The organism is Streptosporangium sp. CA-135522, from assembly GCF_050949235.1.
GTDB lineage: Bacteria > Actinomycetota > Actinomycetes > Streptosporangiales > Streptosporangiaceae > Streptosporangium.
This window is the reverse complement of sequence record NZ_CP192026.1, coordinates 1,231,157-1,460,633: the sequence shown is the minus strand read 5'-3', so window position 1 is coordinate 1,460,633 and position 229,477 is coordinate 1,231,157. Positions and strand designations below refer to the sequence as shown.

204 protein-coding genes and 2 pseudogenes (2 of these 206 cut by a window edge) are annotated in these 229,477 nt (G+C 70.5%); 86 read left to right on the top strand and 120 right to left on the bottom strand.

Annotated features, from left to right (window positions below):
• From fdhD to ACQPYK_RS07195, 3 genes are all read left to right on the top strand, one after another.
• Positions 1-632 carry the 3' portion of a formate dehydrogenase accessory sulfurtransferase FdhD gene (gene fdhD, locus ACQPYK_RS07205; RefSeq protein ID WP_433252115.1) on the top strand. The gene continues 217 nt to the left of window position 1, outside the view, so the window shows 632 of its 849 coding nt (coding positions 218-849); its start codon lies off the left edge, out of view; the stop codon is at positions 630-632.
• 135 nt (positions 633-767) lie between these two features.
• Entirely contained in the window at positions 768-1,694 is a 927-nt protein-coding gene (locus ACQPYK_RS07200; protein WP_433252112.1) for a sensor histidine kinase, read from the top strand.
• Positions 1,695-1,791: 97 nt separating this feature from the next.
• Positions 1,792-2,442 (top strand): response regulator, encoded by a 651-nt coding sequence (locus ACQPYK_RS07195; RefSeq protein ID WP_433258712.1) that lies wholly within the window; start codon positions 1,792-1,794, stop codon positions 2,440-2,442.
• 50 nt (positions 2,443-2,492) lie between these two features.
• On the opposite strand, the gene secY is transcribed toward ACQPYK_RS07195, so the two are convergent.
• From secY to ACQPYK_RS07170, 5 genes are all read right to left on the bottom strand, one after another.
• On the bottom strand, positions 2,493-3,788 hold the full coding sequence (secY, locus tag ACQPYK_RS07190) for a preprotein translocase subunit SecY (protein WP_433252109.1): 1,296 nt from the start codon (positions 3,786-3,788) through the stop codon (positions 2,493-2,495).
• Between the two features lie 104 nt (positions 3,789-3,892).
• On the bottom strand, positions 3,893-4,336 hold the full coding sequence (locus tag ACQPYK_RS07185; RefSeq protein ID WP_433252106.1) for a GNAT family N-acetyltransferase: 444 nt from the start codon (positions 4,334-4,336) through the stop codon (positions 3,893-3,895).
• A 49-nt stretch (positions 4,337-4,385) separates the two neighbouring features.
• Positions 4,386-7,025 carry a phosphoenolpyruvate carboxylase gene (locus ACQPYK_RS07180; protein ID WP_433252103.1) on the bottom strand — a complete coding sequence of 880 codons (2,640 nt, stop codon included), beginning with the start codon at positions 7,023-7,025 and terminating at the stop codon, positions 4,386-4,388.
• Between the two features lie 65 nt (positions 7,026-7,090).
• Positions 7,091-8,830 (bottom strand): hypothetical protein, encoded by a 1,740-nt coding sequence (locus tag ACQPYK_RS07175; protein ID WP_433252100.1) that lies wholly within the window; start codon positions 8,828-8,830, stop codon positions 7,091-7,093.
• Positions 8,806-9,591 (bottom strand): ABC transporter ATP-binding protein, encoded by a 786-nt coding sequence (locus tag ACQPYK_RS07170; protein WP_433252097.1) that lies wholly within the window; start codon positions 9,589-9,591, stop codon positions 8,806-8,808. The genes ACQPYK_RS07175 and ACQPYK_RS07170 overlap by 25 nt, the downstream gene beginning before the upstream one ends.
• Before the next feature lie 228 nt (positions 9,592-9,819).
• On the opposite strand from ACQPYK_RS07170, the gene ACQPYK_RS07165 reads away from it, so the two are divergent.
• The 5 genes from ACQPYK_RS07165 to ACQPYK_RS07145 all read left to right on the top strand — a co-directional run bounded on the left by ACQPYK_RS07165 (position 9,820) and on the right by ACQPYK_RS07145 (position 14,639).
• Positions 9,820-11,412, top strand: coding sequence for an acyl-CoA carboxylase subunit beta (locus ACQPYK_RS07165; RefSeq protein WP_433252094.1), 1,593 nt, complete (start codon positions 9,820-9,822; stop codon positions 11,410-11,412).
• A complete protein-coding gene (locus ACQPYK_RS07160; RefSeq protein WP_433252091.1) occupies positions 11,409-11,606 on the top strand; it encodes an acyl-CoA carboxylase subunit epsilon in 198 nt (65 codons plus the stop codon). The genes ACQPYK_RS07165 and ACQPYK_RS07160 overlap by 4 nt, the downstream gene beginning before the upstream one ends.
• 101 nt (positions 11,607-11,707) lie before the next feature.
• On the top strand, positions 11,708-12,655 hold the full coding sequence (locus ACQPYK_RS07155; RefSeq protein WP_433252088.1) for an NYN domain-containing protein: 948 nt from the start codon (positions 11,708-11,710) through the stop codon (positions 12,653-12,655).
• Positions 12,656-12,723: 68 nt separating this feature from the next.
• Entirely contained in the window at positions 12,724-14,124 is a 1,401-nt protein-coding gene (locus ACQPYK_RS07150) for an AlkA N-terminal domain-containing protein (RefSeq protein WP_433252085.1), read from the top strand.
• Entirely contained in the window at positions 14,124-14,639 is a 516-nt protein-coding gene (locus tag ACQPYK_RS07145; RefSeq protein ID WP_433252082.1) for a methylated-DNA--[protein]-cysteine S-methyltransferase, read from the top strand. Before ACQPYK_RS07150 ends, ACQPYK_RS07145 begins: the two co-directional genes overlap by 1 nt.
• 94 nt (positions 14,640-14,733) lie before the next feature.
• On the opposite strand, the gene ACQPYK_RS07140 is transcribed toward ACQPYK_RS07145, so the two are convergent.
• From ACQPYK_RS07140 to ACQPYK_RS07085, 12 genes are all read right to left on the bottom strand, one after another.
• Complete coding sequence (locus ACQPYK_RS07140) at positions 14,734-15,660, bottom strand: hypothetical protein (RefSeq protein WP_433252079.1); 927 nt, start codon at positions 15,658-15,660, stop codon at positions 14,734-14,736.
• A 2-nt stretch (positions 15,661-15,662) separates the two neighbouring features.
• Positions 15,663-16,343 (bottom strand): hypothetical protein, encoded by a 681-nt coding sequence (locus ACQPYK_RS07135; RefSeq protein WP_433252076.1) that lies wholly within the window; start codon positions 16,341-16,343, stop codon positions 15,663-15,665.
• Between the two features lie 89 nt (positions 16,344-16,432).
• Positions 16,433-19,282 carry a BTAD domain-containing putative transcriptional regulator gene (locus ACQPYK_RS07130; RefSeq protein WP_433252073.1) on the bottom strand — a complete coding sequence of 950 codons (2,850 nt, stop codon included), beginning with the start codon at positions 19,280-19,282 and terminating at the stop codon, positions 16,433-16,435.
• A 117-nt stretch (positions 19,283-19,399) separates the two neighbouring features.
• Positions 19,400-19,942, bottom strand: a complete 543-nt coding sequence (locus ACQPYK_RS07125; protein ID WP_433252070.1) for a pilus assembly protein TadG-related protein — start codon at positions 19,940-19,942, stop codon at positions 19,400-19,402.
• Positions 19,939-20,460, bottom strand: a complete 522-nt coding sequence (locus ACQPYK_RS07120; RefSeq protein WP_433252067.1) for a TadE/TadG family type IV pilus assembly protein — start codon at positions 20,458-20,460, stop codon at positions 19,939-19,941. The genes ACQPYK_RS07125 and ACQPYK_RS07120 overlap by 4 nt, the downstream gene beginning before the upstream one ends.
• Complete coding sequence (locus ACQPYK_RS07115; protein WP_433252064.1) at positions 20,457-20,876, bottom strand: TadE/TadG family type IV pilus assembly protein; 420 nt, start codon at positions 20,874-20,876, stop codon at positions 20,457-20,459. Before ACQPYK_RS07115 ends, ACQPYK_RS07120 begins: the two co-directional genes overlap by 4 nt.
• On the bottom strand, positions 20,857-21,108 hold the full coding sequence (locus ACQPYK_RS07110) for a Flp family type IVb pilin (RefSeq protein WP_433252061.1): 252 nt from the start codon (positions 21,106-21,108) through the stop codon (positions 20,857-20,859). The genes ACQPYK_RS07115 and ACQPYK_RS07110 overlap by 20 nt, the downstream gene beginning before the upstream one ends.
• A 2-nt stretch (positions 21,109-21,110) precedes the next feature.
• Positions 21,111-22,046 (bottom strand): type II secretion system F family protein, encoded by a 936-nt coding sequence (locus ACQPYK_RS07105; protein WP_433252058.1) that lies wholly within the window; start codon positions 22,044-22,046, stop codon positions 21,111-21,113.
• A complete protein-coding gene (locus ACQPYK_RS07100; RefSeq protein ID WP_433252055.1) occupies positions 22,039-22,926 on the bottom strand; it encodes a type II secretion system F family protein in 888 nt (295 codons plus the stop codon). Before ACQPYK_RS07100 ends, ACQPYK_RS07105 begins: the two co-directional genes overlap by 8 nt.
• Before the next feature lie 55 nt (positions 22,927-22,981).
• The gene (locus tag ACQPYK_RS07095) at positions 22,982-24,283 is read right to left on the bottom strand and encodes a CpaF family protein (protein ID WP_433252052.1); all 1,302 of its coding nucleotides are present in this window, start codon (positions 24,281-24,283) and stop codon (positions 22,982-22,984) included.
• Positions 24,280-25,035: a hypothetical protein gene (locus ACQPYK_RS07090; protein WP_433252049.1), complete on the bottom strand. Its 756-nt coding sequence runs from the start codon at positions 25,033-25,035 to the stop codon at positions 24,280-24,282. Before ACQPYK_RS07090 ends, ACQPYK_RS07095 begins: the two co-directional genes overlap by 4 nt.
• Position 25,036: 1 nt before the next feature.
• Entirely contained in the window at positions 25,037-25,738 is a 702-nt protein-coding gene (locus ACQPYK_RS07085) for a hypothetical protein (protein WP_433252046.1), read from the bottom strand.
• Between the two features lie 337 nt (positions 25,739-26,075).
• On the opposite strand from ACQPYK_RS07085, the gene ACQPYK_RS07080 reads away from it, so the two are divergent.
• The 3 genes from ACQPYK_RS07080 (at position 26,076) to ACQPYK_RS07070 (ending at position 31,836) form a co-directional block, all read left to right on the top strand.
• Positions 26,076-26,342, top strand: coding sequence for a hypothetical protein (locus ACQPYK_RS07080; RefSeq protein ID WP_433252043.1), 267 nt, complete (start codon positions 26,076-26,078; stop codon positions 26,340-26,342).
• A gap of 225 nt (positions 26,343-26,567) precedes the next feature.
• The gene (locus ACQPYK_RS07075) at positions 26,568-31,145 is read left to right on the top strand and encodes an FtsK/SpoIIIE domain-containing protein (protein ID WP_433252040.1); all 4,578 of its coding nucleotides are present in this window, start codon (positions 26,568-26,570) and stop codon (positions 31,143-31,145) included.
• A 265-nt stretch (positions 31,146-31,410) separates the two neighbouring features.
• The gene (locus ACQPYK_RS07070; protein WP_433252037.1) at positions 31,411-31,836 is read left to right on the top strand and encodes a hypothetical protein; all 426 of its coding nucleotides are present in this window, start codon (positions 31,411-31,413) and stop codon (positions 31,834-31,836) included.
• 177 nt (positions 31,837-32,013) lie between these two features.
• On the opposite strand, the gene ACQPYK_RS07065 is transcribed toward ACQPYK_RS07070, so the two are convergent.
• On the bottom strand, positions 32,014-32,286 hold the full coding sequence (locus ACQPYK_RS07065) for a WXG100 family type VII secretion target (RefSeq protein WP_012888044.1): 273 nt from the start codon (positions 32,284-32,286) through the stop codon (positions 32,014-32,016).
• A 171-nt stretch (positions 32,287-32,457) separates the two neighbouring features.
• On the opposite strand from ACQPYK_RS07065, the gene ACQPYK_RS07060 reads away from it, so the two are divergent.
• The 3 genes from ACQPYK_RS07060 (at position 32,458) to ACQPYK_RS07050 (ending at position 36,862) form a co-directional block, all read left to right on the top strand.
• On the top strand, positions 32,458-33,180 hold the full coding sequence (locus ACQPYK_RS07060) for an SDR family oxidoreductase (RefSeq protein WP_433252034.1): 723 nt from the start codon (positions 32,458-32,460) through the stop codon (positions 33,178-33,180).
• A 92-nt stretch (positions 33,181-33,272) separates the two neighbouring features.
• Positions 33,273-35,063, top strand: a complete 1,791-nt coding sequence (locus ACQPYK_RS07055; RefSeq protein ID WP_433252031.1) for an acetyl/propionyl/methylcrotonyl-CoA carboxylase subunit alpha — start codon at positions 33,273-33,275, stop codon at positions 35,061-35,063.
• A 425-nt stretch (positions 35,064-35,488) separates the two neighbouring features.
• Positions 35,489-36,862, top strand: coding sequence for an LPXTG cell wall anchor domain-containing protein (locus ACQPYK_RS07050; RefSeq protein ID WP_433252028.1), 1,374 nt, complete (start codon positions 35,489-35,491; stop codon positions 36,860-36,862).
• Positions 36,863-37,017: 155 nt separating this feature from the next.
• On the opposite strand, the gene ACQPYK_RS07045 is transcribed toward ACQPYK_RS07050, so the two are convergent.
• The 3 genes from ACQPYK_RS07045 to ACQPYK_RS07035 all read right to left on the bottom strand — a co-directional run bounded on the left by ACQPYK_RS07045 (position 37,018) and on the right by ACQPYK_RS07035 (position 42,237).
• The gene (locus ACQPYK_RS07045; protein WP_433252025.1) at positions 37,018-38,022 is read right to left on the bottom strand and encodes a LacI family DNA-binding transcriptional regulator; all 1,005 of its coding nucleotides are present in this window, start codon (positions 38,020-38,022) and stop codon (positions 37,018-37,020) included.
• Positions 38,023-38,083: 61 nt separating this feature from the next.
• The gene (locus ACQPYK_RS07040; protein WP_433252022.1) at positions 38,084-40,870 is read right to left on the bottom strand and encodes a glycoside hydrolase family 3 C-terminal domain-containing protein; all 2,787 of its coding nucleotides are present in this window, start codon (positions 40,868-40,870) and stop codon (positions 38,084-38,086) included.
• A 161-nt stretch (positions 40,871-41,031) separates the two neighbouring features.
• Positions 41,032-42,237, bottom strand: coding sequence for an ROK family transcriptional regulator (locus ACQPYK_RS07035; RefSeq protein WP_433252019.1), 1,206 nt, complete (start codon positions 42,235-42,237; stop codon positions 41,032-41,034).
• Between the two features lie 211 nt (positions 42,238-42,448).
• Between ACQPYK_RS07035 and ACQPYK_RS07030 the strand changes: the two genes are divergently transcribed.
• Genes ACQPYK_RS07030 through ACQPYK_RS07015 form a run of 4 tightly spaced genes read left to right on the top strand, consistent with a single transcriptional unit; the run spans position 42,449 to position 43,492 of the window.
• Positions 42,449-42,679, top strand: a complete 231-nt coding sequence (locus ACQPYK_RS07030; RefSeq protein WP_433252015.1) for a hypothetical protein — start codon at positions 42,449-42,451, stop codon at positions 42,677-42,679.
• Entirely contained in the window at positions 42,679-43,032 is a 354-nt protein-coding gene (locus ACQPYK_RS07025; protein ID WP_433252012.1) for a hypothetical protein, read from the top strand. The genes ACQPYK_RS07030 and ACQPYK_RS07025 overlap by 1 nt, the downstream gene beginning before the upstream one ends.
• Positions 43,014-43,313, top strand: coding sequence for a hypothetical protein (locus tag ACQPYK_RS07020; RefSeq protein WP_433252009.1), 300 nt, complete (start codon positions 43,014-43,016; stop codon positions 43,311-43,313). Before ACQPYK_RS07025 ends, ACQPYK_RS07020 begins: the two co-directional genes overlap by 19 nt.
• 35 nt (positions 43,314-43,348) lie before the next feature.
• A complete protein-coding gene (locus ACQPYK_RS07015) occupies positions 43,349-43,492 on the top strand; it encodes a hypothetical protein (RefSeq protein WP_433252006.1) in 144 nt (47 codons plus the stop codon).
• Here ACQPYK_RS07015 and ACQPYK_RS07010 read toward each other — a convergent pair.
• The 7 genes from ACQPYK_RS07010 to ACQPYK_RS06980 form a co-directional block, all read right to left on the bottom strand.
• Positions 43,489-43,797, bottom strand: coding sequence for a MerR family transcriptional regulator (locus tag ACQPYK_RS07010; RefSeq protein ID WP_433252003.1), 309 nt, complete (start codon positions 43,795-43,797; stop codon positions 43,489-43,491). The two genes, ACQPYK_RS07015 and ACQPYK_RS07010, sit on opposite strands and share 4 nt — an antisense overlap.
• 98 nt (positions 43,798-43,895) lie before the next feature.
• A complete protein-coding gene (locus ACQPYK_RS07005) occupies positions 43,896-44,342 on the bottom strand; it encodes an Hsp20/alpha crystallin family protein (protein WP_433252000.1) in 447 nt (148 codons plus the stop codon).
• A 281-nt stretch (positions 44,343-44,623) separates the two neighbouring features.
• Positions 44,624-47,566 carry a glycoside hydrolase family 3 C-terminal domain-containing protein gene (locus ACQPYK_RS07000; RefSeq protein ID WP_433251997.1) on the bottom strand — a complete coding sequence of 981 codons (2,943 nt, stop codon included), beginning with the start codon at positions 47,564-47,566 and terminating at the stop codon, positions 44,624-44,626.
• An 82-nt stretch (positions 47,567-47,648) separates the two neighbouring features.
• Complete coding sequence (locus tag ACQPYK_RS06995; protein ID WP_433251994.1) at positions 47,649-48,464, bottom strand: carbohydrate ABC transporter permease; 816 nt, start codon at positions 48,462-48,464, stop codon at positions 47,649-47,651.
• A complete protein-coding gene (locus ACQPYK_RS06990) occupies positions 48,461-49,339 on the bottom strand; it encodes a carbohydrate ABC transporter permease (RefSeq protein WP_433251991.1) in 879 nt (292 codons plus the stop codon). Before ACQPYK_RS06990 ends, ACQPYK_RS06995 begins: the two co-directional genes overlap by 4 nt.
• 72 nt (positions 49,340-49,411) lie before the next feature.
• Entirely contained in the window at positions 49,412-50,716 is a 1,305-nt protein-coding gene (locus ACQPYK_RS06985; RefSeq protein WP_433251988.1) for an ABC transporter substrate-binding protein, read from the bottom strand.
• 9 nt (positions 50,717-50,725) lie between these two features.
• Positions 50,726-53,014 carry a TIM-barrel domain-containing protein gene (locus ACQPYK_RS06980; RefSeq protein ID WP_433251985.1) on the bottom strand — a complete coding sequence of 763 codons (2,289 nt, stop codon included), beginning with the start codon at positions 53,012-53,014 and terminating at the stop codon, positions 50,726-50,728.
• Between the two features lie 229 nt (positions 53,015-53,243).
• Here ACQPYK_RS06980 and ACQPYK_RS06975 point away from each other — a divergent pair.
• Together ACQPYK_RS06975 and ACQPYK_RS06970 are read left to right on the top strand one after the other, a co-directional pair.
• Positions 53,244-53,390, top strand: a pseudogene (locus ACQPYK_RS06975) (beta-galactosidase); the annotation flags it as partial.
• 161 nt (positions 53,391-53,551) lie between these two features.
• Positions 53,552-54,766: a pentapeptide repeat-containing protein gene (locus ACQPYK_RS06970; protein WP_433251982.1), complete on the top strand. Its 1,215-nt coding sequence runs from the start codon at positions 53,552-53,554 to the stop codon at positions 54,764-54,766.
• Here ACQPYK_RS06970 and ACQPYK_RS06965 read toward each other — a convergent pair.
• The gene (locus ACQPYK_RS06965; protein WP_433251979.1) at positions 54,753-56,147 is read right to left on the bottom strand and encodes an NAD(P)H-quinone dehydrogenase; all 1,395 of its coding nucleotides are present in this window, start codon (positions 56,145-56,147) and stop codon (positions 54,753-54,755) included. The genes ACQPYK_RS06970 and ACQPYK_RS06965 overlap by 14 nt on opposite strands.
• Before the next feature lie 155 nt (positions 56,148-56,302).
• Here ACQPYK_RS06965 and ACQPYK_RS06960 point away from each other — a divergent pair, with 155 nt between their 5' ends.
• The 3 genes from ACQPYK_RS06960 to ACQPYK_RS06950 all read left to right on the top strand — a co-directional run bounded on the left by ACQPYK_RS06960 (position 56,303) and on the right by ACQPYK_RS06950 (position 59,443).
• Complete coding sequence (locus tag ACQPYK_RS06960) at positions 56,303-56,755, top strand: gamma-glutamylcyclotransferase (RefSeq protein WP_433251976.1); 453 nt, start codon at positions 56,303-56,305, stop codon at positions 56,753-56,755.
• Between the two features lie 105 nt (positions 56,756-56,860).
• Positions 56,861-57,664: a purine-nucleoside phosphorylase gene (locus tag ACQPYK_RS06955; RefSeq protein ID WP_433251973.1), complete on the top strand. Its 804-nt coding sequence runs from the start codon at positions 56,861-56,863 to the stop codon at positions 57,662-57,664.
• Positions 57,665-57,790: 126 nt separating this feature from the next.
• Positions 57,791-59,443 (top strand): phospho-sugar mutase, encoded by a 1,653-nt coding sequence (locus ACQPYK_RS06950; protein ID WP_433251970.1) that lies wholly within the window; start codon positions 57,791-57,793, stop codon positions 59,441-59,443.
• A gap of 130 nt (positions 59,444-59,573) precedes the next feature.
• Here the strand turns inward: ACQPYK_RS06950 and ACQPYK_RS06945 are convergent, their stop codons facing one another.
• Positions 59,574-61,040, bottom strand: coding sequence for an amidase (locus ACQPYK_RS06945; protein ID WP_433251967.1), 1,467 nt, complete (start codon positions 61,038-61,040; stop codon positions 59,574-59,576).
• A 123-nt stretch (positions 61,041-61,163) separates the two neighbouring features.
• On the opposite strand from ACQPYK_RS06945, the gene ACQPYK_RS06940 reads away from it, so the two are divergent.
• Both ACQPYK_RS06940 and ACQPYK_RS06935 read left to right on the top strand, forming a co-directional pair.
• Positions 61,164-62,240 (top strand): LacI family DNA-binding transcriptional regulator, encoded by a 1,077-nt coding sequence (locus ACQPYK_RS06940; protein ID WP_433251964.1) that lies wholly within the window; start codon positions 61,164-61,166, stop codon positions 62,238-62,240.
• A gap of 125 nt (positions 62,241-62,365) precedes the next feature.
• Positions 62,366-62,749, top strand: coding sequence for a hypothetical protein (locus tag ACQPYK_RS06935; protein ID WP_433251961.1), 384 nt, complete (start codon positions 62,366-62,368; stop codon positions 62,747-62,749).
• 110 nt (positions 62,750-62,859) lie between these two features.
• Here ACQPYK_RS06935 and ACQPYK_RS06930 read toward each other — a convergent pair whose 3' ends face one another.
• From ACQPYK_RS06930 to ACQPYK_RS06910, 5 genes are all read right to left on the bottom strand, one after another.
• On the bottom strand, positions 62,860-63,468 hold the full coding sequence (locus tag ACQPYK_RS06930) for a PH domain-containing protein (RefSeq protein WP_433251958.1): 609 nt from the start codon (positions 63,466-63,468) through the stop codon (positions 62,860-62,862).
• A 28-nt stretch (positions 63,469-63,496) separates the two neighbouring features.
• A complete protein-coding gene (locus tag ACQPYK_RS06925; RefSeq protein WP_433251955.1) occupies positions 63,497-64,576 on the bottom strand; it encodes an adenosine deaminase in 1,080 nt (359 codons plus the stop codon).
• Between the two features lie 190 nt (positions 64,577-64,766).
• Positions 64,767-65,120, bottom strand: a complete 354-nt coding sequence (locus ACQPYK_RS06920) for a cupin domain-containing protein (RefSeq protein WP_433251952.1) — start codon at positions 65,118-65,120, stop codon at positions 64,767-64,769.
• Positions 65,121-65,132: 12 nt separating this feature from the next.
• A complete protein-coding gene (locus tag ACQPYK_RS06915; protein ID WP_433251949.1) occupies positions 65,133-65,762 on the bottom strand; it encodes an AMIN-like domain-containing (lipo)protein in 630 nt (209 codons plus the stop codon).
• A 227-nt stretch (positions 65,763-65,989) separates the two neighbouring features.
• Positions 65,990-67,444 carry an MFS transporter gene (locus tag ACQPYK_RS06910; RefSeq protein WP_433251946.1) on the bottom strand — a complete coding sequence of 485 codons (1,455 nt, stop codon included), beginning with the start codon at positions 67,442-67,444 and terminating at the stop codon, positions 65,990-65,992.
• Positions 67,445-67,504: 60 nt separating this feature from the next.
• Here ACQPYK_RS06910 and ACQPYK_RS06905 point away from each other — a divergent pair, with 60 nt between their 5' ends.
• Positions 67,505-67,933: a MarR family winged helix-turn-helix transcriptional regulator gene (locus tag ACQPYK_RS06905; RefSeq protein ID WP_433251943.1), complete on the top strand. Its 429-nt coding sequence runs from the start codon at positions 67,505-67,507 to the stop codon at positions 67,931-67,933.
• Positions 67,934-67,973: 40 nt separating this feature from the next.
• Here the strand turns inward: ACQPYK_RS06905 and ACQPYK_RS06900 are convergent, their stop codons facing one another.
• From ACQPYK_RS06900 to ACQPYK_RS06870, 7 genes are all read right to left on the bottom strand, one after another.
• The gene (locus ACQPYK_RS06900) at positions 67,974-69,254 is read right to left on the bottom strand and encodes a thymidine phosphorylase (protein WP_433251940.1); all 1,281 of its coding nucleotides are present in this window, start codon (positions 69,252-69,254) and stop codon (positions 67,974-67,976) included.
• Between the two features lie 2 nt (positions 69,255-69,256).
• Positions 69,257-69,652 (bottom strand): cytidine deaminase, encoded by a 396-nt coding sequence (locus tag ACQPYK_RS06895; protein WP_433251937.1) that lies wholly within the window; start codon positions 69,650-69,652, stop codon positions 69,257-69,259.
• Positions 69,653-69,712: 60 nt separating this feature from the next.
• Positions 69,713-70,990: an ABC transporter permease gene (locus ACQPYK_RS06890; RefSeq protein WP_433251934.1), complete on the bottom strand. Its 1,278-nt coding sequence runs from the start codon at positions 70,988-70,990 to the stop codon at positions 69,713-69,715.
• The gene (locus ACQPYK_RS06885) at positions 70,987-72,138 is read right to left on the bottom strand and encodes an ABC transporter permease (protein WP_433251931.1); all 1,152 of its coding nucleotides are present in this window, start codon (positions 72,136-72,138) and stop codon (positions 70,987-70,989) included. Before ACQPYK_RS06885 ends, ACQPYK_RS06890 begins: the two co-directional genes overlap by 4 nt.
• Before the next feature lie 76 nt (positions 72,139-72,214).
• Positions 72,215-73,738, bottom strand: coding sequence for an ABC transporter ATP-binding protein (locus ACQPYK_RS06880; protein ID WP_433258710.1), 1,524 nt, complete (start codon positions 73,736-73,738; stop codon positions 72,215-72,217).
• 102 nt (positions 73,739-73,840) lie between these two features.
• Positions 73,841-74,917 (bottom strand): BMP family lipoprotein, encoded by a 1,077-nt coding sequence (locus ACQPYK_RS06875; protein ID WP_433251928.1) that lies wholly within the window; start codon positions 74,915-74,917, stop codon positions 73,841-73,843.
• A gap of 358 nt (positions 74,918-75,275) precedes the next feature.
• A complete protein-coding gene (locus ACQPYK_RS06870; RefSeq protein ID WP_433251925.1) occupies positions 75,276-76,514 on the bottom strand; it encodes an amidohydrolase in 1,239 nt (412 codons plus the stop codon).
• A 487-nt stretch (positions 76,515-77,001) separates the two neighbouring features.
• Between ACQPYK_RS06870 and ACQPYK_RS06865 the strand changes: the two genes are divergently transcribed.
• Positions 77,002-78,420, top strand: coding sequence for a peptide ligase PGM1-related protein (locus ACQPYK_RS06865; protein WP_433251923.1), 1,419 nt, complete (start codon positions 77,002-77,004; stop codon positions 78,418-78,420).
• Here the strand turns inward: ACQPYK_RS06865 and ACQPYK_RS06860 are convergent.
• On the bottom strand, positions 78,379-78,597 hold the full coding sequence (locus ACQPYK_RS06860; protein WP_433251920.1) for an SCO4848 family membrane protein: 219 nt from the start codon (positions 78,595-78,597) through the stop codon (positions 78,379-78,381). The genes ACQPYK_RS06865 and ACQPYK_RS06860 overlap by 42 nt on opposite strands.
• A 94-nt stretch (positions 78,598-78,691) precedes the next feature.
• Here ACQPYK_RS06860 and ACQPYK_RS06855 point away from each other — a divergent pair, with 94 nt between their 5' ends.
• Positions 78,692-79,783, top strand: a complete 1,092-nt coding sequence (locus ACQPYK_RS06855; RefSeq protein ID WP_433251917.1) for a D-alanyl-D-alanine carboxypeptidase family protein — start codon at positions 78,692-78,694, stop codon at positions 79,781-79,783.
• 81 nt (positions 79,784-79,864) lie between these two features.
• Here the strand turns inward: ACQPYK_RS06855 and ACQPYK_RS06850 are convergent, their stop codons facing one another.
• From ACQPYK_RS06850 to ACQPYK_RS06840, 3 genes are all read right to left on the bottom strand, one after another.
• Positions 79,865-80,791, bottom strand: coding sequence for a YihY/virulence factor BrkB family protein (locus ACQPYK_RS06850; RefSeq protein WP_433251914.1), 927 nt, complete (start codon positions 80,789-80,791; stop codon positions 79,865-79,867).
• A gap of 107 nt (positions 80,792-80,898) precedes the next feature.
• The gene (gene trpS, locus ACQPYK_RS06845; protein WP_433251912.1) at positions 80,899-81,903 is read right to left on the bottom strand and encodes a tryptophan--tRNA ligase; all 1,005 of its coding nucleotides are present in this window, start codon (positions 81,901-81,903) and stop codon (positions 80,899-80,901) included.
• A 14-nt stretch (positions 81,904-81,917) separates the two neighbouring features.
• A complete protein-coding gene (locus tag ACQPYK_RS06840) occupies positions 81,918-83,423 on the bottom strand; it encodes a CNNM domain-containing protein (protein ID WP_433251909.1) in 1,506 nt (501 codons plus the stop codon).
• Between the two features lie 122 nt (positions 83,424-83,545).
• Here ACQPYK_RS06840 and galE point away from each other — a divergent pair, with 122 nt between their 5' ends.
• A complete protein-coding gene (galE, locus tag ACQPYK_RS06835) occupies positions 83,546-84,505 on the top strand; it encodes a UDP-glucose 4-epimerase GalE (RefSeq protein ID WP_433251906.1) in 960 nt (319 codons plus the stop codon).
• Positions 84,506-84,539: 34 nt separating this feature from the next.
• Here galE and ACQPYK_RS06830 read toward each other — a convergent pair whose 3' ends face one another.
• Positions 84,540-85,286, bottom strand: a complete 747-nt coding sequence (locus ACQPYK_RS06830; RefSeq protein WP_433251903.1) for a hypothetical protein — start codon at positions 85,284-85,286, stop codon at positions 84,540-84,542.
• 243 nt (positions 85,287-85,529) lie between these two features.
• Positions 85,530-86,168: a hypothetical protein gene (locus ACQPYK_RS06825; protein ID WP_433251901.1), complete on the bottom strand. Its 639-nt coding sequence runs from the start codon at positions 86,166-86,168 to the stop codon at positions 85,530-85,532.
• A 130-nt stretch (positions 86,169-86,298) separates the two neighbouring features.
• On the opposite strand from ACQPYK_RS06825, the gene ACQPYK_RS06820 reads away from it, so the two are divergent.
• Positions 86,299-86,808 carry a sigma-70 family RNA polymerase sigma factor gene (locus tag ACQPYK_RS06820; RefSeq protein WP_433251898.1) on the top strand — a complete coding sequence of 170 codons (510 nt, stop codon included), beginning with the start codon at positions 86,299-86,301 and terminating at the stop codon, positions 86,806-86,808.
• The gene (locus ACQPYK_RS06815; protein WP_433251895.1) at positions 86,798-87,430 is read left to right on the top strand and encodes an anti-sigma factor family protein; all 633 of its coding nucleotides are present in this window, start codon (positions 86,798-86,800) and stop codon (positions 87,428-87,430) included. Before ACQPYK_RS06820 ends, ACQPYK_RS06815 begins: the two co-directional genes overlap by 11 nt.
• Positions 87,431-87,574: 144 nt before the next feature.
• On the opposite strand, the gene ACQPYK_RS06810 is transcribed toward ACQPYK_RS06815, so the two are convergent.
• Both ACQPYK_RS06810 and ACQPYK_RS06805 read right to left on the bottom strand, forming a co-directional pair.
• Positions 87,575-88,552 (bottom strand): malate dehydrogenase, encoded by a 978-nt coding sequence (locus tag ACQPYK_RS06810; protein WP_433251892.1) that lies wholly within the window; start codon positions 88,550-88,552, stop codon positions 87,575-87,577.
• A gap of 41 nt (positions 88,553-88,593) precedes the next feature.
• Complete coding sequence (locus ACQPYK_RS06805) at positions 88,594-90,036, bottom strand: MDR family MFS transporter (RefSeq protein ID WP_433251889.1); 1,443 nt, start codon at positions 90,034-90,036, stop codon at positions 88,594-88,596.
• Between the two features lie 71 nt (positions 90,037-90,107).
• Here ACQPYK_RS06805 and ACQPYK_RS06800 point away from each other — a divergent pair, with 71 nt between their 5' ends.
• Entirely contained in the window at positions 90,108-90,632 is a 525-nt protein-coding gene (locus ACQPYK_RS06800) for a PadR family transcriptional regulator (protein ID WP_433251886.1), read from the top strand.
• Here ACQPYK_RS06800 and ACQPYK_RS06795 read toward each other — a convergent pair.
• Positions 90,619-92,823, bottom strand: coding sequence for a bifunctional serine/threonine-protein kinase/glutamate ABC transporter substrate-binding protein (locus tag ACQPYK_RS06795; RefSeq protein WP_433251883.1), 2,205 nt, complete (start codon positions 92,821-92,823; stop codon positions 90,619-90,621). The two genes, ACQPYK_RS06800 and ACQPYK_RS06795, sit on opposite strands and share 14 nt — an antisense overlap.
• A gap of 232 nt (positions 92,824-93,055) precedes the next feature.
• Between ACQPYK_RS06795 and ACQPYK_RS06790 the strand changes: the two genes are divergently transcribed.
• Positions 93,056-94,633 (top strand): sigma factor-like helix-turn-helix DNA-binding protein, encoded by a 1,578-nt coding sequence (locus ACQPYK_RS06790; protein ID WP_433251880.1) that lies wholly within the window; start codon positions 93,056-93,058, stop codon positions 94,631-94,633.
• A 236-nt stretch (positions 94,634-94,869) separates the two neighbouring features.
• Here ACQPYK_RS06790 and ACQPYK_RS06785 read toward each other — a convergent pair whose 3' ends face one another.
• From ACQPYK_RS06785 to ACQPYK_RS06775, 3 genes are all read right to left on the bottom strand, one after another.
• A complete protein-coding gene (locus tag ACQPYK_RS06785; RefSeq protein ID WP_433251877.1) occupies positions 94,870-96,084 on the bottom strand; it encodes an NADP-dependent isocitrate dehydrogenase in 1,215 nt (404 codons plus the stop codon).
• 113 nt (positions 96,085-96,197) lie between these two features.
• Positions 96,198-96,467 carry a DUF3017 domain-containing protein gene (locus tag ACQPYK_RS06780; RefSeq protein ID WP_433251874.1) on the bottom strand — a complete coding sequence of 90 codons (270 nt, stop codon included), beginning with the start codon at positions 96,465-96,467 and terminating at the stop codon, positions 96,198-96,200.
• A 60-nt stretch (positions 96,468-96,527) separates the two neighbouring features.
• Positions 96,528-97,649, bottom strand: coding sequence for a citrate/2-methylcitrate synthase (locus ACQPYK_RS06775; protein WP_433251871.1), 1,122 nt, complete (start codon positions 97,647-97,649; stop codon positions 96,528-96,530).
• A gap of 181 nt (positions 97,650-97,830) precedes the next feature.
• On the opposite strand from ACQPYK_RS06775, the gene ACQPYK_RS06770 reads away from it, so the two are divergent.
• The gene (locus ACQPYK_RS06770; RefSeq protein ID WP_433251868.1) at positions 97,831-98,484 is read left to right on the top strand and encodes an FHA domain-containing protein; all 654 of its coding nucleotides are present in this window, start codon (positions 97,831-97,833) and stop codon (positions 98,482-98,484) included.
• A gap of 4 nt (positions 98,485-98,488) precedes the next feature.
• Here ACQPYK_RS06770 and ACQPYK_RS06765 read toward each other — a convergent pair whose 3' ends face one another.
• From ACQPYK_RS06765 to purN, 4 genes are all read right to left on the bottom strand, one after another.
• The gene (locus ACQPYK_RS06765) at positions 98,489-99,337 is read right to left on the bottom strand and encodes a bifunctional methylenetetrahydrofolate dehydrogenase/methenyltetrahydrofolate cyclohydrolase (RefSeq protein ID WP_433251865.1); all 849 of its coding nucleotides are present in this window, start codon (positions 99,335-99,337) and stop codon (positions 98,489-98,491) included.
• 21 nt (positions 99,338-99,358) lie between these two features.
• A complete protein-coding gene (locus ACQPYK_RS06760) occupies positions 99,359-99,532 on the bottom strand; it encodes a hypothetical protein (RefSeq protein ID WP_433251862.1) in 174 nt (57 codons plus the stop codon).
• A 151-nt stretch (positions 99,533-99,683) separates the two neighbouring features.
• Entirely contained in the window at positions 99,684-101,228 is a 1,545-nt protein-coding gene (purH, locus tag ACQPYK_RS06755; protein ID WP_433251859.1) for a bifunctional phosphoribosylaminoimidazolecarboxamide formyltransferase/IMP cyclohydrolase, read from the bottom strand.
• Between the two features lie 46 nt (positions 101,229-101,274).
• On the bottom strand, positions 101,275-101,895 hold the full coding sequence (gene purN, locus ACQPYK_RS06750; RefSeq protein ID WP_433251856.1) for a phosphoribosylglycinamide formyltransferase: 621 nt from the start codon (positions 101,893-101,895) through the stop codon (positions 101,275-101,277).
• A 76-nt stretch (positions 101,896-101,971) separates the two neighbouring features.
• Here purN and ACQPYK_RS06745 point away from each other — a divergent pair, with 76 nt between their 5' ends.
• Positions 101,972-102,382 carry a hypothetical protein gene (locus ACQPYK_RS06745; RefSeq protein ID WP_433251853.1) on the top strand — a complete coding sequence of 137 codons (411 nt, stop codon included), beginning with the start codon at positions 101,972-101,974 and terminating at the stop codon, positions 102,380-102,382.
• A 101-nt stretch (positions 102,383-102,483) separates the two neighbouring features.
• Here ACQPYK_RS06745 and ACQPYK_RS06740 read toward each other — a convergent pair whose 3' ends face one another.
• From ACQPYK_RS06740 to ACQPYK_RS06725, 4 genes are all read right to left on the bottom strand, one after another.
• The gene (locus ACQPYK_RS06740; RefSeq protein WP_433251850.1) at positions 102,484-104,145 is read right to left on the bottom strand and encodes a cell division protein PerM; all 1,662 of its coding nucleotides are present in this window, start codon (positions 104,143-104,145) and stop codon (positions 102,484-102,486) included.
• Positions 104,146-104,275: 130 nt separating this feature from the next.
• Positions 104,276-105,151, bottom strand: coding sequence for a succinate--CoA ligase subunit alpha (gene sucD, locus ACQPYK_RS06735; RefSeq protein ID WP_433251847.1), 876 nt, complete (start codon positions 105,149-105,151; stop codon positions 104,276-104,278).
• Positions 105,151-106,332: an ADP-forming succinate--CoA ligase subunit beta gene (gene sucC / locus ACQPYK_RS06730; RefSeq protein ID WP_433251844.1), complete on the bottom strand. Its 1,182-nt coding sequence runs from the start codon at positions 106,330-106,332 to the stop codon at positions 105,151-105,153. Before sucC ends, sucD begins: the two co-directional genes overlap by 1 nt.
• A 131-nt stretch (positions 106,333-106,463) precedes the next feature.
• A complete protein-coding gene (locus ACQPYK_RS06725) occupies positions 106,464-106,871 on the bottom strand; it encodes a cobalamin B12-binding domain-containing protein (protein ID WP_433251841.1) in 408 nt (135 codons plus the stop codon).
• A gap of 316 nt (positions 106,872-107,187) precedes the next feature.
• Here ACQPYK_RS06725 and ACQPYK_RS06720 point away from each other — a divergent pair, with 316 nt between their 5' ends.
• The gene (locus tag ACQPYK_RS06720) at positions 107,188-107,997 is read left to right on the top strand and encodes a hypothetical protein (RefSeq protein WP_433251838.1); all 810 of its coding nucleotides are present in this window, start codon (positions 107,188-107,190) and stop codon (positions 107,995-107,997) included.
• Between the two features lie 125 nt (positions 107,998-108,122).
• Here the strand turns inward: ACQPYK_RS06720 and ACQPYK_RS06715 are convergent, their stop codons facing one another.
• Entirely contained in the window at positions 108,123-110,546 is a 2,424-nt protein-coding gene (locus ACQPYK_RS06715; RefSeq protein WP_433251835.1) for a PQQ-dependent sugar dehydrogenase, read from the bottom strand.
• A 112-nt stretch (positions 110,547-110,658) separates the two neighbouring features.
• Complete coding sequence (locus ACQPYK_RS06710) at positions 110,659-112,410, bottom strand: CBM35 domain-containing protein (RefSeq protein ID WP_433251832.1); 1,752 nt, start codon at positions 112,408-112,410, stop codon at positions 110,659-110,661.
• A gap of 417 nt (positions 112,411-112,827) precedes the next feature.
• Between ACQPYK_RS06710 and ACQPYK_RS06705 the strand changes: the two genes are divergently transcribed.
• The 3 genes from ACQPYK_RS06705 to ACQPYK_RS06695 all read left to right on the top strand — a co-directional run bounded on the left by ACQPYK_RS06705 (position 112,828) and on the right by ACQPYK_RS06695 (position 116,064).
• Positions 112,828-113,691 (top strand): hypothetical protein, encoded by an 864-nt coding sequence (locus ACQPYK_RS06705; RefSeq protein WP_433251829.1) that lies wholly within the window; start codon positions 112,828-112,830, stop codon positions 113,689-113,691.
• A 307-nt stretch (positions 113,692-113,998) separates the two neighbouring features.
• The gene (locus ACQPYK_RS06700; RefSeq protein WP_433251826.1) at positions 113,999-114,871 is read left to right on the top strand and encodes a hypothetical protein; all 873 of its coding nucleotides are present in this window, start codon (positions 113,999-114,001) and stop codon (positions 114,869-114,871) included.
• A gap of 296 nt (positions 114,872-115,167) precedes the next feature.
• Entirely contained in the window at positions 115,168-116,064 is an 897-nt protein-coding gene (locus tag ACQPYK_RS06695) for a hypothetical protein (RefSeq protein ID WP_433251823.1), read from the top strand.
• A gap of 119 nt (positions 116,065-116,183) precedes the next feature.
• Here ACQPYK_RS06695 and pcrA read toward each other — a convergent pair whose 3' ends face one another.
• Entirely contained in the window at positions 116,184-118,448 is a 2,265-nt protein-coding gene (gene pcrA / locus ACQPYK_RS06690) for a DNA helicase PcrA (protein ID WP_433251820.1), read from the bottom strand.
• Positions 118,449-118,565: 117 nt separating this feature from the next.
• On the opposite strand from pcrA, the gene ACQPYK_RS06685 reads away from it, so the two are divergent.
• On the top strand, positions 118,566-119,285 hold the full coding sequence (locus tag ACQPYK_RS06685) for a PIG-L deacetylase family protein (protein WP_433251817.1): 720 nt from the start codon (positions 118,566-118,568) through the stop codon (positions 119,283-119,285).
• 48 nt (positions 119,286-119,333) lie between these two features.
• The gene (locus tag ACQPYK_RS06680; protein ID WP_433251814.1) at positions 119,334-120,074 is read left to right on the top strand and encodes an ABC transporter permease; all 741 of its coding nucleotides are present in this window, start codon (positions 119,334-119,336) and stop codon (positions 120,072-120,074) included.
• Here ACQPYK_RS06680 and ACQPYK_RS06675 read toward each other — a convergent pair.
• The 6 genes from ACQPYK_RS06675 to ACQPYK_RS06650 all read right to left on the bottom strand — a co-directional run bounded on the left by ACQPYK_RS06675 (position 120,028) and on the right by ACQPYK_RS06650 (position 125,708).
• Positions 120,028-121,044, bottom strand: a complete 1,017-nt coding sequence (locus tag ACQPYK_RS06675; RefSeq protein WP_433251811.1) for a CPBP family intramembrane glutamic endopeptidase — start codon at positions 121,042-121,044, stop codon at positions 120,028-120,030. The two genes, ACQPYK_RS06680 and ACQPYK_RS06675, sit on opposite strands and share 47 nt — an antisense overlap.
• A gap of 44 nt (positions 121,045-121,088) precedes the next feature.
• Positions 121,089-121,352 (bottom strand): WhiB family transcriptional regulator, encoded by a 264-nt coding sequence (locus tag ACQPYK_RS06670; protein WP_433251808.1) that lies wholly within the window; start codon positions 121,350-121,352, stop codon positions 121,089-121,091.
• Positions 121,353-121,453: 101 nt separating this feature from the next.
• The gene (locus ACQPYK_RS06665; protein ID WP_433251805.1) at positions 121,454-122,104 is read right to left on the bottom strand and encodes a neutral zinc metallopeptidase; all 651 of its coding nucleotides are present in this window, start codon (positions 122,102-122,104) and stop codon (positions 121,454-121,456) included.
• Between the two features lie 187 nt (positions 122,105-122,291).
• Positions 122,292-123,761 (bottom strand): glutamate--cysteine ligase, encoded by a 1,470-nt coding sequence (locus ACQPYK_RS06660; RefSeq protein WP_433251802.1) that lies wholly within the window; start codon positions 123,759-123,761, stop codon positions 122,292-122,294.
• A gap of 38 nt (positions 123,762-123,799) precedes the next feature.
• A complete protein-coding gene (locus ACQPYK_RS06655; RefSeq protein WP_433251799.1) occupies positions 123,800-124,438 on the bottom strand; it encodes a response regulator in 639 nt (212 codons plus the stop codon).
• Positions 124,439-124,493: 55 nt separating this feature from the next.
• Complete coding sequence (locus ACQPYK_RS06650; RefSeq protein WP_433251796.1) at positions 124,494-125,708, bottom strand: ATP-binding protein; 1,215 nt, start codon at positions 125,706-125,708, stop codon at positions 124,494-124,496.
• A gap of 142 nt (positions 125,709-125,850) precedes the next feature.
• Between ACQPYK_RS06650 and ACQPYK_RS06645 the strand changes: the two genes are divergently transcribed.
• The gene (locus tag ACQPYK_RS06645) at positions 125,851-127,620 is read left to right on the top strand and encodes a PspC domain-containing protein (protein ID WP_433251793.1); all 1,770 of its coding nucleotides are present in this window, start codon (positions 125,851-125,853) and stop codon (positions 127,618-127,620) included.
• Positions 127,610-127,816, top strand: a complete 207-nt coding sequence (locus tag ACQPYK_RS06640) for a hypothetical protein (RefSeq protein ID WP_433251790.1) — start codon at positions 127,610-127,612, stop codon at positions 127,814-127,816. Before ACQPYK_RS06645 ends, ACQPYK_RS06640 begins: the two co-directional genes overlap by 11 nt.
• Positions 127,817-127,925: 109 nt before the next feature.
• Here the strand turns inward: ACQPYK_RS06640 and ACQPYK_RS06635 are convergent, their stop codons facing one another.
• Both ACQPYK_RS06635 and ACQPYK_RS06630 read right to left on the bottom strand, forming a co-directional pair.
• The gene (locus ACQPYK_RS06635) at positions 127,926-129,398 is read right to left on the bottom strand and encodes a multicopper oxidase family protein (protein ID WP_433251787.1); all 1,473 of its coding nucleotides are present in this window, start codon (positions 129,396-129,398) and stop codon (positions 127,926-127,928) included.
• 292 nt (positions 129,399-129,690) lie between these two features.
• A complete protein-coding gene (locus ACQPYK_RS06630; RefSeq protein WP_433251784.1) occupies positions 129,691-131,112 on the bottom strand; it encodes an alpha/beta hydrolase family protein in 1,422 nt (473 codons plus the stop codon).
• A 152-nt stretch (positions 131,113-131,264) separates the two neighbouring features.
• Here ACQPYK_RS06630 and ACQPYK_RS06625 point away from each other — a divergent pair, with 152 nt between their 5' ends.
• The 13 genes from ACQPYK_RS06625 to ACQPYK_RS06565 all read left to right on the top strand — a co-directional run bounded on the left by ACQPYK_RS06625 (position 131,265) and on the right by ACQPYK_RS06565 (position 145,866).
• On the top strand, positions 131,265-131,840 hold the full coding sequence (locus ACQPYK_RS06625; RefSeq protein ID WP_433258708.1) for a TetR/AcrR family transcriptional regulator: 576 nt from the start codon (positions 131,265-131,267) through the stop codon (positions 131,838-131,840).
• 80 nt (positions 131,841-131,920) lie between these two features.
• The gene (locus ACQPYK_RS06620) at positions 131,921-132,496 is read left to right on the top strand and encodes a CGNR zinc finger domain-containing protein (protein ID WP_433251781.1); all 576 of its coding nucleotides are present in this window, start codon (positions 131,921-131,923) and stop codon (positions 132,494-132,496) included.
• Positions 132,497-132,817: 321 nt separating this feature from the next.
• Positions 132,818-133,261, top strand: a complete 444-nt coding sequence (locus ACQPYK_RS06615; protein WP_433251778.1) for a VOC family protein — start codon at positions 132,818-132,820, stop codon at positions 133,259-133,261.
• A gap of 35 nt (positions 133,262-133,296) precedes the next feature.
• Positions 133,297-134,244 (top strand): pyridoxamine 5'-phosphate oxidase family protein, encoded by a 948-nt coding sequence (locus tag ACQPYK_RS06610; protein WP_433251775.1) that lies wholly within the window; start codon positions 133,297-133,299, stop codon positions 134,242-134,244.
• Complete coding sequence (locus tag ACQPYK_RS06605; RefSeq protein ID WP_433251772.1) at positions 134,241-134,432, top strand: ferredoxin; 192 nt, start codon at positions 134,241-134,243, stop codon at positions 134,430-134,432. The genes ACQPYK_RS06610 and ACQPYK_RS06605 overlap by 4 nt, the downstream gene beginning before the upstream one ends.
• Positions 134,429-134,854, top strand: coding sequence for a nuclear transport factor 2 family protein (locus ACQPYK_RS06600; protein WP_433251769.1), 426 nt, complete (start codon positions 134,429-134,431; stop codon positions 134,852-134,854). The genes ACQPYK_RS06605 and ACQPYK_RS06600 overlap by 4 nt, the downstream gene beginning before the upstream one ends.
• A 101-nt stretch (positions 134,855-134,955) precedes the next feature.
• The gene (locus ACQPYK_RS06595; RefSeq protein ID WP_433251766.1) at positions 134,956-135,453 is read left to right on the top strand and encodes a (2Fe-2S)-binding protein; all 498 of its coding nucleotides are present in this window, start codon (positions 134,956-134,958) and stop codon (positions 135,451-135,453) included.
• Positions 135,450-138,014: a xanthine dehydrogenase family protein molybdopterin-binding subunit gene (locus ACQPYK_RS06590; protein ID WP_433251763.1), complete on the top strand. Its 2,565-nt coding sequence runs from the start codon at positions 135,450-135,452 to the stop codon at positions 138,012-138,014. Before ACQPYK_RS06595 ends, ACQPYK_RS06590 begins: the two co-directional genes overlap by 4 nt.
• Complete coding sequence (locus ACQPYK_RS06585; RefSeq protein WP_433251760.1) at positions 138,011-138,919, top strand: FAD binding domain-containing protein; 909 nt, start codon at positions 138,011-138,013, stop codon at positions 138,917-138,919. Before ACQPYK_RS06590 ends, ACQPYK_RS06585 begins: the two co-directional genes overlap by 4 nt.
• Positions 138,920-139,198: 279 nt before the next feature.
• On the top strand, positions 139,199-140,149 hold the full coding sequence (locus ACQPYK_RS06580) for an SRPBCC domain-containing protein (protein WP_433251757.1): 951 nt from the start codon (positions 139,199-139,201) through the stop codon (positions 140,147-140,149).
• Positions 140,150-140,373: 224 nt separating this feature from the next.
• Positions 140,374-141,834: an ATP-binding protein gene (locus ACQPYK_RS06575; RefSeq protein WP_433251754.1), complete on the top strand. Its 1,461-nt coding sequence runs from the start codon at positions 140,374-140,376 to the stop codon at positions 141,832-141,834.
• Positions 141,835-142,021: 187 nt separating this feature from the next.
• Positions 142,022-144,769 carry a bifunctional glycosyltransferase/CDP-glycerol:glycerophosphate glycerophosphotransferase gene (locus ACQPYK_RS06570; RefSeq protein ID WP_433251751.1) on the top strand — a complete coding sequence of 916 codons (2,748 nt, stop codon included), beginning with the start codon at positions 142,022-142,024 and terminating at the stop codon, positions 144,767-144,769.
• Complete coding sequence (locus tag ACQPYK_RS06565) at positions 144,766-145,866, top strand: glycosyltransferase (RefSeq protein ID WP_433251748.1); 1,101 nt, start codon at positions 144,766-144,768, stop codon at positions 145,864-145,866. The genes ACQPYK_RS06570 and ACQPYK_RS06565 overlap by 4 nt, the downstream gene beginning before the upstream one ends.
• A gap of 34 nt (positions 145,867-145,900) precedes the next feature.
• Here the strand turns inward: ACQPYK_RS06565 and ACQPYK_RS06560 are convergent, their stop codons facing one another.
• From ACQPYK_RS06560 to pseB, 10 genes are all read right to left on the bottom strand, one after another.
• A complete protein-coding gene (locus ACQPYK_RS06560; protein ID WP_433251745.1) occupies positions 145,901-146,944 on the bottom strand; it encodes a sulfotransferase family protein in 1,044 nt (347 codons plus the stop codon).
• 2 nt (positions 146,945-146,946) lie between these two features.
• Entirely contained in the window at positions 146,947-147,957 is a 1,011-nt protein-coding gene (locus tag ACQPYK_RS06555) for a sulfotransferase family protein (RefSeq protein ID WP_433251742.1), read from the bottom strand.
• 25 nt (positions 147,958-147,982) lie between these two features.
• On the bottom strand, positions 147,983-148,804 hold the full coding sequence (locus tag ACQPYK_RS06550; RefSeq protein WP_433251739.1) for a CDP-alcohol phosphatidyltransferase family protein: 822 nt from the start codon (positions 148,802-148,804) through the stop codon (positions 147,983-147,985).
• Between the two features lie 190 nt (positions 148,805-148,994).
• Positions 148,995-152,522: a CDP-glycerol glycerophosphotransferase family protein gene (locus ACQPYK_RS06545; protein WP_433251736.1), complete on the bottom strand. Its 3,528-nt coding sequence runs from the start codon at positions 152,520-152,522 to the stop codon at positions 148,995-148,997.
• Positions 152,523-152,683: 161 nt separating this feature from the next.
• Entirely contained in the window at positions 152,684-153,724 is a 1,041-nt protein-coding gene (pseI, locus tag ACQPYK_RS06540) for a pseudaminic acid synthase (RefSeq protein ID WP_433251733.1), read from the bottom strand.
• Complete coding sequence (locus ACQPYK_RS06535) at positions 153,714-155,561, bottom strand: glycosyltransferase family 2 protein (RefSeq protein WP_433251730.1); 1,848 nt, start codon at positions 155,559-155,561, stop codon at positions 153,714-153,716. Before ACQPYK_RS06535 ends, pseI begins: the two co-directional genes overlap by 11 nt.
• A 27-nt stretch (positions 155,562-155,588) precedes the next feature.
• A complete protein-coding gene (locus tag ACQPYK_RS06530) occupies positions 155,589-157,523 on the bottom strand; it encodes a class I SAM-dependent methyltransferase (RefSeq protein ID WP_433251727.1) in 1,935 nt (644 codons plus the stop codon).
• Complete coding sequence (locus ACQPYK_RS06525) at positions 157,513-158,343, bottom strand: hypothetical protein (RefSeq protein ID WP_433251724.1); 831 nt, start codon at positions 158,341-158,343, stop codon at positions 157,513-157,515. Before ACQPYK_RS06525 ends, ACQPYK_RS06530 begins: the two co-directional genes overlap by 11 nt.
• Positions 158,344-158,354: 11 nt before the next feature.
• Positions 158,355-159,479 carry a DegT/DnrJ/EryC1/StrS family aminotransferase gene (locus tag ACQPYK_RS06520; RefSeq protein WP_433251721.1) on the bottom strand — a complete coding sequence of 375 codons (1,125 nt, stop codon included), beginning with the start codon at positions 159,477-159,479 and terminating at the stop codon, positions 158,355-158,357.
• A 7-nt stretch (positions 159,480-159,486) separates the two neighbouring features.
• Entirely contained in the window at positions 159,487-160,473 is a 987-nt protein-coding gene (gene pseB / locus ACQPYK_RS06515) for a UDP-N-acetylglucosamine 4,6-dehydratase (inverting) (RefSeq protein ID WP_433251718.1), read from the bottom strand.
• A 104-nt stretch (positions 160,474-160,577) separates the two neighbouring features.
• Between pseB and ACQPYK_RS06510 the strand changes: the two genes are divergently transcribed.
• Positions 160,578-161,315: a cytidylyltransferase domain-containing protein gene (locus ACQPYK_RS06510; RefSeq protein ID WP_433251715.1), complete on the top strand. Its 738-nt coding sequence runs from the start codon at positions 160,578-160,580 to the stop codon at positions 161,313-161,315.
• Positions 161,312-162,355, top strand: a complete 1,044-nt coding sequence (locus ACQPYK_RS06505; RefSeq protein ID WP_433251712.1) for a PseG/SpsG family protein — start codon at positions 161,312-161,314, stop codon at positions 162,353-162,355. Before ACQPYK_RS06510 ends, ACQPYK_RS06505 begins: the two co-directional genes overlap by 4 nt.
• Here the strand turns inward: ACQPYK_RS06505 and ACQPYK_RS06500 are convergent, their stop codons facing one another.
• The 4 genes from ACQPYK_RS06500 to ACQPYK_RS06485 form a co-directional block, all read right to left on the bottom strand.
• The gene (locus ACQPYK_RS06500) at positions 162,356-162,844 is read right to left on the bottom strand and encodes a GNAT family N-acetyltransferase (protein WP_433258706.1); all 489 of its coding nucleotides are present in this window, start codon (positions 162,842-162,844) and stop codon (positions 162,356-162,358) included. It abuts the gene before it with no gap.
• A gap of 5 nt (positions 162,845-162,849) precedes the next feature.
• Complete coding sequence (locus ACQPYK_RS06495) at positions 162,850-163,899, bottom strand: HAD-IIIC family phosphatase (protein WP_433251709.1); 1,050 nt, start codon at positions 163,897-163,899, stop codon at positions 162,850-162,852.
• Entirely contained in the window at positions 163,896-164,162 is a 267-nt protein-coding gene (locus ACQPYK_RS06490) for an acyl carrier protein (RefSeq protein ID WP_433251706.1), read from the bottom strand. The genes ACQPYK_RS06495 and ACQPYK_RS06490 overlap by 4 nt, the downstream gene beginning before the upstream one ends.
• A 92-nt stretch (positions 164,163-164,254) precedes the next feature.
• Positions 164,255-166,585, bottom strand: a complete 2,331-nt coding sequence (locus ACQPYK_RS06485) for a hypothetical protein (protein ID WP_433251703.1) — start codon at positions 166,583-166,585, stop codon at positions 164,255-164,257.
• A gap of 517 nt (positions 166,586-167,102) precedes the next feature.
• Here ACQPYK_RS06485 and ACQPYK_RS06480 point away from each other — a divergent pair.
• Complete coding sequence (locus tag ACQPYK_RS06480) at positions 167,103-167,948, top strand: polysaccharide deacetylase family protein (RefSeq protein WP_433251700.1); 846 nt, start codon at positions 167,103-167,105, stop codon at positions 167,946-167,948.
• Here the strand turns inward: ACQPYK_RS06480 and ACQPYK_RS06475 are convergent.
• Entirely contained in the window at positions 167,855-169,114 is a 1,260-nt protein-coding gene (locus ACQPYK_RS06475) for an acyltransferase family protein (RefSeq protein ID WP_433251697.1), read from the bottom strand. The genes ACQPYK_RS06480 and ACQPYK_RS06475 overlap by 94 nt on opposite strands.
• A 408-nt stretch (positions 169,115-169,522) precedes the next feature.
• On the opposite strand from ACQPYK_RS06475, the gene ACQPYK_RS06470 reads away from it, so the two are divergent.
• Together ACQPYK_RS06470 and ACQPYK_RS06465 are read left to right on the top strand one after the other, a co-directional pair.
• Positions 169,523-169,891 carry a nuclear transport factor 2 family protein gene (locus ACQPYK_RS06470; RefSeq protein WP_433251694.1) on the top strand — a complete coding sequence of 123 codons (369 nt, stop codon included), beginning with the start codon at positions 169,523-169,525 and terminating at the stop codon, positions 169,889-169,891.
• Between the two features lie 205 nt (positions 169,892-170,096).
• Positions 170,097-170,519: a hypothetical protein gene (locus tag ACQPYK_RS06465; RefSeq protein ID WP_433251691.1), complete on the top strand. Its 423-nt coding sequence runs from the start codon at positions 170,097-170,099 to the stop codon at positions 170,517-170,519.
• A 69-nt stretch (positions 170,520-170,588) separates the two neighbouring features.
• Here ACQPYK_RS06465 and guaA read toward each other — a convergent pair whose 3' ends face one another.
• The 3 genes from guaA to ACQPYK_RS06450 all read right to left on the bottom strand — a co-directional run bounded on the left by guaA (position 170,589) and on the right by ACQPYK_RS06450 (position 175,273).
• Positions 170,589-172,160, bottom strand: a complete 1,572-nt coding sequence (gene guaA, locus ACQPYK_RS06460; protein WP_433251688.1) for a glutamine-hydrolyzing GMP synthase — start codon at positions 172,158-172,160, stop codon at positions 170,589-170,591.
• A gap of 97 nt (positions 172,161-172,257) precedes the next feature.
• Entirely contained in the window at positions 172,258-173,790 is a 1,533-nt protein-coding gene (locus tag ACQPYK_RS06455; protein ID WP_433251685.1) for a DUF885 family protein, read from the bottom strand.
• Positions 173,791-173,881: 91 nt separating this feature from the next.
• Complete coding sequence (locus ACQPYK_RS06450) at positions 173,882-175,273, bottom strand: pyridoxal phosphate-dependent decarboxylase family protein (protein WP_433251682.1); 1,392 nt, start codon at positions 175,271-175,273, stop codon at positions 173,882-173,884.
• A gap of 65 nt (positions 175,274-175,338) precedes the next feature.
• On the opposite strand from ACQPYK_RS06450, the gene ACQPYK_RS06445 reads away from it, so the two are divergent.
• The gene (locus tag ACQPYK_RS06445; RefSeq protein ID WP_433251679.1) at positions 175,339-175,806 is read left to right on the top strand and encodes an Lrp/AsnC family transcriptional regulator; all 468 of its coding nucleotides are present in this window, start codon (positions 175,339-175,341) and stop codon (positions 175,804-175,806) included.
• Positions 175,807-175,956: 150 nt separating this feature from the next.
• Here the strand turns inward: ACQPYK_RS06445 and ACQPYK_RS06440 are convergent, their stop codons facing one another.
• Together ACQPYK_RS06440 and ACQPYK_RS06435 are read right to left on the bottom strand one after the other, a co-directional pair.
• The gene (locus tag ACQPYK_RS06440; RefSeq protein WP_433251676.1) at positions 175,957-177,648 is read right to left on the bottom strand and encodes a GMC oxidoreductase; all 1,692 of its coding nucleotides are present in this window, start codon (positions 177,646-177,648) and stop codon (positions 175,957-175,959) included.
• Between the two features lie 221 nt (positions 177,649-177,869).
• Positions 177,870-179,435, bottom strand: coding sequence for a succinic semialdehyde dehydrogenase (locus ACQPYK_RS06435; protein ID WP_433251673.1), 1,566 nt, complete (start codon positions 179,433-179,435; stop codon positions 177,870-177,872).
• An 86-nt stretch (positions 179,436-179,521) separates the two neighbouring features.
• Here ACQPYK_RS06435 and ACQPYK_RS06430 point away from each other — a divergent pair, with 86 nt between their 5' ends.
• Positions 179,522-181,696 (top strand): beta-propeller domain-containing protein, encoded by a 2,175-nt coding sequence (locus tag ACQPYK_RS06430; protein WP_433251670.1) that lies wholly within the window; start codon positions 179,522-179,524, stop codon positions 181,694-181,696.
• 120 nt (positions 181,697-181,816) lie between these two features.
• Here the strand turns inward: ACQPYK_RS06430 and ACQPYK_RS06425 are convergent, their stop codons facing one another.
• Positions 181,817-183,553 carry a glycerol-3-phosphate dehydrogenase/oxidase gene (locus tag ACQPYK_RS06425; RefSeq protein WP_433251667.1) on the bottom strand — a complete coding sequence of 579 codons (1,737 nt, stop codon included), beginning with the start codon at positions 183,551-183,553 and terminating at the stop codon, positions 181,817-181,819.
• A 186-nt stretch (positions 183,554-183,739) separates the two neighbouring features.
• Complete coding sequence (locus ACQPYK_RS06420; protein ID WP_433251664.1) at positions 183,740-184,510, bottom strand: DeoR/GlpR family DNA-binding transcription regulator; 771 nt, start codon at positions 184,508-184,510, stop codon at positions 183,740-183,742.
• 105 nt (positions 184,511-184,615) lie between these two features.
• Here ACQPYK_RS06420 and ACQPYK_RS06415 point away from each other — a divergent pair, with 105 nt between their 5' ends.
• The 4 genes from ACQPYK_RS06415 (at position 184,616) to ACQPYK_RS06400 (ending at position 188,619) form a co-directional block, all read left to right on the top strand.
• Positions 184,616-185,488, top strand: coding sequence for an SIS domain-containing protein (locus ACQPYK_RS06415; RefSeq protein ID WP_433251661.1), 873 nt, complete (start codon positions 184,616-184,618; stop codon positions 185,486-185,488).
• 37 nt (positions 185,489-185,525) lie between these two features.
• Positions 185,526-186,662, top strand: a complete 1,137-nt coding sequence (nagA, locus tag ACQPYK_RS06410) for an N-acetylglucosamine-6-phosphate deacetylase (protein ID WP_433251658.1) — start codon at positions 185,526-185,528, stop codon at positions 186,660-186,662.
• Entirely contained in the window at positions 186,659-187,729 is a 1,071-nt protein-coding gene (locus ACQPYK_RS06405; RefSeq protein WP_433251653.1) for a 1-phosphofructokinase family hexose kinase, read from the top strand. Before nagA ends, ACQPYK_RS06405 begins: the two co-directional genes overlap by 4 nt.
• A gap of 65 nt (positions 187,730-187,794) precedes the next feature.
• Positions 187,795-188,619 carry a class II fructose-bisphosphate aldolase gene (locus tag ACQPYK_RS06400; RefSeq protein WP_433251650.1) on the top strand — a complete coding sequence of 275 codons (825 nt, stop codon included), beginning with the start codon at positions 187,795-187,797 and terminating at the stop codon, positions 188,617-188,619.
• On the opposite strand, the gene ACQPYK_RS06395 is transcribed toward ACQPYK_RS06400, so the two are convergent.
• The gene (locus ACQPYK_RS06395) at positions 188,620-189,555 is read right to left on the bottom strand and encodes a hypothetical protein (protein WP_433251647.1); all 936 of its coding nucleotides are present in this window, start codon (positions 189,553-189,555) and stop codon (positions 188,620-188,622) included.
• A gap of 248 nt (positions 189,556-189,803) precedes the next feature.
• Between ACQPYK_RS06395 and ACQPYK_RS06390 the strand changes: the two genes are divergently transcribed.
• Together ACQPYK_RS06390 and ACQPYK_RS06385 are read left to right on the top strand one after the other, a co-directional pair.
• Positions 189,804-190,352, top strand: a complete 549-nt coding sequence (locus ACQPYK_RS06390; RefSeq protein WP_433251644.1) for an RNA polymerase sigma factor — start codon at positions 189,804-189,806, stop codon at positions 190,350-190,352.
• The gene (locus ACQPYK_RS06385) at positions 190,349-191,305 is read left to right on the top strand and encodes a hypothetical protein (RefSeq protein WP_433251641.1); all 957 of its coding nucleotides are present in this window, start codon (positions 190,349-190,351) and stop codon (positions 191,303-191,305) included. The genes ACQPYK_RS06390 and ACQPYK_RS06385 overlap by 4 nt, the downstream gene beginning before the upstream one ends.
• Before the next feature lie 161 nt (positions 191,306-191,466).
• Here ACQPYK_RS06385 and ACQPYK_RS06380 read toward each other — a convergent pair whose 3' ends face one another.
• Positions 191,467-192,585, bottom strand: a complete 1,119-nt coding sequence (locus ACQPYK_RS06380; protein WP_433251638.1) for a GuaB3 family IMP dehydrogenase-related protein — start codon at positions 192,583-192,585, stop codon at positions 191,467-191,469.
• Between the two features lie 135 nt (positions 192,586-192,720).
• Entirely contained in the window at positions 192,721-194,202 is a 1,482-nt protein-coding gene (gene guaB / locus ACQPYK_RS06375) for an IMP dehydrogenase (protein WP_433251635.1), read from the bottom strand.
• Between the two features lie 456 nt (positions 194,203-194,658).
• On the opposite strand from guaB, the gene ACQPYK_RS06370 reads away from it, so the two are divergent.
• Positions 194,659-195,669, top strand: coding sequence for a LuxR C-terminal-related transcriptional regulator (locus tag ACQPYK_RS06370; RefSeq protein WP_433251632.1), 1,011 nt, complete (start codon positions 194,659-194,661; stop codon positions 195,667-195,669).
• Between the two features lie 72 nt (positions 195,670-195,741).
• Entirely contained in the window at positions 195,742-196,119 is a 378-nt protein-coding gene (locus tag ACQPYK_RS06365) for a DUF5319 family protein (RefSeq protein WP_433251629.1), read from the top strand.
• Here ACQPYK_RS06365 and ACQPYK_RS06360 read toward each other — a convergent pair.
• The 5 genes from ACQPYK_RS06360 to ACQPYK_RS06340 form a co-directional block, all read right to left on the bottom strand.
• Positions 196,080-196,283, bottom strand: coding sequence for a hypothetical protein (locus ACQPYK_RS06360; protein ID WP_433251626.1), 204 nt, complete (start codon positions 196,281-196,283; stop codon positions 196,080-196,082). The genes ACQPYK_RS06365 and ACQPYK_RS06360 overlap by 40 nt on opposite strands.
• A 169-nt stretch (positions 196,284-196,452) precedes the next feature.
• On the bottom strand, positions 196,453-197,091 hold the full coding sequence (locus tag ACQPYK_RS06355) for a sigma-70 family RNA polymerase sigma factor (protein WP_433251623.1): 639 nt from the start codon (positions 197,089-197,091) through the stop codon (positions 196,453-196,455).
• 274 nt (positions 197,092-197,365) lie between these two features.
• Positions 197,366-198,991, bottom strand: a complete 1,626-nt coding sequence (gene groL / locus ACQPYK_RS06350; protein ID WP_433251620.1) for a chaperonin GroEL — start codon at positions 198,989-198,991, stop codon at positions 197,366-197,368.
• 90 nt (positions 198,992-199,081) lie between these two features.
• Positions 199,082-199,393: a co-chaperone GroES gene (groES, locus tag ACQPYK_RS06345; protein ID WP_012887898.1), complete on the bottom strand. Its 312-nt coding sequence runs from the start codon at positions 199,391-199,393 to the stop codon at positions 199,082-199,084.
• A gap of 184 nt (positions 199,394-199,577) precedes the next feature.
• Positions 199,578-200,051: a MarR family winged helix-turn-helix transcriptional regulator gene (locus ACQPYK_RS06340; protein WP_433251617.1), complete on the bottom strand. Its 474-nt coding sequence runs from the start codon at positions 200,049-200,051 to the stop codon at positions 199,578-199,580.
• A 94-nt stretch (positions 200,052-200,145) separates the two neighbouring features.
• On the opposite strand from ACQPYK_RS06340, the gene ACQPYK_RS06335 reads away from it, so the two are divergent.
• The 4 genes from ACQPYK_RS06335 to ACQPYK_RS06320 all read left to right on the top strand — a co-directional run bounded on the left by ACQPYK_RS06335 (position 200,146) and on the right by ACQPYK_RS06320 (position 204,999).
• Positions 200,146-201,489 carry an FAD-dependent oxidoreductase gene (locus ACQPYK_RS06335; RefSeq protein WP_433251614.1) on the top strand — a complete coding sequence of 448 codons (1,344 nt, stop codon included), beginning with the start codon at positions 200,146-200,148 and terminating at the stop codon, positions 201,487-201,489.
• Positions 201,490-201,650: 161 nt separating this feature from the next.
• Positions 201,651-202,289: a Uma2 family endonuclease gene (locus ACQPYK_RS06330; protein WP_433251611.1), complete on the top strand. Its 639-nt coding sequence runs from the start codon at positions 201,651-201,653 to the stop codon at positions 202,287-202,289.
• Positions 202,290-202,308: 19 nt separating this feature from the next.
• A complete protein-coding gene (locus ACQPYK_RS06325) occupies positions 202,309-203,475 on the top strand; it encodes a class I SAM-dependent methyltransferase (protein ID WP_433251608.1) in 1,167 nt (388 codons plus the stop codon).
• A gap of 192 nt (positions 203,476-203,667) precedes the next feature.
• Entirely contained in the window at positions 203,668-204,999 is a 1,332-nt protein-coding gene (locus ACQPYK_RS06320) for a hypothetical protein (RefSeq protein WP_433251606.1), read from the top strand.
• Between the two features lie 139 nt (positions 205,000-205,138).
• Here the strand turns inward: ACQPYK_RS06320 and tsaD are convergent, their stop codons facing one another.
• From tsaD to glmS, 11 genes are all read right to left on the bottom strand, one after another.
• Complete coding sequence (tsaD, locus tag ACQPYK_RS06315; protein ID WP_433251603.1) at positions 205,139-206,170, bottom strand: tRNA (adenosine(37)-N6)-threonylcarbamoyltransferase complex transferase subunit TsaD; 1,032 nt, start codon at positions 206,168-206,170, stop codon at positions 205,139-205,141.
• Positions 206,163-206,615 carry a ribosomal protein S18-alanine N-acetyltransferase gene (gene rimI, locus ACQPYK_RS06310; RefSeq protein WP_433251600.1) on the bottom strand — a complete coding sequence of 151 codons (453 nt, stop codon included), beginning with the start codon at positions 206,613-206,615 and terminating at the stop codon, positions 206,163-206,165. The genes tsaD and rimI overlap by 8 nt, the downstream gene beginning before the upstream one ends.
• Positions 206,612-207,295, bottom strand: coding sequence for a tRNA (adenosine(37)-N6)-threonylcarbamoyltransferase complex dimerization subunit type 1 TsaB (tsaB, locus tag ACQPYK_RS06305; RefSeq protein WP_433251597.1), 684 nt, complete (start codon positions 207,293-207,295; stop codon positions 206,612-206,614). Before tsaB ends, rimI begins: the two co-directional genes overlap by 4 nt.
• A gap of 58 nt (positions 207,296-207,353) precedes the next feature.
• Positions 207,354-207,920 (bottom strand): class F sortase, encoded by a 567-nt coding sequence (locus tag ACQPYK_RS06300; protein WP_433251594.1) that lies wholly within the window; start codon positions 207,918-207,920, stop codon positions 207,354-207,356.
• A gap of 15 nt (positions 207,921-207,935) precedes the next feature.
• Positions 207,936-208,568, bottom strand: coding sequence for a hypothetical protein (locus ACQPYK_RS06295; RefSeq protein ID WP_433251591.1), 633 nt, complete (start codon positions 208,566-208,568; stop codon positions 207,936-207,938).
• A 221-nt stretch (positions 208,569-208,789) separates the two neighbouring features.
• A complete protein-coding gene (gene tsaE, locus ACQPYK_RS06290; protein ID WP_433251588.1) occupies positions 208,790-209,233 on the bottom strand; it encodes a tRNA (adenosine(37)-N6)-threonylcarbamoyltransferase complex ATPase subunit type 1 TsaE in 444 nt (147 codons plus the stop codon).
• A gap of 88 nt (positions 209,234-209,321) precedes the next feature.
• Positions 209,322-210,386: an alpha/beta fold hydrolase gene (locus ACQPYK_RS06285; RefSeq protein ID WP_433251585.1), complete on the bottom strand. Its 1,065-nt coding sequence runs from the start codon at positions 210,384-210,386 to the stop codon at positions 209,322-209,324.
• A 20-nt stretch (positions 210,387-210,406) separates the two neighbouring features.
• Positions 210,407-211,534: an alanine racemase gene (gene alr / locus ACQPYK_RS06280; RefSeq protein ID WP_433251582.1), complete on the bottom strand. Its 1,128-nt coding sequence runs from the start codon at positions 211,532-211,534 to the stop codon at positions 210,407-210,409.
• Positions 211,531-213,024, bottom strand: a complete 1,494-nt coding sequence (locus tag ACQPYK_RS06275; protein WP_433251579.1) for an NAD(P)H-hydrate dehydratase — start codon at positions 213,022-213,024, stop codon at positions 211,531-211,533. Before ACQPYK_RS06275 ends, alr begins: the two co-directional genes overlap by 4 nt.
• A gap of 10 nt (positions 213,025-213,034) precedes the next feature.
• Positions 213,035-213,436: a holo-ACP synthase gene (locus ACQPYK_RS06270; protein ID WP_433251576.1), complete on the bottom strand. Its 402-nt coding sequence runs from the start codon at positions 213,434-213,436 to the stop codon at positions 213,035-213,037.
• Positions 213,437-213,595: 159 nt separating this feature from the next.
• The gene (gene glmS / locus ACQPYK_RS06265) at positions 213,596-215,440 is read right to left on the bottom strand and encodes a glutamine--fructose-6-phosphate transaminase (isomerizing) (protein WP_433251573.1); all 1,845 of its coding nucleotides are present in this window, start codon (positions 215,438-215,440) and stop codon (positions 213,596-213,598) included.
• Between the two features lie 140 nt (positions 215,441-215,580).
• Here glmS and coaA point away from each other — a divergent pair, with 140 nt between their 5' ends.
• Positions 215,581-216,513 (top strand): type I pantothenate kinase, encoded by a 933-nt coding sequence (gene coaA / locus ACQPYK_RS06260; protein ID WP_433251570.1) that lies wholly within the window; start codon positions 215,581-215,583, stop codon positions 216,511-216,513.
• Positions 216,514-216,602: 89 nt separating this feature from the next.
• Here the strand turns inward: coaA and ACQPYK_RS06255 are convergent.
• Both ACQPYK_RS06255 and ACQPYK_RS06250 read right to left on the bottom strand, forming a co-directional pair.
• Positions 216,603-216,854, bottom strand: a pseudogene (locus ACQPYK_RS06255) (helix-turn-helix transcriptional regulator); the annotation flags it as partial.
• A 67-nt stretch (positions 216,855-216,921) separates the two neighbouring features.
• The gene (locus ACQPYK_RS06250) at positions 216,922-217,521 is read right to left on the bottom strand and encodes a TetR/AcrR family transcriptional regulator (protein ID WP_433251567.1); all 600 of its coding nucleotides are present in this window, start codon (positions 217,519-217,521) and stop codon (positions 216,922-216,924) included.
• 89 nt (positions 217,522-217,610) lie between these two features.
• Between ACQPYK_RS06250 and ACQPYK_RS06245 the strand changes: the two genes are divergently transcribed.
• Positions 217,611-218,306 carry an SDR family NAD(P)-dependent oxidoreductase gene (locus ACQPYK_RS06245; RefSeq protein WP_433251564.1) on the top strand — a complete coding sequence of 232 codons (696 nt, stop codon included), beginning with the start codon at positions 217,611-217,613 and terminating at the stop codon, positions 218,304-218,306.
• 304 nt (positions 218,307-218,610) lie between these two features.
• Here ACQPYK_RS06245 and ACQPYK_RS06240 read toward each other — a convergent pair whose 3' ends face one another.
• Positions 218,611-219,219, bottom strand: a complete 609-nt coding sequence (locus ACQPYK_RS06240; RefSeq protein ID WP_433251561.1) for a helix-turn-helix domain-containing protein — start codon at positions 219,217-219,219, stop codon at positions 218,611-218,613.
• An 87-nt stretch (positions 219,220-219,306) separates the two neighbouring features.
• Between ACQPYK_RS06240 and ACQPYK_RS06235 the strand changes: the two genes are divergently transcribed.
• The 8 genes from ACQPYK_RS06235 (at position 219,307) to ACQPYK_RS06200 (ending at position 226,199) form a co-directional block, all read left to right on the top strand.
• The gene (locus ACQPYK_RS06235; RefSeq protein ID WP_433251558.1) at positions 219,307-219,933 is read left to right on the top strand and encodes an SAM-dependent methyltransferase; all 627 of its coding nucleotides are present in this window, start codon (positions 219,307-219,309) and stop codon (positions 219,931-219,933) included.
• A gap of 44 nt (positions 219,934-219,977) precedes the next feature.
• Entirely contained in the window at positions 219,978-220,478 is a 501-nt protein-coding gene (locus ACQPYK_RS06230; RefSeq protein WP_433251555.1) for a DinB family protein, read from the top strand.
• A 29-nt stretch (positions 220,479-220,507) separates the two neighbouring features.
• Positions 220,508-221,542, top strand: a complete 1,035-nt coding sequence (locus ACQPYK_RS06225; RefSeq protein ID WP_433251552.1) for an alpha/beta fold hydrolase — start codon at positions 220,508-220,510, stop codon at positions 221,540-221,542.
• A gap of 188 nt (positions 221,543-221,730) precedes the next feature.
• The gene (locus tag ACQPYK_RS06220; protein WP_433251549.1) at positions 221,731-222,702 is read left to right on the top strand and encodes a DUF389 domain-containing protein; all 972 of its coding nucleotides are present in this window, start codon (positions 221,731-221,733) and stop codon (positions 222,700-222,702) included.
• 81 nt (positions 222,703-222,783) lie between these two features.
• Positions 222,784-223,689, top strand: a complete 906-nt coding sequence (locus tag ACQPYK_RS06215; RefSeq protein ID WP_433251546.1) for an ABC transporter ATP-binding protein — start codon at positions 222,784-222,786, stop codon at positions 223,687-223,689.
• Positions 223,682-224,569 (top strand): ABC transporter permease, encoded by an 888-nt coding sequence (locus ACQPYK_RS06210; RefSeq protein WP_433251543.1) that lies wholly within the window; start codon positions 223,682-223,684, stop codon positions 224,567-224,569. The genes ACQPYK_RS06215 and ACQPYK_RS06210 overlap by 8 nt, the downstream gene beginning before the upstream one ends.
• Complete coding sequence (locus ACQPYK_RS06205) at positions 224,566-225,480, top strand: ABC transporter ATP-binding protein (RefSeq protein WP_433251540.1); 915 nt, start codon at positions 224,566-224,568, stop codon at positions 225,478-225,480. The genes ACQPYK_RS06210 and ACQPYK_RS06205 overlap by 4 nt, the downstream gene beginning before the upstream one ends.
• Before the next feature lie 2 nt (positions 225,481-225,482).
• Positions 225,483-226,199: an ABC transporter permease gene (locus ACQPYK_RS06200; protein WP_433251537.1), complete on the top strand. Its 717-nt coding sequence runs from the start codon at positions 225,483-225,485 to the stop codon at positions 226,197-226,199.
• A gap of 48 nt (positions 226,200-226,247) precedes the next feature.
• On the opposite strand, the gene ACQPYK_RS06195 is transcribed toward ACQPYK_RS06200, so the two are convergent.
• Positions 226,248-226,841, bottom strand: coding sequence for a TetR/AcrR family transcriptional regulator (locus tag ACQPYK_RS06195; protein WP_433251534.1), 594 nt, complete (start codon positions 226,839-226,841; stop codon positions 226,248-226,250).
• Positions 226,842-226,953: 112 nt separating this feature from the next.
• Between ACQPYK_RS06195 and ACQPYK_RS06190 the strand changes: the two genes are divergently transcribed.
• Positions 226,954-227,826, top strand: a complete 873-nt coding sequence (locus ACQPYK_RS06190) for an NAD(P)-dependent oxidoreductase (protein ID WP_433251531.1) — start codon at positions 226,954-226,956, stop codon at positions 227,824-227,826.
• A 163-nt stretch (positions 227,827-227,989) separates the two neighbouring features.
• On the opposite strand, the gene glmM is transcribed toward ACQPYK_RS06190, so the two are convergent.
• Positions 227,990-229,345 (bottom strand): phosphoglucosamine mutase, encoded by a 1,356-nt coding sequence (gene glmM / locus ACQPYK_RS06185; RefSeq protein WP_433251528.1) that lies wholly within the window; start codon positions 229,343-229,345, stop codon positions 227,990-227,992.
• 1 nt (position 229,346) lies between these two features.
• Positions 229,347-229,477: the 3' end of a 30S ribosomal protein S9 gene (gene rpsI, locus ACQPYK_RS06180; RefSeq protein WP_433251525.1), read on the bottom strand. Its footprint extends 388 nt past the window's final position; 131 of the gene's 519 nt are visible here — the last part of the coding sequence; its start codon lies off the right edge, out of view; its stop codon occupies positions 229,347-229,349.

Genomic DNA, 229,477 nt, shown 5'->3' with positions numbered 1-229,477 from the left:
TCGCTCCGGGCGACCTCTCCTCCATCGCCTACTGCACCGACGACGACGTGCCCCCCGAGGCGCGCTACAACACGGTGACGGTACGGCTGCGCGGCGGGCGGCTGCCCGACCTGCCCGGCCTCGACCGGCACTTCATGACGTCGAGCGCCTGCGGCGTCTGCGGCACCGCCAGCCTCGACGCCCTGCACGGCCGCTGCTCCCCGCTGCCCGCCCAGGAGGACCTGCGCGTCTCTCCCGAGGTCCTGTACGGCCTGCCGCACCGGCTACGGGAAGGCCAGGGCGTGTTCGGCAAGACCGGGGGGCTGCACGCGGCCGGGCTGTTCACCGCCGAGGGAGCGCTCCTGGCGATCCGCGAGGACGTGGGGCGGCACAACGCGGTGGACAAGCTGGTCGGCTGGGCCATGATGAACGGACGGCTGCCGCTGGCCCGGCACATCCTGATGGTCAGCGGGCGCAGCAGCTACGAGATCATGCAGAAGGCCCTCGCGGCGGGCGTGCCGATCGTCTGCGCGGTCTCCGCGCCCTCCTCCCTCGCCGTCGACCTGGCCAAGGAGTTCGGGATGACGCTGGTCGGCTTCCTTCGCGAGGAGCGCTTCAACATCTACTCGGCGCCCGATCGCGTCCTCGCCTGAAGGTTCCACCGCCGGCCGGAGACCGCCGAGCGAGGACTTCCGGGTATCCGGTCCGGCGCCGTGTCACCGGACCGGACGGACCGTTCCGGGACTGGCTAAGATCAAGGCATCGCAGGCGACATCAGGTGAGGGACGGTGACCGAGCAGACACCTCCGGCCCGCCGCGTGCGGACGTCGGTGACCGCGGCGGCATCGCGCCTTTCCCGCGTCGGCGACCTGCCCGTCATCTTCATGCTGGCCTGGGTCGGCTGGCTGGCCGTCCCGTGGTCGTTCAGCGGTCTCGCCCAGGCCCGTGCGGCGGCCGCCGTCTGTTCCGGCCACGAGCTCACCGCCGAATCGGCGCACGCCGCCCCACCCGGTCACGCACTCGCCGTCGACCCGGCGCACGCCGCCCCACCCGGCCACGCGCCGCCGGCGGCCGGCCCCGGCGCGATCCCGGCCGCGCTGTCGCCCCAGAGCGTGATCGAGCGGGAACGGGCGAGGATCGCCGGAGAGGTGCATGACGCCGCGGGACACGGGCTCGCCACCATCGCCATGCAGGCGGGCGTCGCCCTCCTGCTGTTCGACGAGCGTCCCGAGCAGGCCCGCGCGTCACTGGAGGCGATCCGCGACACGAGCACGCGGGCGCTCACCCAGCTCCGCGCCGCGCTCGACGGCATCGACCCCGGCGTTCCCGCCGAAGAGGACCTGCCCCGCCTGATCGACGGCGTCCGGGTGGCGGGGCTGCCCATCGACGTCGAACCCGCCGAGCCCACGGTGCCCGCGCATCTTCGGGGCACGGTCTACCGGGTCGTACGCGAGTCGCTGACCAACGTCCTGCGCCACGCCGGTCCCACCCGGGCGCTGGTCCGTGTCGCCAACGACCCGTGCGAGTTCGTGCTGGAGGTCGCCGACCGGGGACGTGGCCGCTTCGGAACCGGCGAGGGTCGTGGTCTGACGGGGATGCGCGACCGGGTGACCGCGGCCGGCGGAGACTTCACCGCGGGCCCGCGTGAGGGCGGCGGATTCCGGGTGGTGGCCCGTTTCCCCCGGGAAACCCGGGAAACCCGGGAAACCCAGTGAGAATCGCCCGATCCCGGCAAGGGCGAGATCATGCTCGTGGAGCGTACATGCCGTCCCACCACGTCTCGGAGCCCAAGTGACCGCCCAGTCCCCGACGGTGATCCGGGTCGCCCTGGCCGATGACCAGGCCATCGTGCGCATGGGGTTGCGAGCGCTCATCGACCGGGAGCCCGATCTGGAATACGTCGGCGAGGCCGAAGACGGCGCGGCCGCGCTGGACCTGATCCGAGACACCCGTCCCGACGTCCTGCTGCTCGACGTCCGCATGCCGGGCATGGACGGCCTCGACACCCTCCGCGCCATCGCCGCCGATCCCGGGCTGCGCGGCACCCGGGTCGTGATGGTGACCACGTTCGAGGTCGACCAGTACGTCTTCGCCGCCCTCCAGGCGGGCGCCAGCGGCTTCGTGCTCAAAGACAGCGCCCCATCCGAGCTCACCCGAGCGATAAGGGTGGTCGCCTCGGGCGAGGCGCTGCTGTCCCCCTCCGTCACCAAGAAGGTCATCGGCCTGTTCGGAAGGCACGACATCGCACCGATCGACGGCCTCGACACGCTCACGCCCCGCGAGCGCGAGATGGTCGCCTGGGTCGCCACCGGCCGGTCGAACGGCGAGATCGCCGAGGAGCTCACTCTCAGCCCCGACACCGTGCGCACGCACGTCAGCAGAGCCATGGTCAAGCTTCACGCCCGTGACCGGGCCCAGCTGGTGGTGTTCGCCGTACGGGCCGGGCTGACCCTCCCCACCTGAGGCCGACGATCCCCACTTGAGGCCGCCCCTCCCCGCCCGAGGCCGGCTCCCTATCTGAGGAAACCCTCGTAGGTGCGCTGCTGCAGCTGCGCCTCGATCTGCTTGACGGTCTCCAGCCCGACCCCGACCATGATGAGGACGGTCGTCCCGCCGAAAGGGAAGTTCTGCTGCGTGCCGGGGTCGCGGAGCAGCACGAACGCGACGAGCGGGAGCAGCGAGAGCAGGCCCAGATAGACGGCGCCGGGCGCGGTCAGGCGCGACAGCACGAACCGGAGATACTCCGCGGTCGGCCGCCCCGGCCGGACTCCCGGCACGAACCCGCCGTGGCGCCTCATGGTGTCCGCCACCTCCGCCGGGTCGAAGGTGATCGACACGTAGAAGTAGGTGAATCCCGCGATCAGCAGGAAGTAGGCGGTCATGTAGAGGGGGTGGTCGCCCCTGACCAGGTAGGTCGAGATCCACTGCGCGACCGGGCCGGTCCCGCCGCTCAGCGACACCGCCAGCTGCGGCAGGTAGAGCAGCGACGAGGTGAAGATGACCGGGGTGATCCCGGCCTGGTTGACCTTCAGCGGGATGTAGGTCGAGGTCCCGCCGTACATCCGCCGCCCGACCAGGCGTTTGGCGTACTGCACGGGAAGCCGCCGCTGGGCCTGCTCTATGAAGACCACGGCCGCCACCAGGAAGACGCCCGAGATCAGCATGAGCACGAGCGCGAAGGGATTCAGCGCGAAGATGTTCGACGCGTAGGACGGGAAGACCGCGACGACCTGCGTGAAGATCAGAACGGACATGCCGTTGCCGATGCCCCTGTCGGTGACGAGCTCGCCGAGCCACATGACGACGCACATGCCGGCCACCATCGTGGCCACCGTGACCACGGCGGACAGCGTGCTCTGGTCGTACAGCAGCCGCTCACGACAGGTCGGGAAGATCATTCCGGTGCGGGCCATCGCCACGACCGCGGTCGCGTTGATCACGGCGAGCCCGACGGCCAGATACCTCGTGTACTGCGTGATCTTCGCCTGGCCCGCCTGCCCCTCCTTCCGCAGCGTCTCCAGGCGCGGGATCAGCACCGCGAGCAGCTGGATCACGATGCTCGCGGTGATGTACGGCATGACACCGAGGGCGAACACCGACAGCTTGAGCATCGCGCCCCCGCTGAAGAGCTGCACCATCTCCACCAGCCCGCCCCTGGCCCCCGCCAGGCAGCGCCGCACGCCCGCGACGTCGACCCCCGGAGAAGGCAGGATCTGGCCGAGCCTGAACAGCGCGACGACGCCCAGCGTGAAAAGCAGCTTCTTGCGGAGTTCGGGCACACGGAAGGCCCGGATGAGCAGGGTTGGCATGCCGCGAGTCTGGCCGCGCCCGCGGAAAGAGGCATCCGCCGGCAGGCGGCTCGCGCCTACGCAGATCCGCGTAGGCGCCGATCTGCTTGGGCGCAGGCGTGGTTTCAGCCGGCGAGTCGTTTCGCCATGAAGACCACATCGCGCGGCCCCGACCGGCGGCGTTCGGTGATCTCGTAGCCGAGACGTTCGTATAGGGCGATGTTCGGCTTCATCAGCGCGTTGGTGTACAGCCGCAGCCCTCCCAGGCCCGCCGTACGGGCCTGGTCCTCGGCGAAGGCCAGCAGGCGCCGGCCGAGCCCCCGGCCATGGCGGGCGGGGGCGACCGCGACGTTGTCCACCAGCAGCACGCCGTCCTCGGGGACCAGGACGATCAGCCCGGCGATCCCCTCCTCCTCCAGCAGGTGAACCTGACCGGCCGCGACGCGCGCGGTGTAGTCGTCGTCCATCGGCTTGGGGCGGACCCCGATCAGATCCGCCCACGGCCGGTAGGCCTCCGCGACGAGCATCTCGACCGCCGGCAGGTCGCCGGGCCGGGCGAGGCGGATCATCGGACCTCCCTGCGAACGTGCTCTGCGGGCTTCGGCGGCGAGGCCTGCGTCATCCGGTGTTCTGCAGGCCGGCGGCGACGCCGTTGACCGACAGCAGCAGCAGCGTGGACAGGCGCTCGCGCTCCTCCTCCGACAGCCCGTCGTCGGCGCGCAGCCTCGACAGCGCGCGCAACTGCAGGTGCGACAGCGCGTCCACGTAGGGGTCGCGGAGCTGGACCGCGCGGGAGAGCACCCTGCGGTTCTCCAGCAGGCGGCTGTGGCCGGTGATCTCCAGGACCAGGCGCCGGGTGAGGTCGTACTCGCGCAGGACCTGCTCGACGAAGTCGTCCCGGCCCCCCAGAGCGAGGTAGCGGGCGGCGATGTCGCGGTCGGTCTTGGCCAGCGACATCTCCACGTTGTCCAGCAGCGAGGCGAACAGCGGCCACTCGCGGTAGGCGGCGCGCAGCTCGTCCAGGCCGGATTCGGAGATCACCGCCTCCAGGCCGCTGCCCAGGCCGTACCAGCCGGGCAGGTTGACCCGCGTCTGAGCCCAGGCGAACACCCACGGGATGGCCCGCAGGTCGTCCAGGGACCGGGGAGCGCCAAGACCGCGCCTGGCGGGACGGGAGCCCAGACGCAGCGAGCCGATCTCCTCCAGCGGGCTGACCAGGGAGAACCACTCGGGGAAACCGGGGGCCTCGGTCAGCGACCGGTAGGCCTTCTCCGAGGCGGAGGCGACCTGCCCGGCGACGCCGCGGAAGCGCCCGGCGGCCTCGGCCGTGCGTGCCTCGATGGACGGGGTGGAGGCGAGCAGCACCGCCGAGGTGACCTGCTCCATGTGGCGGCGGGCGATGGCGGCGTGGCCGTAGCGGGCGAAGATGACCTCGCCCTGCTCGGTGACCTTGAATCTGCCGCCGACCGAGCCCGGCGCCTGGGCGAGCACGGCCCGGTTGGCCGGTCCGCCGCCCCGGCCCAGAGCGCCGCCCCGGCCGTGGAACAGCGTCAGCCGCACGTCGTGCTCGGCGGCCCAGGCGGCCAGCGCCTCCTGGGCCTCGTAGAGCTTCAGGGTCGCGGCGGCCGGGCCGAGCTCCTTGGCCGAGTCGGAGTAGCCGAGCATGACCTCCAGGCGGCGGCCGTTGGCGGCCAGCCGGTCCTGAATGCCCGGGATCTCCAGCATCCCCGACAGCACGGTGGGGGCGTTGGCCAGGTCGGCGCCCGACTCGAACAGCGGGACCACGTCGAGCCGCGGGGCCTTGTCGCCGAGCGCGTGCCCGGCCAGCGTGTAGACGGCGGCGATGTCGTCGGCCGAACGGGTGAAGGAGACGACGTAGCGGGAGCAGGCGGTCACGCCGTAGCGCTCCTGGATCCAGCCGATCGTGCGGATGGTGGCCAGGACCTCGTCGGTGCGCTCGGAGGTCCGTCCGGCGGAGAGCTCGGCCAGCGCCGCGGCGTGGACCTGCGAGTGCTGGCGCACCTCAAGCTCGGCCAGGTGGAAGCCGAACGTCTCCACCTGCCAGATCAGGTGTTGCAGTTCACCGTACGCCTGCCGCTTCGCCCCGGCGGCGACCAGCGACGCCTGGGCGATCCGCAGGTCGGCCAGGAGCTCCTCGGGCGAGCGGTAGGCCAGGTCGAGGCCGCGCTGCCGGGTCGCCACGATCCGGGCGGCGACGAACAGCAGCCACTGCCGGTGCGGCTCCTGCGGGGAGCGGGTCGCCATCTCCGAGACCAACTCGGGGTGGTCGTTCTCGGCGGCGGTCAGCGCGGCCCGCAGCTGCGGCGAGGCCGGGGTGTATCCGGCGGTCAGGGTGAGGGTGCGGGCGATCCGGTGGGTGGCGTTCTCCAGCGCGATCAGCACGTGCTCGGCCTGGATGAGCAGGGCGTCCCTGGTCACCTTGGCGGTGACGTTGGGGTTGCCGTCCCGGTCGCCGCCGATCCAGCTGCCGTAACGGATGAAGGGGCGGGCCAGCGGCTCGCGGGTGCCGGTGCCCTCGCCGAGCGCGGCGTCCAGCGAGCGGTAGACCAGCGGGACCACCCGGAACAGGGTCTCGTCGAAGGCCGCCATGGCGGTGCGGACCTCGTCCAGCGGGTCGAGCTTGGTGGACCTGAGCTGGGAGGTGCGCCAGAGCAGGTCGATCTCCTCCAGCAGCCGGCGGCGGGTCTCGGCCCGTTCGGCGGCGCCCCGCTCGGGACTGTTGTAGTCGGCGAGCCGGCCGCTGATCCGCTGGATCGCGGTGACGACCGCACGCCTGCGGGCCTCGGTCGGATGGGCGGTCAGCACCGGATGCAGCCGCAGCTCCTCCACCAGCTCGGTGACGCGCTCGCCGCCGAGCTCCTGCACGGCCTGCGCCAGGGACTCGGGCAACGGCTCCTCGCCGGTGTCGCGGACCCGGAGCGTGCGGATGCGGAAGTGCTCCTCGGCCAGGTTGGCCAGGTGGAAGTAACAGGTGAACGCCCGGGCGATCTGGACCGCCCGCTCGACGGGCCACCCGGCGACCATCGCGGTGATCTCGTCGACCGAGACCTCACCGCGACGGGCCGCGATGACGGCCTTGCGAAGACGTTCGACATCGGCGAGCAGATCATCGCCGCCGTACTCGGCGATGACCTGCCCCAGGAGCTCGCCGAGCAGCCGCACGTCCGCGCGCAGCTCGTCGGGCATCTCGGTGACGGCGGAAGAACGTTCTGCCTGATGGTGCGCGATGGCGGACATGCTTGCCAGCGTAGCCAGTCGGATTTATCCGGCGGAGCCCGGTCTCACCTATTGGACTAGACCACTCAACTCGGCTGGGAGACCGCGGCCAGGATCTCGGGATATCGCCTGAACCCGAGGTCACCGGCGATCCGCCGGCCGCCCCAGGAGATCAGCAGGCCGTACGGCACGGCCAGCGCGCTGACCCAAATGAGACCGAGCAGGACGGGCAGCGCGACCGGCAGCGCCAGCAGGCCGCTGACGATCAGCGCGCCGAAGGAGGTCACGAAGGCGACGCCGCCCTGCCCGGGCGCGGCGCCGGTGAAGGCGTTGAGCCGCTCGGGCACGGTGTACGGCAGGAGCACGCTCGTCACGGCGCCCACGCCGAGCCCGGCACCCAGGACGCCCCAGGCGGTGAGCGCGGCGGGAACGGCCCAGAGCGGGTCTCCCGCGAGGATGGCGGCGACCACGGCCAGCGCGGTCAGCAGCGGGACGGCGATCGTCGCGACGGCCAGGTGCCGCCCGGCGAGGTCGGCCCGCCAGTCCCGGGCCGTGCCGTAGACCATGGAGTTCATCCACAGCGAGCGGCCGTCGATGCCGAAGGAGTTGGCCGACTGCAGGCCGATCATCACCGCGCCCAGGCACGCCGGACCGGCCGCCAGGGCGACGCTCGCCGCCCCGGTCCGGTCGCGGGTCAGTGAGAAGGCCATGATGCCCGTGACCGCGATGGAGGCGAACCAGCCGACCCTGCCGCGGGGGTCGCGGCGGGCGTACTTGAGCTCCTTGGTGGCGACCGCGGCGAGCGGCCCGTCGGGCAGCAGCCTGGCCAGAAGACCCGTGGAGTTGCGGACGGAGGCCCCCTGGGTGGAGGCGTCCGCCGAGACCAGTGCCCGGCCGAGCGCCGCGATCCAGAGCCGACCGGCCACGACGACCAGGAGGGCGAGGAAGGCCAGCTCGGCGACCGCCACGAGGCCGCCGTCGGCGATGGCGTGCGCGGCCATGCCGGGCGGGGTCCAGCGCAGCACCGAGGCGACGGCGCGCAGCGTCGCGGCCGGGTCGGCCGCCAGGCCGCCGTTGAGCACCAGATTGGGTAGCTGGGCGGCCAGGATGACGAAGATCACTGAGACGGCGAGCACGTCCCGGCCCCTGCGGGTGCGCAGGACGCCGGACAGGGCGGTGGTGACCAGGCGCGAGACGACGATGCAGAGCGCGAACTGCAGCACCACCGCGACGACGCCCAGGAGCACCCCGCCGATTCCGGCGGCCAGGCCCGCGACGGCCCCGGCCGTGACGATCAGCGTGGCGATCGGCCAGACGCCGGTGACGGCGGCGGCGAACATGCCGGCGGCCAGCCGTCCGGCGGGCAGCGGGAACAGCGACAGCCGGGACGGGTCGAGCGTGTCGTCCAGGCCGAACGCCAGGAGGGGGACGACCGTCCAGCTCACCAGGAAGACGGTGAACAGCACGATCGTGACGTCCGTCGCGATGTCGGCGGGCGCCAGGCGAAGCGCCGACATCATCAGGAACCCGAAGGCCGCCACGACGACCGCGGCGATCACGGTGAAGACGAAGCCCAGCAGGCGCCGGGTGTCGCCGCGCAGGTTCCCGGCGATCAGCCGGAGCTTGAGCCGTACGAAGACGAAGGGCCCCACCGGGACGAGGCCGCTGTGATCCCGTGAGCTCGCCTCGGGGCCGGACCGGCCCTGCGGGTTCCCCTCGGGACCGGAGCGACCCTGCGGGTTCACCTCGGCGCCGGACCGGCCCTGCGGACCCGCACCGGGGTCGCCCTGCTCCTGCGGGCTCATGCCGAGGTCGCGCCCAGCCATGACAGGCCCTCCTCCCCGTTTCCGCCGCCGTCGCCGCGGACGCCGACCAGACCGAGGAAGGCCTCGTTGAGGCTGCGCCCCGCACGGACCTCCTCCAGCGGGCCCTGTGCGACGATCTGGCCGCGGCTCATCACCGACACCCAGTCGCACAGGCGCTCGACGAGCTCCATGACGTGGCTGGAGAAGACGACGGTCGAGCCGGAGGCGGTGTAGCGCCGGAGCACCTCGACCAGCGTGTTGGCGCTGACCGGGTCCACGCCCTCGAACGGCTCGTCCAGGAAGAGCACCCTGGGGTTGTGCAGCAGCGCGGCCGCCAGGCCGATCTTCTTGCGCATACCGGTCGAGTAGTCGACGACGAGCTTGTCCGCCGACTCGGTCAGGTCCATGACCCTGAGCAGTTCCTCGGCGCGCCGGCTCACCTCGGCCCTGGGGATGCCCCGCAGCTGGCCGTTGTAGGAGAGCAGTTCCCTACCGGACAGCCGCTCGAACAGGCGCAGGCCCTCGGGGAGCACGCCGATGCGACCCTTGACCGCGACCGGGTCGCGCCAGACGTCGAGGCCGTCGATGTGGACGGCGCCGCCGTCCGGGCGGAGCAGGCCGGTGACCATGCTGAGCGTGGTGGTCTTGCCCGCGCCGTTCGGTCCGACCAGCCCGGCGAAGCTGCCCCGCGGCACGACGAGGTCCACACCGCCCACGGCCACCTGCTGGCCGAATCTCTTCACCAGTTGTCGTGTGCGTACCGCGTCAGCGACATCCGTCATGACCCCTACTTTTGTAGAATTTCCGCTTTTGAGGATCAGCTCTCCTCGCGGGCAACGAACGACCGCCCCCGATAGTTCGTCATGTCAGGAGACGGTTACCCTGCTGAGGATGGGCAGGGGCCGGGAACGCGCCCGGCGCGGGCGGCGGGGCGACGCGCCGCGCAAGGGCGCCGAAGCGGCCGGGGCCGCCCGAAGAGCGTGTGGAGCGAAGAGGAGTGGACCGACCCGATGAGCGCTGAGCCGGTAGCCGCCGAGCTTGACATTCACACCACGGCGGGCAAGCTCGCCGACCTGGAGCGCAGGCTCGACGAGGCGGCGCACGCCGGCTCCGCGCGCGCGGTGGACAAGCAGCACGCCAAGGGCAAGATGACCGCCAGGGAACGGGTCCTGGAGTTCCTGGACGAGGACAGCTTCGTGGAGTTCGACGAGCTGGCCAGGCACCGTTCCACGAGCTTCGGCCTGGAGCGCGAGCGCCCGTACGGCGACGGCGTGGTGACCGGTTACGGCACGGTGGACGGTCGCCCGGTGGCGGTGTTCGCCCAGGACTTCACGGTGTTCGGCGGATCACTGGGCGAGGTCTTCGGCGAGAAGATCGTCAAGGTCATGGACCACGCGCTGAAGACCGGCTGTCCGGTGATCGGCATCAACGACTCCGGCGGCGCGCGCATCCAGGAGGGCGTCGTCTCCCTGGGCCTGTACGCCGAGATCTTCAAAAGGAACGTGCACGCCTCCGGCGTCGTCCCGCAGATCTCGCTGATCATGGGCCCCTGCGCGGGCGGCGCGGTCTACTCCCCCGCCCTGACCGACTTCGTGCTGATGGTCGCGGAGAAGTCGCACATGTTCATCACCGGTCCCGACGTCATCAAGACGGTCACCGGCGAGGAGGTGACGTTCGAGGAGCTGGGCGGCGCGCACACGCACAACTCCAGGTCGGGCGTCGCGCACTACGAGGCCGCCGACGAGGCCGACTGCCTGGAGTTCGCCAGGGCGCTGCTGTCCTACCTGCCCTCCAACAACATGGACGAGGCGCCGGCCTTCGACGCCGATCCGATCCTTTCGACCACCGCGGAGGACCGCGAACTCGACACGCTGATCCCGGATTCGGCCAACCAGCCGTACGACATGCACACGGTGCTGGAGCACGTCCTGGACGACGGCGAATTCCTGGAGGTGCACGCGCAATTCGCGCCCAACATCCTGGTGGGCTTCGGCCGGGTGGAAGGGCGTTCCGTGGGGATCGTGGCCAACCAGCCGATGAGTTTCGCCGGCACCCTGGACATCGCGGCCTCGGAGAAAGCCGCGCGATTCGTCCGGACGTGCGATGCGTTTAACATTCCGGTTCTGACATTTGTTGACGTTCCCGGATTCCTGCCCGGCACCGATCAGGAATGGAACGGGATCATCCGTCGCGGCGCCAAGCTGCTCTACGCCTATGCGGAGGCGACCGTGCCGCTGGTCACGGTGATCACCCGCAAGGCGTACGGCGGGGCCTATGACGTCATGGGCTCCAAACACCTGGGCGCGGACATCAATCTGGCGTGGCCGACCGCGCAGATCGCGGTGATGGGTGCGCAGGGGGCGGTCAACATTCTCTATCGGCGCGAACTCGCCACGGCCGACGATCCCGACGTCCAGCGAGCCCGTCTCGTCACCGAATACGAAGACACGCTCGCCAATCCGTATCTTGCCGCCGAACGTGGGTATGTGGACGCGGTGATCCGCCCCTCCGAGACCCGAGTCCAGATCGTCAGGGCACTGCGCGCCCTGCGTAACAAGCGCGCGACCCTGCCTCCGAAGAAGCATGGGAACATCCCTCTGTGACGCACTTGAAGATCGTTCATGGGGACGCGACAGAGGAAGAGGTCGCCGCACTGGTGATCGCGCTCGCGTCGCGGGTGACCCCTGCGGCGAAAGCCGTACTAAAATCGGAAAATTGGCGTAATCCAGCACATCACATGCGAAAGCCTCTTCCTGTCGGACAAGGTGCCTGGAGATCGAGTGGGCTGCCGAGATAGATCCTCAGAACGGGGTGTCAAGTTGCGCGAGAGTTGGGACTATCTAAGAAATGGGCGCATATAGTCAGCCGATCAGCTAGTTCCGAGGCCTGGAGGACGACATGACCATCCTGGACCTCACCTCCCATCCCGTTGCCGCGAAGTACGCAGTCTTGGTGGACGTGGGGTATCTGTACGCGGCAGCGGGTGAAGTGCTCCTTGGTGCCAAAGAGCGCAAGGAATACCGCGTCGCGGCTGACGAGCTCATCCAGGCGTTACAGAAACACGCAGAAACCCGTATTCACGGCGAACTGCTCAGAATCTACTGGTACGACGCCGCCCGTGACCGGGTGCCGACCGTGGACCAGCGCGTCATCGCGCAGCTTCCCTGGGTCAAGGTGCGCCTGGGCAACCTCAACGCACGGGGCCAGCAGAAGGGTGTGGACGCGCAGATCAGAAGCGATCTGGAGGCGCTCGCCAGGCACCACGCGGTGAGCGACACGATCCTGCTCGCCGGCGACGAGGACATGGTCCCGGCGGTCGAGGCCGCCCAGGCCTACGGCGTGCGGATCCACCTGTGGGGCGTGGAGCCGCCGTACGGCACCAACCAGGCCGAGCGCCTCGTCTGGGAGTCCGACACCGTTGAGATCATCAGCGCCGACTTCCTGCGCTCCTACTTCAGCCGCGCCCCGGTGCCCGTCCCGGTTCCGGCCACCCCGGTGGCCCCTTCCCCGGCCCAGGTCTTCGCCGCCCGCGCCCCTGCCGCGGTCAAGCCGAAGGTCCCCGTCGGCCAGGTGACCAAGCTCGGCCCCAGCCGTCCCCGGGTCGAGGAGGTCGGCGAGCACGTGGCGCAGAAGTGGATCCTCACCCGCGGCCGCGACAACATCCGCGATCTGCTGCCCGGCCCGATCCTTCCCACGGTCATCGACACCGAGTTGCTGATCGAGGCGGAAAAGGAGCTCGGTCACTCCCTGCGCCCGTACCCCGAGGCCCGGGTCTGGCTGCGCGACGGCTTCTGGGCCCGCGTCTACCGCGAGTTCGAGATCGGAGTCGGCGTCTCCTCCAAATGACGGCCGCCTGACGGTCACGTCCGATTCCCGCCAGCCGTACCCTCTGCGCTGCGGATAGCGTCGTCCATGTGTCCGTGAGAGAGCTTGACTTCGACTCCTGTTACCGCGCGGTGGCCTCCAGGGATGCCCGGTTCGACGGGCGGTTCTATACGGCGGTCACCTCCACGCGCATCTACTGCCGGCCGATCTGCCCGGCCCGCACGCCCGCCTCGCGCAACGTGCGCTTCTACCGCCACGCGGCCTCCGCCGAAGCCGCCGGATTCCGGCCCTGCAAGCGGTGCCGGCCGGAGCTCAGCCCCGGCGACCCCGGCTGGGACCATCGGGGCGACCTGGTCGGCCGGGCGCTGCGGCTGATCGACGAGGGCGTCGCCGACGAGGGCGGGGTCGCGAAGGTGGCCAGACGGCTGCACATCACCGAACGGCACCTGCACCGGCTGTTCGCCACCGAGATCGGCGCCGGCCCGCTGGCCGTGGCCAGGACGAAGCGGCTGCTGCTGGCCAAGCAGCTGCTGACCGAGACCGGGCTGTCGATCACCGACGTGGCGTTCGCGGCCGGGTTCGGAAGCGTCCGGCAGTTCAACGCGACCATGAAGGAGACCTACGGCTTCACCCCCGGCGAGCTGCGCGCCACGGCGGGCCGGGCCGTCACCGACAACACGCTGACGCTCCGGCTGCACCGGCGCGAGCCGTACGACGCGCAGGCCCTGATGGGGTTCCTGGGCAGCCGGGCGATCGCCGGGCTGGAGCACCTCGACGAGACGGGCTACAGCCGTGCCGTCCCCGGCGGCACGGTCACCCTCACCCCGGCGCCCGGCCACGTCCGGCTGGAGGTGAGCCTCGACGACACCCGCCACCTGGCCCGCGTCGTCGCCCGCTGCCGTCGCCTCCTCGACCTCGACGCCGACCCGGAGGCCATCGTCGGCGCGCTCGGGGAGACCTCCCTGGCCCCGCTCGTCACCGCCCGCCCCGGCCTGCGGGTCCCCGGCGCCTGGGACGGCTTCGAAGTGGCCGTCCGCGCCGTGGTCGGCCAGCAAATCTCCGTCGCCGGCGCCCGCACCATCCTCGGCCGCATCGTGGACCGGGCCGGACGCCCCACCGGAGCCCAGGGACTCACCCGCCTGTTCCCCACCGCCGCGGAGCTCCTGGAAGCCGATCTCAGCGGGCTCGGGCTGACCGGAAGGCGGGTGGCCACGTTGAAGGCGCTCGCCCTGAAGGTGGCACAGGAGGAGATCGACCTGGACGGAGCGCAGGAGCCGGGAGAGGCCACGGCCGGACTGCTGGAGGTGCCGGGCATCGGACCGTGGACGGCCAGTTACATCGCGCTGCGGGCGCTGCGTGACCCGGACGCGTGGCCCGAGGGGGACCTCGGGCTGCGGCGGGCCATGGCGTGCCTGGGCATCCCCAACGACCACATCGAGCGGTGGCGGCCCTGGCGGGCCTACGCCGCGCTGCACCTATGGAGCCTGTAATGATCGAGGCGCAGACCCTTCCCACTCCCACCGGCCCGCTGGCGCTGCTCTGCCACGAGGGGGTCGTCGTCGCGGCGGGATTCACCGCCGACCCGCACGAGATGCTCCTGCGGCTGCCGCCCCGGCTCCAGGAGGGCGGCCTCGCACGGGTGGCGGACCTCGGCCACCCGGCCCAGGCCGTGCGGGACTACCTGGACGGCGACCTGACGGCCCTCGACGACGTCGAGGTGACGCAGCCGGGCACGCCCACCCGGCAGCGGCTCCTGACGGCCCTGCGGGAGGTCCCGCCGGGAGTCACGATCGGCTACGCCGAGCTCGCCGAACGGGCGGGGTTGCAGAGAACGGCGGCCAGGGCGGCGGGGGCGGCGTGCGCGCAGAACCTCATCGCGCCGTTCGTCCCGTGCCACCGCATCCTGCCCTCCACCGGCGGCTTCGGCGGCTACTACTACGGCACGCCGGTCAAGCGGTGGCTGCTCACCCACGAGAAGGCCCTCGCCCAGACCAGCGTGCTGTGACCGGGCCGGTGACCGGCGGTCCCGCCCCGGCGATCAGGCGCCCTGGGCGGGACCGCCCGAGCGGCCAGGCGCCTGGGCGGGACCGCCTCGGCGGTCACGGCGTCCCCCTCCTGACGGTGCTCTGCACCTCCCCCACCTCGACGTCGCGGGTGGCGGCGACCTGGACGGGGTCGTAGGCGAAGGGCACCACGTTGTCCTGCACCTGGATGGGCCAGACCGAGGTGACGGTCAGCGTGTAGAGGTCGCGCGGCTGGTCGGCCGAGGCGCGCAGGTATCGGACGCCGCAGGTGAAAGCGCCGCCCTTGACGTACGGCCTGCCGCCCGGCCCGCACTCCTCCTTGACCTCGGCGCGGTCGGCGGTCGTGCCCGCGTCGATCTTGACGTCCCGCAGGGTCGCGATCACGGTGGCGCTCATGAACCCCGGGATCGTGGCCGTCACCGAGCGGGTGGGCGCGCCGATGCCGTCCAGCCAGACCCAGGTCGGCAGGTTGACATAGCTCTTGGCGTCCGGGTTGAGCTGGATCTTCGGTTCGGGCACCGTCAGCGCGGCGCGGGCGATCTCGACGAGCTCGGCGATGGTGATCCCGGAGGGCGGGGTCGTGCCGGGCGGCACCCAGACGAAGGCGTCCAGCCCGTTCCAGCAGGACACGCCGTCGGGGTCGGCCCCGTTGTAGGCGGGCGACCACCAGCGGCCCGGCTTGCCGACCTTGTCCTTGAACTGCTTGAGGAACTCCTGGTACTTCTCCTCGGTGGCGCCCGGGGTGTAGCGGAACCACCAGTCCCGCACCTGCTGCTGGTTGGCCAGCATGTCCTCGGCGCTCTTGGCCGGTTCGTACCAGCAGGGGCGCTTGATCCGGTAACCGTCGCTCTTGCCGTTGAGCCCGGTGCCGGTGATGACGATCTGGGAGTTCTCCAGGCGGACCCCGGCCGTGCGGCCGTCCTGGAAGCCCTGGCCGCCGCTGCCGCCGGGGTCCTTTCCCCCGGAGCCGAGCAGCAGCAGTCCCGCAACGACCACATTCATGATCATCGAAGACATCCCTTCGCGCGTTCGCTGGGAAGTTCCGCATGACGCAGCAGCTTGATCCGCCAGACCCCGTCGTCACCCCGCCGCAGCCCCACGGCCTGGAGGAAGGGCTCCCTGGTCCAGTCGGGCTGTCTGCGGAGCGCCTTCCCGGTCTCCGCGTCCAGCAGCCGCATCCCCGTCTCATCGACGCACCCGTTGAGCTCCGCCCCGCGCCCGGTGACCGAGACGACGTTCAGCGCGTACAGCCGGGAGGTGCCGCGCACGGATCTGCGCTGGTCCAGGAACTCCTGAACCCACGAGTAGGCGTCCCGGCTCGCGCCGTCCTGGACCGTCTCCAGATAGGCGGTGTCCCGGCCCCCCGTGACGACCGCCCTGAACGACCCGGCGCGGTAGTCGCGGAAGGCGTCGATCATCCCGATGGTGTCCCGGTCGGTCACGGCGGGCCACTCCACTACCACCTGGACGCCGGGCGCGACCTCGACCGTCTCCGTCCTCGGGCCTTCCGGGCCCGTCGAAGCGGTCACGTCCTGCCCTGACGCGCTCGGATCACCGGCCGGGAGATCGACGGGGGTGAACGGCCGGGCGACCGGTGCCGAGCAGCCCACCGGCACGAGCAGGGTCAGCGCGAGCACCGCACGGCCGCCTGCCGTACGGAACCACTGGTATGCGGGGATCTGCACGACTTCATGCCTCCTTCTCGCCCGCTTCTCGCCCGTCACGCTTCTCGCCCGCTTCTCGCCCGTCATGGCGCCGGCCCGCCTCGGTCCGTTCACGCCGACGGCGCCGAACGCATCCGCCACGAAGGCAGCAGCTCGTCGATGAGCGCCTCCGTCTCCGGCGCCATCCCACCGCCGTCCGCCCGGGACCCGGCCCGCCGGTGCAGGGCCTCGACCACGGCCCGCAGGCGGCCGGGGTCGCCGGTGAGGTGGGTGGCTCGCAGCAGGTCCCGCCAGAGCGCCTCGTCGTCGGGGGCCATCAGCAGCCCGGCCCGCGCCGCCGCGGCGGCCTGCACGGCCTCGCCGTTGTTCAGCCGCATCTCGCAGAGCCGGTGGGCGGCGTCCGCGACGCCGGCCGTCACGTCGTACTCCAGGTCGTCGGCGGCCAGCCAGGCGTACCGGCCGCGCGGGCGGCCGTTCAGCAACGGGCCGCGCACCAGGTTCAGCGCCTTCTCCAGGAGTACGGCGCGCACGGCGGGATCGGCGTGCGAGCGGCGGACGAGATCGCGGAAGAGCATCCAGTCGGTCCTCACCTCCGGTCCGAGACGGAGCCGTCCCGACTCGTCGGCGTAGAGGTTGGGCCGCCCGGCGCTGTCGGTGCCCAGCCACGCGACGACCCTGGCGATCGTGGCGTCCCTGACCACGGACTGCACGCCCCGCGGCCAGAGGATCCCGCCGAGCACGACCGGGTGGACGCCGCCCGGATGGGTCGCCAGATAGACGACGAGCTCGACGGCGAGCACGGCCCGGCCCTCCTCCATCGGAGGCGGGCCGGTGATCTCGACCGGCCCCAGGATCCGCACCTCGATCGAGGCCGTCTGCGGGACCGGCTCCGGCTCCTCCGGCAACGGCTCCCCGTCGAGCCGCCCGGCCGTCTGGAACAGGTCGATCAGGGCTCGGTAGTGGCGATGGGGCAGCAGCTGCGCCGCCACCTCGAAGCCGAGCGCGTCCACCCTGGCCCTGCCGTCCTCGGTGATCTCCCAGTTCCAGGTGGCGTGCGGGACCTCGCCCGCCACGACGTACCCGGCGGCCGTGCGGGTGCCCTTCCTGGCGAGCATCGCCAGGCGGCGCCCCTCTTCGGCGCTGGGGGCGACCGCGGACAGCACGTAGTGCGGCGGCCAGATCGGATCGGCGGCGCGTCCGTGGATCCGGCCGGTGAGCACCTCGCCGCCGTGGCCGCGCTCCTCGGCCGTGGACTCCAGCTCGGGCAGGATCTCGGCCAGGCTGCCCGCGCAACGGATCCGGTCGGGGGCGATCACGGCCAGCTCCTCGCCGAAGCCGACGAGCGTGACGCGCATCCGGTCCGACCAGCGGTTGGTGGCCAGCTCCACCGCGAGCGCGGCGAGAGCGGCGGTGCTGTGCGGGCCCCTGAGGCTGATCAGCCCGTGCGCCGCCTCAAGGTCGACGAGCACCCGCCCCTCACCGTTGGAGCCCAGGGAGACCAGCCCCGGATACGGCGCGGGGGCGCCGGCGAGCGCCTGCTCGTCGAGCTGCCGGCCCTCGTGCGCCGGCAGCCGCCACACCTGACCGCCGTCGTGGGCGGCCCAGGGCGCGGGGGCGTCGAGGTCGGGCGGATGGATCCACAGGTCGAGGGTCCGCGACGACAGGTGCGCGGCGTAGACGGTGGGCGGGACGCGGTTCTGGGCCGCCAGCGACCTGCCCAGCAGGCGCAGTCCGATGTCGAGCATCCGGCTGCCCGGCGCGTCGGCGCCGAGCCGGAGCGCGAGCTCCGCCTGGGCCGCGTCGTCCCTCGGCCGGACGATCCGGTGCCCGAACGCCCGGTACCACAGCTGCCGCCTGCGTCTGCGGCCGAGCGCCGCCAGCAGCCCGGCCGCCGCCAGCGAAGCCCCCGCCAGGTAGTCGAGCATCCCCGGCCCGGAGTCCTGCCCGGCGTGAGCACCCCCGGGTCCGGCGGTCACGGACGGGTCGTGCCCGGCGCCGTGCCCGGTGGAGCTCTCCCCGGAGGGTCGCCGGGGGTCGCCGGCGGGATCGCGGCGGGTCTCGGCGGGTGTGGTCTTCCCTTCGCCGGGGACGATGGAGGTGTCCGAGGGGCGGGAGATCTCCGTCGAGGGTTCTTCCGGCAGGCCCGGACGGTCGGGGGCGAAGGTCTGGGTGCGGCCGTCGAGCTCCGCCGGCTTCCCCGGGTGGTCCTTGAGCGTGTCGTCGCGAGGCTGGGCGGCCGGGACGATGTGGACGTTCCTGGCGTCGGCCGGCATGTCCAGCACCCAGCCGGGCCTGATCAGGTCGGCCATGCGCAGGCGGCTGCCGTCGGGCTGTTCCTTGTGCTGGTTGAGCCGGTAGATCTCCGGGTAGCGCCGCCCGTCGCCCAGGCACTTCTCCGCGATCTCCCACAGGCTCTCGTGGTGGCGTCCGTGCGGGGGCTGCACCACATACACCTTCTTGGCCTTCTCCACCGCGATCAGCGGCGCCCGGTCCTCGACGACCGGCGCGGACAGCGCGACGGAGGCGACGGCCGGGCGGTCGACCTGCGCGCCGCCCGGCTTCGCGATCGGCACGACCACCGCCGACACGGTGAACAGCAGCAGCACGGCCGAGACCAGCCGGTTGGCGAGCGCCTGGGTGCCTCCGGAGAGCGGGACCCTGGCCGGCATGCCGACCCGCCGCAGCCCGGCGTAGATCTCGACGATCACGCAGACGGTCAGCTGCAACCACGCCAGCCAGACCAGCAGCACGAGGATCGCGACGATCGTGCTCGTACCGACCTGGCTGGTCAGCAGGTCGAGATCGAGCAGCTCGGGCGGGAGCGGCGGCCCCGCCAGGTGCAGCAGGGCGTAGGGGACGCCGCCGACGAGCGCGACCAGCACGACCAGCGCGCCGAGTCCGGCCAGCAGGTCACCCGCGGTGCGCCTGGGCCTGATGCGCATGGGCTGTCGCGTGGGCATGCGTCTCCCTCCCCCTCCAGATTCGTCGTACGGTCACCCGCTCGGCCAGCGGTTCGCGGCAATTGGTCTAGGACATTCGAGGCGGTCCTTCCCGCCCGCACCGGCCGCGACCGGCCATCAGGCGTCCTCCCCCGTGTCCGGGCCGGCGGTGGCCTCCGCCTCCGTCTCGGCGCCGGGGAAACCGAACGCGGAGAGGAAGAAGGCCTTCCACGGCACCGAGACCCGCACGGTGACCTCGGCCTGGCCGCCGCCGACCGTGCATTCGGCGACCCGCACGTCGTCGGTGGAGTGAGCCGAGACGATGTCCCCGGCTTTGCCGCAGACCGTTCCCTCCTCCAGCAGGCGGGCCTGGCCGGTGGCGCGCAGGTGCTCGACGTCGATCTGGTCGGCGGCCGCCCGAGCCGCCTGTTCGGCGATGTCGGCGGCCCGCAGCCGGGCGTTGATGGCGGCTCCGCCGTCGACCAGCAGCCCGGCCAGCAGGAAGACCACCACCGAGAAGATCACCGTGAAGACCGACATCGACCCCCGCTCCGCGGCACGACCACCCGGGACGACGGGCTGCGGTTTCGCGCAGGCCCGCTCCACGCAGGCCCGCTCCGCGCAGGCCTGGGGAGCCGGCCCCGGCCACGCGCCCGGGGCGCCGTCGCGGGCGGGACTCACTCGACCCTCCGGAACTGCTCCAGCGGGACCACCGAGTCGCCCCTCATCTGTTTGGCGGCGCCGAAGCCGAGGAAGTCCAGGTCCAGCGAGCAGGTCACCTCGGCCCGGACCAGGCCGCCCTCCTCCCAGGTCGTACCGGCCAGGCTGACCTCGGGCTCGCACTCGCCCGACAGCGACTCCTTCGCGGCGTCGGCGGCGGCGGACTCGGCGTCGGAGCGGGTGCGCTCGACCGAGGCCGCCCTGGCCGCGTCCCTGGCCGCCCCGTTGACCTCTCCCTGGGCCTCCACCACCCGTCCCGCGCCGACCAGGAAGAGCAGGAACAGCAGGAAGACCGGAGCCAGCAGCACCGTCTCGGCCGTCAGCGATCCGCGTTCGCCGCCGCGCCGCGCGCGCCCGAACCGCGCGCGTTCGTACAACGCGCGTCCGTGGCGTGCGCGTTCGTACGCCGCGTGCCCGAACCGCGCGCGTTCGTACGGCGCGCGCACGCGTTCGCGTCGGGGGGATGCCGAGAGGGTCACGGGCACCCCTCGCTCCCGTCGTCGGGGCGGAAGCACTCGACCGGCCCGCCGAAACGCGAGGTGATGGTGAACGTCGTGGACGGCAACAGCGGGACGACCTGGACCGCCGTGGCGGTGATCTCGACACCCCGCTGGTCGCCCTCCTGCCAGGTCGTGACGGTGGCGCCGTCGAGGAGCCTGGGACCGACAGCCTTGATCACCTCGTCGGCCCGTTCCTTGGCGTCGCTCTCCCAGGATTCGGTGTCGACCCGGGCGAGCCGGGCCCCTTCCCGGGCGGCGGCGTCGGCCACCTGGCGCCCGTGGAACCACAGGGTGAACTGCACGACGAGCAGGATGACGGCCAGCACCACCGGCATGATCATCGCCAGCTCGATGACCGCGACACCCCGCTCCCGGTCACGGCTCTCCGCCGCCACCCTGGTCACCTCCACCGCCGCCGCTGTTGCCGAACTGGGTGGAGATGTCGTTCTGCTTCTGCAGGACCAGGGTCCTGATGAGCGTGGCGAGACCCAGCGCGACCCCGGCGATGATGGCCGTGATGATGACCCACTCGACGGCCGAGGCCCCTCGGGTGGGGGCGTTGCGCGCCTTGTCGATCCGCACGCTCAGTAGGGCGCTCGCGTAGACGATCCACGGATGGCTCAGCATGGTCAGGACCCCAACATCTTCATAGCGGCCGGAAAACTCAGGAAGATCACGAAGCCCGCGCAGAGCAGGAGCTGGGCGACGAGCATCGATTGGGACCGCTCACCCGCCTGCCCCTCCACCTCGGCGAGCTCACGGCGCCGCATGGTCGCGGCGCGGGCGGTCAGGGAGGCGCGGACCTTGGCGCCGTCGTCGGCGACCAGCCCGAGCGCGGCGGACAGGTCACGCAGTTCGTCCACGTTGATCTCGTCACCGAGCTGCCCGAGGGCCTGCCAGGGGGTGATGCCGACGATCCTGGCGTTGCCGAGCGCCTCGCGGATCCGCGTCATCGCCCAGTTGGCCCCCTCCTCCTCGGCGCTCGGGCTGCCCACCGAGACCGCCATCATCAGCGCCTCCGGCACGCCGCGCCCGCCCGCCAGGTTCATCGCGACCAGGTCCAGGAAGGCCCCCACGACGTGCCGGAAGTCGCGGCGCATCCGAGCGGCGTCCCGTTTGACCTGCAGATCGGGCAGGACGAAGAAGACTCCGGCCACGGCGAGGGCCGCCCACAGCGGGATGGTGAGCGAGACGCCCCACTCCATCAGCGCCAGCCAGCCGGCCAGCAGCGGGAACGCCAGCAGCCCGGAGACCGCCAGCAGCACCTTGGTGGCCAGGAACCCCTCGAACGACCTGCCGAGCAGGGCCAGGTCCGCCTTGGCCGAGCGGACCTCCCACCCCCTGGCCGCGTAGAAGCGCGCCAGCCGTACGCCCAGCCCGCGCCGGAAGGCGCTGACCTCCTCGTCGGGCAGGATGAGCTGCATGCGGGGGACGTCCGTGCCCTCCCTGGCGGCGTCCAGCGCCAGCAGCCGCGTCACCAGCCCCGGGCGGGCCGGGAACAGCGCCCGTATCAGCAGGAAAAGGCCCAGTCCGAGCACCGATCCCGCGAGCAGTGCCTCAGTCATCGCGCACCTCGCCTCCCGAGGGCAGGCCCAGTAGCCGGGCGGGCTTGTCGAAGCGGGCCAGGCGGCGCATCCAGGCGAACCCGGCACCGAAGAAGGCGGCGACCACCACGAGCACGGCCTGGCCGAGGGTGTTGTCGTACTCCTCGACGTAGGAGGGGTTGAACACGACCAGTGCGACGGCGAAGGCGACGGCCGTACCGACCACGATCTGGACGCTGCGCCGCGTGGAGCGGCGCTCGGCCTCGACCCGGCGGCGCATGTCGAGCTCCTCCCGGGCGGAGACGGCGAGCGCGCCGAGCACGTCGCGCAGGCCGGGACCGCGCAGCTTGGAGTTGAGGATCAGCGCGGCCACGACCAGGTCGGCCGACGGGTCGTCGAGCTCGTCGGCGAACAGCCGGAGCGCGTCGGACAGCGGCATCCGGGTGTGCAGGCGGTCCACCAGCGCGCGCAGGTGCGGGCGGAGCATGGGGGCCGCGGCCCGGATCGAGGACGGGATCGCCTGCTCCAGGCCCGCCGCCCCGGCGATGGTGTCGCGCAGCGATTCGGTCCAGGCCGCCAGCCCTTCCAGCCGCCGCATCGCGGTGCGCTCCTCGGCCGCGCCACCCGACAGGCCCCGCCATCCCAGGGCGAGGAGCACGGCCCCGGCCGCCATGACGGGCCAGCCGGTCACCACGAGCACGAGCACGCCGGCGATGGCACCCACCGCGGACCGGGTGGACAGGGCCCGCAGGAGCTCACGCCGGCCGGCCTTCTTGCCGGGGGCGGACGGCCGGGGGCGCGTGCCGTACAGGGCCAGGCCGAGCAGGAACAGCCCCCCGCCGACCGCCGCCCCGGCCAGCAGCGCCAGCGGGTCGAACAGGCCGGGCGGGACGGGGATCACGGCCGGCCTCCGGCGGAGGGGACGCGGCGGGCCGACGGCCCGGGCGAGGTGGGGGTCATGCCCAGCCTCCCGGGTCGTAGCCGTGGTGGGCGAGCTCCTCCAGGCAGGACAAGGGGGCGTGCGGCAGCACCCGGCCGTCGGGGGACAGGGCGAACACCTCCGAGGAGAGCACCCGGCCGTCCACCCCGGCCACCTCGCGCACGCTCGACACGAAGCGGCGCAACCGCCCGCCCGCCGCGTAGTCGTTGCGCTTCTCGATGAACACCACGAAGTCGATCGCGCCCGCGATGAGCATGTGGGTCGCCTCGATCGGCAGTCGTTCGGCGGCCTGGAGCGCGTAGGTGGCGATGCGGTTGAAGACCTCCATCGAGGAGTTGGCGTGGATGGTGGACAGCGAGCCGTCGTTGCCCTGGGTCATCGCGTTGAGCATGGTGACGATCTCGTCGCCGAGCACCTCGCCGACGATCACCCGGGACGGGTTCATCCGCAGCGAGCGGCGCACCAGCTCGGCCATGGTGATCTCGCCCTGACCCTCGGAGTTGGGCAGCCTCTGTTCGAAGGCCACCACGTTGGGATGCAGCTCGGAGAACTGGTCGAGTCCGAGCTCCAGCGCGCGTTCGACGGTGATCAGCCGCTCCGACGGCGGGATCTCGTTGGCCAGCGCGCGCAGCAGGGTCGTCTTGCCGGCGTTGGTGGAGCCGGAGATCATGATGTTCTTCCTGGCCGCCACGGCGGCCGACAGGAAGCGGCCCAGCTCGGGGGTGAGCGTGCCGTTTCCCACCAGGTCGCTGAGGAAGACCTTGCCGAGCCGGGAGCGGCGGATGGAGATGGACGGGCGGACCGTCACGTCCATCACCGCCGACAGCCGGGAGCCGTCCGGCAGGCGCAGGTCGAGCTGGGGGTTCGCGGTGTCGAACGGCCTGCTGGTCAGGCCGCTGTAGGCGGCGAGGATCTGGATCAGCTCGACCAGTTCCTCGTCCGACTCGGCCACCGGCTCGCGCATGATCTCCTGGCCGTCGGCGTAGCCGACGAAGACCCGGTCGCAGCCGTTGATGTCGATGTTCTCGACCTCGGGGTCGTCCAGTAGCGGCTGGAGCCGGCCGACGCCGAACAGCGCCGCGTGGATTCCGGCGGCGAGCGCCTCCTCCTCCTCGGCGGTGGGCGGGGTCCGTCCGACGCCGATCTCGCCGCGCGCGAACTCCTCCAGCACCTGCGCGATCAGCGCGCGGGCGAACTGGCGCTCGTCCTCTCCGGTCATCGGCACCAGGCCGCTGGCCTGGTCCAGGCGGCGCTGGTGGGCCAGCCGGTCGCCGACCTCCTGCCGGAAACGCTTCACCAGCGTGTGGTCGATCGTCATGCGGCGGGCTCCGGGGCTCGGACCTGGGCGGCCAGGCGGCCCGCGAGCTCGCGGGCGGTGCGGATCAGCAGCGAACGGTCCAGGCGTCCGCCCCACTGGCCGCGCAACAGCTCCGCGCCCCTGGGGTCGTGGGCGAGCCCGCTCACGAAGGCGACCTCCCTGCCGGTGGTGGCGACGATCCGGCGGACCTCGTCGATCGTCGTGCGGTATTGCCGGGGGTCGGCGATCACGACCACCGCGACCTGCGGGCCCCGGGACATCACCTGGAGGCGTTCGCGCAGGTGGGCGACATGATCCAGGCTCGCCCTGGTGAACAGCACCACCATCTCGGCCTCGGCCGTCAGCTCGGCCGTCTCGGGGTGGCCGCCGAGGCGGCCGCAGTCGGCCAGCACGTCGGCGTGGGGCAGCGCGGCCATTGACCGGCCGAGCGGGCCCCACAGCCAGGTCAGTCCGGCGGCCTGCTCGCCGTGGGTCAGCCCGGCCAGGACGTCCAGCCCTCCGACGATCTTCTGGGTGTGCTCGTGGATCTGGTCGGGGTGCAGGCCGCGACGGGCCGTGGCGCCCAGGGTGAGCAGGCCCCGGGTGGGGTTGAGCACGCCGCCGTCCGCGGCGGGAAGACGGTAGGCGAGGTCTCCGCCCGCCGGGTCGCACTCGGCGAGCAGCACCGGCCGCGGCCAGACCGCGCCGAGCGCGGTGGCCGCCGTGGTCACGCCCGGCGCCCCCTTGTCGGCGGCCAGCACGATGAGGGCCACGTCAGCGCGCCCCCGGCAGTTCGGCCAGGGCGATCTCGCCGTTGGAGGCGTAGGCGGCGATCGTCGGCGACACGGTGGCGTCCACGATGATCGTCACCTGGCCGGACGAGCCGCTCTTCCCGGGGATCGCGGTGCTGCTGACGAGCGCGGCCTGTGCGAGCACGCGACTTTGCGTGTCGGCCGTCCCGCCCCGTCCCGTCACGTGGATGACCTGGACGCGATCGCCCTGCACCAGGCCCGCGGGGAACTGGCCGGGCTTGAGCGCCAGGCCCACCCGCGCCTTGCCCGGACCCAGCTCCGCGCTGGCGGAGACGACCATCTCCCTGGTCAGCAGGGTGCCGGGCAGCAGGGTGACGCGGGCGTAGTTCTCCGAGACGCGGGCACCGTCGGCGTAGGCCACGTAGCCGATGCCGGTGGCGGCGATCTGGACCTCCCGCATCGCGGTCCGGGGAATGCGCTGGCCGGTGCCGACCTGCTGGACGATCTGGATGGCGGAGACCCGGTCTCCGCTGCGCAGGACCAGAAGGGTGGTGGCCAGCGCACCGCCCAGGATGAGCAGCAGTGCGAGGGCCGCGAGCGCGGGTCTGCGCTCGCGCGGGGGGACGGGGAGTTTGCGCGACGCCGGTCCTGAAAGGGTGCCTGTCGAGCCTTGCCGCTCGGCGTTCACCGATGGACGGCCCGCTGGCTTCTCACTGGTCCTCATGGGCAGGGGGACTCCCAGAGTGGATCACAAATATGGGGACTACGGGTTGAATTTACGCCATTATGCGCACCGTACCGATGAACTGCCGGACAAAAGCCAAGACCCATGCTCGTTTGATAGGAACGGGTCTGTCAACGTCGATCCGGAGAAAACTGACGGTTTGGATAGGTGACAGATGACTTATCTGAGTGATAAGAGTTTGGATTAACTCTCGCAACAACCGTCCCGGTATTTACACATGTCATTCCGATGAAAGTTCCGCTACCTTCACCCTGCCACCGGAAGATCGTGCGCTTCCGGTCACCTGAACCCGTTCAAAATGTGTCATCCTGGCGCCATGGCCAACTGGTTCAGGCGCGGCACATCGGGCACGGGACGCATCCGGCTCCTGCGGGCGGCGATCGAGCGGCTACGGCGTCGCGGGGTCCGGCGCATCGCCGGCGCACCGGTGACGGACAGGATGGTCGAGGGCCTGCACCGCGCGGCGGCCGGGCTGGCCGAGGTCACCTCCGAGGTCAGCGCCTACGCCGGACTGCTGGAGGAGAAGACCGGCGAGCTGCACGCCAGGACCCGGGCCCGGCGCGACCCCACCGGATCCGGCTGAGTTTTCCACAGCCTCGCGCGGCGAATCCCCACCCTTCCTGGGGCGCTCAAATCGACAAACGCCCATTAAGAACGGCATAACCGGTCAACGCCGCTCGAAAGTTGTCCACAGGTAGGCACGTTTTCCACATACCAGGCCGTGCCCCATGGCATTGCCGCAAACAGCTCCTCCCGGGCCGTCGCCACTCTGTACCGTGGACCGGGGGCCGACCCGAGGAGAGCGGCGATGCGGATCATGCTCACCGTGCTCGACGAGCACGCCGACCGCGATGTCGTGGTCGAGGGCGACGAGACGACCACGGTGGCACGGCTCGCGGAATCGCTGGCCGGGCAGGGCGGCGAGCGGCCGACCAACGTGGTGCGGCTGACCCGCAGCAAGGCCCCCTACGGCCTGGGCCACGACTCCCCCGGCGCCGAGCCCGCGACGCTCTGGCGGGACGGCCGCCCCCTGGACCCCGGCGCCCCCGCACTCGGCCTGCTCCGCGACGGCGACCTCGTCACCCTCGACCGCGACCTGGCCGGGGCCACGGTGGCCGAGGAGCCCGGCGGCATCGTGGAGATCCGCGTGGTCGGCGGACCCGCCGCCGGGTCCGTGCACCGCCTCAGCCTGGGGGTCCACTCCATCGGCTCCGACCCCGCCTGCGCGGTGGCGGTCTCCGATTCGCGGCTGCCCGGCGAGGCGGCCGTGGTCAGGCTCACCCCGGACGCCATCACCGTCGAGCCGGGGCCGGGAGCCGCGCCCCTGCTGGATCGCGAGCCCCTCGAAGGGGCGGTGCCCTGGTCCGAGCACGCCCTGCTGACCTGCGGTGCGACCGCGCTGACCCTGAAGGCCGTGGAGCCTCCCGACGCGCACCTGGACGCCCAGCCCGACGGGGGGCTCGCCTACAACCGGCCGCCCCGGCTGCGCGCTCCGGGCGGCGAACGGCGCTTCGAGGTTCCGGCCGAGCCCCGGCGCGCCGAGACCATGAGGCTGCAACTGCTGACCGCCTTCCTGCCCGCCGGGCTGGGGCTGGCCATGGCCTGGGCGCTCAAGACGTGGTATTTCCTGCTGTTCGCCCTGATGACTCCGCTCATCATGATCGGTCAGTGGTGGAGCGACCGGCGGCACGGCCGCAAGCAGTACCGCCAGCAGGTCAAGCAGTACCGGGAGCGGCTGAAGGTCTTCGAGGCCGCAGTGGAAGAGGCCCGGGCCGCCGACGAGGCCGAACGCCGCGCCGCCGCGCCCGACCCCGCCGAGGTGCTCCTCACCGCCACCGGCCCCCGGCGGCGGCTGTGGGAGCGCCGCGACCACGACCCCGACGCGCTGCGCCTGCGGGTCGGCCTCGCCGATCTCCCCGCCGGCCTGGAGTTCACCCCCGAACGCTCCGCCCCGGCCGACGTCCCGCTGCCCGACCTCCCGACCTGTCACGCGGTGCCGGTGGCGCTGGCCATGCGCCGCCTGGGCGTGGCGGGCCTGACCGGGCCGCGAGAGCCGGCCGCCGGGCTGGCCCGATGGCTGGTCGGCCAGGCCGCCGCCCTGCACAGCCCGCGCGACCTGGCGATCGTGGTGCTGTCCGCGCACGGCGACGGGAGCGAGCGCTGGAACTGGGTCCGCTGGCTGCCGCACTGCGCCCCGCACGGCGGCGAGGACTGCGTGGCGCTGGTGGGCGCCGACCCGGAGGCCGCGGCCCGCCGGGTGAGCGAGCTGACCACGCTGATCGACGAGCGTCTCGGCGAGGAGGAGGGCCCGTCGTTGAAGCTCGGTCGCGTCCCGTCCGGTTGGGGCGACCTCGGCGGCGCGACCGGACGGGACGCGGTCGAGGCCGCCCCGGTCTACGACGAGCGCCCCTACGACGTGCTGGTCGTCCTGGACGGCGCCCAGGTGCTGCGCGCGCTGCCCGGCATGCCGCAGGTGCTTCGCCAGGGTCCCCGGGCGGGCGTCTACACCCTGGCCGTCGACGACGACCAGCGGCTGTTGCCCGAGGAGTGCGCCACCGTCGCCGACGTGACCGCCGACGGCCTGGTACGGCTGCGCGGCGGTGGCCTGGACGACCTCGGCGAGATCCTGGCCGACCAGGTCTCGGCCTCCTGGTGTGACCGGCTCGCCCGCTCCCTCGCCCCGATCCGCGACGTCAGCCGTGACGACGCGAGCCTGGTCCTGCCCGGGTCCGCGCGGCTGCTGGAGCTGCTGGAGCTGCCCTCGGTGTCGGGCGCGACCCTGGCCGGGCGCTGGGGCCGGACCACCGAGGCCCTGATAGGTGTCGGCCCCGACGGTCCCTTCTCCGTCGACCTGCGCCGGGACGGGCCGCACACGCTCATCGCGGGCACCACGGGCGCGGGCAAGTCCGAGCTGCTGCAGACCCTCATCTGCTCGCTCGCGGTGGCCAACCGGCCGGACGAGATGACGTTCGTGTTGATCGACTACAAGGGCGGGGCCGCCTTCAAGGAGTGCGTACGGCTCCCGCACACGGTCGGCATGGTCAGCGACCTGGACGGCCATCTGACGCAGCGGGCCCTGGCCTCCCTGGCAGCCGAGATCCGCCGCCGGGAACGGCTGCTGCTGGCCGCCGGGGCGAAGGACATCGAGGACTACCATGAGCTCCGCGACGCCCAGACCGCCCGCGCCTCCCGCGACCTGCTCGTGGCCGGCGGCAGGACCCCGGCCAGGCCGATGCGCGGGCGCGCCGACCCGCCGCCGGCGCTGCCCCGGCTGGTGCTGGTCATCGACGAGTTCGCCGCCATGGTCAGCGAGCTGCCCGACTTCATGACCGGGCTGGTGGACATCGCCAGACGGGGACGCTCGCTCGGCATCCACCTCATCCTGGCCACCCAGCGGCCCGGCGGCGTGGTCACCGCCGACATCCAGGCCAACACCTCGTTGCGGATCGCGCTGCGGGTGACGGAGGCCTCCGAGTCCGCCGACGTCATCGGCCGGCCGGACGCCTCGCACATCTCCAAGTCCACTCCCGGCCGCTGCTACGTGAAGTCGGGCGCGGGCGCGGCGGCCGCCGTGCAGACGGCCAGGATCGGCGGCCGGGCTCCGGCGAGCTCCACGGACGTCAGAGCGCGGGTGACGGAGGTCGGCTGGCCGGCTCTGGGACGGCCGCTGTCCACATCCGAGACGGCCGTCGACGGCTCACCGGTCACCGACCTGTCCGTGCTCGCCGACGCGCTGGCCGACGCCGCCCGCGTCGCCGGGATCCCGCGACAGCCCAGCCCCTGGCTGGAACCGCTCGGCGACCTCGTGGTCGCCCCCGGGCTCTACGGCGACGCGTCGCCGTACCGGGCCGGGACCGAGGAGGTGCCGCCGCTGGTGTTCGGGGTGACGGACCTGCCGTGGGCGCAGGACCGGCGGGCGCTCGCGTTGAACCTCGCCGACGGCGGGCACCTGCTGCTCGCGGGCACCTCGCGAAGCGGGCGGTCCACCGCGCTGCGCACGCTGGCGGGGGCGATCGCGGCGGGGGCGTCCCCGCAGGACGTGCACGTGCACGCGATCGACTGCGGCTCGGGGGCGCTGCTGCCGCTGATGGCGCTGCCGCACTGCGGGGCGGTGGTGACCCGCGACCAGATCGACCGGGTGGAGCGGCTGCTGACCCGTCTGCGCGCCGAGGTCGGGCGGCGGCAGCAGCTTCTCGCCGAGGCCGGATACGCCTCGCTGGCCGAGCTGCGTGCCGTCGCCGGGGGGCCGCGACTCCCCTGGCTGGTGCTGATGCTCGACCGGTGGGAGGGGTTCGTCGCCGCGTTCGAGGGTTACGACTACGGCCGGCTGATCGAGTCGCTGATGCAGCTGCTCCGGGAGGGCCCGGCGGTCGGGCTGCGCGCCGTGGTGACAGGCGATCGGTCGGCGCTGATCGGGCAGATCTCCACCGTCTTCGACGACCGGCTGATCCTGCGGCTGGCCGACCCCGCCGATTACGGCCTGGCCGGGCTGCCCGTCAAGGACCTACCGGCCGCGCTCGCCCCCGGCCGCGCCCTGGCCACCGGGGAGCACGGTGTCGCGGAGAGCCAGATCGCCCTGCTCTGCGACGACCCCTCGGGACCGGCCCAGGTCGGCGCGCTCCAGTCACTGGCCCGCGCGGTGCCCGCCCGCTTCGCCGGGGGCGCGGCGGGGCCCGGCGGATGGGCGTGGGACTGCGAGCCGCCCCTGCGGGTGGACGCGCTGCCGATGCGGATCACCGCGGCGCAGACGATGGAGCTGGCGCCGTCCTTCGAGCCCCCCTCGCCGCTGTGGGCGCTGCTCGGCGCCGGAGGCGACTCGCTGGCCCCGCTCGGCGTGGACCTGCTCGCCCACGGGCCCGGCGCGGTCGTGGCGGGCCCGTCCAGGTCCGGCCGTTCCTCGGTCCTGCTGACCGCCGCCCACTCCCTGCTGGCCCGGGGCACGCCGGTGGCCCTGGTCACCCCCCGGCGCAGCCCGTTGTGCACACTGGTGGACGCCCCGGGGGTGCTGGCCGTGCTCGACACGAACGGCGACCTGGCCGAGGCCGTCGCGGGACAGGAACGCTACGTGGTGATCGTCGACGACGCCGAGCTGATCTCCGCCGACACCCCCCTCGGCGCCGCCCTGGAGCAGGTGCTCCGGACCGGCCGCGACGGCGAGCACGGCCTGATCGTCGGCGGCACCACCGGCGACCTGACCACCGCCTACCGCGGCTTCGCCGCCGAGGCCCGCAAGGCCCGCACGGGCCTGCTGCTATCGGTCCAGAGCCCCGCCGACGGCGACCTCTTCACGATCCGGCTCCCCCGCGGCGCGGTCGGCGGCCCGCCCGGCCGGGGTCTGCTGGTCACCCTGGGGTCGGTGACCCCCATCCAGGCGGCCATCACGTGAGGACGCCGTCACACGACGAAGCCGGTGGGTGTTCTTCATCCCCGGGTCTCGAACATCCTGAGCCCAGCAGGCAGGGGAGGACTCGGATCGGATGAGCACTGCCGGGCGGGTCGCCCGGCAGTGCTCATCGGCCTCTCCCCGACCAGGTCACCCCTGATGGGCTCATCGGCTTCTCCCTGACCAGGTCACCCCTGATGGCCTGCGGCGACAAGGTGGGCAAGGGTGAAAACGGCTCGCTGAGCTCTTTCCGACCTACGATGGCGATGTGCACGAGGAGCTGGCGGCCGCCTTGGAACCGGTATGCCGGGATCTACGGACGAACTGTGCCGTGTATCCCGACATCCGTGAGGGTTCTCCCGAGCTCTACGGGGAGGTGTTGGAGGGCGCCATGTTCTATGGGCCCGACGGCAGCGGGCAAGGCGTCTCCGTGGTGCTCGGCGCGGATCCGGTCGCGCAGACGGCCCGGCTTGCGGATCAGGCGCAGGAGTGGGCGGTGGAAGCGTTATGGTCCGCGGGCCTGCCTGCGGTGTGGCCGCACTGTCCGTTGCATCCTGACTCCCACCCCCTGACCGCCGAGGAGAAGAACGGCCAGGCGGCCTGGTTCTGTCCGCGAACCGGCGAACTGATCGCCTTGATCGGAGAGCTACCCGCCATCGCACCCGCGCCGGAGACTTCGCGCAGGAACCCATAGGACGCCCCCAGCCGTGCAGGCTGAGCTTTTTCATCTGGAACACGAACGCCGAAACTGGAACACGAACACCGAAACGCCCCGGCCCGCACGGACCCCGGGGTCCGTCGCGTCCCCGAGCCGGGGTGTCGCGACGACCACGGGAACTCGGGCACGGGCCGGGGCGTTTCGGCGCGACGGCTAGCGCGTGGCGGACTCGATGTTGCCGCGGTAGGTGTTGATGACGCGGGAGGCCTCGGCGAGCTCCTCGGACATGCGCTGGAAGGCGGCCCGATAGTTCTGCCAGGCCTCCGTGAAGCGCTGGGCGCCGGGACCGGTCCAGGCGGTGCCGACCTTGCCGGCCTCCCGGTCCAGCGCGGCCATGGTGGCCCGCACCTGGTCCGCCTGCTGGGTGAACTGGGTGGCCATCTGCTGCATTTCCGCGGGATTGCCGCCGAGCAAGTTCTGGCTCATGCCAGTCTCCTTCGGGATCGGTGTCGGGGGGCTCACCAAACGAAATCACGATAGGCGAGTGGATCACAGTGATGCCGGGATTATGCCGAGCGGCTATGGACCTTCCCGGGCGCGCGGAGGAGATAACGTTCCTTTTTATCTTGATTTTTCGTGAGGCAAGGAGTTATAGCGGTGCGGGAGATTGTGGTGACGGGTGGTGGCACCGGGATCGGCCTGGCCATCGCAGCGGCATTCGCCGCACAGGGTGACCGGGTGACCATCACGGGCCGGCGGGAGCAGGTCCTCCAAGAGGCGGCCGAGCGGCTGGGCGTCTCCCATGTGGCGTTCAACGCGGCCAACCCGGTCGCGGTGGGCGAGGCTCTGAACCGGCTGCCCGCCCGGGTGGACGTGCTGGTCAACAACGCCGGCGGCAACACCAACCTGGACCGCGCACCGGACGGCGACGAGCTGATGGACGTGGCCGAGAGCTGGTGGGCCAACCTCAACGCCAACCTGATGTCGGCCGTGCTGGTCACCAGCGCCCTGACCCCCCGGCTCGCCGATGACGGCCGGATCATCACGATCGGCTCCATCGCGGCCAGGGGCACCGGATCCGGCTCGTACGGCGCGGCCAAGGCGGCCGTGGAGGCCTGGACCGCCGACCTGGCCGCCGAGCTCGGCCCGCGCGGCGTCACCGCCAATGTGGTCTCCCCCGGCCTGGTCGTGGACACCGAGTTCTTCCGCGGTCGCCTCACCGAGGAGGGGGTCCGACGCCGAGTGGAGGGCACCAGGAACGGACGCCCCGGCACGCCCGAGGACGTCGCGGCCACGGTGCGGTTCCTGGCCACCCCCGAAGCCCGGCACATCACGGGTCAGGTCGTCCACGTGAACGGCGGCGCCTACCTCGGCAGGTAGCCCCAAGGGCGCCTTCCGATCAGGAGACGCCTACACTCCCTTGGAGGCCCGCCGGCCCCTTGTTCACATGTGTAAGGAAGGGAACGACGTCGGTGCATAAGGTCCTGATCGCCAACCGTGGTGAGATCGCCGTGCGGATCGCCCGCGCATGCAAGGACGCCGGACTGGCCAGCGTCGCCGTCTACGCCGACCAGGACCTGGACGCCCTGCACGTACGCCTGGCCGATGAGGCCTACGCCCTCAACGGCACCGGTCCCGCCACCACCTACCTCGACATCGATAAACTCCTGGCCATCGCCGCGACCAGCGGCGCCGACGCCGTCCACCCCGGCTACGGCTTCCTGGCCGAGAACGCCGCCTTCGCCCAGGCCGTCATCACCGCCGGCCTGACCTGGATCGGCCCGCCCCCGGCGGCGATCACCGCGCTCGGCGACAAGGTCGCCGCCCGCCACATCGCCCACGCCGTCGGCGCCCCCCTGGTGGCCGGCACCACCGACCCGGTCACCGACGCCGACCAGGTGGTGGCCTTCGCCCGCGAGCACGGCCTGCCGATCGCGATCAAAGCCGCCTACGGCGGCGGCGGCCGCGGCCTGAAGGTCGCCCGCACCCTGGCGGAGATCCCCGCCCTGTACGACAGCGCGGTGCGCGAGGCGGTGGCCGCCTTCGGCCGCGGCGAATGCTTCGTCGAGCGCTACCTGGACCGGCCCCGGCACGTGGAGACCCAGTGCCTGGCCGATGCCCACGGCCAGGTGGTGGTGGTCTCCACCCGCGACTGCTCGCTGCAGCGCCGCCACCAAAAGCTCGTCGAGGAGGCGCCCGCGCCGTTCTTGACCGACGCGCAGCAGACGCTGCTGCGCACCGCCTCCAAAGCGATCTTGCGGCGGGCCGGGTATGTCGGGGCCGGCACGTGTGAGTTCCTCATCGGCCAGGACGGCACGATCTCGTTTTTGGAGGTCAACACCCGGCTGCAGGTCGAGCATCCGGTCACCGAGGAGGTCACCGGCATCGATTTGGTGGCGGAGATGTTTCGGATCGCGGCCGGGCAGCCGCTGGGTTATGACGATCCGGTGCCGCGCGGGCATGCCATCGAGTTTCGGATCAATGCCGAGGACGCCGGTCGGGGGTTTTTGCCCGCGCCCGGGACGATCACCGCGATGGGGGTGCCGTCCGGGCCGGGGGTGCGGCTGGATGGCGGCTATGAGGTGGGGATGGAGGTGCCGGGCGCGTTCGACTCGCTGATCGCCAAGCTGATCGTGACCGGCGCCGATCGGGCGCAGGCGCTGCGCCGGGCGCGGCGGGCGCTGGCGGAGTTCACCGTGCAGGGGATGCCGACGGTGCTGGACTTTCATCGGGCGGTGCTGGCCGAGGCCGATTTCGTCGATGAGCCGTTTCGGGTGCATACCCGGTGGATCGAGACCGAGTTCGTCAACACCATCGCGCCGTACGAGGCCGGGCCGGGCGGCGCCGATGGTGGGGGGTCGTACGAGGCCGGGCAGCGGGAGCGGGTCGTGGTGGAGGTGGGGGGCAAGCGGTTGGAGGTGGTGTTGCCGGCCGGGTTCGGCGCCGCGGCCGGCTCTCGCGCCGGCGCAGCGGGTGGGGCGGGCGTCGGGGCGGGTCGGGGGCCGCGGCGGGTCGGGGGCGGGGTCAAGAAGGCCGCGGTCGGGGGGGATGCGTTGGTCAGTCCGATGCAGGGCACCATCGTGACGGTGGTGGCCGCCGATGGGGATCGGGTCGCGGCCGGGGACACCATCGTGGTGTTGGAGGCGATGAAGATGGAGCAGCCGTTGACCGCGCACAAGGCGGGTACGGTGGCGGGGTTGTCGGCCGCGGCCGGGCAGACCGTCACCGCCGGCGCCGTCATCTGCGACATCAAAGACGCCTGACACCGGACGCCAGACGCCAGGCACCTGACACCTGGCCGATCAAGGACGTCCGACGCCTGACGCCTGACGCCTGGCCGATCAAGGACATCTGACGCCTGACCGATCAAGGACGTCCGACGCCTGACCGGCCCCGGCCCCGGCCCCCCGCCCGGGCGGACCGGCGCCGGGACGTCGGGGAGGGCACGGACACCTGATGCCTGGCCGGTCCCGGCACCGGTCACGGCCCCTGCCACGGACTCCCGGTCGATCCCGCCGTCAACGGTCGCGCCATGGCGGGCCGACACTCCAAAGAGGCCTGCAACAGCGACCTGGACGCTCTGGCCACGACACGCGGCACCGGAGGGGATCCGGAGGGGATACGGTCGGATCGTAGGGAACTCTGACGTCCACCCATTCGTCTTTCAGGACGAAGGAGGCTTTCTGCCGTGATCACCACAAAATCCGCGCCAGGTCGTCTCGGTGCCGCGATCGTCGCGCTGTTCGCCGGACTGCTGGCCATCTTCATGATCGCGCCGGCGGCGAACGCCGCGGCGCCCGACCCCAGCACGATCTCCTCGGGTTTGCAGGACGGAGATCGCTTCTACCTCGACCCGGCGGCCGGCATGCCCGGCAACGCCGCCGACGCCATCCGCAGCGCCGTCGAGCAGACCTCCTCGTCCTCCGTCTACGTGGGGCTGCTGCCCCAGGGGTCGATCACCAGCGCATCGCAGGCGAGGACCATGCTGACCTCGGTCCGCAAGGACATCGGCGGCAAGTCCACCATCCTGCTGATGAGCGGCAAGACCCCGTTCGGCACCTCCAACATCAAGGGTGTCGACGTGGACGAGCTCCTGGGCCGCGCCAAGACTTCCACCAGCCCGACGGACAACGTGATCAACTTCGTCAAGCTGGCGGATGACGCGGCCGTCGGCGCCGGCCAAGGGTCCAAGCCCGCCTCCGGTTCCTCCAGCGGCTCGGGTCTGGGCGTGCTCGTCGGCATCCTGGTGCTGGCCCTGGCCGGCGCCGCCGGTATCTTCTTCTACTCGCGCAAGAAGAAGCAGCAGCGCGAGGCCCGTGAGGCCGCCGAGCTGGCCGCGGTCAAGCAGACCGTCGACGAGGACGTCACCAAGTTCGGCGAGGAGATCACCGACCTCGACACCGACGTCAAGCTGCTCGGCGACGGCGCCGCGCACCAGCAGGACTGGCAGCGCGCGCTCGATTCCTACGAGCGGGCCAAGGTGGAACTGGTGGCGGTCAAGCGCCCCGACGAGCTCCGCGGCGTGACCACCGCGCTGGAGGAGGGCCGCTACGCCCTCGCCTGCGTGAAGGCGCGCGTCAACCACCAGCCGCTCCCCGAGCGGCGCTCGCCCTGCTTCTTCAACCCGCAGCACGGCCCCTCGGTCCGTGACGTCCGCTGGGCGCCCCCCGGCGGCGCGGTGCGCGACGTCCCCGCCTGCGCGGGCGACGCGGACGCGATCGAGCGCGGGTTCGAGCCGCAGACGCGCCAGGTCATGGTCGACGGCCACTACCGCCCCTACTACGACGCGGGCCCGGCCTACCAGCCCTACGCCTACGGCTACTACGGCGGCTTCGGCGACGTCATGACCGGCATGCTCGTCGGCACGATGCTCGGCGGCATGATGGGCGGCGGCTGGGGCATGGGCGGCTACGGCTACGGCGCGGGCTACGAGCAGGGTATGGCCGACGGCGGCGGCGGAGGTGACTTCGGTGGCGGCGGCGACTTCGGTGGCGGCGGCTGGAGTGACTTCGGTGGCGGCGGTGACTTCGGCGGCGGTGACTTCGGCGGTGGTGACTGGTAGTCACCGCTGACAGCCGAGACGGGCGCGTTCCCCACGGGGGAGCGCGCCCGTTGTCATGACGGGCCCGTCATGCGGGGCCCGGCGTGCGAGACCCGTCATGCGGGGCCCGGCGTGCCTGGCCGGGGCTCACGGGCCCCGGGTTCGCCGCGAGGTGCTCAGGTGCTGCCACGCACGGTCAGCCGGGGCTGTAGCAGGGTGCCGTCCGGTACGGCATGGCCCGCGAGCTTGTCCATGAGCAGCCGCACCGCCTGGCGGCCGACCTCCTCGGCCGGGATCAGCACCGAGGTGAGCGCGGGGCTGGAGCGTTCCGCGATGTCGTCGGGGCAGATCGCGACCACCGCGATCTCGTCGGGCACCCGCCTGCCGTACTGGCGCAGCGCCCCGAGCACATGGTTGACCGCGGCCTCGTTGTGCACGACCAGCCCGGACAGGCCGGGCCGGGTCTCCAGCAGTTCCCCCAGCGCGGCGGACACCTGGTCGAAGCTCTCCTCGCACGGCAGGGCCACCCCGCTCAGGCCGTGCGCGGCCACGGCTTCGGTGAATCCCTCCCGGGTGCGGCGGGCGAAGCCGGTGCCCCGTTCGTAGACGACAGCGGGGGCGCCGAGCAGCGCGACCTCCTGATGCCCGCGTTCGGCCAGGTGCTCCACGCAGAGCGCGCCGGCCCGGCTGAAGTCGAGGTCGACGCAGGTCAGCCCGGCCGCGTCGGCGGGAAAGCCGATCAGCACGCTCGGCTCGGCGAGCTCCCGCAGCAGCGGCACCCTTCTGTCGTGCAGCTCCACGTCCATCAGCACCAGACCGTCCACCAGCGCGCTCGCCGCCGCCCTGTGGAGCCCGTCGGCGCCCTCGTCGGCGGTCAGCAGCAGCACGTCGTGGTCATACTGCCGCGCGGCGGTGACCACCGAGGTGGCGAACTGCATCAGCACCGGGACGTGCATCCCGACCCGCAGCGGGAGCACCAGCGCGATGACGTTCGACCGCCTGCTGGCCAGGGCCCGGGCCCCGGCGTTGGGGTGGTATCCGAGCACGCGCACGCTGTCGAGCACCCGCCGCCGAGTGTCGGCGGAGATCGCCCGCTTTCCGCTGAGCACGTAGGACACCGTGCTCACCGCGACTCCGGCGTGCCTGGCCACCTCGGCGATCGTCACCGCCCGGTCGCTCATGCGGCCCCCTCGCCCCTCGGCTCGGCGCCCACGAACGCGCCGCGCCCGCCGAGCCGCCCGTTCACTCGTCCCTCTCGAAGGCGAAGGTGGCCAGGGTGATTCCCGCGTTCTCGAACACCACATAAAGATCGTGGACTCCGTGGGCCTCCGCAAGACCCGTGCGAACCTCGGTGAGGTCGTAGCGGCCGGCCCGCGGGACGGGCAGGTCGCCGATGACCGGACCGTAGAGGGGGTCGTCCAGCCGCAGGGTGATCACGCCGTCCTCCGCGCTCGTCGCGCGGGCCACGCAGGAGGTGGCCGCGGCCCCGAGGTCGACCGAGCGGAACAGGAGCCACGAGCCCTCGGCGTCGGATCGTACGGCGTCGCCGGAGACCTTCGCCGCGTCCACGAACACCACCGCGTCGTACTCGTCGTGGTCCACCGCCTGGATCGGGCCCGCGAGGGCGGCACGGGGCGGGATGTGCTCGCCGTCGACGTGGACGGTGGCGCACAGGCGGATGTCACGGGCGGAACGGCCCACCATGATCTTGTAGGGGGCGTCCTCGACGACGAACCGGTTCCTGGTGACGTCCCAGAAGGCCAGGTCACGGGTGTCGAGGGTCCAGGTGACCGTGCTGCGCTCCCCCGCCGCGAGCCGTACCTTGACGAAACCGCGCAGGCGGCGCAGCGGCTGCTTGACTCGCGAGCGTTGCTGGTGGGTGTAGATCTGGACGACCTCGACCCCGGCGCGGGAGCCGGTGTTGGCGACGGTGGCCGAGACGGTGACCGTGCCGTCCTTCACGGAGACGGCCAGGTCGCCGTAGTCGAAGGTGGTGTAGCTGAGGCCGTGGCCGAAGGGGTGGAGCGGGGTGCCCCGGTAGTACTGGTAGGTCGCGTCGGCGGCGATGATGTCGTAGTCGAGCAGGTCGGGCAGCTCGCACGCCGAGCGGTACCACGTCTGGGTGAGCCGTCCCTCGGGGTCGGCGTCGCCGAACAGCACCTCGGCCAGCGCGTGCCCGTACTCCTGGCCGCCGTGCGAGGACCACAGCACCGCGGGCAGGTCCTCCTCGTCCCAGGTCACCGGGTAGCCGCTGCTGATCACCATGATGGTTCGCGGGTTGGCGGCGCGCACGGCCCGGACCACGGCCTCCTGCGCGGCGGGCAGCGCCAGGTCGAGACGGTCCTCGGTCTCCCGGCCGTTGACCAGCGGGTGGTCGCCGACCACCACCACGGCCACGTCCGCGGTCGCGGCGAGGGCGGCGGCCGCCTCGGCGCCGCCGACGACCGGCTCCATGGTCAGCCAGGCCGCCGCGGCGGCGTCGTCGACCAGCCGGAACACCTCACCGTCCGACGCCACGTAGCGGCCGGTGGAGATGTGCCGCAGCGCCAGCGCCCCGCGCGGCCGGTCCTCCATCCTGAAGGTCTGGCGCACCTCCCAGCCGTTGGGCCCGGGCTGGTCGTTGACCAGCACGCCGTCGTCGTCGATCGACAGGTAACGCCCGGTCGCCGCGGTCCGCAGCGCGTACGATCCGCCACCCCAGTCGAACAGGTCGAACAGGCCGGTCTCCGTCCCGCTCCCGGGCGGGGCGACCCCGAGCGGCCCGCCGTCGGGGTCCGCGACGACGTAGCCGCCCTCGACGGCCAGCGCGACGCGATCCACGGCCTCGCAGAACACGGTCTCGCATCGCTCGGCCAGGCCGGCGCGGGCCGTGACGGCGTAGGGGAGGGTCCCGGAGTACCAGTCCTCCATCAGCGTGTCGCCGAGCTGGCCGATGACCGCGATCCTGCTGACCGAGGCCAGCGGGAGGATGCCGTCGTTGCGCAGCAGCACGAGCGAGCGCCGGGCGGCCTCGCGGGCCAGCGCCTGGTGCTCGGGGCAGTTGACGACGGCCCCGGTGACGTCGTCGTACGGCGTGGCGGGATCGAACTCGCCGAGCCGGAAGCGGATCGACAGCGCGTGCCGTACCGCCACGTCGACGTCGGCCTCGGCGAGCAGGCCCCGCTCCAGTGCCTGGCGGATGTGCCCGAGGGTGGCCTCGGAGCGGTCGTCGTCCTGGGTGAAGCTGTCGAGGCCGGCCTTGATCGCGTGCGCGTAGGCCTCCGGGAGGTCGTCGTGATAGGCCTGCAGGCCGGTGAGGTTACCGGGCGCGTAGGCGTCGCTGACCACCAGGACGTCGTCGGAGGCCCAGCCGCGCAGCACCTCGTTGATCAGTGGGCTGAGGTGCGCCGGGCGGCCGTTGACCAGGTTGTAGGAGGGCATCACGGCGACCGCGGCGCCGTGCTCCAGGGCGGGCCGGTAGGCGGGCAGCTCATACTCGTGCAGCACCCGGGGAGGCAGGTTGCTGGAGGTGACGCAGCGGTCGGTCTCGTTGTTGTAGCCGAGGAAGTGCTTGAGCGTGGGCGCGGTCTTCAGCACGTTGGGATCGCTCCCACGAAGGCCGGAGGCGTACGCCGTGGCCATCACCCCGGTCAGCCACGGATCTTCGGAGTATCCCTCCTCGTTGCGGCCCCAGCGTGGGTCACGCAGCGGATTGACCACCGGAGCCCACACGTTGCGCCCGGCTCCGGCCGGGTCCTTGTGGTGGAAGGCCAGGACCTCGTCGCTCGTCGCCTCCCCGACCCGCCTGACCAGGTCGGGGTCCCAGGTGCTGGCCAGCCCGACCGCCTGCGGGAACACCGTGGCCGGCCCCAGCCAGGCCAGGCCGTGCAGGGCCTCGGTGCCGGTGCGGAACGCGCCCAGGCCGAGTCGTTCGACCGGCGCGTGGTACTGGTGCAGCAGACCGATCTTCTCCGTCAGGGTCAGCCTGCCCTGCAGGTCCGCGATTCGCTGAGCGAGCGGGAGCTCCGGGTCACGGAAAGGTTGGTTCATCGGGGGACCATCCCTTAAAGAGCGTCGAAGCGCTTCGACATGGGGCAGTGAACACGCGCCTCTGTCGAAGCGCTTCGATAGTCGGTCCAGGGAAGCTCCGTTCGTTACACACGTGTTTCGAACGGAGCTTCCCTGAAGGGTGCATGCCGGTGAGGCTCAGGTCAAGAGATACGCGGCAAATGACCCGAATCAACCGAGTCGAGCACCCGGGCTGCGCCACCGAGCGCGGCCGCGCCGTACCCAAGAGTGGAGGCCACGATCTCGCAGCCCCCGGCAGCCGGCGCGATCGTGCGCCCGCGCGTCTCAGCCTCCACCGCGGGCAGCAGCCAGGGCGCCAGCGGCACGTAGTAGCCGCCCAGGATGACCACCTCGGGGTTGAGCAGGTTGGCGATCACGGCCACGCCCTTGCCCAGGTTGCGACCCACCGCGGCGAGGGTGGCGAGGGTGCGGGGATCGGCCGCGCGGGCCAGCCGTACCACCTCGTCCAACTCGATCTCGACCTCGGCGGGCGAGAGGGCGGCGTGCTCCAGCACCGCGCCGATCCCGGCGACGGCCTCCAGGCAGCCCAGGCGTCCGCAGCGGCACTCAGCGCCGAGCGGGTCGAGCTGGATGTGGCCGATCTCCCCGCCGTATCCCTGTCCGCCGCGACGCAACCGGCCGTCGAGGACGACCCCGGCGCCCACGCCGATCTCGCCGGTGAGGTAGACCAGGTTGGCGGTCCCGGCCCGATGGCCGAAGCGGTGCTCGGCTAGAGCCGCGAGGTTGGCGTCGTTGTCGACCTGCACGGAGAAGCCGGGGTCGCGCAGCGCCTTGGTGAGGTCGCCGCACAGGTCGGCGTCGCGCCAACCGAGGTTGGGCGCGATGCGCACGGTGCCGTCGGTGCCCACCAGACCGGGCACACCCACGGTCAGACCGAGAACCTGGCGCTCCTCCTTGGCCATCCGGTTCGCCACACGGCGGACGATCCCGGCGACGGCGGCCACCGCCTGGGCGGTGGTGGCGGTCGCACCAGGAAAGGAACGCCGCCAGGACAGCAGCTTCTCCCCCGACAGGTCCACCGCGACGGCGGTGACGTAGTCGACGTTGATCTCAATGCCGATCGCGGCGTACGGCGAGCCGTCGAGCACGAGCATCGTGGCCGGTCGGCCGACCCGGTTCTCGGTCAGCCCCGTCTCCCGGACCAGGCGGCGATCGATCAGGTCGGCGACCAGGCTCGACACGGTCGCCTTGTTGAGGCCCGTGGAGGCCGCGATGTCCGCCCGCGAGCAGGGCGCGTGCTCGCGCACGAACCGCAGCACGACGGCGAGGTTGGTGGCCCGGACGTCGGCGAAGTCCGCCGGCTGCGGGTCCGTCGTAGATGTGATCAAGGTCAGTCCCGTTCCCGCGCGGCCAGGCTGGCCCCATCATGCCCCATCGTTCACCAATCTGTGGCCGCCGCCCACCGGTCCGCGATCGGCGGTCCCTTGTGGCGAAGGTCACCCTCGACTAATTTGTTTGGCCAATAGACGAACTAATTCTACCGCGGAGTCCTCCTCACCAACACCCCCGATCCTCTTTGACCAACGAAGGGAGCGCGTCGTGAAATCTCTCTCCGAAGGCGCGATGACCAGCCGCCGTGGATTCCTCGGCCTGGTGGGCCTCAGCGCCGCGATGGCCGCCGGCGGCGGCCTGCTGGGCGGATGCTCCGCCCCGGGCGGTCCGCGGCCCGGCGGCGGAGGCGCCGCCGCCGAGGATCTCACCCCCTACTTGCAGGGCGACAAGGTCAAACCGTACGCGTCGCCGGCCAACCTGCCGACCGCCGCCTGGTAGTGGCCGGTCATGAACGGCAAGCTGATGGCCGTCCCCTTCCCCACCGAGCCCTACCCCTACGGCCTCTCTACCGCAAGGACCTGTTCGACAAGAACGGCTGGAACGCCGACCCCAAGACCGCCGGCGAGCCGTACGAGCTGGGCAAGGAGATCACCGACCCCAAGGCGAAGCGCTGGGCGTTCGGCAGCATCCACGAGATGGCACGGCCGATCTTCCGGGTCCCGCAGGCGACCGACCTCGGCCGCAAGGGGGTCGCCTACACCTACGGCTTCCTTGGCGGACGCCCGCTCTACGTGACTGGGTCCATCCGGACGCGGTCAAGGCCGACACGGCCGTGCTCAGCGACTTCGTGAACACCGGACCGGCGGGTGACCTGACCTCACCCGCCGGTACCGGCACCTCCAAGGATGGCGGCAGAACGACGGCGAGGACAAGACTCACCGGCAAGGTGACGAGGACGGGCCGGATCCGCCCCGGCTCGTTCCGGACCCTCTCGATCACGACGTTCCAGCTGATCTTCCACTTCCCCGTTCCGATCATGCCGGCCGTCCTCCTCGACAGCGTGGTACGGCCCCGCCTGCGCCTGTTCATCCAGGACGTCGTCTACATGCCGCATACTGGCGCACGCCACTGACCGGCCAGAGTCCGCCTCCCAGCCTCGCCGTCCAGATGGCGATCGTGGTCGTGGCGCTGCTCCAGGCGCTGTTCGTCTACCCGTTCGTCTGGCGCCACTTCACCAAGGGCGTCATCATCGGCGCCATCAAGGGTGAGCACGCCCGGGGAGGCGGCCGTCCCGCCGGGCTACGGGCCTAGCCCTCCGAGCGGGCGGCGCGCTCCCTGGCAAGCTCGGCCTTCAGCTCGGCGACCTCCTGTTGCAGCTCGAAGATGCGGCGGACGGCCGCCAGGGTCATGCCCTCGCCGACGAGCCGGATGGCGTTCTGGAGGTCGCCGATCTCGTGCCGGGTGTAGCGGCGCTGGCCACCGCTGGAGCGGGCGGGCCGTACCACGTCGTGCTCGTCGAGACGGCGCAGGAAGGCCTGCTCGACGTTGAGCATGTCGGCCACCTGACCGACCGAGTAGAGAGGGGCGTGCTCGTCGTCGAAGGGCAGCCTGACCATCTTCATTCCTTTCCGGGAAAACACCTCAATGCGGCAAGGGTGGGCGCCGGGAATCCGGCACCCACCCTGTCGAGATTCGATGTTCAGATCACGGGCGCTCAGGCCTTGATCGACTTGACCTCCTCGGCCTTGTGGATCTCGACCTTGCGGGGCTTGGCCCTCTCGATCACCGGGATGCGCACCGCCAGGACGCCGTTGGAGTAGGCGGCGTCGACCTTCTCGCTGTCGAGGTGCTCGGAGAGGTAGACCCGGCGGGTGAAGGTGCCCATCGGGCGCTCGCGAACGAACAGCCGGTCGTCCTGCTCGTACTCCTCCTCGCGACCGGCGCTCACGGAGAGCACGCCACGGTCGACGGTCACCTCAATGGAGTCGGGGTCGATGCCGGGAAGGTCGAACTTCAGAAGAACGTCGTCCTTGCGGCGGACGCCGTCCAGCGGCATGGCCCGGCCCGCGTCACTCTCGCCCCATCCGAAGGACTTCCGCGCGAGCCGGTCGAACTGACGGTCGAACTCCTGGATGAACGGGTCGATCGACGTCAGCAGCATCGGTAACCACCTCCGTTGAACCAGACAGGTATCCTCAAGCCTGTCTTCTCGAAAAGCTCTTACTCCAGTTATAAGTTACCGGCAGTCGTGAATGCAAGTAGTCTCCGTGAAAATTCACACTCCCGGCCCCGCTTCAGCCGTCCGCCAGGACGTCACCGGCGCGCACGGCGCACCCCCGTCGCCCCGGGGCGCGCCGGTGACCGATCAGAAGAACGCGGGCTTCGCCCACCCGGTACGGCTCGCGTCCCGGGGACGGCGGGGCGCGAGCCGTGGGCGGTTCGTCAGCGCGTCAGGACGAGGTCCTTCAGGCGCAGGTCACCCTTGAAAACCAGGTAAAGGTCACCCTTTCCGCGAGCTCCGGAGAGCGGGGCGACGGCGGTGCTCCACTGGTAGACGCCGCCGGTGGCGGTGACCGGAATCGTGCCGAGGAGCCTGCCCGCCGGGGAGCCGAGGCGGACCTCGACGGCGGAGGCGGTGGTGGCCGCGACGCCGGCCCTGATCCCGGTGACGCCGCCATCGAGGTCCACATCCTTGAAGGCGATCCACTCACCCGCCGAGGCGCCGACCGCGTCACCGCGGGCCTTGGTCTCGTCGACCATCTCGACCCCGGAGTAGTCATCGAAGTCGGCGGCCCGGGTGACCCCGGTCAGGTCGCGGGCGGGGACACGCTCGCCGGCCACCCGGATCGTGGCCCGCTGGCGGATCCGGTCGGAGGAGGAGCCGACGAGCACGTCGTGGGTGGTCGGCTCCACGGCGAAGCGCCCGCGGGTCACGTCCCACAGGGCCAGGTCGGCGGTCTTCAGCCGTAGCTTGACGGTCTTGGACTCCCCCGGCGCGAGGTGCACCCGCTGGAAGCCCCGTAGCTGCTTGACCGGCTGCTTCACCCTGGACTCGTGCTGGTGGGTGTAGAGCTGGACGACCTCGTCACCCGCACGGGAGCCGGTGTTGGTCACGCGGACGCTCACCTCGTGGCCGCCGGGCACGGAGGTGACTCGAAGCCCCTGGTAGCCGAAGGTGGTGTAGCTCAGGCCGTGCCCGAAGGCGTAGAGCGGGGCGTCCTTGGAGTACAGGTAGGTCGAACCGCTCTTGATGATGTCGTAGTCGAGGATGCCGGGGAGCCGGGCCCCGGCGCGTGGCCAGGTCTGGGTAAGGCGGCCGGCCGGGTTGGCGTCGCCGTACAGGAGGTCGGCCAGGGCATGGCCGGTCTCGGCACCGGCGTGGGAGGTCCACAGGATCGCCGGGACCTTCTCCTGGAGCCGGTCGACGGTCGTCGGGTAGCTGTTCTCCAGCACCACCACGGTGTTCGGGTTGGCTCGCCGGACGGCCTCGACGAGGGCTTCCTGGCCCTCGGCCAGGCCGAGATCGGTCCGGTCATGGTCCTCGCGGCCGTTGATGAACGGCATGCTGCCGACCACGACCACCGCCACGTCGGCGCTCCTGGCCGCGGTCACGGCCTCGTCGAGCCCGCTGCGGACGGTCTCCTTGGTGAAGCGGGTGGCGTTGTCGGCGGTGGTCAGGCTGAGCGTGCCGTCGGCGGCGGCCTTGACGTACTTGTTCGGGCCGAACCAGTCGGAGGCCGTCTCGTAGCCCGCGTACCTCAGGAGCGTCGCGCCGTCGGGTTGCGCCTCCAGCTTGAACTGCTCCTGGACGAACCAGCCGGTGGGCTGGTCCTGGCTGTTGGCGAGGGTGGACCAGTTGGCCCGGCTGACGTACTTGCCGTTGGCGACGCTGCGCAGGGTCACGACGCCCTGCCCCCAGTCGAAGACGTCGAACTGCTCGGCGTCACCGGCCGTGGCCGCCGAGAGAGTGAGGTCGGCGCCCGCGCCGGTGCCGGCGGTGAGGTACCGGCCGTCGGCTTTGAGCGCGATCCGGTCGACGCCCTCTGCGCCGGTGACGGCGGCGGCGCGCTCGCCGATGCCGTCGAACGGGGTGATCCGGTAGGGCAGCTTTCCCGAATACCAGTCCGTGTAGAGGGCCCTGGCCAGCGGCCCGACCACCGCGACCTTCTTCGACGGGCTGAGCGGCAGGGTCCCGCCCGCGTTCTTGAGCAGCACCGCGGCCTCGGCCACCGTGCGCCGGGCCAGCTTCCGGTGTTCGGGGCTGTCGACCACATCCTTGGTGATCTTCCCGTACGGCCCGCCGTCCGGGTCGAACTCCCCGAGACGGAAGCGGACGCCGAGGATGTCGCCCACCGCCCGGTCGATGTCGGCGACGGTGAGCAGCCCCTGTGAGAGCGCCGCGTTGATCGCCGCCACCGTCGGGACGGCGTCGGTGTCGTTCGCCGTGAAGCTGTCGACGCCCGCCTTGACCGTGGCGGCGGCCGCCTCGGCCGGGGTGGCGTAGTAGGCCTGCGAGCCGACCAGGTTGCCGGGACCTCCGGCGTCGGTGACGTTGAACAGGCGCCGGTCGGTCCAGGTCCGGACGGTGGAGTTGAGGTCGGTGACCGTGGCGGGGCGCCCGTTGACCAGGTTGTAGGCGGTCATGACACCGGTGGCCGCGTCGGCGGAGACGGCCGCCTTGAAAGCGGGGAGGTCGTATTCGTTGAGGACGCGCGGCGGCAGGCTGGAGGAGGAGGTGTCGCGGTGGACCTCGTTGTTGTTGGCCAGGAAGTGCTTGAGCACCGGGGCCGCCCTGAGGTGGTCGGGGTCGTCGCCCTGGATGCCGGTGCCGTAGGCGGTGGAGATCGCTCCGGTGAGGAGCGGGTCCTCGGAGTAACCCTCCTCGTTGCGGCCCCAGCGCGGGTCGCGAAGCAGGTTGACCACCGGCGCCCACAGTTGCAGGCCCCAGGTCCGCGGGTTCTCGGCGTGGTAGCCCCGGGCCTCGTCACCGACGGCGGCGCCGACCTGCTTGACCAGATCCGGGTCCCAGGTGCTGGCCAGGCCCACCGCCTGCGGGAACACCGTTCCCTGGGCGGTCACGACCTTGCCGCCGTCGTCGACGTCGGTGGACCAGGCGACGCCGTGCAGTGCCTCGGTGCCGGTTTTGAACAGGCCGATGCCCAGCCGCTCCACCGCGGGTTGGTACTGGTGGAGCCAGGAGACCTTCTCGGCGAGGGTCAGCCGGCCGAGCAGGTCGTCGATCCGCTCGTTCAGCGGCAGGGCGGGGTCGCGGAAGGGATACTCCGCGCCGGCGGGAGCGGGGGCGGCGGCGCGGGCGGGAACCGTGGACAACCCTATGGTCAGGGCCAGTACGGCCGCCGCCGCCAGGGGTTTGGACAAGGACATCGTGTCTCCAGGTCAGGGGGAATCGAAGCGCTTCGATTACGAAAGCGCGGGACGGCCGTCCGCCCCCGAGCGGCGGACGGAGTCACTTGATCGCGCCCACGGTCACCCCGCGGGTCAGGGTCCGCTGGAAGATCAGGAAGAAGGCGACGGCCGGAAGGATGCCCAGCAGCGCCGAGGCGCTCGACATCGTGGCGTCCATCATCTTGTCCCCCTGCAGCACGCCCAGCGCCACGGGCACGGTCTGGTTCTCGTTGGAGATCAGGAAGACGAGCGGCAGGAAGAACTCGTTCCAGGTCCAGATGAAGAAGAAGATCAGCAGAACCGACAGCGTGGGACGGCTGACCGGGACCACGATCTGCCACAGCGCCCGCCATCTGCCCGCCCCGTCGATGGCCGAGGCCTCCAGGATCTCGTGCGGGAACCGGCCGAGCACCGAGGAGAGCAGGTAGGTCCCGAAGGCGCTCTGGATCACCGTGAAGATGATGATCACCCCGAGCCGGCTGTCGTAGAGGCCGACCTGCTTGGACAGGTAGTACAGCGGGTAGACCAGCGCCTCCTGCGGCAGCGTGTTGGCCACCAGGAACACCACCAGGATCCACATCCGGCCGCGGACCCGGCCGACGCCGAGCGCGTAGGCGTTGAGCACCGACAGCACCACCGCGAGCACGGCCACCGAACCGCTGATCAGCAGGCTGTTCCACAGCTTGCCGCCGAAGTGGACCCGGTTCCAGAACTCGACGATCCCGTCGAGATAGAGGCCGCCCGGCAGGCTCAGCGGGCCGCCCGAGGAGTAGTCCGCCGGGGACTTGACCGCGTTGAGCGTCACGATGGCGAACGGCACCAGCATCACGACGGCCAGCACGACCAGCGAGACCAGGACCGAGTATTTCCGGATCATGATTCCCTGTCCTGAATCCGCAGGAAGAAGGCCGTCACCATGATGATCACGAGGGTCAGCACGGTGGCGATCGCCGAGCCGTACCCGACGTTGGCCTTCTCGAAGAAGTTCTGGTAGCTGAAGTACGACGGCACGAGTGTGGACCCGCCGGGGCCGCCCCGGGTCAGGACGAAGATGGGCCCGAAGACCTTCAGCGCGGCGATCGTGCAGGTCAGCAGGACCACGTATATCTCCGGCCGGATCTGGGGGATCGTGATGTGCCAGAACCGCCGCCACCACGACGCCCCGTCCATCTCGGCCGCCTCGTACAGGGCGGGATCGACCCGCTGCAGCCCCGCCATGAAGATGACGACCGGGTAGCCGACCTGGAACCACACCATGATCACCATCACGCTCGGCAGTGCCCAGGCCGGATCGCCGAGCCAGTTCCTCGGCTCCATGCCCAGCAGCCCCAGCAGTTCGTTGAGCGCGCCGAACCGGGGATGCATGATCCACCCCCAGACGATCCCGGCGACCGCGACCGGCAGCACCTGCGGCAGGTAGTACGCCGCCCGCAGCGCGCTGGCCGTACGGGGACCGAACTTCTTGCCCACGTAGTCGAACAGGGTCGCCGACAGGACCAGGCCGATGATCGTCGGGACGACCGCCATCGCGACGATCAGCGCGACGTTGTTGCGGAAGGACGCCCAGAACCGCTCGTCGGCCAGCAGCCGCGCGTAGTTGTCCAGCCCGATCCATTTCGGGTCCCCGATCCCCTGCCACCGGGTGAACCCGATCCCGACGTTCATCAGGAACGGCACGACGATGACCGCCGTGAAGAGCACGGCGCTCGGCAGGAGGAACACCCCGTACCCGCCGTTGCGAGACCTCTTCATGCGATTCACGCGAGGACCTCTCTGTGTGCGTACGGCCCGCGCCGGGACGCGGGCCGCAGAAGGAGGGTGGGGTCAGTTGCCGATGTCGGCGAGGTTGTCGTTGTACGGCCCGGCGAGCTCGTCCAGGACCTGTCCGGGCGCCTTGGTGCCGTTGGTCAGGTTCTGCACGCCTGCGACCAGCACGTCGTAGTAGCCGGGTGCCGGCCAGTCGGGGTAGAACGCCAGCCCGTCGGAGGTCGAGAGCTTGTTGAAGTTCTCGATGAGCTCCTTGCTCTTCGGGTCGGTGATCGCCGCCGGGTCGGCCGCCACCGGGACGCCGCCGGAGTTGCCGAGCAGGTTCTGGATGTCCTTCTTCATCGTGATGTCGATGAAGTCGTAGGCGAGATCCTTGTTCTTCGCGTTCTCCGGAACGACCCAGAGGTTTCCGCTGGATCCGGCGCTCATCGTGTTGCCCGGCCAGAGGAACGAGCCCCACTCGAAGTCCTTGATGTCGGTGGCGAACCGGCCGTACCACCAGCTGCCCGACACCAGGATCGGATACTTGCCGCCGATGAAGGACACGCCCATGTCCTCGGCCTTGATCCCGGCCGAGTCCTTGCTGATGTAGCCCTTCTTGACCCAGTCGGCGAAGGTGTCGGCCGCGTAGGCGAACTCCGGCCCCTTGAAGTCGACCTTGCCCTTGTAGAGCTGGAAGGCGTCCACCCACGGGCGCTGGGCCTTGCTCAGCGCGAGCTGGTAGAAGATCTGCTGCGCCGGATACTCGGCGCCGCCGACGGAGATGGGGGTGATCCCGGCCTTGGCGAACTTGTCGAGCGCCGCGGTGAACTCGTCGTAGGTGGTGGGCACCTCGATGCCCTGCTTCTTGAAGGCGGCCTTGTTGTAGTAGACCATCACGTACTCGGCGTAGTTCGGGATGCCGAACCACTTGCCGGCGCCCATCACGCCGCGTTCGTCATATCTCGCGGTGGTCTGGAGTGAGGGACTGAGCAGCTTGTCCCAGCCGCGCTTGGCCGCCTCCGCCGACAGGTCGGTCAGCAGCCCCTGCTTGGACAGCAGCCCGGCGGTGGCGTTGCCCTTGTTGTACTCCATCACGTCGGGGGCCTCGTCGGAGTTGAGGATCATGCTCGCGGACTGGCGGATCTGCTCGAACGCCTTCTCCTCGAACTTGACCGTCACTCCCGGATGCGACGCCTGGAACTGCTTGACCGCCTCGGCCCAGGCCTTGCCCATCGCGCCGTCGGCGCTCTCGTAGTGCCAGAGTTTCAGGACGCGGGGACCTTCGGCCGCGGGCTTGCCGGTGGCCTGTCCGGCGTCGCCGCAGGCCGCCAGGGCCACGAGCATGGCCGCCACGGCCACACCTGTTCTCACCTTGAACATGCTTGTCTCCTAGATGGTGGTGATGACGATCGGGACGCTGGCTCCCAGCAGCTCGACGCCCGCGATCCGCGCGCTCCCCGACACGGTCACGTGCAGCCCGTCCTCGCCCGGGACTGCGGTGACCGTGGTGTCTCCGTCGAGGTCGGAGAGGGTGGTACGGCTCTCGCCCACGCCGTGACCGATCAGTGTGATCTCCCCGAACGGCCGGTCCCCCACGGTCTCCCCGGGCTCGGCCAGGACCGGGATGAGCGCGCCGTGCCGTACGAACAGGGGGATGCGCTCCAGCGGCACGGAGACCGTGATGTGGCGACCGCCCGCCAGCACCTCTCCCGTCCAGTGGTCCATCCACTCGCCGGCGGGCAGGTAGACCTTCCTGACGCCCTCCGGTGAGGTCATCGGGGCCACCAGCAGGTCGCGGCCGAGGAGATACTCCAGGTCGGCCTGCCAGGCCACCGGGTCGTCGGGATAGTCCACGCACAGGGCCCGCATCATCGGCGCCCCGGTCCGCGCGGCCTCCACGGCCGCCGAGTAGAGGTAGGGCATGAGCCGGTAGCGCAGCTTCAGCGCCTCGACGGCCTCGGTCTCGACCAGGGGAAACTCCCAGGGCTCCCGGCTGGTGGTGCCATGCAGGCGCACCAGCGGGGACAGCGCGCCGAACTGGGTCCAGCGGACGTACAGGTCGTCGGTGGGACGGCCGGTGAAGCCGCCCGCGTCGTGGCTCCAGAACGGGATGCCGGACAGCCCGTGCGCCAGCCCGCCGCGCAGCGTGCTGCCCATCGCCGGGTAGCTGGTGTGGCTGTCGCCGCTCCACTGCGCCGAGTGGCGCTGCCCGCCGAGGAACGACGAGCGCGCCCAGACCATCCCGTGCCCGGCGACCTCCCTGGTCACCTCGGAGACGGCGTCGTTGAACAGCAGCGTGTAGACGTTGTGCAGGTCGGTGCCGGTCATCCCGTTGGCCGCGACCGCGTCGTGCGGCACGCCCTCGGCGAAGTCGGTCTTGAACACCTGCACGCCCTGCTCCAGCAGCGGTCGCAGCAGCCCCTGGAACCACTCCACGGCGGCGGGGTCGGTGAAGTCGACGATGCCGCAGGGCGGGTAGGACCCGTGCCAGCAGTCGGCCACGTAGACCTCACCATCTGCCTTTTTCAGGAAATATCCCTTCGCCGCCGCCTCCGGAAATGCGGGGCTTAGGTGGGAAATATACGGGTTCATCCATAGACATACCTTGAAGCCCATATTGTCCAGATCGGCCAGCATCCCCTCGGGATCGGGGAAGTTGGCCTCGTCCCAGCGCAGGTCGGACCAGTGCCCGTCGGTCTGCCAGTAGGTGTCCAGGTGCAGCACGTCACATGGAATCCCGCGCTCCCGGATCTTCCGCGCCCGGGCCATCACCCGTTCCTGGGTGTCGACGAAGAACCCCGAGGAGATCCAGGTGCCGAAGGCCCACTTGGGCGGCAGCGACGGGCGGCAGGTCAGCCGGTCGAACCGGTCGAGCACCTGCGGCGGGGTGGGGCCGGCGATCACGTAGTAGTCGATCAGGTCGTCGGGGACGACGATCTGCACGCAGCCGTGCGTGGACTGGCAGACGTCGAACTCCACCGGCGTGCCGCTGTCGACCAGCACGCCGTACCCCCGGCTGGACAGGTAGAACGGCACGTTCTTGTAGGCCCGCTGGGACTCGGCGCCGAACGCGTCGAAGTTCCACATGACCGGCCGCTGGCCGCGCTTGTCCAGCGGGGTGAACGACTCGCCGAACCCGGTGAACGCCTCGTCCGCGGGAGCGGCGAAGCTCTCGTGGTAGCCGGCCACGGCGCCGCCCGAGCTGGAACGGCCGAACGGCAGCGTGCGCAGGCGGCCGCTGATGTCGGTGTGGCCCCGGTCCTGCTCCAGCAGGGTCGCCCCCGCCGCGTCGGTGAACCGCAGGTGCCAGGGCGCCAGGGTGATCTCCGCGCGGAGCGAGCCCGCGTCGAGCACGATCACCCCGTCGCCCGGCTCCACCCGCGCTCCGGCGAACTCGCCCGGCGTGACCATGGAGATCGCGGCGGCCGACCGGGTTCGCGCGTCCGCGTCCTGGCCGAGCCGTACGCGGATCACCCCCTCGCCCGCCACGGTCACCTGGGCCACGAGGGTCTCCCCGGCCGTGGTCACGGCCTTCAACGTCACTCCGGACGCCTCGGCCGCCACCAGCTCGGCCGAGGTCAGCACCGACAGGCCGTCCTCGCCGCGCGGGCGGACGGGCAGCTCCGGCGGATCGGCGACGAAGTACTCATGCGCGATCAGAGGGGGACGGTAGGGCATGGGGGCTCCAGCGCTTCAGGCTTCCAGTGCGGAATTAGTTTTACGTCCAAACCAACAAACGTCAACGCCCGGATTGTCCGGCCAGGCTCCCGCCCCGCCGGCCGGACGCCCTCGCCTCCCCCGGCACGGCCGTTGCCGGCGCCCGTTCCAGGCCTCCGATCGCCGCCCTTGAGACGAATCCGGTTCCATGGATAATTAGTTTAGGTACCATCCGAACAAAGGAGCAGGGGTGGACTGGCCGGGAGGGCTCGACGGATTGTGCTACGGCGGGGACTACAACCCCGAGCAGTGGCCGGAGGAGATCTGGCGGAAAGACGTCGAGCTGATGCGGCGGGCCAGGGTCAACCTGGTCACCGTCGGGGTGTTCTCCTGGGCGCGACCGGCTGTTCGTGATCAACCACGGCGACCGGGAGCACGAGGGCTCCGGTGATCTGCGGCTCACCCCCGGAAGTTACGCTGTACGAAAGATGCAAGTGAGTGTCTAGCGAGGTGAAATGATCAACTGACACGATCGGGCTGCTTTCCGAGGAGGCTCTCGTGCGTCGTTTCGTTCCCCTGGCACTCACCGCCGCGATCTTCGCGCTGTCAGGGACCATGCTCCCGCCCGCTCAGGCCTCGGCCGGACCCTGCAGGCCCGGCCAGGGCGCCAACCTGCGCGGCAAGGATTTCACCAGGGGCGCCTCGCTGCCCTACAGCCTGCGCTGCGCCGACCTGACCAAGGCCAAGCTGAACGGCGTCGACCTGTCCGGCAAGGACATGACCGGCGCGGTCCTGCGCGGCGCCCATCTCAAGCAGGCCAACCTGACCCAGGCCACGCTGAAATACGCCGACCTGCGCGGAGCCGATCTCGCCGAGGCCGATCTCGGCCAGATGCACGCCGACCACGCCGACCTGCGCGAGGCGATCCTGATCGACGCCGAGGCCGGGCAGGCGCAGTTCCCGCACGCCGATCTGACCGGGGCGACGCTGACCCGGGCCGAGCTGACCCAGGTCGACTTCACCAATGCCAAGCTGATCGGCGCCGACCTCGACGAGAGCACGCCGGGGCAGATCAAGGCCCGCAAGGCCGACTTCACCCGGGCCAAGCTTCACGAGGCCAAGATGGGCCAGGCCAACCTGCGCAACGCGACGTTCAAGGACGCCGACCTGAGCGAGGCCGAGTTCACCCAGGCCGAGCTGGACGGCGCCGACTTCACCGGCGCGCTGGTCGAGGGGGCGTCCTTCATCCAGGCCGACGACGCCGACCTGACCGGCGCCAAGGGCACCCCGACGGGCATCAGCCTGCCGAACGTCCCTCCCCTCGACACCACCGACTCCACCGACTCCACCGATGACACCGGCCTTCCGCTGGGCGACGGCGTCGAGCCGTCGGCCGTCCGGACCGGCGCCCCGTCCGTCGGCCTGGTCATGGTCGTGATCAGCGCGGTGGGCCTGGCCCTCACCGTGGTGATCTGGGGAGTCAGCGCCCAGCGGCGGAGCAGGCGCAACGCCCGGTTCGCACTCATGCGGGGCGGCGCCGAGGAAGACGTCACCAGACTGGGTGAGGAGATCGACCAGCTCGACTACGAATTCCAGGTCAGCGGGCACGGCGGCGTCACCGGCGACCAGGACTGGCGGCACGCGCTCGACGCCTACGAGGCGGCCAAGCACGCTCTGACCGTGGCCAGGCGTGAGGAGGAGCTGGACTTCGTGGCGCGTGCCGTACAGGACGGCAGGAACGCCCTGGGACGGCTCCGGGTCAGATCCCGCTAGGGGTCATCGGCTGCATCAGGCGGCGGGCCGCCTCGGTGATGGAGCCGGACAGCGAGGGGTAGACCGCGAAGGTGTGGGCGAGCTGGTCCACGGTGAGCCGCTGCTGGACGGCCACCGAGACCGCCAGGATCAGCTCGGAGGCGCGGGGGGCCACCACGACGCCGCCCAAGATGATGCCGGTGTGCGGGCGGCAGAACAGCTTCACGAAGCCGTCGTTGAAGCCCTGCATCTTGGCACGGGCATTGGTGGCCAGCGGCAGCTTGACCACGTTGGCCTCGATCTCACCGGCCTCGATCGCCTTCTGGGCGACGCCCACGGCGGCGATCTCGGGGTCGGTGAAGATGTTGGAGGCGACGGTGGCCAGGCGGAGCGGCTGGACGGCCTCGCCGAGCGCGTGCCAGACCGCGATCCGGCCCTGCATGGCGGCGACCGAGGCGAGCATCAGCACTCCTGTGCAGTCACCGGCGGCGTAGACGCCGGGCGCGGAGGTGCGGGAGACCTTGTCCACCTGGATGAAGCCGCCCCGGTCGAGGGTGACCCCGGCCTCCTCCAGGCCGAGTCCGGCGGTGTTGGGGATCATGCCGACCGTCATCAGGCAGTGGCTGCCCTCGGCGGTTCTGCCGTCCTCCAGCGTGACGACCACGCCGTCGGCGGTGCGCTTGACGGACTCGGCCCGGGAACGGCCCATGACGTTCATTCCCCGGCGCCGGTAGACCTCCTCGAGGACCTCGGCGGCGTCGGCGTCCTCGTTGGGCATCATCCGGTCGCGCGAGGACACGAGCGTGACCTCCGAGCCCAGCGAGCGGTAGGCGCCCGCGAACTCCGCGCCGGTGACGCCGGAGCCGACCACGATGAGGTGCTCGGGCAGCTCCTCCAGGTCGTACATCTGACGCCAGGTCAGGATGCGCTCGCCGTCCGGCTCGGCGGCGGGCAGGATGCGCGGGGTCGCCCCGGTCGCCACGATGACGACGTCGGCCCGGATCGTCCGGTCTCCGGCCCTGACCACCTGCGGGTCGACCAGCCGCCCGGCGCCCCGGACCACCTCGACCCCCTCGGCGGCCAGCCGTGCGGCGATGTCGGCGGACTGCGCCTGGGCCAGCTCCTTGACGCGTTTGTTGACCAGCGGCATGTCGGCGATGACACCGCCGACGTCACCGTCGAGGCCGCCGGTGTAGTGCACGCCGAGCATGCTGGCGTCGAGCAACGCCTGCTTGCGCACGGAGGTGGCGATCAGCGTCTTGGACGGGACGCAGTCCGTCAGCACGCAGGCCCCGCCGGGACCGTCCTGTTCGACCACGGTGACCTGCGCCCCAAGTTGCGCGGCCACCAGGGCCGCCTCGTACCCGCCGGGCCCGCCACCGATGATCACGATCCTCGTCACGTACCCCATTCTCCCGCATCCCTGGACCAACCGTCTCTTGGGTCCCCCCTCCGAAGCACGTAAGCCACTGCGGGCGCGCGCCGAATCCAGAAGAAATCAACGGGACGCCGAGGCGGAGTGAGCGTAGGACCGATCTTCGATTACTGTTGGATGCCGTGCCTGTCTACGCCGCCTACGGCAGCAACATGGACCCGAAGCAGATGGCCCAGCGGGCCCCGCACTCTCCTATGCGGGGGTCGGGCTGGCTTGCGGGCTGGCGCCTGACGTTCGGCGGGAACGACCTCGGATGGGAGGGCGCGCTCGCCTCTATCGTCGAAGACCCCGACGAGCACGTCTTCGTGGTCCTCTACGACGTCCCCGAGTGGGACGAGACCTCTCTCGACCAGTGGGAGGGCGCGGCACGCGGCCTCTACCACAAGGTCAAGCTCCGGGTGCAGACCCTGGAGGGCGAGGTCGTGGCCTGGTTCTACGTGCTCGACGGCTACGAGGGCGGCCTGCCGTCCGCCCGCTACCTCGGCATCCTCGCCGAGGCGGCCGAGCGCGCCGGCGCCCCCGACGACTACGTCAAGGACCTGCGCAGCCGCCCCTGCAAGTCCCTCGGCACCTGACCGGGGCGCTCCGCCGGCGGGCCCGTGACGTCCGGGAGGGCGCCACGGTCATGTCGGCGTGCTCTCCGGCCCGATCGACCGAGAACGGCGAGTACGCTCTGCAACGTGAGCAATGACCCTTATGCACTCGCCATGGAAGCCGCGGCCGCGCTGAAGATCGCCGTAGGAGTCGAGTCCTTCGACGTCGCCCTGGTGATGGGTTCGGGCTGGGTCCCGGCCGCCGACGCGATCGGCGAGACGATCGCCGAGATCCCGGTGACCGACCTGCCCGGCTTCGCGCCGCCCGCCGTGGCCGGCCACGCGGGCAAGATCCGCGCGGTGCGCACCGGTTCGGGCAAGACCGCGTTGATCTTCCTGGGCCGCACCCACCTCTACGAGGGCCGTGGTGTGGACCCGGTCGTGCACGGGGTGCGAACCGCGATCCGGGCCGGCGTCGGCACGGTCGTGCTGACCAACGCCGCCGGAGGCCTGCGCCCGGAGACCCAGCAGGTCGGCGAGGCGGTGCTGATCAGTGACCACATCAACCTGACCGGCGCCAACCCGATCACCGGGGCCACCTTCGTCGACCTCACCGACGTCTACACCCCGCGCCTGCGCGAGCTGGTCCGCGAGGTGGAGCCGTCGATGGCCGAGGGCGTCTACGTGGCCTTCCGCGGCCCGACGTACGAGACCCCGGCAGAGGTCCGCATGTGCAGGATCCTCGGCGGCGACATGGTGGGCATGTCCACCGTGCTGGAGGCCGTCGCGGCCCGCGAGGGCGGCGCCGACGTGCTCGGCATCTCCCTGGTCACCAACCCGGGCGCCGGGCTGGTGGGCGAGCCGCTGAACCACCAGGAGGTGCTGGAGGTCGGCCGCGCCACCGCCGCGCGCATGGGCGGCCTGCTGGCCAGGGTCGTCGACAAGCTGTAGGAAGGCCCGCGATCCAAGGTCGCCGGCAAACGTGGCAAGACCCGCGATCGGCACGGCGGGCCGCGGGAACGACCGGTGACCGGCCCGCTGAGCGGACGGGCCGTCACCCGGGAGCGAGGGGTGACGATGAGCAGCGATCTTGTACGGCTTGCCCGGTCCTGGCTGGCTCAGGACCCGGACCCGGAGACCCGGGCAGAGCTCACCGCGCTGCTGGACGGCGGTGACGAGCACGCGCTGCGCGAGCGGTTCGGAACCAGGCTGGAGTTCGGCACCGCCGGTCTGCGGGGAGAGCTGGGCGCGGGCCCCAACCGGATGAACCGGGTCACCGTCATGCGCGCCGCCGCCGGTCTCGCCCGGGTCCTCGGTCCGGGCCGGCATGTCGTGATCGGTTACGACGCCCGGCACAAATCCGACGTCTTCGCCCACGACACCGCCGCCGTGCTGACCGGCGCGGGGCTGCGCGCCTCCGTCCTTCCCCTGCCGCTGCCCACCCCGGTGCTGGCCTTCGCCGTCCGGCACCTGGGCGCCGACGCGGGCGTGACCGTCACCGCCAGCCACAACCCGCCACGGGACAACGGCTACAAGGTCTACTGGAACGACGGCTCCCAGATCGTGCCACCGGTCGACTCGGAGATCTCCGCGGCCATCGACGCCGTGGGCCCGGTCTCCGACCTGCCGCTCGGCTCTCCCGGCGATCCCGCCTGGATCACGCTGGGCGACGACGTCGTGGCCGCCTATCTGGAGGCGGTGACCGCGCTTCCGCTCGGCGACGCCCGTGACCTGCGAGTGGCCTACACCCCCATGCACGGCGTGGGCGGCGCGACGCTGACCGCCGCCTTCCGGTCCGCGGGCTTCGGCGCCCCGGCGACCGTCGAGGCTCAGGCCGCGCCCGACCCGGACTTCCCGACCGTCTCCTTCCCCAACCCGGAGGAGCCCGGCGCGATGGACCTGGCGCTGGAGCTCGCCCGGAGTGTCAACGCGGACATCGTGCTGGCCAACGATCCCGACGCCGACCGCTGCGCGGTGGGTGTCCCCTTGCCGGACGGCGGCTACCGGATGCTGACCGGCGACGAGGTGGGCGCCCTCCTCGGCGAACACGTGATCAGGCAGACCTCCGGCGACGGGCGGCTGGTGGCCACCACCATCGTCTCGTCCTCACTGCTCGGCAAGATCGCCTCCACCTACGGCGTGCGTCATGCCGAGACCCTCACCGGTTTCAAGTGGATCATGAAGGCCGGAGACGGGCTGGTCTTCGGCTACGAGGAGGCCCTGGGCTACAGCGTCGGCTCCGGCGCGGGCCTGCCCGTCCACGACAAGGACGGTATCGGCGCGGCGCTGACCGTCGCCGGGCTGGCCGCCCGGGCCAAGCTCGACGGCCGCACCCTGCTCGACCTCCTCGACGACCAGGCCCGCCGCTACGGCCTGCACGCCACGTCCCAGCTCTCCGTCCGGGTGGCGGACCTGTCCCTGATCGCCGGCGCGATGGCCCGTCTGCGCGCCGACCCGCCGGTGGAGCTCGGCGGCCGCAAGGTCGAGTCCGCCGAGGACCTGAGCGAGGGCAGCGCGGACTCCACCGGTCTGCCGCCCACCGACGGCCTGCGCTATCGCCTGTCCGGCGGCGCCCGCGTCGTCGTCCGCCCGTCGGGCACCGAGCCCAAGCTCAAGTGCTATCTGGAGGTCGTCGCGCCGGTCACGGGCGAGGTCGCCGAGGCTCGGGAGCGGGCCGCGCAGGACCTCGACGCCCTGAAAGCCGACCTCTCGGTCGCCCTCGGCCTCTAGTCCCCACCGGAGTCCCGGCGGGGACGGCTCTCACGCTCCGCCGTTCCCGCCGACGGCGAGCCCGCGGACGGCGCGAACCCACGGACGGCGCGAACCCACGGACGGCGCGAACCCACGGCGGTGACCGGGATCATGCTGGCTCAGCGTGCCGGACGGCCATGGCGAACATCGATCGCTCTCGACCGGCCGGGCAGATCAGCTGCAGGCCGGTGGGAAGCCCGCCGACCGTTCCCGCCGGGATGCTCAGCGCGGGCAGGCCCAGGAGGTTCCACGGACTGGTCAGGCCCAGGAGCGCGGCGCGGACCGCGACCGGTCGCCCGTCGATGTCGATCGTCCGCGTCCCGAGCGCGGGGGCGACGACGGGCACGGTCGGCATGGCGAGCACGTCGAATCGGTCGAACAGCTCCGACACCTCTTCGGCGATCCGCTCCCGCTCGGCCAGCGCGCGCACGTGCTGCCATCCCGCCGTCCGGCCGGCCTGACGCAGTCGCTCGAGCACCTCTGGATCGAAGAGATGGGGTTGCCGCGCGACCCTCTCCGCGTGCACCGCGTAGACCTCGCTGTCCTGGATCGCGGCGAACGCCCGCGCGGCGGCCGCGGCGTCGGGGAAGTCGATCTCCTCGTCCACGTCACCGCCCAGGGACTCCAGGGCGCCCCGCACGATCTCCTCGACCGTCCCGTCCGTCTCGACCAGCGAGCGCGGGCGCACCCATCCGACGCGGGGCGGAGGGCCGGCGGGCGGATCCCCGGCCACCGGCAGGCCGGCGAGGACGTGGTAGGCGACCCGGCAGTCATCGGCCGTGCCGGCGAGCACCCCCACGTGGTCGAGCGAACGGGCCAGCGGGAACACCCCGTCGGCCGAGATCACGCCGTATGCCGGTTTGAACCCGGCGACTCCGCACAGCGCGGCCGGTATCCGGATGGAACCCCCGGTGTCGGTGCCCAGCGCGAGCGGCACCATGCCCGCGGCGACCGCGGCCGCGCTGCCCCCGCTGGAACCACCGGACATCCGGCCGGGATCGGACGGGTTGCGCGACGGGCCGCCGGCCGAGCGGTCCCCCGTCGGCCCATAGGCGAACTGATGGGTGGTGGTCTTGCCGACGACGATCGCACCCGCCCGGCGAAGCGAGGCGACGCATTCGGCGTCCCGGGTCGGCACCCGATCGGCGAAGTGCTCCGTGCCCACCCGGGCGGGGAGCCCGGCCACGTCGATGTTGTCCTTCACCGCCACCGGTATCCCGTGCAGCGGTCCCCGGTCGACGCCGGCGGCGAGTTCGGCGTCCGCGCACCGGGCGGCGGCGAGCGCGCCCGCGTGGTCCACCGTGACGAAGGCGCCCAGGCGCTCGTCGAGCTCCCCGATGGCCGCGAGTGCCCGCTCGGTCGCGTCGACCGAGGTGAGCACGCCCCCGCGCAGCATCCGGCCCAGATCTGCCAGGGTGTGTCCGGCGAAGAACCCCCGGGCCCGGCCGGTGACGCCGGCCTGCGACTCGCGCTGGATACCGGCCTGCGGCTCGCGCTGGACAACGGGATCGCGGACGGGACTCACCGGCCGCGAGGCGGCCGTCTCTTCGATCCGGTGGCTGTGGTCTTCGGTCATCGGTGCCTCTTCTCCGCCGTGCCCGCAGGTCGGAGCGCAGATCTGGGGCGTGGCCCAAACGTTTGGGCAACATGACGGCAATCACGCAAACGTTTGGGTTAATGGTCTGGGTATCATGCGACGATGGGACGCCTCCCGTCAAGGTTCGAGGCGCGCCCCTGCGAGAAAGGCGGAGACGTCGTGGCCGGCAAGGCGAGACCGACGACGCTGCAGTCGATCGCGGACCGGCTGGGGCTGCACGTCTCCACCGTGTCCCGCGTGCTCAACGGCTCGACCGGCGACGGCGGCCGTGCGGCGTCGAGCCGGACGGCCCAGCGGATCCGCGAGCTGGCCCACGACCTCGGCTACCGGCCCAACCCGTACGCCACGAGCCTGCGGACACAGCGGAGCAACCTCATCGGCGTGCTGGTCCCCCGGCTTTCCGACCCCGTGCTGGCCTTCATCTACGAGGGCGTCGAGGACGCCGCGACCGACCACGGGCTGTCCACGTTCGTGACGAACACCCAGGACGACGCGCGCATCCAGGAGGCGCGCACGAACATGGCGCTCGACCGGCGAGTGGACGGGCTGATCTTCGCGGACGGACGCGAGGACACCGGCCTGCTCGATCGCATCTCCGCCCAGGAGATCCCCTTCGTGCTGGTCAACCGCCATGTGGGTGACCACCCCGCGATCACCTGCGACAACCGTCTGGGCGGACGGCTGGTGGCCGAACACTTCCTCGAAAGGGGATACGAGAACGTGGCCGTGATCGCCGGCCCTTCATACGCCAGCACCGCCGTCGACCGGACGGCCGGCTTCACCGCCCGCTACGAGGAGGCCGGCATCACCATCCCGGAGAGCATGGTGGTGGAGTCGGCGTTCGACACCGCGGGAGGCAGGCGGGCGGCCGAGAGGATCCTGCGCGGCCGGACCGCCCCCATCGCGATATTCGCCGTCAACGACTTCGCCGCCATCGGCGCCGCCGGGTGCGCCCGCGACCACGGCTTGATGGTCGGCACGGACATCGCGATCGCGGGCTTCAACGACACGCCCCTCGCCCCCGAACTGCCCGTGCCGCTCACCTCGGTCCGCACGCCGGTGCACGAGATGGGGCGCGGCGCGGTCGAGATGCTCGTCCGCCTGCTCGCCGGGAACACGGCCGAGTCCAGGCTGCTGCCTCCCGCGCTCGTCATCCGGGAGTCGAGCCTGCTGGACTGACGGATCCGGCCGTCGGTGATCTTGGTCAGTTCGGCTCCGGTTCACGCCCCGGCCATCTGACCTTGATCTTGTCGCCGTAAAGACTCTGTAGATCTTGATCGTTCCGATCTCGATCAAGGAGAGACATGAAGAACCAACGCCGCACCATCGCGACCCTCTTCGCCACGGGTGCCACCCTGGCCGCCGCCTTCACCGCCACCGCGGCCCCCGCCCACGCGGCCGGCGGCTGCAACGGCTCGACCGTCCGGGCCTGCATCAGCGTGAACGGCAGCGGCAACGTGGTCGCCGACGGCTACCTGAACGGCATCCCGTCCGGGTGCTCCCGCGTGTCCATCGCCCTGACCGACAGGAACCTGGGCACCATCAGGAGCACGAGCGTCAGCTGCCACACCGGCTGGCTGGGCGCCCAGGCCGACTGGTACGACAGCAGCCAGAAGTACTACAGCCGGATCCGGGTCTGGAACAGCGGCGGCAGCATCATCGCCGAGTCCATCAGCCCGGTCCAGTGAGCACCCGGCACCGGGTGAGCATCTGACCCGACCGCCCCGCGGCCGTTGTCGCCGATGGGAGAGCCGGCTCTCCCATCGGCCCTTCGGCCACCGGAGCCCCGCCGGCCCGGTCAGGAGACGACGACCGCCGCGACCACCAGGACGAGCGCGGCCAGCAGGGCGCCCAGAGCGCTCGGAGCCCAGGTGACCTTCATCGGCCCGGACCCTGCGGCCGTCCGCCTGGCGGCCTCGGCGCGCTCGGTGATCTGCTCGGCCACCCAGTCGGCGTGGGTCTTGCCCGCCAGCGCCTCGGCCGCGGCCTGCTCCCCTCTGGAGCGCACCGGCTCGGTCCGGTAGCGGCCACCGGTGCTCGCCGGGTTCGCCCGCCGTACGGCCGCCGCCCGTTCGCGAGCGGAGGTCTGCGGCGTCCAGCAGCGGACGCCGCCGTCACCAGAGGTGATCTTGATCGCGTGGGAGACCGTGACCTCGTCCACCTTCTCCCACGGCACGAAGGTGTTCCTGAGCGGGTTGCGGACCAGCACGCCGTCCTCGGCCAGCACCACCGCCGGGCGCAGGCAGGCGATGAAGACCAGCGCGGTCAGCACCCCCAGCACCGCCGCGGCGACCAGCGAGGACGGCCCGCTGTAGCGGAGGATCAGGTCCACCGCGTTGCCCGCGGCGAACGCCATCCAGATCCAGCCGAGAACCAGCGCGACCCTCGACCGGAACACCTGCTTCATCCAGCTCACTCCACTCGTACGGTCCCGCTCACGCCTGCCACTTGAGCCGCGCGAACCCGGGCTTGATGACGCCGTTGATGAGCGCCAGGCGCTCGTCGAACGGCAGGAACGCCGACTTCATGGCGTTGATCGTGAACCACTGCATGTCGTCCCAGCCGTAGCCGAACGCCTCCGACAGCTTGGCGAACTCCTCCGAGACGGAGGTTCCGCTCATCAGCCGGTTGTCGGTGTTGACCGTGACCCGGAAGTTCAGCCGGCGAAGCAGCCCGATCGGGTGCTCGGCGATGGAGGTCGCGGCGCCGGTCTGCAGGTTGGAGGTCGGGCACATCTCCAGCGGAATCCGCTTGTCGCGGACATAGGCCGCGAGGCGGCCGAGCTTGGCCTCGCCGTCACCGGACACCGTGATGTCGTCGATGATCCGGACGCCGTGACCGAGCCGGTCGGCACCGCACCACTGGATCGCCTGCCAGATCGACGGCAGGCCGAAGGCCTCGCCGGCGTGGATGGTGAAGTGGGCGTTCTCCCGCTGGAGGTATTCGAAGGCGTCGAGGTGGCGGGTGGGAGGGTAGCCCGCCTCGGCTCCGGCGATGTCGAAGCCCACCACGCCGACGTCGCGGTAGCGGATCGCGAGCTCGGCGATCTCCATGGACCTGGCCTGATGACGCATCGCCGTGAGCAGCGTGCCGACCCGGATGCCGCGTCCTTCGGAGCCGGCCCCGAACCCCTCCTGCACGGCCTCGATCACCTCTTCGAGGCTCAGGCCCCCGGAGGTGTGCTGCTCGGGCGCGTAGCGCACCTCGGCGTAGACCACGCCGTCGGCCGCCAGATCCTCGGCGCACTCGGCGGCGACCCGGACCAGCGCCTCGCGCGTCTGCATGACGCCGACCGTGTGGTCGAAGGTTTCCAGATAACGCTCCAGCGAGCCGGAGTCGGAGGCCTCCCGGAACCAGGCCCGCAGGCCGTCCACGTCGGTCGTGGGCAGCCTGTCGTAGCCCGACCGGTGGGCCAGTTCGATGATGGTCTCCGGCCGCAGGCCACCGTCAAGGTGATCGTGGAGCAACACCTTCGGAGCCCGGCGGATCTCCTCAAGAGTGGGTAGCTGACTCATTTCATCACCTTACCGTCGGACGCCCGGACCGCCGGGCGCCTGACCGGTGATCTGCGAACGCGCGTGGCCGCGTTCCGGCCCCGGGACATCCGGCACGGCCGCACGCCGCGCCGTGAGCGACGGCCCGGCGCAGGCCGATGACCCCGAGGGCCGACGAGGCGAGGACCGTACGGCCCCGCGGCCACCGTGGTCACTCCTCGCGGTTGGCGGTCTCCGGTGAGAAGGCGGGCAGGCAGACCGCGACGTATTCGGCGCCCTCGGGGCCGCAGCTGTAGCGGATCTTCTCACCGGGCTCGCTGACGAAGGCCTGCCCGGCGCCGACCTCGGTCGTGCCCTCCTCGTGCTCCACGATGACCGTGCCCTTGAGGACCAGCGTGTACTCGCCGAACTCCGGCGTCTGGGCCGGCTCGTCCCACCCTGCCGGAGCCTTCATGTGCGCGATCGAGATCCCGCTGTCACCGCTGTTGACCCTGCCGACGTATTCGTCGATCGTCTTGCCGCCCGGAACCGGGATCCGCGTGGCGCTGTCGATTTTGCGTACCATCGGGCCAGTCTGTCATCGGCTTCCGTGGGCGACGTCGACGACCAGTCTGTTGGGGCTCCTGTGCTCCGTCACCCGGAAGGCCGCCTTGTGGTCGAGGACGATGCCGACCCCCACCACGGCCTCGAAGTCGCCGGTCTTGACCACGTTCTGCACGTTTCCCAGCTCGGCCTGGAAGATCGGACCTCCCGTCCAGGTCGGGTCGCCCGACTGGCTGTGCGCGCTGGCGGGGGTCATCGTCACCTGAAGATAGGCTCCGCCCTTGACGTCGATCGGATCACCCGATCCCTCCTGTACGAGCTCGGACACCCACCGCACGGTGTAGCTCGGCAGGTCTCCCTTGAGATCGATCACCACGCGGTCGAATCCCCCGTGCTCGGCGAAACGGACCCCTGTGACGGTCGGCGGGTTGCCGGTGGCCCGCTTGACGTCGACCTCCTTGGTGCTCGTCGGAGGCTTCAGGCTCGCCCGCGGGGAGGCGGTGGACGGCGGGGTCGACGAGTTCGGAACGGACGGCGCGGACGTGTGGGCGGCCGGAGCCGAGGACGCGGTGTCCGGCGGCGCGGTGGAGCCGCCGCATCCGGCGGCGAACAGGACGAGCGGGACGAGCGGGACGAGAGCGAGGGCGACGCGGGTGCGCTTCATGATGGGCCTCCTGGCTCGTTAGATGCCCCGGACCCGGAAGATGTTCACCCCACGGGCGCGATCCGCACTGTCCGAATGGTGACAGGACACCGGCGCCGGAGCCGGAGCGCGCGCCGCAGCCGCCCCGGTGAACGACGAGGCCGCCGCCGGGATCGGAGGATCCCGGCGGCGGCCGGCTCACGCGCCGCACGGGGGCGGGGTTCGTCCCGTACGGCGCGCGAGTGTCTTCAGACGGTTTCCAGCACCTTCTCGTCCTCGACGGCGACGGCCGGGCGGGGACGGCGGCGGAGACCGGTGAGGGCGATCACCAGGCCGACCACGCCGAGGATGACGGAGACCGTGATCGCGGCGCGGAAGCCGTTGATCGGGTCGGCGCTCGTGTTGGAGGTGAGCACCGCCGTCACGATGGCCAGCATGACCGCGCCGCCGACCTGCCCGGAGGTGTTGAGCAGGCCGGAGGCCAGCCCCTGCTCGTCGTCGGAGACGCCGTTGGTGGCCTGGATGTTCAGCGACGGGAAGGACAGGGCGAAGGCGATGCCCAGCAGGATCATGCCGGGGATGATGAGCGTGGCCAGGCTGGGGTCGTCGTTCAGCCGCAGGAAGAAGGCGTATCCGGCGGCCAGCGCGGCCGAGCCGATCACGATGAGCCGGGCGGTGCCGAACCGGTCGGCCAGGTTGCCCATCTTGGTGGACGTCACGGCCACCAGCAGCCCGGCGGGCAGGAACGCCAGGGCGGTCTCCAGTGCCGACCAGTGCAGGAAGTTCTGGAAGTACTGCATGGCCACGAACTGGAAGCCGACGTAGGAGCCGAACAGGATCACCAGGCCGAGGTTGGCCCGGACGATCGGGCCGGACCGCAGGATGCCGAGCCGTACCAGCGGGTGCTTGACCTTCTGCTCGGCCACCACGAACACCGCCAGCAGCACCGCGGCGGCCGCCAGGGTGGCGATGGTGCGGACCGAGCCCCAGCCGGCCGTGGGGGCCTCCACCACGGCGAACACCAGCAGCAGCATCGAGGCGGTGATGGTCGTCGCGCCGATGAGGTCGTAGCCGCCCTCGGCCCGCTCCTCGTGCTGCTTGGGCACGAACCTCAGCGCGGCGATCAGCGCGAGGATCGCGACGGGGACCGGCATCAGGAACGTCCAGCGCCAGCCGAGCTCGGTCAGGAGTCCGGAGATGATCAGGCCCAGGGAGAAGCCGCTGGCGCCGGAGGCGGTGAAGATGCTGAGGGCCCTGTTGCGAGCCGGGCCCTCGGCGAAGGTCGTGGTGATGATCGAAAGCGCGGCGGGAGCGGTGAAGGCGGCGCTGATTCCCTTGATGAAGCGCGCGGCGATCAGCAGCGTGCCGTCGTTGACCAGACCGCCGAGCAGTGAGGCCACGGCGAAGACCGCCAGCGCGACCAGGAAGACCCTGCGCCGCCCGAGCAGGTCGGCGGTGCGGCCACCGAGCAGGAGCAGGCCGCCGTATCCGAGCACGTAGCCGCTGACCACCCACTGCAGGGAGGAGGTGGACAGGCCGAGGTCGGCCTGGATGGACGGCAGGGCGACGCCCACCATCGAGATGTCGAGGGCATCGAGGAACACAACGGCGCAGAGCACGGTGAGCGCAGCCCAGAGGCGCGCATCCCAGCGCCCGCCATGGGAGGAGGGGATCATGTTGGCCAACAATACATGCAGACGCATCTAATGCAAATGAATTAAATTCGTGTGCATTAGATGTTCACGCATGGTAAGATCCGCGTCATGAGCGAGGAGTTCGCGGTTCGCGCTTGGCGTGAAGTGCTGGCCAAGCATGCGACGACCGCCTGCGTGCTGGAGCGTGAGCTCTCCGAGAAACACCGGCTCGGGATGAGCGAGTTCGAGGTCCTGGAGCGGATGGCCGAGGGCGGCCGGAAGACCTACCGGGTCCAGGAGGTGGCCGACGCGGTCCACCTGAGCCAGAGCGCGTGCTCGCGGGTGATCGCCCGCCTGGAGAAGTCCGGGCTGGTGTCCCGGGGGATGTGCGAGGACGACCGGCGGGGCGTCTCCGTCCTCCTCACCGAGGAGGGCCGCGCACGTCACGCGGCGGCGCTGTCCACCCATCGCGCCGTGCTGGCCGACATCTTCTCACCCGGGCAGCCCACCACCTACACCGCGTGCACGAACGCCGATCTGCCCGCGCTCCAGTCCTGACCGCCTCCCGGCCCGGTCGGGCGGGAGGCGGGGACGACGGTCAGGCGGTGATGCGGTCGACGACCAGCGGGAGCAGGTCCGGGTCGGCGCTCTCGCCGATCGCGTAGGCGCCGTCCAGCGCGGCGAGCGCCCGCTCGAAGCGGGACGTCTCGTCGGCGTGCAGGGTCATCAGCGGCTGCCCCTCGCGGACCGGGTCACCCGGCCTGGCGTGCAGCATGATGCCCGCGCCGAAGGACACCGGGTCCTCCTTGCGCTCCCGGCCCGCACCGAGCCGCCAGGCGGCCAGGCCCACGCCGTAGGCGTCGAGCCTGCTCAGCACGCCGGACGAGGACGCGACGATCTCCATGGTCTCGGCGGCCTTCGGCAGCGGGGCGTCCGGGTCGCCTCCCTGGGCGCTGATCATCCGACGCCAGACGTCCATCGCCGAGCCGTCCTTCAGCGCCCGCTCGGGATCCTTGCCCCCGGACAGTCCTGCGGCCTGCAGCATCTCGCGTGCCAGCCGTACGGTCAGCTCGACCACGTCGGCGGGGCCGCCGCCGGCGAGCACCTCGACCGACTCGGTGACCTCCAGCGCGTTGCCCACGGCCAGGCCCAGCGGCCGGTCCATGGCGGTGAGCAGCGCGACGGTCTCGACCCCGGCGTCGGTGCCCAGCTCGACCATGGTCGTGGCCAGTTCGCGGGCGTGATCGACGGTCTTCATGAAGGCGCCGGAGCCGACCTTGACGTCCAGCACCAGTGCGCCGGTGCCCTCCGCGATCTTCTTCGACATGATCGAGGAGGCGATCAGCGGGATCGACTCGACGGTGCCGGTGACGTCGCGCAGCGCGTAGAGCTTCTTGTCGGCCGGAGCCAGTCCGTCACCCGCCGCGCAGATGACCGCGCCGGCCTTGCCCAGCACGTCGAGCATCCCCTCGTTGGACAGGGAGGCCTGCCAGCCTGGGATGGACTCCAGCTTGTCCAGGGTGCCACCGGTGTGGCCGAGCCCCCGGCCGGACAGCTGGGGGACGTAGCCGCCGCACGCGGCGACCAGCGGGGCCAGCGGCAGCGTGATCTTGTCACCGACGCCGCCGGTGGAGTGCTTGTCGGTGGTCCGGCCGGGCAGCGCCGACCAGTCCATCCGGGCCCCGGAACGGATCATGGCCTGGGTCCACTCGGCGATCTCCCGCCGGGTCATGCCGTTGAGCAGGATCGCCATCGCGAGGGAGGACATCTGCTCGTCGGCGACGACGCCTCTGGTGTAGGCGTCGATCACCCAGTCGATCTGCTCGGTGGACAGCTCGCGGCCGTCCCGCTTGGTGACGATGACGTCGATCGCGTCCATGCTCAAGCCCCCCGGCTCAGATCGTCGGGCCCGAAGGCGTACGGCAGGATCTCCGCCATGGGCTTGGGCCCGTCCACGGTCTCCACCAGCAGTTCGTCGCCCCCGAACTCGTACAGCAGCTGGCGGCACCGGCCGCACGGCATGAGCAGTTCCTCGTGCCCGTCCACGCAGGTGAACGCCACCAGCCGGCCACCGCCCGTGGCCTGGAGCGCGGACACCAGCCCGCACTCCGCGCAGAGCCCGACGCCGTAGGAGGCGTTCTCCACGTTGCAGCCGGACACGATCCGCCCGTCGTCCACCAGAGCGGCGGCGCCGACGGGGAACTTGGAGTAAGGGGCGTAGGCGTTCGCCATGGCCTGCACGGCCGCCGCCTTCAGGGCGGCCCAGTCGATGTTCATCTGCTCGTTCCACTCACGGGCGCGTCGCGGACGACGCGCCCTTCGTCTTGCTCGATGTGGTCACTTCGCCTGTCCCCTGCGGTACGGCACGCCGTCGGCGGCGGGCGGGCGCAGCCGCTGGGCCGCCAGCGACAGCACCAGCAGCGTGGTGATGTGCGGGGTGACCGAGGTGAACTGGGGTGGGATGGTGTCGGTCAGGGCGAAAACGACGAACACCGCGATCGCCGCGCCCCCGGTGATCAGGGCCGCCCTGGTGCGGTTCTGCCGGACGAGCTGGTAGATCGCCACGCCGGCGATCAGGATGGCCACCAGCAGCAGCAGCGCGTGCACCGACTCGCCACCACGGCGCAGCTGGAGCGCGTCGGTGTAGCCGAACAGCGTCGCGCCGGCCGCCAGGCCGCCCGGACGCCAGTTACCGAAGATCATGGCGGCGAGGCCGATGAAGCCGCGACCGCCGGTCTGCCCCTCGCGGTAGGCGCTGGCGGCCACCAGCGACAGGAACGCGCCGCCGAGACCCGCCAGGGCGCCGGAGACGACCACCGCGACGTACTTGTAGAAGTAGACGTTGACGCCCAGCGACTCCGCCGCCACCGGCCGCTCGCCGCAGGAGCGCAGCCGCAGGCCGAACGCCGTTCGCCACAGCGCGTAGAACGTCAGCGGGATCAGCAGGATCGCCAGGATGGTGAACAGCGAGACGTTGGTGGTCAGGCCCCTCAGGATGCCCGCCACGTCGGACAGCAGGAACCACTGCTTGGCCTCCAGCGTGGCCAGCGGGTCGCCGACCCACGGCAGGCTCACGATGCCCGGCTTGGGCACGGGGGGCGACTGGGAGTCGCCGCCGCCCGGCATCTCGGCGAACGTCACCTTGGACAGGAACTGGGTGACGCCCAGGCCCAGGATGTTGATCGCGACGCCGGAGATGATGTGGTCCACGCCGAACGTCACGGTGGCGATCGCGTGCAGCAGGCCACCGAGGGCTCCGCCGATCGCGCCTGCGACGACGCCGGCCCAGGGGTTGGCGAAGTGGATCGCCCCCCAGGCGCCGCACCAGGTGCCCAGGATCATCATGCCTTCGAGGCCGATGTTGACCACGCCGGCCCGCTCGGACCACAGACCGCCCAGACCGGCCAGGCCGATCGGTACGGCCAGCGCGACGGCCGCGTTGATCGCCCCCGCCGAGGTGAGGTCGACGGCGCCGGTGACGGCGCGGGTGAGCGACAGCAGGACGACCAGCCCGCCGAGGGCGAGCAGGAGGACCTGCCAGGTGAGTCTGAACCTGACGGGCTTCCTCGGCTCCTCCAGCGGGGCCTCCGACAGGGTCACGGCGCCTTCGCTCATGCCGACACTCCTTCGGGCCGGGCCGGGGTGCCACTTGCCAGTTCCTTGCTCACCCGGCGCTGGCCGGCGGCGATCTGGTAACGATGGACCAGTTCGTAGGCGATGATGACCGAGAGCACGATCGTGCCCTGCATGATCTGGACGATCTCCGGGGAGATCTCGTGGATCTGCAGGATGTTCGACGAGGTGTTGAGGAAGGCCCACAGCAGCGCGCCGAAGGCGATGCCGATCGGGTTGTTACGGCCCAGCAGCGCGATCGCGATACCGGTGAAGCCCAGCCCCGTGGGGAAGTCCAGGCTGTAGCTGTAGGACGCGCCCAGCAGCTGGGGCATGCCGACCAGGCCGGCCACCGCGCCGGACAGGATCATCGCCACCAGGATCATCCTCTTGACGTTGACGCCGCTGGCCACCGCGGCCGACTCCGAGCGGCCGGTGGCGCGCAGGTCGAAGCCGAAGCGGGTCCGGTTGAGCAGCACGTGGTAGAGGATTCCCATGACGATCGCCAGGATGATCAGGCCGAACACCTTGGTCTGGGTGCCGGAGACGAGCGCCAGGCCGGGCACCTGGCCGGACGGGCCGATCGGCTTGGTGCCGATGTTGTTGCTGCCCGCGACCTCGACCGCGAGCCGGTCCTTGTTGAGCAGCCACGCGCCGAGCGCGGTGGCGATGGCGTTCAGCATGATCGTGGAGATGACCTCGCTGACGCCCCGCCCGACCCGCAGCAGGCCCGCGATCGACGCCCAGCCCGCGCCGACCACCATGGCGACGAAGATGATGAGGGCGACGTGCAGCGGGGCGGGCAGCGTCACCGCGCCGCCCACGGCCGCCGCGACGAGCGCCGCCAGGCGGTACTGGCCGTCGACGCCGATGTTGAACAGGTTCATCCGGAACCCGATCGCCACCGCCAGCGCCGACAGGTAGAAGGTCGTCGCGTAGTTCAGGGTCAGCACGATCGAGCGCGGCTGCACGCCGTAGTCGATCATGACGCCCAGCGTCTCCAGGGGCGGATCGCCCGTGATCAGCAGGACGATAGAGGTGACCAACCCGGCGAACACGACGGCGAGGATCGGCGCGGCGAGCGAGAGCAGGCCGCCGAGCCGGACCCGGCCGAGCAGCCGATCGGCGAAGGTCGACTCCGCGGGGCTCATGCGATCACCCCGGTCGCCGTGCGGGAGTACCGCGTCGTCACGGGGAACGCACTCGTTCGGTGCGCTGCGTGGATGTTCATGCCGCCTCTCCAGCACCGGTCATGGCCGACCCGAGCTGCTCGGGCGTCACCCTCCGCGGATCCACCTCCGCGACGATACGGCCGCGCAGGATCACCTTCAGCGTGTCCGACAGGCCGATGAGCTCGTCCAGGTCCGCCGAGATCAGCAGCACGGCCAGGCCCGCGGCGCGCGCGGCCCTCAGGTGGTCCCAGATCGCGGCCTGAGCGCCGACGTCCACTCCGCGCGTCGGGTGGGAGGCGATCAGGAACACCGGGTCGCCGCTCATCTCCCGGCCGACGATCAGTTTCTGCTGGTTGCCGCCGGACAGGGCGGCGGCGTCCACGTCGATGCCCGGGGTACGGACGTCGTATTCCTCGACGATGCGCTGGGTGTCCTTGCGGGCGCCGCCGCGGTCGATCCAGGGGCCCTTGACGTTGGGGCGCCGCGTCTGGTGGCCGAGGATCCGGTTCTCCCAGAGCGGGGCCTCCAGCAGCAGGCCGTGCCGGTGCCGGTCCTCGGGGATGTAGCCGATGCCGGCCTCGCGGCGGCGCAGCGTCGACCAGGCGGAGATGTCCTCCTCGCCGAGGCGGATCTCCCCCTCCGCGACGCGCATGCCCATGATGGCCTCGACGAGCTCGGCCTGGCCGTTGCCCTCGACGCCGGCGATGCCGAGCACCTCGCCCTTGCGGATGTCGAAGCTGACGTCCTCGACGAGATGGCGCGCCTCGGCCGAGCGGACGCTGAGGTCGCGCACCGAAAGCGCCACCACGTCGGTGACGGTGGAGTCGCGGGTCTCCGGACTGGGCAGCTCGCTGCCGACCATGAGCTCGGCCAGCTGCCTGGCGGTCACGTCCTTGGGCGACACGCTGGCGACGGTCGTGCCGCGCCGGATGACCGTGATGGCGTCGGCGACCGAGAGCACCTCGTCCAGCTTGTGCGAGATGAAGATGATCGTGAGGCCCTCGCGGACCAGCTCGCGCAGGTTGTCGAAGAGCTCGTCCACCTCCTGCGGCACGAGCACGGCGGTCGGCTCGTCCAGGATGAGGATCCGGGCGCCGCGGTAGAGGACCTTGAGGATCTCCACCCGCTGCCGGGCACCGACGCCCAGATCCTCCACCATGGCATCGGGGTCGATGCCCAGGCTGTAGGAATCGGAGATCTGCTTGATCTTCCTGCGGGCCGCGCCGAAGTCGATCGCGACCCCACCGGTGCGGGGCTCGTTGCCGAGGATCACGTTCTCCAGCACGGTCAGGTTGTCGGCCAGCATGAAGTGCTGGTGGACCATGCCGACGCCCACCGCGATCGCGTCGGCCGGGGAGCGGAAATGCGTGGCCGTCCCGTTGACGCGGATCTCGCCCTCGTCGGGACGCTGCATGCCGTACAAGATCTTCATGAGGGTGGACTTGCCCGCGCCGTTCTCTCCGACGACGGCATGCACGTGGCCCTGCTGCACAGATAGGGAGATGTCGCGGTTGGCCACGACGCCGGGGAATCGTTTTGTGATCCCCGCGAGTTCGACGGCCGGGGTCGAGGTGCTGATGACGGCCTCCTCCGCACGGGTGGCCCTGTTTGCGGAACGTGATGGTTGAGACTGACCGAAGGGCCCGGGGAATCATCCGCCGGGCCCTTCATTACTACCAGGTCAGGAGGTCTTCTCCGGCACGGTGATCTCGCCGGAGATGATCTTCTGCTTGTACTCGTCGAGCTTGGTCTTGATGTCGTCGACCTGGCCGCCGGTGGTGGAGTAGTCGACGCCGCCGGCCTTGAGGTCGTAGATCGTGGTGCCGCTCTTCACCCCGCCGCCGCTGAAGCTCTTCAGGAAGTCGAAGACGGCGACGTCGACCTTCTTGATCATGGAGGTCATGATGACGCTCTGCAAATCGGCGGCCGCGGTCTTGGCCTGGTCGGAGTCGACACCGATGGCCAGGCCCTTGGCGGCCTTGGCCGCCTCGAACACGCCGCTGCCGGAACCGCCCGCGGCGTGGTAGACCACGTCGGCGCCCGCGTCGAACATGCCCTCGGCCGCCGTCTTGCCCTTGGCCGGGTCGTTGAAGCCACCGAAGTCCGGCGGCTGGGTCAGGTACTTGACGTCGACCTTGACATCCGACTTGACCGCCTTGGCGCCCGCGGCGAAGCCGGCCTCGAACTTCTGGATCAGCGGCACCTGGACGCCGCCGACGAAGCCCACGTGGTTCTTCTTCGACTTCAGCGCCGCGGCGGCGCCGACGAGGAAGGAGCCCTCGTGCTCGGCGAACAGGAGGTTGGAGATGTTGGGACCCGTCGCGGCGGCGTCGTCGACGATCGCGAACTTGATGTCCGGGAACTCGGCGGCGACCTTCTTCAGCGACCCGGAGTAGGCGAAGCCGATCGCGACGATCGGGTTGTAGCCGCCGGAGGCGAGCAGGCGCAGCCGCTCCTCCTTGGCCGCCTCGGTCTCGCCGCTGTCGGCTTCGATCTCCTTGGTCTCGGCGAGGCCGAGCTCGGTCTTGGCCTTGTCCAGGCCGGCGGCGGCGGCGTCGTTGAACGACTGGTCGCCGCGGCCGCCGATGTCATAGGCGAGGCCGACCTTCGCGCCCGCCGCGGCCGGAGCCGAGCTGGCCCCGTCGCTCGGCTTGGCCGACGTGGCCGCGTCGTCGTTTCCACCACACGCGGCAGCCCCCATGAGCATGCTGCCCGTCAATACGGTAGCTGCCAGCTTGCCGAATCGGTTCTGAAGCAAGATGGACCCCCTTCGCGTTTCAGTGCACGCGCGAAGAGACGCACGGCAACCCTGCACGGAAGATAGTTGGTTGACCAGGGTTGACCAAACCAGCATACGAGTCCGAAACAGGTCCGTTATGCAGCTCAGGCCGCCTCGTGACACAGGAAGGCGACCGAGCCTACCCGCTGGTAAGATTGACCGCCATCCCTGTCCGATCACGGCACGGAGACCCGGCCGCTGATGATCCTCTTTTCGAGGTCTTCCGGTTGAGACTTGATGTCGTCGATGTGACCGCCGGTGGTGGCGCGGTCCACGCCCCCGGCTTTGAGGTCGTCGACCTTCCGGCCGGCTCGGGCCATCACGCGCCCGGCCGGGGTCAGGAGATCGCGATGCCCGCGACCGGTTCGGCGGAGGTGGGCCGCTGCCCCTCCCAGAGCGCGGTGAGCGCGGTCGCGGCCAGGAATCGCACACCGGTGCCGATGCAGTCCTCGTCCACGTCGAAGGTGCCCTGGTGGATGTCGGCCAGATGGGCCGAGCCCGGCTTGCGGGTGCCCAGCCGGGCGAAGGCCCCGGGGATGGACTCCAGGTACCAGCCGAAGTCCTCCCCGCCCAGGCTCTGCTGGGTCGGCACCGCGGCGCCCTCCCCCAGGACGCCCAGCGCGGCCTCGGCCAGCATCTGCACGCTGACCTCGTCGTTGACCACCGGCGGCACACCGCGGACGTAGTCCATCCGGGCCTCGACGCCGTAGGCGCCCGCGACCGAGTCGAGCAACGCCTTGATCAGGTCGGGGGCCGCGTGCCAGGCCTCCTCGTCCAGGCAGCGCACGGTGCCCTCGGCGACGCCGTCGTCCGGGATCGCGTTGGCCACCGAGCCCGCCTCGACCCGCCCCCAGACCAGGCTCAGCGACGAGCGCGGATCCACCCGGCGCGACAGTCCGGCGGGCAGCTCGGTGAGGATCTTCGCGAGGGCGAAGACCAGGTCGGCGGTGAGGTGCGGCCGGGCGGTGTGCCCACCGGGACCGCTCACCCGGATCGAGACCCGGTCGCAGGCGGAGGTGATCGGCCCGGTCTTGAGGCCGACCCTGCCGACGTCCACCCGGGGGTCGCAGTGCAGGCCGAAGATGCGGTCGACACCACTGATGCCACCCGAGGCCATGACCTCCAGGGCCCCGCCGGGCAGCTCCTCGGCGGGCTGGAAGATCAGCCGGACCCGGCCGGGCAGCAGCCCGGCAGCCGCCTGCTGGGCGAGGAAGAGCGCCGTCCCGAGCAGGATCGTGGTGTGCACGTCGTGACCGCAGGCGTGGCAGACGCCGGGGACCGTGGAGCTGTAGGGGACATCCTTCTCATCCGGCACGGGCAGCGCGTCGATGTCGGCCCGCAGCGCCACGGTGGGCCCGTCGCCGCTGCCGACCTCACAGATCAGACCGGTGCCCCGCGGCAGGATCGAGGGCACGAGACCGGCCGCGCTCAGCCGTTCGGCGATGCGCTGCGTCGTGCGGTATTCGGCGAACGCCAGCTCGGGATGCATGTGCAGGTCACGACGGAAGTCGATCAGTTCCTGCTCACGCCCGGCGAGGAACGTGTCGAGTTCTCCCCGAAAATTACGCCCCCGCATTGGTCACCATCCCATCCGCGCCAGCGGCCTGAATCCTCGACGCAACGTGCCACTGCCCAGAATCATGCGATCCATGAAGCAGTCCGAAAAAAAAGTGATCGCCGCACTGATGAGCCGGGGTGGGTGCCATGGGCTACGCCAGTGCGACCGATGAACCGTCAGCGCGGGAGCGACGGGCCGCTATGCGGCCGCCGGCGCGTTGACGATGACATCGACCTTATCTCGCCTTCGCAACAGCCCGCCGACATCTAAGCCAAATGTTTTGCCGTCCCATCCCCTCCGTCCGCCTCTCCTGACCCACTCTGACCAGAGGCGATGGCCCGGATTGGCTATGGGCGGTGGCCGTACCGGGTGATGCCGCCGCGGGGGTGGCCGGTAGCGCCCCTGTTGAAACGTCAGCGAGCTGGCAATTTACGTGACCTCAGGTGCCGGTCATCGAACCCAAGGGAGTGATGCAAAGCGGAAGAATGCGTGCTTCACTGCACATATGATCACTAATATCCCGTTCGGGGAGAAGCATTCCAGATTAAGCATCTTCGAACCGAACGAGGGGACCTTGGTGGTCATCCCCTCGCTGTCGCTCCCCCAGGATGAACTGCGCCGGATCACCGGCGCCCTGTGCTACGAGGAACGGCTGCTGTTCCTCCTGCTCACCCTCAGACAGCCGGACGTCGAAGTCGTCTACCTGTCCTCCGTACCGGTGGACACCGCGATCGTGGACTACTACCTCAGCTTCCTCGACGACCCCGACGAGGCTCGCACCCGCCTGCAAATGATCAGTTTGGATGATCCGCGCACGTGCCCGCTCACCGTGTCGCTGCTGCACCGTCCGGACGTCGTCGAACGGATCCGGGCCTCGATCCGCCACGCGTCCGGCGGCGCCTGGATGGTGCCGTTCGTGGTCAGCGAGCACGAGGAACGGCTCGCCGGGATGCTCGACCTGCCGATCTACGGCCCCGCCACCTCCCTGGCCCACCTGGGGTCCAAGAGCGGCGGGCGCATGATCGGTGAGGAGGCCGGGGTACCGATGGCCCGGGGCTTCGCCGACCTGCGGTCGCTGACCGAGGTGGAGCACGCCGCCCGCGCGCTGAGCCCCACGTCCAAGCTGATGATCAAGCTCAACAACAGCTATTCCGGGCTGGGCAACGCCATCGTGATCAAAGACGAACGGCCCCTCGTCGCCTGCCACACGAGCTTCTCGGCGCCGGACGAGACCTGGACGACGTTCGCCGAGAAGATCGCCGAGCGGGGCGCGGTGATCGAGGAGTTCGTCGAGGGCCGGCCGCTGTATTCGCCCAGCGCCCTGGCCAGGATCACCCCCGGCGGCGCCCACGACGTGGTCGCCACCCACGAGCAGATCCTCGGCGGCCCGAACGGTGACGTCTACCAGGGCTGCGCCTTCCCCGCGCAACCGGACTACCGCGCCCAGGTGGGCGAGTGCGCCGAGCGGATCGCCCGGGTCCTCGCCGGCCGGGGCGTGGTCGGCCTGTTCGGCATGGACTTCTTCGCCGTCAAGACCGACGCCGGCTACCGGCCCCTGCTCTGTGAGATCAACCTGCGCATCGGCGGCACCACGCATCCGTTCGGCGCCGCCCTGCTGACCACCGGCGCCACCTATGACCCCGACACCGGCACGCTCGTGCGCGACGGCCGCTCCAAGTACTACGTGGCGACCGACAACTGCACCGCCGCACCGCTGCGGGGCCGTACCCCCGGGGAGGTCGTCAAGCTGGTCCACGACCGCGGCCTCGGCTTCGATCGCGAGACCCGCACGGGCAACGTGCTGCACCTGCTCGGCGCGGTTCCGGAATTCGGCAAGCTCGGCTTCACCAGCATCGGCGACTCGGCGGAAGAGGCCGCCGAGCTACATCGAAGGACCCTTCGGGCGCTTTGCCAGCCCGCGTAGGCCGATCACGCCGAGCACGATCGCCACGACGATGTTCACCGCGATCAGGATGCCGTGCACCACGTAGAAGGCCGTCGGATGCCCGTCGGCGAGGTTGAAGCCGAGATTGATCCATTCAAAGATCATGAAGGCGGCGACGGCGGCGAGGAATCCGGCGATCTTTCGCGATATTTGCATGACATCAGTATTCCGTTACCGGATATGTCCCCTGGTCAGCGTGTGTGATACCGCATGCGAATCGGCACGAAGCTACCCTGAGATCACTATGGGGATGAAACACGTCGCGCCCGTCGGGGTGCTGCTCGCGGCGACCACTTTTCTGGGCGTTTCCGCCCACGCGGAGACCGAGCCCGTCGGCGGGACTCAGCTCGGGGAGCGGGGAGTCGTCGCTCCGGCCGGGGTGAAGGCGCCGCCGAAGACCGCCGCGAAGGCCTATGTGATCGCGGACGCGGAGACAGGCGAGGTCCTCGCCGCCAAGGACCCGCATGGGCGCTACCTGCCGGCGAGCACGCTCAAGGCCCTGACCGCCCTCACCCTCATCCCGAAACTCGACAAGAGCCAGAAGGTCAAGCCGAGCACTCGCGCGGTGAACGAGGAGGGCAGCGCCGTCGGCCTGGTCTCCAAGCCCATCTACACCGTTCAGGACCTGTTCAAGGCGTTGCTGCTGGTCTCGGGCAACGACTGCGCGATGGCGCTGGCCGAGGCCAACGGCGGCGTGGCCAAGACGCTGCAGGAGATGAACGCCGAGGCCAAGCGGTTGCAGGCCTTCGACACGGTGGCCAAGACGCCGAGCGGGCTGGACAAGCCCGGGCAGAGCAGCTCGGCCTACGACCTGGCGCTGATCGCCCGCGCCGGGCTGGCCAACGATGATTTCCAGCGATATATCAGCACAAAGACTGACAAGTTTCCCGCGCCCAAGGGCTATTACGAGATCGGCAACCACAACAAGCTGCTCTGGCGCTACAAGGGCATGATCGGCGTCAAGAACGGCTGGACGTCCAAGGCTCTGGGCAGCTTCGTCGGCGCGGCCAGGCGGAACGGTCACACGATCATCGTGTCGATCATGCGACACGACGGCTATTTCTGGGACGAGGTCGCCGACCTGCTCGACTGGGGTTTCGCCACCCGCGGCAAGACCGCTCCGGTCGGCCGGCTGGTGGACCCGGTCCCCGAGGCCGCCCCCCTGCCGACCGCGACGGCCTCCTCACCCGCGGCGCCGGTGGCACCGTCCGGCGGCACGACCGGGGCCGGCCCCGCCTCCGGCTTCGGGGGAATCCCCGCCGCGGGCCTCTACGTGCTGGGCGCGGGCCTGCTCGGCGGCGTGGTCTGGCTGGTGTACGGCATCCGCCGGCGCTCCCGCTAGGCGACGCAGACCGGCCGTCGAGGCGAGGGAGGGCGCCGCGAGCCTAGGCAGGGGTGCCGGCACTGAGGGAGGGCCGCGGGCCTAGGCGGGGGCGCTGGGGATCGGTGTGGGCTCGGGCGGCGGGCCGAGCGAAGAGGTCTCCGTCCAGGCCGCCGCGTAGAGGATCACCCGAGCCGAGAAGTTGATCCATACCAGCAGCCCGACCATCACCGCGAACACCCCGTAGATGGGGTTGTTCAGAGTCCTGGCCAGGATCAGCGCGGCGAGTTGCTTCAGGAGGCCGAAGGCGAGCGCGCCCAGCAGCGCGCCGCGCAGCACCACCGGGAGCGGCTGCCTCGATCGGCCCATCCAGCGAAGGATGATCAAGAAGAGGACGGTGTCGGCCAGCACGCTGACCGCCAGGCCGACGAGCCAGACCGAGCCGCTGCCGAGCACCGACTTCGACAGGCCGAGCCACCCGGCCACGGTCCCGCTGGCCTGGGTGGCGAAGCCGCCGACCAGCACCGAGGCGATCATCGTGACGCCGACCAGGATCAGCGCGGCCAGGTCACGAAGCTTGGCGAGGAAGAAGTTGAGGGGCGCCTCCGTGGTCATGGAGATCTCGCGGAGCGCGCCGCGCAGCGCGTCGATCGCGCCGAGCCCGGCATAGAGCAGGCCGACCAGGCCGATGGCTCCCGCGCTGGAGCGGGAGTCGGCGATCTGCTGGATGGGAAGCTGGTCGGCGAGGCCGGGAAGATACTGGTCGATGGCCTGTTGCAGGGTCCTGACGGCGTCCGGCCGGACCGACAGGAAGAAGCCGAAGACCGCGAACGCCAGCGCGATGATCGGGAAGAACGACAGGAACGCGAAATAGGTCACCGCCCCGGCCAGCCGGTCACCGAACTGGATCTGGTAGCGATGGACGGTCCTGATCAGATGGTCGAACCAGGGCCATCGCACCCGAGTGGAGCCGACCTTCGTCCGGCCCCACTCGCGGAACACCTCGATCCGTTCCTGCACGCTCGTCACCCGCGTCCCTTACCCAATTACCGGTCCGTCGTGCGTGGATGCGAGCACGTCCCGTGGACGGTTTCCGGCGGCCTCGGCGGCCCTGGGCGGATCGAGCCTTCCGCAGGTCAGGACGTGGGCAGGAACCCCACCCGGTCGCGGACCCTGGCCATGGTCTCGGCCGCCACGGTACGGGCCCGCGCGGCGCCGACGGCGAGCATCCTGTCGAGCTCGGCCTCGTCGGCCAGCAACTTCTCGGTCCGCTCCCGGATCGGCGTGAAGGTCTCCACGACGGCCTCGGCCACGTCCTTTTTGAAGGCGCCGTATCCCTGTCCGGCGTAGCGGGTCTCAAGCTCGGAGATCGGCGTGCCGGTCAGTGCCGACTGGATGCGGAGCAGGTTGGTGACACCGGGCTTGTTCTCGTCGTCGGCGAGGACGTCGGAACCCGTGTCGGTGACCGCGCGCATGACCTTCTTGCGCAGCGGGCCCGGTTGCTCCAGCAGGTCGAGGATGCCCGCCGGCGAGGAGGACGACTTCGACATCTTGGCCGTGGGGTCCTGAAGGTCGGTGATCTTCTGGACGCCCTCGACGATGTACGGCTTGGGCAGCGTGAAGGTCTCGCCGAAGCGGTGGTTGAAGCGCTGCGCGAGGTCGCGGGTGAGCTCCAGGTGCTGCTTCTGGTCGGCTCCGACCGGGACCTGATCGGCCTGGTAGAGCAGGATGTCGGCGGCCTGCAGGATCGGATAGGTGAACAGGCCGACGCTGGCCGAGCTCTCTCCGGACTTCGCCGACTTGTCCTTGAACTGGGTCATCCGGCCGGCCTCACCCATGCCGGTGAGGCAGATCAGCACCCAGGCCAGCTCGCTGTGCTCGCGGACGTGGCTCTGCACGAAGACCGTGGAGCGCTCCGGGTCCAGGCCGGCGGCGAAAAGCTGGGCCGCGGCGATCCTGGAGCGCCTGCGCAGCGTCTCGGGCTGGTAGTCCACCGTGATCGCGTGCAGGTCGACGACGCAGTAGAACGCGTCGTAGCCCTCCTGCATGGCGACGTACTGCCGCACGGCACCGAGGTAGTTACCCAGGTGGAAGGAGTCGGCGGTGGGCTGGATTCCGGACAGGACACGAGGACTGGCCATAGCACGTAATTGTGTCAGCTGTCTGGAGTGTTCGGTGACCGCGACTCGAAAGCGGCCGAGGCGGCCGGCGGAAAGGCCGTCGCCGTGCCCGGATCGGAGGCACCCGGCGTGGCGGGGTCGGCGTCCTCCGGCACGGCGGGGTCGGTGTCCTCCGGCACGGCAGGGTCGGCATCGTCCGACGCGGTGGAGTCGGCGTCCTCCGGCGTGGCGGGGTCGGCGTCCTCCGGCACGGCCGGCGGGGGGTTGCGGCGCTTGATGCGGACCCGGGAGACCCTACGGCCGTCCATGTCCGTGACCGACATCTCGAACCCGGGGATCTCCACTCGCTCCCCCAGCGCCGGCAGATGGCCCAGGGCCGCCATGACGAACCCGCCCAGGGTCTCGTAGGGGCCGTCGGCCAGCCGGATTCCCGTCTCGGTCGCCACCTCGTCGAGATTGGTCAAGCCGTCGAGCTCGACCTCTCCCGCGGGCAGCACCACCTGCTCGTCCTCGATGTCGTGCTCGTCGCGGATGTCGCCGATGAGCTCCTCGACGAGATCCTCCAGGGTGACGATGCCGGCGGTGCCGCCGTACTCGTCGACCACGATCGCCAGATGATGCCCCTCGTCGCGCATCTCCGACAGCGTGGCGAGCACCCGCTTGCTGGCCGGGAGCAGCTTGACCGGGCGGATCGGCAGCAGCTCGCTGATCGGCTCGATGGAGCCGGTCAGCACCGGGTCGAGCAGGTCCCTGATGTGGATGAAGCCCACGACGTCGTCGTAGGAGTCGCGGTAGACGGGGAAGCGGGAGTGCGGCATGGCCGCGGCCAGCACGGCGGCTTCGGCCAGCGGGGTGTCGGCGGCCATGAACTCCACCTCGGTGCGCGGCAACATGACCTCGCGGAGCTGGCGCTTGCCCGCCGCGAAGACCTCCGCGATCAGGTGACGCTCGTCGGCGGTGAGCTCCTGGTGGCCGACCACCATGTCGCGCAGTTCCTCGGTGGTGATCTCCTCACGGTCGGCCTCGGGGTCACCGCCGAGCAGTTTGACCACGCCGTCGGTGGACTTCGACAGCGCCCAGATGATCGGCCGGGACAGCGCGGCCATCCGGTCCAGGAACGGCGCGACCAGCAGCGAGATCCCCTCGGCGCGCTGCCGGGCGATCCGCTTGGGCGCGAGTTCGCCCAGGACCAGCGAGAGGTAGGAGATCGCCAGGGTCACCAGCACCAGGGAGAGCGGAGCCGACACGGCCTTGGGCACGCCCCACCCGTCCACGACCGGGATCAGATCCTGGGCGAGGGTGTCGGCGCCGAACGCCGCCGACAGCATGGTCGCCACGGTGACGCCGATCTGCACCGCCGACAGGAAGCGGTTGGGGTCGCGGGCGAGCTTGGCCGCCCTGGCACCTCTGCGGCCCTGGGTGCCGAGCCTGCGCACCTGGCTCTCCCTGAGGGAGACCATGGCCATCTCGGCGGCGGCGAAGAACCCCCCGATCAATACGAAAAGCATGACCAAGGCGATGTTCGCCAGGACGCTGTTCACGAGACCGTCTCCGTCATGGCCGTCGCCCGTTCCGACTGTGGCCGATATTTGATGTGCCAGCATATGCTGGCAGTAGCCTTACAAAAATAAACACATTCAGACATCATCAAACAGGAGGCTCCGTGAAGCTGCTGGTCACCGGAGGCGCCGGATACATCGGTAGCGTCGTCGCGGCTCAACTCGTCGAGGCTGGTCACCAGGTCACCGTGCTGGACGACCTCTCCACCGGCCACGCGGACGCGGTGCCGGCGGGCGCGCGCTTCGTCGAAGGGTCGGTCACCGAGGCCGCGGACGTGCTGCCGGGCATGGACGGCGTGCTCCATTTCGCGGCGAAGTCGCTGGTCGGCGAGTCGGTGGAGAAGCCCGGCCGCTACTGGGCGCACAACCTCGGCGGCACCCTGGCCCTGCTCGACGCCATGCGATCCGCCGAGGTCGGGCGGATCGTCTTCTCCTCCACCGCCGCCACCTACGGCGAGCCGGAGCGTTCCCCCATCCTGGAGACCGACCCCACCCGGCCGGCCAACCCCTACGGCGCGTCCAAGCTCGCGGTCGACACCGCGCTGTCCACGTTCGCCGGGCTGTACGGCCTGGCCGCGGTGAGCCTGCGTTACTTCAACGTCGGCGGCGCGTACACCGGCGAGGACGGGCGCGTCTACCGCGAGCGGCACACCGTGGAGACCCACCTGATCCCTAACGTCCTCGCCGTCGCGCTCGGCGGACGCGATTCGGTCAGTGTCTTCGGCACGGACTACCCCACCTCTGACGGGACATGCGTCCGCGACTACATCCATGTGGCGGACCTGGCCCGCGCGCATCTGCTGGCGCTCGACGCCTGCTCGGCCGGCGAACACAAGATCTACAACCTGGGCAACGGCACGGGCTTCTCGGTGCAGGAAGTCCTTTCGGTCTGCCGGGAGGTCACCGGGCACGAGATCCCGGCGGTCATGTGCGAGCGCCGGGCCGGAGATCCGGCGGTGCTGGTGGCCTCCGCCGAGAAGATTCAGCGCGAGCTCGGCTGGAAGCCGGAACACCCGTCCGTCCGGGACATCGTCGCCGACGCCTGGGCCGCCCTGCCCCGTTGACCGGGTCGGGCGAAGACCCGCCCCGCCGCGCGGGCTAACGCAGGTTGATGCGGGCCATGTTGTTGGCGGGGCGACGGTCGCCCACGTGGGTGGAGTAGACCGTCGCCTTGGCTCGCAGCGCGCGCCGATGGGAGCGGAAGGCCAGCCGGAGGCTGACCCGTTTTCCGGAACCGACCGAGCGCAGCTTGCAGCCGACGAGGCCGGGATACGACCGGCACCGGGCCCCCTTGGCCGACAGGAACCGCGCCCGCTTCGTGTGGAAGAACAGGGCGGCGTCCCGGACGACCCGTGGCCCCCGGTTGCGGACCACCGCGCCCATCCAGACCAGCCGACCGGCATGTGCCTTGCGTGACAGCCGGACCGCCAGATCCGCGCCCTCGTCCACCGCGGTCAGCGTCCGGGCGGAGTTGTTCGCCTCGTTCGCGTCCACGATCTCCGAGGAGAGCGTCGCGGTCGCCGTGAGCGGGCCGTGCGCGCCCGGACGGACCAGACCGCTGACCGTCACCCCGCCGGTGCCACCGGCCAGGACGTCGTGCTCCGAGGCGCAGACCACCTCGTTGGCCGTCGCGCCCGGACGACACTCGGCGACGTCGACACGGAGGACCTGCACCCCCTCGGGCAACCGGATGGTGAGCAGCGGCAGCACCGCGTCCTCGGGCCCGGCGTTGCTCACCTCGGCCCGGTAGAGCAGCGGCTGCCCCGGCTGCGCGATCTTCGGCGAGGTCTCCATCCGTACGGACAGATCCGCTCCGACCGGATTCTTCCTCGACTCCGCCAGCACCGTTCCGGGTGCTCCGAGGAGAGCAAGACTGACAATCCCAACGACGACCCGCACCGCACCATGCGCCATGAACACCGATCCCCCGACCCTCAATGATCATTTAACGCCGAGACGCCGGTCCGGGACATGATCGACACGCCACCGATTCACCCTGGGCAGGTCATGGGATCATCGAGGAAGGCCGACGGCCCGGTTGGACCGGGGCGCCGGCCGTGTCGACCGGCGCCCCGGGTCAGGCGCCGGTCAGGCGCCGTCGCCGCTGATCCGGAACGGCACCTCGGCGATGTTCGAGGTCACGCCGAGTTCACGGAGATCCCGCGCGTCGATCCGGCCGTCGCCGTCGGCGTCCCGGACCACGTCGGGGGCGTCGTCGAGCACACCGTTGCCGTCGAGGTCGCCCACGACCGCGACGGTGAGCACGCTGGCGGTGTCCTTCCCGAACAGCGGCTTGCCGACCAACCAGGAATCCCAGATCGTGACCTCGCCTCCGGTCCGGCCGCGCTGGGCCAGCCCGGTGACGTTGAACAGGTTGGCCAGGTTCGTTCCCGGACCGGAGAAGCCCGTCGTGGTGGAGAGCAGGACCACCAGGCCGGGCAGCTTGTCGTCCTTGCCGGGGCCGAACGTCCCCGTGCCGCCGTTGGGCCCGGTCAGCTGCGGCCCGCTCCAACCGGCTCCCTTGAGCCCGTCGCGATAGCGAACCGACAGTTCCACCATCCAGGCCGCGCCCTCCAGCGCGGTCGCCGAACCCGCCTTCGGTGAATGCACCCACACCTGCGCTGTACGCTTTCCGCTCGCCGCCGTGTCGTCCGCCAGCGCGGGAACCGTGGCCGTGGCGCTGATCGTCAGGGCGGCTCCGAGCACCGCCCATGCACCTCTTCGCATGATCGCTTCTCCTTCGTCGATCGCTGATGTCGGGTGGATGTACGCAGGGGTGGCGTCCGGCGTTCAGCGGACAGGATGAACGTCACGACGGTCTCCCCCGTATGCCCTGGCGGAATGAGAGGAGGACCACGTGCGACTGGACGACGAGGCCACGCTGCGGGCGGCCTATGACGATCACGGAGGCGAACTGTTCGCGTTCGCCAGGCGTTCCCTGGGTGACCCTGGGCTGGCCGAGGACGCGGTGCAGGAGACCTTCGTACGAGCGTGGCGCACCGGGAGCAGGTACGACCACCGGCAGTCGTCCCCCCGCACGTGGCTCTTCGCGATCTGCCGGAACGTGGTGATCGATCTCCTTCGGGCGCGGTCCGTACGGCCGCAGCTCTCGGCGGAACAGGGAACGGACCTGCCCGGCGAGAACAACCTGGAAGGGCTCCTGCTCGGCATGCAGGTCGAGGAGGCGCTCAGGCGCCTGTCCCCCGAACAACGGCACGTGCTGGTCGAGGTCCACCTGCGCGATCGGCCGCCCGCGGAGGTCGCCGCCGAGCTGCGCATTCCCGCGGGTACGGTCCGCAGCAGGGTTTTCTACGCGCTCAAGGCCCTGCGCCTGGTGCTGGAGGAGATGGGATGGGATGGTGAGTAACTGCCGCGACTACCAGGCTCTGCTGGGGATGCACGCGCTCGGCCGGCTGCCCGAGGACGAGGTGACCGCCTTGACCGCCCATGCCGACGGCTGCCCCTCCTGCCGGGCGGATCTCGACGCGTTGCGCGAGGTGGCCGGCGCGCTCGGTCACGCCGATCCGGACCGCGTTCCCCGCCCGCCCGCGCCACCGCCCTGGCTTCGCGACAGCGTGCTGACCGCCGTGGACGTCCGCCGCAGGCGCAGACGCCGGCTGAGCCGGTTCGGCGGGCTCGCGGCGGCCGTGCTCGCCGGGGTCGTCACGACAGCCGTGCTGATCTCCGGCACGGACGGCTCCACGGTGGCGTACAGCTCACGCGATGTGCGACTCTCCGCCGAGCTGGACGACCGTCCCTGGGGAACGGCGGTGAATCTCACGGTCAGCGGTCTGGAAAACGACCGGCGTTACCTGGTGTGGCTGGAGCGCCGGGACGGCAGCCGGGTGCCCGCGGGCAGCTTCACCGCGCGAGGCATGGGCCTGACCATGGAACTGTCGGCCGCCGTGCCCGACGGCGACACGGTCGCGCTCGGCCTGAGCACGGTCCCTGGAGGCCCCGCCGTGCTTCGCGCGCCCATCAGCCGATGAGACGGTCCCGAGCCCCGGGCGGTCTCCTTCCCCGAAGGGTTCCGTGAAGGGCTCCATCCCGGCGATCGCCCGTGCGGAGCACATGAGAAGGGGCCCCGGCACAAGCCGGGGCCCCTTCTCATGGATTCGGCGCGGTGCGCGGACTCAGATCAAGCCGAGCTCGCGGACGGCGGCGCGCTCCTCTTCGAGCTCGCGCACCGAGGCGTCGATGCGCTCGCGGGAGAAGGCGTCGATCTCCAGGCCCTGGACGATCTCCCACTTGCCCTCGCGCGAGACGACGGGGAAGGAGGAGATGAGGCCCTCGGGCACGCCGTACGAACCGTCGGAGGGGATCGCGGCGGAGGTCCACTCGGCGCCGTTGACCCAGTCGAAGACGTGGTCGATCGCGGCGTTGGCGGCGGAGGCGGCCGAGGACGCGCCCCGGGCCTCGATGATCGCGGCGCCGCGCTTGGCGACGGTCGGGATGAAGGTGTCGCGCAGCCAGGCCTCGTCCACCTGCTCAGCGGCGATCTTGCCGCCGACCTCGGCGTGGAACAGGTCGGGGTACTGCGTGGCGGAGTGGTTGCCCCAGATGGTCATCTTCTTGATCTCGGTGACCGGGACCTGGAGCTTGGCGGCGAGCTGGGACAGCGCGCGGTTGTGGTCCAGGCGGGTCATCGCGGTGAAGCGCTCGGCCGGGACGTCCGGGGCGTGCTGCTGGGCGATCAGCGCGTTGGTGTTGGCCGGGTTGCCCACGACGAGGACGCGGATGTCGTCGGCCGCGTTGTCGTTGATGGCCTTGCCCTGCGGGCCGAAGATCCCGCCGTTGGCCTGGAGCAGATCGCCGCGCTCCATGCCGGCCGTACGCGGGCGGGCGCCGACCAGCAGCGCGACGTTGGCGCCGGCGAAGGCCTTGTTGGCGTCGTCGGTGACCTCGATGCCGCTCAGCAGCGGGAACGCGCAGTCGTCGAGCTCCATCGCGGTGCCCTCGGCGGCCTTGACCGCCTGCGGGATCTCCAGCAGGCTCAGCTTGACCGGGACGTCGGCGCCCAGCAACTGGCCCGACGCGATGCGGAACAGCAGCGCGTAGCCGATCTGACCGGCGGCGCCGGTGACGGTGACCTTTACGGGAGTCTGGGCCATGACCTTCCCCCACTCGAAGGATGAATTGTGACGCTCGGATGTTACCCGTCCAGGGTCACCGGTCCTGCGGCGAGTGCCTTTATCCGGCCTCCGGGCAGGGCGATCAGCGCGACGAGCGCCACGAGCGCCCCGCCCACGGCGAGCCAGGGGATGACGTTCGCGGCCGCGGCGGCGTGCGCGGCGTTCAGCCCGTGGGCGGGCGCCTCCTGCCGGACCACGGTCGCGTAGAGGGTTCCTGCCAGGGCCAGGGCGACCGAGCCGCCGATCTGCCGGAAGAAGGTCAGGTTCGCGCTGGCGGTGCCGATGAACCGCGGCGGGACCGAATACTGGACCGCCACCGTCAGGCCGGACAGCATCGGACCCATGCCGAGACCGAGGAGCGCCATCCATCCGGCCAGGGCGAGACCCGGGGTCTCGACCGTGATCCCGGTGCAGAGCAGCGCCCCGGCCGCGATGACGAACGCTCCGGCGATCAGCCACGGCTTGTAGCGGTAGGTCTTGGACATCAGCGCGCCGGCGAGCGCGCTGCCGGCCACCATCCCGAGCATGAGCGGGTAGATGCGCAGGCCCGACTCGGTGGCGCTGAGCCCGATGGCCTCCTGGAAGTAGCGCGGCAGGAACACCACCCCGGCGTACAGGCAGAACGCGGTGAAGAACGAGGTCACGTTGGCCAGCGTGTAGGTCCGGTTGCGAAACAGCTCCAGGGGGATGATCGGCTGAGCCGCCCGGCGCTCGACGAGGACGAACAGCGCCAGGAGCAGGACGGAGGCCACGATGGGCCACAGCACGGATCCGCTGGTCCAGGTGTGTCCGTCCAGGCCCTTCTCGGTCAGCCCGATCAGCAGCGTGCTGATCGCCACGCTGAAGACGGCGATGCCGAGATAGTCGGGGCGGGCGCCGCGTCCCTGACCCGCCACGTGCGGCAGCCGGGCCACGATGATCACGATGAGGACCAGGCCGATGGGGAGGTTGACCAGGAAGGCCCAGCGCCAGCTCGCGTGGTCGGTGAAGAGGCCGCCGAGGAACGGACCGGCGATGTAGCTCAGCGCCATCACCGCGCCCAGCGCGCCCTGGACGCGACTGCCCTTGTCACGCGGGAACAGGTCGGCCACCAGCGCCAGGGAGAGCGGCAGCAACGCTCCGGCGCCCAGACCCTGCAGCGCGCGGAAGGCGATGAGCTGGGTCATGTCCTGGGCGGCGCCGCACAGGACCGAGCCGAGCAGGAACACCACGACGCCGACGAGCAACAGCGGCTTGCGCCCGTAGGTGTCCGACAGCCTGCCGTACAGCGGGACGGTGATCGTCGAGGTCAGCAGGTAGGCCGTCACGACCCAGGTGTAGAGGTCGACGCCGCCGAGCTCCTGGGTGATCCGGGGCAGGGCGGTGCCGACAATCGTCTGGTCGAGCATCGCGAGGAACATCCCGCCGAGGACGGCGAGAAGGAGCAGCCCGTTCTTGGGACGGGTCTCCACGGGGGGGTTCAATACGTCAGTAGACACATGTTGATATTGACGTGTCAGTCTTTACATGTCAATTCATAGGTATGATGGCGGGCATGTCTCTTCGGATCGCGCTCCTCGGCCTGCTGACCGCCGCCGGTCCAGCCAGTGGCTACGACCTCACGAAACGCTTCGAGAGCTCGATCAACCACGCCTGGCAGGCCCGGCACAGCCAGATCTATCCGGAGCTGAACAAGATGGCCGCCGACGGCCTGGTGACGGTCCAGGAAGAGGGATCGCGCGGCCGGAAGACCTACACGATCACTGAGGAGGGCGGCCGGGAGCTGCGCACGTGGCTGATCGAAAAGGAGCCGTCACGGTCCTACCGCAGCGAGGGAGCGCTCCGCGCGTTCCTGCTGCCCACGCTGGAGCCGCACGAGGCCGTGGCGTTGCTGCGCGCGGAGGCGCGGGCCTACGACGCCAGGCTGGCCGAGCTGGAGGCGCTCCGGATGGCCAAGCCCTCGTGGAAGAGTCCCGGCTTCGGGGAGTACGCCCTGGATCTGGGCATCCGCCAGACGCGGCTGATGCGCGACTGGTCCGAGGAGACCGCGACCCAGATAGAGACCGCTAGCCGCAGCTAGCCATGGCCGGCAGGTCGTCCTCGCGGGTGGCGAAGTCGACGTTGGAGAAATGCCGGTCGAGCAGCTTCTTCATCGTCCCGCTCGCGTAGAGGTCCGCGATCGCGCCCTGCACGGCCTTGCAGGTGCGCCTGTCGCCCTTCTTCATCGCCACCGCGTAACGCTCGTCGGTCAGCTTCAGCCCGACCACCTTGTAGGCGATGTTCTCCCTGTCGGCGAACCCGGCCAGCAGCAGGTCGTCGCCGGGGACCGCGTCGACCGCGCCGGCCAGCAGCTTGTTCATGCAACCGGTGTAGGTGGGGGCGGGAACCAAGGTGAACCGGTCCACCTTCCCCTGCAGGACGCGGACCGAGGCGTTGTCGGCGGGCTGGCAGACCCGCTTGCCCTCCAGGTCGGCCGCCGACGCGATCGGGGAACCGTCCTTGACGAGCACGTCGACATGGGCGAGATAGTACGGTCCGGCGAACGTGACGTCGTCCCTGCCGTTGATCGGGTAGGTCGAGACGACCAGGTCGACGACGCCGTCGGCCAGCAGTCTCGGACGCTCCTCACGGCTGGTCGCCTGGAAGGTGACGCCGCTCGCGGGCACCCTCAGCGCCTTGGCGATCTCTAGGGCGAGGTCCACCTCGAACCCGCTCCACTTACCGCCGCTGTTCAGCGCGATGCCCGGCAGGTAGTCGCGCATGCCGATGGTGAGCCTGCCGGTCTTCGCCGCCTTGTCGGCGACCGACGCGAAAGCCACCGGATCGGTCCCGGCGGGCGGTCGGACACCGGTGCCGAAACTCGGCGGCCAACCGGTGACGGCGACGGTGGCCGCACCACCGGCCAGCAGGACGGCCGCCGCGGCGGCGATCCAGCGCCCCCTGCGGGAGCGCCGGGGCGGCTGGGAGTCCACGGAGTGGTCCGGGCTCGAGATCGTGGCCTGCGGGCCCAGTGGCGCGACGGTCACCGGAGGCTCGCCGTGACCGGTGAAAGCATCCCGCTCGCCGTGGCGCGGGGACGACGGCTGCTCACCGTGGCCTGGGGACGACGGCTGCTCACCGTAGCCCGGGGACGACGGCTGCTCGCCGTAACCCGGGAGAGAACCCCCCTCGCCGTAGCCCGGGGACGACGGGCGCTCACCGTAACCGGGGAGGGAACCCCCCTCGCCGTAGGCGGGGGGCTGCGCGCGAAAACCCGTGGACGGCACAGGCGGGCCGCCCGGGGCGGGCACGCCGGGGTTCGTCCGCGGAATGCGGATGGGACTGGTGGCCTCACCCGGATCGGGGCCCGGGTCCGGGTCCGGGCCAGGACGTGGACCCGCACCCGGGCCGGCGGCTCCCAGGTCCGGGCCGGCCACCTGCGCGCCCTCGTTGAGGACGGCGGGTGAGGCGTCCACGGTCTCGGGATGGCCGAGCATTCGCAACAGGATCCGGTCGGCCGAGGGCCGGGCCGTGGGCGACTTGGACAGGGCCGAGCGGACCGCGCCGCGCAGCGGCTCCGGCATGACGCTGACGTCCACCTCGTGGTTGAGGATGCGGTTCAGCACCACCGCGATCGAGTCGCCGGCGAAGGCGGTCTCCCCGGTCGCGGCGAAGGCGATCGTCGCCCCCCAGGCGAACACGTCGGTGTGCGGGCCGACGTCCGCGCCGGAGATCTGCTCGGGCGCCATGTAGGCCGGAGTGCCGATGGCCCGGCTGGTGATCGTGCCGGTGGAGTCGACGATGCGGGCGATGCCGAAGTCCACCACGCGCGGCCCGTCGGCGGCGATGAGCACGTTGTCCGGCTTGAAGTCGCGGTGCACGATCGCGGCGTGGTGGATCGCGGTGAGCGCGGTGGCCGTGCCGATCGCCAGCCGCTGCAACGCCACGCCCCGCAGCGGGCCGTCGGCCTCCACGACCTCCCGAAGCGACCTGCCCTCGATGTATTCGCTCGCGATGTAGGGGGTGTCGCCTTCGAGATCGACGGCCACGATGCCCGCCGTACAGAACGAGGCGACCCGTTGCGCGGCCCGCGCCTCACGGGCGAAGCGCGATCTGGCGATCGCGTCACCGGAGAATTTCACGTGCAGCAGCTTGACCGCCGCCCGCTCTCCCGCCTCGTTCGTTCCCAGGTAGACGACCCCCTGGCCGCCCTCGCCGATCCGGCCGACGATGCGGAACGGGCCGAGTTGGCGCGGTTCCCCCGCTTCCAGCGGCGCGATCTCCGGCATCATCGTCCCTACGGTCTAGTAAATCCCCAACCAGCCAAACTTTACGATGTCCAAGCTCTTCCACCCGCCGCGTTACCTCTAAGTGACCTTGTCTCTCCCACGGCGAGCGTCTCACCGAGGGAAGCGCGAAGGACACGCCACCCACTCAATTACCGACAATCCACCCAAGCTGGCGCTCCAGCCGCTTAGATCACTACCGTTGACCGCCTCTCACGCAAGCCGGAGCAGATTCCCCATGCGCCGATATATCGGTTATCGCGAATTCGTTCAGCGCGATCAGCGTTCCCTCGTCGGCACGGCCCTTCTCCTCACCGGCAGCCACGAGCAGGCCATCCGCCTGGCCCTGTGGTCCCTGCGGGAGGTCGGCCTCAGTTGGCCACCGACCATCTGGGAGAACACCACCACACACGCCCACATCGAGTTGTATCGGCGCTTCCTTCGCAAGCCGACCGCCGCCGGGGCCACCGCGCTGGTACGGCTGGCACCCCGGCAGCGCCTCCTCCTCGTCGCCTGCCTCCACGACGGCAGGACCCACGCCGAGATGGCCACCATCCTGGGCATCCCGGTGGAAACGGTGAAGTCGGAGATCGACGAGGGCGTGGCCACCCTCACCAAGGGCAATGTGGCCCGGCTGAAGACGAGGCTGGCCACAGCGGCGAGCGAGGCGTCGGTTCCCGACCTCGGCGCCCGGTCCATGCGCGCGCTACGGCGCCGCCGCAACCGCGGCGCCTTCCTGACGGCGGCCGCGACCCTCGTCCCGATCGTCCTCATCGCCGCCCTGACCCTGTTCCCCCAGGGGCCGATGTGGAACTCGGCCCTGGGCGAGCGCAACCAGCCCCGGTCCACCGAGGTGCCGGAGGCCATGCAGGTGGTCCCCAGCCCGAAGCCGAGCCCCACCCTCCAGCCGTGGCGACCCGCGCGGACCTCCCTCGCGATCCGCTACGCGGTGCCCGACGGATGCCCCGGCGACGGCACCGCCGCGGCCGGCGAGTCTACGCCGCCGCAGGCGGGGAAGGTCACCTGCGCGGGCTGGACGCTGAAGCTGGCCGGCAACGGCGCGGGCGGCACGGGCGGCGCGGGCGGCGCGACGCCCGGCTCCGTGAACTGCACGGGCAAGGAGCGCTGCGAGTCCACGGTGAGCGTCCCGGACGCGGCCGAGCGTCTGACGCACGGCGACGGCCGCGGCTCCTGGCGGCTGAGCCCCGCGCTGAGCCCCGACGGGCATCGCATCGCCTATCTGAGTGCGGCGGAGGGAAGATATGTCGCCCATGACCTCCACAGCGGCACGAAGCGGTATCTGTCACCCGTGCTGGTCCCCGCGGACACCGAAGCCGGCACCCGGGTGACGGTCTCTCCGGACGGCCGCCACTTCACCGTCGAGCTCGGCGCACGCCGGCTGCGGACCGACTTCGCCACCGGAACCATGACGCCGCTGCCCGCCGGACAGGCCACGGCGGCCGAGAAGGCCGCGGGCTGGCTGCGCAAGAGCTACCGCTTCTGGCAGGACTCCCCCAGCGGCACGCACGCGGCCGCGGTCAGCGGCGAAGAGAGCGGGACCGGCAGCCTCCACATCATCGACGCCCGGTCGCGGCGGGTCTTCAAGCGCCTGCCGCTTCCCGAGGTGGACGCTCCCGCCAAGGCGGAGGTCGTCGGCTGGTTGAACGGCCACGAGGTCGTCGTGAAGATGGCGGGCGGGGCCGGCGGCCGGCCTCCCGGTTTCTTCCGGGTGAACGCCATCACCGGCCAGACGCACCGTGTGACCGGCCTCGCCGACGACGGCCTGATCGTACTCGGCGCCGTCACGGCGCCATGACGAGGCCATGGCGACGCCATGACGGACCGTAGCGATGCCGGGTGAGACCGTAGCGATGTCATGACGGAACGTAGCGACGCCAGGGCGGGTCCGAAGCGGGGCCGGAGCAGGTCCGAAGCGGGGCCGGAGCGACCGTAGCGACGCCGGGGAAGACGGGACAGGAAGGGTCGGAGCCGGAGGGGCCAGGGCCGGAAACCGAAAAGGGCCGCCCGCGGGCGGCCCTTTCCAGGTGATGGCTAGGCCATCTTCTTCTTCAGGTTCTCGTCCAGGGCCGCCAGGAAGTCCTGGGTGGTCAGCCACTTGGCGTCGCCGCCGACGAGGAGGGCGAGGTCCTTGGTCATCTGACCGCTCTCGACGGTCTCGACGCAGACCTGCTCCAGCTTCTCGGCGAAGTCGATCACCGCGGGGGTGTTGTCGAGCTTGCCGCGGTGCGCCAGGCCCCGGGTCCACGCGAAGATCGAGGCGATCGGGTTGGTGGAGGTGGGGTTGCCCTTCTGGTGCTCACGGTAGTGCCGGGTGACGGTGCCGTGGGCGGCCTCGGCCTCGACGGTCTGGCCGTCGGGGGTCATCAGGACCGAGGTCATCAGGCCGAGCGAGCCGAAGCCCTGCGCGACGGTGTCGGACTGGACGTCGCCGTCGTAGTTCTTGGCCGCCCAGACGTAGCCGCCCTCCCACTTGAGCGCCGCGGCGACCATGTCGTCGATCAGGCGGTGCTCGTAGGTGATGCCGGCGGCCTCGAAGTCGGCCTTGAACTCGGTCTCGAAGACCTCGGCGAAGATGTCCTTGAAGCGGCCGTCGTAGGCCTTCAGGATCGTGTTCTTCGTGGAGAGGTAGACCGGGTAGTTGCGGGCCAGGCCGTAGCGCATGGAGGAGCGGGCGAAGTCGCGGATCGACTCGTCCAGGTTGTACATCGCCATCGCGACGCCGCCACCCGGGAAGTCGTAGACGTCGAGCTCGACCGGCTCCGAGCCGTCCTTCGGGGTGTAGGTGAGGGTCAGCTTGCCCTCACCCGGGATCTTCAGGTCGGTGGCGCGGTACTGGTCGCCGAAGGCGTGACGGCCGACGATGATCGGCTTGGTCCAGCCCGGGACGAGCCTCGGCACGTTGGACATGATGATCGGCTCACGGAAGATGACGCCGCCGAGGATGTTACGGATCGTCCCGTTCGGGGACTTCCACATCTTCTTCAGGCCGAACTCCTCGACCCGCGCCTCGTCCGGGGTGATCGTGGCGCACTTGACGCCGACGCCGTACTGCTTGATCGCGTTGGCGGCGTCGATCGTCACCTGGTCGTCGGTGGCGTCGCGGTGCTCGATCCCGAGGTCGTAGTACTTCAGGTCGACGTCGAGGTAGGGAAGGATCAGCTGGTCCTTGATGAACTGCCAGATGATCCGGGTCATCTCGTCGCCGTCAAGCTCGACGACGGGGCCCTCTACCTTGATCTTGGGCATGCGTGTGGTTCCCCTTCTGAACTAACACTGGCCAGACAGTCCTTTTGAGGCTCACTGGCCGTTGAGGCTATCGGACAGGTGTGGACGCTCTGCGATCCACCCGGTCATCCGACTTATAGCGGCATAAGCGTTGGATATTGGAGCACCAGCGAGCCGGCCATCAGCGCGGCGCCGAAGGCGGCGAGCGTGAGGGTGTCGATCGTCTTGGTGCGTACGGCGAGCCGCCCGCCCCCGGCCAACCGGAACACGGCCCCCAGCGTCATGACGACGCCAAGGGTGAACCCTCCCCACTCGGGATCGAACAGGACGGCAAAGGCCACGGCGAGAACCGAACCCGCCAGCACCAGCGGATAGGGTCCCCAGCGATCTTCAGTTGTGCTCACCGCTCGCACCTACGGCCGTCGTTCACTCGGGCACTCGTCTCTCGGTCGCTCACATCCGGCTCATCGTTCGGCGAGAGGCTTCCACTTCTGGCCGCGCTCGCCGATGTACTCGCTGTCCGGACGGATCAGGCGGTTGTCGGCGTGCTGCTCGATGACGTGTGCGGTCCATCCTGCCATGCGGCTGACGGAGAAGACCGGAGTGAACAGGTCCGTCGGGATGCCGAGGTAGTGGTAGACGGTCGCCGCGTAGAAGTCGACGTTGGGATAGAGGCCCTTCGTCTCGAAGACGACCTCTTCCATCTCCTTGGACATCCGGTAGTAGGTGTCGTCGCCGGAGGCGTTCGCGAGCTCCTGCGACATCTTGCGCAGATGCGTGGCACGCGGGTCCTCGGTCTTGTAGACCCGGTGCCCGAAGCCCATGATCTTCTCGCCGGCGGCGAGCTTGTCTCGCACGGCCTGGGCGACGGAGGACGGGTCCAGCGACTCCAGGGTGCGCATGACCTGCTCGTTGGCTCCGCCGTGGAGCGGGCCCTTGAGGGTGCCGATGGCCGCCACGATGGCCGAGTGCATGTCGGACAGGGTCGCGGCGCAGACGCGGGCGGCGAACGTCGAGGCGTTCATCGTGTGGTCGGCGTGCAGGACCAGGCAGGTGTCGAAGGTCTCGACCTCGTGCCGGTCGGGGACGCGGCCGGTGATCTGCAGCAGGAAGTTGGCCGCGACGCTCAGCTCGGGGTCCGGCTCCGGGATCGCGCCGCCGGTCCTGGCCGCGTGGTAGCGGGCGACGAGGATCGGCTGCTGCGCGGTCAGCCGGGCGGCCTTGCGCAGGTTGGCCTCGGGGCTGTTGGAGTCCTTGTCCGGATCGTCGCCCCCGGTCAGCGAGACCAGCGTGCGCAGCGCCTCCATGGGCGCCTGCTTCTCCGCGATCTCCGGAATGTTCGCTTCGGCGAGAGCGCCGAGCTTGCGCCCTCGAACGAGTTCCGCCCCGTAGGCGGCCAACTGCTCCCCCGTGGGGAGGTTGCCGCACTGCAGCAGGTGGGCGGTCTCTTCGAAGGTGGTGCGGCCGGCCAGATCGTGGATGTCGTAACCACGATAGAAAAGGAGACCGGCCTGACCGTCGATGTCACTGAGCGCTGTAGACGCGGCTACGACATCGGCGAGGCCTTTAGTGGGCTTGTCCGCCATGAGTGTTTCCTCCGCTTATCTTCGCCCGAAGTCTACCCGTGAGCAGGGGAAACCCCTCCGAGAGGTCCAGACCAATTTCACGAAGGATTCTCCTTCTGGCAAAGGCGATTCCCCATCACCTCGTTTGGGTAAGCCGGAGCTGTAGGAATAGTTACGGCGGGCTACCTGGGGAGGAACTGCCGTGGAGGGGCCGTTCATACGCATCGAGGACACTGGCGAGGTGGTCCCGTTGCGCCCCGAGATCACGACGATCGGGCGTGGCCGGGGAGTTGACATCCGGCTCACCGATCCAAGTGTGTCCCGGCTGCACGCGGAATTCGTCCGGCGCGGACCCTACCTGTATGTCGTTGATCTGGGCCTGTCCCGCAACGGCACACGGGTGAACGGCAGGCCGATCGCCCGGAGGGTGCTCGACGACGGTGACGTCGTCTCCTTCGGCGCCGCGAGGGGCAGGATCGGCGGAGTCCCGCGTGAGGACTTCGCACCCGAGGTGGAGCTCCGCCGCGCCGCGGCTCCGGAGCTGACCAGGCGGGAGGTCGACGTGCTGACGTCGCTGTGCCGTCCGGCACTGTCCGACGAGGCGTTCGTGGCTCCCGCCACCGCGCGGGAGATCGCCGACGATCTGGTGGTGACGGAGGCCGCGGTCAAGCAGCATCTCCTGCGCCTCTACCAGAAGTTTCGGATCCCGGAGGGCACCAACCGGCGCACCAGGCTGGCGAACGAGGTCGTCGCCCTGGGGCTGGTCAGGCCCACTCCGGTGGTGCCGCCGCAGCGCGCGGCCGGCACCCCGGAGCCTCAGCCCACGGCCACGGCCGCGGGTCGGCGGGCGTCCTGACGGCCTAGGCCGACTTCTCGGCGGCCTCGACCACGTTGGTCAGCAGCAGGGCCCGGGTCATCGGGCCCACGCCACCGGGGTTGGGGGTGAGGAAGCCCGCGACGTCCTGGACGTCGGGGGCGACATCACCGGCGATCTTGCCGTCGACCCGGGAGACGCCGACATCGAGCACGGCGGCGCCGGGCTTGACCATGTCGGCCGTGATCAGGTGAGGCACGCCCGCCGCGGCGACGACGATGTCGGCGCGGCGGGTGTGAGCCGCCAGGTCCTGGGTGCCGGTGTGGCAGAGGGTGACGGTGGCGTTCTCCGAACGGCGCGTCAGCAGCAGGCCGAGTGAGCGGCCCACGGTGATGCCCCGGCCGACCACGACGACCTCGGTGCCCTTGATCGGCACGCCGTACTCCTGCAGGAGCAGGACGATGCCGTGCGGGGTGCAGGGCAGCGGCGCGTCGACCATGTGGACCAGGCGACCCAGGTTGACCGGGTGCAGGCCGTCGGCGTCCTTCGCCGGGTCCATCCGCTCCAGCAGCGCCATGGTGTCGAGATGACGGGGCAGCGGGAGCTGGACGATGTAGCCGGTGCACTCCTCGGCGGCGTTGAGCTCGTCGATGACCGCCTCCACCTCGGCCTGCGTGGCGGTCGCCGGCAGGTCCTTGCGGATGGAGGCGATGCCGACCTCCGCGCAGTCACGGTGCTTGCCGGCCACGTAAATCTGACTGCCCGGGTCGTCACCGACCAGGACGGTGCCGAGCCCGGGAGTGATGCCGCGCTCTTTCAGCACGGCGACCCGCGCCGTGAGGTCTGCCTTGATCTTCGCCGCGGTGGCCTTGCCATCGAGAATCTGCGCACTCATGGGGGGCATACTTCCACGAGATCATCCGCGCTCTGCTTCCCGCCTCTCGATAATCCTGCGCGTGAAGGGGATGATCTCCACGACCTTGGCTCCGAGGTAGGCGGCTCCGAAGGCGAAGATGAGCAGCAGCCAGGGGCTCTCCCAGAACCCGTTCATGAGGACGAAGACGTTCAGGACGGCGTCAAGCAGCGGCATGAAGGATCTCCACGGAACCAGAGGAAGGACCCGTTCAGGCTAACCGGGGTTTAAACCTTCTTCGGCCGGAAAATCCTGTCCACTCCGCCACTCTCCTGTCTCCGGTGGACGGCTGCCACAGGAGTGCGGCGGCCGTCCACGCGTGTGGAGATCAGTGGAAGAAGTGACGGGTCCCGGTGAAGTAGAGGGTGACTCCGGCGGCCTCGGCCGCGGCGATCACGTCCGCGTCGCGGATGGAACCACCGGGCTCCACGATCGCCTTGACTCCCGCGTCGATGAGCACCTGCGGGCCGTCCGCGAACGGGAAGAACGCGTCGGAGGCCGCCGCGGACCCGTGGGCGCGGTCACCCGCGCGGGAGACCGCGAGCTGCGCGGAGTCGACGCGGTTGACCTGTCCCATGCCGACGCCGACGCTCGCGCCGCCGGCGGCCAGCAGGATCGCGTTGGACTTCACCGACCGGCAGGCCCTCCAGGCGAAGGCCAGGTCGGCGAGCACCTCGGCGGAGGCCGCGGGGCCGGCCTTGAGCTCCCAGGTGGACGGATCGTCACCGGGGGCGTCGACCCGGTCGGTGGCCTGCACCAGCAGGCCACCGTCGATCCGGCGGAACTCGGCCCTGTTGGCGGGTCCCTCCGGGCAGACCAGCAGGCGGATGTTCTTCTTCTGGGTGAGTACGGCCAGCGCCTCCGCGGTGAAGGCCGGGGCCACCACGACCTCGGTGAACACCTCGGCGATCTGCCGGGCCAGCGCCTCGGTGACCTCGCCGTTGACCGCGATCACACCGCCGTAGGCGGACACCGGGTCACAGGCGTTGGCCTTGCGGTGCGCCTCGGCGACGTCGGCGCCGACCGCGATGCCGCACGGGTTCTGGTGCTTGATGATCGCCACGGCCGGCTCGGCGAAGTCCCAGGCGGCCCGCCAGGCCGCGTCGGCGTCGAGGTAGTTGTTGTAGGACATCTCCTTGCCGTGCAGCTGCTCGGCATTGGCCAGGCCGCCCCGCTGGCCGGAGTAGAGCGCCGCTCCCTGGTGCGGGTTCTCGCCGTAGCGCAGCGGCGACTTGAGCGCCCACGCGGCGCCCATGTAGCGCGGCCAGGAGTCCTCCTCGACGGCGTAGACGTCGGCGAACCAGGAGGCCACCGCGGTGTCGTAGGCGGCGGTGTGGGCGTAGGCGGCCGCGGCGAGACGACGGCGCTCGGTGAGGGTGAAGCCGCCCTCGGCCACCGCGGCGAGCACGTCGCCGTAGGCGCCGGGGTCGACCACGACCGCGGCGGTGCCGTGGTTCTTGGCTGCGGCGCGGATCATCGCGGGGCCGCCGATGTCGATCTGCTCCACGCACTCGCTGTCGGAGGCGCCGGAGGCCACGGTCTCCTGGAACGGGTAGAGGTTGACCACCACCAGCTCGAACGGGTCGATTTCCAGCTCTTCGAGCTGCTTGACGTGGGCGGGATTGCCGCTGTCGGCCAGCAGGCCGGCGTGCACGCGCGGGTGCAGGGTCTTGACGCGGCCGTCGAGGCACTCGGGGAACCCGGTCAACGACTCGACCGGAGTGACGGGAACGCCGAACGAAGCGATCTTCGCGGCGGTGCCGCCGGTGGAGACGATCTCCACACCCGCGGCGTCGAGGCCGCGGGCCAGCTCCTCCAGCCCGCTCTTGTCATACACAGCGATCAACGCGCGCCGGATGGCGATGCGGGTCACTTCGTGCTCCTCCTGTTTGTTTCCGGTCTCATCCGGGGCGCCCGGCTCATCTGCCGGGTCGTCCGAAGCGAAAGGTCCTGCCGGTCACGGTCCAGCCCTCCCGGGCCATCCGGCCGACGGTCTCGACGAGCAGGCTTCGCTCGACGGTCTTGATGCGCTCGTGCAGGGCGGCCTCGTCGTCGCCGTCCAGCACGGGCACGGCCTCCTGGGCGATGATCGGCCCGGTGTCGACCCCGGCGTCGGCGAGCATCACGGTGCAGCCGGTGACCCGCACGCCGTACGCCAGGGCGTCGCGGACCCCGTGCGCGCCGGGGAAGGAGGGCAGCAGCGCGGGGTGGGTGTTCAGGACGGGGAAGGCGCTCAGCGTCGGAGCCCCGAGAATCTTCATGAATCCGGCGCAGACCACCAGATCGGGCCGGTGCTCGGCGATCCGCGCCGCGACGGCCCGGTCCCAGAGGTCCCGGCTCGGATGATCGGCCAGCTTCTCGACGAACGTGGGGACGCCGGCGCGTTCCGCACGGGCCAATCCCTCGATACCGTCGCGATCGGCGCCCACCGCCGCGATCCGGGCTCCGTACGCCTCGTCTGCCACAGCGTTCAGCAGGGCCTGTAGGTTGGTTCCAGAACCGGACACGAGGACCACAAGCCGAGCGGCCTGGGATGACACCGACGCACTCCATTCGGACGGGGACTCACGCCGCAAGGGTATCGGCCTGTCCACTCACGCGATGCAAGGAGGTCAGGTGACGACTCCCGTCCAGGCAAGGCCGGCCGAGGGTGCGGGACGGCGGGCTCTGTGGCTCGCCTTCGCTTCGGTGGTGCTGACGCTGATGCTTCCCCTCGCGGGCCTCGTCATGTCGATCTTCGCTCTCATCGCCTCGATTCGCGCCATCAAGGCCCTGCGTTCGATGACCAGGCCGGTGACCCCCGCCGTCGTCGGTGTCGTCGTGGCGTCGCTGACCCTGCTGATCTCCGTGGCGGTGTCCGCGATGCAGTTCTACTTCAGCGACGAGCTGGCCTCCTACGCCGAGTGCCGCACGGGCGCGGGCACCGTCGCCGCCCAGAGCCAGTGCGTGGAGCAGCTCGAACGGGCGATGGAGAAGAAGATGCCCTTCGTCCAGCCCGGTGACGTGCAGTTCCCGTTCCCCCCGTGAGCCCGTCCGGCATGTTCCCCCCGTGAGCCCGTCCGGCGCTTGCCGGCCACGGCCGGTCGCCGGGGCGGCCGGGTCCCGCCCCTAGATCCCGCCGAGTGGGCCTAGTCTCGGTCCCAGGCGTAGGGGTCCAGGTAGATCACGTGGCCGCCCTTGTCGTCGGACTCGTCGACGATGTCGCGCCGGGGCGGGCGCGGCGGCTCGCGATGCCTGATCGCCGGCGGGTTCTCCGCCGCCGCCGAAGCGTGCTCGTCTTCCCAGTCGTCCCTGATGACCGGGATCGGCTGGGTGTCGCAGTCGGCGGCGTCCAGCCAGTGGCCCGGAAGCGCGCGGGGCTCGTCCGGCTCGGCGAGCCCGACCCGGCTGGCCACCGATCCGGCGGCCTTGGCGATCCTGGCCCCCGCCTTGCGGACCGGCGCGGTGGCCGTGCCGACCCTGGCGGCGGCCTTGGTGACGGCCGCGTTGTGTCCCCGGAAGATCAGCCACCAGTTGGCCAGCCCCGCCGAGATGCCGGCGGCGACCCCCACCTCCAGCGTCACCGAGAGCGTGACCTCCCAGGCCGCCGGGCCGACGGCGGAGAGTCTCGCCCCGCCCAGCGAGCCGCCGGACAGCGCGGCCAGCATCCCGGCCGCCGCACCGGTCGCCAGCCCGCAGACGAACCCCCACAGCGGCGCGCCCTCGTACGACGGCGACGGCGCGATCCTGACGCCCAGGACACCCGCCACCGCCCCGGCCGCGAACGGCAGCGCGATCACCACCATCACCCATGCCGGGGTGGAGCCGGCCTCCGGCAGGGCGCCCAGGATCGGCAGGCTCGGCACGGTCCCGAGCTGGACCCCCGTCGGAGCGACCAGCGTGCCGGCGCCGACCGCGAAGCCCGGGCCGGCGATGTAGGCCATTCCCCAGATGACCGCGTTCAGCAGATAGAGGCACTGCAGTAGCAGAAGCAGCAGGCCGCCGACGAAGCCGGGCGACAGGATGCCCGACAGCTCCTGAACCTGTCTGAAGTTCACCACGACGGCGCCGAGCACCATGACGGCGCCCGCGAGGAGCATGATCCCCAGCGCGGCGGACGAGGCCACCACGACCGAACGCAGCCGTTCGGGCAGCAGGCGCAGCATCGACCGCCACGGCCCGATCGTCCTGGCGGTGGCCAGCGAACCGGCGAGGAAGGCCAGCACCAGGTGGCTGACCAGCACGTCGCCGAGGAAGGGCTGGGTGACCTCGTTGCGGGTGACCAGCGCGATGATCCCGGCCAGCAGCGCGTACGGCGCGGCCAGCGAGACGCCCGCCTGGGCGACCAGCACGAGCTGGGCCCGGCGGCGGGCGTTGGCCTCGTCCTTGGGGCTGTTCTTGGGCAGGCGTGCGGGCAGCCGCAGGCGCAGGTCCGCGTCCCGGGCCATCCAGATCCCGGCGCGGTACAGCAGGAAGGCCGGAAGCACCGTCAGCCCGAGCGGGAGCAGCCCGATCGATCCGCCGGGAATCGCGAACCCCGCGTGGTGGGCCGCCAGCCACAGCTGCGCCGCGGCGCGGAACACCCCCGGCAGGCCCGGACCGAACGCGCCCTTGGGGGAGGCGATCCAGCCGACCAGGGTCAGGGTGGTGAGCACCGCCAGGCCCACGCCGAGGGTCCACGCGGCGGCGAGCATCCCGGAGACGGGGAGCGGCCGGCGGACGTCGTCGTCGTCACCCGTGACGCCTGGCAGGGGGATACGGCTGAGGACATTACGGGGAGCTGTCCGGAGCTGATCGAGGAAGGCCGTCACAATAGTCGATGGTCTCAGGATCTTCCGCGTGGGCGAGACTCCTTCGCCCCGCGTGTCGCGTGCCGTACAAGAAGCCGCCGGACGACGGTAAAGGCGCCCGGTCGGACACCGGGCGCCTTTACCGGGCGAGCTAGCGGGACTGCATGACCTCGCGCATCAGGCGGGCGGTCTCGCTCGGGGTCTTGCCGACGCGGACGCCGACCTTCTCCAGAGCCTCCTTCTTCGCCTGCGCGGTGCCGGCCGAGCCGGACACGATCGCGCCCGCGTGACCCATGGTCTTGCCCTCGGGCGCGGTGAAGCCCGCGACGTAGGCGACGACCGGCTTGGTCACGTGCTGCTCGATGTAGGCGGCGGCACGCTCCTCGGCGTCGCCGCCGATCTCACCGATCATCACGATCGCGTCGGTGCCGGGGTCGTCCTGGAAGGCCTGCAGGGCGTCGATGTGCGTGGTGCCGATGACCGGGTCGCCACCGATGCCGACGGCGGTGGAGAAGCCGAAGTCGCGCAGCTCGTACATGAGCTGGTAGGTCAGCGTGCCGGACTTCGACACCAGGCCGATACGGCCGGCGGTGGTGATGTCGGCGGGGATGATGCCGGCGTTGGAGGCGCCGGGCGAGGCGATGCCGGGGCAGTTCGGCCCGATGATGCGGGTCTTGTTGCCCTTGGCGACCGCGTAGGCCCAGAACTCGGTGGTGTCATGGACCGGGACGCCCTCGGTGATCACCACGCAGAGCGGGATCTCGGCGTCGATGGCCTCCTTGACGGCGTCCTTGGTGAACGCCGGGGGCACGAAGACGACCGACACGTCGGCGCCGGTCTCCTTGATGGCCTCGACGACGGTGCCGAAGACGGGCAGGCCCTCGTGGGTGGTGCCGGCCTTGCGGGCGTTGACACCGCCGACGACGCGGGCGCCGGAGGCGAGCATGCGGCGGGTGTGCTTGGTGCCCTCACCGCCGGTCATGCCCTGAACGATGATCTTGCTGTTCTCGGTCAGCCAGATAGCCATTACGCACCTACCGCGGCGAGCTCGGCGGCACGCTTGGCCGCATCGTCCATGGTGTCGACCAGTTCGACGCCGGAGAGCTTGGCGTCGGAGAGAATCTGCCGCCCGAGTTCGGCGTTGTTGCCGTCCAGCCGGACGACCAGCGGGCGGCTGACGGCCTCGCCGCGGCTCTCCAGCAGCTGGAAGGCCGAGACGATGCCGTTGGCGACCGCGTCGCAGGCGGTGATTCCGCCGAAGACGTTCACGAAGATCGACTTCACGGCGGGGTCGGAGATGATGATCTCCAGGCCGGCCGCCATGACCTCGGCGGAGGCGCCACCGCCGATGTCGAGGAAGTTGGCGGGCTTGGGCCGGCCGGGGAAGGCCTCGCCGGCGTAGGCGACGACGTCGAGGGTCGACATGACCAGGCCCGCGCCGTTGCCGATGATGCCCACGCTTCCGTCGAGCTTGACGTAGTTGAGGTCCTTGGCCTTGGCCGCGGCCTCCAGCGGGTCTTCGGCGGCCTTGTCCTCGAAGGCCGCGTGGTCGGACTGGCGGAAGGTCGCGTTGTCGTCGAGGGTGACCTTGCCGTCGAGGGCCTTGACCTGGCCGTCGGCGGACAGGATCATCGGGTTGACCTCGACCAGGGAGGCGTCCTCGTCGACGAAGGCGGCCCAGAGCTTCTCGATGAGCTCCGCGGCGCCGTCGAGCGCGACCTCCGGCAGCCCGCCGGCCTGGGCGATCTCACGGGCCTTGGCGCGGTCCACCCCGTCGAGCGGGGAGACCGGGACCTTGGCGACCTTCTCAGGAGCGCTGTGCGCGACCTCTTCGATGTCCATGCCGCCCGCGGCGGAGCAGATGGCGAGGAAGGTGCGGTTCGCGCGGTCGAGCAGGAAGGAGAAGTAATACTCCTCCGCGATCGCGCTGGCCTCCTCGATCAGGACCTTGTGGACCGTGTGGCCCTTGATGTCCATGCCGAGGATCTGGGTGGCCTTCTGCTCGGCGTCGGCGGCGTCGTCGGCGACCTTCACGCCGCCGGCCTTGCCGCGGCCACCGGTCTTGACCTGTGCCTTGACGACGACACGGCCGGTCAGCTGCTCGGCTGCCGCGCGTGCCTCCTCCACGGTGTGCGCGACAATGCCGCGCGGCACCGGGATGCCGTACTCCGCGAAGAGCTCCTTCGCCTGATGTTCGAACAGGTCCACGAGGGTCCGTCCTTGCTTGTCCGGCTGGTGTATAGATGTCGGCGGGCCGGCTCCATGATCTGAGGGGAGCCTGGCGGTTTTGCGCCAATGAAGCCTAGCCCCATCAGCGGCATGAGCAGGTCACCGGGTCCTTAAACGCGGGCGGGAATGGCGCCACGCACCCATTCGACGATCTCCTGGGTGGTCGCGCCCGGCGTGAAGACCTGGGCCACGCCCATTCGCCGGAGCTCGGGCATGTCCGCCTCCGGGATGATCCCGCCGCCGAACACCACGATGTCGCTCGCGTCGTTCTCCTTCAGCAGCTCGATGACCTTGGCGAAGAGCGTCATGTGCGCGCCGGAGAGGATGGACAGCCCGATCGCCGCCGCGTCCTCCTGAATGGCGGTGCGCACGATCTGCTCGGGCGTCTGATGCAGGCCGGTGTAGACGACCTCCATCCCGGCGTCCCGCAGCGCCCGAGCCACGATCTTCACCCCGCGGTCGTGTCCGTCGAGCCCGGGCTTGGCGATGACGACACGGATCCTCGACACGGCATCCATCCAGACCTCCTTGTCTGTGCCCCACTCGCGACGTGAGAGCTGTCCGCAGCGTAACCGCCCGTGGTCCGCCGTGGCTGTACGGCTCCCCCGTTCGTATCGCCATAAATCATGAATTGGTGATTTGACGTCCCGCGGCGTCGGCCCACACGCTCGCGAAGGACCGGCGCGCGGGCGGGATCGGCCGCCGGAAGGCGGGGATTCCCTGGGGGCTCTACAGAAAAGATCCTATTTCGCTACATTTGTCGGCATAATTCCCGGTTGCGGTATGGCATGCTCTACAGTTTTTGATCTTCTATCCTGGGAAGGGAGTTTCCCCATGAAGCGATGGATCATCGTGGTGTCCGGCGCCCTGGCCGTGACCGCCGTCCCCGCGAACGCCCAGGCGGCCTCCGGGAACGCTCAGGCGGTGTCCGTGAAGGCTCAGACGGTCTCGGTGAAGGCCCAGGCGGCCACCCCCGCCGACCCGGTGGCCGCGCTGAGGGCCCAGTTCGCCGCCCAGCGCGGCGTGAAGATCGCCGAGAGCGGCAGGACCGCCTCCGGCCGGAAGCCCTTTTCCGCGCAGAAGCGCCGGGGGGTCGTGCAGTTCGGCGTTTCGGGAGTCACGGGGTACGACATCCTGACCAAATCCGATCTCGCGGGAGACGACGCCAAACCGGTGCGCAACCTCGCCGTCGGCGGGAACGTGTACATGAACGGCGGGGTGATCGGTGAGGGCATTCCCGAGGGCAAGAAGTGGCTGAAGGCACGCGGTGAGATCGGCGACCTGTCGCCCTTCTCGACTCCGGTCCTCCTGCTGGAGCCGGCCACGCTGAAGGCCCTGCTGTCCACCAGCACCGCCAAGAAGCCCGGCGCGCGCCTGCACAAGGGCACGATCACCTTCGGCGCGCTCTACCGCGTCTCGCCGTCCTACCGCGCGCGCCTGCACGGCAAGAGGCCCGGCGCCAAGGTCGCGGACATGACGGTGGCCTGGCGGCTGTGGCTCGACCGCGACGGTCTGCCCGGCAGGCTGGTCACCTCCTGGGCGGAAGCGCCGCTCAGCATGGGGATCACCCGCGTCAGCGATGTACGGTTCGCCTTCTGGGGAACCCCGGTGAACCTCGTCGCGCCGCCGGAGGAGGAGGCCTAGTCTCCCCACCCCCCCTTGCCCCGGGATAGTCTCCCCATCCCCCTTGCCCCTCCGCCGGCCCCGGCCGGAATCCGGGGTCCGGCCGGGGGAGTTCTTCCCGCCCCGGCCGGACGCTTCCGGCCGGGTCAGCCGCCGGCGAACTTCAGCCGCACGATGGCGTTGTCGAGGACCGTGGGCGTGCCGCCGTTCTTGTCGTTGTTGGTCGAGGTGAGCCAGAGCCCGCCGTCGGGAGTCTTGACGACGGTGCGCAGGCGCCCCCACCGGCCGTTGAAGAACGCCCTGGGCGTGTCGGTGGTGGCACCGGTGATCTTCATGACCCACAGCCGCTGGCCGCGGACGGCGGCCATGTAGATCCAGTCGTTGACGATCTCCAGCCCGCTCGGTGACGCGGCCGCCACGCTCCACTGCTGGACCGGGTCGACATAGGCCGAGTTCCCACACCTGCCTTCACAGTTGGGCCAGCCGTAGTTCTTACCGGGCTGGATCAGGTTGAGCTCGTCCAGAGTGGCGTCCCCGAACTCCGACTCCCACAGCCGGCCCCTGGAGTCCCAGGCGAGGCCCTGCGGGTTGCGGTGACCGAGGGTGTAGACCCTTGGGGCGTTCGGGAACGGGTTTCCCGGCGCTCCGGCGCCGGTCGGCGTCAGCCGCAGGATCTTGCCGTTGAGCGAGTTGAGGTTCTGGGCGTTGTTGCCGTCCTGGGCGTCGCCGGTGGTGACGTAGAGCAACCCGTCCGGACCGAATTTGATCCGGCCGCCGTTGTGGAATTTGTTCTTCGCGATCCCGGTGACGAGCGGCTCGCGGGCGCCGATCCTCCCGTTCTCGTACTTGAACCGCACGACGCGGTTGTCGGAGGCGGCCGTGTGGAAGGCGTAGACGTAGTGGTCGGTGGCGAAGTTCGGCGAGACCGCCAGCCCCAGGAGCCCGCCCTCACCGCTGGTCGTCACCGCCTCACTGACCTTGCCCACCACGGTCTTCTGCCCGGCGAGGGTGACACGGACGATCTCGAACCGATCCCGCTCGGCGACCAGTGCGCTGCCGTCGGGCAGGAAGGTGACGCCCCAGGGCAGGTCGAGCTTGGTGACGTCCCTGTCGTACACGGGGTCGCCGCCGGTGGCCGTGCCGGTCGTCCTGACCGTCAACGGTGCGCTGCGCGGCGAGAGGTTGCCGTTGGCGTCGAAGGCCTCGACCGCGAACGCGTAGGCGGTGTTGGGCGCCAGCCCGTCGGCGGTCGCGGTCAGATCGGGCACGGTGGCGAACTTCACACCATCGCGGTAGACGTTGTAGCCGGTCACCCCGATGTCGTCGGTCGAGGCGTTCCAGGCCAGCGTGACGGTGCCGGCCGCGACGTTGGTCGCGCGCAGGCCGGCGGGCGTGCTCGGCGGCTGGGTGTCGTCGCTCGGCGGTGTGGTGAGATCGACGTTGTTGCTGCCCTGGGAGGCGTTGCCGGCCGCGTCGTAGGCGAGCACGCTGAGCACGTACCTGGTGTTGGGCGTCAGGCCGGGCAGCGTGGTGGCGGTGACGTTGCCGCCGACGGTCATCAGCACGTTGCCGCCGTTGTAGATCTTGTACTGCGAGACGCCCACGTTGTCGGTGGACGGATCCCAGGCCAGGTCCACCGAGGTCGGCTTGACCACGCCGACGGCGCGCAGGTTCGCCGGCGCGGTCGGCGGCGTGGCGTCGGACGGCGCCGACGCGCTCAGCCGGTCGAGGTTGGGTCCGCCGCCCGCCGTGGTCGCGGTGGCCCTCACCTTGTTCGCGCCGGCGACGAGACCGGCGTTGACCGACTTCTCCACCCAGGTCGTCCACGCGCCGGTGCCGGGGAAGGACAGCCCCGCCGAGACCCGCGTGCCGTTGACGGCGATGTCCATCGGCCGGTCGGCCGTGGTGCCGTTGGCGTAGCGGAACTTGAGGCCGTAGTTGCCGGCGGTCGGCGCGTTGACGGTGAACTCGACGTAGGAGCCCACGACGTTGTCGTAGTCGACGAATCCGGTGCCGGTGTACCCGGCGTGGTTGGACGCGACGGCGCCCTGCGAGACGGCGGCGTTCTCCGCCTGGTAGTCGGTGCCGGCCGTCGCCACCTCGACGTCGACGTAGTCGAGGTTGGGCGTGCCACCCGCGGTCGTGGAGGTGATCCGGACGGTGTTGCTCCCGGCCTTCACCGGCGCGGTCAGGGTGGAGGTCGCCCAGGTGTCCCAGTTGCCGGTGCCGTTGAAGGCGCGGCCGGCCGAGACCACGGCGCCGTTGACGGCGACGTCGGAGGGACGGGCGTCGGTGGTGCCGTTGGCGTACCGGATGGCGATGGTGGCGGTTCCGGCGCCGGCCGCGGTGACGGTGAACTCGACGTAGGAGCCGGCGACGTTGTCGCCGTTGACGAATCCCGTGCCCGAGAAGCCGCTGTGGTTGGACTCCACGGCTCCCTGGGAGACGGTGGCGCTCTCGGCCTCGTAGCGGGTCGGTGCCGCGGCGGCGGGCGGAGCCACCGCCAGGCCGAGCAGTAGCCCGGCCACGAGCGTGCCGGCCAGCCGGCGTGCTCGAATGGGAGACCTCATCGATCGATCCTCCTGCTGTCGTCTGGGGAAGGGCTGCGCCGGTACGGCCCGCACCGACCCGCACGGCGCTGCGCGCGTGCCGTACCGGGTGCGGGCCGTACCGGACGAGGTCTCAGTTGGCGGTGAGGAACTTCTGGGCGAGTTGCCGGCCCAGGGTCACCGCCTGGGAGTGGTCCTGAACGGCCGACACCTTCGTGCCCGAACCGGTGAAGACGATGTAGGTGACGCCGGTGTCGGTGCCGCCGTTGCTCGGGTCGGGGTTGATGCCCAGGTCGGCGGCCGTCTTGTAGGACGCCTCACCGATGATCCCGCTGGGTCCGGTATCACCGACGACGGCGTATTCGACCTGCCCGTTGTAGACCACCGCCACGACCGTGCCGCAGTCGATGCCCTTGGTGGTGTAGTTCCAGATGCCGCTCGCGCTCGGCACCACCACGTACGGCAGGGCCGCCGCGTTGAGCGGTGCGTCCGCGGTGGTGTGGCAGGCGGTGTCGGGCAGGAAGCAGCAGTCGGTGTTCTCGTTGCACTGGGTGGTGCGGACGCCGTCGCAGTCGATGTCCATGTCGGCCTTCCAGAACACCGCACCCGTCTTGTTGCACACCGCCACGGTGGCCGTGCTCACGTCGGAGTCGGTCTTGTACTTGCCGTTGGAGATCTGGCTGCACGAGGTGACCTTGGCCAGCAACTGGTCGGCGGTGGGGCCCGCCCCTCCCGCGCCGGTGGTGCCGGTCACGACGGCGCTACGACCGGACTCGTTACCGGCGGCGTCGATCGCGGTGATCGTGTAGGAGTGCGTCGAGGAGGCGGCCAGGCCGGTGACGGTGGCGCCGGCGGTGGCCGGGGCGGCCACGAGGGTGGCGCCCTCGTAGACGCGGTAGCCGGTGACGGCGACATTGTCGCTGGAGTCGTCCCAGGCGAGTGAGATGCTGCTGGCCGAGGTGCCGGTCACCCGGGGATCGGCCGGGACCGTCGGCGCCTGGCCGTCGCTCCCGCTCGAACCGCTCACGGTGAGCCTGTCGACGTTGGGACCGCCTTCCGCGCCGGTCCCGGTCGCCCTGATCGTGTTGACCCCGGCGTTGAGGGTGACGTTGACGCCGGCGTCGGCCCAGGTGTCCCAGTTGCCCGTGCCGGCGAACGCCTTGCCCGCAGCCACGACGGTCCCGTTGACGGAGATGTCCATCGGGCGGGTCGTGGCCGTGCCGTTGGCGTAGCGGATGGTGAGGGTGTGGGATCCGGCGGCGGCGACGTTCACCGTCCACTCGATGGAGCCTCCGGCGGCGTTGACGTAGTCGACGAAGCCCGTCCCGGTGAAGCCGGTGTGGTTGGTGGCGACCGTGGCCTGGGTCAGGAGCGCGCCCTCGGCCTGGTACTCCGGGACGGGCGCGTCGGCGACGGTGGCGTCGAGGTAGTCGAGGTTGGGATTGCCTCCGGCGTTGGCGGCGGTCACCCGGATCATGTTGGGCCCGGCGTTCAGCGTGGCGGTGAGGGTCGAGGTGGCCCAGGTGTCCCAGCTGCCGGTGCTGCCGAAGGCGCGGCCGGCGGAGACGACCGTGCCGTTGACGGCGACGTCGGCGGTCCGGCCGGTGGAGGTGCCGTTGGCGTAGCGGATGGCCAGGGTCGCGGTGCCCGTGGCGGGGGCGTTCACGGTCCACTGGACGTAGGAGCCGGCGGCGTTGTCGCCGTTGACGAATCCCGTGCCCGAGAAGCCGCTGTGGTTGGACTCCACGGCTCCCTGGGAGACGGTGGCGCTCTCGGCCTCGTAGCGGCCGGTGCCGGCGTGGGCCGGCAGGGCGGAGAACGCTGATGCCAGGAGTGTCGACAGGATGAAAACCAGCAGGCCGGTACGGGTCGGGCGGGGAGGCATCGATCTGGCTGGATGCACGAGGCGCCTTTCTGCTGAGCCGCGCGCTCCGTTGCCCCCGCCTGGGCGAATCGGCCGAGCATCTCGTGTGAACGATGAGGGATGGCTCGAGCTTTTAGTTAGGAAGCATTCCTAACTATGAGAGATGGGATCATCGCGCCGCTTCCCGAGTCAAGGGGTAGTGGGGGCCCAAAAATGACAAGTCACGAAATATCCGGTCAGTGGGATTTGTCCGCCCGGCCCCTCCGGCCCCGGGTTCTCCGCCACCCCGCTCCCCCGGCTTTCCCGCCGCTGTCCGATGCGACCCGCCGTACGGCTCACCCGTGCGCAATCCGCGCGCGCGAGTTGTTGGCCCACGCCATAGCCGGGACCTCGGCGGTTGGCTAGCTTGGCGGATCTTGGCCCCGGGAGGAGATCGCGATGAGACGGTGGATCACCGCGTTGGTGACGGTGCTGGCCGGTTCGACGCTGTCCGCGGGGACGGCGCAGGCGCAGGTCCAGGCGCCGCCGTCCCCGGTGCGCAGGCTTCAGGAGCAGTTCGGCGAGCACGTGGGACTGCGGATCTCCGACCTCGGACGGGTCTACAGGGACGGCAAGGCGGTCGTCACCATCTGGCGCCGGGGCAGGGTGGAGTTCGACGCCGCCGGGGTGTACGGCACGGACACGGTGGGGCGGACGGAGCTGGGGAAGGGTGTGGTGAAGGAGTTGGAGAGCCGGCTCGGGCAACGGCTCGGCTCGACCCGGGTGATCTGCTTCCCGAATGAGGCGTATCTGTCCGGCCCCGGCTACGAGACGTGGCTGCCGGAGGGCAAGACCTGGCTCGGCCTGATCGGCCCGGCCAACATCAAGCAGACGGCGGCGCTGCCGCAGATCGTGAACATCTTCGAGCCCGCCACCCTGGGCACCCTGCTGTCGCACGCCGCGACGCGAAGGAAGGGCTCGTACGGAACGATCCTCCAGGGCGCCGTCACGCTGCGCACCCTCTACCGGGTCTCCCCCAGCTTCCGCGACCGGCTCCCCGGCCCGCCCGGCGCCCGCAGCGGCCGGATCCCCATCGGTTTCCGGCTCTGGCTCGACCGGGCGAACCTGGCCCGCCGCCTGACCACGACCTGGAGGCAGCCCCTCCCCGGCCATCCCCGCGAACACACCACCACGGTCGCGGACACCCGTTACACCGGCTGGGGCTCACCCGTCACGCTCGTTCCGCCGCCTCCGGAGGACACCGCCGACGCCGGCCGCGTCGGCGCCGACTTCCCCGAGCCCGCGGTGCTGCCGATCGGATAGGACAGACGGATCTGGGCGAAACCTCCACGGGTGATCCACGGCTTCCCGTCAAGCGCGCCATTCGGCCGCGCCCTTCACTCGCAAGGGTTCACGACTCCCCCGAAAAAGGGTTCACGACTCCCCCGAAAACGGTACAGGAGCAGGAAGACCCGTCCGCCGCTCCCGGAAGAGTGAAGCTCTGCACAGAACATTCACATGTAATTCAGGGCGTTTATCCGTATATGGGATGCCATCGCGATCTTGATCGGCAAGAATACCTGCGTCCCTCCCACACGAGGTGGAGGGATTGTTCAGGAGGAAATTCATTTTGAAGCGATACATCGCCGGCCTGGCATGCGTCGCGACGGCAGTGCTGAGCGCCCCCGCGCTCGCCTCGACCGCGCACGCCCAGGCCGTCGATCCGATCACCGCGCTGAAGAGCCAGTTCAGCAACGGTCGCGGCGTGAGCTTCGTCGACACCACGAAGATCCAGGGTCCACAGGGGAACGCGATCATCGCCCAGCGGAAGGGGGCGTTCCAGTTCGGCGCCTCCGGGGTCAACGCGTCCGACCAGACCGCCAAGCTGCGGTTCAAAGAAAGCGATTTCGAAGGAGCCTTCGGTGACGGGGAAGGCGACGAGGAGTCCAGGAAGATGATTGCCGGGCTGACCAAGCCCGAGCGTGTCATCCGCATCAAGAACACGACCTACATCTCCGGCGGCATCCTGGGCGAATATCTGCCCTCGGACAAGACTTGGGTCCGGGTCCCCGCCGGGATGCTGGGCATGACCGGCCCGTTGAGCCAGTCCGTCAACGTGGCCGAGCCCGCGACCCTCAAAGCCCTGCTGGCGCACGCCACCAAGCGTGGCGGGGTCTACAGCGGAAAGATCACCTTCGGCGAGCTGAGCAAGGTGTCGCCGTGGTTCCGGGCCTCGATGGCCGGCGCGAGCACCGCACGCACCGCCAAGCGAGTGGTGACCTGGAAGCTGTATCTCGGCTCCGACCAGCTCGCCGAGCGGCTGACGACGACCTTCTCCATGGGCTCCGGCGACGAAGCCACACCCATGACGGTCGACACCCGCTACACCGGCTGGGGCGCCAGGATCACGGTCAAGGCCCCGCCTGCCGAGGAGGTCGCCGAGATGAAGGACCTGGGAGAGGAAGCGGAAGAGGCCACCTCGATCCCGCTGCTCGGCGGATGATCGCCTTACGCCGTCCTCAGCTGATCGCAGCCGATCGCCCGGAAGGCCGGCCCGCCGCCGACCAGGTCGTCATGCGGAGGAACTCGCGGAAGGTCTCACCACCGAGCTCCCCGTTCCGCTGATCAGCGGCAAGTGACGTCTTCACACTGACCGCAGCGTCCCGAACGACCCGTGCCCGGCGGCATCGTCTGCCGGCACGGGTTTTCCGTGGTTTTAGCGCGACATGTCGTGAATTAGGAAAGAATCTCCTTCCCCCTCCGCGAAGACGCGAGGCTCCATACAGGAGGACCTTCTAGATGAGGCGAATGATCGCCACCCTGACCGGCGCCACCGCGGCGGCGCTGATCGCACCCGCGCTCGTGGCCGCGGTTCCGGCGAACGCCCAGGCCAAGCCGGCCGACCCCGTTTCGGCGCTGAAGAGCCAGTTCAAGGCTCATCACGGCGTCAAGCTCACCGAGAACACGAAGCTCATCGGCGACGGCAAGAACCAGCGGGTGATCCTGTCCAGGCGCAACGGCGTGCTGGAGTTCGGCAAGTCCGGCGTGGCCGCGTCGGACCTGAGCAGCACCTTCAACCTGCCCGGCGTCGACAAGGAGCTCAAGAAGCTCTTCGGCCCTCCCTCCCGCATGATCACGGTGAAGGGCGCCTCCTATATCTCGGGAGGGTTCTACGCCGACTCCATGCCGGAGGGCAAGAAGTGGGTGCGCCTGCCCGGCGGCGCGTCGGTCGCCCTGGGCAACCCGGTGGAGCAGATGCTCAACCCCCTTGAGCCCGCGACGCTGAAGGCGGCACTGGCCCACACCACGACCAAGCGCCCCGGCGGAACCTGGGACGGCACCCGGACCGTCGTCCACGCGGGCACGATCACCCTGGGCGAGCTGTACAAGGTCTCCCCCTCGGTTCGCGCGATACTGGGCGCCGCCCCCTCGGCCAAGTCCGCCACGCTGCCGGTGACCTGGCAGCTCTACCTCGGCCCCGACCAGCTCGTCCGGCGGGCCGTCTCCTCCTACACCCAGTCGATGCGCGGCCTGACCAGCATGGACATCACCTACCTCAACGACAGCCGCTACTCCGGCTGGGGCGTGAAGTCGGCCATCAAGGCCCCGGCCGCCGACCAGGTCGCCGACTTCGACGAGCTGAACATCGGCGACGAGCAGAGCGAGGACCCCTTCGTCAAGGTCTTCAAGGGCTGATCCAGCGTAATCAAGGCCTTCAAGGGCTGATCCAGCGTAACGAGCGCCGGTCGGCCTCCGAACTCGATCGAGCTCGGAGGCCGGACCGCTCCGGCGGCCGGACGACCGCCCGGCGTCGGTCAGAGCTTCTCCAGCGGCGCGTAGGCCAGCAGCAGGGTCTTCTCTCCGCCGCTGCCAAAGTCGATCTTCACCTTGGTCTTCTCGGCCACACCGTCCACCGACACGACCGTGCCCAGGCCGAAGGCGTCGTGGGTGACCCGGTCACCCGGAGTCAGGTTGGGGATCGGCCGCCCGCCGGGCTTCCTCGCGGGCGCCGGGCGGGACTCGCGGCGAGAGCTGCCCGCCGCCGCGCTCCAGGCGTTCTTGCCCGGGTCGCTGCGCCAGTCGAGCAGGTCGGCCGGGATCTCCGCGACGAAACGGGAGGCCGGGTTGAACGCGGGCGATCCCCAGGAGCTGCGAACGGCCGCTCTGGAGATGTAGAGGCGCTTCTCGGCCCGGGTGATGCCGACGTAGGCCAGGCGTCGCTCCTCCTCCAGCTCCTTCGGCTCGCCCAGCGACCGCATGTGCGGGAAGACGCCGTCCTCCATGCCGGTGAGGAACACCACCGGGAACTCCAGGCCCTTGGCGGTGTGCAGGGTCATCAGCGTGACCACGCCCTGGCCGCCGTCACCGGCCGGGATCTGGTCGGCGTCGGCCACCAGGGAGACCTGCTCCAGGAACTCCACGAGCGTCCCCTCGGGATTGGCCTCCTCGAACTCCGAGGCCACCGAGATCATCTCGTCCAGGTTCTCCAGGCGGCCCTCGTCCTGCGGATCGCCCGAGGCCGCGAGCTCCGTGCGGTAACCGGTGCTCTCCAGCACCTCCTGGGCCAGCTCCGACGGAGGCACCTCACCGGCCTTGGCCCGCAGCTCGTCCATCAGCGCGACGAACTCCTTGATGGCGTTGAGCGAGCGGGTGGCCATGCCCGGCGCCTCGTCCGCCCGGCGAAGCCCCTCCCAGAACGGGATCCGCTCGCGGGAGGCGAACGCCTCCACCATCGCCTCGGCCCGGTCGCCGATGCCGCGCTTGGGCACGTTGAGGATCCGGCGCAGCGACACCACGTCGTTGGGGTTGGCCAGCACCCGCAGGTAGGCGAGCAGGTCGCGGACCTCCTTGCGCTCGTAGAAGCGCACCCCGCCCACCACCTTGTACGGCAGGCCGGTCCGGATGAAGATCTCCTCGAACACCCGGGAGGCCGCGTTGGTCCGGTAGAACACCGCCACCTGACCGGGTGTGACGCCCTCGTCGTCGGTGAGCTTGTCCACCTCCTGCGCGACGAACATGGCCTCGTCGTGCTCGTTGTCCGCGACGTATCCGATGATCTTCGGTCCGGCCCCCTGATCCGACCAGAGGTTCTTCGGCTTGCGGCTCTCGTTACGGGAGATCACCGCGTTGGCCGCGCTCAGGATCGTCTGGGTGGAGCGGTAGTTCTGCTCCAGCAGGATCGTCTTGGCGTTGGGGTAGTCGCGCTCGAACTCCAGGATGTTACGGATCGTCGCACCGCGGAAGGCGTAGATCGACTGGTCGGCGTCGCCGACCACGCACAGCTCGGCGGGGGCGACCGTGCCCTCCCTGACCAACTCGCCCTCGGCGGTGCGCAGCTCGGGGGCGCCGACGAGCTCGCGGATCAGGGTGTACTGGGCGTGGTTGGTGTCCTGGTACTCGTCCACCATGACGTGCCGCCAGCGGCGGCGGTAGTGCTCGGCCACGTCGGGGAAGATCTGCAACAGCGTGACCGTCAGCATGATGAGGTCGTCGAAGTCCATCGCGCCGGCCTCGGTCAGCTTGCGCTGGTAGCTGCGATAGGCCTCGGCGAGCGTGCGCTCCAGGTGGGTGGAGGCCTGGTCGGCGGCCGTCTCGTAGTCGATCAGCTCGTTTTTGAAGTTGCTGACCTGGGCGGAGAAGGAGCGCGGCGGGTAACGCTTGGGGTCGAGGTCCATCTCCCGGCAGACCATCGCCATCAGCCGCTGGGAGTCGGCCTGGTCGTAGATGGAGAAGCCGGAGGGGAACCCCAGCCGCTTGGCCTCGCGGCGCAGGATGCGCACGCACGCGCTGTGGAAGGTCATCACCCACATCGCCGCCGAGCGCGGGCCGATGAGGTTGTCGACCCGGTCCTTCATCTCCCGCGCGGCCTTGTTGGTGAAGGTGATCGCCAGGATCTCCTGCGGCTGCACGCCCCGCTCCCCGAGCAGATAGGCGATGCGGTGGGTCAGCACCCGCGTCTTGCCCGAACCGGCGCCCGCGACGATGAGCAGCGGGCTGCCATGGTGGACGACGGCCTCGCGCTGCTGGGGGTTGAGCCCGTCGAGCAACGGGTGGGTCAGGGAAGCGGCTGGGATCGGCACGCTCCCTAGGTTATGGGGGTCCACCGACAACCGGATCCAGCCCCGGAAAAGGAATGCCGGTGTACTCGCCGGTAGTTGTGAGGTTTGATCGATGTGCGGAACACGGAGGGGCCTCTCATGCTGTCTGAGAACGAGATCGAACGGGTGCTCGTGGTGACCGCGCATCCGGATGACGTCGACTTCGCCGCCGCGGGTTCGATCGCGCGGTTCACCGACCGGGGTGTCGAGGTGACCTACTGCGTCGTCACCGACGGGGACGCCGGCGGCTTCGACCGGGAGCTCGACAACGGGGGCATGGCGGAGCTCCGCCGTACCGAACAGACCAATGCCGCCAAGATCGTCGGTGTGACCGACCTGCGTTTCCTCGGCTACCACGACGGGACCGTGGTGCCGAGCCTGGACCTGCGGCGCGACATCACCCGGGTCATCCGCCAGGTCAGACCCGACCTGGTGATCACCCACACCCCGGAGCGCAACTACAGGTTCATCGCCCCCAGCCACCCCGACCACCGCGCCGTCGGCGGCTGCACGCTCGACGCCGTCTACCCCGACGCGCGCAACCCCTACACCTTCCCCTCGCTCCTGCGGGAAGAGGGCCTGGAGGCGTGGACGGTCCGGGAGGTCTGGCTCAACGGCGGGCAGACCCCCGACCATCACGTCGACATCACCGACGCCTTCGAGCGCAAGGTCTCCGCGCTGCACGCCCATGCGAGCCAGGTCGGCCACATGGAGGGGTTCGACGACTTCCTCCGGACCCGGTTCTCACAGGTGGCGGCCGAGGCGGGCTTCGGTGAAGGCCGCTACGCCGAGGCTTTCCAGCGGGTCGTCACCGCCTGAGCCGGACATGGGCGAAGATCGCTCCCCGATGAGGGATGCTCTCTTTCCGTGAGCACCATCGTCCTGTCGCCGGTCACCGCCGGCGTCGTCGTCCTGCTGGCCCTCGCCGGCGCGGCCGTCGCCCTGCTCGGCCACCTCGGGCACGCGCGCGCCGTGCTCGTCGCGTGCCTGCGGGCGGCCGTCCAGCTCGGCGTGGTCGCGCTGATCATCGTCTGGGCCGTCGAACGGCCGCTCGCGGTGGCGGCCTTCGTACTGGTCATGTACGGCGTGGCGAGCCTGACGGCGGGACGCAGGATCACCTCGGGCCGGGCGGTCCGGTGGGCCGCCGTGCCCATCGCGGCGGGGACGGCGCCGGTCCTCGCGCTGCTCGTCGGCACCGGAACCGTCCCGGCCAGGGGGATCACGCTGATCCCCGTCGCGGGCATCCTGCTGGGCGGGTGCCTGACGGCCACGGCGCTCGCCGGACGGCGGGCGGTGGAGGAGCTCGTCCAGCGGCGCGGGGAGGTGGAGGCGGCGCTCGCGCTGGGCCTGTCCGAGCGGGACGCGGCCCTGGAGATCTGCCGCCCGGCGGCGGCCCAGGCGCTGGTGCCCGCTCTGGACCAGACCTCGACCGTGGGACTGGTCACGCTGCCCGGCGCCTTCGTGGGGATGCTGCTCGGCGGGGCGAGCCCGGTCCAGGCGGGAGTGGTGCAGCTCATCGTGCTGGTCGCGCTGCTGGCCGCCGAGGCGGTGGCCGTGCTCGTCACGATCGAACTGGCGGCGCTGGGCCGGTTTCCGGCCCGGCGGTGAGACGATCGCCCGCGCGGACTGGCTCCGCCGGGGCCAGGCGGGCGAACAGGTAACCCAGCGAGTTCGTCGAGATGTGGAACAGTGCCGGGGCGGCCAGGCCTCCCCGGCGGCGGAGCTCGCAGAAGAGCACCCCGGCCAGCCCCGTCGCGGCCACCGATCCGGCCACCACCCGCGCCACCGCCCACGGCGAAGCCGTCACCGGCGTCCCCGCCGGCGCGGGCCCATCCGCCGTCGGGCCGCCCGTCATGGACCCGTCCGTCATAGACCCGTCCATCATCGGGCCATCCGTCATGGGCTCATCTCCCGTCGGGCCGCCCGCCGTCGGGCCGCCCGTCATGGACCCGTCCGTCATGAACCCGTCGGCCGTCGGGACGCCGCCGGAGGACTCCCCCGCCGCCAGGCGGCTCAGCGCGGGATTGGCGGCCGCCATGTCGATCGCGGGGAGCACGTGCCAGAGGCCGAACAGGATCGAGGAGACGACGGTGGCCGTACGGGGACCGTGGGAACGGGCGAGGAGGGCGTACAGCGCCCCGCGAAAGCCGACCTCCTCCAGTAGGACCGTGCCGACCGGCACCTGGAGCAGGGCCTCCTCGATCGCGCGGGCGCGGGAGAGCGACAGCGCCCGCTCGTCACGGAAGAAGCGGCGGGTGGCCGGGACGGTGATTCCCACGGCGTAGACCGCCGCGACGGCCGAGGCGAGGGCGCCGCCGATCCGCAGACCGCGCGAGCGCCGGTGAAATCCCAGCTCGGACCAGGACGATCCGGAACGGCGGGCCAGAGCGAGCAGCGCGCAGGTGGCGGCGGCCGAGGTCAACGGCGCCAGACGCGGCGCCAGACGGTTGTTGAGCACGTTGGCCGCCGCCAGGACGGTCACCGCGCCCGCGAGCACGGCCCCGCCCCCCGCCGCCGCATCGACCGCCGTCGTCTCGGACCCGCTCATCCCGACCGCCGTCGTCTCGGACCCGCTCATCCCGATCCTCCTCGATCTCGGGTTCGAGGCTATGCGGGACGGGCTCATCCCGCGGCGGGCTGCCGCCAACCGGCCGGGAACCGCAGGCCGCGCCGTTCCTGGACGGTGAGACCACCCCAGATCCCTTCGGGCTCCCCTGCCCGCACGGCGTAGGCCCGGCAGTCGGCCAGCACCGGGCAGATCGCGCAGACCGCCTTCGCCCGCGCCTCCTGCTCGACCGACTGCGCCAGTGGAAAGAACAACTCGGGGTCGCTCGCACGGCAGGCGCCCCGTATGGCCCAGCCGATCTCGCGAACCGTTCTCCGCATGACATCACCCCCTGCTGGATCACCGGCCCTCAGACTAGGCCGATCCCAGCGGCGTGACATCAACCTCCCGGCGGATTTGCGGGTAGTCGTCAGGATGTATCTCAGCAGGCCTTGGTGCCTTCGTTGTATCCCTTGGCGAAAACCGCCTGGCGCTGCTCCGCCGTACCGTGGGCGTCCGGGCGCAGCCAGTCGTCGGTGGGGTCGCCCGCCGCGGCCAGGTTGATCAGCAGTTCGTCCTTGTCGCCCGGCTCCGCCTCCAGCGATCCGCCCTCCACGAGCGTGCCCAGGGTGCCACCGGCGTAACAGTCGGCCTGGAGCTCGCGCTCCACGTTGAGCCGGAAATCATTGTTCAGCTGCACCTGTACGGCGTGCCCGAGCTCGTGCGGAATGATCACATATACCGAACCGTCTCCCATCTCCTCGTAGAGCTTGCGCATCCAGCTCTCGTCGTAGGCGATGAAGTGCCCGACCGGGCAGTAGAAGGCGTTGTTCGGCACCGAGGGCTGACCGCCGCAGTCGGGGCCGTCGTCCCCCCGGTAGGGGGTGAACGCGGTGACCGGACGGTAGGTCAGTCCCTCGGCGGAGAAGGCCCGGCTCCAGTAGGCCTCGCTGAGCTCCTTGGCCAGCTGGACGTCGGACTCGAACGTCTGCCCCAGCGGGGCGGACGTGGCGGCGTCGGTACCCGGCCGGTCGCTCCCGCATGCCACGACCGTGGCCATCAGGAGCGCGAGAAGACAGCGGAAGGCTTTCATACGCCTCATAGTGGCCCAACCCATCACCGCCACGCCACGGATCCACCGTGACCTACCGACCTACCCGATCCTGCCCGGCGCCCCGGTTCGGGGCCGGGCATGCCCGAGCCGTCCGCGCCCGGCCCCGTCCGCGGACGTCACGCGCGTCGGACCGCGTCGGTCACGGCGGTCACGGCGGTCACGGCGGTCACGGCGACGGCCAGGTGTGCACGGGCTCGTTGGCATGCATGTGCTCGATGTAGCGCAGGGTCATCCGGCGCAGCGCCTCGTGCCTGTCGAGACCCTTCGTCGCTTTCACCATCTCGCTCTGCCAGCTCGCCCCGGTCCTGCCGGTCACGCACCGCCGCTCGATGATCCCCAGCAGCCGGTCCCTGGGCCCGGGATCGACCCCCCACAGGTCGAGTCCCTCGTAGGCCAGCGGCAGCAGGCGGCGCAGGATCAGCTCGGCGGCGGCCACCTCGCCGAGCCCCGGCCAGTACAGGCGCGCCTCCAACCCGTTGCGGGCGGCCTCGTGCAGGTTGTCCCTAGCCGCGGCGAAGGACATCTGCGTCCACACCGGCCGTTCGGCCTGGGGAAGCACCCGCATGAGGCCGTAGTAGAACGCGGCGTTGGCCACGGCGTCCGCGACCGACGGCCCGGCGGGCAGCACCCGGTTCTCCACCCGCAGGTGCGGGGTTCCGTCCACGACGGCGTAGACCGGCCGGTTCCACCGGTAGACGGTGCCGTTGTGCAGGGTCAGCTCGGCGAGCTCGGGGGTCACTCCCCGGGCCAGTTCCTCGCGCGGGTCGGCATCGTCGCATAGGGGCAGGAGCGCGGGGAAGTAGCGCGCGTTCTCCTCGAACAGGTCGAAGACCGAGGTGATCCACCGCTCGCCGAACCACACTCTGGGCCGCACGCCCTGGGCCTTCAGCTCCTCCGAACGGGTGTCGGTGGCCTGCTCGAACAGCGGGATCCTGGTCTCCTGCCAGAGCTTTCGACCGAACAGGAACGGCGAGTTGGCCGCCACCGCCACCTGGGCGCCCGCGAGGACCTGGGCCGCGTTCCAGTGGGCGGCGAACGACGCGGGGCTGACCTGGAGATGGAGCTGGAGGCTGGTGCAGGCGGCCTCGGGGGTGATGCTGTCGGCGTAGGTGTCGAGAGACTCCTCCCCCGCGATCGACAGGTGCAGGTCCTCGCCCCTGGCCTGGAAGATCTGCTCGTTGAGCAGCTTGTAACGCGGGTTGGCCGACAGCGTGCCCTCGTGCACGTCGCTCTCGCGCAGCGTGGGCAGGATGCCGACCATCACCATGTGTCCGCCGACCGTGTTGGCCCGCTCCTCGGCGTGGTTGAGCCGGTCCCGGACCGCCTTCTCCAGCCGCATGACGCCGTCCCCCCGGAGGGACTCCGGCATGACGTTGATCTCCACGTTGAACTGGCCGAGCTCGGTGGCCCAGTCCGGCCGCGCGATCGCCGCCAGTACCTCGGCGTTCTTCATCGCGGGCTCGCCGCGGTCGTCCACGAGGTTGAGCTCGATCTCCATCCCGGCCCTCGGCCGGTCGAACTCGAACCGGGACTCGCGCAGCATCTGCGCGAAGACGTCGAGACATCGGCGAACCTTGTCCCGGTATCGCCGACGATCTTCCCGGCTGAACACCATCGCAGGCACATCGCGACCCATACTTCGCAGAGTCGCACATAAGTTACGGATAGTACAGGTCACACCAGGCGGCGCGCGGTGGCCCATCGGGAGAGCTCGTGGCGGTTGGAGAGCTGGAGCTTGCGCAGGACCGACGACACGTGGGTCTCCACGGTCTTGACCGAGATGAACAGCTCCTTCGCGATCTCCTTGTAGGCGTAACCGCGGGCGATCAGACGCAGGACCTCGCGCTCGCGCTGGGTCAGCGAGTCGAGCTCGGGGTCGATCGGCGGGGCCTCGCTGGAGGCGAAGGCGTCCAGCACGAAACCGGCCAGCCGCGGGGAGAACACCGCGTCGCCCTCGGCCACCCGGCGGATCGCGTCGGTGAGCTCGCGACCGCTGATGGTCTTGGTGACGTAGCCCCGGGCACCGCCGCGGATCACGCCGATGACGTCTTCGGCGGCGTCGGAGACCGACAGGGCGAGGAAGCGGACCGGGGAACCGGAGCCGAGAACGCGGCGAAGCACCTCCTGGCCACCGCCACCGGGCATGTGCACATCGAGCAGGACCACGTCGGGCTGGAGCTCGGCGATCGTCCTGACCGCGGACTCCACGTCCTCGGCCTCCCCGATCACCTCGATGGAGTCGCCCAGCTCGGCGCGGACACCGGAGCGGAACAGCCGGTGGTCATCGACGATCAGAACCCTGATGGCACTCATGAGCCCTCCTCCACCGGTCGCACCGTCGCACTCGCGTTCTTTCCGTCTCGCTCGCTCACGCCTTCTCCAACTTCATGGTCAACATCACTTCCGTGCCCTCGCCGGGCTCGGCCCGCACACGGGCGCTGCCGCCGTGGCGCTCCATCCTGCCGATGATCGACTGACGGATGCCCATCCGGTCCTCGGGCACCTGTCCCATGTCGAACCCGACACCACGATCCCGGATGAAGATGACGACCTCCTCCGGCTCCGCCTCGGCGTAGACGGAGATGACCGATGATTCAGAGTATTTCGCGGCGTTGACCATAGCCTGTCTGGCAGCCTGCATCATCGCCGACAGTTCCGGAGTCAGCGGGCAGTCGCCCACGCAGACGACCTCGATCGGCACCCCGTGGGCGTCCTCCTCCTCGGCGGCGACCCGGCGCACCGCCGCGGCCACCGACGCGTCGGCGTCCTGTTTCGGCTGGTAGAGCCAGTTGCGCAGCTCACGTTCCTGGGAACGGGCGAGCCGCATCACCTCGCGCGAGTCATGGGCGTTGCGCTGGATCAGGGTGAGCGTGTGCAGCACGGAGTCGTGCACGTGCGCGGCGACCTCGGCGCGCTCTTCCTGCCGGATGCGCTCGCGGCGCTCGCGCTGCAGTTCCTTCCACAGACCGGCCAGCCAGGGAGCCGCGATGAGCGCGACGCCGCCCACGACCACCACCGTGAACACGATGCCGGAACGCGCCTTGTCCAGCTCGTTGATGGCCGCCAGGAAGCCGATCGCGCCGACGACGACGAGCACCAGGCCGGCGAACGTGCGGACCCGGTTGCGGCGCACCTGCCCGACCGTCGTGCTCATCCAGCGCCGCCGCCGGTCAGGGTCGGCCTGCTGCCACAGGATCAGCGAGCCGATCCCGCCGATCGCGATCGGCCAGGCGCCGATTCCACCCCTCGATGCGCCGGTGAGCCAGCCGAGGGCGATCAGCGCCATCCCTATCGCGCCGTAGGCGGCGAGCTGGCTCCAATCGCGGCCGGGCTCCTTGCCCTCGTACGGCTCGCGCGGGGTGAACATCCACAGCGCCGCATAGGCCACGGCGCCGATCCCGTCCAGCACGGTGAGCAGCACGAACGCCAGCCGCAGCACGACCGGGTCGAGCCGGAGCTGGGCGGCGGCGCCCTGAGCCACCCCGGCGACCAAGCGGCCCTCCACCCGCCTCATCAGGCGGGGGAGAGCGGGCTCCTCGGGGGTCGCGGGCGCCGCGTCACGAATTGTCTGTCGGTCAGCCATATCGTCAGCATCGTCACACGTCGGACCCCCTCGGCGCATCCGGCGTCCCCCTGACCCGACCCTGAGACGGCCCCGCACGCTCCGGGAGGACTCAGGGGTCTCCCGGATGCGGCCCCCGCCGCGTAGGGGCCACGATGGGAACATGACCGACACCGGGAACGCACAGGACCCGGCGAGCACCTTGTCCGACTCGCCGCCCGCATCCGCCCTCGGCGAGGAGCGCGTGCTCCACCGCAGCGACGAGGGCCGCATGCTCACCGGCGTCTGCGCGGGCCTGGGACGCTACGCCGGGATCGACCCGGTGCTGTTGCGTGTCGGTTTCGCGGTGCTGATCCTCGGCTCGGGCATCGGCGTCATGCTCTACATCGCGGCCTTCCTGCTGATGCGGGAGACGAACGGCGGCCCGGGCCACATGGAACAGTGGACCCGGCGCACCTTCGACAGCGAGACCGTGCTGGCCCTGCTGACCGGCGTGTTCGCCTTCGGGCTGATCATCAACGTGTCCTCGGACGGCATCGGCACCGGCACGGTCGTGGTGGGCACGCTGTTCGCGATCACCCTGCTCGCCGCCCACGCACGCGGCGCCGACCTGCTGGCCGTGGTCCGTTCCCTGCCCGACCGGCTACGCGGCCGTCACGTTCCCCGCGCCGCCGGACAGCCGCCGGCGGCCTTCGACTCCGCCCAGCCGCCCGTGGCGGAGCCCTACCCGGCCACGCGGTCCCGAGCCGGATCCGTGCCCGCGTCCGCGCCTGCGTCCACGTCCGTGTCCGTGTCCACCGCCCCCCACCCGGCTCACCATCCGTCCGCCGAGCAGGCGTCGCACTCCGCGCCGCCGAGCACGGACCCGCCGGCCGACGACACGCCCCGCCCCGCTGACGGGCCCTCCGGCGAGGGCACACCGTCCCACGGGGGCGCCTTCCCGCACGAGGACGACTCCTCGCCCGCAGGCGCCGCATCCCCCGAAGGCCCGGCACCGCACGAGGAGCCGGCACCGTACGAGGAGCCGGCGCCGCACGGGAGCACGACGCCTCGGGAAAGCGTGTCCTCCCACGAGGAGGCGTCCTCGTACGAGAGCCCGGCTCCGTACAGGAGCATTCCATCCTTCCCGAACACGTCTCCGGCCGTGAGCGCGCCGCCGTCCCCCTACTCCGACACCGGGTCGTCGTTCGACTCCTCCGGCGAGCCGTTCTCGCCCTACGGCCCCTACCAGCCCCTGGATCCCCGCAAGCGACAGCAGCCGTACTCCCCCTATGACCTCTCCGGGTACGGCGAGCCGGTCCGGACGGCGCCCCGGCCGAAGCGGCCCCGGTCGTTCGTCGGAGGCGTCACCCTGTGTCTGGCCATGATCGTTGGAGGGATCATCTTGGCGGTCCAAGCCACATCGGGATCGGTCAACATGACGGTCGTCGGCGGCGCGGTGCTGGTCACCATCGGCGCCGGCCTCCTGCTCGCCGCCTGGTTCGGCCGGGGCGCGGCCCTAGTCGCGGCGGGCACCGTCGTCTCGATCGCCCTGGTCGCCGGGTCGACGCTGACCGGCATGCCGAAGAGATTCGGCACCTACCACTGGGACCCGACGAAGATGTCCGAGATCGCCAAGAGCTACGCGGTGGGCGTCGGCGAGGGCACTCTCGACCTCAGCGACCTGAGATTTCCACCGGGCTCGCGAACGGTCTTCGACGCGTCCGTCTCGGTCGGCCAGATGAACGTGATCCTGCCGCCGACGGCCCGGGTCGAGGTCAACGGATACACCAAGCTCGGTGACGTCAAGATCGACCATACGGTGGAGGGCGGGGCCGACATCCAGTACAGCAAGGTCCTGGAGCCCGAGGTGACCCCGGACGGCGACGTGGCGACCATCGTCCTGAACGTCAAGGCGGGCATCGGAGACGTGGAGGTGCGCCGTGCGGCCTGAGATCGACCGGACAGGGCGCGGCCGGTGGCATCGCACGGACTGGATGGCCCTGCTCAGCGGCATGCTGTTCATCGCGGTCGGAATCGTGTTCATCAGCCGGCCGTCGATCGAGCCGATGGTCATGATCCCGGTCGTCCTGGGCGGCCTGGGATTCGCGGGCCTGGTCGCCATCCTCGTCCGGGCGGTCCGGCGTTAGAGGGACGGGACCCGTCTCGTCGCCGGGCGTTTCGGGCCGGAGGTCTCCGGCCGCCATGCGCCGAAGGAGGCGCGCGGCGCGGCGGGCGCCCCCGGAAACCGTCACATCCTCACGGGACGATCTCCATCTGCGCCATCATTCCGAGCGAGGAGTGCTCCAGGAAGTGGCAGTGGTAGACATACCTCCCGAGATAGTCGGCGAAGGTGGCCTGCACCCGCACCGAGGTGCCCGGCGGAACGAGCACGGTGTCCTTGCGTCCCGCGTCGTCCGGTGAGGGGGAGCGACCGTCGCGGTCCAGCACCTGGAACTGCACGAGGTGCATGTGGAAGTTGTGGGTGAACCCGAACTCGCTGTCTTTGTTGGTGATGTTCCAGATCTCCGTGGTACCTCTCCTGACCTGGAAGTCGACTCGATTCGGATCGAAGGTCTTGCCGTTGACCAGGCCCACCGGGGCCCCGGCCATGTCGAAGCCCAGGGTCACCTCGCGCATGACCGTCGCGGGCGGCGGCACGGGAAGCGGGCGGAGCCGGTCGGGTACGCGGCTGAAGTCCACCGCCCGTCTCACCACGTCGAACCGCAGCAGCGGCGTGACTCCGTCGGAAAGGACGAGCTGCGTGCCGACCGGATAGCGCGAGAAGTCCACCACCACCTCCACCCGTTCGGCGGAGCTGAGCCGGATCTCGGTCCGGGGCACCGGCGCGGGCAGCAGGCCTCCGTCGGAGGCGATCTGCGTCATCTCCGCACCGCCGAGGTTGAGCAGGAAAGTCCGTTCGGTGGCGCTGTTGAGCAACCGGAAACGATATTTGCGCGCGGCGACCGGGAAATACGGCTGGGGTTTCCCGTTGGCGAGCATGGTGCCGCGCTCGGCCGGGTTGCCGCCGAAGACCATGCCGCCGTCCGCGTCGAAAAGAGCGTCGCGGAGCATTATCGGCACGTCGTATTCTCCCTGCGGCAGCCGGAGGCTCCTCTCGCTGTCGTCGTCGACCAGATAGAAGCCGTGCAGGCCTCGGTAGACGTTCTCCGCCTCGGTGTGATGGCTGTGATCGTGATACCAGAGCGTCGCGCCCTGTTGCCTGTTCGGGTAGTTGTACCACCGTGCCCGTCCGGGCTGGATGACCTCCATCGGGTGCCCGTCGTTGTCCGCCTCGACATGGCCGCCGTGCAGGTGCACGTTCGTCGGGCGGTCGAGGCCGTTGCCGTATCTGATCATCACCCGGCGACCGGTCCTGGCCCGGATGGTGGGCCCCACGAGCTGGCCGCCGTAGGTGAACACCGGGGTGCTGACGCCGGGGAGGATCTCGATGTTCGCGGGCCGTATGTCGATCCGGTAGATGTCGGCGTCGGCGGTCGAGGCCATGGGCCGCAACACCGGCGGCACGGGCATCCGCACGGAGAAGGGCGCGACGGCCGGCGCCGCTCCGATCCGTGCCGGCCGGACCCCGTGAACGTGCGCGGCGGAACCGATCACCCGCTGGTTCACGGCCGAGAAAGCGGTGCGGTCACCGAAGAGCAATCCTTTGACGCCCATCGCGCCGCCCAGCGTCAGAGCGCCCACGGCCAGCATGTTCCGCCTGTTCAGCATTCACTTCCCCTATCGCCGCACCGCATCGATCGAATTTCGGCGGCGTCCGCGCAGGTGAGCCATGTCCAATTCAGGGGGGTACCCCTTACTGAAATATGACTTCATTTGCCCAACTAGCCGGACAACCGCCAAACAGATCGTTACATCGGCCTTTCCTGACACCTTCTTCCATATTGCTAATTTGATATTTTGTCGTGATTATTAAGGAGGAAGCCGGCCAGATTTTGAGACCGCCCCGGGCGCGTCCTGGTCCGCTCGCGGCATCTCGTCGATCAGTGGCCCGGCCGAGACCTCATCGACGCGTCTCAAAGCGTGCGTCGAGATACCGTTGCTCGCTGAGCTGCGGCGTTGGGAGTCCCTTCAGGTGACGGTCGAAGAACGCGAGCGAGTAGGCGTTGACAATGGTGTGCGCCCGTTCAGGATCGATGGGCCCCGTGATGCCGAGCCAGGACATTAACGGGGACCAAGAGGGGAGGTCGGTCAGGTTGACGTGATACATGCCGGGCACGCGCACGAAGTAGCCGTCCGAGGGCAGCTTGTCGAACACCGCCCGCATGGTGGTCTGGTGCTGGTCGATCTCCGCCTGGGGCCAGCCCTCTCGCCGCATGGTGGCGGCGTCGCGGGTGATCCACATGCTCGGTTGCCGCAGGCCCGCTCGTACTACGTCGGCGGTCATGGGGGCGTCCATCACCAGGCAGGCGCGTAGGCGGGGCTCCAGATGGCATGCCTCACCGGCGACGATGCCGCCCAGCGAGATGCCGAAGGCACCCGCGCGCCCGAGGTCCAGCCGCCCGGTGAGGATGCCGTTCGGGTCGGATCGGTCCAGGGCGGTGAGCCGGTCCAGCGTGAAGGTCGCGTCCTGGGCGAGGTAGGGGATGATGCCGTCTCCGAGGCTCCGGCCGTTGAGTTTCGGCGCCCGCACCGCCGGGGCGAGGCTTTGCTCGATCAACGGCTTGAGCTGGTCCATCCTCTGCCCGGCCGCTCGGCGACCGTCAGGGAAGAGGACGGAGGCGGCGGTGTACGGCTGGTCGATGGCCACGACGATGTAGCCGTGTGAGACCAGGTCCTCGACCTGGAAGGTGTTCATCTGGCGAAAGCCCATCGCCCCCTCCAGGAAGATCAGCACGGGATAGCGGCGCTGGTCGTCGGCCACGGGCGCGGAGGCGACGGCGTTCGTGGTCACGTACGTGAGCTGCCCGAAGGCGAGCTCCGGCGCGTGTGCGAGCCGCGCCACCGCCGCGGGAACGTCGCTGTCCTCCACGTACGACGTACGCGGTGCGGCCGGGTCCGCCTTCGCCGGATACCAGATCTGGATCATCAGCTCGCGGCGCGCTCCCGGGCCGACGGCGAAGAGCTCCCGGCGATCGGCGTCAACCCAGTGATAGGTCAGCGTGCCGATCCCGTGCGTTCCCGCAGGAGGGGCGAACCCGAACACGGGCAGGAGAGTCGGCGTCGCCACGGAGAGCGCCAGCCATGCGACGCCCAGCGCGGCGGTCGGCCATCTGTACCGTTCGCGTCGGCTCAGCCACAGCAGGGAGATCCCGGCCGCCAGCGCGTACGCAGGGATCATCTGCCAGCGGGCGCCCTCCACCAGCACCTGTGCCACCGCCAGCACGGCAGGCGAGACACAGCCGACGACCCGCACCGTGTAGGGCAACCGGACGACCAGCGAGAGGAGCGCCAGTAGGCACGCGACCCCCAGTGCCATTTCCATGGCTCGCACATTCCCCGCCTCGAGATCTTGAGGCCGCGCTTCCGAAACGGGCCCGCATGTGGTCATCCTGAGCCGAATGGCAGATACAGTCAAATTGGCACGCTCTGCCACTATGACACGTAGCCGCACAGTACGCTGGACGGGTGACCTCGATGACCCTTCGCCAGCGCAATCGACTGGCCGCCGTGCGCCAGATCATGGACACAGCGATGGACCTCTTCGACCAGCACGGCTACACGGAGGTCACGGTCGAGCAGATCGCCGCGGCGGCGGGCGTGTCCCCCCGCACCTTCTATCGCTACTTCGGCACCAAGGAGGGCCTGTTCACCACCGACCCCCTCGCCGCCGTCGGCCTCGGCCTCATGGATGAGCGAATCGCCCCGGACGACCTGCCAGGCTCCATCCGACGGATCATCGAAGACATCCACACGACTTCGACGTTGTCCGAAGGCACCCCCTGGCGTGGCATGCGTTACGTGATCGAAGAGCCAGCCGTACGCGCCGCCGTCTACACCGCACTGGACGACGCCAGCGAGCGCCTCGCATCCCTGTTGCGATCCAAGGGGGCCGATCCGGCACAGGCCCGCGTCACCGCCCGCGCCTACTGGTTCGGCGTCTACTTCGGGGCGCTGGAACAGTGGCATCTCGACGGCCGCACCCGCCCCCTCGCGCACTACGTACAGGAGGGCCTGTCGGTGCTGCGGAACGGGGAGTCGATGCGCCGGTAGCGGCGCTTCCGCCGAGTCCTCATGCGAGGCGGACACCTCATCTAACGGTTTCAAGCGCATAAAAGCGTTAGGCTTGAAGGATGCTGACCCTGGACTTCGTGAGTACGGTCCGCGCGACACGAAGCGGCCCGCTGGACACGCTCTCCGACGTCGAGGGCATGACCGAGTGGGGCCGGGCGCACGCCGCCGAGCTGGGGCTCGCCGCCGGCTTCACTGCCACCGAAGGCCTGCGGCGCGAGGTGGTCGAGCTACGGCAGGCCGTGCGGGCCCTGCTCGCCAGGGCGGTCGCACCGGGGCCGGCGAGCAGCTCGGACATCGACCGGCTGCCGGGGTTCGCCGAGTCCCTCGACCTGGTCAACGCCACGGCGCTCGCCGTGCCGCTGGCCCCGCGACTGGAGTGGCCGGACCAGGGCGCCCCGACGGCCGGAAGCGTCCCGGCGACGAAGGCCGACGAGTCCTCGCGTGCCCGCGCCGCCCTCGCGGCGGCGGCGATAGAGCTGCTGGCCGGGCCGCACCGCGAGCAGTTGCGCGCCTGCCCGGCGCCACGCTGCGTGCTCTATTTCGTCAAGGAGCACTCCCGCCAGGAGTGGTGCTCGGTCGGATGCGGCAACCGGGCCCGCGCCGCCCGCCACTACCGCCACCACAGGGACGGCTGACCTCTACCACCCCACCTCGGGGATCACCGGCCCCACCCCGTCCGCACGGCCGACCTTCACCATCCCCCACCACCACCCGGCCGCTCTCCGCCACCCGGCCATCTCCGCCGTCCCCCACGTCCCCCACCGCCGCCCGGCACGCCCGCCCCGCCGCGCGGCCCTTCGGCATGCCCGGCGAGGCCTACGGCGCGACAGGCGTTCGTTGAACATCAGAAAAAAGTGATGCAGATCACATATTTCTAACGTAAACAATCAGTTAACTCCGTTAGATTATTCCCGAGTCACCCGCCGCTTCCTCGTGGGAAATCGTCAGGAGAACAGATGACCTTCCAGACCGGGCACATCGGCCTCAACGTCTCCGACCTCGACAGATCCAGGGACTTCTACCTGAAGGTCTTCGGCTTCGAGGTCTTCGGCGAGTCGGACCAACCGGACCGCCGCTACGCCTTCCTCGGCCTGGACGGCGAGCTGGTGCTGACCCTGTGGCAGCAGAGCGAGGGCCGCTTCGCCACCGGGCTGCCGGGGCTGCATCACCTGTCCTTCCAGGTGCCGGACATCGAGGCGGTCCGCCGGGCCGAGGCCGTGGTCAGGGAGATCGGGGTCACGCTCCACCACGACGGCGTGGTGCCGCACGGCGAGGGGGCCTCCTCGGGCGGGGTGTTCTTCGAGGACCCGGACGGAATCCGCCTGGAGATCTTCGCGTCCAGCGGTGCCGACGAGCGGCCGGCGCCGACCACCGATGCGCCCACCTGCGGATTCTTCTAAGAAAAGCTTCTCTTCATGGACATGGGGCGAAAGGCATGAGGCACGCGGGAGAGCTGGCGGTCCAGCGGCGGGCCGGGGTGCGCGCCGGCGCGTGGGGTTCGGCTTCCGCCACGCCGCAGATCCCGGCGGTGGCGGCCGAGTTCCTGCAGCGGCAGCGGATGCTGCTGATCGGGGCCGCGGACCGCGACGGGCGGCTGTGGGCGAGCGCGCTGACAGGCACGACGGGATTCGCCCAGGCCGTGGACGAGCGGACGATCGTGATCGAGGCGGTGCCGGGTGAGCACGACCCGCTCGCGGAACTGGCCGACGGCGAGATCGGGATGCTCGCGATCGAGCCGCAGACCCGGCGCAGGATGCGGGTCAACGGCACGGTCCGGCGCGATGGCGGACGGCTGATCGTCCGCACCGAGCAGACGTATGCCAACTGCCCCAAATACATCCAGACGCGAGACTTCGCCGAGGAACCCGCCGGCTCCCCCTCGACAGCCTCGACGACCGAGGCGCTCACCGGCGAGCATCGGGCGTGGATCGAGGGCGCCGACACCTTCTTCGTCGCCACCCGTGCTCCGGGCCTCGGCGCCGACCTGTCCCACCGGGGTGGAAATCCGGGCTTCGTCCGGGTCGTCGGCGAAGGACGGCTGGTCTGGCCCGACTACGTCGGCAACTCGATGTACATGACGCTCGGGAATCTGGAGCTGGACGAGAGCTGCGCGCTGCTCTTCCCCGGCTGGGAGAGCGGCGACGCGCTGCACCTGACCGGACGGGCACGCGTCGACTGGGATCCGGGCGACGTCCCGGGGGCGCAGCGGCTGGTCGGGTTCGACGTGGACCGGGCCGTCCATGTCCGGGGGGCGAGCCCGCTGCGCTGGCCGTTGGAGAAGTACTCCCGTTTCAATCCGCCGGTTCACTCCCCGTCCCCCGGAGGCAGGGCGGGAACGGCCGGGCATGTGACGGGAGCCGATCGGGAAGGGGACCGGCGATGAGGGTCGTCGTGGACCGGGAGCTGTGCCAGGTGCACGCGCAGTGCGTGTTCGCCGCACCCGAGGTGTTCGAGCTGGACGACGACGACCAGCTCGTCTACGTCGCCGAACCGGGCGACACGCTGATCGACGCGGTCGAGGAGGCCGCGCGGGCCTGCCCCGTGCAGGCGATATCTCTGGAGGACATGTGAATTTCACCGAAGAGACGGCCAGGGCCAAGGTGCAGGCCGCCGAGGACGCCTGGAACACCCGTGACCCCGAGCGGGTCTCGCTCGCCTACACACCCGACTCGGTCTGGCGCAACCGGGACGAGTTCGTCACCGGGCGTGAGGAGATCAGGGAGTTCCTCACCCGTAAGTGGGTGAAGGAACAGGATTACGCGCTCCGCAAGGACCTGTGGACGTTCGGCGGCAACCGCATCGCCGTACGGTTCCAGTACGAGTGGCACGACGCGGACGGCCAGTGGTGGCGCAGCTACGGCAACGAGCTGTGGGAGTTCGCCGACGACGGGCTGATGCGGCGCCGCGAGGCGAGCATCAACGACGTCCGGATCGACGAGAGTGACCGCCGCATCCTCGGCGGGCGCACCCCGCAGGATCTTCCATTGGCCTGATATCGGGCTTGAACAGGGCCTTGACCGGGCAGGACAGGGGCGTACGTTCACTTTTGTCGACCTTCACTTCTCCCACCCCACGGGGTGCGCCGGGAGGACGTATGCCTCGGATCACCGTCAGCGTTGACGGAATCACCTACGAGGAGGAGGTCGAGCCGCGCCTTCTCCTCGTCCACCTGCTCAGAGACCGTCTCGGCAAGACGGGGACGCCCGTCGGCTGCGACACGAGCAATTGCGGCGCCTGCACGGTGCTGCTCGACGGCAAGAGCGCCAAGAGCTGCTCGGTGCTCGCCGTACAGGCCGACGGGAGCGACGTCCTGACGATCGAGGGCCTGGCTCAGGGGGACGAGTGGCACCCCATGCAGAAGGCCTTCCACGCCGAGCACGCCCTGCAGTGCGGATACTGCACACCAGGCATGATCATGGCGGCGATCGACCTGCTCCGGGACGACCCCGACCCCTCGGAGGAGGCCGTCCGCGCGGGGCTCGAAGGCAACCTGTGCCGGTGCACCGGCTACTGCAACATCGTCCGGGCGGTACGGCGTGGCGCCCGGGAGATGTCGCAGGCCGGGGAGGGCAGGGAGGTTCCGGCGCCATGAGCGAGCAACTCGACGCGGGCCTGATCGCCGAACAGATCGCCGAGAGCGACCAGCTCGGCGAGCCCTCCGACGCCCGCGAGGTCGGCCGGGCCCGCAGACGCAAGGAGGACGCCCGGCTGGTGACCGGCCGGACCATGTGGACCGACAACATCCAGCTCCCGGGCATGCTGTACGTGGCGTTCCTGCGCAGCCCGATGGCGCACGCCCGGATCACCCGGGTGGACGCCTCGGCCGCGCGCACCCGGCCCGGCGTCGTCGCGGTCTACAGCGGCCGGGACCTCGCCGAGGAGCAGGGCAGCCTGCCGTGTGCCTGGCCCGTCACCGAGGACATCGTCATCCCCGACCACCCGCCCATGGCGGTGAGCGAGGTCCGCTACGTCGGCGAGGCGGTGGCCTGCGTGGTCGCCACCGACCGTTACAAGGCGGCCGACGCCCTGGAGGCCATCGAGGTCGACTACGAACCGCTGGAGGCGGTGCTCGACATGACCGAGGCGCTCGCCGAGGGCGCCCCCCGGGTCCACGACTCCGGCAACCGGGCCTACACCTGGAAGTTCGCCGGAGGCGACATCGACGAGGCGTTCCGCGACGCACCCGTGGTGATCGAGCGCACCTACGTTCAGCAGCGGCTCATCCCGAGCGCGATGGAGCCGCGCGCGGTCGTCGCCACCACCGACGGCGAGGCCTTCACCCTCTACTCCGCCACGCAGATCCCGCACGTGCTGCGCGTCATGCTGGCGCTGACCACCGGCATCCCCGAGCACAAGCTGCGCGTGGTCGCCCCCGACGTGGGCGGCGGCTTCGGTTCCAAGCTCCAGGTCACCGCCGAGGAAGTGCTCGGCCTGCTGCTGACCAGGAGGCTCGGCAAGCCGGTGAAGTGGACCGAGTCGCGTTCCGAGGGCAACCTGACCGTGCACCACGGCCGCGACCAGCTCCAGCGGATCTCCCTCGCGGCCGACCGGGACGGCCGCATCAGGGGCGTGCGCGTGGAGTTGCTGGCCGATATGGGCGCCTACCTCATGCTGGTCACGCCGGGCGTGCCGCTGCTCGGCGCGTTCATGTACAACGGCATCTACAAGATGGACGCCTACGATTTCACCTGCACCGGCGTCTTCACCACCAAGATGCCGACGGACGCCTACCGGGGCGCGGGACGCCCCGAGGCCACCTTCGCCATCGAGCGGGCCGTGGACGAGCTCGCGCACGAGCTGGGCATGGACCCCGTCGAGGTACGGCGCCGCAACTGGATCACCCACGGGGAGTTCCCGTACACCACGATCTGCGGGCTCACCTACGACTCCGGCAACTACGAGGCCGCGACCGAGAAGGCTCTAGCCCTGTTCGGCTACGACAAGCTCCGGGCCGAGCAGGCCGACCGGCGGGAGCGCCGGGACCCGGTCCAGCTCGGCATCGGCGTGTCGACCTACACCGAGATGTGCGGGCTGGCGCCGTCCCGTGTGCTGGGCTCGCTCAGCTACGGCGCGGGCGGCTGGGAGCACGCCACGGTCCGGATGCTGCCCACCGGCAAGGTCGAGGTGGTCACCGGGACGAGCGCGCACGGTCAGGGACATGAGACGGCCTGGAGCCAGATCGTGGCCGACGCGCTGGGCGTGCCGTTCGACGACGTCGCGGTGCTGCACGGCGACACGGCCATCGCGCACAAGGGCATGGACACCTACGGATCCCGATCGCTGGTCGTGGGCGGCGTCGCCGTGCTGACGGCATGCGAGAAGGTCAAGGACCGGGCCCGTGAGCTCGCCGCGCACATGCTGGAGGCCTCGGCCGACGACATCGAGTTCGACGGCGGCTCGTTCACGGTGCGCGGCACGACGGAGGGGAAGACCATCCAGGAGCTGGCGCTGGCCGCCTTCGCCGCGCACGACCTGCCCGACGGCTTCGAACCCCGCCTGGACGCCGACGCGACATTCGACCCGGACAACTTCTCCTTCCCGCACGGCACCCACCTGTGCGCGGTCGAGGTGGACACCGAGACGGGTGAGATCGCGATCCGCTCCTACGTGGCGGTGGACGACGTGGGCTCCGTGGTGAACCCGATGATCGTCGACGGCCAGGTGCACGGCGGCATCGCCCAGGGCATCGCCCAGGCGTTGTTCGAGGAAGCCGTCTACGACCCCGACGGCAACCTGCTCACCACGACGATGGCCGACTACCTGATCCCGTCGGCGGCCGACCTGCCGGAGTTCACCACCGACCGCACCGAGACTCCGGCGACGAGCAACCCGCTGGGCGTCAAGGGCGTCGGCGAGGCCGGGACGATCGCCTCGACCCCGGCCGTCGTCAACGCGGTCGTGGACGCGCTGCGCCCGTACGGCGTGCACGACGTGCGGATGCCGTGCACGCCGGAGCGGATCTGGCGGGTGGTCTCCGAGGCGGGGCCGCCCGGTCCGGCCCCCGGGTCCGCGTCCGCACCCGGGTCCACGTCCGGGCCCGCATCCGGATCCGCGCCCGGATCCGAGTCCACGTCCGGGCCCGCATCCGGATCCGAGTCCACGTCCGGGTCCGGGGAGACCGCGTCCACGTCCGCAGAGGGAGCCGCCCGATGATCCCCGCGCCGTTCGACTACATCCGGCCCACCTCGCTGGAGGAGGCCTGCCGCGTGCTCGCCGAGGCCGACTCCTCCGGCGAGGACGTCAAGGTGCTGGCCGGCGGCCAGTCGCTGCTGCCGCTGCTGCGCCTGCGGCTGGCCTACCCCTCCGCGCTGGTGGACCTGGGCCGGCTGGCCGAGCTGCGCGGCGTGGAGGACCGGGACGACCACGTCTTCATCGGCGCGCTCACCACGCACGACGAGGTGCTGCGCTCCCCCGTGGTCAGGGAGCGGACCCCGCTGGTCGCGCTGGCCACCGCCACGGTGGCGGACCCCGCCGTACGGCACCGCGGCACGTTCGGCGGCTCGATGGCCCACGCCGACCCCGCCGGTGACCTGCCCGCCGTCGCCCTGGCGCTGGACTGCGTGTTCGTCGTCAGGTCCGGCGAGGGTGAGCGGGAGATCCCGGCGGCCGAGTTCTTCGTCGACTACTTGGAGTCCGCGCTCGAACCCGGCGAGGTGCTGCTCGGCGTCCGGGTGCCCAAGCTGGGCCCCGGTTGGGGGTTCCACTACGAGAAGTTCCACCGGACCGCCCAGGCCTGGGCGATCGTCGGCGTGGCGGCGGCCGTACGGCGAGACGGCGGGATCATCGGGGAGGCGCGGATCGCGCTGACCAACATGGGCCCGACGCCGGTGCGGGCGCGGGCCGTGGAGGACGCGCTGCGCGGCCTGAGTTCGGCGCCGACCGGCGGCGACGGGGCCCAGCCGGCCGGTGGCGACGGGGCACACGACCCGGTCAGGGACGCCTGCGGGCAGGCCGACTCCGGCACCTCGCCTCCAGCGGACCTGCACGCCAAGCCCGACTACCGCCGTCACCTGGCCCGGGTGCTGACTCATCGGGCGGTCAGGGCCGCGAGCGGCTGAACCGTACCCGCCGCGGCCCGCACCGGACGTGTCCGCAGGCACCCGCCGTGCCCCGTGCCGGTCACGGCCCGCTTGGAACGTGGCCGTGCCGGTCACGGCCCGCTTGGAACGTGGCCGCGCCGGCCGCGACCCGCTCCCGGCGTGGCCCGGTTCCGCCGATGCGGGCCATGTCCACGGCGGCCGGGACGTTCATCTTCCGGCCGGATGGGCAGGCAGACGGGTAACAGCCGCGCGCGGTCGTCATGTCACAGCAGCGACCGATCGACAAGGAGCGGATCGATGGCGATGCGATTCGAGCACGAGTTCACGGTTCCGGTGCCGGTCGAGCAGGCGTGGTCGGTGCTGCTCGACGTCGAGCGGATCGCGCCGTGCCTGCCGGGGGCCGCACTCGACACCGTGGAGGGCGACTCCTTCACCGGCCGGATGAAGGTGAAGGTCGGGCCGATCACGCTGACCTACCAGGGCGAGGCCGCCTTCGAGAACGTGGACAAAGACGCCCGCGTCCTGACGATCGAGGCCTCCGGCAAGGAGACCCGAGGCGCGGGGACGGCGGGCGCCACGGTCACCGCCCGGCTGCACCCCGCGGGTGCGAACACCCGGGTCACCGTCGAGACCTCTTTCAAGGTGACCGGCCGTCCGGCCCAGTTCGGCCGGGGCGTGATGAAGGAGGTCGGTGGCAAGCTGATCGACAGGTTCGCGGCCAACCTCGCCGAACTGCTCGGGGAGGGCCCGGCGGCGGAGGCCGCACCGCCGCTGGTCCCGGTGCAGGGTCCCGCCGACCAGGCCACCGAGGCGGCCGAGGGCCAAGCCGGAACATCGAGTCTCACGGAGTCCGCGAAACCCTCGGAACCCGACGTCGCGGGTCCGGCGGGCGTCGCGGGAGCGACGAGCACCGCGGGTCTGACGGGTGCCGTGCGCCCGGTGAGCACCGCGGGCCCGGCGGGCGAGGGCTCCGGCCCGTACGGCGAGCCCTCCGTGCGGAGCGAGCCGGTCCGCCACCTCACCGCCGTGCCCTCCTCCCCCGAGGGGGCCGCGGTGGAGAAGGCCCTCGGCCTGGACGCCCACCCGGCGGGCACCTCCCGCACCTCCCGCACCGCCGAGGAGGAGGCCCTCGACCTCATGGAGATCGCGGGCCTGCCCCTGCTCAAGCGCGCCGCCCCGCTGCTGGCCGCGCTGGCCGGGCTCGTCCTGATCGGCTGGCTGGTCCGCCGGACCCTGCGCCGCCGCTGAACTCCGGCCGAGCCGCCATGGAACGGCTGCCCGACCCGAGAACCTGGCGGACGCATGTGTCCGGCCCGCTGTCCGACGTCTTCTTCGGGTCTTCCACCACACGGCTTTCCCGATCTTCGGGTTGCGATCACCCGGGAGGGCCCACAATCGGACAGGCCCGCTCAGGACCTGGACATCAGCCTAACGACGACGAGAATGTTGTAGATTTATTGTAGATTTCGCTTGTGGATTTGGGAGAGCTGCGAGCGATCGTCGATCGGTTACGCCTGGAAGGCGGGGACGTCGCGGAGATCGAAGTCAAGACCGCCGCCGACGGCTTTCCAAAAACCGTCACCTCCAGCCTCTCCGCCTTCGCGAACATTCCAGGAGGCGGACTCCTGATCTTCGGACTGGATGAGCGCCGCGGTTTCAAGGCCACCGGCGTCTACGACGCCGCCGGCTGCAAGAGTGCTCTGGCCACCGTGGCACGCCAGAACCTGACACCTCCCATCACCTTTGATGTTCAGGACTTCACGGTCGAAAACGCCCGCGTGGTCGTCGCCCGGATCCATGAGATCCCCAGTTCGGCCAAGCCCTGCCGCGTCCGGAGCACAGGCAAGGCGTACCTGCGTGCGCATGACGGCGACTACGAACTCTCCCAGGTCGAGGAACAGGCGTTTCTCGCCTCCAGAGACGTCCCTCGGTTCGACCAGGCGACCGTGCCCGAAGCCACCCGCGACGACCTCGACCCGGAGCTGCTGCTCTCCTACATCGTCAGCTGCCGAGCCGGTTCGACCAGTCTCGCCAGGCTCGGTGACGACGACATCCTGTTCCGTACCGGCGTCACCGCCGGCCCGGATCGGACACTCACGGTAGCCGGTCTGCTCACCCTCGGCGTCTATCCCCAGCAGTTCATGCCCAACGCGATCATCCAGGCCAGTGTCACAGCGGGAGAGGACGACGCCGCAGACATCCGTGCTCTCGATGTTCAGCGTTTCGACGGACCCATCCCCGTGATGCTGGAACAGGCCCTCAACTGGGTCCGGCGGAACAGCCGGGCCCGAATCCGCCGATCACCTCAAGGGCACGCTCACGACGAGCAGGAATATCCCCCCGAGGCGGTGCGAGAGCTTCTCTCCAACGCGCTCGTCCATCGTGACCTGGGGCCCTACTCGCTCACTCAGGCGATCACCTTACGGCTCGACCCGGGCCAGCTGATCCTGACCAACCCCGGCGGCCTGTGGGGGGTGACGGTCGACAACCTCGGGCGAACCGGGGTGACCTCATCTCGCAACGCCTGGCTCCTACGGATTTGCCAGAACGTCCGCTTCGGCCCCGAACGCAGAGTCGTGGAGGCGCTCACATCCGGAATTCCCACCATCCTCACCAGCCTGCGGGCCGCCCGCATGCCGCCACCTCACTTCCATGATCAGGCGATCCGGTTCACCGCCCGGCTTGTCAATTCCGCCTCCCCGGTCAAGACGGCGAAGGTGAAGGGATCACGGTCCGTCAATGCCGTCCTGCTCATGGAGATCCTCCGCGCAGGGGCTGCCACCATGTCACAGCTGATGACGGGGACCGGACTCACCGAACGCCAGATCGCCTATGCGCTTGAGCCGCTACGCGCCGACGGCCTGGTGTTGGTCGAGGGAGGACGCGGAAGCCGCACCGTTTACCGGTGCGTCGGACCGGATCACGAATCCTGACCATGGCCGGGTCTCATCGTTGCACGACCACGGCTGCTCGACCGGACGGCGGGTCATCGAGGTGCCGCTACCAGTCCCTGGACGAGAGCCCGATCGGCGGAGCCTGCTGGGCGGAAACCATTAAAAACAGGTTCAGCAGTTCACAAGACAGACAAGGCTTCACTTAGTTACGGGAATAGCTCGAAATGTGATCAATTCGCCGGACTGCAGCGTGGTCGTCATCACCTACAACGACGCCGCGCGGCTGCCCAGGGCCGTGCGGTCCGTGCTCGGCCAGTCACTGCGGAACATCGAGGTGGTCGTCTCTGACGACGCGAGCACCGACGACACCGAGCGGGTCGTGCGGGAGCTCCAGAGGGAGGACTCCCGGGTCCGCTACCTGCGTGGGGAGGTCAACAGCGGCGGTTGCGGAGGACCGCGCAACCGGGGGGTGGCGGCGGCCCGCGCGCCGTACGTCATGTTCCTCGACAGCGACGACCGGCTGACCAGACACGCCTGCAAGAGCATGGTGCTGGAGATCGAGCGGACCGGCGCCGACTTCGTCACCGGGCAGATCTCCCGGCTGTACGAGTGGAACGGCAAGACCCAGCGCTACTATCCCAGCCTGTTCGCCAGGCGCAGGACCGTCGAGGGGATCGCGCGGGAGCCCGAGCTGTTCCTCGACTCCTTCAGCACCAACAAGCTCTACCCGGCCGAGCTGCTGCGGCGGCTGCCCTTCCGGGAGGACCTGTACTACGAGGACCACGTCTTCACCACCGAGCTGTACTGCGCCGCACGACGCTTCGCGGTGGTCCCGTGGGTCGTCTACCTCTGGCACCGCGCGCCCGCGACGGACGGGGCGCGGTTGTCCATCTCGCTGGGCATCGAGGAGATGGACAACGTGCGGCACCGGATCAGGGCGGCCAGGCTGAGCGACGACATCCTGCGCGAGCACGGCCTCGCCCACCTGGTGCCCGAGCGGCAGCGCCGTTTCCTCCACCAGGACCTGCGGGTCTACCTGAACCCGTTGCCCTCGCGCGGCCCGGCGTGGGCCGAGGAGTTCGCCACGCTGGTCCGCCCCTACCTGGCCGAAATCGCCCCGGAGGCCTTCACCACGGTCGAGCCGGTCGCCCGGGTCTGCTGCGGTCTGATCCTCGACGGCAGGGCCGACGAGCTCCTGGTCGCCGCCCGATCCCTGAACGGGCCGAAGGCCGCGCCGCGCTTCGCCGTACAGGAGGGCGGGCGGACCTATTGGGGCACCGCCCCCGCCGAGAAGATGGACATCACCGCGCTGCGAATGGCCGAGCTGCCCTACACCGCGGCCCGGCTCCGCCACGAGGCCGCCTTCGTCGGCGAGGGCACCCGGGTCAGGCTGACGATCAGGACCTACGACCCGTTCGGGGTGCTCGCCGCCAACCCCGGCTGGCAGGCGTTTCTGGAGTTCGGGAGCCACCGGGTACGGCTGGCACCGCGCCGGCAGGACGACGGCGGCCATCTGAGCGAGGCGACGGTCGACCTCGCCGCGCTCAGGCACGGGCGGCTGGGCTTCGACGGCCACTACGACCCCCGGGTCGCGATCGTCCGCGCCGACGGCCGGACCACCTCCGACCGGCTGCTCGTCGATCCGGTCGCCGAGCCGGTCGTCGCCGCCGTTCCCGGCCACCGGGTCACGGTCGGCGCCGAGGGACAGGCCGCGCTCCTGCGGGTGCGGTGGCGGCGGGAGGGCGCGCTCCGGCAGGTGCTCCGAGCGGGGCGGATCGGCCGCAGGCTGATCAGGCGGGTGGGCCGGCCCGACGTGAAACTCCGCGTTTACAAGGGCCTGATAAAGATCGTCCCACCCCGCCGCGACCTGGTGCTGTTCGAGTCCGACGTCGGCGCCGGATACACCGGCAATCCGCGCTACGTCTATGAGGAGCTCCGGCGGCGGCGGGCGCCCCTGCGCATGGTCTGGTCCGTCGCCAGGAACCGGCGCAGCTTTCCCCCGGACGCCACACTGGTGCGACGGACGAGCTGGCGTCACCTGTGGACCATGGCCAGAGCGGGCTACTGGGTCGACAGCCACGGCATGCCGCTGGCCTATCCCAAGCCGGCTCGGACCCGCTATCTGCAGACCTGGCACGGCCAGGGCATCAAGTCCGTCGGTTTCAACTCACCGGACCTGCGGGCCGACTTCCCCGGGCCACGGGCGCAGTGGCGGGCGGCGGTGGCACGGTGGGACGCGCTGGTCTCGCCGAGCGCCGAGTTCGAGCGGGTCTTCCTGCCCTCCCACGGATACGAGGGACCGGTGCTGCGGTACGGCTCGCCTCGGTGCGACGTGCTCGTGCACGGCGACGACGAGGCGGTACGGCGGGCGAAGGACCGGCTGGAGATCCCGCCGGGGCGTAAAGTCCTCCTCTACGCGCCCACCTACCGGGATCGGGCCAGGTCCTCGGGCCGGTCGATCCGGGCGGACCTGGCCATGATGGCCGAGGCGCTCGCCGACGAGTGGGTGGTGATCCTGCGCCCCCACCCGGTCGAGCGCTATCGGGTGCCGCAGGACCTGCGTCACTTCGTCCGCCCGGCCGGGAGCTATCCCGAGGTCAACGACCTGATGCTGGCCTCGGACGCACTGCTGACCGACTACTCCTCGCTGATGTGCGACTACGCGATCACCGGCCGGCCGATGCTGTTCCTGATCGACGACTGGGAGGAGTACCGCCGCGTGGAGCGGGGCGTCTACCACGACCTGCCGGCGATCGCCCCCGGTCCCTGCCTGACCACCACGCGGGAGGTGATCGACGCGCTGCGCGACCTCGACGGTGTGGCCGCGTCGTTCGCCGGCCGCTACATCGAGTTTCGCGGGTTGTGGTGCTCCGACGAGAAGGGCCACGCCTCGGCGAAGGTGGTGGACGCCTTCTTCGGACCCGCGTGGGCCCATGGCTCCGGACGGAACCGGATTCCCGGGTGGGCCCGGTGAGCGGCCGGCGAGACTCGGTGGTGTTCGCCTGTATGGACGCCGACACCCTCGGCGGAATCCAGCGGGTCACCCACACCGTGGCGCAGGGCCTGGCCGAGCGGGGGCACGATGTGCACGTGGTCGGGCTGCACCGGGCCGAGAGCCCGTTCCGCTACGTGGAGCGGCCCGGCTACCGGCACCACGTGGTCCACCGCACGCCGATCGGCAGGGTGTCCCGGCTCGGCATGCGCAGGGAGCGCCGCGCGCTCGCGGGGCTGTTCCGGGACCTCGGGGCGGGCTTCGCCGTACTCTCCTCACCGGGCGTGGTCACCCGGCTCGCATCCCTGCTCCCCGACCGGCTGCTGCCGATCGGCCAGTACCACGGGTCCTACGAACACGCACGGGGATCCTGGCATCTCGGCTCGGTCCGGGGCCATTACGGCGCGCTGGAGAAGGCGGTGTTCCTCAGCGAGGACGACGCGTGGCTGTTCTCCGAGCACGCGTTGCTGCCCAACACCTGGGCCATCCCGAACCCGCTGCCCGACTGGCCGTCGCGGACCGCCGAGCTGAACGGTCACCGGCTGCTGGGAGTCGGCAGGCTGGAGGGCGTGAAGCGATTCGACCGTCTGATCTCCGCGTTCGCCCAGGCCCGGTGCACCGTGGGTGAGGACTGGGAGCTACACCTGATCGGCGAGGGCGAGGAGCTGGAGCGGCTGCGGGCACACGCCCGGGTGTGCGGGGTGACGGACCGGGTGGTCTTCCGCGGCGCGGTCCCCGCGGCCGAGATGGGTCGCGAGTATCTGAACGGATCGCTGCTCGGGCTGTCCAGCGAGCACGAGGGGCTGCCGCTGGTGCTCGGCGAGGCCGCCTCCTACGGCGTGCCCTCGGTGGCGTTCGACGTGTCGGGCGGAGTCCGGTCACTGGTCGTCGACCAGGAGACCGGCCTGCTGGCGCCGCCGGCCGACGTGCCGGCCCTGGCGGCCGCCCTGGCCCGGCTGATGGCCTCGGCACAGGAGCGGCGACGGCTGGGCGCCGCCGCTCGCGCGCACGTCGAGACGTTCCGGCTGGAGCGGGTCCTGGACCGGTGGGAGGAGCTGTTCGAGCAGGTCAATCGCTGACCACCGGGTCGGTGGGAGGCCCCGTCCGAGCAGGTCAACCGCTGACCGCGACGGGTTCGTTGCGCGGCAGGGGCACCCCGGCCAGCACGAGCTGGCCGGTGGTGAGCCGGGCGCCCAGCGGGTTCGGCTCGCGAAGCCGGATCAGCCGGTCGAACGCCACCCGCTTGACCCGGGCCAGCTTCCGCTTGGCCGCGGTCCGCTCGTAGGCGACCATTCGCGCGGTGTCGGTCTTCGGAGCCCCGCTGAGCTCGTAGCCGTAGGTCTCCAGCCGGTCTCCGAGGATGCTCTCGCACAGCGAGATCTCCCAGGGGTCGAGCCGCTTCTTCCACGAGCCCGACCGCGAGGTGGTCACGTCCTCGTGTGTGCGGGAGTGCCACGTCTTGTGCGCGGGGCAGGCGATGTCGGCCATCAGCTTCGGCTCGCACATGGCCGGGGCGAAATCCTCCCCGAGGAACTCGCACAGCCTGCGCAGATGGGCCTCGGGGTCCGTCGTCAGATCCTCGTAGCGCAGCTCGTGATAGCTGCCTTCGGGAAGCTTCGGCGCGCCGTGCCGGGCGAAGTCGATCGCCTCGGCCCAGGCGGCGACCGCGCTGTAGACGCTTCCGCTGTACCAGGGCATCTCCTTCAGCGACGCCACGCAGTCCCGGCCGTCCCTGATCAGGTGGACGAACTGCGCGTCCGGGAAGAGCCGCAGCAGCACGTCGATGTGCTGGAAGTACGACGGCCGCTTGTCGCCCCAGCGCGGCTTGCCGTGCTGGGCCGCGTAGGAGCGCAGCACGATGCCCAGCGCCGAGCCGAGCGTCGGCGGTCCGTCGACGATCTGCCGGATGACCTCCTCGCCGTCCAGCTTCAGCTCGTGGAAGCGCGACTGGCGGCGGTTGACCACCCACTCGGCCAGCTCACGCCGGCGTGCCTGGTCGTTCAGATCGCCGAAGTGCAGCCGTCGCTGGTAGGCGGCGACCATGAACCGGGTCTCCGGGGGAATCGCGATGCGGGGGTGGGCGTGCGTCATGAGCTGCAACATCGTCGTCCCCGAGCGGGGACAGCCCACGATGAAGATCGGTCGATCCGATTGCATGGTCAGACCTTCGCCAGCTCGCCCAGCTGCCGGGTGGTGAGCTGCGCGGCCACCGGGCTCGGCTCGCGGAGCCGGTTCAGGCGGTCACGGATCTCCTTGCGCCGGCGAGCCCAGCGCCGCTTGGACGCCGCCCTCTCGCACGCCTCGACGTGCTCGCGGTCCGCCTTGGGGGCGCCGCTCAGCTCGTAGCCGTTGGCGGTCAGCCGCTCGGCCAGCACGCTCTCGCAGACCGAGACCTCCCACGGCTCCAGCCTGGACTTCCACGAGCCGGACCGGGCGGTGGTCACGTCACCGTGGGTGTTGCTGTGCCACACCTTGTGCTCCGGGATCGCCACCCGGGCCACGTGGTACGGCTCGCTCATCGCCGGGTCGTAGTCCTCGCCGAGGAAGTCGCACAGCTTGCCGAGCTCGGTCTCCGGGTAGGCCGTCAGATCCTCATAGCGCAGCTCGTAGTAGCTGTCGGCCGGGAGGTTCTTGGCGTGCCGGCGGCCGAAGTCGATCGCCTCGGCCCAGTTGGTCACCGCGTGGAAGACGTCCTTGGTGTACCAGGGCATCTCCTTCAGCGACGCCACGCAGTCCCGGCCGTCCCTGATCAGGTGGACGAACTGCGCGTCCGGGAAGAGCCGCAGCAGCAGGTCCACGTGGTGGTAGTAGCTGGGCCGCTTGTCGCCCCAGCGGGACTTGCTGTGCTGCTCGGCGTAGGAGCGGAAGGTGATCCCCATCGCCGAGCCCAGCGTCGGCGGCCCGGCGGCGATGCTCTCGATCAGCTCTTCCCCGTCGAGCTTGAGCTCCTTGAACTTGGTGTCCTTGTCGCTCACGATCCATCGGCCCAGCCTGCGCCGGTTCCCCTGTTCGCGCAGGTCGCCGAAGATGAACCTGCGGTAGTAGCCGGGCACCACGAAACGCGTCTCCGGCGGCACCGCGATACGCGGATGGGAGTGCAGCATGAGCTGCAGCATGGTGGTGCCGGAGCGCGGGCACCCGATCACAAAGATCGGTCGGTCGGACTGCATGACAACGAACCCCCGTAAAAGATGATCAAACAGGTACGCGCTGCGCGTTCTCCGGGCGCGGCACCGCAGGCGCGGCCCGGGTGAACAGCCACATTCGGTAGATCAGAAAGACTTCGTTCACCAGGAGCAGCGTTCCCGCCACGATCGACACGGGCAGCAGCGCCGCCACCCCGATCAGCGGGGCGACCACGAACACCGCGGCGTGAAACTCGATGCCGCTGATCAGATGGCTTCGTACCCGGTGGCGGACGAGAAACCGGCCGAACCTGCGACGCAGGGTGAGCGACCTGGGCGCCCTGGGCTGCCCGGGCTGCCGGGGCTGCCGGGGCACCACCGGTCCGGCGTTCGCCAGGGACTCCAGCCGGTTCTCCTTGACCACCTCGCGCACGCGCTTCATCTGCGGCGCGTTCACGTAGCGGAACAGGTCGAGGACGGCGACCCCTGCGCCGAGCATGATGTAGGCGACGTCCCCCGTCGCCACGTACTGCCCGAACGCGAGCCCGATCGCGCAGCAGACCACCCGGATCCGGTCGCCCACGTAGTCGAGCCAGAGGCCGAACGCGGTTCCCGTCTCCTTGAGCCTGGCGATCTTCCCGTCCATGCAGTCGACCATGAAGCTCACATAGAACAGCGCGGCCCCCGCCACGAGCTGCCCGAACGCGAAGCAGACCGCCGACCCCATCCCGAGGACCAGCGACAGACGCGTGAGCCCGTTGGGCGTGACGGCCGTGTGGTTGGCGACGAGCAGCGTGAGCCTGCACGCCACCGGATCGACCATGAAGACCGTCCACCAGGAGTCTCTTCGTTTGCGGGTCGCGTGAACGTCGTTCAACGAATAGGCCCTCATGTGTTCCAGCATGACCACCCCACGTGATCAAAGGATGACACTCGGGCGCCAAGAGAGAATCTCCATACCGGTTCTTGACCAGCAGCGTCATTCAGGGGGGACCGCGCCGGCGGCGTCCGGCCGGGGCGCGATCGGGCGATCGACGTGATTGGCGGGGAAAGCGGGCAGAGCCCTTCGGCACGCGACACGGTCAGTCCCGGAAGACGTGGTCCACGACGCGCGCGGCGGCGTTTCCGTCGTCGAGGTGGCAGAAACGCTCCCGGAAGGCGTCGTAGGCGCGGGCGTGGGCGGAGAGGACTCCCTCGACGTCGGTCAGCGCCTCGATCACCTCGTCCGTGGTCTCCAGGAGGGGACCCGGAGCGTGCTCCGCCGGATCGAAGTAGAAGCCGCGCAGCCGTTCGCGGTAGTGCTCCAGGTCGTAGGCAAAGAAGATCATCGGCCGGCCGGTGCCCGCGTAGTCGAACATGAGGGAGGAATAGTCGGTGACGAGGACGTCCGCGATGAGCAGCAGGTGCGTGACATCCGGATATCTAGTGACATCGGCGAAGCCCTCATGCCGGCTGACAGTGCCCGGTGTCCCGCAGGTGTTCGGGTGCCCCCGATACAGCAGGACGCAGTCGCCGCCCAGCGCCCGCAACGCCCGATCGAAGTCCAGCCGGATGTCCGGCTCGTGCCGGCCGCCGGGGAGCCCGTGACCGTCCCGGCAGGTCGGCGCGTACAGCACCACGCGCTTGTCCCGGGCGATTCCCAGGGCCTCTCGCACCCGCGCGGCCGCCTCACCGCTCCCGGGCCGGTGCAGCAGGTCGTTGCGGGGGTAGCCGGACTCCAGGACGGGGCCGCCGTACCCGAAGGCGTGGGGCAGGATCGAGGTGCTGAAGGAGTTGGGCGAGATCAGCAGATCCCACCTCGCCACCTCCGGCGCGAACCTGCGCAGCCGGGAGGCTCCGTCGTTGAAACGGCCCTTGGCGATGTCGTGGCCGATCCGCTTGAGCGGGGTGCCGTGCCACGTCTGGACGTAGACCTGGCCGTCCCGTTTGGCGAACCAGTCCGGCGCCGCCTCGTTGGAGAAGACGTGGCTCGCGTGGGCCAGCGCCTCGTAGTGGGCCCGGCTGTCGCGCAGCACGACCCGCGCGTCCCCGGCGGGCCGTACCCGGCCGTCGGCGGAGATCCACACGCACTCGCGGCCGTCCCCCCTGCGCCGCAGCTCCTCGTAGATCGCACGCGGGCTGTCGGAGTACTGATGTCCCCGCCACGACTCGAACACCACGAGGTCGCGGAGCGGCTCCCTCATGAACGCCGGGTAGTCCTGCCGCACGAGACGCCGCTGGGCGTGGGCTCCCGCGTCACCGTCGAGCGCCGGCCGGACGTCGACGGCGACGCCGTTCGCCCGATGCCCCCGCACCCGGAAGGTGTGCATTCCGATGGTCCGGGGGTCGGGCAGGTCGGCCGGCAGGCTCCTGGCCAGCCGCAGGGGAGACGGGCTCTGCGGCGGGCCGATCAGGATCTCCCACCGGCCGCTGGGCAGCGGCAGCCGCTCGCCGTACAGCTCGAACGCGGCCGGCGAGAACTCACCGGCGAACCGTTCCCCGTCCCGGTCCAGCGGCACGTGGTGGATCTCACCGCCGTCCGCCCTGCGCAGGACGAGCCGGTCCCGCGGATCCGCCGCGCCGGAGCACTGTCCCGCCACGCGAAGGACGTCGTCCGCGCCCCAGCCGATCTCGGTCACCGTCGGCCGGACGGGACGGACCACCGCGCTGAGAGGCCCGAACCCGGTCGCCGTGATCCCGACCTCGCGATCCCCCACGGTCACGTACGCCTCTGTGGCCACCAGCCCGGCCGTCAGCCTTCGGAGCTTGCCGGAGTCCACGGTGACGAACAGGTCCCATCGGAGGTCGGGGTCGATCTGCGGGCTCGTCGTGACGTCCCCGAGCAACTCGGCGATGAGCAGGTCGGCCGCGGGGAGGTGGGCGCTGAAGCCGACTCGCCCGTCGCCGAGGGGTTCGCAGCGGGCGGGGACGCTGACCTCTCGGTGAACCCGGCGCAGCCGCGCCAGCAGCGTCCCGCTCGGATCGATCTGCGCCTTGGACGCCACCCAGCCGGACACCTCGATGGTCCCCTCGTCCGCGGCCCGGGGCTCCGCCACGGCTTGGACGCTCTGGATCCTGAGCAGCACCTCGTCGTCGGCGTTCACATCCACGTGCAGACAGGTCCGGGGAGTGATCGGGACGCCCGGGAACCGGCGGGCGTCGCTGCTGGTGGTCGCGACCAACGGGCCGGCACGCCGGATGGACTGCGCGGTGACCGCGACCTCCACCTGCCACCTGGACTTTCGGACGGATTCGGCCAGCGCGACCGGATCGACGTCCACCTCGAACCCCGACCAGTCGTAGCAGTTCATGCCGCGACGGGAGAAGGCGGTCACGTCCGTGCGGAGCACCCGCTGGACCGGCAGCTCGATGACGCGCTCGGTGCGGGTGTTGCGCAGTGTCACCGCGATGTCGGACGACTCCTCGGCCGGCAGGTCGATGCCCTTGATGTAGGCGCGGCCGGACACGCGCAGGCAGCCGGTGTCGGCCTGCCACTGAAGCCCGTCGATCCTGCAGGCCAGGCCGAAGTCGTTGTCACCCGCGCGGAAGACCTTCCGGGGCAGCACGCCCCTGTGCATCATCGGGTGGTCGCCGTACCAGCCGAACACCCGGCGCGTCATGCCGTGGAACACCCCCTCCCGCCGGTCGGCCAGCACCTCGGTGAACTCCTCCGCCTGGCGGCGCTTCAGCAGTTCGAACACCAGGCGCTGCTCCCAGGGGAGTTCGGACAGGATGTCGGGGTCCATGCGCTCGACGAACGATCCGGCGCTCTCCAGCAGGCGCCCGAGGTAGTCCTCGTCGGCGTCCAGCACCGCGTTGACATAGAGGGTGAGGTCGCTGCGCAGGACGAACTCGTCGAACTGGCGCCGCAGCGCGGGCGACGCGTGGGCGGCCAGGAAGGTCTGGACCCGCGTGATCGACGCGATCCGGTCCTCCAGGTTGCCTGGCACGGTCCGGCTCTGCGTGATCGACGGATCTCCGACGTCCCGTTGCCGCCAGTAATAGATCACGTCGCTGAGCACGTCGACCGAGCGCGCCAGCACATGGGCGGGGATGGTGACGGGCGCGTCCTCGTAAAGCCCGCCGGGGAAACCGAAGCCGTGCTCGCGGTAGAAATCATGACGGAAGACCTTGTTCCACGCCGTGCGGTCCAGGAGCAGGTCGGGACGCGTGTTGATGTGCGTCTGCCGGGCGGTCTCCCGGAAAGGCCTGGAGTGCAGGCCGGTCCGCCAGGTCTCGGTGGAGTTGAGGTAGAGCACGTTGCCGCACGCGAAGTCGGAGCCCGACTCGCGCAGCGAGGAGACCAGCAGTTCGTAGGCGTCGACGGGCAGCATGTCGTCGCTGTCCATGAAGCACAGGTACTCGCCGGTCGCCTGGAGCGCGCCCGCGTTCCTGGCCGGCCCCAGGCCGGCGTTCTCCTGGTGGATCACCCGGAACCGGCCGTCCTTCTCGGCGAACGCCTTGGCGATGACGGCGCTGCCGTCGAGCGATCCGTCATCGACGCAGATGACCTCGATGTCACGGAGCGTCTGCCTGGCGATCGACGCCAGACAGCTCTCGAAATAAGGTTCCACGTTGAAGAAGGGGACGACGACACTCAGCAGCGGCGACAAGGAGTCAGCCTCCAACATCCTCGGAATCCGGACCAACCGGGGTGGTCCCATGAGGGGAGCGGGAGCGGGTCCGGGCGCGTCCCATCTCCATGAGAATGAGGAGAACGCCTGATAGACGCCCGGACCATGCGTTTAAATGAAGCGACCCTTGTCGATCCTTGACCGCCGCGGACAGCCGGTCAGATCAGATCCCAGCTGAGCGGAGTCCCCCGGGGGACGTCCCGCCGGAACGTTCGGCCGGCGACCGTCGCGATCGCGTCCGGTGGGAGCCCTCCCGCCGGCCGGATGGAGCGGACGTTGCCGTCCGACACCACGTCACCGGCGCGGACGTCGGCCACGACATACAGCGAGCGGCGAAAGCGCATCCCCTCGCTCTCCGCGGAGACGGGGCGGACCACGGTGCCGCCGAGCGCCTGCCATGCGCGGTCGCTCTCGACGACGAGCGCCGACAGTTCGTCCGGCTCCAGGGAGAACGCCGCGTCGACGCCTCCCCCCGCCCTGTCGAGGGTCACGTGTTTTTCGATCACGCACGCGCCGAGCGCCACCGCGGCCACCGCGGCGCCGATGCCCGGCGTGTGATCCGACAGCCCGACCGGCAGCCCGAACGCCTGCGCCAGAACGGGCAGCCTGCGCAGGTTGCCGTCGGAGGCCGCCGCGGGATAGGCGGCCGTGCACCCGAGCAGGACCACGTCTTCGCCACCGACCTCCCGGGCCGCCTGAACCGCGGCGTCCATCTCTCCCAGGCTCGCCATCCCGGTCGAGATGATCAGAGGTTTTCCGGTCCGCGCCACCCGGCGGATCAGCGGCAGGTCCACGATCTCCGACGATGCGATCTTGTAGGCGGGCGCCCCGAGGCTCTCCAGCAGGTCCACGGCCGTCGGGTCGAACGGGCTGGAGAAGACCGTCAACCCCGCCGACCGCGCCCGCTCGAAGATCGGTTGGTGCCATTCCCAGGGCGTGTGCGCGCGTTCGTAGAGGTCGTAGAGGCGCTCGCCGCCCCACAGATCGTGTCCCTGGGAGATCCGGAACGACGGCCCGTCGGCGTCAATGGTGATCGTGTCGGCACGGTAGGTCTGAAGCTTGAGCGCGTGCGCCCCCGACGCCGCCACCGCATCGACGATCTTCATCGCCTTCGCGAGATCGCCGTCGTGGTTGCCGGACATCTCCGCTATGACGTACGGCGGAGCATCGGCGCCGACGGCTCGCCCATCAATGAACATCTTCACTCCGTTGGACTCGCAACGCCATGTTTCCGCGCGATGTGCGCACCATCCGGATCCCCCATCCGTTCATCTCCCATCCGGGAAGCTCGTGAAGGGCCACGGGCATCCGCAACGGCCGGTCATCGGCCATGCCGGACAAGAACATGTTCCAGGTGGCCGTCTCCTGCTCGACCCGAAGATCCTCGGTGGGCACGTTCATGACGAACTCCCGGCGGCCATCGGGCGCCGGCGCGGTCTCGACCCGATAGGTCCGCACCGGGCCGTCCATGACGCTCATCACCAGGGTGACGCCCTCGGCGTTCTCCTGTTCGTCGTGCCAGCCGGAGATCTGCAGCCGGTCGCCGGTCAGGTCGCATCGGGTCACCGCCGCCCGTGGACGCTTGACGATGAGGACGGCCAGTCCCTTGTCATCGATGAGCGGCTGGATCCACATCCCGGAGTCCGTCTCGTCGGGGCCGAGCGAGGGGGTGTGTCCCCGTAGCCGCGCCTCCCTGACCATGCCGTCCACGGTGATCCTGACCCATGGCTCCCACCTGGCGGCCTGCCCGGCGATCGGCGCGGGATCGCAGACGAAGGCGAAGCCGAGACCGTCCTGCTCCACCGGCAGCCCCAGCACCGCGCCGGTCCCGCGCTCGTGCAGCCACACGTCGATCGAGGACGACGCCGCCCCGGCCACGACCCCCGGCAGCTTCACCCTGCCCGTGCCGTGCAGCAGACCGGCACGCCACTCCCAGCCCTCCAGCCGCCCGGTCATCGTGAGCTCACGGGAGACGTCGAAGACCCACCGGGGAATGCCGTACCCGCGCCGGAAGGGATAGTCGGCGTACCACCTGTGCCGTGACAGCAGACCCCGCCGCAGCCGGGCGTCGTCGATGCCCTCCCGCTCGAACCGGACCGCCTCGGCCAGCTCCGCGACCATGCGCCGGTGCAGCAGCTGGATCTGCAACCGGCGAATCGCGGGCAGCTCGAGATGGGCCTTGCGGCGCACCGTGTCGAGGTAGGAGCAGACGACCTCCAGCAGGAGACCGGGCTCGACGCCCGCCGCCAGCGCCTCGACCGCCACCCGCAGGTCGTTGCGGAGGGTGTCGCGCTCGTAGACGCGACGCAGCTCGGGAGCGTGCTTTTCGAGGAATCCCGCGGTCTCGGACACGGAGATCATGAGGTCGGTGACGTTCTCCGCGCGAAAGCGGCGCTCGGTGATGGACCCCTCGCGCAGCCGCCAGACGTAGACGACCTCGGAGAGCACGTCCACCGCGCGGGCGCGCACGTGGGCGGGGATGGTCACCGGCATGTCCTCGTACAGTCTGGCGGGGAACTCCATGTCCAGGGCGTCCCAGAAAGAGCGCCGGAAGACCTTGTTCCATATCGAGCGGTCGAACAGCAGGTGCACGTTCTGGGTGATGTGCGTGCCCACCCGGGTCTTGCGGAAGGCGTTGCGGTGTGCCCAGGACTGGACCAGTCCCTCGGAGGTGAGACGCTGCACATTGCCCGACGCGATGTCGGATCCGCTCCGCTCCAGGGAGTCGACCAGGAGTTCGTAGGCGCGTGGCGGAACGATGTCGTCGCTGTCGGCGAAGGCCAGATAACGTCCCGTCGCGTACTTCACACCGGTGTTCCTGGCGGGGCCGAGGCCCTGGTTCTCCTGGACCACCACCCGGAAGCGTGGATCCCGTGCCGCGTACTCCTTGGCGATGACCGCGCTGGCGTCCATCGACCCGTCGTCCACGCAGATGACCTCAAGGTCGCCGAACGTCTGGCTCTGGATCGAGGCCAGACACTCGTCGAAGTATTTCTCGACGTTGTAGTACGGAACGACCACACTGAGTTGTGGCATATGGCTCGCCCCCTCAGGCATGTTGAACTAACGTGCGGTGCTTCCGCCCGAACCGGCGCCGAAGATCCGCCACACCGGGCGGAGGATCGCCATCGGAGCGTTGATCACACGCTTGCCCCGTGGCCCCGCCTGGGTCCGGGGCTTCTCCTCACGCCGTCCCGCCTGCTTGGCGGCACGGACGGCCTTGGCAAGCTTGGTCAGCTTGGCTTCGGCGGCGTCCAGGTCGCGCTCAAGCATGGTGATCTTCTGCTGTGCCTCCTCCAGTCGTGCGCGAAGGCGGCCCCTGGCCGCGTACAGCTCCCGGTAGCTCTCCCGCCGCTCCCCCGGCCCGCCCCGGGCCGGGCCCGACGCGTCCGGATCGTTCTCCTCCAGGCCGGGCGTGCCCTGCTCGGGGCCGCCCCGGTCAGGGCCGGTCCGGTCGGCGCCGGTTCGGTCGAGGTCCTCCCGATCCGGTCCCCGCCCGGCGTCCCCGCCGTCCCGGGCGCCGCCGTTCCAGACACCACTGTCACGGGCACCACCGTCACGGGAGGTTTCCAGGTCGGCGTCGATCTGCGCGTCCAGCTCCGCACCGCGGCGGACGACCTCCGGGTCGGCGCTCCGGCCCGCCATCGACAGCAGCGTCAACGTCAGCCGGTCGGCGCCGAGCTGCCAGGACCACGGATGCCACTGCCCCGAATCCAGCAGGTGCACGGCGAACCGGCGCAGGACCCTGGCCAGGACCGCATCGGCGTCGAGCTCCCCCGGAAGCTGCCAGCTGGCGTCCAGCATCGTGAACCGGGCGCCGTCGAAGACCACGTTGTCGGCGACGGCGAAGGCCGCCCACCCGGGCACCCTCCCATCGGCGCCGTGGCCGTCCATCCATCGCAGGAAGAGGCCGAGGATCTCACGGACCTCGACGACGTCGTTACGCGCGCAGGCGGCCATGAGGATCTCGGTCAGGGACCGCCCCTCGGGGACCGGCCCGTCCAGCAGCCCGGGCGTCCGGGTCACCCGCCCCGACACGCGCAGTGTCCTGTCCCCGCGTGCCCGGCGGATCCATCCGCCCTCGGCCGCCGGGGCCAGCTCGCAGGGGAGCCGCCAGCAGGCGGCGGTGTCGGCGTCCGTGGTCAGCGCCACCGGCATGGTCGCGAGGCGGCCACCGGCGGCGTGCGCGGTGACCACCCAGCGCGGTGCGATCCGCGCTCCCAGGCCGCCGGCCATGGCCGTGCGGACGAGGTGCCGCGCGTCGTAACCCGGCGGGGGCGTGCCGAAGGCCCCGGCGCAGGCGGTCGCGACGAGGGTCGCCGGCATCGAGGCGCTCTCCAGCGCGGAGACCTCCAACAGGAGGTGCGGCCGGGCCGGGTGGCCGTACGCCGCGTAACTCCTGCCCGTCGTGAGACCACAGGCGTTCAGCAGGCCTGCCAGCTGCTCCGGGGTCGCCGGACGGGACTGGTCCAGCTCCGCGGCCGCCCAGTCGTCGTCCGCCCGCCGGTGGACCTCTGAGGGGTCCGCGGCGAAGTGGTGGAGACCCAGCGGGTTCTCCACGCCGAGCACGAGCGTTCCTCCCGGGGCGAGCATCTCGGTGAGCAGCCGTAGGGACTCGCTCCACGAGCCGCCCGCGCGGTCGAACGACGTGAGACGCTCGACCCCGTCGAGGGCGATCACCACGTCGAACGCCTCAGGGAAGGCCGCCTTCTCCAGGCTCCCGCAGTAGACCGTCAGATCATGGCGTCGCGCCAGGTGGCAGGCGTCGGAATGGGAGCGCAGCAACACGCTCAGCTCGCACGCGCCGACGGCCGGGTCGTCGAGGAGGGCCACGGGGTGCGGCCCCGCGACCAGGACCCGCGCGCCACTGGGCAGCAGGGGGCGCAGCAGCTCGCCGAGCACCCCGGCCCCGCGGGACGCGTCCTGTCCGGTGTCGGACCACTCGAGCATCTCTCCCCCGACGAGGTGAACCCGGGCCGCGGCATCGTCACAGATCATTGGTCTCCCCCGACCATCCGAAAACGGTTTTGATCTCCTCGGGGGACACCCGGTAACTGACCCCCAGCTCCTCGTCGGCGATCTCCCGCGCGGTGGCGAGGGCCACTTCGGCGCCGTGGAGCTCCGGCCACAGCCGCCGGACGCGGGCGACACCGCCGTGCATCGGATCCTCGTTCGCCAAGACCATGGGATTGCCGTAGACGGCCGGTTCGCAGCCCGCCGCGATCCCGTGGAACACCGCGGTGCTCAGCCGGTTGGACGCCACCCTCCGGTGGCGGCGGAGCTCGGCGAGCTGACGGTAGGGGAAGAGCGGGTCGGTGCCCTTCTTCATCCAGCCCCGGGCCCCGTGGCTGATCACCCGGAAACCGGCCCTCTCGTAGAGGCTCCGGATCTCGGGCTCGCCGAACTCCAGCCAGTAGAGGCAGACGGTGACCGGCCCCCGCTCGACCTCACGGATCTCGTCGATCAGCCGCTGGTGGTCGCCGTCCACGTGCTGGCGCTCCCAGCCGTGGAAGGGGTACCAGATCGTGCCCTCCCGCGGCGTTTTCGGCTCCCCGAGCTCCATCTGCGTCAGGTAGAGCCAGGGTGCGCCGATCGGGTAGTAGTCGCGGCGCCCTCGCGCCCAGCCCCGGCGGCGCATCGCGTCGGACCAGACGAACTTCGGCGTCGCCGGAACGTATTTCTCCCTGGGGCCGAACCCGTCCAGGGCGTTCCATCCGTGCTGGAGGTATCCGTTGATCCGCGGTGGCCTGCGCCGCTCCAGCCTGCAGTAGCGGGCGAAGACATGGGCGTGCCCGTAGAAGTGGTTCGTGTGGTGCATCGTGCCTCCACTCAGCCGAGGATCGTGTGGAGGGCTTCGATGACCCGGTCCTGGTCCGAATCGGTGAGATCCGGGAACAGGGGCAGCGACAGTTGCCGCGCGTAGAACTCCTCGGCGACCGGGCACATACCGCGCCGGTAGCCCATGTCGGCGAAGACGGGGTGCCAGTAGGCGGGCAGGTAGTTCACCTGGACGCCGATGCCCCTCTCCCACATCCGTTCGTACACCTCGCGCCGCCGCCCGTCGAGGATGCCGACGGCGTACAGGTGCCAGGCGGGGTCGACGTGGGACCGCCGGGCGGGCAGCCGCAGACCGGGCAGAGCGGACAGGGCCTCGTCGTAGCGTGCGACGAGCCGGGCCCGCCGCTCCTTGAACTCGCCCAGCCGCCGCACCTGGCTGATGCCGAGGGCGCACAGCACGTCGGGCAGGCGGTAGTTCAGGCCGAACTCGTGGACCTCCTGATGCCAGCCGCCCTCGCGCGGCTCGCGCTGCTCCCCTGGGTCCCTGACCAGCCCGTGGTTCCTGAACCGCCGGGTGCGCCGGAGAAGCTCCTCGTCGGCCGTGGCGACCGCGCCGCCCTCGGCCGTCGTGATCGTCTTGGTCGGGAAGAAGGAGAAGGTCGTCAGATCCGCCAGGGCTCCGACCGGCCGGTCACGGTAACGGGATCCGATGGAGTGGGCGGCGTCGTCCATGAGCAGGGCCCCGGCCCGGGAGGCGACCTCGCGCAGGGCGTCGTACTCCGCCGGGTGACCGGCGTAGTCGACGGCGGTGACGACCCGCGTGCGCGAGCCGGTCGCCGCCTCCGCGGCCGCGGGGTCGAGGTTGCCGGTGTCCTCCTCCACGTCGGCGAAGACGACACGGGCGCCGAGCATCACGGCCGTGGCCGCGGTGGCGACGAAGGTGATCGGCGAGGTGACCACCTCGTCTCCCGCGCCGACGCCGGCCGCCGCGTAGGCCGTGTGCAACGCGGCGGTGCCCGAGGTCACCGACACGCAGGGCACGCCGCCGGTCCAGACCGCGAGCTCCGCCTCGAACGCGCCGACGGCCGGGCCGGTGGTCAGCCAGTCGCCTCCCAGAACCTGCAGGACGCCTTCGATGTCGCGCTCGTCGATCGACTGTCTACCGTACGGAAGCATCAGGCTCTCACCGCGTTCTTATCGCGAGCAGTTCGCGGATGCCCTCGACCGACAACCACTGGTCGTTGGTGTCGGAGCAGTAGGAGAAGCCCTCGGGGACGCCGTGTCCGCCGGGTGGCGGGACGTAGCCCCAGGTCGCGATCGTGGGCTGCACCACGTAACGGGTGGCGAGCCGTATCGTCCGCCGGCTGTCGTCGGCGGCGATCATCTCTTCGTGGAGCTTCTCCCCCGGGCGGATGCCGACCTCGTGCATCGGGGCGCCCGGGGCGACGGCCTCGGCCAGATCCATGATCCGCATGCTGGGGATGCGCGGGACGTAGAGCTCCCCGCCCTGCATCAGCTCGAAGGAGTCGACCACGAACCGGACGGCCTGGTCCAGGGTGATCCAGAAGCGTGTCATCCGCTTGTCGGTGATCGGCAGGCTCTTCTCCTCGGCCGCCAGCTTCTGGAAGAAGGGGATCACCGAGCCGCGGCTGCCCATCACGTTGCCGTATCTGACCACGGCGAACCGGGTCACGTGGTTGGAGGCGTAGTGATTGGCCGATACCAGCAGTTTGTCCGCTACCAGCTTGGTCGCCCCATAAAGGTTTATGGGACTGGAAGCCTTGTCCGTCGAGAGTGCGATGACTTTTCGGACACCACAGTCAATGGCCGCTTCTACGACATTCTGTGAACCGCTCACATTGGTCAGGACATATTCGAATGGGTTGTATTCGGCCGTATCGACCTGCTTGAGCGCGGCCGCGTGCACGACGTGGTCGACACCGTGCATGGCACGGGTCAGGCGGCTGCGGTCGCGCACGTCACCGATGAACCAGCGCAGCCGGGGGTCATCGGCGAACAGCTGCCTGACCTCGTACTGCTTGAGCTCGTCCCGCGAGAACACGACGACCCGCCGCGGGTCGTGATGGTCGAGAACGTGCCGGATGAAAGCCTTTCCAAACGATCCTGTCGCCCCGGTTATAAGGATCGATGACCCTTCAAGCTCGCCCACCCGAGTCCCCCCATACAAGACTTCCGTAACTTACGGTAGTCATTCAGTGACGAGCTCGTAGCATAACGTAGCGTCACCATCACCCAGCCGAGTTAGGAAATGTTTTGGCCGTTCACATCGCCGGAGTCATTCAGGCCCGCATGGGGTCCACCCGCCTGCCGGGAAAGGTCCTGCGGACGCTGGGCGGGCGCACCGTCCTGGAACGGGTCGTGCGCGCCGCCTCGCGCGGCGGCGCCCTCGACGACCTCATGGTGGCCACCACCATCGAGCCCGCCGACGACGACGTCGTGGCGGAGTGCGAACGGCTCGGGGTCTCCTGGCACCGCGGCCCGGTGGACGACGTGCTGACCCGCTTCCTCGGCGCCCTCGACCGGCTCGGCTGCGACGCGGTCATGCGCATCACGGCCGACTGCCCGCTGCTCGACCCGGAGATCGTCGCGATGGCGGCGGCCACCTGGCGGGCCATGCCCGTGCTCGACTACCTCAGCACCAGTCCCCAGCCCAGGACCCTGCCCAGGGGGCTGGACGTGGAGATCGTCTCGTCGGAGGCGTTGCGCGCCCTCGACGCGGTGGCCGCCGGCCATCACCGCACCCACGTGACGTCATACATCTACACCCACGCCGAGCGCTTCCGGATCGTCGGCCTCACGTTCCCACCGGGCGACGCCGATCTGCGCCTCACGCTCGACACCCCGCAGGACTGGGCTCTGATCAGTGCCGTCGTCGATCGTTTCGGAGACGATCCGGTGCCGTCACGGGCCCTGATCGGGTGGCTGAGGGGCCGGCCCGAGGTCGTGGCGCTCAACGCCGCCGTGGAGCAGAAGGCCCTGGAAGAGGCATGAGGCACGAGGCCGGAGGAGTGCGGCGTGTCGGCATCCGGTGCGACGCGGACGCCGGCCGCGGCGTCGGCCACCTGATGCGCTGTCTGGCTCTCGCCGAGGAGCTGCTGGCGCGGCGGCTGGAGGTCGTCGTCCTGGGCGAGGTGGGCGGGCCGGCGTGGGCGAGAGGGCAACTCGACCGGCGCGGCCTGAGGCTGGTTCCCGGGCCCGACGACGCGCCCGGTCTGGTCGAGGCGGCCCGCCGGTTGGCGCTCGACGCCGTGGTCATCGACTCCTACGACCTCGATCCCCGCTGCTCGGGGGCGCTGCGCGCGGCCGGTGTCAGGGTGCTGGCCGTCGTCGACGACGACGACCGCGGCCAGGACGCCGACGTCTACCTGGACCAGAACCTCGGCGCCGAGCGCGGCCCCGACGGCGTGCCCGCCGGATCGGTCCGGCTCGCGGGGGTCCGTTACGCCCTTCTCCGCGACGACGTGCGGCGGTTGCGCGGGCACGGGCCCGCCGAGTCCGCCGAGCCCGCGGCGCTCGGCCGGCCACCCCGGGTGCTGTGTTTCTTCGGAGGCACCGACGCGGCCGGCGCGGCTCCCGTGGTGGCCGGAGCGCTCGTCGCGACGGGCATGCCGTTCCTCGCGACGGTCATCACCCCGCGAGAGGGAGCGCTGGACCGGCTCGAACCGGTGGAGGGCCAGGCGATCCGCGGGATTCCCCCCACCGACGACCTGCCGAGCCTGATCGCGGCGGCCGACCTCGTCGTCACGGCGGCGGGCAGCAGCACGTGGGAGCTTCTCTACCTGGGCAAGGCCGCCGCGCTCGTATGGGTGGCGGACAACCAGCGGCCGGCCTATGAGGAGGTGGTCTCCCGCGGGCTGGCCATCGGCCTCGGCCACCTCGGGACCGTGACCGCCGCGGGCGACCTCGCCGGCGCGCGTCTGCGGGAGCCGCTCGCCTCCGCCCGGCTTCGCGGGGAACTCGGCGCCCGCGGGCCCGCGCTGGTCGACGGCGAGGGCAGGGCGAGGGTCGCCGACGCCCTGCTCTCGCTCTGATCACCTCACCAGTTCCATGACGACGACGGGCTCCTCGACCCCGGCCACCCTGCGCGTGTAGGTGCCCACCTCGACGAACCCGTGGCGGCGGTGCAGGGTCCTGACGGCCTCGTTGCGGACCAGGACCTCACCGCGCAGGGTGCCGATCTCCAGCTCGGCGAACGCGTACGCGATCGCCTCGCCCTCGATCCGCATCCAGGCGGCCAGGAGCTCGCCCCGCTCGCCGAGCCCGTCGACGTCGAGATAGAAGCCCCACCCCGCCCGTCGAGCCCGGACGTCGTGGTCGAAGAGGTTCACCACCCCGCTCGGCACGCCGTCGTGCTCGTAGATGAGGATCCGGCGCGTGTCGTCGGTCACCGTCGCGCTCCACCAGCCGCGGTGCTCCGCCTCGCCGATCTCGTGATCGGTGAAGCTGACCCCCCGCACGCGCGGGTGGTTGCGCCAGCGCCGGACCATCTCGCTCTCATGCTCGAACGCTCTCCTGAGCATGGCGGTCAACCGGTCCGCACCGTGAGGTAGGCGGGCGGATCCTGGATGTGGCCGAGATCGGACTCCAGGATCTGCGACTCCCCACGGGTCCCGACCTCCTGGAAACCCGCGAAGCGGTAGGTCACGAACATCACGCGGTTGCGGTCGTTGGGCAGGAACTCCGCCTGGAGCCGCACGCCGGCGTCCCGTGCCAGCCGCATGACGTGGTTCAGCAGGACCGTCCCGACGCCTCGGGACATCACCCGGCAGGACATGAGCAGAAGCTTGAGCGTCCAGATCTCGGCGCCGCGCTCGACGAGGCCGAGACCTATCTTCCCGTACGACCCGAACCTGTCCTCCAGGCCGGCCACCAGCAGCAGATGGTCGGCAGACTCCGCGAATCCGCGTAGCTCCTCATAGGAATAGGTGATCCCGGTGGAGTTGAGCTGGTTGGTGCGGATGCTGAGCTCCTCGGCGCGCCGGAGGTCGGCCTCCGTCGCCGGGGAGATCGTGAAGGTCATGTCGAGCGTGGCGAGGAAGTCCTCACTCGTGCCGCCGAACTCACGTTCGGCGGCATCCCTGAGCTCGGCTCCCACGTACATGGATCGCCGGTTGCGGGAGTCGTCGGTGACGAACCTGGGTGTGAAGATCGGCATCTCCGGAATCCTCGGCACGTCACCGGCGTCCAGGCAGAGCACTCCGGGATGGGCGAAGGCGACCTCCTCCCGCTCGAAAGGCTGGTCGTCGATGAGGGCCAGCGTGTCGATTCCGATGTTCAGCGACTTCGCGATGGCCGCCACGGACTCGGACTTCGAGCTCCAGCCGATCTGGGGGGCGAGGAAGTAGTCACGCAGGCCGAACCGCTCCAACTGCTCGATGGCGGCCTCACCGTGGTTCCTGCTGGCGACCGACTGCAGGATTCCCCGCTCGTCGAGCACCTTGATGACCTCCGCGACCCCGGGCCGGAGCGTCACCTTCCCGTCTTCCAGCAGGACGCCGTCCCACACCGTGTTGTCCAGGTCCCAGACGACGCACTTGATCGGGCGAGGGTCCGGCCTCTCGACGCTCGCGGTCACGCGGACACCGCCCCCGCCTGCGGAGCGGCCGAGATCCGCCGTACCAGCGCCGCCATGGACCGGACGCTGCGGAAGTTGCCCATGTGAAGCTCGTCGTTGGGCATCGTCACCGCGAAAGTACGCTCGATGAACATCACCACCTCCATCGCGAACATGGAGTCGACGAATCCCATGGCGAAGATGTCGTCGTCGTCGCTCCAGGCGCGGCCGGCGAAGCGTGGTTCGATGAATGCCCTGATCTGCGTGTCGATTTGATCTTGCACCGATTTCACCCTTTCGGTCACGGCAAGCACCGAGGTAGCTCGCAGTATCATCGCGACAGCGTAGTGTAATCAAACTCGCCGGCGAGGTCCGGCTACGGCCGCGCGGCCGCCAGGACGCCGCGGGCCGTCCCCACCCCGGCCGGGATCTCGTAGACCGCGAACCTCCCCTTCTCGTAGCGGAGATCGGCGAAGCGCCACAGCTGCGGCGAGACCGACGGACGCCGGCCGTCGACCACCAGCCAGCGCACGCCGTACCGCTCCCCGAGCAGGCGGACCGCCTGCTCGGTGGACGCGGTGAAGACGGCGTCGTTGGCCGCCAGCAGTTCGGCGTCCCAGAACGGGACCGAGGCCATGGGCACCCGGTCGACGTCGGTCAGCGACGCCAGGTTCCGTGCCGTGTAGCCCCAGCCCTCGACCAGGACTCGCCTCTCGGTGTAGGCCGCTATCCACATGTGGCGGCTGTCGCAGGAACGGGGGACGGCGGACAGGCAGTGCGCGTTGGTCGCCACGATGTCGCCCGTGCCCGAGTTGTCGCGCACCCAGCGTGCGGCCGCCAGCCCGTCCTCCGGCATCTCCAGCGTCTGGACCGGGATGGTGTAGGTCAGGCCCGCCGTCACCGACTGGACCACCGTGGGCGCCGAGAATCCCGCGCACAGCAGGAGCACGGCCGCCCACCGCCACCGGACCCGTCGCAGCAGCACGATCGCGGCGGCCACGACCCCGCACAGCGCGATCACCGGCAGGACGAAGACGAGGCCGAACTCCGGACCGCCGAGCGCGGCCAGGCCCGGCCGGGACGCCGGCCGCACCGCGCCGGCCAGCAGCGCCGCCGCACCGCCGGCCGCCGCGCAGGCGCAGGCCCACCGGCCGCGCGACCGCCGGGGCATCCTGGACAGAGCGGCCAGGATGCCGGCCGCGGCGGCGATCGACAGGTACGGCCTGGCCGCGGCGAGGAAGTACATCTGGCCCATGCCCGGGTGCCCGAAAACCGTCACCGCGGCGATGCCCGCCAGCCCGATTCCCGAAAACAGCGTCAGCGCCCGGTCGGGTCCGGAGCCGGGATCGGGCCGGGGTCCGATGGCACCGGCCCAAAGGGCGGTCCACGCCAGTAGGAAGATCATGGACAGTGCCGCCGGGGCGATCTGGAGATCGCCGGCGCCGCTGCCGGGAACGAACCACATGATGAACTTGACGGCCGTTGAGAACGGCAGGATCCGCAACCCCTGCGAGGCTCCGCCGAACAGTACGAGCTGGGCGAACGCCAGCGTCGCGAGGGTGAGGAGGCCGAGGGCGACCAGGCCGCGGTCCACCCGCACGGCCCGCAGCCGGTCCGTGACCGCCAGCAGGCAGACGCCGGCGGCCAGCAGGGGAAGGTAGGTGGCCTTCGCCCCCGCCAGCGCGGCGAGCAGCGCGGCCATCGCGACGAAGCTCGATCCGATCCGCGCCCTCCCCCGTAACAGGTCGATCACCGGCAGGGCGAGAGCGGCGAAGAGCGCGGCGCCGAACGTATGGGTCGGGCTCAGCCATTGCAGTGCGATGTTCGACGGGCCACCGGGAAGGTCCTCGCCCGTCCAGGGGTAGAGATCCAGCGGTCCGGCGAAGCAGGTGATGCCGAGCGCCAGGACGCCCGCCGACCACCTCCCAGTGATCATGAAAGCCGCGGCCGGGACGAGCACGACGAAGATCGCCATCATGGGCAGGATCGCGAGGCGGTACAGCAGCGTCTGGGCCTCGATCCCGGTCACCCAACTCGTGGCGGCCATGTCCGCGTAGACGAACCAGTGATAGGACAGCGGTTCGCCCAGTACGTAGGGGACGGTCGGCGGCAGATGGTGGCGCAACTCGCCGACGAGCGCCAGGTGGAAGGGCATGTCGACATACGGGTTCGCGTTTCCCGGCCAGCGCAGGCCGTGCCCCTTGAAGAAGACGAGACCGCTGGAGACGACGAGGAAGCAGAACGTCCCGGCCAGGGCGAACGCGGCCCGGACCGGGACACGCGCTCCCGCGGTGCCCCGCCGATGACGGCGCAGGTGCGGATGGAGGAGGAAGGTCACGATTACGGCCAGCGGGCCGAGCACGACCAGTCCGGGCCGGCCCACGGCCCTGGCCGGGAGGTAGAGCGCGATCTCCAGCACGTATCCCAGCGCCGTACCCGCCGCGAGGTCAACGGCCGGCGGCGCCGGCAGCCGGGTGAGCGCACGCCAGAGCAGGGTTCCGGGGAGGGTGAGACCGAATGCGACGTAGAGCGAGAAGAACGCGATCGACGAGAGCGGGGTGCCGTAGGCCAGCAGCGTGCCGACGGTCACCAGTGCGGCGAGCCCGCCGGGGGCCACCGCGAGCCACTGCCTCCACCACTGTCTCCGCCACCGTGTTCGCGACGGCTCCGCGACGTGCTCGGCGCTCGCGGCCAGGGTCGCCATCATCGCGTGCCGCTTTCCTCGGTATGACCTTCGGCACGGCACCATTCGGCACGGCGCGCCTCGATACGACGCCCCTCGATACGGCGGAGCGCGGCACCCGACGGCCGGGAGCGGCGCGCCGGAGGATCACTGTCCCCGCGCCGAACGGAAGGCGCCCCATGGCCGCCCACCTGCCGAGTCAACCACCGGATCTCCACATCGTGCATGAAGTTCACCCGTCCGTCACGCATGGCTGTGCCGGCCCCGGATGGCATCCGCGGCTCGACTTACAATGATCTTGACGAGGGCGGGGCGGATGCTCGCGATCCGCCTCTCGTGCACCGTGCTCTTGCCGAGCCTTTAACGGCGCACGGAGGATGGCGCGGAGGATGGCGCACAGGATGCCCTTCCTGGGAGCAGCCTGGCAGAACCCTGAGCATCGGCTGATAGACGGTCAACCGGCCGATATTTGGGCGAAGTGTCCGGATAAGATACTTTTTCTGTCCCGCCCGCAACTTCCGCACCACTCGGAGCTCCCCTCATGAAGTCTCCTGCTCGAATGCTGCTGGCCGTCCCCTGCGCGCTGGCCTTACTGGCCACGCCGACCGCCGCCTGGAGCGCGGACCAGCCCAAGCCCACCACCTCGGCCAAGGCCACGACGTCGGACAAGGCCAAGTCCGCCGCCAAGGTCGCGCCCGTGGACTGCGCGAAGGTCAAGTGCATCGCGCTGACCTTCGACGACGGACCCGGCAAATACGCCGACAAGCTGCTCGACACTCTCAAGAAGTACAAGGCCAAGGCCACGTTCTTTCTTGAGGGCCAGTACGTGAAATCCCGTCCGGCCTTCGCCAAGCGGATGGCCGTGGAGGGCCACGACCTCGGCAACCACAGCTACACCCACCCGCACCTGCGCGATGTGTCCGACGACAAGATCCGCGAGGAGCTGATCAAGACCCAGGACCTCGTCAAGCAGGTCACCGGCAAGTCGCCGACCATGATCCGCCCGCCGTACGGCGAGCTGGACGAGCGGGTCCGGACGGTCGCGACGGAGATGGGCCTGCCCATCGTGCTGTGGAACGGCGGCTCCCGGGACTGGGCGACCAGGAACGAGAAGGCCATCTACGACGAGGTGCTCAAGAACACCAAGCGTGACGGCGTCATCCTCATGCACGACTGGGTCGAGCAGACCGTCAAGGTGATGCCCAAGCTGCTGGCCGCGCTACAGAAGGAGGGCTACCACGTCGTGGCGGTCTCCTCCCTGCGCGGCGCCAAGGACCTCAAGGCCGCCGACATCTACCCGGTCGGCAGCGAGAAGGACCCCGGCCTGACGGAGGACACCCCCACCGAGGGCGGCGAGTTCGCCGAGTCGCCCGCCGACGGCCTCTGAGTCACTCTCCTGCCCAGCCGCTGCATCGGCAGCTCGACGTAGCGGTAGGTGAGCAGGCTCAGACCCGCCACCACCGCGACGCACCCCGCCGACAGTGACACCTGCACCACCGGCTGCATGGCTCGCACGTCTCCGACGACGGCGTAGACGATCTTCAGCAGCGGGTGGTGCAGCAGGTAGAGCGAGTAGCTGATCAGGCCGAGCCGGACGAGGAGGCGAGGCAGCCGGCGGTGGCGCAGGGCCATGGCCCCGGCGAACGTCATCCCGGCGAGCGCGATCGTGGTCAGCCACACGCCCGGCCGGACCCACCACCAGCCCGCGTTGACAGACCATATCGGGGCCAGTGCCACGAGAACGGTCGTCGCGGCGATCGGCAGGAGACCGCCCGAGCCCTGCTCCCAGCGGCGGATCGCGGTCCCGGTGAACATCACCGCGAGGATCGCCGCCCCGAACCACGGCACGAAGCCGCCGAAGAGCAGCAGCACCACGGCCATCACGCCGAGGACGTAGGCCGCGACGGTCCGGAACCGGCCGCTGATCAGGCAGACCATGCCCGCGACGAAGAGCACCCCCGACACGTACGCCGGCCAGGGGCCCGTCAGCAGCGGCCCGGACAGCACCAGCCCGGTGACGACCGCCACGGCGCCGAAACCCACGGCGAGCGTCCCGCTCCGGCGGTGCCGGCCGCCGACGAACAGCGCGGTGACCAGCAGGTAGAAGACCATCTCGTAGGAGAGCGTCCACATGGTGTCGGCCAGGCCGCCCAGGTGGACCACGTCCAGCAGCATCGTGACGTGCGCCGACACGGCCGACAGGTCGCGGGGCACCTCCTCGCGGACCGGCAGCCAGAAGGCCATGAGCAGCACGGCGGCCGCGACCAGCAGGTAGATCGGGTAGAGCCGGAACACCCGGCTGATCCAGAAGGCGCGCACGTCACCGCGCCCCTCCAGCGAGACCGGGATGATGTAGCCGCTGACCAGGAAGAACACCAGGACGCCGTATATCCCGAGGTTGAACCAGTAGGGGCGGAGGGCGGGCAGGAACCAGGGCAGCAGATGTTCCAGCAGCACCGCGACGGTACCGAGCCCACGCAAGGCGTCCAGCCAGGCGAGCCGGGCGACCGGGGCGGCCAGGGCGGGTCCGGCGGCGTCGGCTGTTAGAGGCATCCGTATTCACTTACCCGGACGGATGCCTCGAAACCGTCCCCGACCAACCCGGCAATCGTCCGCCCTGACCTGCCCGGCCCCGTCCGCCCCGACCAACCCGGCAATCGTCCGTCCCGACCTGCCCGGCCCCGTCCGCCCCGACCAACCCGGCAATCGTCCGTCCCGACCTGCCCGGCCCCGTCCGCCCCGACCAACCCGGCAATCGTCCGTCCCGACCTGCCCGGCCCCGCCCGGCCGCTCCTGCCCGGCGCGGACGGCAGCCTCGCCATACAGAGGGCAGGCGGGCATACCTAAGCCGACCTATAGCGCGCGTCAGAAGTACCGGCCGATGACAGATTCCGCGCCCCGCCGATCTCCGTAACTTAATGACCTGCGAGAACAACCGCAGCGAACAAGGAGACGGACGACATGAACGACACCACCAAGCTGGTCGAGCGCTACCTGGCCACCTGGAACATCACCGACGCCGCCGAGCGCCGCGCGGAGATCGACGCCATCTGGACCGAGGACGCCCGCTACGTCGACCCCCTGGTCGACGCAGCCGGCCGCGACGCCATCGACGCGACCATCGCCGCCGTCCAGCAGCAGTTCCCCGGCCTGGTGTTCACCCCGGGCGGCGACGTCGACGCCCACCACAACGTGGCCCGCTTCACCTGGAACCTCGGCCCCGAGGGCGGCGAGGCCATCGTGATCGGCTTCGACGTCGCGGTCCTGACCGAGGACGGCCGCATCCAGACCGTCCACGGCTTCCTCGACCAGGTCCCCGCCAACCTCTGACGACTCCGGCCACTGGGGGACCGATCATCCGGGCGCCGAAGCCCGACCGAATCACCGCTGTCTCCGGCCGCCGCACCGCCCCGGCGGCCGGCCCCCTCCACCGCCCGCCTGCCGTTCAGGCTCCGCCGTCCCCGGCGGCGGGCCTTCGACACCCGCCCTCGGCCATTCGCCGGAAAGGTTCCCCCACCAGGAAAGGCCCTTCGACATGACCACCGTCGCTGCCACCGCCACTGCCACTGCCACTGCCACTGCCACTGACAAGCTTCTGCGCCTGGCCCTGCGCCTGGACGCCGTCGTGACCGCCGTCAACGGCCTGGCCTATCTCACCCTGGCCGGCCCCATCAACGACCTGCTCAGCCTGCCGGTCGCTCTCCAGTACGGCATCGGCGCGTTCCTCACCGTCTACGGCGTCGCGGTCTGGCTGGTCGCCTCACCGGCCCGCGTCAACCGCGCCGCCGCCCTGGCCGCCGTCACGCTCAACACCCTGTGGACCGTGGTCAGCGTCGCCGAACTGGCGATCGGCGGGCTGGAGGTCACCACTCTCGGCGCCGTCTGGGTCCTCATGCAGGCGGCCACCGTCGGCGGCTTCGCCGCCCTGCAGTATCTCGGCCTGCGCAAGGCGCAGTGATGACGGACAACGGCAGGGAAAACGGCGCGGCCCCCGGAGTGGACTCCGGGGGCCGCGCCGTCGGTCTTCCTATTCCCACTCGATGGTGCCCGGGGGCTTGCTGGTCACGTCGAGCACCACGCGGTTGATCGCGGAGACCTCGTTGGTGATCCGGGTGGAGATGCGGGCGAGCACGTCGTAGGGGACGCGCGACCAGTCGGCGGTCATGGCGTCCTCGCTGGAGACCGGCCGCAGGACGACCGGGTGGCCGTAGGTGCGCCCGTCACCCTGGACGCCCACCGAGCGGACGTCGGCGAGCAGGACGACCGGGCACTGCCAGATCTCCCGGTCGAGGCCGGCACGCGAAAGCTCCTCGCGGGCGATGGCGTCGGCCTCGCGGAGGATCTCCAGGCGGTCGTGGGTGACCGCGCCGACGATGCGGATGCCCAGGCCGGGGCCGGGGAACGGCTGGCGCCAGACCATCGCGGAAGGCAGTCCCAGCTCCTCGCCGGCGCGGCGGACCTCGTCCTTGAACAGCGTGCGCAACGGCTCCACCAGCGAGAAGCGCAGGTCCTCCGGGAGGCCGCCGACGTTGTGGTGCGACTTGATGTTGGCGGTGCCGGTGCCGCCGCCGGACTCGACCACGTCGGGGTAAAGAGTGCCCTGGACGAGGAAGTCGACCGGACCGTCGGCGATGATGGCGCGCTGCTCGTCCTCGAAGACCCGGATGAACTCGCGCCCGATGATCTTGCGCTTCTCCTCCGGGTCGGTGACCCCGTCGAGCGCCTTGAGGAAGCGCTCCTGGGCGTCCACCACGCGGAGCTTGACGCCGGTGGCGGCCACGAAGTCACGCTCGACCTGCTCGGCCTCACCCTTGCGCAACAGCCCATGGTCAACGAAAACGCAGGTCAGGCGATCACCGATGGCCCGCTGCACCATCGCCGCGGCGACCGCGGAGTCCACCCCGCCGGAGAGCGCGCAGATGGCGCGCCCCTCCGGGCCGATCTGGGCGCGGACCGCATCGACGGCGTCCTCGACGATGTTGAGCATCGTCCAGGCGGGACGGCAGCCCGCCGCGTCGAGGAAGTGCTTCAGCACCGCCTGGCCGTGCTCGGAGTGCAGCACCTCGGGGTGGAACTGCACGCCGTACAGGCCTCTGCCGGGGTGCTCGAAGGCGGCGACCGGCGTCTCGGAGGTCGCGGCGGTGACGAGGAAGTCCGCGGGGGCGGCGGCGACGCTGTCGCCGTGGGACATCCACACCGACTGCTCGGCGGGCAGCCCGGAGAAGAGCACGCCCTCCTGGCTCACGTCGAGCCGGGTCCCGCCGTACTCGGCGGTGCCGGTCCTGTCCACCTGACCGCCGAGCGCCTGGGCCATGAGCTGGAAGCCGTAGCAGATGCCGAAGGTCGGCACCCCGGTCTCGAACAGGCCGGCGGGCGCGCCAGGGGCGCCTTCGGCGTAGACCGACGACGGTCCGCCGGACAGGATGATGGCCTTGGGCTTCTTGGCCATCATCTCCTCCACCGGCATCGTCGACGGGACGATCTCGGAGTAGACGTGGCATTCACGCACCCGTCGCGCGATCAGCTGCGCGTACTGCGCACCGAAGTCGACGACCAGGACCGTGTCGAACTCAGACACCAAGACCCCCAAAGAAAGCACAGCGGTGCATTCAGTCTATCGGCGCTTGTCAGCACGGTTACGCGTAGGTGGAGAATACGAGCAGAACACCCGATTCGTCCCGCCGCCGGCCCGTGCGTCAGCGGTCCGTCCGGGGCCGCAGGGCGTGATCGAGCAGGCCCAGGGGCGGAGCTCCGAGGTCGAGCATGGCCGTGTGGAACCGCTTGAGGGTGAACCCGGCGCCCCATTCGGCCCTGGCCCGCTCGCGCAGGTCGAGGATCTCCAGTTTGCCCCAGGTGTAGCGGCCGTAGGTCGGGTCGAAGGTGGCCCTGGCCGCCTCGGACAGCGCCGCGGGACCGGCGAGGTGGGTGTCGGCCTCGAAGCGGCGGGCGCCGTCCTCGACGGTCATCGCCCCGGAGTGCACGCCGATGGCACAGGCCAGGCGGGTCACCCGGATCAGCGCCTCCAACCACACGCCGATCTCGAAGCGCGGGTCGTCGGGCGCGAAGCCCTCCTCGACGCAGAGTTCCTCCGCGTAGTGCGCCCACCCCTCGGTGAACGCCATCGACATCAGTGTCCGCCGCACGTCGGAGGGAGCGTGGCGCAGGGCCCGGCCGTGGGAGAAGTGACCGGGGGCGACCTCGTGCACGTTGATCGCCGGCAGGGTCGTCTCGCTGAAGACCTCCAGCCACTCCTCGATGTCGCGCTCCGGCCAGGAAGGGTCGGGCGGGGTGATGTGATACCAGGACGGGCCGTCGGGCTCGCCGGGCGCCGACCAGCTCATCATCGCCATGGCCCACCGGCGCGACTCCGGCGCGAGGCCGACCAGGCACTCGCCGTCGTGGTAGGGCACCAGGTCCCTGTCGCGGGTGAAGGCGATCGCCCGTTCGGTGCCGGCCCTGGCCGCGTCGATCACACCGTCGATGCCGGGATGCCGCCTGACCAGCTCGCGCGAGACGTCCAGCGGCGACCGCCCGGCGAAGCCCAGCCTGGCGCAGGATTCGGTCAGCCGGGCCATCAGCCGATCGCGCTCGGCGTCGGCCCGCTCGGCGAGCGCGCCCAGGTCCACCGGGAGGCCGTCGCCCGTGCTCATCAGCCGGGCCAGCCCCTCGGCGCCCAGCGCCGCATCCGGGTCGCCGGAGCGCGAGGCGTTCTCGACGTGCTCCACCAGGCGGGCGTGGGCCTTGAACGCCGCCTCGCGCAACGGCTCCTCCGCGTCCGCCGGCACCCCGGCCGACAGGCCGCGTACGGCTCCCAGCAGCGCGGTCGCGACCGGCGCGCTGAGCCGGTCGAGCGAGGCGATCGCGTGCTCCACGGCCTCCGGCCAGCGGGCGAGATGGGCGTGCTTGGCCGTGGTCCGCTCGGCCTCGGGGGCATAATCACGGTCGTAGGCGGCGAGGTCGAGGTTGTTCAGGTGCTCCAGCGGGCTGCGGCGGTGCAGCTCCAGCTCGCCGAACCGGACCCGGACGGCCTCCTCGAAGATTTCGAGGTGCGCCGCGTCGTAGGTGCCGGCGGGCGCCGCCCCCGTGCCGAGCGCGGCCAGTCCGGCGCGCACGCCCTCCGGGGAGAGATCCTGGATCCGGCCGTCGTATTCGTGCCGGCCGGCCATCTCACGGACCTCGGCGACGGTCAGGTCACACACCGCGCGCAGGCGGCTGTCGAGTTCGGTCATGGACGCGACGCTATCCCAGGACATCCCCGGCGGGTATGGACGATCTAGATGGCCGCCTGCGCCGGAACCGGTCCCGGCGTCCGCCGGCCCGTCACCCCTCGGCCGGGCCCCGCCAACCGCCGATCCGGTCGAGCAACATCTCCAGCGTCTTGTCGTCCGTGGCGGGGGCCATCACGGTGACCCGCAGGTGACGCACCCCGTCGACCTCGGTCGAGGTGAGGTGGAAGGCGCCGTCCGCCATCAGGTCCTCGCGGATCGCGGCCTGGTCCGCGGCGCCGTACCGGAAGCAGACGATGTTGCTCTCCGGCTCGTAGGGGCACTCGAAGCCGGGCCGCTCCCGGGCCAGCTCCCAGAAACGGTGCGCCGTCGCGTACTGCCGCGCGACGTAGTCCCCCAGGCCCCCCTCGCCCCGCCAGGCCAGGTTGAGGAAGATCTTCAGGCCCAGCTCGGCCTTGCTGCACTCCACGGTCCTGCCGATCAGGTCGAAGCCCTGGTCGCCGTAGAACAGGTAGCTCGCCCGCTGCTGGAAGGCCGCGTCCAGGTCGCTCTCCCTGCGGGTCAGGACCGCCGCCGCCAGACTGGAGGTCCGCAGCATCTTGTGCGCGTCCCAGATGACGGAGTCGGCGAGCTCGATCCCGTCGAGCAGGTGCCGGTACTCCTCGGCGAGCAGCGCCGAGGCCCCGTGGGCGCCGTCCACGTGGAACCAGACGTCGTTGGCGGCGCAGAACTCGCCGACGCCGCGCAGGTCGTCGTAGAGACCGGTCCCCGTCGAGCAGGCATTGGCCACCAGGGCCATCGGCCGCCGTCCCGCTCGCCGTACCCGCTCCAGGGCCTCGGGCAGGCGGGCGACGTCGATCCGGCCCAGCTCGTCCACGTCCAGCGGCATGACGGCCCGCTCCCCCAGCCCGAGGATCGCCGCGGCGCGGGTGAGCGAGTAGTGCGACGACGCCGGTGCGAGCAGGGCGAGGTCCGCGGGGACCCCCTCGGTCCACGCCTGCGGTGCGACCGCCGCACGGGCGGCCAGCAGCGCGGTGAGGTTGGCCAGCGATCCCCCGTGGGTGAGCACCCCGCCGCCCGCCTCTCCGAAGCCCACCTTGTTCAGCATCCAGCGCAGGACCTCGAACTCGACCGTCGCCGCCGAGGCGCCCATCTCGTAGATCGCCATCGGGTTGTTGATGGCGCCGTGGACGAAGTCGGCGAGCGCGGCCGGGAAGTCGGGGACGGCGACCTGGTGGCCGAGGTAGGCGGGGTGGTGCAGGCGGGTCCCCTCGTCCAGATAGGTCGCCAGGAACTTCGCGTAGCTCTCCGGCGTCATCCCGCCCTCGTGGATCCACCGTGCGAGCCCGAGCCGCTCGGCCAGCTCCCGCGGCGGGCGGCGGCGCAGGACAGGCGGCAGACCGATCTGGCTCTCCTCCACGTAGGAGGCCAGCTCGTCAACGGTCACGGCGGCGGCGCGTGCAAACTCTTCAACGTTCCAGGTCACATCGGGATAATGGCCGATACCACGGTATATCGCCACTAGCACCGAATTATGGAGAACCAAACCTCATGAACGCCGAACTGGATTCGATCGATCGCGCGATCCTGGCCGAGCTGCAGAAGGATGCGCGTCTGTCCAACAAGGACCTCGCCGAACGCGTCGGGGTCGCCCCCTCCACCGCCCTGGAGCGCGTGCGCGCCCTGCGCCGCCGCGAAGTGATCACCGCCTTCCGCGCCGTGTCGGAGCCCGCGGCCCTGGGCCGCCCCCTCCAGGCCATGCTCGCCCTGCGCGTCCGCCCGCACACCAGCCAGCTGGTCGATCCGCTGCGCGCCTTCGTGCTGAGCCTGCCCGAGACCATCTCCCTCTTCCATGTGGCCGGCCCCCAGGACTTCCTGGTCCACGTCGCCGTCCCCGACGCCGACCGCCTGCAGCGGCTCATCCTGGACCGTTTCCTGGTCCGCCCGGAGATCGTGCACCTGGAGACGACGCTCATCTTCCGGACCGAGCACCAGCCCGTCCAGCGCCCTGTCGACTGACCGGCCCGTCGACTGACCGTTCCTCGGCCGATCACCGAGCCGGCGACCGCCGGGAATTCCCCTTCGCCGAAGGTACGACGGCCTCGGGCGAACCTCCGGTCGTGGGCGGAGACCGTCAGGCTCGTGGAGCGCGACGGCCCGGGGAGCGCGTCAGGTGATGTCCACGATGGGCAGGCGGAGGGCGCCGGGGGCGGCGGCGGGGACGACCGGGTTCTTGGGGGCCACCGGCGACAACCGGACGTAGGGGGAGCCCGGGGCGGGACGGGTGTCGGCCTCCCCCCTATTGGGCCACAGCGACATGGCCCGCTCGGCCTGGGCGGTGATGGTGAGAGAGGGGTTGACGCCGGGGTTGGCGGAGACCGCGGAGCCGTCGACGACGTGCAGGCCGTCGTGACCGTGGACGCGGTGGTAGGCGTCGATCACCCCGGTGCCGCGGTCGGCGCCGATGGCGCAACCGCCCAGGAAGTGCGCGGTGGCGGGGATGTCGAACAGGTCGAGCCAGGACCCGCCGGCCATCCCGCCGACCTCCTCGGCGGCGTGCCTGACGAACGTGTGGCCGGCCGGGAGCCAGGTGGGATTGGGCTCGCCGTGACCTCGCCGGGAGCGTAGCTTCCAGCCCAGCACCCCCCTGCGCGCGGACAGGGTGATCGAGTTGTCCTTGGCCTGCATGACCAGGGCGATGAGCGCGCGCTCGGACCATCTGCGGTGGTTGAACAGCCTCGGCAGCAGATGCGGCCGGCGTGCGGCCTCGCCGAGGAACTTCAGCCAGCGGGGAGCGCCGCCGCCGTCGATCAGGAGGGAGCGGAGCATGCCCATCGCGTTGGAGCCGTCGCCGTAGCGGACGGGCTCGATGTGGGTGTGGGCGTCGGGGTGGATGGAGGAGGTGATCGCCACGCCGTGGTTGAGCTTCTCGCCCTTGACGGACAGTCGCTCGAACCCGAGCAGCGCCTCGGAGTTCGTCCTGGTCAGGGCGCCGAGCCGGTCGGACAGCCGGGGTAGGGCCCCGGCGGCCTTGAGGCCGTGCAGCAGGCGCTGCGTGCCGTACGTGCCGGCCGCGAAGACCACCTGCTCCGCGGTGAGGGTACGGCGGCGCCAGGGCGCCCCCGTTCTGCTCACCTCCACCAGGTAGCCGCCGTCCACCGGCCGGACCGAGGTGACCGTGGTCTCCGGATGGACCTTGGCCCCCGCCTTCTCGGCCAGGTAGAGATAGTTCTTGACGAGCATGTTCTTGGCGCCGTGGCGGCAGCCGGTCATGCATTCGCCGCACTCGGTGCAGCCCCTGCGACGTGGCCCGGCTCCGCCGAAATAGGGGTCGTCGACCTCGACGCCCGGCTCGCCGAAGAAGACCCCGACGGGGGCCGGATGGAAGGTGTCGCCCACGCCCATCCGCTCGGCGACCTTGCGCATCACCTCGTCGGCGCGGGTGAGGGTCGGGTTGACCACCACGCCCAGCATGCGTTTGGCCTGGTCGTAGTAGGGGGCGAGCTCGGCCTTCCAGTCGGTGATGGCCGACCACTGGGCGTCCTGGAAGAACGGGTCGAGAGGCTCGTAGAGGGTGTTGGCGTAGACCAGTGAGCCGCCGCCGACCCCCGCGCCGGCAAGGACCATGACGCCGGTGCCCTTCTGCCCGCGCAGCACGTGGATGCGCTGGATGCCCTTCAGTCCCAGCCCGGGCGCCCACAGGAAGTCACGGACCCGCCAGGAGGTCTTGGGCAGCGTGTTCTCGTCGAAGCGCCGCCCGGCCTCCAGCACGGCGACCCGGTAGCCCTTCTCCGTCAGGCGCAGCGCCGAGACGCTCCCGCCGAACCCTGAACCGATCACCAGCACGTCGTAGTCGAACATCCGCGCAATCCTTTCGGGGGGCACCCGGGGGCACCCGGGGGCACCTGGGGACACCTGGGGACACCGCACCGCGGCGGGGTCGCCTCCCCGCGCGGCTCCCCCGGCTCTCGCGATCGGCGGGACGACCGGTAGGACGGTCACCGGTGGGACGGTCACCGGTGGGACGCGGCCGTCACCGGCCTCGCCCCGGCGGCCGTGGGCCTCACTTCAGGTCGTGGGCCTCACTTCAGGTGGAGCTTCTTCATGGTCTTGAGCAGGCCAGACAGGGTGTCGGCGTACTTGTCGTAGGTCATGCCGAGGATCGGTTCGAAGCCCATCCAGGACGCCTGGCTGGAGATGGTCTGCACCTCGGTGTATTTCAGCAGGCCCTCGGCGCCGTGGCGACGGCCCAGGCCGGAGGACTTCATGCCCCCCATCGGGGCGTCGTAGGAGGCGTAGGCCGAGCCGTACCCCTCGTTGATGTTGACGGTTCCGGCCTTGATCCGGGAGGCCAGCGCGCGGCCGCGGGCCAGGTCGCGGGTCCAGACGGAGGCGTTGAGACCGTAGGCGGTGTCGTTGGCCTTCTCGACCGCCTCGTCCTCGCCGGAGAACCGGTAGATCGCGACGACCGGGCCGAAGGTCTCCTCCCGGCACAGATCCATGTTCTCGTCCACGCCGGCCAGGATCGTGGGCTCGTAGAACAGCGGGCCCACGTCCGGGCGAGCCTTCCCACCGGCGAGGACCTCGGCCCCCTTCGCGACGGCGTCGTCGACGTGGGCGCTGACCGCGTCGAGCTGGCGCCGGGAGGTGAGCGAGCCCATCTGCACGCTCCAGTCGAGCCCCGCGCCGAGCTTCATGTTGCGGGCCTGGCGGACGAACTTCTCCACGAACGCGTCGTGCACGGCCTCGTGCACGTAGAGCCGCTCGATGGAGATGCACAGCTGCCCGGCGTTGGTGAAGCAGGCGCGCAGCGCGCCCTGCGCGGCCACGTCCAGGTCGGCGTCGTCGAGGACGACCATCGGGTTCTTGCCGCCGAGCTCCAGGGAGCAGCCGATCAGCCGCCTGGCCGCCTCCTCGGCGATCTTCCGGCCGCCCCGGGTCGAGCCCGTGAACGCCACGTAGTCGGCGCCGTCGAGCAGCGCGTCGCCGACCTCGGCCGGATCGCCGAGCACGACCTGCCAGATCTCGCGGGGCATCCCGAGGGAGACCAGCAGGTCGATCGTCCACAGCGTGGACAGCGCGGTCTGGGTGTCCGGCTTGTGGACCACGGCGTTGCCGGCCAGCAGGGCCGGGACGACGTCGGTGACGCCGAGCGAAAGGGGGTAGTTCCACGGGGAGATCAGCGCCACCGTTCCCTTGGGCCGGCGCGTCTCGACCGTCTTCGTCGCGATGGGGAAGATGCCCGCGCGGCGCCTGGGCTCCAGCAGGCCCGGTGCCCGCCGTACGTAGTAGAGCGTGCAGCCCGCCACGTCGAGGACCTCCTCGAAGGCGTGCCGGCGGGCCTTGCCGGTCTCCCACTGGACCACGTCGAGGATCTCCTCGCGCCGGTCGAGGATGGCGTCGTGCAGGCGCAGGAAGGGTTTGATCCGCTCGCGCACCGGCAGCGCGGCCCAGGCCTCGCGTGCCGCGCGAGCCTTGGCGTGGGCGGCGCGGACGTCCTCGGCGGTGGAGACGGGCAGTTCGGCGAGGGGCTCGCCGGTGAAGGGCGCGGTGATCGCCTGCGTCTTGCCGCTGGAGGTCACCTGCCGGACGACGCGTTCGATCATGTTCGGGTCGAGTGTCCGGGTAGCTCCAAGAGTGACAGCCATGCTCGAAGAATATTCTGGGGTGGCCACCTGTGGCTACTGGTCGGTAACGGGTTGAACCGGACATGATTGCGATCCGTCGTAGGGGCATGAGGACATCGATTCGTACGGCCGGCGCCGTCACCCTCGCCGCCGCCCTGCTCGCCACGGCGTGCAGCTCGACGGAGTCGAAATCCGGTGCGAGCCGTACGACGCCGGTCGACCTGGGGAACATCAAGCTGGTCTCCTACACCGGCTGCGACGACATGCTCGCCGGGCTGCGGGCGGCGACGGCCAAGAGCGTCGGGCCCTGGGGCCTGGGCGGGCCACAGATCATGTACATGGAGAAACGCGCAGACGCGGCCACGGCCACGGACGACGCCGGGGGCGCGGCGCCCGAGCACTCGACCACGAACGTGCACGAGGCCGGGGTCGATGAGCCGGATCTGGTGAAGACCGACGGCAACCGCGTGATCACCGTCAACCGCGGCGTGCTGCGGGTGGTGGACACCGCGACCAGGAAGGTCACCGGCACGCTCCGGCTGGTGGACGCCGAGCAGGCGTGGGCCCCGGCAGACCTGCTGGTCAGCGGGGACCGGGCACTGGTGCTGTTCTCCGGCGGCGGGATCATCCCGTTCGGCGCGATGGCCAAGCGGGCCGCGAGCCCGGGGCCGCGTTACGTCCTGGTCGACCTGTCCGGCAAGCCGAAGGTGATCGGCTCGCTCACACCGAACGGCTCCCACGTTGACGCCAGGATGGTCGGCTCGACCGTCCGGGTCGTGGTCCGCAGCCAGCCCGAGATCAACTTCCCCGACCCCAGTCCCGACCTCTCGGAGAACGAGCGGACCCGCCGGAACGTGGAGGTCGTGAAGAAGGCGCCGATCGAGGCGTGGCTGCCGAAGTTCGAGACGACGAACGCCGAGGGCGCGACCTCGACCGGCTCGGTCAGGTGCGACCAGATCACCCACCCCGCGGAATACACCGGCACGTCACTGCTGACCGTGCACAGCTTCGACCTGTCCCGGGGATTCGCCGAGACCGCGCCGATCAGCGTGGCGGCCGACGGCGACACGGTCTACGGCACCGGCTCCAGCCTGTACGTGACCAGCAACCCGCGCTGGTGGTGGCCCCGGCCGATCGAGCCGTCGGTGGTCGAGGACGCGCCGACGTCCGCCCCGCAGACCTCGCAGGGCGGTGAGGCAACGGCGATCACGGCCACCGCGCAGGCCCCGCAGGTCGAGCCGACACCGACGGAGCCGCCGGTGACCGCCACCCCGGAGCCCGCCTCCCCCACCCCGGCCGACTCGACTCCTGCGACGCCCGCCCCGGACCCCTCGACGACCGCCACCCCGGCGCCGACCGGCTCCCCCGCGACCTCATCGCCGACTCCCGAGCCCGCGAAGACGCCGGTCGAGCCGCCCGAGGAGACCGAGGTCCACCGGTTCGACCTCACCGCCCCCGGCGCCCCCCGCTACGTCGCCTCGGGGAAGGTGCCCGGCCGGCTGCTCAACCAGTACTCCCTGTCGGAGCACGAGGGGTACCTGCGGGTCGCCACCACCTCCAACTCCTTCTCCACCACGGGGCAGCGCAGCTCCAGCGCCGTCTACGTGCTCAAGTCCGACACCCTGACCAAGACCGGCGAGATCGACGGCCTGGGCGACGGCGAGCGGATCTACTCGGTCCGGTTCATCGGCCCGGTCGGCTACGTGGTGACGTTCAAGCAGGTGGACCCGCTCTACACCCTCGATCTGCGCGACCCCGCGGCCCCGAGGAAGACCGGCGAGCTGAAGATCACCGGATACTCCGCCTATCTGCATCCGGCGGGCGACGGACGGCTGATCGGCCTCGGGCAGGAGGCGAGCGAGCAGGGCCGCACACTGGGCACCCAGGTCTCGCTGTTCGACGTCAGCGACCCGGCCAACCCGCGCCGCCTGTCGCAGATGTTCCAGAAAGACTCCGGCTCCGAGGCCGAGTGGGACCCGCACGCCTTCCTTTACTGGGCCAAGACGGGCACCGCGGTCATCCCGCTGAACACCTGGGACGGCACCGAGCAGACCAACGGCACCGCGCTCGTCCTCAACATCGGCGACTCCGCCGTCACCAGGACCGGCACCATCGTCCACCCCAAGCCCAAGCCCACCGGCAACACCCGCTTCGCCCCCTTCGACCCGGGCATCCGCCGCTCCATCGTCATCGGCGACAGCATCTGGACGGTCTCGGACCTCGGCCTGAAGGTCAGCGACATCACCGACCTCGGCGACCAGGCCTGGATCCCCTTCGACTGACCCGTCGAGCCCGGCCTCGCCGGGCCCGGGCCCTGTCGGACACGGGGCCCGCCGGACACGGGGCCCGTCGGACACAGGGCCCGTCGGACACGGCTCCCGCCTTCGCGGCGGGAGCCGTACTCACACCTTCTCGGGGTTGGCGACGGGAACGACGTCGGGTGCGCCGAGGCGGATCGCGTCGGCCTCCTGGTCGGTGTCCTGCTCCTGGGACAGACGCTCGGCCTCGACGCGCTTGGTGTAGTACTCCACCTCACGCTTGACCTGCTCGTCGTCCCACCCCAGCGGCCCGGCGAGCAGCTCGGCCGCCTCCTCGACCACGCCCAGGCCCCGGTGGAAGGTCTCGATCGAGATGTGGGTGCGCCGGGCCAGCACGTCGTTCAGATGGCGGGCGCCCTCGTGGGTGGCGGCGTAGACGATCTCCGCCCGCAGATAGTCGTCCGCTCCGGCCAGCGGGAGGGCCAGCGACGAGTCCGCCTCGATCAGCGCGAGCACCTCGTCGATCATCGAACCGTACCGCTGCAGCAGGTGCTCGATCCGCGCCACGTGCAGCCCGGACGAGTGGGCCAGCCGCTGCCGGGCGTTCCACAGCGCCTGGTATCCCTCCGCCCCGGCCAGCGGGATCCGGTCCGTGCACGAGGGCGGCACCCGCTGGTCCAGCCCGTGCGCCACCGCGTCCACCGCGTCCTGCGCCATGACCCGGTAGGTCGTGTACTTCCCTCCGGCCACCATGACCAGCCCGGGCACCGGGTGGGCCACCATGTGCTCGCGGGAGAGCTTGGACGTCTCCTCCGACTCCCCCGACAGCAACGGCCGCAGCCCCGCGTAGACGCCCTCGACGTCGTCGCGGGTGAGCGGCACCGACAGCACCGCGTTCACGTGTTCCAGGACGTAGTCGATGTCCGAGCGGGAGGCCGCCGGATGGGCACGGTCCAGGTCCCAGCGGGTGTCGGTGGTCCCGATGATCCAGTGGCGCCCCCAGGGGATCACGAACAGCACCGACTTCTCGGTGCGCAGGATGATCCCGGTGAGGGAGTGGATGCGGTCCCGCGGGACGACCAGGTGAATGCCCTTGGACGCGCGGACGTGCATCTGCCCCCGTCCGCCGACCAGTTCCTGGATGTCGTCGGTCCACACCCCCGTGGCGTTGACCACCTGCCGGGCCCGCACGTCCATCTCGGTTCCGGCCTCCAGGTCCCGCACCCGAACCCCGGTGACCCGCTCGCCCTCCCGCAGGAAGCCCACCACCTGGGCTCGTGAGGCCACGTGGGCCCCGTAGGAGGAGGCGGTCCGGAGCATGGTCATCACGTAGCGGGCGTCGTCCACCTGGGCGTCCCAGTACTGCACCGCGCCGGAGAAGGCGGCTCGCCGCAACGAGGGCGCCAGCCGCAGCGCCCTGCTGCGTGACAGGTGCCGGTGCCCGGGCACGCCCCGGGTGAAGCCGAAGGAGAAGCCCAGCGAGTCGTACATCACCAGGCCCGCCCCGACGTACGGCCGTTCCCAGCCGAGGTGGGTGAGCGGGAACAGGAACGGCACCGGCCGGACCAGGTGCGGGGCGATCCGCTGCAACAGCAGGGCCCGCTCCTGAAGCGCCTCCCTGACCAGGTCGAAGTTGAGCTGCTCCAGATAGCGCAGGCCACCATGGATCAGCTTGGACGATCGGGACGAGGTGCCCGAGGCGAAGTCGCGCGCCTCCAGCAGCCCCACGCTCAGTCCCCGGGTCGTCGCGTCCAGCGCGACTCCGGCGCCGACGACACCGCCGCCGATCACCACCACGTCGAGTTCCTGAGCGCCCATCTGCGTCAGTGCGGCGGTTCGCTCGGCAGGACCGAGCCGTGCCGTGCCCATTCGCGCCGTCATGCTGCATCCCCCTGGAGTACGGGTTGTCACCTTGCGTCAGGTATCTACCCACCCACCCTAGGCATCATTACCGGTGGGTAGCGAACGGCGGCGAGATTCCCGCCACACCATCGGTGAACAGCGGACATCTCGCGGAGCCACCGCACGCCGCCCTCCGGCCGGGACGGTCTCTCCCGCCGGCCGGGCTCAGGCGCGGATCACCTTGACGCCGACGTCGGTGAAGCGGGCCGCGGCCTCCTCGGAGAGGGCCTCGTCGGTGATCAGCGTGCTGATCGCGCCGATCGGGCAGATGCGGGCGAAGGCGCGGCGGCCGACCTTGGAGGCGTCGGCGACCACGACGACCTGGGAGGCCCGGCTGATCAGCAGGTTGTTGACGCTGGCCTCGCCCTCGTGGTGGGCCGAGGCGCCCGCCTCGGCGTCGATGGCGTCCACCCCGAGGAACGCGATGTCGAGCGTGACCTGCTCCAGCACTCCCGACGCCAGCGGGCCGATCAGCTCGTACGACTGCGGCCTGGCCACGCCGCCGGTCAGCACGACCTTGACGTGCTGCCGCACGATGAGCTCCGCGGCGATGTTCAGCGCGTTGGTGACGATGGTGAAGCCGGCCTCCGGATCGGCCCGCAAGGCCAGCGCCCGCGCCACCTCCGAGGTGGTCGTGCCGCCGTTCATCCCGACGATCGCGCCGTACGTCACCAGCTCGGCCGCGGCCTCGGCGATCCGCTGCTTCTCCCCCGCGTGGCGCGCCGTCTTGTAACGCAGCGGCAGGTCGTAGCTCACGCTCTGGGCGACGGCGCCGCCGCGCGTGCGCATGAGCATCTGCTGCTGGGCGAGCTGGTCGAAGTCACGGCGGATCGTGGCGGTGGAGACGACGAGTGCCTCGGCCGCCTGCTCCACCGACAGGCGCCCCTCTTGCGAGAGTAGTTCGAGGATCGCGTTCCAGCGTTCGTATCGACTCACGGTGAACAGCGTGGCACAGTAACGAATCAAAACATACCTCTGCACAAACCTGCTCATTTTTGGTATAAATCACTCATAAACGAAGCAGAGTCGGGGAGGCACGTCGTGACCACGTACACCGAAGCCGAGATCGCGTCCCAGCCGGATTGCTGGCGCCGCGCCGTCAGCGAGGTGTCGGCCGACGCGCTCCCCCAGCGAGGGGAGCGCGTGGCCGTCATCGGCTGCGGCACCTCCTGGTTCATCGCCCAGGCCTACGCGGTCCTGCGCGAGCGCGCCGGGCACGGCGAGACCGACGCGTTCGCCGCGTCCGAGGTCCCGGCCGGCCGCTCCTACGACCGGGTGCTCGCGCTGACCCGGTCGGGCACCACCACCGAGGTGCTGGAGGTGCTCAGGAACACCGGCACCAGGACCAGCGCGATCACCGCCGACCCGGGCACTCCGGTCATGACACTCGCCGACCAGGTCGTGGTGCTCGACTTCGCCGACGAGAAGTCGGTCGTGCAGACCCGGTTCGCCACCACCCAGCTGGCCCTGCTCCGCGCCCACCTCGGCGAGGACCTGACCGCCGCGATCGCCGACGCCGAGCGCGCGGTCGCCGAACCGCTGCCCGCCGAGCTGCTCGCCGCCGAGCAGTTCACGTTCCTGGGCCGCGGCTGGACGTACGGCCTGGCCCTAGAGGCCGGGCTGAAGATGCGCGAGGCCTGCCGGGCGTGGACCGAGTCCTACCCGGCGATGGAATACCGGCACGGTCCGATCAGCATCGCCGGGCCCGACCGGATCACCTGGATGCTCGGCGAGGCCCCCCAGGGGCTGCGCGGCGAGGTCGAGGCCGCCGGCGGGTCGTTCGTGGAGAGCGCCCTCGACCCGATGGCCGAGCTCATCCGGGTCCAGCGGGTGGCAGTGGCCCGGGCGCACGCCCGGGGGCTCAACCCCGACGAGCCGCTCCACCTCACCAGGTCGGTGATCCTCTCCGCCTGACGGCCGGTCCTCGACGAGAACCGGAGAGGATAGTGCCATGAGCATCACACTCGCCGACGCCCGTATCGTGACCCCCGAAGGTGTCCACGAAGGCTGGCTCACCATAGAAGACGGCCGCATCACCCACGTGGGCCAGGGATCCGCCCCCGGGGCGGGTCACAGCCTCGCGGGCCGATACGTCGTGCCGGGTTTCGTCGACATCCACAACCACGGCGGGGCGGGCGGTTCCTTCCCCACCGGCGATCCGGACCAGGCGGCCCGGATCGCCGCCCTGCACACCCGGCACGGCACCACCACGCTCATGGCCAGCCTGGTCACCGCGGCCCTGGACGACCTGGCCGCGGCGGCCTCCTCGCTCGCCGACCTGTGCGAGGACGGCCTGCTGGCCGGAATCCACTTCGAGGGCCCCTACATCTCCAGGGCCCGCTGCGGCGCGCACGATCCGGGGCTGCTGCGCGAGCCCTCGCCGCAGGAGTTCGCCGGCCTGCTCAAGGCCGGGCGCGGCCACGTGCGGATGCTCACCATCGCCACCGAGCTGCCCGGTGCCCTGGACACCATCCGGGAGGCGGTCGCGAACAACGTGATCGCCGCGCTCGGGCACAGCGACGCCACCTACGAACAGACCATCGCGGGAATCGACGCCGGCGGCAGCGTCGCCACCCACCTCTACAACGCGATGCCGCCGCTGCACCACCGCGAACCCGGCCCGATCGCCGCGCTGCTGGAGGACGAGCGCGTCACGATCGAGCTGATCAACGACGGCGTGCACGTGCATCCCGCGATGATGCGCCTGGCCTACGACGTCGCCGGCCCCGGCCGGACCGTGCTGATCACCGACGCGATGGCGGCGGCCGGCATGGGCGACGGCGTGTACGGGCTCGGCCCGATGAAGGTCGACGTCGTGGACGGCGTCGCCCGGCTGGCCGAGGGCGGCTCCATCGCGGGCAGCACCCTGACCATGGACGTCGCGTTCCGGCGCAGCGTCCGGCAGGTCGGGCTGTCGCTGCCGGAGGCGGCCGAGATCGCCTCGCTCACCCCCGCCCGGGTGCTCGGCCTCGCCGACCGCCTCGGCTCCGTCTCCGTCGGCAAGCAAGCCGACCTGGTGGTGCTCACCGACGACCTTGAGGTCGCCGGTGTCATGAAGCACGGAAGCTGGATCACAGAGCCCTCATGAGCCCCTCGCCCGCCGCACACGGCACCATCCTCACCGTCACGCTGAACCTGGCCCTCGATGTCACCTATGTGGCCGACGGCGTCGACTGGGACGGCGTCAACCGGGTGCGGGGCGTGCACCGGCGAGCGGGTGGCAAGGGAGTCAACGTGGCCAGGGTGCTGGCCGCCCTCGGCCGGAACGTGCTCGTCACCGGTCTGACGGGCGGCCTGAACGGCCGCGCGGCCGAGGCCGACCTCGCGGCGGCGGGCCTGCCCGCCGCCCTCACCCCCATCGCCGCCGAGACACGCGCCACCCTGGCCGTCTCCGACCTCGGCCCCGTCCCGTCCGGTGTGTCCGCCCCCGACGGTGACGGCGGTGACGGCGGACGGACCGCGTGGCGCACGGCGCTGTTCAACGAGCCCGGCCCGCCGGTGACCGAGCAGGAGCTGGAGCGCTTCCTGCGGGACTACGACACGCGGCTCGACCGGGTCGAGGCGGTCGTGATCTCCGGCAGCCTGCCCCCCGGCGTGCCTGACGCCTTCTACGCCGAACTCGCCGCCCGGGCCCGCGAGCGGGGCGTCCCGGCGATCGTGGACGCCGACGGCGAGCCGCTCAGGCACGCCCCCGCGGGCCGCCCCACGATCGTCAAGCCCAACGCCGAGGAACTGGCCCGCGCCCTGGCCGCCGCCCGTGAGGACGGCCCGAACGGCTCCAGGGAGAGCCCTACGGCAACGGAACCGGTCGCCGGGCCCGACGAGGCCTTCGCGGGAGCCGAGACGCTGCGGCGCGGCGGGGCGGAGGCGGTCGTGGTCTCCCTCGGCGCCGGCGGGCTGCTGGCCGTGACCTCCGCCGGGGCCTGGCGGGCCGCCATGCCGTACCGGGTGGAGGGGAACCCGACGGGTGCCGGTGACGCACTCGTCGCGGGGCTGGCGCTGGGCCTGGTGGAGGGCACGCCCTGGCCCGAGCGGCTGCGCCGCGCGGCCGCCCTCGGCGCGGCGGCGGTGGCCGCCCCGGTCGCAGGCGACTTCGACCGGGAGACGTTCCGGAGAATCCACCCCGAGATCCGGGTGGAGCCCGCGCGCCCGTAGGCGTCCCGGAGCCCCACAACTAACCGGTGATCCATAGCCGGTCATCTCCATATGAAAGGGCCATCATGCCTGTTGTCGGTATCGGCGCCATCATCCGTGACGTTCCGGCGGGCGTCGGCGCGTTCAACGTCATCCAGCTGGAGCACGCCGAGGCGATCGTCGCGGGCGCGGAGGCCGCGGGCACGCCCGTCGTGCTGCAGATCAGCGAGAACTGCGTCCGTTTCCACGGCGCCCTCGCCCCGATCGCGGCCGCCTCGCTCGCGGTGGCCGGGGCGGCGTCGGTGCCGGTGGCCGTGCACCTCGACCACGCCACGGACCGCGCGCTCGTCGAGGAGGCCGTGGAGCTCGGGCTGGGCTCGGTGATGTTCGACGCCTCGGCGCTGCCCGACGAGGAGAACGTGGCGCTCACGGCCGAGATCGCCGCTCTGTGCCACCGACGGGGCGTGTGGGTGGAGGCCGAGCTGGGCGAGGTCGGCGGCAAGGACGGGGTGCACGCGCCCGGCGTGCGGACCAAGCCGCACGAGGCCGTGGACTACGTGGCCAGGACAGGCGTGGACGCGCTGGCCGTGGCCGTGGGCAGCTCCCACGCCATGACGACCAGGGACGCCGTCCTCGACCTGGAGCTGATCGCCGCCCTGCACGCCGCGGTCCCGGTCCCGCTGGTGCTCCACGGCTCCTCGGGCGTGCCGGACGAGACCCTGCGCGCCGCCGTACGGCACGGCATGAAGAAGATCAACATCTCCACACACCTCAACAAGACCTTCACCCGTGCGATCCGCGACCACCTGGCGGCCGACGAGAAGGTGGTGGACTCCCGCAAGTACGTCGGAGCGGGCCGTACGGCCGTCGCCACCGAGGTCACCCGTCTTCTCGGCGTCCTCGCGGGCTGATCAGGACCATTTCCAGCGAATGCCGATCAGGCCGGGCTGGAGCGAGCCGGTCACCAGGTGGACCGCGTGGTGGGCGTTGAGCCTGAGCTCTCCCTGGTCCCGCTCGCCCGCGGCGGAGTCGTCGCGGGCGAAGCGGCGGACGCCGACCGGCAGGGCCCCGGGGTCGAAGCTCACCCGGAGCATGTACTGGCCGGCCGGGAAGCGGAAGCCCCGTTCGTACTCGGTGGTCTCCACGCCGCTCGGGTCGGCCAGCTCGTAGCGGATCACCTGCGTGTCACCGGTTCGCAGCGCCCGGTCGAACAGCAGCTCGGCCACCACCAGGGCGGTCGGCCCGTCGCGGCGGACCCGGCCGACCCTGCAGTCCTCCAGCGCCCGGATCCGCACGCGCTCCACGTCGCAGCCGATGTCGCCCCGGTAGACCATGATGTAGCGGTCGGCGGCGTCCTCGTGCGCCTGCACCACCTGGAGCGTCTCGCGCCGGGTGGTGCTGCGGTCCGCCCCGATCCGCAGCGACTCGTACATCCCGGCGATGTGCAGCCGCCGGTCGTCGGCCACCCCGTCCAGTTCGTGCAGCAGGGTCGACAGGGCCCGGGCGGGACCCATGATCGAGGAGTAGGGCGTCTCGCCCGGCTGCGACGCGGCGCTCTGGCCTCGGCCGCGCGGCCGGGGCGGGCCGAGCAGTCCCATCAGCGAGCGCGGCGGCAGGATGAGGATCTCCTCCAGCGCGCGAACGGCGCGCAGCGACTCGGGCCGCTCAGGACGGCGCAGGCCCTGCTGCCAGTAGCTCAGGCTCGTCATCCCGACCCGTAGGCCGCGCTCTTGCAGGCGCTGACGGAGCCGGTCGAGGGTCAGGCCGCGCGCCTCCACCGCGGCGCGGAGCGCGACGTGGAAAGGGCCCTCGCTGAGAGCGACCCGGAGCTCGCGATCATCCGACACATGGGAATATTCACAGATTTTCCCCCATACGTCACTTTCGCGAGCCTCTCCGCTGCCCCCCTGCACACCACCCACCCCCCTCCACCACACCGCCGCGCGAAGCGCCGGACTCACGCCGGAACGCCCGAGCGCGCTTTCGACACACGGAAAATCCTTGGGGGTTGACGAGAAATGATGGGTTCACCCCGCACATAGGAAGAGTGTCCGCATTTCGCACTCACCAAGGAGACCGGGCATGGGAACCGCCCATGGATGACGAACGGCTGGCCAGGTTCGAGGCCGTCTACCGGGAGACATACGGCCAGATCACGGCGTACGCCGCGCGCCGCTGCGACTCGCCGCAGGACGCGGCGGACGTGGTGGCCGAGACCTTCACCGTCGCCTGGCGGCGGATGGACGAGCTACCGGCGGGGGAAGAGGCCACACCGTGGCTGTACGGCGTGGCACGCAGGGTGCTCGCCAACCACCGCCGCGGCGAGGTCCGCCGCCAGGCGCGCAGCATCGAGCTCGACGCCGAGATGGCCGACCTCTACGGGGAGTCCCCCGACAGCGGGGTCGAGCTGAAGGCGATCACCCAGGTGTTCCGCACCCTCACCGACGACGACCGCGAGCTGCTGTCGCTGGTCGCCTGGGAAGGCCTGGACCGCGAGCAGATCGCCACGACGCTCGGCCTGTCGCGCAATGCCGTACGCATCAGACTGCACCGCGCCCGCAAGCGCTTTTCCCGCGCGCTCGCCGAAGCGGACGTCCGCTTCCCGGCAGAAAGCCGGCTGGTGCCGGCGGAGAGGTCGCTGTGAAGGACATCGACGAGATCGAAGCGACGATGAGACCACTGGCCCGGGTCGAGCCCGGAAAGCCGGGAGGCCGCCCGTCCGGCGCGGGGGCCCGGACGCTACTGGCCTCGATCACGGCCGAGGAGCCCGGCACGGCCGTCACCGAGCCGCGCCGTGCCCGCCGCTACGGTCCCCGCCGGCTGGTGTTGGGCCTGGCCGCCGTCGCCGTGCTCGCCACGGGCGTCGTGGTCGGCCCGAGCCTGCTGGAGGGCGGCCGTGGCACGGCGATCTCCTACGCCAGCTCGGAGATCGAGATCAGGCGGGAGGGCGACGAGTACGTCGCCCGCATCAAGGACCCCTACGCCGAACACGAGAAGTACCACGAGGCTTTCAAGGCGCTCGGCTTGGACGTCGACGTGCGCCTTGTCCCGGTGGCACCGGACAAAGTGGGTCAGGAAGTGACAGGGATCGAGGGTGGCGTCCGCGAATCCGGGAAGAAGTGGACCTCTCCCTCCGGCATGGTGGATCGCGACGGGAAATCGTGCAGGGCGCAGCAGAAGGGCTGCTATCTGGAGCTCCACGTTCCGGCGGACCTCACCGGGAAGGCCTATCTCAGGCTGGGACGCCAGGCCGATCCCGGAGAGGCCTACGACGAGGACGGAGGAGGGTCTCTCGCCACCACCAAGGGCCGTCTGCTCGCCGGATATCGGGTGGATGAGAAGACCGTGGGCGAGGTCCTGCCGGAGATCGAGAAGCGCGGCCTGAAGGTCACCTATCTGGTCATGAGCATCGGCCCCGGAAACCCGGGCGGCTTCGGCATAGACCCGGACAGGCAGCACACTCCCGTCGGCAAGGACTGGATCGTCTGGGAGGCGGAGGAAGCCGCCTCGGACACGGTCCGCCTGCTCGTCACCGACAAGCGCTACGACAGGAACCCGGTCTACGGCGGACCGCGCGACAACGTCATCAAGGACTAGCCGCGAACCTGCCGTGCGACTCTACGGCCCGCTTGCCCGGCGGGCCGCGGACCGCTTGCCCCGCCGCCTCCCGCCGCGTCCGAGGCGGTGTTTCCCCGGCCGTAACGGCGGACGCCCGGCCCCGACGGGGCCGGGCGTCCGCACGCCGGGGACGGCCGGCGTCAGGCGGTGTGCGGGGCGACGACGACCTCGACCCGCTGAAACTCCTTCAGATCGGAGTATCCGGCGGTGGCCATCGTGCGCTTGAGCGCGCCCATCAGGTTCATCGAGCCGTCGGCCACCGAGGAGGGGCCGTGCAGGATCTGCTCCAGCGTGCCGACCGTGCCGAACTCGACCCGCTTGCCCCGGGGCAGCTCGGGGTGCTGCGCCTCCGAGCCCCAGTGGAAGCCGTGGCCGGGGGCCTCGACGGCCCTGGCCAGCGGCGAGCCGACCATGACAGCGTCGGCGCCGCAGGCGATCGCCTTGGCGATGTCGCCGGAGGTGCCCATGCCGCCGTCGGCGATGACGTGGACGTAGCGGCCGCCGGACTCGTCCATGTAGTCGCGACGGGCCGCGGCCACGTCGGAGATCGCGGTGGCCATCGGCACCACCACGCCCAGCACCGTGCGGGTCGTGTGCGAGGCGCCGCCGCCGAAGCCGACGAGCACGCCGGCCGCGCCGGTCCGCATCAGGTGCAGCGCCGCGGTGTAGGTGGCGCAGCCGCCGACGATCACCGGAACGTCGAGCTCGTAGATGAACTGCTTGAGGTTCAGCGGCTCGGCCCGGCTGGAGACGTGTTCGGCGGAGACCGTGGTGCCGCGGATCACGAAGATGTCCACGCCCGCGTCGATGACGGCCTTGTGGTGCTGGACCGTGCGCTGCGGGGACAGGCGCACGGCGGTGGTCACCCCGGCGGCGCGGATCTCCTCGATCCGGCGGCCGATCAGCTCATCCTTGATCGGCGCGTCGTAGATCTCCTGGAGCCGCCTGGTGGCGGCCTCGCCCTTCAGCTCGGCCACCTCCGCCAGCAGCGGCGTCGGGTCCTCGTAGCGGGTCCACAGACCTTCGAGGTCGAGCACGGCGAGACCGCCGAGCCGGCCGACCTCGATCGCGGTCTTGGGCGAGACCACGCTGTCCATCGGGCTCACCACGACGGGCAGGTCGAACCGGTAGGCGTCGATCTGCCAAGCGATCGAGACCTCTTCCGGGTCGCGGGTGCGCCGGGACGGGACGATGCCGATCTCATCGAGCGCGTAGGCACGACGGCCGTTCTTGCCGCGGCCGATCTCCACCTGAGTCATATGTCTGTTTTTCCCATTCCATGCGTGTACGGCTCACGCCAAGCGGGCGCAAGCCGTACCGTGCCGTTGTGGCCCGCCTGCTCGCGAGCCTGGCGCGGATCCCCCGACGGTCGTTCGCGACATCCGCGACAGACTCTATCGACGGTGGTAGTTCGGCGCCTCGACCGTCATCTGGATGTCGTGCGGGTGGCTCTCCTTCAGGCCCGCGGCCGTGATCGGCATGAGCTCGCACCTGGTGTGCATGTCGGCGATCGTGCGGCAGCCGGCGTACCACATGCCCTGGCGCAGGCCGCCGACGAGCTGGTGGGCGACCGCCGAGACCGGGCCCCGGTAGGGCACCTGACCCTCGATGCCCTCGGGGATGTATTTGTCATCGCCGCCGACGTCGGCCTGGGCGTAGCGGTCCTTGCTGAAGGAGGTGCCGCCGCGCTCGCGGTTGCGGACCGCGCCGAGCGAGCCCATCCCGCGATAGGACTTGAACTGCTTGCCGTTGATGAAGATCAGCTCACCCGGCGACTCCTCGCAGCCCGCCAGGAGCGAGCCGAGCATCACCGTGTCGGCGCCGGCCGCGATGGCCTTGACGATGTCTCCGGAGTATTGGAGGCCGCCGTCGCCGATCACCGGCACCCCTGCCGGGCCGGCGGCCAGGGAGGCCTCGTGGATGGCCGTCACCTGCGGGGCGCCGACGCCGGCGACCACGCGGGTGGTGCAGATGGAGCCCGGTCCGACGCCGACCTTGACCGCGTCGGCCCCGGCGTCGATCAGCATCTGGGCGCCGGCACGGGTGGCGATGTTGCCGCCGATCACCTCGACCCGGCTGTTGGCCTTGATCTTGGAGATCATGTCGGCGAGGCCCTTGGAGTGGCCGTGGGCGACGTCCACGATGATGGCGTCGACACCGGCCTCCACCAGCGCCATCGCCCGCTTCTCGGCGTCGCCCCCGACGCCGATGGCCGCCCCCACGACGAGCCTGCCGTCGGCGTCCTTGGTGGCGAGCGGGTACTGCTCGCTCTTGGTGAAGTCCTTGACGGTGATGAGCCCGCGAAGCCGCCCGCCGGCGTCGACCAGCGGGAGCTTCTCGATCTTGTTCTTCCTGAGCAGCTCGAACGCGCCGTCCCTGGAGACTCCGACCGGCGCGGTGACGAGCGGCATCGGGGTCATGACCTCGCGCACCGGACGGCCGTGGTCGGTCTCGAAGCGCATGTCGCGGTTGGTGACGATGCCGACGAGCACGCCGGCCCGGTCGGTCACCGGGACGCCGGAGATCCGGTAGGTGGCGCACAGGCGCTCGACGTCGGCGAGGGTGTCGTCCGGCGAGCAGGTGACCGGGTTGGTGACCATCCCGGCCTCGGAGCGCTTGACGAGGTCGGCCTGCTGGGCCTGGTCCTCGATGGAGAGGTTGCGGTGCAGGATGCCGATGCCGCCCTGGCGGGCCATCGCCACCGCCATCCGGGCCTCGGTCACGGTGTCCATCGCCGCCGAGATCAGCGGGATGCGCAGGGTGATCCCTCGCGACAGCCGCGTGGCGGTGTCGGCCTCGCCGGGCTGCAGATCCGAATACGCGGGCACCAGGAGCACATCGTCGAACGTGAGCCCCTGCTCGGTGAACTTGGCCATCTGCAACCCTCCTGCCGCGGCGCTCTCAAGGTGGGGAAAGGCGCCGGCCCCCTGGTCATAGTTTAGGGTCTGGCTCCAAACCTGGGGGACACCGGGGAAGGTGAGGGACCGAGCGGTCGGTGACCCGCCCGGTCCCCCGGTCACCGGCACCGTCACGGGACGCCCCCGTGCCGCCGAACCCCCCTCCGCGTTCGGGCGGCGCCGTGGCCCGTGACCGATGCCGACGCTGTGTAAAGACTGCGTCACCGACGGTTCGCCCCGCAATGGGCAAAGGTGCAACTGCACGAAGCTGCACCGGGGCGGGGCGCCGGGCTCCGGCGGGAGCGGCCATGAGTGGCGTGCCATAGGCCCGTCATGTGGTCGCGCCTCCGATATGCCAGTCGGCGCAATGCCCGGACAGGGGTGATTCGCCGGGCTATTCTCTCGGGATCGTGTCACCTCAGGAGTTCCTCCCCGATGCGCACCGACACACCCTCAATGCCCGATCCGCTGGAAAGCCTGGGCCTCACTCCCGGGCAGAGCACGCTGTACAACGCGGTCCTGCGCCTGCATCGCGCCACCTGCGCCGAGCTCGCCGCGGCCACCGACCACTCGCCTGAGTCGCTGCGGCGCGAGCTGGCCATCCTCGTACGGCTGGGCGTGGTCGACGAGCAGGGCGGGGAGTATCTCGCCAGGCACCCCGCCGCGGCCCTCGGCTACCTGGTCGCCGAGCGGCTGGACCGGCTCGCCGCGGAGAGCCGCAGGATCGACACCGTGCTCGGGTCGATCCGCGGCTTCATCCATCAGTACGACGCCGGACGCGACTACCAGAGCGGCCAGTTCGCGGTGGACCTGGTCGGCGGGGCCGACGAGCTCTACGAGAGCGTGATCGGCATGGCGGTCCAGGCGCCGCCGCTGGAGCTGCTGTCGGTCATCCCCGACAGCCGGACGGTGAACGACTTCGCGCACCGCTACGCCGACCAGTGGATCGCGGCCCAGCGCGGCGGCCTGCTCTCCTCCAAGCTCCTCATCCCGGTCCACACGCTGCAGACGTCCGGCCTGCGCGACAAGCTGGACCAGTTCGAGAGCGCGGGGGCCCGGGTCCGCACCCTCGACGTGATGCCGAGCTGGTTCCTGATCGCCGGGACCGACGCCGCGGGCATGCCCGCCCAATGGGGCGGCACGCTGGCGGAGAACGCCTACAACTTCCACCTGGTGCGGGCCGCCGTCGTGGTGGCCGCGCTGCGCTCGCTCTTCGACGAGCTGTGGGCGCGCGCGACGCCGCTGCCGTGGACGCACGGCGGTGACGGCGTGGTGCGGGTGCTGCGGCTGGCGGCCCAGGGCGTCTCCGACGAGACGATCGCCCGGCAGCTGGGCGTCTCGGTCCGGACGGTGCGTTCCCGGTTCGCCGGCGCCATGGCCGAACTCGGCGCGCAGTCGCGCTTCCAGGCGGGTGTGGAGGCCGCCCGCCGTGGGTGGCTGGTGTAGTCCGAGGCTCACTCATGGGCGACTGGTGTAGTTCGGGGGTTGTTGGCCGCATCAAGGCCATAAGGTGGAATCGTGCTCGACGACGTCCCTCGCGACCCGTTCGCGGATGACCCCGACGACCCGGCGGCGGCGCTGGGAGAGCCAGACGATCCTGAGCCGCTGACCTCGGCCGAACGCGACGAGGCCATGACCGACCTCGCCGACGTGGAGGTCTTCCGCTCCCTGCTCGAGCCCCAGGGGGTGCTCGGCCTGGTCCTCGACTGCCCGGAGTGCGGCGATCAGCACTACTTCGACTGGGAGCTGCTGCGCGGCAACCTGCGCCAGATGATCGAGAACGGCCAGCCCCAGGTGCACGAGCCCGCCTACCAGCCCAACCCCACCGACTACGTCAGCTGGGAGTACGCCAGGGGCTACGTGGACGGTGTGATCGACACCGAAGAACACCGCTGATCGACGTCGTCGATCAGCGCGGACAGGAGCCTGACGGCGACGTCGGATGTGGAGACGGCCTCCCTGCGGGAGAGTGCCTCCAGGACGGCGTCGGTCCCGGCCAGGGCCGGATCCTCCTCCGGCCCGTATCTACGGACCGGACGTCGCGGATGGACCGTCGTCATGGCCGCGCCCGCCCGGCATCCGCGCCGGCCGCACCCGCCCCGCCCCGTGCTCGCGCAAGGCCCGAGCCGGCCCCGGGGCCCTCGCTCCGCCCCGGCCCGGCACCCTCGCCGGCCCCAGGGGCCACGCCGCGCGCTCCGCGCCTCCCCCGCCGGCTCGACTGCTCCGCGGTCAAGCTATCGACTCCAGCTCCGCCATCGCTCGCAGCCGGGCCAGCGCCCGGTGCTGCGCAACACGAACCGCACCCGGTGACATGCCGAGCACATTACCCGTCTCCTCGGCGGACAGGCCCGACACCACTCGGAGCATGAGCAGCTGGCGCTGGTTGTCCGGGAGCCTGGACAGCAGTCTGCGGGCGTGCTCGGCCTCGATGTAGCGGACCACGGTCTCCTCGGGGCCGGGCCCCTCGTCGGGCCCGTCCGGAAGGTCCTGGGTGGGTACGGCGGAGCGCACGGAGCTGCGCAACGCGTCGGCCACCTTGTGGGAGGCGATGCCGAAGACGAAGGACGCGAACGGGCGCCCCATGTCCCGGTATCGGGGCAGCGCGGACAGCACCGCGATGCACACCTCCTGAGCCACGTCGTCCGCGATGTGGTACTGACCGGAAACCCGGCCGAGACGAGCACGACAATAACGGACGACCATTGGCCGTAACTGCGCGATCAGGGTTTCGATCGCGGTGCGATCTCCCTGAACGGCGAGGCTCGTCAGATCCTTGAGATCATCCCTATGGGCGATCCCCTCAGATCTCGTCGCAAGCCTTACCCCACTTTTGGCGTCGGCGACGCATCCCTCGGTCACGTTAGGCATGATGCCCGCCCCGATAGGGCCTGTCGTCATGGCGAACGGCTACGGATTGGTCACATTGAGGCGGAGATAACGGGGCGTAATCGAATGGCGACAGCAAGGCTCTTAGTATGCGTAAATATTTCACTTGATAGACAAATAAGTCGGCTATTTGTTAGAAGGACGTTTGGCCTTCCGCGCGACGCGCCGTGACGCTTTGGGGCCCCTTTCGGTTTACCGGAAAACGAAACGGCTCGCGCCCCCGAGGGGAGCGCGAGCCGTACCGGATCGGTGGAGATCAGTGGCCGTGGCCGTGACCGTGGCCGTGACCGCCGGCGGCGGCCGGGGCCTCCTCCTCGGGCTTGTCCACCACGAGGGCCTCGGTCGTCAGCAGCATGCCGGCGATGGAGGCGGCGTTCTGGACGGCCGAGCGGGTGACCTTGACCGGGTCGATGACGCCCTGGGCGATCAGGTCGCCGTACTCGCCGGTGGCGGCGTTGAAGCCCTGACCGGCGGAGAGCTCGGAGACCTTGGTCGTCACGACGTAGCCCTCACGGCCGGCGTTCTCGGCGATCCAGCGAGCCGGCTCGATGAGCGCCTTGCGGACCACGGCGACACCGGTCGCCTCGTCGCCGGACAGACCCAGGTCGTCGAGGACCTTGGCGACGTGGATGAGAGCGGAGCCACCGCCGGAGACGATGCCCTCCTCGATCGCGGCGCGGGTCGCGGAGATGGCGTCCTCGAGACGGTGCTTCTTCTCCTTGAGCTCCACCTCGGTGGCCGCGCCGACCTTCAGCACGGAGACACCGCCGGCGAGCTTGGCCAGGCGCTCCTGGAGCTTCTCGCGGTCCCAGTCGGAGTCGGACTGCTCGACGGCGTGCCGGATCTCCCTGACCCGGTCGGAGATCGCCTGCTGGTCGCCGGCGCCGTCCACGACGGTGGTGGCGTCCTTGGTGATCACGACGCGGCGGGCGGTGCCGAGGACCTCGAGGCCGACGTTCTCCAGCTTGAGGCCGACCTCTTCGCTGACGACCTCGCCGCCGGTGAGGATCGCGATGTCCTGCAGCATGGCCTTGCGGCGGTCACCGAAGCCCGGCGCCTTGACGGCGACGGAGGTGAAGGTGCCGCGGATCTTGTTGGTGACCAGGACGGCCAGGGCCTCGCCCTCGACGTCCTCGGCGATGACGAGCAGCGCCTTCTTGGTCTGCGCGACCTTCTCCAGCAGCGGCAGGAAGTCGGCGACGGAGGAGACCTTGCCCTGCGTGATCAGGATGTAGGGGTCCTCCAGGACCGCTTCCATGCGCTCCTGGTCGGTGACCATGTAGGGCGACAGGTAACCCTTGTCGAACTGGAGACCCTCGGTGAACTCCAGGTCCAGGCCCATGGTGTTGGACTCTTCGACGGTGATGACGCCGTCCTTGCCCACCTTGTCGAACGCCTCGGCGATCAGCTCGCCGATCTTGGCGTCCTGGGCGGAGATCGTCGCGACGTTCGCGATCTCCTTCTTGTCCTCGACCGGACGGGCGGACTCGATCAGCTTGTCGCTGACGGCCTTGGCCGCGAGGTCGATGCCGCGCTTGAGCGAGAGCGGCTGGGCGCCGGCGGCGACGTTGCGCAGACCCTCGCGGACCATCGCCTGGGCCAGGACGGTCGCGGTGGTCGTGCCGTCACCGGCGACGTCGTTGGTCTTGGTGGCGACTTCCTTGGCGAGCTGCGCGCCGAGGTTCTCGTACGGCGCCTCCAGCTCGACCTCACGGGCGATGGTGACACCGTCGTTGGTGATGGTCGGCGCACCGAACTTCTTGTCGATGACGACGTTGCGGCCGCGCGGACCGAGGGTCACCTTCACGGCGTCCGCCAGGGCGTTCACGCCACGCTCGAGAGCGCGGCGGGCGTCCTCCTCGAACGACAGGATCTTCGGCATGTCAATCCTCTCTAAAAGTACGTCGGCGCATCAAAGCCCCGGGCGCTCGCGCGGCCCGGGGCTCGATACGTCATCTTTATGAAGCGAGAACTACTTCTCGATGATGGCGAGCACGTCGCGAGCGGAGAGCACGAGGTACTCCTCGCCGCCGTACTTCACCTCGGTGCCGCCGTACTTGCTGTAGAGGACGATGTCGCCCTCCTTGACGTCGAGCGGGATACGCTTGTCGCCGTCCTCGTCCCAGTTGCCGGGGCCCACCGCGAGGACCTTGCCCTCCTGCGGCTTCTCCTTGGCGGTGTCCGGGATCACGAGGCCGGAAGCGGTGGTCTGCTCGGCCTCAAGCGGCTGGACCACAATGCGGTCGCCGAGCGGCTTAACGGGAACCTTGGTGGCGGTCGTCACGTCGGACCTCCCCTTCAGATTTGGATGATCTAGAAGAGGCGACCAGCGGTCTGCCGTCGCGGATGTCAGACCTGCCTCGTCGCATATTAGTTGGCACTCTCAAGGGGAGAGTGCCAATACGGAACAGTATGCAAGGAGGCCTTGACAGTCAACACGAACCGCCCGTCTGCGCTTCCCGCGAACGTCACCCCCGCCGCCGCACCACCGCCGGCAGGCCCCTAACGCGTGCGATCTGCTCCTCGTACAGCTCGCGGGAGCGCCGCAGGAAGTCCACCATGACCCGGAGTTCGGCCTCGGAGTATCCGGCGGTGATGCCGCGCCCCGCCTCGACGATCGGGCCGTAGAGCTCCATCGCCTTTCCGACGGCCTCGGGGGTGGCCCGCACGACGACCTTGCGGCGGTCACCGGGATCGGGTGAGCGCGTGAGGTGGCCCAGCCTCTCCAGCCGGTCGAGCATCGCGGTCACACTGCCCGTGGTCAGCCCCAGCTCCGCCCCCAGGACGCTGGGCGTGACGGCCTCGCGCCGCATCAGGATCTCCAGACATCGCAGGTCGGTGCGGTTGACCCCTAGACAGACGGCCGCCGCCTCGTCGAAGGCGTCCACCGCCGCCTGGTTCGCCTGGATCTCCTCGCCGAGCGCGGATATGAGCTCGCCCATGTTTTCTCTTGACATTCAAGCCTCTCGATCATCAAGATAAATATGTCTCGAACATCAAGCTACAAGCTTTTCAAGGGAAAACGAAGGAGTCGTCTTGCGTCCTCTCCATGTGATCGTCATCGGCGCGGGCACCGGCGGGATGTGCCTGGCCCAGGGCCTCAAGCGGGCCGGAGTCTCGGTCGCCGTCTACGAGCGCCACAAGACTCGCTCCGACGGCCTGTACGGCTACCGCGTCGGCATCGACCCCATGGGCAACCGCGCGCTCAAGGAGTGCCTGCCGCCCGAGCTGTTCGACACCTACGTCGCGACCTGCGCCCGGTCGCCGAAGTTCTTCAACGTGCTGACCGAGGGACTGCGGACGACCGCGTCGTTCGAGCTCCTCCCGAACGACGACCCGGTCGACAGCGAGCGCTCGGTCTCCCGGATGACCCTGCGCCAGGTGCTGCTCACCGGCATGGACGACGTCGTCCATCACGGCAAGGAGTTCACCCACTACGAGCTGCACGAGGACGGCACGGTGACCGCCTTCTTCGCCGACGGCTCCCGCGCCACCGGCGACGTGCTCGTCGCGGCCGACGGCACCGGCTCCAGGGTCCGCCGGCAGTACCTGCCGCACGCCGAGGTGAAGGACACCGGCGTCATCGCGATCTCGGCCAAGGTCGAGATCACCGCCCGGACCAGGGCGCTGCTGCCGGCCGAGGCGTTCGAGGGGATCTCCCTGACCTTCGCCCCCAAAGGACGGTTCTGCATCTGGCACGTCATGGAGTTCAAGTGGGACCGCGACGGCTCGCTCAAGCACACCGTCGGCGGCAACGACGCCGAGCTGATCGAGCGGTGGCCCGGCCTGCTGTACGACAACACCCGCGACTACATCAACTGGGGCTTCTCCGCCGCGACCGACAAGTTCCCGCCCGACGTGCTGCGGATGCGCGGCGAGGAGCTCAAGCGACTGGTCCTGGACATGACCCGGGACTGGCACCCGCACATGCGCGAGCTGTTCGAGGCCGCCGACCCCGGAAGCTGCTTCCCCGTCAACATCCGCACCTCGGTGCCGATCCCTCCGTGGAAGACCACCGGCGTCACGCTGCTCGGCGACGCCATCCACACCATGACCCCCGGCCACGGCGTCGGCGCCAACACCGCCCTGCGCGACGCCATGCTCCTGTGCCGAGAGCTGGTCGCCGCGCACGCCGGCGACAAGACCGCACTGGAGGCGGTGGGCGCCTACGAGGCCGAGATGATCCCGTACGGCTTCGCCCGCGTCGCCGACTCCCTCGCACAGAACGGCACCGGCGGCGACGACCCGCTCCACCGGCCCGTCGTCGGACGCCTGGTCCTCGCCGCCACCCGGGCGTTCTTCAGGACGACCGCCCTGGTCCCGGCACTGAGGCGCAAGTTCATCGGCGACCTGACGGCCTACCGGGGCGCCGACGTGTGACCCGCGCACCCTTCGAGCTCCCGGGCCACATGCGAACCGCTCCACTTCCCAGCGACGCCGGCCCGGGATTCGGGGAACATACGGGAGGACGAGGCGACCTCCGACAGGAATGTAAACCAATGAGCACGCACGGTAACGACGGCGACGCTACGGTGGACGGCGTGACCAGCACGATAAGCGAGGAAACGGGCACGCTGAGCGAGGTCGGCGACCTGCTCGACAATTGGCCCTATCCCCCGGGCAGGGGATGGACGGCCGACGACCTCGACCGCCTTCCCGACGAAGGTCCCAACGGCGAGCTGGACTTCTTCAAGCACGTAGAACTCGTCGACGGAGCCCTCATCTTCATGTCCCCCCAGAAGCGCTTCCACGATGTCGTGATCCGCAGGCTTGCGAGCAGCTTCGAGGCCCAGGCGCCCGAGCGGCTCGCGGTGGCCACCCAGATGGACGTCACGCTCGGCGTGAGACAACGCCCCTGTCCCGATGTGCTGCTCATCGACGCAGCCCTGAATCATGATCACGACCGCACGTCATACGTCCCCGAGGAGGTCCATCTGGTCGTGGAGGTGGTCTCGCCCGAGTCCAAGCTGCGTGATCGCGAGGTGAAGCCGCGACGTTACGCCGGAGCTGGAATAGCGCATTTCTGGCGCATCGAGGAAGAAGCCGGCAAGCCGGTCGTCTACGTCTACGAGCTCGATCCCGCCACGTGCGTCTACGTCCCCACCGGCATCCACCACGGCAGGCTCTCGGTCGAGGTGCCGTTTCCCATCGAAATCGACCTGGCCGACCTCCTGAGCTGAGGCGGTAACGTCGGACGACGTGGACCTTGACGCATTCCGGGAGTTACTGACGCCGCGCGGCCAGGAGGCCTTGGGGGCGGCCGCCGAGCTGGCGGGCGACGACCCCGTGGCTGCGGTGACACGGCTCAGGAAGACCTACGACGCCGGCCTCACCTCGGCCGCGCTCACCCAGGCCACGCTCCGGCGTCGGGCACGGGAGAAGTTCGGCGCCGACGCCGATCTGATGTACTTCACGCCGAACGGCCTGGAGCAGGCCACCCGCCGTGAGGTCGCCGACCACCGGGCCCGCCGCATCTCTCCCGGCTCCCGGGTCGCCGACGTCTGCTGCGGCATCGGCGGCGACCTCCTCGCGCTCGCCCGGGCGGGATGCGAGGTGGAGGCCGTGGACGCCGACCCGCTCACCGCCGCGATCGCCCGGGCCAACGCCGACGCCCTCGGTTTCCGAGACCGGGTCTCGGTCCGCGCGGCCGACGCCGCCACGATCGATCCGGCCGCCTTCGACGTCCTGTTCGCCGATCCGGCCCGCCGTACCGCGCGGGGGCGGACCTTCGACCCGATGGCCTACTCACCGCCCTGGCCCGAGGTGCTGGAGATGGTCGCCAAGGCGCGGGCGGCCTGCCTGAAGGTCGCCCCGGGCATCCCCTACGAGTTCATCCCCACCGGCGCCGAGGCCGAGTGGGTCTCCTACAAGGGCGATGTCAAGGAGGCCGTGATCTGGTGCGGCGATCTGGCGGGCCAGACCGAGCGCAGGGCCACGATCCTGCCCACGGGCGCGACGCTGACGCCCGACCCGGAGCTCGGCCGGGCCGAGCACGGTCCCGTCGGCCGCTACGTGTACGAGCCGGACGGCGCGGCGATCCGGGCGCATCTCGTCGCGGAGATCGCCGCGATGGTCGGCGGCCACCTGCTCGATCCGCACATCGCCTACATCACCGGGGACGCCGCGTCGCGGACGCCGTGGGCGTCCCGGTACGAGGTCCACGAGGTGCTGCCGTTCTCGCTCAAACGGCTGCGGGCGGCGCTGCGCGAGCGCGGGGTCGGCAACGCGACGCTCAAAAAGCGCGGTTCGGCGGTGGACATCGAGCGCCTGCGAAAAGATTTACGGCTTTCTGGCGACAAATCCGCGGTGGTCATTCTCACCCGGATTATCGAAAGGCCGTTCGCCCTCATCTGCGCCCCTTCTTGACCTGCCAAAACGGCGAATTCGGACAATCAACCGACAATCACGATCTTTTAAATTCCGCTCTGAAAAACCTTGATCCAAACGCTAGGGTTGCCGGGCGGGAGTTCTTCCCGCGCCTGCGGTTCAACCGCGTTCATTAGCAAACCGGACCAATCCCACCGCGCGGCTGACCGTCGGCGAGTGAAGGAGCTTTCGGTGGATCACTCCGACCACACCCTGCTCCAGGCAGGCAGTCAGACCGCCATCTCCGACCGGATGCGCGAGCTCCTCGCCCGCGCCGCCCAGGATCACGTGTACGAACAGCGCACCCAGGGCGCCGTGCTGGATGAGATCCGTCAGCGTCTGGAAGGCATGGAGTGGCTGCTGCGCGAGGTCAGGGAGCGCGAGCTCGGCGGGCTGAACGGCACGCTGGAATCCGTCCACGGCCGCCTGGACGACATCGCCGTGCGTCCGCCGGCATGGGCCGAGGGCCTCGCCCAGCACGTCGAGGCGGTCCGTGACCACGTGGACGCCGTGGGCGAGCGCGTCGGCTCGGTGGGCCAGCGCGTCGACTCCGTCCGCGACCGGGTCACCCCCATCGGGGAGCTGCCGAGCCTGTGGGCCGATGTCGGCACCGTCGGCGAGAACGTCGAGGAGGTTCTCACCCGCCTGCAGTCGGTCGCCGACGACACCCGGGGCGTCGGCGACCGGATGGGCGACGTCACCAAGCGCCTCGGCCAGATCCAGACGAACATGGAGGCGGCGGCCAACCGCTTCACCCGCCTGGACAGGTCGCTGGGCGACCTCGCCCAGCGTGCCGAGCGTCTTGAGTCGGGGATGGCCGAGCTGTCGTCGAGCGTGCGAGAAGCCGTCGGCGACGCGGCCGAACGCCTGCTCGCCGCGGTCGAGCAGGTCAACGGCCGGGTCGACCTGCTCGTGAGCCGGATGGACGGCCGGGCCGACGGCGTGGAGGGCCGGATCGAGGGGCTGGACGGCCGGTTGAGCGGGATCGACGGGCGCCTGAGCGCGCTGGACGAGCGGATGACGGGCGTGGGCTCCCACCTCGGCGAGGTCACCACCCGCCATGACGGGCGTTTCGACACGCTCGACGAGCGCCTCGACGACGTCGAGGGCCGGGTCACCAGCCGTGTCGACGTCGTCGACTCCCGCCTGTGCACGTTGGAAGGCCAGGCCGAGAAGATCGGGCTGAGGCTGGAGACCGTCGACGAGCGGGTCGAGGCGGTCGACCGGCACGTGGGCCGGCTGCCCGCGACCCTGAACATCGGAGAGATCATCGGCGAGCAGACCGGCGATCACGCCAGACGCTTCGACGCCCTGGACGAGCGCGTCGTGCAGACCCAGGCCGCCCTTCTCCCGCTGGCCGACCTGCTGCGTGCCCAGCCCGACCGCGAGCAGCTCGCCGAGGCCCTCAGCGAGACGATGGAGCCCGCCCGCACCGACCTCACCCGACGCCTCGGCGCGCTGGAGGAGACCATGCTGGCCCTGGCCGAGGCGCTCCTGCGCCCCACCCGCAATGACAAGGACTGACCCGGCACGCCCCTCGCCGGCCTCCGCCCGTCCCCCATGAAGCCTCGGGAGACCGACGGAGGAAAGCCTCACCCGGACCGACCCGCCCCGTGTGCGGCCCCACCCTCGCGCGAGACCCGTGCCCCGCACGGGGACGGGGTCACACGTGGACGGTGGTGATCGGAAGCGAGGAGTCGGCGGGGATGTCCAGCAGGGACGGGGCGATGCCGGCCGCCACCAGATCGGAGCCGAGCGCGGCCACCATGGCCCCGTTGTCGGTGCACAGCCCCGGGCGGGGGACGCGCAGCCGTACGCCGGCGGCGTCGCAGCGCTCCTGGGCGAGGGCCCGCAGCCGGGAGTTGGCCGCCACGCCGCCGCCGATCAACAGGTCCCGCACGCCGTGCGTGCGGCACGCCTGCAGGGCCTTGCGGGTCAGCACGTCGACCACGGCCTCCTGGAAGGAGGCCGCCACGTCGGGCACGTGCACCGGCTCGCCGCCGCGCTGGCGGGCCTCCACCCAGCGCGCCACGGCGGTCTTGAGCCCGGAGAAGGAGAAGTCCAGCGTTCCGTCGTCCTGCTTGCCGCGCGGGAACGCGATGGCCGTGCCGGAGCCGTCGCGAGCCACCCGGTCGATGTGCGGGCCGCCGGGGAAGGGCAGGCCGAGCACCCGGGCCACCTTGTCGAACGCCTCGCCGGCGGCGTCGTCGACCGTGGAGCCCAGGGAGATGATGTCCTTGGCCACGTCGGGCACCAGCAGCAGGGAGGAGTGACCGCCGGAGACCAGCATGGCGATGCACGGCTTGGGCAGGGCGCCGTGTTCGAGCTGGTCCACCGCCACGTGGGCGGCAAGGTGGTTCACGCCGTACAGGGGCACGCCCAGGCCGAGAGAGTAGGCCTTGGCTGCGGCGACGCCGACGAGCAGGGCGCCGGCCAGGCCCGGCCCGGCGGTCACCGCGATCGCGTCGATGTCGGTGAAGCGCAGGCCCGCCTGCTCCAGGGCCCGCTCGATGGTCGGGGTCATCGCCTCCAGGTGCGCCCGGGAGGCCACCTCCGGCACCACGCCGCCGAATCGGGCGTGCTGCTCCACGCTGGAGGCGATCGTGTTGGCCAGCAGGGTGTGCCCCCGGACGATGCCCACTCCGGTCTCGTCACAGGAGGTCTCGATGCCCAGGACCAGAGGTTCGTCACGCATTGAGATCCTTCTTCATCGTGATCGCGTCGGTGCCGTCCTCGTAGTAACGGCGGCGCAGGCCGATCCGCCCGAACCCGAACCGTTCGTACATGGCCTGCGCGTTCGGGTTGTCGGCGCGCACTTCCAGGAAGACCGCGCGCACACTCCGCCGTACGGCCTCCGCCAGCAGCTCGGTCAGCATGGCCGCGCCGATGCCGGTCCGCCGCCGGTGGGCGGAGACCGCGATGGTCTGCACATCGGCCTGGTCCCCGGCCGCGAAGAGCCCGGCGTAGCCGATGATCTCCTCCTCCAGCAGCGCCACCACGTAGTGCCGGGTTCTGGGCTGGTCGTCGAGCTCCCCGCGGAGCATGCCCTCGCTCCAGGCGTCGCGCGGGAAGGTCTCCCTCTCGATCTTCATCACGGCGGGCAGGTCGTCGACGGTCATCTGGCGCAGCACCACACTCATGTGGAGACCTTCTTCGGTGCCGAAGGCACCTGGGCGTCGGGGCGGCGCAGGTAGATGGGACGGGGAAGGCTCAGCACGGGATGCGTGCCGCTCTCCACCACCTCCCGGACATCCGGCTCACCGAGCTGCTCGGCGGCCAGTGCCGCCAGCGCTCCCGCGAAGGGGTATTCGGGCGCGTCGAGCAGGCGGGAGGCTCCGACGACCTCGGCGTACATCCGCGCGCCGGCGCCGACGAGGGGAAGCTCGCCGGGCAGGTCCTGTGGCTTGTCCACCGACGGCCCGGACAGCCGGACCCGTAGATCCTCGTAGTGGCCCCAGAACACCTCCTTGCGCCGCGCGTCGGTGGCCACCAGGAACGGCTCGGTCAGCCCGCTGCCGTAGGCGACGGCGTCGAGCGTGCACACGCCGTAGGCCGGGACGCCCAGTGACGTCGCGAGGGCCTGGGCGGTCATCAGACCGACCCTCAGGCCGGTGTAGGGGCCGGGCCCCGCGCCCGCGACGACCGCGGTGACGTCGCCGAGCACGACCCCTGCCTCCCGCAGGACCGTCTCGATCGTGGGCACGAGCAGCTCACCGTGACGACGCGCGTCAACGGTCGTCGACTCGGCGAGGACCCTCTCACCGTCGTGCAGCGCTGCGGTGACGGCGGGGGTCGCGGTATCAAAGGCCAGGACCAGCACGAAAAGTCAGCCTAGCCCGTCGGACGACGCACCGGCCCACTTCGGGGCCGTCCCGTGGTCAGGCCGCGGAGCCGGCCGGCTTGACCAGGGTGGCGTAGACGATCACGTTGTCGCGGTACTCGTGCTTGTCCCAGTCGAAGTTCCCGCCGCAGGTGATCAGCCGGAGTCCGTCCTCCAGATAGACCTTGTCCGCCGGGAAGCGGTCCTTGCCGACCTGCTCGACGGAGTCCACGCGGTACTGGGCGACCTTCCCGTCGCTGCGCACGATCTTGACTACCTGCCCCTCCCGGATCTGCTTGAGCTTGAAGAAGACCGCGGGGGCCGTCTTGGTGTCGACGTGCCCGAGGATCACCGCGGGCCCCTCCTCGCCCGGGACCGCGCTGTCCTTGACCCAGCCCGCCGTACCCGGCTTCTCGTACGGCGGAAGCTCGATCTGGCCGTCGGTCACGCCGAGCTTCATCAGGGGCGCCCTGATGCCCAGCGACGGGATGTCGAGGCGGCTGGGCACGATCGAGGACCGGGCGGGCGCCGTGATCTCGCCCCCGCCCCTGTTGAAGGCGACCATGACGGCGCCGGTGATGACCCCTGCCACGATGATCCGTGACCAGCGGGAGGATTCGGCCATCGGAACCGGTCGCGGCTAGGAGCGGCGGCGGCGCACGACCGCCAGGCCGATGCCGCCGGCGAGGGCGGCCGCCAGCAGTGCCCCGGTCACGCCGAACGGCATGCCCGACTCACCCGGGCCGCCGGCCGCGGTGCCGCCGCCGCCCGTGCCCGGGGCGTGGGTGCTGATGACGGTCCGGGTCGGCCTGGAGGTGGGGGTGTCCCTGGGAGTGGGCTTGGAGGTGGGCTTGACGTCCGTCACGACCTTGAGACTGGCCTTGCCGGTGTCGTTGGTCCCCTCGCACCTGGCGTTGACGTCGTAGTCGCCGGCCTTGCTGCCGGTGGCGACGGTCGCCTGACCTCGGACCCACGGCTTGGCCACGGGGGTGGCGCTGGCGGAGGGCGCCGGGGTGGGGGTCGTGAGGATCGGGTCGAGCGTGACCGGCGAGCGGAAGACGTGCGACGACGCGGTGCCGCGGTGCTCGGGACCGCCCTCGGGGATCGGGCAGTTGGCCAGCACCCACACCTTCTGCCCCGCCTTGACGCGGGACGGGCTCAGCTGGACCTCGATGTCCTGCCGGCTGATCCCCGTCCCCGGCGCGGTGGGCGAGGCCGTTCCCGTGGGACTGCCCGAGTTCGCCTCGGCCGTGCACCCGACCATGCAGGCCATCCCGAAAAGGGTGATGGCTCCTAGAACCGCGACACGCTTGACCCTTGGCACCGTCGCACTCCACTCCGCAGTCCGGCCGACGACCCTCGCCCGGCACAACTTCCCACCACTCCCCCATTAAACATGGGCAAACACGTCAGAGTCGATCTTCAACCCTGATGATCTATATCAAGTGGGATGTAGTGCCAGCGTGCCAGGATTCCCGCGGCTACGGGGGCGAATCAGACGATGCCCTCCCATCGGGCGCCGACTCCGCGGAGCCGTACCGTCCGTTCCTCGCCGGTTTGACCCCGTTCGATGGAAATCTCCAGCCGGTCGTCGGTGAGCCCCTCGACCAGGCCCTCGCCCCACTCCACGACCGTCACCGACTCCTCCAGCGAGGCGTCCAGGTCGAGGTCGTCGACCTCCAGGTCACCGCCCAGCCGGTAGGCGTCCGCGTGGACCAGCGCGGGGCCTCCCGACAGCGACGGGTGCACCCGGGCGATGACGAAGGTCGGAGAGGTGATCGGCCCGCGCACCTTGAGCCCGTCGGCGATGCCCTGGACCAGGGTCGTCTTGCCCGCGCCGAGCGGCCCGGACAGCACCGCCAGGTCTCCCGGGCGCAACAGCCCGGCGAGCTCCACGCCCAGCTCCCGCATCTCCTCGGCGGTCGCCACGATTCTCACTGCTCGATCACTCCCGTTGATGTCGTGCCGCCGCGGTCCCGCGGCGGCTTCGCGGATCAGGCTCCGCGCCCGCGCCCCGCGGCCCGGCTCACCGCTCGGCCTCGTCCGCGGCCGCCCGCTTGAGCAGGTCGCGCAGGGCGTCGTTGACGACGGTCGGCCGTTCCAGCTGGACCAGGTGCGAGCTGTCGGGGACCTCGGTGAACTGGGCCCGGGGCAGGGCCGCCGCCATCGCCTTGCTGTGGTCCACGGGCGTCAGCCAGTCCTTGTCGCCCACCACGATGGAGGTGGGCAGGCCGTCCAGGACACCCAGCGCGCCCAGCTTGTCGTGTGACATCAGCGCCGGGTAGAAGTTGGCGATCACCTCGAACGGGGTGGAGCGGATCATCGACTCGGCGAAGTCCACCACCGTGGGGCTGACGTTCTTGGAGTCGCCGAAGCCCAGATAGCGCAGGGCCAGGAAGGCCACGTCGTTGCCGGCCTCGCGGCTCTTGTCCACCAGCGTGCCGTTACGGCCCAGCACCGACACCGTGCCCGGCGTGATCTTGTGCACCGCCTTGGCCAGCAGCGCGGGCAGCCCCAGGGAGATCTCGGCCAGTTTGCCCGAGGAGGTGGAGATCAGCGCGACGCCCTTGATCCTGTCACCGAACAGCCCGGGGTGCCGGTCGGCCAGCGCCATGATCGTCATGCCGCCCATGGAGTGGCCGACCAGGACGCAGGGCCCGGGCACCAGCGCGTCGATCACCTCGGCCAGATCGTCGCCGAGCCGGTCGATCGTCGAGTCCTCGGGCGTGGCGCGCGGCGAGCGCCCGTGGGAGCGCTGGTCCCACAGGACCAGGCGGTAGGAGTCACGCAGATCGCGGCGCTGGTAGTGCCAGGAGTCGAGGTTGAGGGTGTAGCCGTGGCACAGCACCACGGTCAGCGGGGCGTCCTCGGGGCCGTCCACCTCGGCGTAGAGGGACACCCCGTCGGAGGTGGTGACCGTGGTGGGCCGGCCGCGCAGCTCGCCCAGCGGCTCGTTGGCCTCCAGGTCGGGCCGGAGCCTGATGCGGCCGACGGCGTAACGCTTGGCCAGGGCCGCGGCGGCCACCCCGGCCGACGCCACACCGACGATCGCGCCCGCGATTCCGACCCTGCGCCGTGTGGTATTACTCATGCGACCCCCTGAGCTGCCTCTCACCGGTAAACGCGTGGAACCCGCGAACCGATCCTGGTCACGATCTCATGCGTGATCGTGCCAAGGGAATCCGCCCACTCCTGTGCGGTCGGCTCGCCCCGCGAACCGTCGCCGAACAGGATCACCTCATCCCCCTCGGTCAGCGGGTCGTCCCCCATGTCGATCACGAACTGGTCCATGCAGACCCGCCCGACGATCCGCCGTCGCCGGCCGCCCGCCAGCACCTCCACCCGATCGGTGGCGTGCCGCAGGATCCCGTCCGCATACCCGAGAGGGACGAGGCCGAGCGTGGTCTCGCGATCGGTCACGTGCAGGTGCCCGTAGGACACTCCCGAGCCCGCCGGGGTCCGCTTGGCCAGCGCGAGCCGCGCCACCAGGGTCATCGCGGGGCGCAGGCCGAAGTCTCCGAGCTCGGGAATGGGGCTCAGCCCGTAGAGCGCGATGCCCGGCCGGACCATGTCGTAGCGCGCCTGCGGCAGCGTCAACGCGGCCGCCGAGTTGGCGATGTGCCGGATCACGTGGGAGCCGGCGGCGCCGGCCTTCTCGGCGACGGCCAGCGCGTCGTCGAAGGCGGTGAGCTGGACGTCGATGGACGGGTGTCCGGGGATGTCGGCACAGGCGAAGTGTGACCAGACTCCCACGACCTCGATCGTGCCGTCGGACTGGCGGGCCATGGCACGGTCCACCACCGCCGGCCAGTCGGCGGGCGTCGCGCCGCCGCGGGTGAGGCCGGTGTCGGCCTTCAGGTGCACCCGGGCGGCCTTGCCCGTACGGCCGGCCGCCTCGGCGATGTCATCCACCAGCGCCACGGTGGCGGCCGACAGCTCCACGTCCCGGCCGATCGCCTCCTCCAGCGGCTCGCCGGGCGGGATGAGCCATGACAAAATCGGCGCGGTGACCCCGGCGTCCCGTAGTTCGAGGGCCTCGCGGATGAAGGCGGTGCCGAGCCGGGCGGCCCCGCCCTCCAGGCCGGCCCGGCCGCAGGCGACCAGCCCGTGCCCGTAACCGTCGGCCTTGACCGCGAACATGATCTCGGCGCCGGGGGCGCGGTCCCGCAGGAGGGCGACGTTGTCCCGGATCGCCGAGAGGTCCACCCGCGCCTCGGCCGGGGTCATCGGGAAACTCATCTTGCCAGTCTCGCAGGTCGGCCGCCTTCGCGGCGTCGATCGGCGATCGACGCGATGACCCCGGAGAGGGCCTCGACGACGTCCCAGGCGGCGAGCGGGCCGTGCCGCCCGGCGATCCCGTGCAGGTGGGCGGCGCAGGAAGCCGCGTCGTACGGGCTGAGCCCGCCGGCCAGCAACGCGCCCGCGAGCCCGGCCAGCACGTCGCCGGTGCCGCCGGTGGCCAGCCAGGGGCTGCCGGTGAGATTGGCCCTGACCGGCGAGCCCTCGCCTGCCACCAGCGTGGTCGAGCCCTTCAGCAGCACGGTCACGCCCAGCTCCGAGGCGGCCCGCCGTACGTGCTCCAGCCGCCGGGCCTCGATCTGCTCCCTCGGCACGTCCAGCAGCCGGGACAGTTCGCCGGCGTGCGGAGTGATCAGCACCGGCGCGGTCCGCCGGAGCAACGACCTGTCCCGGGCGACCAGTGTGAGCCCGTCGGCGTCCACGAGCACCGGGACGTCGCTCGCCAGCACCGCGCGGGCGATGGCGAGCGACTCGGGCTCGGTGCCGAGGCCGGGCCCGAGGACCCATGCCTGCACCCGGCCCACCTGCTCGATTCCCTCGCCCGGCCGCAGAGAGGTGATCACGGCCTCGGGCCAGCGGGCCCGCACCTGGTCCACCGGCTCGGCGACTCCCGCGTAACGGACCAGGCCCGCCCCCGCCCGGATCGCCCCGCCGACGGCCAGCACCGCGGCCCCGGTGTAGCGGTGGCTTCCGGCCGCGATGCCGACGACTCCCCTGCTGTACTTGTCGGAGGCCGCGTCCGGCCGGGGCAGCATCGCCGCCACGTCGTCGTCGGTCAGCGCGGTCGCCTCGGGACCCGGCAGGTGGGGCCCGAGCCCGATGTCGACCAGCTCCACCCGGCCCGCGTTCCCCGAGCCCGGGGCGACGAGCAGGCCGATCTTGTAAGCGCCGAACGTCACGGTGACGTCCGCCCGGACCGCGGCCCCCTCGATCCGCCCGCTGCTCGCGTCCACCCCGCTCGGCACGTCCACCGCGACCACCGCGCCACGTGCGTCGCCGGTCAGCCTCGCGAGGGTCGCGTACGGCTCGCGCAGGGCCCCGGTCCCGCCGATCCCGGCCAGCCCGTCCACGACCAGGTCCGCCGCGCCGATGAGCTCGCCGGCCTGTGTGGCGGCGCGCGGGGTCGTCACCCGGCCGCCGGCCCGCCGCAGGGCCGCGAGCCCGGCTTCGTGGACGCGCGTCCCGGCGAGGACCGCGTCCACCCTGGCCCCCCTGGAGGCCAGACGCGCTCCGGCGTAGAGGGCGTCGCCGCCGTTGTCGCCACCGCCGACCAGCAGCACGACGCGGGAGCCGTACACCCGCCCGAGTGTCCTGGCGCAGATCACGGCGAGCCCGGTGGCCGCCCGTTCCATCAGTGTGCCTTCGGGCAGCCCGGCCATCAGCGTCGACTCGGCCGCCCTGATCCGGTCGGCGGTGTAAGCGGTCAGCATGATCCCGACGCTATCCCGCGCCGGTCCGCGGCGCGTGGTCCGGCGCGTGCTCCGACGCGCCCCGGCCCTCGGCGATCACGTAGGCGATGGCCACGCCCCCGTCGTGTGTCAGCGACACGTGCCAGCGCGTCACGCCGAGCGCCGCCGCGACCTCGGCGACCCGCCCGCTGACGTGCAGCTCCGGCCGGCCGTGCTCGCCGGTGCGCACCTCGGCGTCCAGATGGGCCAGGCCCGGAGGCGCGCCGAGCGCCTTGGCCACCGCCTCCTTGGCCGCGAACCGCGCGGCCAGCGACTGCGTGGCCAGCACCCGCTCGACCTCGGTGAACAGACGCATCCGCAGCCCCGGGGTCCGCTTCAGCGTCGCCTCGAACCGGGCCACGTCCACGACGTCCACACCGATGCCCACGATCACGAATACAGGTTAGCGAAGCGCGCCCACCATGACCGTTTTCCGGGGATCGGCAAGGATTGCCCTGCCGGTCGGGTGATCCAGTCCCCTTCCCCTTTCCATGCTCCGGTAATCCATAGGTGTTATCCACAGGCTGTGGACCACCGCCTCGGGGTCGGACGTCTACTCCACGGTGACGGATTTGGCCAGGTTGCGGGGCTGGTCGACGTCGTGCCCCTTGGCGGCGGCCAGCTCGCAGGCGAAGACCTGCAACGGCACCGTGGCGACCAGCGGCTGCAACAGCGTCGGCACGACGGGGATGCGGATCAGCGTGTCGGCGTAGGGCTCGACCGCGCCGTCCCCCTCCTCCGCGATGACGATGGTCTTGGCGCCCCTGGCCCGGATCTCCTGGATGTTGGACACGATCTTGTCGTGGATCACGCGCTGGCCCGACGGGGACGGGACGACGACCACGACGGGGAGACCTTCGTCGACCAGCGCGATCGGACCGTGCTTGAGCTCCCCCGCCGCGAAGCCCTCGGCGTGCATGTAGGCCAGCTCCTTGAGCTTCAGCGCCCCCTCCAGCGCGACGGGGAAGCCCACGTGGCGGCCGAGGAAGAGCACGCAGCGCTCGTTCGCCAGCGAGCGGGCCAGCGCGCGGACCGGTTCCACGGTCGCGAGGACCTCCTGCACCTTGGAGGGCGTCTCGGCCAGCCGGTCGATGATCTGGGAGATCTCGTCGCCGAACTTGGTGCCCCGGACCTGGGCCAGGTAGAGCGCCACGAGATAGCAGGCGACGAGCTGGGTGAGGAAGGCCTTGGTGGAGGCGACGGCGATCTCCGGGCCCGCGTGGGTGTAGAGGACGGCGTCGGACTCGCGCGGGATCGTGGAGCCGTTGACGTTGCAGATGGCCAGCACCCGCGACCGCTGCTCGCGGGCGTGCCGCACGGCCATCAGCGTGTCCATCGTCTCGCCGGACTGGGTGATCACGATGATCAGCGTGTCCCGGTTGAGGATCGGGTCGCGGTAGCGGAACTCGCTGGCCAGCTCGACCTCGCACGGCACCCCGGCCCAGTGTTCGATGGCGTACTTCGCGATGAGCCCGGCGTGATAGGAGGTTCCGCACGCGACTACGATGATCTTGCTGACGTCCCGCAGCTCCTGGTCCGACAGCCGCATCTCGTCCAGCACCAGCCGGCCGTCGGGGCCGATCCGGCCGAGCAGCGTGTCGGCGACCGCTCTCGGCTGCTCGGCGATCTCCTTGAGCATGAAATGGTCGTGGCCGCCCTTCTCCGCGGCCGAGGCGTCCCAGTCCACGTGATAGCTCCGCGTCTGCGCGGGGTTGCCGTGGAAGTCGGTGACCGCGACGTTCGACGTCCGCAGCTCCACGACCTGGTCCTGGCCGAGCTCGACCGCCTCCCGCGTGTAGGCGATGAACGCCGCCACGTCCGAGCCGAGGAAGTTCTCCCCCTCCCCGCGTCCGACCACCAGCGGCGAGTTACGCCGTGCGCCCACCACCACGTCCGGTTCGTCCACCGAGACCGCGAGCAGGGTGAAGGCCCCCTCCAGCCGCCGGCACACCCGGCGCATCGCCTCCGCCAGGCCGTACCCGGCGAACCGCTCCAGCAGGTGCGCCACCACCTCGGTGTCGGTCTCGGAGAAGAGCTTGTGCCCGTCGTCCTCCAGCTCGGCCCTGAGCTCGGCGAAGTTCTCGATGATGCCGTTGTGGATGACGGCGATCCGATCCTCGCAGTCGGTGTGCGGATGGGCGTTGCGGTCGGTCGGCGCGCCGTGGGTGGCCCACCGGGTGTGCCCGATCCCCGCCGTCGCCGGCGGCGCGGGCCGGGTGGCCAGTATGGAGCGCAGGTTGACCAGCTTCCCCGCCCGCTTCTCCACGGTCAGCGCCCCGTCGGCGCCTACCAGAGCGATCCCGGACGAGTCGTACCCGCGGTATTCGAGGCGCCCCAATCCCTCGATCGCGACCTCGACCGCCTGCCGCCGGCCGACGTATCCCACGATTCCACACATGGCCAACCCCCTTCGTCATGAGAAAGATCGGCCGCAGAGCCTATGGAGAACCCCCCGGAGAGCTCAAGAATCCTGCCTGTCATCGGGCAGGACGGTCCCCACGGGGAAGCCCTTCCGACCGATCAGTAGGCTTCGGGACTATGGCCAACGGGTGGGACGCGACGCCGTACGTCGAGCTGAGCCGGGCGCAGTGGAGCGAGCTTCGCAAGAACACGCCCCTGACGCTCACCGAGGAGGAGCTCGAAGAACTGCGCGGCGTCGACGACCCGATCGACCTGGCCGAGGTCACCGACATCTACCTGCCGCTCACCAGGCTGCTCAACCTGCACTTCACCGGGGCCAGGCAGCGCAGCGCGGCGCTCAACACCTTCCTCGGGGCCAGCCAGCGGCCCGCGCCGTACATCCTGGGCATCGCCGGCAGCGTCGCGGTCGGCAAGTCCACCACCGCCCGGCTGCTGCACACCCTTCTGGCCCGCTGGCCCGAGCACTCCCGGGTGGACCTGATCACCACCGACAGCTTCCTCTACCCGAACAAGGTCCTCGCCGAGAAGGACATCACGCACAGGAAGGGCTTCCCGGAGAGCTACGACCGGCGCGCCCTGGTCAGGTTCGTCGCCGACGTCAAAGCCGGCCTGCCCGAGGTGAGCGCCCCCGTCTACAGCCACCTGGAGTACGACATCGTGCCGGGCGCGACCCAGACCGTGCGCGAGCCCGACATCCTCATCGTCGAGGGCCTGAACGTCCTGCAGCCCGCCCCGCCCACCGCGCTCGCGGTCAACGACTACTTCGACTTCTCCATCTACGTGGACGCCAAGGTCGAGCACATCCGCGCCTGGTACGTGGACCGCTTCCACAAACTCCGCCGCACGGCCTTCGAAGATCCCAAGTCCTACTTCAAATACCTCGCCGAACTGTCGGACGACGAGGCGACCGCGTTCGCCAGGAACGTCTGGCGCGACGTCAACGAACGCAACCTGGTGCAGAACATCGCCCCCACCCGGGGCAGGGCCGGCCTGGTGCTGAGCAAGGGCGCCGACCACTCGATCCGCCGGGTACGGCTGCGCCGCGTCTGACCCCCTTCGGGGACCTGCGACAACCCTGCCTCCGCAGCGGCTCGACCGGGTATCAGCCGGGTATCCGCCGGTCCCGTCCGGTGGCGGTATCGGCCGGGCGGCATGCCGTACTCGCGCTTGAACGCCTTGGCGAAGGCGAACTCCGAGGTGTGGCCGACACTCTCGGCGACGGTCTTGAGGGGCGCGTCGCTCTCGCGGAGCAGGCGTCCGGCACTGGTCATGCGCCACCAGGTCAGGTAGGTCATCGGCGGCCGGCCCACCAGGGCGGTGAACCTCTCGGCGAACACGGTCTGGCCTTTCGCTTCGACAAGACTCCCGGCAGCTACCTCGCCGGCCTCCATCTCCGCGGAGCCATCCTGTGGATCCGCAGCCTTCAGCCCATCTGAAGATCCGGACGCCGTACAGATCCTAGTTGGAGCGGGGCCGGAGCAGGTCTTCGACAAGGGTGTCCACCAGACCGTGGGGGATGCTCGCCCCCGTCAGGGCGCGATAGACGATCGGGCCGACAAGAGCGTCCATCGTGGCGTCGGGGCCGAGGCTGGGCGAGATCTCGCCGGCGTCGATCCCGCGCACGAGCATGTCGCGTTCCCGTTCACGGCGTGGACCGAGATAGCGCTGGTGAAAGCTTTGGGCCGTGCCGGGATCGTGCTGCGCCTGGGCGATGAGTGCGAGCAGGACCTTGCCGGCAGGGTCGCGGGCGAGGAATCGCGCGAAGCCGCGCAAGTAGCCACGGATGCTTTCCGCCGTGGGCTTGTCCGTGGGGACGGGAAGGCGCTTGTTGCTGTCTTCGATGAGCGTGTCAAGGAGGATCTCGACCTTCGAGGGCCACCAGCGGTAGATCGTCTGCTTGGCGACGCCGGCACGACGCGCGATCGCCTCGATGGTCAGAGCGCCGAAGCCGTGCTCGACGAGCAGGTCGTCCGCGGCATGAAGCACGGCCAGACGTGCGGCCTCGTCGCGCCTGGGGCCGGAGCGCGCCCTGCGGGGCTGAGAGTTCGCGGCGGGCATGCGGGACACACTACCCGTCAGCGGTGCCGTACATTTGTCTAGACGCGACGTCGCGTCTAGATTGAGGGACCCACCGCGAAGGAGTGAATGTGTCCGCCACGTCCAACCGCCAAGCTCTCATCATCGGAGCCTCTCGAGGGTTGGGGCTTGTCCTCGCCAACGAGCTCGCTCGACGCGGCTGGCGCGTCATCGCCACGACGCGCCAGAGCGGCGGCGAGCTGCAAGCGAATGCCGATGCCTGGAATGGACGACTGAAGGTCGAATCGTTGGAGATGACAAACTCCGAACAGCTAGCCGCTCTGCGCGAGCGCCTGGCCGGCTGTCGACTCGATCTGCTTTTCGTCAACGCTGCAATCGACCGAGGTGATCTGCCGATCGACGAGGTCTCGACCGACATGTTCACCGAGGTGATGATCACCAACGCGTTGAGCCCGTTGCGCGCCGTTGAGGCCCTCCGCGGACTCGTCGCGCCCGGCGGAACCGTCGCGGTCATGTCATCTGAGCAGGGCAGCATCTCGCGAAACACCGAGCCCGGATTTGAGCTCTACAAGGCCAGCAAGGCCGCGCTCAACCAGCTGATGCGCAGTTACGCCACCCGTCATGCCGACGACGGACAGACCAAGCTGCTCATCGACCCCGGCCACAATCAGACCCGGCTCGGCGGACCCGACGCGCCCCTCAGCCCTCAGGAGAGCATCCCGGCCGTCGTCGACGTCCTCGAAACGCAGGCCGGCGGCCCCGGCCTGCGGTTCCTGGATCGCCACGGCGAGATCGTCCCGTGGTAGAGCTCCAGGTCAAAGCGCCAGGCTGCGCCTCTCTCCTTATGTTGTGGGCAGAGTGAATCGGGCGTAGTTTGCCCGGCTCATTCCGTCAGCCCCGGTGTACGCCGACAGCGTCGCATCCGTCCATTCATCGGGTCACTCGACTGAGCAGTCCGAGGGCGCCCCTGAAGCATGCGCCGACTCGTCCGAGCGGCGGGGGCGCCGGAGCGACATGGCTTGCTGTGGCCACCGGCGTTCGACCTGATCGATCTCCGCGGGGTGCGACTCTGCGACCGCGGCTTTCGCGCGGCGACGCTCGCTGCCGAGTTCACCGCCGGCTCCCGCTGTGAGACGACCGATGAGGGTCGGCTCGTACGTGCGCACGCGTCCCTTGCAGGCCGAACAGGATGAGAAGCTCGACCACGCCGCCATCGGCGCTGCCCAGCCAGTGCGGCAAGGACGTGTCGAACTCGGCCGCCTCACCGGGCGGCAACGTCAGGTCGCGCTCGCCGAGCACGAGCCGCAGGCGACCGTTGAGCACGTACAGCCATTCGAAGCCTTCGTGAGTCTGCGGGGTCGGTTCGAGTGGTTCCGGCTGGGCGGGGATGATCATCTTGAACGCGTGCACTCCGCCCGGTCGCCGGGACAGGGGCACGAAGGTCATCCCAAACCGGTGGATCGGCTTGAGGTGTATCCGGGGGTCGCCGGTGCGCGGGGCACCGACGAGGTCGTCCAGCGGAACGTCGTAGGTACGAGCCAGCGGCAGCAGCAACTCCAGGGTCGCCCGGCGCTGCCCGCTCTCCAGCCGGGACAGGGTGCTCTCCGACACACCGGTGCTCGCCGCGAGATCGGCGAGGGTGAGGCCGCGGTCACGACGCAGCGCACGAAGTCGCGGCCCCACCGCGTCAAGCACGTCGTCGTCCGTCTTGCGATCCACGAGACCATCTTGCCAGAACCGCAAGTTTCCGTGCCAAATCGTGGCCCGCCTGTCAAGACTGAGCGCACACCGACAGAAGGAGTCTTGATGAGTGCCACCGATGCGGTCACGTTCTGGGACGGCGTCCACGCGGCCCGACAGGCAGCCATCCACCCGCGGCCGAATGCCCGCCTCACCGAGACGGTCACCGGCCTGTCACCTGGCGATGCGTTGGACCTCGGATGCGGCGACGGCGGCGACGCGCTGTGGCTCGCCGGCCAGGGGTGGCACGTCACCGCCGCCGACATCTCGGCCGTGGCGGTCGAGCGGCTCGCCGCCCTCGCCCGCTCACACGGCCTGGACGGCCGAGTCACCACCGTGCGGCATGACCTACGCGCGTCTTTCCCGCACGGCGAGTTCGACCTGATCTGCGCCCACTACCTGCACACCCCCTTCGATCTGGACAGAGCGACCGTCCTGCGCTCCGCCGCGCACGTACTGCGCCCGGATGGGCGGCTGCTGATTGTCGACCACGGCTCGGCCGCGCCGTGGTCGTGGAACCAGGATCCCGACGTCCAGTACCCGAGCCCGCACGAGGTCGCCGCGGATATCGACCTGGACCCGGCGACATGGACGGTCGAGCGGGCCGACACACCCCACAGGATCGCGACCGGACCGGACGGGCGCACCGCCGAGGTCACCGACCACGTCCTGCTCATCCGCCGCACCACCTGACACACGGCGGCCGGCGCCGCTCCCGACGAAGGAAGGAGACCACTGTGCCCAGCACCACGCGCCGCAACCGCCGCGGCGACACCCCGCCGCCCCGGACCGGAGGCAGCGAGACCGAGCACCTGCGCGGCTTCCTCGACTACCTCCGGACCTCGATCGCTGCAAAGGTCGACGGCGCACCCGAACCGCAGGTGCGAACAGCCGCAGTGCCATCAGGCACGAACCTGCTCGGCCTGCTCAACCACCTGACTTTCGTCGAACGCTCGATGTTCCTCGGGGACGACGTCACCGACTGGCAGGCGACGTTCCAGGCCGCACCAGCGGACAGCGTCGCCGACATCGTGGCCCGCTACCGAGAGACGGTCGAGCGCGCGAACGACGTACTCGACGGGTGCGCCGATCTCGCCGCACCGGTTCCTCGACCGCGGCCGGGACGTCCCGCTCCCAGCATTCGCTGGGCACTCACTCACATGATCGAGGAGACCGGCCGACACGCGGGCCACGCGGACATCCTCCGCGAACTGATCGACGGCGCGACCGGACGCTGACTCCACTGCTTTCTCCAGGACAGGAACACATGATCACCGCAAGCCGGCCGTTGACGCGCCGCTTCCACCGATCCGCGCGCACGGTGGCGACCCTCACGCTCACCCTCCTGCTCGCGATCGGCGGCGCGGCCTGTTCCACTTCCACGCCGACAGCCGGCGACGTCGCCTCCTACACCGTCGTCACCCGGGGCGACCCGGAGTTCGAGAACACCTTTCGACACGAGTTCGCCGACATCGACGGTGTCCGCATGCACTACGTGACCGGCGGCAGCGGCACACCAGTGGTGCTGATCCACAGCTGGCCACAGACGTGGTACGGCTGGCGGCCGATCATGCCGGCACTCGCCGAACACCACACCGTCTACGCGGTCGACCTTCCCGGACTGGGCGACAGCACCGGCTCACCGACCGGCTACGACAAGGCCACCCTCGCGCGGTACGTGCATACGCTGATCGCCGGAAGGCTCAAGATCCGGGACGCCGCCGTCGTCGGGCACGATTTCGGTGCCGCAGTAGCGTTTCAGTACGCCAGCCGATTCCCCGATGACACCGCACGCCTCGGCTACTTCGACCTGCCACTGCCTGGGCCCGCGATCGATGCGTCCACATACCGCTCACTGAGCTGGCACATCGCCTTTCACTCCCAGCGACGAGTCCCCGAGGCGGTCGTAGGCGACGACGTCCGCGAGTACCTGACACTGTTCTATCCCCAGGTCTCGTTCGGCGGAACGGCGTTCGGCGGCACCTCTGATCGATCCCCGTTCACCGACGCCGAGATCAACGAGTACACACGGACCTACAGCAGGCCAAAGGTCCTGTCAGGCGGCTTCGAACTCTACCGCGCCCTCGACAAGGACGTCCGCGACACCGTGGCAGCAGCACCGATACGCGTCCCGACCCTGCTCATGACCGCACATGGGCAGCTCGACTCGATCAGAGCCACAGTGGCCCCGCGAGTGACCAACATCGTGCGGGCGGTGGACGTGCCGCACGCAGGCCACTGGCTCGTCGAGGAGAACCCCCGGTTCGTCACTGCGGAGTTGCTACGTTTCCTCGACGGCTGACCCCGCCCCCGGCTTGGCGCGGGACCGTGCCTGCCGATAAGGGACGCCCCGGCGACCGCCCCAGACGCCCGGCGAAGAGCGCTGTGGAGGCAGGCACGTCCGCGGCGGTCCGGCAGCCGGTGCTTCCACGCGGTGGCCGTCCGGTTCCGATTGCGGTGAGCCGCCAACCACGACCTAGGGTTGGTCGCGTGCTGCACTTACGCCTTATCAGCCCGGTAGAGCTGACGGACGACGTCCTGAGGCTGATCGACGGTGCCGTGGGCGTGACCAACCTGGTCGTGCTGCCGGGAGTCGCCCGCTCTCCCAAGGGCGACCTCGTCCAGTTCGACGTCGCGCGGGAGGCCGCCAACGAGGTGATCGAGCGGCTCCAGCGGCTCGGCCTGAGCGCGGAGGGCTCCATCACGGCCGAGCAGATCGACCTGTCGCTCTCGGACGCGGCCGACCGCGCCGAGCGGGAGGCGCCGGGCGAGGGGGACGACGCGGTCGTGTGGGCGGAGCTCGCCCGGCGGGTCACCGCCGACTGCCGGCTCACCTGGGCCTTCCTGGCGTTCCTGGCGATCGCCACCCAGATCGCGGCGATCGGAGTGATCGTCGACTCACCGATCCTCATCGTCGGCGCGATGGTGCTGGGACCGGAGTTCGGAGCCATCGCGGCCGTCTGCTTCGGCCTGCTACGCGGTGACCGGCACCTGATCGGCCATGCCCTGCGCACGCTGGTCATCGGTTTCGCGGTCGCCATCGCGATCACCCTCGCCTGCGCCCTGGTCTCGCGCGGGCTGGGCTGGATCGAGCCGTCCAGCCTGGTCGGCCACAAGGAGATCGAGTTCATCGTCAAGCCCGACAGGTGGTCGTTCATCGTGGCGCTGCTGGCCGGCGCGGCCGGGGTGCTCTCGGTCACCGCGGGCAAGTCCTCGGCCCTGGTCGGTGTCTTCATCTCGGTGACCACGGTTCCCGCCGCCGGATACTTCGCGGTCGCCGCGGCACTGTACCGATGGGACGACATGGCGGCGTCGGTCGCCCAGCTCGCGGTGAACATCGCAGGAATGATCATCTCCGGTACGGTCACGCTGATCGTCCAGAGGGCCTACTGGTCCAGGTTCGGCGTGCGCCTTCCGGTACGGTCGCCGCGCGTCTCCAGCCAGAAGTACGGCGAGGAATAGGGCACTCCCGGCCTTGCGGAGGAGGACCGGCTCGTCCGCGGGACGGAGGTGTTCATCCCGGCCGGTAGGTAGTGTCCGAGCATGACTATCCTCGCCACCGAGGGACTGACCAGACGCTTCCCCCGGGTGACGGCGCTCGACCAGCTGACCGTGACCGTCGGTCCCGGCGTGACCGGCCTGGTCGGCGCCAACGGCGCTGGCAAGTCCACGCTGATAAAGATCCTGCTGGGCCTGCTCGAACCCTCTGCCGGAAGCGCCCAGGTGCTCGGCATGGACGCGGTGACGCGGGGTGCGGAGATCCGCCGGGTCGTGGGCTACATGCCCGAGCACGACTGCCTGCCGCCGGACCTGTCCGCCACCGAATTCACCGTGCACATGGCCCGGATGTCGGGCCTGCCGCGCACCGCGGCCCGCGAACGCGCCGCCGACGTGCTGCGCCACGTCGGACTCTACGAGGAGCGCTACCGCGCGATGGGCGGCTACTCCACCGGTATGAAGCAGCGGGTCAAGCTGGCCCAGGCGCTGGTGCACGACCCGCGACTGGTTCTACTGGACGAGCCCACCAACGGCCTCGACCCGCAGGGCCGCGACGAGATGCTCGCGCTGATCCGCAGGATCGGCACCGAGTTCGGCATCAGCGTGCTGGTCACCTCCCACCTGCTGGGCGAGCTGGAGCGGGTCTGCGACCACGTCATCGTGATCGACGGCGGCAGGCTGCTGCGCTCGTCGTCCATCGCCGAGTTCACCCAGACCACGCAGACCGTCACGGTGGAGGTCGAGGAGGGCCAGGACGCCCTTGCCGCCCGCCTAACCGAGCTGGGCGAGACCGTCACCGCCCACGGCCGGATGCTTCTGGTCCGCGTCCGGGCCCCGGAGACCTTCGACACCCTCCGGGACGCCGTATGCGAGCTCGACCTCTGCCTCGTCCGCATGGAGCAGGGCCGCCAGCGCATCGAGGACGTCTTCAGGGAGCCGGTCAATGTCTGAGCCCATGACCACCACGGGTGTCATCCACGACATCGGATACCGCCACTACGACGGCGTACGGCTCGGCCGTGCCCACGCCGCGATGGCGCTGACCGTGCACAGCCTGCGCGGGGTGTTCGGGCTGGGCCGTACGGCCCGCGCGAAGATCATCCCCTTCCTCCTCGCGGGCGTCATGATGCTTCCCGCGGTCGTCTCCATCGCGACGATGGCACTGACCCAGCGAGAACTGATCTCCTATCCCTCCTACGCCATCACCATGCAGGCCGTGCTGGCGATCTTCCTGGCCTCGCAGTCGCCGTACGCGGTGGCACCCGATCTGCGCTTCCGCGTGCTTCCGCTCTACCTGTCACGCCCGGTGACGCTGATCGACTACGTCGGCGCGAAGCTCGCGGCGATGACCGCGGCGATGTTCCTGTTGCTGGCGGTCCCGCTCACCGTGCTGTTCCTGGGTGAGTTGGTCATCGACCTGCCCGGACCACCGCACATCGCCGACTACCTGACCAGCATGGCCGGAGCCGTCGCCTACGCGGTGCTGCTGGCCTGCGTCGGCGTGGCGATCGCGTCCTTCACCCCCAGGCGCGGTCTGGGCGTGGCCTCGATCATCGCCTTCTATCTGCTCACCTCGGCCGTCTCGACCGTCGTCGCGACGACGATGGAGGCGGTGGACAACTACACGGTCGCCGCGTGGGCCTGGATGATCAACCCCTTCTTCCTCGTCGACGCCGCGGTGCAGGTGGGGATCTTCGGTGCGACGCCCTCGGCGCCCACCGTCTACCCATCGGGGCTGGGAGTCGTGGCGGCGATCCTGCTGGTGCTCGCGCTGATCGCGCTGTCGGTGACCGCCCTGGTCCTGCGCTACCGGAAGGCGGCCGCACGATGAAGATCGAACTGACTCAGGTCTCACGCTGGTACGGCAACGTGGTCGCCGTCAACGACGTCACCATGACCATCGGCCCCGGCGTCACCGGCCTGCTCGGCCCCAACGGGGCGGGCAAGTCCACGCTGCTGCACATGATGGCCGGCTTCCTCGCCCCCTCCGGCGGCACCGTCACCCTGGACGGCACGAAGATCTGGCGCAACCACGAGGTCTACCGCTCGATCGGCCTGGTACCCGAACGCGAGGCCGTCTACGGCTTCCTCACCGGCTGGCAGTACGTGCTCTCCAGCGCCAGGCTCCACCGCCTGCCCGACCCCGAGGACGCCGCGCGCAAGGCGCTCGCCATGGTCGAGATGGAGCCCGCCAAGGACCGCAGGGTGGAGACCTACTCCAAGGGCATGCGCCAGCGGGTCAAGGTGGCCGCGGCGCTCGTGCACGACCCCGAGGTGCTCCTGCTCGACGAGCCGTTCAACGGCATGGACCCGCGCCAGCGCCTGCACCTGATGGACCTGATCCGCACCATGGGCACGGCGGGCAAGACCATCCTGTTCAGCTCGCACATCCTGGAGGAGGTGGAGCGGGTCGCCCAGCACATCGAGGTCCTGGTCGCTGGCCGCCACGCCGCCTCCGGAGACTTCCGCGAGATCCGCCGCAGGATGACCGACCGGCCCCACGTGTTCCGGGTCCGCTCCAGCGACGACCGCCGCCTGGCCTCGGCCCTGATCGCCGACGCCTCCTCCGGCTCGGTCTCGCTCACCGCGGCGGGCCTGGAGGTGCAGGCCGTCGACTTCCGGCGCTTCACGTGGCTGCTGCCCAGGGTCGCCAGGGACGCCGGCGTGCGGGTCTGGCAGATTTCCCCGGCCGACGAAGACCTGGAGAGCGTCTTCTCCTATCTGATCAACAGGAGCAGCTGACCATGAACGGTGTCATCGCCGGAATCTCCTACCGGGCGCTGCTCGGCCGCCGGCGCATCTGGCTGCTGGTCCTGTTGCCGCTGGTGCTGATCGGGCTGGCCGTGCTGCTGCGGGCGGTCGGCGAAGGAGGCGAGAACGCCGCGATCACGCTCCTGCGGACCTTCGCCGTCGGCACCATGCTGCCGCTGCTGGGCCTGATCGCGGGGACCGGGGTGATCGCGCCCGAGATCGACGACGGAACGATCATCCACCTGCTGGCCAAGCCCATCTCCCGCCCGGTCATCGCGCAGACCAAGTTCCTGGTCGCCGGCTCGATAGTCGCGTTGTTCGCCGCCGTGCCCACCTTCGTCGCGGCCTACCTGCTGGTCGGCCTCGAATCCGGGATCGCCTACGGCTTCGCCCTCGGCGCCCTCGTCGGCGGCCTCGCCTACGCCGCGGTGTTCATGCTGCTGGGCGTGCTGACCCGGCACGCGGTGACGGTCGGCATCGTCTACGCGCTGGTCTGGGAGGGCGTGGTCGGCAACTTCGTCCCCGGAGCCCGCAAGTTCTCCATCCAGCAGTGGGCCCAGACGGTCGCCGACCAGGTGTCGTCGTCGCCCTTCCTCTCCACCGAGATCACGCTCGGCTTCGCCGTACCCGCCCTGCTGGTCGTCACCGTCGGCGCCGTCGTCTGGGCCGGGCAGCGCCTGCGAGGTTTCTCCCTCACCGGCGACGAGTAGGGGGAACACGTCGCCTCGGTGAGGTGACCGACGGCTCCGGCCGAGCTCCTACTCGGCCATGGACGGGGTGACCTCGTATGAGCCGACCAGGCGGGCCAGCTGCCGGCCCGCCGCCCACAAGGGTTCTTCGCTGCGCCTGACCTGGGCCGTCACTTCAGCGCCTTCCAGGGTGCTGATGATCGTGGTCGCCAGGTCCCGGGCGTCCTCGGCGCGAAGGCCCGAACGCAGCAGCTTGTCGTGGACCAGTCCCTCCCAGCCGCGCAACGCGGTCGCGCACACCTGCTGGATCTCCGAGTCGGTCCCCAGCGTCTCCAATGCCGCCGCGGTGATCGGGCAGCCGTCGATCCAGCCGGACTCGCGCAATGAGTCAGCGAGCCGCCGGGCGCAGGCCTCCACGGCCGCGCCCGGGTCCCGCTCGGCGTCCAACGCCTCGCGGAGGACGGCCGCGAACTCCTGTTCACCGTGCTTGATGGCGGCGACCGCGACGGCCTCCTTTCCGTCGGGAAAGAAGTGGTAGACCGAGCCGAGCGTGGCCTGCGCCTCCTTGGCGATCTGCTTGATGCCCGTGCCGACATATCCCTGGCGTTGCAGGAGACGTGAGGCGGCGATGACGATGCGATCCCGGGTGCTGCTCTGGCCCATGCGCACAGCATACTAGTTAGAACGTTCGTTTTAGCTGTGTTATGGTTCATCCGCTCTCTAGATAGAGCGTTCGTTTTAGTCGTTGAGCTCATCCACCCCGGAGGTCCACACCGTGAGCAGCAAGCAGCCCGTGACCGTGATCGGCCTCGGCCCCATGGGGCAGGCGATGGCCGGCGCCTTCCTCGACGGAGGGCACCCGGTCACCGTCTGGAACCGCACCGCGTCCCGCGCCGACACCCTGGTCGAGCGTGGCGCCGTACTCGTGGGCAGCGTCGAGGAGGCGCTGACGGCCGGCGAACTGGTGATCTTGTCTCTCACCGACTACGACGCGATGTACGCCGTGCTGGAACCGGCGTCACACGCCCTTTCCGGCCGCGTTCTGGTCAACCTCAGTTCCGACACCCCGGACAAGACCCGCGCGGGGGCGCGGTGGGTCACCGAGCGCGGCGGGATCCATCTCACCGGTGGTGTCACCGTGCCGCCGTCGGGCATCGGACGCCCCGAGTCGTCCACCTTCTACAGCGGCCCCCGCGGGCCTTTCGAGGCACATCGGCCCACCCTCGAAGCCCTGACCGGCACCGACTTCCGGGGGGAGGATCCGGGGCTGGCCGCGCTGTTCTACCAGATCGGCATGGTCATGTTCTGGACGTCCATGCTCGGCTACTGGCAGGCCATCGCCCTGGCCGACGCCAACGGCCTCAGCGCCGCCGACATCCTGCCGCACGCCGGCGAGACCATGACGACGATGCCGAATTTCTTGTCCTTCTACGCGGCGCGCATCGACGCCGACGAGCACAGCGGCGACGTGGACCGCCTGGCCATGGGCATGGCCAGCGTCGAGCACGTCCTGCACACCAACGCCGACGCGGGCGTCGACACCGCGCTTCCCGCCGCCGTCGTCGACCTGTTCCGGCGCGGAATGGACGCGGGATACGCGGCCGACAGCTTCTCCAGTCTGGTGAGACTGATGAAGAAGGCGGGTTAGGCCCTGTTTCCCGGATCACGCGCGGGTCTGATGGGCGCAGCCGCCAGGTGAACCAGGGCTGGATGTGGACGGGGTCGATGGGAGGCGGGTCGGCTCAACGAACTCCAGCCGCCCCGTCCCCGCCCGACGCTCGCAGCGCCGGACGGGGACAGGACCGCCTTGTTCAGACGCAGGCCGTACGGACGACGTCCGCCAGACGACCCGCCATCGATTCGGCCTGGGCGGCGGAGGCGGCCTCGACCATCACGCGGATCATCGGCTCGGTGCCGCTCGGCCGGATCAGCACCCGGCCGGTCTCCCCCAGCTCCGACTCCGCCACCGCGACCGCGGCGGACAGCTCCGGGGCCGAGGCCTTCGCCCGGTCCACACCCTTGACGTTGATCAGGACCTGAGGCAGCCGGGTCATCACCGACGCCAGCTCTGCCAGCGACCTGCCCTGACGGGCCATGACCGCCAGCAACTGCAGCGAGGTCAGCAGACCGTCCCCGGTGGTGGCGTGATCGAGCATCAGGACATGGCCGGACTGCTCACCACCGAGGTTGTAGCCGCCTGCCTTCATGGCCTCCAGCACGTAGCGGTCGCCCACGGCGGTCTCGACCACGTCGATGCCCGCGTTCTTCATCGCGATCTTGAAGCCCAGGTTGGACATGACCGTGGCGACCACGGTGTCCCCCGCCAGCCTTCCCTCGGTGTGCATCGCCATGGCGAGCACCGCCATGATCTGATCGCCGTCGACCACCTCGCCGGTGTGCGCGACCGCCAGACAACGGTCGGCGTCTCCGTCATAGGCGATTCCGACGTCCGCGTTGCGAGAGACAACGATCTGCTGGAGTTTGTCCAGGTGGGTGGAGCCCACGCCGGAATTGATGTTGAGTCCGTCGGGGCGGGCCCCGATGGTCTCCACCGTGGCCCCGGCCCTCGTCAACGCCTCGGGAGCCACCATGTGGGCGGCGCCGTGAGCGCAGTCGAGGACCACGTTCAGACCGTCGAGACGACCGGTCACAGTGGACAGAACATGGGAAATATATCGATCGGCCTCGTCCTGCGCTTCGCGCACGCGACCGACCGAAGCGCCGACAGGGCGCTCCCATTTCTCGCCGAGACGTTGCTCGATCTCGTTCTCCACCGCGTCGGGCAGCTTGTAGCCACCACGGGTGAGGAACTTGATCCCGTTGTCCGGGGCGGGGTTGTGGGAGGCGGAGATCATCACGCCCATGTCGGCTCCGAGAGCCGTGGTGAGGTAAGCGACCGCCGGGGTGGGCAGCACGCCGAGCCGGAGAACGTCCACGCCAGACGACGCAAGGCCGGCGACCACAGCGGCCTCCAGGAATTCTCCTGAAGCTCGCGGGTCCCGGCCTACGACGGCGATCGGGCGGCCTTGCCGCCCGACGCTGGCATGGAACGCCCCGGCATCGCCGAGGACATGAGCCGCAGCCACGGACAGGTCCATGGTGAGCTCGGCCGTGAGGTCGCTCCCCGCGACCCCACGTACCCCGTCGGTGCCGAAAAGGCGCCCCAACTTAACGCTTGCTGTACTGCGGAGCCTTGCGGGCCTTCTTGAGGCCGTACTTCTTGCGCTCGGTGGCGCGGGCGTCACGGGTCAGGAAGCCGGCCTTCTTCAGCGGGGCTCGGTTGACCTCGACGTCCAGGA

Bases quoted from the DNA above. Each gene is read 5' to 3' on its own strand.
- ACQPYK_RS06720 (WP_433251838.1), top strand. From the start codon at position 107,188: ATGAAGCGATGGATCATCGTGGTGTCCGGCGCCCTGGCCGTGACCGCC.
- ACQPYK_RS06560 (WP_433251745.1), bottom strand. From the start codon at position 146,944: ATGCAATCGGATCGACCGATCTTCATCGTGGGCTGTCCCCGCTCGGGG.
- ACQPYK_RS06825 (WP_433251901.1), bottom strand. From the start codon at position 86,168: ATGCGAAGAGGTGCATGGGCGGTGCTCGGAGCCGCCCTGACGATCAGC.
- ACQPYK_RS06995 (WP_433251994.1), bottom strand. From the start codon at position 48,464: ATGATCCGGAAATACTCGGTCCTGGTCTCGCTGGTCGTGCTGGCCGTC.
- ACQPYK_RS06545 (WP_433251736.1), bottom strand. From the start codon at position 152,522: ATGTTGGAGGCTGACTCCTTGTCGCCGCTGCTGAGTGTCGTCGTCCCC.
- ACQPYK_RS06590 (WP_433251763.1), top strand. From the start codon at position 135,450: ATGAGCGAGCAACTCGACGCGGGCCTGATCGCCGAACAGATCGCCGAG.
- ACQPYK_RS06580 (WP_433251757.1), top strand. From the start codon at position 139,199: ATGGCGATGCGATTCGAGCACGAGTTCACGGTTCCGGTGCCGGTCGAG.
- ACQPYK_RS06610 (WP_433251775.1), top strand. From the start codon at position 133,297: ATGAGGCACGCGGGAGAGCTGGCGGTCCAGCGGCGGGCCGGGGTGCGC.
- ACQPYK_RS06985 (WP_433251988.1), bottom strand. From the start codon at position 50,716: ATGTTCAAGGTGAGAACAGGTGTGGCCGTGGCGGCCATGCTCGTGGCC.
- ACQPYK_RS06360 (WP_433251626.1), bottom strand. From the start codon at position 196,283: ATGACGACGGTCCATCCGCGACGTCCGGTCCGTAGATACGGGCCGGAG.
- ACQPYK_RS06910 (WP_433251946.1), bottom strand. From the start codon at position 67,444: ATGCGTCTGCATGTATTGTTGGCCAACATGATCCCCTCCTCCCATGGC.
- tsaD (WP_433251603.1), bottom strand. From the start codon at position 206,170: ATGCGTGACGAACCTCTGGTCCTGGGCATCGAGACCTCCTGTGACGAG.
- ACQPYK_RS07065 (WP_012888044.1), bottom strand. From the start codon at position 32,286: ATGAGCCAGAACTTGCTCGGCGGCAATCCCGCGGAAATGCAGCAGATG.
- ACQPYK_RS06950 (WP_433251970.1), top strand. From the start codon at position 57,791: ATGAGCAGCGATCTTGTACGGCTTGCCCGGTCCTGGCTGGCTCAGGAC.
- ACQPYK_RS06790 (WP_433251880.1), top strand. From the start codon at position 93,056: ATGCGCCGATATATCGGTTATCGCGAATTCGTTCAGCGCGATCAGCGT.
- ACQPYK_RS06870 (WP_433251925.1), bottom strand. From the start codon at position 76,514: ATGCGGGGGCGTAATTTTCGGGGAGAACTCGACACGTTCCTCGCCGGG.
- ACQPYK_RS06725 (WP_433251841.1), bottom strand. From the start codon at position 106,871: ATGGATGCCGTGTCGAGGATCCGTGTCGTCATCGCCAAGCCCGGGCTC.
- trpS (WP_433251912.1), bottom strand. From the start codon at position 81,903: ATGGCCAGTCCTCGTGTCCTGTCCGGAATCCAGCCCACCGCCGACTCC.
- ACQPYK_RS06505 (WP_433251712.1), top strand. From the start codon at position 161,312: ATGAGGCACGAGGCCGGAGGAGTGCGGCGTGTCGGCATCCGGTGCGAC.
- ACQPYK_RS06615 (WP_433251778.1), top strand. From the start codon at position 132,818: ATGACCTTCCAGACCGGGCACATCGGCCTCAACGTCTCCGACCTCGAC.
- ACQPYK_RS06900 (WP_433251940.1), bottom strand. From the start codon at position 69,254: ATGGACGCGATCGACGTCATCGTCACCAAGCGGGACGGCCGCGAGCTG.
- ACQPYK_RS07185 (WP_433252106.1), bottom strand. From the start codon at position 4,336: ATGATCCGCCTCGCCCGGCCCGGCGACCTGCCGGCGGTCGAGATGCTC.
- ACQPYK_RS06715 (WP_433251835.1), bottom strand. From the start codon at position 110,546: ATGAGGTCTCCCATTCGAGCACGCCGGCTGGCCGGCACGCTCGTGGCC.
- ACQPYK_RS06930 (WP_433251958.1), bottom strand. From the start codon at position 63,468: ATGAAGCAGGTGTTCCGGTCGAGGGTCGCGCTGGTTCTCGGCTGGATC.
- ACQPYK_RS06205 (WP_433251540.1), top strand. From the start codon at position 224,566: ATGAAGATCGAACTGACTCAGGTCTCACGCTGGTACGGCAACGTGGTC.
- ACQPYK_RS07080 (WP_433252043.1), top strand. From the start codon at position 26,076: ATGGCCAACTGGTTCAGGCGCGGCACATCGGGCACGGGACGCATCCGG.
- ACQPYK_RS06785 (WP_433251877.1), bottom strand. From the start codon at position 96,084: ATGCCCAAGATCAAGGTAGAGGGCCCCGTCGTCGAGCTTGACGGCGAC.
- ACQPYK_RS06630 (WP_433251784.1), bottom strand. From the start codon at position 131,112: ATGGAAATGGCACTGGGGGTCGCGTGCCTACTGGCGCTCCTCTCGCTG.
- ACQPYK_RS06210 (WP_433251543.1), top strand. From the start codon at position 223,682: ATGTCTGAGCCCATGACCACCACGGGTGTCATCCACGACATCGGATAC.
- ACQPYK_RS07095 (WP_433252052.1), bottom strand. From the start codon at position 24,283: ATGACGATCGACCACACGCTGGTGAAGCGTTTCCGGCAGGAGGTCGGC.
- ACQPYK_RS06595 (WP_433251766.1), top strand. From the start codon at position 134,956: ATGCCTCGGATCACCGTCAGCGTTGACGGAATCACCTACGAGGAGGAG.
- ACQPYK_RS06380 (WP_433251638.1), bottom strand. From the start codon at position 192,585: ATGACTCAGGTGGAGATCGGCCGCGGCAAGAACGGCCGTCGTGCCTAC.
- coaA (WP_433251570.1), top strand. From the start codon at position 215,581: ATGGCCAACGGGTGGGACGCGACGCCGTACGTCGAGCTGAGCCGGGCG.
- ACQPYK_RS06775 (WP_433251871.1), bottom strand. From the start codon at position 97,649: ATGGCGGACAAGCCCACTAAAGGCCTCGCCGATGTCGTAGCCGCGTCT.
- ACQPYK_RS06855 (WP_433251917.1), top strand. From the start codon at position 78,692: ATGAAACACGTCGCGCCCGTCGGGGTGCTGCTCGCGGCGACCACTTTT.
- ACQPYK_RS06655 (WP_433251799.1), bottom strand. From the start codon at position 124,438: ATGAGTGCCATCAGGGTTCTGATCGTCGATGACCACCGGCTGTTCCGC.
- ACQPYK_RS06440 (WP_433251676.1), bottom strand. From the start codon at position 177,648: ATGTTCGACTACGACGTGCTGGTGATCGGTTCAGGGTTCGGCGGGAGC.
- ACQPYK_RS06920 (WP_433251952.1), bottom strand. From the start codon at position 65,120: ATGGTACGCAAAATCGACAGCGCCACGCGGATCCCGGTTCCGGGCGGC.
- ACQPYK_RS06705 (WP_433251829.1), top strand. From the start codon at position 112,828: ATGAGACGGTGGATCACCGCGTTGGTGACGGTGCTGGCCGGTTCGACG.
- ACQPYK_RS06390 (WP_433251644.1), top strand. From the start codon at position 189,804: ATGGATGACGAACGGCTGGCCAGGTTCGAGGCCGTCTACCGGGAGACA.
- ACQPYK_RS06945 (WP_433251967.1), bottom strand. From the start codon at position 61,040: ATGACCGAAGACCACAGCCACCGGATCGAAGAGACGGCCGCCTCGCGG.
- ACQPYK_RS06710 (WP_433251832.1), bottom strand. From the start codon at position 112,410: ATGCCTCCCCGCCCGACCCGTACCGGCCTGCTGGTTTTCATCCTGTCG.
- ACQPYK_RS06200 (WP_433251537.1), top strand. From the start codon at position 225,483: ATGAACGGTGTCATCGCCGGAATCTCCTACCGGGCGCTGCTCGGCCGC.
- ACQPYK_RS07140 (WP_433252079.1), bottom strand. From the start codon at position 15,660: ATGAATGTGGTCGTTGCGGGACTGCTGCTGCTCGGCTCCGGGGGAAAG.
- ACQPYK_RS07170 (WP_433252097.1), bottom strand. From the start codon at position 9,591: ATGACGGATGTCGCTGACGCGGTACGCACACGACAACTGGTGAAGAGA.
- alr (WP_433251582.1), bottom strand. From the start codon at position 211,534: ATGAGTTTCCCGATGACCCCGGCCGAGGCGCGGGTGGACCTCTCGGCG.
- ACQPYK_RS06890 (WP_433251934.1), bottom strand. From the start codon at position 70,990: ATGAGCGAAGGCGCCGTGACCCTGTCGGAGGCCCCGCTGGAGGAGCCG.
- ACQPYK_RS06625 (WP_433258708.1), top strand. From the start codon at position 131,265: ATGACCCTTCGCCAGCGCAATCGACTGGCCGCCGTGCGCCAGATCATG.
- ACQPYK_RS06620 (WP_433251781.1), top strand. From the start codon at position 131,921: ATGCTGACCCTGGACTTCGTGAGTACGGTCCGCGCGACACGAAGCGGC.
- ACQPYK_RS06225 (WP_433251552.1), top strand. From the start codon at position 220,508: ATGATCACCGCAAGCCGGCCGTTGACGCGCCGCTTCCACCGATCCGCG.
- ACQPYK_RS06605 (WP_433251772.1), top strand. From the start codon at position 134,241: ATGAGGGTCGTCGTGGACCGGGAGCTGTGCCAGGTGCACGCGCAGTGC.
- ACQPYK_RS06340 (WP_433251617.1), bottom strand. From the start codon at position 200,051: ATGGGCGAGCTCATATCCGCGCTCGGCGAGGAGATCCAGGCGAACCAG.
- ACQPYK_RS07130 (WP_433252073.1), bottom strand. From the start codon at position 19,282: ATGCCCACGCGACAGCCCATGCGCATCAGGCCCAGGCGCACCGCGGGT.
- ACQPYK_RS06675 (WP_433251811.1), bottom strand. From the start codon at position 121,044: ATGAGCGGGTCCGAGACGACGGCGGTCGGGATGAGCGGGTCCGAGACG.
- ACQPYK_RS06925 (WP_433251955.1), bottom strand. From the start codon at position 64,576: ATGAGTCAGCTACCCACTCTTGAGGAGATCCGCCGGGCTCCGAAGGTG.
- ACQPYK_RS06370 (WP_433251632.1), top strand. From the start codon at position 194,659: ATGCGCACCGACACACCCTCAATGCCCGATCCGCTGGAAAGCCTGGGC.
- ACQPYK_RS06940 (WP_433251964.1), top strand. From the start codon at position 61,164: ATGGGACGCCTCCCGTCAAGGTTCGAGGCGCGCCCCTGCGAGAAAGGC.
- ACQPYK_RS07045 (WP_433252025.1), bottom strand. From the start codon at position 38,022: ATGAGCGACCGGGCGGTGACGATCGCCGAGGTGGCCAGGCACGCCGGA.
- ACQPYK_RS06485 (WP_433251703.1), bottom strand. From the start codon at position 166,585: ATGATGGCGACCCTGGCCGCGAGCGCCGAGCACGTCGCGGAGCCGTCG.
- sucD (WP_433251847.1), bottom strand. From the start codon at position 105,151: ATGGCTATCTGGCTGACCGAGAACAGCAAGATCATCGTTCAGGGCATG.
- ACQPYK_RS06235 (WP_433251558.1), top strand. From the start codon at position 219,307: ATGAGTGCCACCGATGCGGTCACGTTCTGGGACGGCGTCCACGCGGCC.
- ACQPYK_RS06810 (WP_433251892.1), bottom strand. From the start codon at position 88,552: ATGGCCCAGACTCCCGTAAAGGTCACCGTCACCGGCGCCGCCGGTCAG.
- ACQPYK_RS06475 (WP_433251697.1), bottom strand. From the start codon at position 169,114: ATGCCTCTAACAGCCGACGCCGCCGGACCCGCCCTGGCCGCCCCGGTC.
- ACQPYK_RS06250 (WP_433251567.1), bottom strand. From the start codon at position 217,521: ATGCCCGCCGCGAACTCTCAGCCCCGCAGGGCGCGCTCCGGCCCCAGG.
- ACQPYK_RS06660 (WP_433251802.1), bottom strand. From the start codon at position 123,761: ATGGGTCGCGATGTGCCTGCGATGGTGTTCAGCCGGGAAGATCGTCGG.
- ACQPYK_RS06585 (WP_433251760.1), top strand. From the start codon at position 138,011: ATGATCCCCGCGCCGTTCGACTACATCCGGCCCACCTCGCTGGAGGAG.
- ACQPYK_RS07075 (WP_433252040.1), top strand. From the start codon at position 26,568: ATGCGGATCATGCTCACCGTGCTCGACGAGCACGCCGACCGCGATGTC.
- guaB (WP_433251635.1), bottom strand. From the start codon at position 194,202: ATGGCCAAGTTCACCGAGCAGGGGCTCACGTTCGACGATGTGCTCCTG.
- ACQPYK_RS06635 (WP_433251787.1), bottom strand. From the start codon at position 129,398: ATGCTGAACAGGCGGAACATGCTGGCCGTGGGCGCTCTGACGCTGGGC.
- ACQPYK_RS07015 (WP_433252006.1), top strand. From the start codon at position 43,349: ATGGCGATCGTGGTCGTGGCGCTGCTCCAGGCGCTGTTCGTCTACCCG.
- ACQPYK_RS06650 (WP_433251796.1), bottom strand. From the start codon at position 125,708: ATGGCTGACCGACAGACAATTCGTGACGCGGCGCCCGCGACCCCCGAG.
- ACQPYK_RS06470 (WP_433251694.1), top strand. From the start codon at position 169,523: ATGAACGACACCACCAAGCTGGTCGAGCGCTACCTGGCCACCTGGAAC.
- ACQPYK_RS06405 (WP_433251653.1), top strand. From the start codon at position 186,659: ATGAGCCCCTCGCCCGCCGCACACGGCACCATCCTCACCGTCACGCTG.
- ACQPYK_RS06285 (WP_433251585.1), bottom strand. From the start codon at position 210,386: ATGAGTAATACCACACGGCGCAGGGTCGGAATCGCGGGCGCGATCGTC.
- pseI (WP_433251733.1), bottom strand. From the start codon at position 153,724: ATGTTCATTGATGGGCGAGCCGTCGGCGCCGATGCTCCGCCGTACGTC.
- ACQPYK_RS06520 (WP_433251721.1), bottom strand. From the start codon at position 159,479: ATGCTTCCGTACGGTAGACAGTCGATCGACGAGCGCGACATCGAAGGC.
- ACQPYK_RS06425 (WP_433251667.1), bottom strand. From the start codon at position 183,553: ATGACGGCGCGAATGGGCACGGCACGGCTCGGTCCTGCCGAGCGAACC.
- ACQPYK_RS06555 (WP_433251742.1), bottom strand. From the start codon at position 147,957: ATGCAGTCCGACCGACCGATCTTTGTGATCGGGTGCCCGCGCTCCGGC.
- ACQPYK_RS06765 (WP_433251865.1), bottom strand. From the start codon at position 99,337: ATGAGTGCGCAGATTCTCGATGGCAAGGCCACCGCGGCGAAGATCAAG.
- ACQPYK_RS06355 (WP_433251623.1), bottom strand. From the start codon at position 197,091: ATGCCTAACGTGACCGAGGGATGCGTCGCCGACGCCAAAAGTGGGGTA.
- ACQPYK_RS07040 (WP_433252022.1), bottom strand. From the start codon at position 40,870: ATGAACCAACCTTTCCGTGACCCGGAGCTCCCGCTCGCTCAGCGAATC.
- ACQPYK_RS06860 (WP_433251920.1), bottom strand. From the start codon at position 78,597: ATGCAAATATCGCGAAAGATCGCCGGATTCCTCGCCGCCGTCGCCGCC.
- ACQPYK_RS06665 (WP_433251805.1), bottom strand. From the start codon at position 122,104: ATGAAAGCCTTCCGCTGTCTTCTCGCGCTCCTGATGGCCACGGTCGTG.
- ACQPYK_RS06915 (WP_433251949.1), bottom strand. From the start codon at position 65,762: ATGAAGCGCACCCGCGTCGCCCTCGCTCTCGTCCCGCTCGTCCCGCTC.
- ACQPYK_RS06530 (WP_433251727.1), bottom strand. From the start codon at position 157,523: ATGATCTGTGACGATGCCGCGGCCCGGGTTCACCTCGTCGGGGGAGAG.
- ACQPYK_RS06215 (WP_433251546.1), top strand. From the start codon at position 222,784: ATGACTATCCTCGCCACCGAGGGACTGACCAGACGCTTCCCCCGGGTG.
- ACQPYK_RS06645 (WP_433251793.1), top strand. From the start codon at position 125,851: ATGACCGACACCGGGAACGCACAGGACCCGGCGAGCACCTTGTCCGAC.
- ACQPYK_RS07165 (WP_433252094.1), top strand. From the start codon at position 9,820: ATGAGCGCTGAGCCGGTAGCCGCCGAGCTTGACATTCACACCACGGCG.
- ACQPYK_RS07155 (WP_433252088.1), top strand. From the start codon at position 11,708: ATGACCATCCTGGACCTCACCTCCCATCCCGTTGCCGCGAAGTACGCA.
- ACQPYK_RS06905 (WP_433251943.1), top strand. From the start codon at position 67,505: ATGAGCGAGGAGTTCGCGGTTCGCGCTTGGCGTGAAGTGCTGGCCAAG.
- ACQPYK_RS06800 (WP_433251886.1), top strand. From the start codon at position 90,108: ATGTCTCTTCGGATCGCGCTCCTCGGCCTGCTGACCGCCGCCGGTCCA.
- ACQPYK_RS06865 (WP_433251923.1), top strand. From the start codon at position 77,002: ATGATCACTAATATCCCGTTCGGGGAGAAGCATTCCAGATTAAGCATC.
- ACQPYK_RS06550 (WP_433251739.1), bottom strand. From the start codon at position 148,804: ATGAGGGCCTATTCGTTGAACGACGTTCACGCGACCCGCAAACGAAGA.
- ACQPYK_RS06895 (WP_433251937.1), bottom strand. From the start codon at position 69,652: ATGAACATCGACTGGGCCGCCCTGAAGGCGGCGGCCGTGCAGGCCATG.
- rimI (WP_433251600.1), bottom strand. From the start codon at position 206,615: ATGAGTGTGGTGCTGCGCCAGATGACCGTCGACGACCTGCCCGCCGTG.
- ACQPYK_RS06980 (WP_433251985.1), bottom strand. From the start codon at position 53,014: ATGCCCTACCGTCCCCCTCTGATCGCGCATGAGTACTTCGTCGCCGAT.
- ACQPYK_RS06430 (WP_433251670.1), top strand. From the start codon at position 179,522: ATGAGGACATCGATTCGTACGGCCGGCGCCGTCACCCTCGCCGCCGCC.
- ACQPYK_RS06670 (WP_433251808.1), bottom strand. From the start codon at position 121,352: ATGCGGAGAACGGTTCGCGAGATCGGCTGGGCCATACGGGGCGCCTGC.
- ACQPYK_RS06525 (WP_433251724.1), bottom strand. From the start codon at position 158,343: ATGCACCACACGAACCACTTCTACGGGCACGCCCATGTCTTCGCCCGC.
- ACQPYK_RS06480 (WP_433251700.1), top strand. From the start codon at position 167,103: ATGAAGTCTCCTGCTCGAATGCTGCTGGCCGTCCCCTGCGCGCTGGCC.
- ACQPYK_RS07105 (WP_433252058.1), bottom strand. From the start codon at position 22,046: ATGACTGAGGCACTGCTCGCGGGATCGGTGCTCGGACTGGGCCTTTTC.
- ACQPYK_RS07000 (WP_433251997.1), bottom strand. From the start codon at position 47,566: ATGTCCTTGTCCAAACCCCTGGCGGCGGCGGCCGTACTGGCCCTGACC.
- ACQPYK_RS06295 (WP_433251591.1), bottom strand. From the start codon at position 208,568: ATGGCCTGCATGGTCGGGTGCACGGCCGAGGCGAACTCGGGCAGTCCC.
- ACQPYK_RS07180 (WP_433252103.1), bottom strand. From the start codon at position 7,025: ATGTCCGCCATCGCGCACCATCAGGCAGAACGTTCTTCCGCCGTCACC.
- ACQPYK_RS06695 (WP_433251823.1), top strand. From the start codon at position 115,168: ATGAGGCGAATGATCGCCACCCTGACCGGCGCCACCGCGGCGGCGCTG.
- secY (WP_433252109.1), bottom strand. From the start codon at position 3,788: ATGCCAACCCTGCTCATCCGGGCCTTCCGTGTGCCCGAACTCCGCAAG.
- ACQPYK_RS06760 (WP_433251862.1), bottom strand. From the start codon at position 99,532: ATGCCGCTGCTTGACGCCGTCCTGAACGTCTTCGTCCTCATGAACGGG.
- ACQPYK_RS07010 (WP_433252003.1), bottom strand. From the start codon at position 43,797: ATGGTCAGGCTGCCCTTCGACGACGAGCACGCCCCTCTCTACTCGGTC.
- ACQPYK_RS06400 (WP_433251650.1), top strand. From the start codon at position 187,795: ATGCCTGTTGTCGGTATCGGCGCCATCATCCGTGACGTTCCGGCGGGC.
- ACQPYK_RS06300 (WP_433251594.1), bottom strand. From the start codon at position 207,920: ATGGCCGAATCCTCCCGCTGGTCACGGATCATCGTGGCAGGGGTCATC.
- ACQPYK_RS06795 (WP_433251883.1), bottom strand. From the start codon at position 92,823: ATGATGCCGGAGATCGCGCCGCTGGAAGCGGGGGAACCGCGCCAACTC.
- ACQPYK_RS06455 (WP_433251685.1), bottom strand. From the start codon at position 173,790: ATGACCGAACTCGACAGCCGCCTGCGCGCGGTGTGTGACCTGACCGTC.
- ACQPYK_RS06815 (WP_433251895.1), top strand. From the start codon at position 86,798: ATGGTGAGTAACTGCCGCGACTACCAGGCTCTGCTGGGGATGCACGCG.
- ACQPYK_RS06885 (WP_433251931.1), bottom strand. From the start codon at position 72,138: ATGAGCCCCGCGGAGTCGACCTTCGCCGATCGGCTGCTCGGCCGGGTC.
- ACQPYK_RS06465 (WP_433251691.1), top strand. From the start codon at position 170,097: ATGACCACCGTCGCTGCCACCGCCACTGCCACTGCCACTGCCACTGCC.
- groL (WP_433251620.1), bottom strand. From the start codon at position 198,991: ATGCCGAAGATCCTGTCGTTCGAGGAGGACGCCCGCCGCGCTCTCGAG.
- ACQPYK_RS06990 (WP_433251991.1), bottom strand. From the start codon at position 49,339: ATGAAGAGGTCTCGCAACGGCGGGTACGGGGTGTTCCTCCTGCCGAGC.
- glmS (WP_433251573.1), bottom strand. From the start codon at position 215,440: ATGTGTGGAATCGTGGGATACGTCGGCCGGCGGCAGGCGGTCGAGGTC.
- ACQPYK_RS06685 (WP_433251817.1), top strand. From the start codon at position 118,566: ATGCTGTCTGAGAACGAGATCGAACGGGTGCTCGTGGTGACCGCGCAT.
- ACQPYK_RS06535 (WP_433251730.1), bottom strand. From the start codon at position 155,561: ATGCCACAACTCAGTGTGGTCGTTCCGTACTACAACGTCGAGAAATAC.
- ACQPYK_RS06500 (WP_433258706.1), bottom strand. From the start codon at position 162,844: ATGCTCAGGAGAGCGTTCGAGCATGAGAGCGAGATGGTCCGGCGCTGG.
- ACQPYK_RS06275 (WP_433251579.1), bottom strand. From the start codon at position 213,024: ATGCTGACCGCTTACACCGCCGACCGGATCAGGGCGGCCGAGTCGACG.
- ACQPYK_RS06445 (WP_433251679.1), top strand. From the start codon at position 175,339: ATGAACGCCGAACTGGATTCGATCGATCGCGCGATCCTGGCCGAGCTG.
- ACQPYK_RS07085 (WP_433252046.1), bottom strand. From the start codon at position 25,738: ATGAGGACCAGTGAGAAGCCAGCGGGCCGTCCATCGGTGAACGCCGAG.
- ACQPYK_RS06195 (WP_433251534.1), bottom strand. From the start codon at position 226,841: ATGGGCCAGAGCAGCACCCGGGATCGCATCGTCATCGCCGCCTCACGT.
- ACQPYK_RS07145 (WP_433252082.1), top strand. From the start codon at position 14,124: ATGATCGAGGCGCAGACCCTTCCCACTCCCACCGGCCCGCTGGCGCTG.
- nagA (WP_433251658.1), top strand. From the start codon at position 185,526: ATGAGCATCACACTCGCCGACGCCCGTATCGTGACCCCCGAAGGTGTC.
- ACQPYK_RS06935 (WP_433251961.1), top strand. From the start codon at position 62,366: ATGAAGAACCAACGCCGCACCATCGCGACCCTCTTCGCCACGGGTGCC.
- ACQPYK_RS06435 (WP_433251673.1), bottom strand. From the start codon at position 179,435: ATGGCTGTCACTCTTGGAGCTACCCGGACACTCGACCCGAACATGATC.
- ACQPYK_RS07110 (WP_433252061.1), bottom strand. From the start codon at position 21,108: ATGCTGAGCCATCCGTGGATCGTCTACGCGAGCGCCCTACTGAGCGTG.
- ACQPYK_RS07175 (WP_433252100.1), bottom strand. From the start codon at position 8,830: ATGGCTGGGCGCGACCTCGGCATGAGCCCGCAGGAGCAGGGCGACCCC.
- ACQPYK_RS07005 (WP_433252000.1), bottom strand. From the start codon at position 44,342: ATGCTGCTGACGTCGATCGACCCGTTCATCCAGGAGTTCGACCGTCAG.